This window comes from Pseudomonas sp. MF09150 (genome assembly GCF_059862355.1).
In genome coordinates, this window is sequence record NZ_JCBCUS010000008.1 from 113568 (window position 1) to 337768 (window position 224201).

Annotated in this window: 226 protein-coding genes, 3 tRNA genes and 3 pseudogenes (2 of these 232 cut by a window edge); 113 read left to right on the top strand and 119 right to left on the bottom strand. The window is 61.9% G+C overall.

Annotated elements, in window-relative coordinates:
• The 3 genes from AC19YX_RS26425 to AC19YX_RS26435 form a co-directional block, all read left to right on the top strand.
• Window positions 1–405: the 3' end of an ABC transporter ATP-binding protein gene (locus AC19YX_RS26425; protein ID WP_500607382.1), read on the top strand. Its footprint begins 438 nt before the window's first position; the window shows 405 of its 843 coding nt (coding positions 439–843); the start codon falls outside the window, past its left edge; the stop codon is at window positions 403–405.
• Window positions 406–502: 97 nt separating this feature from the next.
• Window positions 503–1231: an ABC transporter permease gene (locus tag AC19YX_RS26430; RefSeq protein ID WP_178102904.1), complete on the top strand. Its 729-nt coding sequence runs from the start codon at window positions 503–505 to the stop codon at window positions 1229–1231.
• 40 nt (window positions 1232–1271) lie between these two features.
• Window positions 1272–2690, top strand: a complete 1419-nt coding sequence (locus tag AC19YX_RS26435) for an amidohydrolase family protein (RefSeq protein WP_500607383.1) — start codon at window positions 1272–1274, stop codon at window positions 2688–2690.
• A gap of 121 nt (window positions 2691–2811) precedes the next feature.
• On the opposite strand, the gene AC19YX_RS26440 is transcribed toward AC19YX_RS26435, so the two are convergent.
• From AC19YX_RS26440 to AC19YX_RS26460, 5 genes are read right to left on the bottom strand one after another with little or no spacing between them, the layout of a single operon-like run.
• Window positions 2812–4845: an LTA synthase family protein gene (locus AC19YX_RS26440; protein ID WP_500607384.1), complete on the bottom strand. Its 2034-nt coding sequence runs from the start codon at window positions 4843–4845 to the stop codon at window positions 2812–2814.
• 16 nt (window positions 4846–4861) lie between these two features.
• Window positions 4862–5485 (bottom strand): hypothetical protein, encoded by a 624-nt coding sequence (locus AC19YX_RS26445; protein WP_078468524.1) that lies wholly within the window; start codon window positions 5483–5485, stop codon window positions 4862–4864.
• Complete coding sequence (locus tag AC19YX_RS26450) at window positions 5485–6780, bottom strand: sialidase family protein (RefSeq protein WP_500607385.1); 1296 nt, start codon at window positions 6778–6780, stop codon at window positions 5485–5487. Before AC19YX_RS26450 ends, AC19YX_RS26445 begins: the two co-directional genes overlap by 1 nt.
• A 45-nt stretch (window positions 6781–6825) precedes the next feature.
• Window positions 6826–7371, bottom strand: a complete 546-nt coding sequence (locus AC19YX_RS26455; protein ID WP_078468522.1) for a cytochrome b/b6 domain-containing protein — start codon at window positions 7369–7371, stop codon at window positions 6826–6828.
• Window positions 7371–7637 (bottom strand): PepSY domain-containing protein, encoded by a 267-nt coding sequence (locus AC19YX_RS26460; protein WP_020296694.1) that lies wholly within the window; start codon window positions 7635–7637, stop codon window positions 7371–7373. Before AC19YX_RS26460 ends, AC19YX_RS26455 begins: the two co-directional genes overlap by 1 nt.
• A gap of 171 nt (window positions 7638–7808) precedes the next feature.
• On the opposite strand from AC19YX_RS26460, the gene AC19YX_RS26465 reads away from it, so the two are divergent.
• From AC19YX_RS26465 to AC19YX_RS26480, 4 genes are all read left to right on the top strand, one after another.
• Window positions 7809–8471 (top strand): response regulator, encoded by a 663-nt coding sequence (locus tag AC19YX_RS26465; RefSeq protein WP_078469115.1) that lies wholly within the window; start codon window positions 7809–7811, stop codon window positions 8469–8471.
• Complete coding sequence (locus AC19YX_RS26470) at window positions 8468–9871, top strand: sensor histidine kinase (protein ID WP_500607386.1); 1404 nt, start codon at window positions 8468–8470, stop codon at window positions 9869–9871. The genes AC19YX_RS26465 and AC19YX_RS26470 overlap by 4 nt, the downstream gene beginning before the upstream one ends.
• Before the next feature lie 109 nt (window positions 9872–9980).
• The gene (locus tag AC19YX_RS26475) at window positions 9981–10871 is read left to right on the top strand and encodes a bestrophin family protein (RefSeq protein ID WP_201131618.1); all 891 of its coding nucleotides are present in this window, start codon (window positions 9981–9983) and stop codon (window positions 10869–10871) included.
• A 271-nt stretch (window positions 10872–11142) separates the two neighbouring features.
• Window positions 11143–11685: a hypothetical protein gene (locus tag AC19YX_RS26480; RefSeq protein ID WP_421549493.1), complete on the top strand. Its 543-nt coding sequence runs from the start codon at window positions 11143–11145 to the stop codon at window positions 11683–11685.
• A 52-nt stretch (window positions 11686–11737) separates the two neighbouring features.
• Here AC19YX_RS26480 and AC19YX_RS26485 read toward each other — a convergent pair whose 3' ends face one another.
• On the bottom strand, window positions 11738–11926 hold the full coding sequence (locus AC19YX_RS26485) for a hypothetical protein (RefSeq protein ID WP_156882678.1): 189 nt from the start codon (window positions 11924–11926) through the stop codon (window positions 11738–11740).
• 524 nt (window positions 11927–12450) lie between these two features.
• On the opposite strand from AC19YX_RS26485, the pseudogene AC19YX_RS26490 reads away from it, so the two are divergent.
• A pseudogene (locus tag AC19YX_RS26490) lies at window positions 12451–13590 on the top strand (methyl-accepting chemotaxis protein); the annotation flags it as partial.
• Between the two features lie 102 nt (window positions 13591–13692).
• On the top strand, window positions 13693–14448 hold the full coding sequence (locus tag AC19YX_RS26495; protein ID WP_500607543.1) for a methyl-accepting chemotaxis protein: 756 nt from the start codon (window positions 13693–13695) through the stop codon (window positions 14446–14448).
• Here AC19YX_RS26495 and AC19YX_RS26500 read toward each other — a convergent pair.
• From AC19YX_RS26500 to AC19YX_RS26545, 10 genes are all read right to left on the bottom strand, one after another.
• Window positions 14433–15644 (bottom strand): benzoate/H(+) symporter BenE family transporter, encoded by a 1212-nt coding sequence (locus AC19YX_RS26500; RefSeq protein ID WP_500603623.1) that lies wholly within the window; start codon window positions 15642–15644, stop codon window positions 14433–14435. The genes AC19YX_RS26495 and AC19YX_RS26500 overlap by 16 nt on opposite strands.
• 53 nt (window positions 15645–15697) lie before the next feature.
• Window positions 15698–17035, bottom strand: a complete 1338-nt coding sequence (locus AC19YX_RS26505; protein ID WP_500607387.1) for an MFS transporter — start codon at window positions 17033–17035, stop codon at window positions 15698–15700.
• A 59-nt stretch (window positions 17036–17094) separates the two neighbouring features.
• Window positions 17095–17868 carry a 1,6-dihydroxycyclohexa-2,4-diene-1-carboxylate dehydrogenase gene (locus AC19YX_RS26510; RefSeq protein ID WP_500607388.1) on the bottom strand — a complete coding sequence of 258 codons (774 nt, stop codon included), beginning with the start codon at window positions 17866–17868 and terminating at the stop codon, window positions 17095–17097.
• A 67-nt stretch (window positions 17869–17935) separates the two neighbouring features.
• Window positions 17936–18949 (bottom strand): benzoate 1,2-dioxygenase electron transfer component BenC, encoded by a 1014-nt coding sequence (gene benC / locus AC19YX_RS26515; RefSeq protein WP_500607389.1) that lies wholly within the window; start codon window positions 18947–18949, stop codon window positions 17936–17938.
• Window positions 18950–18959: 10 nt separating this feature from the next.
• Window positions 18960–19448 carry a benzoate 1,2-dioxygenase small subunit gene (benB, locus tag AC19YX_RS26520; RefSeq protein WP_078474150.1) on the bottom strand — a complete coding sequence of 163 codons (489 nt, stop codon included), beginning with the start codon at window positions 19446–19448 and terminating at the stop codon, window positions 18960–18962.
• Window positions 19445–20809 (bottom strand): benzoate 1,2-dioxygenase large subunit, encoded by a 1365-nt coding sequence (benA, locus tag AC19YX_RS26525; protein ID WP_078474149.1) that lies wholly within the window; start codon window positions 20807–20809, stop codon window positions 19445–19447. The genes benB and benA overlap by 4 nt, the downstream gene beginning before the upstream one ends.
• Window positions 20810–21119: 310 nt before the next feature.
• A complete protein-coding gene (locus AC19YX_RS26530) occupies window positions 21120–22076 on the bottom strand; it encodes an AraC family transcriptional regulator (RefSeq protein WP_020296705.1) in 957 nt (318 codons plus the stop codon).
• A gap of 141 nt (window positions 22077–22217) precedes the next feature.
• Window positions 22218–23147, bottom strand: coding sequence for a catechol 1,2-dioxygenase (gene catA / locus AC19YX_RS26535; protein WP_078474147.1), 930 nt, complete (start codon window positions 23145–23147; stop codon window positions 22218–22220).
• A 52-nt stretch (window positions 23148–23199) separates the two neighbouring features.
• Window positions 23200–23490 carry a muconolactone Delta-isomerase gene (gene catC / locus AC19YX_RS26540; RefSeq protein ID WP_078474146.1) on the bottom strand — a complete coding sequence of 97 codons (291 nt, stop codon included), beginning with the start codon at window positions 23488–23490 and terminating at the stop codon, window positions 23200–23202.
• Window positions 23491–23500: 10 nt separating this feature from the next.
• Window positions 23501–24646, bottom strand: coding sequence for a muconate cycloisomerase family protein (locus AC19YX_RS26545; protein ID WP_500607544.1), 1146 nt, complete (start codon window positions 24644–24646; stop codon window positions 23501–23503).
• Between the two features lie 124 nt (window positions 24647–24770).
• On the opposite strand from AC19YX_RS26545, the gene AC19YX_RS26550 reads away from it, so the two are divergent.
• Together AC19YX_RS26550 and AC19YX_RS26555 are read left to right on the top strand one after the other, a co-directional pair.
• Complete coding sequence (locus AC19YX_RS26550; protein ID WP_500607390.1) at window positions 24771–25658, top strand: LysR family transcriptional regulator; 888 nt, start codon at window positions 24771–24773, stop codon at window positions 25656–25658.
• 139 nt (window positions 25659–25797) lie between these two features.
• Window positions 25798–27060 (top strand): OprD family porin, encoded by a 1263-nt coding sequence (locus tag AC19YX_RS26555; RefSeq protein WP_201131628.1) that lies wholly within the window; start codon window positions 25798–25800, stop codon window positions 27058–27060.
• Window positions 27061–27126: 66 nt separating this feature from the next.
• Here the strand turns inward: AC19YX_RS26555 and AC19YX_RS26560 are convergent, their stop codons facing one another.
• The gene (locus AC19YX_RS26560; RefSeq protein WP_078473567.1) at window positions 27127–27876 is read right to left on the bottom strand and encodes an outer membrane beta-barrel protein; all 750 of its coding nucleotides are present in this window, start codon (window positions 27874–27876) and stop codon (window positions 27127–27129) included.
• Window positions 27877–28071: 195 nt separating this feature from the next.
• Here AC19YX_RS26560 and AC19YX_RS26565 point away from each other — a divergent pair, with 195 nt between their 5' ends.
• The 3 genes from AC19YX_RS26565 to AC19YX_RS26575 all read left to right on the top strand — a co-directional run bounded on the left by AC19YX_RS26565 (window position 28072) and on the right by AC19YX_RS26575 (window position 29762).
• On the top strand, window positions 28072–28572 hold the full coding sequence (locus AC19YX_RS26565) for an RDD family protein (RefSeq protein ID WP_500607391.1): 501 nt from the start codon (window positions 28072–28074) through the stop codon (window positions 28570–28572).
• Window positions 28573–28608: 36 nt separating this feature from the next.
• Window positions 28609–28944, top strand: a complete 336-nt coding sequence (locus tag AC19YX_RS26570; protein WP_078473568.1) for a DUF6388 family protein — start codon at window positions 28609–28611, stop codon at window positions 28942–28944.
• Between the two features lie 113 nt (window positions 28945–29057).
• Window positions 29058–29762 carry a YoaK family protein gene (locus AC19YX_RS26575; RefSeq protein WP_421549501.1) on the top strand — a complete coding sequence of 235 codons (705 nt, stop codon included), beginning with the start codon at window positions 29058–29060 and terminating at the stop codon, window positions 29760–29762.
• Between the two features lie 25 nt (window positions 29763–29787).
• Here AC19YX_RS26575 and AC19YX_RS26580 read toward each other — a convergent pair whose 3' ends face one another.
• Complete coding sequence (locus AC19YX_RS26580) at window positions 29788–30537, bottom strand: SDR family oxidoreductase (RefSeq protein WP_500607392.1); 750 nt, start codon at window positions 30535–30537, stop codon at window positions 29788–29790.
• Window positions 30538–30726: 189 nt separating this feature from the next.
• Here AC19YX_RS26580 and tusD point away from each other — a divergent pair, with 189 nt between their 5' ends.
• The 6 genes from tusD to AC19YX_RS26610 all read left to right on the top strand — a co-directional run bounded on the left by tusD (window position 30727) and on the right by AC19YX_RS26610 (window position 34202).
• Window positions 30727–31119, top strand: a complete 393-nt coding sequence (gene tusD / locus AC19YX_RS26585; RefSeq protein WP_500607393.1) for a sulfurtransferase complex subunit TusD — start codon at window positions 30727–30729, stop codon at window positions 31117–31119.
• 1 nt (window position 31120) lies between these two features.
• Complete coding sequence (gene tusC, locus AC19YX_RS26590; RefSeq protein ID WP_078473571.1) at window positions 31121–31483, top strand: sulfurtransferase complex subunit TusC; 363 nt, start codon at window positions 31121–31123, stop codon at window positions 31481–31483.
• Window positions 31483–31782, top strand: coding sequence for a sulfurtransferase complex subunit TusB (tusB, locus tag AC19YX_RS26595; RefSeq protein ID WP_500607394.1), 300 nt, complete (start codon window positions 31483–31485; stop codon window positions 31780–31782). Before tusC ends, tusB begins: the two co-directional genes overlap by 1 nt.
• Window positions 31779–32114, top strand: coding sequence for a TusE/DsrC/DsvC family sulfur relay protein (locus AC19YX_RS26600; protein WP_500607395.1), 336 nt, complete (start codon window positions 31779–31781; stop codon window positions 32112–32114). The genes tusB and AC19YX_RS26600 overlap by 4 nt, the downstream gene beginning before the upstream one ends.
• Window positions 32111–33112 carry a glycosyl transferase family protein gene (locus AC19YX_RS26605; RefSeq protein ID WP_500607396.1) on the top strand — a complete coding sequence of 334 codons (1002 nt, stop codon included), beginning with the start codon at window positions 32111–32113 and terminating at the stop codon, window positions 33110–33112. The genes AC19YX_RS26600 and AC19YX_RS26605 overlap by 4 nt, the downstream gene beginning before the upstream one ends.
• 88 nt (window positions 33113–33200) lie before the next feature.
• Complete coding sequence (locus tag AC19YX_RS26610) at window positions 33201–34202, top strand: glutathione S-transferase family protein (RefSeq protein WP_500607397.1); 1002 nt, start codon at window positions 33201–33203, stop codon at window positions 34200–34202.
• A gap of 65 nt (window positions 34203–34267) precedes the next feature.
• Here the strand turns inward: AC19YX_RS26610 and cysG are convergent, their stop codons facing one another.
• The 6 genes from cysG to ftsK all read right to left on the bottom strand — a co-directional run bounded on the left by cysG (window position 34268) and on the right by ftsK (window position 41791).
• A complete protein-coding gene (cysG, locus tag AC19YX_RS26615) occupies window positions 34268–35662 on the bottom strand; it encodes a siroheme synthase CysG (RefSeq protein ID WP_078473576.1) in 1395 nt (464 codons plus the stop codon).
• Complete coding sequence (gene serS, locus AC19YX_RS26620; RefSeq protein ID WP_078473577.1) at window positions 35663–36943, bottom strand: serine--tRNA ligase; 1281 nt, start codon at window positions 36941–36943, stop codon at window positions 35663–35665. It abuts the gene before it with no gap.
• A 16-nt stretch (window positions 36944–36959) separates the two neighbouring features.
• Window positions 36960–37334, bottom strand: coding sequence for a fluoride efflux transporter CrcB (gene crcB / locus AC19YX_RS26625; protein ID WP_500607398.1), 375 nt, complete (start codon window positions 37332–37334; stop codon window positions 36960–36962).
• On the bottom strand, window positions 37334–38656 hold the full coding sequence (locus AC19YX_RS26630; RefSeq protein ID WP_500607399.1) for a replication-associated recombination protein A: 1323 nt from the start codon (window positions 38654–38656) through the stop codon (window positions 37334–37336). Before AC19YX_RS26630 ends, crcB begins: the two co-directional genes overlap by 1 nt.
• A 35-nt stretch (window positions 38657–38691) precedes the next feature.
• Window positions 38692–39315 (bottom strand): outer membrane lipoprotein periplasmic chaperone LolA, encoded by a 624-nt coding sequence (gene lolA, locus AC19YX_RS26635; RefSeq protein WP_020296726.1) that lies wholly within the window; start codon window positions 39313–39315, stop codon window positions 38692–38694.
• Window positions 39316–39385: 70 nt separating this feature from the next.
• Window positions 39386–41791, bottom strand: a complete 2406-nt coding sequence (gene ftsK, locus AC19YX_RS26640; RefSeq protein WP_078473580.1) for a DNA translocase FtsK — start codon at window positions 41789–41791, stop codon at window positions 39386–39388.
• 295 nt (window positions 41792–42086) lie between these two features.
• Here ftsK and trxB point away from each other — a divergent pair, with 295 nt between their 5' ends.
• The 4 genes from trxB to infA all read left to right on the top strand — a co-directional run bounded on the left by trxB (window position 42087) and on the right by infA (window position 44873).
• Window positions 42087–43037 (top strand): thioredoxin-disulfide reductase, encoded by a 951-nt coding sequence (gene trxB / locus AC19YX_RS26645; RefSeq protein ID WP_500607400.1) that lies wholly within the window; start codon window positions 42087–42089, stop codon window positions 43035–43037.
• A 71-nt stretch (window positions 43038–43108) separates the two neighbouring features.
• Window positions 43109–43789 carry a leucyl/phenylalanyl-tRNA--protein transferase gene (aat, locus tag AC19YX_RS26650; protein WP_500607401.1) on the top strand — a complete coding sequence of 227 codons (681 nt, stop codon included), beginning with the start codon at window positions 43109–43111 and terminating at the stop codon, window positions 43787–43789.
• Between the two features lie 57 nt (window positions 43790–43846).
• Entirely contained in the window at window positions 43847–44554 is a 708-nt protein-coding gene (locus AC19YX_RS26655) for an arginyltransferase (RefSeq protein WP_078473583.1), read from the top strand.
• A 100-nt stretch (window positions 44555–44654) separates the two neighbouring features.
• A complete protein-coding gene (infA, locus tag AC19YX_RS26660) occupies window positions 44655–44873 on the top strand; it encodes a translation initiation factor IF-1 (protein WP_002553999.1) in 219 nt (72 codons plus the stop codon).
• 171 nt (window positions 44874–45044) lie between these two features.
• On the opposite strand, the gene clpA is transcribed toward infA, so the two are convergent.
• Both clpA and clpS read right to left on the bottom strand, forming a co-directional pair.
• Window positions 45045–47315, bottom strand: coding sequence for an ATP-dependent Clp protease ATP-binding subunit ClpA (gene clpA / locus AC19YX_RS26665; RefSeq protein ID WP_020296731.1), 2271 nt, complete (start codon window positions 47313–47315; stop codon window positions 45045–45047).
• 29 nt (window positions 47316–47344) lie between these two features.
• Complete coding sequence (gene clpS / locus AC19YX_RS26670) at window positions 47345–47707, bottom strand: ATP-dependent Clp protease adapter ClpS (protein ID WP_020296732.1); 363 nt, start codon at window positions 47705–47707, stop codon at window positions 47345–47347.
• A 224-nt stretch (window positions 47708–47931) separates the two neighbouring features.
• On the opposite strand from clpS, the gene cspD reads away from it, so the two are divergent.
• Window positions 47932–48186 (top strand): cold shock domain-containing protein CspD, encoded by a 255-nt coding sequence (gene cspD, locus AC19YX_RS26675; RefSeq protein ID WP_078473631.1) that lies wholly within the window; start codon window positions 47932–47934, stop codon window positions 48184–48186.
• An 80-nt stretch (window positions 48187–48266) separates the two neighbouring features.
• Here cspD and icd read toward each other — a convergent pair whose 3' ends face one another.
• Window positions 48267–49523: an NADP-dependent isocitrate dehydrogenase gene (gene icd / locus AC19YX_RS26680; protein WP_020296734.1), complete on the bottom strand. Its 1257-nt coding sequence runs from the start codon at window positions 49521–49523 to the stop codon at window positions 48267–48269.
• 490 nt (window positions 49524–50013) lie between these two features.
• Between icd and AC19YX_RS26685 the strand changes: the two genes are divergently transcribed.
• The 22 genes from AC19YX_RS26685 to nuoN all read left to right on the top strand — a co-directional run bounded on the left by AC19YX_RS26685 (window position 50014) and on the right by nuoN (window position 76039).
• Entirely contained in the window at window positions 50014–52239 is a 2226-nt protein-coding gene (locus AC19YX_RS26685; RefSeq protein ID WP_078473585.1) for an NADP-dependent isocitrate dehydrogenase, read from the top strand.
• Between the two features lie 73 nt (window positions 52240–52312).
• On the top strand, window positions 52313–52759 hold the full coding sequence (locus AC19YX_RS26690) for an NUDIX hydrolase (RefSeq protein ID WP_201131640.1): 447 nt from the start codon (window positions 52313–52315) through the stop codon (window positions 52757–52759).
• A 71-nt stretch (window positions 52760–52830) separates the two neighbouring features.
• Complete coding sequence (gene mnmA / locus AC19YX_RS26695) at window positions 52831–53955, top strand: tRNA 2-thiouridine(34) synthase MnmA (protein ID WP_020296738.1); 1125 nt, start codon at window positions 52831–52833, stop codon at window positions 53953–53955.
• Complete coding sequence (gene hflD, locus AC19YX_RS26700; protein ID WP_020296739.1) at window positions 53952–54575, top strand: high frequency lysogenization protein HflD; 624 nt, start codon at window positions 53952–53954, stop codon at window positions 54573–54575. Before mnmA ends, hflD begins: the two co-directional genes overlap by 4 nt.
• Before the next feature lie 127 nt (window positions 54576–54702).
• Window positions 54703–56073: an adenylosuccinate lyase gene (purB, locus tag AC19YX_RS26705; RefSeq protein ID WP_078473586.1), complete on the top strand. Its 1371-nt coding sequence runs from the start codon at window positions 54703–54705 to the stop codon at window positions 56071–56073.
• Window positions 56074–56159: 86 nt separating this feature from the next.
• Window positions 56160–57326 carry a ribosomal protein uL16 3-hydroxylase gene (locus AC19YX_RS26710; protein ID WP_078473587.1) on the top strand — a complete coding sequence of 389 codons (1167 nt, stop codon included), beginning with the start codon at window positions 56160–56162 and terminating at the stop codon, window positions 57324–57326.
• Entirely contained in the window at window positions 57319–57741 is a 423-nt protein-coding gene (locus AC19YX_RS26715; protein WP_078473588.1) for a GNAT family N-acetyltransferase, read from the top strand. Before AC19YX_RS26710 ends, AC19YX_RS26715 begins: the two co-directional genes overlap by 8 nt.
• 175 nt (window positions 57742–57916) lie before the next feature.
• On the top strand, window positions 57917–58672 hold the full coding sequence (locus AC19YX_RS26720) for a secretin N-terminal domain-containing protein (RefSeq protein WP_500607402.1): 756 nt from the start codon (window positions 57917–57919) through the stop codon (window positions 58670–58672).
• A 501-nt stretch (window positions 58673–59173) separates the two neighbouring features.
• Window positions 59174–60499, top strand: coding sequence for an isocitrate lyase (gene aceA, locus AC19YX_RS26725; protein ID WP_020296744.1), 1326 nt, complete (start codon window positions 59174–59176; stop codon window positions 60497–60499).
• 592 nt (window positions 60500–61091) lie between these two features.
• On the top strand, window positions 61092–61505 hold the full coding sequence (locus tag AC19YX_RS26730; protein WP_003223812.1) for an NADH-quinone oxidoreductase subunit A: 414 nt from the start codon (window positions 61092–61094) through the stop codon (window positions 61503–61505).
• Between the two features lie 10 nt (window positions 61506–61515).
• Window positions 61516–62190, top strand: a complete 675-nt coding sequence (locus AC19YX_RS26735) for a NuoB/complex I 20 kDa subunit family protein (RefSeq protein WP_020296745.1) — start codon at window positions 61516–61518, stop codon at window positions 62188–62190.
• 72 nt (window positions 62191–62262) lie between these two features.
• Window positions 62263–64044, top strand: a complete 1782-nt coding sequence (nuoC, locus tag AC19YX_RS26740; RefSeq protein WP_020296746.1) for an NADH-quinone oxidoreductase subunit C/D — start codon at window positions 62263–62265, stop codon at window positions 64042–64044.
• A 2-nt stretch (window positions 64045–64046) separates the two neighbouring features.
• Entirely contained in the window at window positions 64047–64544 is a 498-nt protein-coding gene (gene nuoE, locus AC19YX_RS26745) for an NADH-quinone oxidoreductase subunit NuoE (RefSeq protein WP_500607403.1), read from the top strand.
• On the top strand, window positions 64541–65896 hold the full coding sequence (gene nuoF, locus AC19YX_RS26750; RefSeq protein ID WP_020296747.1) for an NADH-quinone oxidoreductase subunit NuoF: 1356 nt from the start codon (window positions 64541–64543) through the stop codon (window positions 65894–65896). The genes nuoE and nuoF overlap by 4 nt, the downstream gene beginning before the upstream one ends.
• 134 nt (window positions 65897–66030) lie before the next feature.
• The gene (gene nuoG / locus AC19YX_RS26755) at window positions 66031–68745 is read left to right on the top strand and encodes an NADH-quinone oxidoreductase subunit NuoG (RefSeq protein ID WP_421549204.1); all 2715 of its coding nucleotides are present in this window, start codon (window positions 66031–66033) and stop codon (window positions 68743–68745) included.
• Entirely contained in the window at window positions 68742–69749 is a 1008-nt protein-coding gene (nuoH, locus tag AC19YX_RS26760; protein WP_500607404.1) for an NADH-quinone oxidoreductase subunit NuoH, read from the top strand. The genes nuoG and nuoH overlap by 4 nt, the downstream gene beginning before the upstream one ends.
• Window positions 69750–69760: 11 nt before the next feature.
• Window positions 69761–70309, top strand: a complete 549-nt coding sequence (gene nuoI / locus AC19YX_RS26765) for an NADH-quinone oxidoreductase subunit NuoI (RefSeq protein WP_007920177.1) — start codon at window positions 69761–69763, stop codon at window positions 70307–70309.
• 9 nt (window positions 70310–70318) lie between these two features.
• Complete coding sequence (gene nuoJ / locus AC19YX_RS26770; protein WP_020296750.1) at window positions 70319–70819, top strand: NADH-quinone oxidoreductase subunit J; 501 nt, start codon at window positions 70319–70321, stop codon at window positions 70817–70819.
• Window positions 70820–70837: 18 nt separating this feature from the next.
• Entirely contained in the window at window positions 70838–71146 is a 309-nt protein-coding gene (nuoK, locus tag AC19YX_RS26775) for an NADH-quinone oxidoreductase subunit NuoK (protein WP_020296751.1), read from the top strand.
• On the top strand, window positions 71143–72996 hold the full coding sequence (nuoL, locus tag AC19YX_RS26780; protein ID WP_078473592.1) for an NADH-quinone oxidoreductase subunit L: 1854 nt from the start codon (window positions 71143–71145) through the stop codon (window positions 72994–72996). Before nuoK ends, nuoL begins: the two co-directional genes overlap by 4 nt.
• A gap of 39 nt (window positions 72997–73035) precedes the next feature.
• The gene (gene nuoM / locus AC19YX_RS26785) at window positions 73036–74568 is read left to right on the top strand and encodes an NADH-quinone oxidoreductase subunit M (protein ID WP_500607405.1); all 1533 of its coding nucleotides are present in this window, start codon (window positions 73036–73038) and stop codon (window positions 74566–74568) included.
• A 7-nt stretch (window positions 74569–74575) separates the two neighbouring features.
• Window positions 74576–76039, top strand: coding sequence for an NADH-quinone oxidoreductase subunit NuoN (gene nuoN, locus AC19YX_RS26790; protein ID WP_201131646.1), 1464 nt, complete (start codon window positions 74576–74578; stop codon window positions 76037–76039).
• 355 nt (window positions 76040–76394) lie between these two features.
• Here the strand turns inward: nuoN and AC19YX_RS26795 are convergent, their stop codons facing one another.
• From AC19YX_RS26795 to AC19YX_RS26820, 6 genes are read right to left on the bottom strand one after another with little or no spacing between them, the layout of a single operon-like run.
• A complete protein-coding gene (locus AC19YX_RS26795) occupies window positions 76395–78137 on the bottom strand; it encodes an ABC transporter substrate-binding protein (protein WP_020296755.1) in 1743 nt (580 codons plus the stop codon).
• 49 nt (window positions 78138–78186) lie between these two features.
• Window positions 78187–78459, bottom strand: coding sequence for a DUF2160 domain-containing protein (locus AC19YX_RS26800; RefSeq protein ID WP_020296756.1), 273 nt, complete (start codon window positions 78457–78459; stop codon window positions 78187–78189).
• 10 nt (window positions 78460–78469) lie between these two features.
• On the bottom strand, window positions 78470–79264 hold the full coding sequence (locus AC19YX_RS26805; protein ID WP_020296757.1) for a carbohydrate ABC transporter permease: 795 nt from the start codon (window positions 79262–79264) through the stop codon (window positions 78470–78472).
• A gap of 14 nt (window positions 79265–79278) precedes the next feature.
• A complete protein-coding gene (locus tag AC19YX_RS26810; RefSeq protein WP_020296758.1) occupies window positions 79279–80145 on the bottom strand; it encodes a carbohydrate ABC transporter permease in 867 nt (288 codons plus the stop codon).
• Window positions 80142–81239 (bottom strand): ABC transporter ATP-binding protein, encoded by a 1098-nt coding sequence (locus AC19YX_RS26815; protein WP_421549205.1) that lies wholly within the window; start codon window positions 81237–81239, stop codon window positions 80142–80144. Before AC19YX_RS26815 ends, AC19YX_RS26810 begins: the two co-directional genes overlap by 4 nt.
• Window positions 81239–82333 (bottom strand): ABC transporter ATP-binding protein, encoded by a 1095-nt coding sequence (locus tag AC19YX_RS26820; RefSeq protein ID WP_078473597.1) that lies wholly within the window; start codon window positions 82331–82333, stop codon window positions 81239–81241. The genes AC19YX_RS26815 and AC19YX_RS26820 overlap by 1 nt, the downstream gene beginning before the upstream one ends.
• Before the next feature lie 317 nt (window positions 82334–82650).
• On the opposite strand from AC19YX_RS26820, the gene AC19YX_RS26825 reads away from it, so the two are divergent.
• Window positions 82651–84489, top strand: a complete 1839-nt coding sequence (locus AC19YX_RS26825; protein WP_500607406.1) for a sigma-54-dependent Fis family transcriptional regulator — start codon at window positions 82651–82653, stop codon at window positions 84487–84489.
• Window positions 84490–84562: 73 nt separating this feature from the next.
• On the opposite strand, the gene cysS is transcribed toward AC19YX_RS26825, so the two are convergent.
• Together cysS and AC19YX_RS26835 are read right to left on the bottom strand one after the other, a co-directional pair.
• Entirely contained in the window at window positions 84563–85945 is a 1383-nt protein-coding gene (gene cysS / locus AC19YX_RS26830; RefSeq protein WP_078473599.1) for a cysteine--tRNA ligase, read from the bottom strand.
• 18 nt (window positions 85946–85963) lie between these two features.
• On the bottom strand, window positions 85964–87664 hold the full coding sequence (locus tag AC19YX_RS26835; RefSeq protein WP_078473600.1) for a glutamine--tRNA ligase/YqeY domain fusion protein: 1701 nt from the start codon (window positions 87662–87664) through the stop codon (window positions 85964–85966).
• Between the two features lie 277 nt (window positions 87665–87941).
• On the opposite strand from AC19YX_RS26835, the gene AC19YX_RS26840 reads away from it, so the two are divergent.
• Together AC19YX_RS26840 and lpxH are read left to right on the top strand one after the other, a co-directional pair.
• Window positions 87942–88445 carry a peptidylprolyl isomerase gene (locus AC19YX_RS26840; RefSeq protein WP_020296764.1) on the top strand — a complete coding sequence of 168 codons (504 nt, stop codon included), beginning with the start codon at window positions 87942–87944 and terminating at the stop codon, window positions 88443–88445.
• Window positions 88442–89191 (top strand): UDP-2,3-diacylglucosamine diphosphatase, encoded by a 750-nt coding sequence (gene lpxH / locus AC19YX_RS26845; protein WP_500607407.1) that lies wholly within the window; start codon window positions 88442–88444, stop codon window positions 89189–89191. Before AC19YX_RS26840 ends, lpxH begins: the two co-directional genes overlap by 4 nt.
• A gap of 45 nt (window positions 89192–89236) precedes the next feature.
• Here lpxH and AC19YX_RS26850 read toward each other — a convergent pair whose 3' ends face one another.
• The 7 genes from AC19YX_RS26850 to AC19YX_RS26880 form a co-directional block, all read right to left on the bottom strand.
• Window positions 89237–90766 carry a DHA2 family efflux MFS transporter permease subunit gene (locus AC19YX_RS26850; protein ID WP_078473602.1) on the bottom strand — a complete coding sequence of 510 codons (1530 nt, stop codon included), beginning with the start codon at window positions 90764–90766 and terminating at the stop codon, window positions 89237–89239.
• A 65-nt stretch (window positions 90767–90831) separates the two neighbouring features.
• Complete coding sequence (locus AC19YX_RS26855; protein WP_078473603.1) at window positions 90832–92034, bottom strand: HlyD family secretion protein; 1203 nt, start codon at window positions 92032–92034, stop codon at window positions 90832–90834.
• A 14-nt stretch (window positions 92035–92048) separates the two neighbouring features.
• Window positions 92049–93518, bottom strand: a complete 1470-nt coding sequence (locus tag AC19YX_RS26860) for an efflux transporter outer membrane subunit (RefSeq protein ID WP_201131652.1) — start codon at window positions 93516–93518, stop codon at window positions 92049–92051.
• Window positions 93515–93988, bottom strand: coding sequence for a MarR family winged helix-turn-helix transcriptional regulator (locus AC19YX_RS26865; RefSeq protein WP_020296769.1), 474 nt, complete (start codon window positions 93986–93988; stop codon window positions 93515–93517). The genes AC19YX_RS26860 and AC19YX_RS26865 overlap by 4 nt, the downstream gene beginning before the upstream one ends.
• Window positions 93989–94346: 358 nt before the next feature.
• On the bottom strand, window positions 94347–98018 hold the full coding sequence (locus tag AC19YX_RS26870; RefSeq protein WP_500607408.1) for a translocation/assembly module TamB domain-containing protein: 3672 nt from the start codon (window positions 98016–98018) through the stop codon (window positions 94347–94349).
• Window positions 98015–99742: an autotransporter assembly complex protein TamA gene (locus AC19YX_RS26875; protein WP_500607409.1), complete on the bottom strand. Its 1728-nt coding sequence runs from the start codon at window positions 99740–99742 to the stop codon at window positions 98015–98017. Before AC19YX_RS26875 ends, AC19YX_RS26870 begins: the two co-directional genes overlap by 4 nt.
• 65 nt (window positions 99743–99807) lie before the next feature.
• The gene (locus tag AC19YX_RS26880) at window positions 99808–100458 is read right to left on the bottom strand and encodes a GNAT family N-acetyltransferase (RefSeq protein ID WP_020296772.1); all 651 of its coding nucleotides are present in this window, start codon (window positions 100456–100458) and stop codon (window positions 99808–99810) included.
• A gap of 174 nt (window positions 100459–100632) precedes the next feature.
• On the opposite strand from AC19YX_RS26880, the gene xthA reads away from it, so the two are divergent.
• Entirely contained in the window at window positions 100633–101445 is an 813-nt protein-coding gene (gene xthA, locus AC19YX_RS26885; protein ID WP_500607410.1) for an exodeoxyribonuclease III, read from the top strand.
• A 59-nt stretch (window positions 101446–101504) separates the two neighbouring features.
• On the opposite strand, the gene AC19YX_RS26890 is transcribed toward xthA, so the two are convergent.
• The gene (locus AC19YX_RS26890; protein ID WP_020296774.1) at window positions 101505–101831 is read right to left on the bottom strand and encodes a YegP family protein; all 327 of its coding nucleotides are present in this window, start codon (window positions 101829–101831) and stop codon (window positions 101505–101507) included.
• Window positions 101832–102084: 253 nt separating this feature from the next.
• Between AC19YX_RS26890 and AC19YX_RS26895 the strand changes: the two genes are divergently transcribed.
• On the top strand, window positions 102085–103467 hold the full coding sequence (locus AC19YX_RS26895) for a substrate-binding domain-containing protein (protein WP_078473607.1): 1383 nt from the start codon (window positions 102085–102087) through the stop codon (window positions 103465–103467).
• A 52-nt stretch (window positions 103468–103519) separates the two neighbouring features.
• Here AC19YX_RS26895 and AC19YX_RS26900 read toward each other — a convergent pair whose 3' ends face one another.
• Complete coding sequence (locus tag AC19YX_RS26900) at window positions 103520–104749, bottom strand: acyl-CoA dehydrogenase (RefSeq protein ID WP_421549211.1); 1230 nt, start codon at window positions 104747–104749, stop codon at window positions 103520–103522.
• Window positions 104750–104928: 179 nt separating this feature from the next.
• Between AC19YX_RS26900 and AC19YX_RS26905 the strand changes: the two genes are divergently transcribed.
• The 3 genes from AC19YX_RS26905 to AC19YX_RS26915 all read left to right on the top strand — a co-directional run bounded on the left by AC19YX_RS26905 (window position 104929) and on the right by AC19YX_RS26915 (window position 107357).
• Entirely contained in the window at window positions 104929–105864 is a 936-nt protein-coding gene (locus tag AC19YX_RS26905) for a LysR family transcriptional regulator (protein ID WP_020296777.1), read from the top strand.
• A gap of 115 nt (window positions 105865–105979) precedes the next feature.
• The gene (locus AC19YX_RS26910; RefSeq protein WP_020296778.1) at window positions 105980–106384 is read left to right on the top strand and encodes a MerR family transcriptional regulator; all 405 of its coding nucleotides are present in this window, start codon (window positions 105980–105982) and stop codon (window positions 106382–106384) included.
• A 73-nt stretch (window positions 106385–106457) separates the two neighbouring features.
• A complete protein-coding gene (locus AC19YX_RS26915; RefSeq protein WP_078473608.1) occupies window positions 106458–107357 on the top strand; it encodes a hydroxymethylglutaryl-CoA lyase in 900 nt (299 codons plus the stop codon).
• Between the two features lie 638 nt (window positions 107358–107995).
• On the opposite strand, the gene AC19YX_RS26920 is transcribed toward AC19YX_RS26915, so the two are convergent.
• Window positions 107996–109690, bottom strand: a complete 1695-nt coding sequence (locus AC19YX_RS26920) for an AMP-binding protein (protein WP_500607411.1) — start codon at window positions 109688–109690, stop codon at window positions 107996–107998.
• Between the two features lie 258 nt (window positions 109691–109948).
• On the opposite strand from AC19YX_RS26920, the gene AC19YX_RS26925 reads away from it, so the two are divergent.
• The 4 genes from AC19YX_RS26925 to AC19YX_RS26940 all read left to right on the top strand — a co-directional run bounded on the left by AC19YX_RS26925 (window position 109949) and on the right by AC19YX_RS26940 (window position 115611).
• Window positions 109949–111112 (top strand): isovaleryl-CoA dehydrogenase, encoded by a 1164-nt coding sequence (locus AC19YX_RS26925; protein WP_421549213.1) that lies wholly within the window; start codon window positions 109949–109951, stop codon window positions 111110–111112.
• A gap of 106 nt (window positions 111113–111218) precedes the next feature.
• On the top strand, window positions 111219–112823 hold the full coding sequence (locus AC19YX_RS26930) for a carboxyl transferase domain-containing protein (protein ID WP_500607412.1): 1605 nt from the start codon (window positions 111219–111221) through the stop codon (window positions 112821–112823).
• A 17-nt stretch (window positions 112824–112840) separates the two neighbouring features.
• Window positions 112841–113656, top strand: a complete 816-nt coding sequence (locus AC19YX_RS26935) for a gamma-carboxygeranoyl-CoA hydratase (protein ID WP_201131658.1) — start codon at window positions 112841–112843, stop codon at window positions 113654–113656.
• Complete coding sequence (locus AC19YX_RS26940) at window positions 113656–115611, top strand: acetyl/propionyl/methylcrotonyl-CoA carboxylase subunit alpha (protein ID WP_500607413.1); 1956 nt, start codon at window positions 113656–113658, stop codon at window positions 115609–115611. Before AC19YX_RS26935 ends, AC19YX_RS26940 begins: the two co-directional genes overlap by 1 nt.
• A gap of 51 nt (window positions 115612–115662) precedes the next feature.
• Here the strand turns inward: AC19YX_RS26940 and AC19YX_RS26945 are convergent, their stop codons facing one another.
• The gene (locus AC19YX_RS26945) at window positions 115663–116328 is read right to left on the bottom strand and encodes a LexA family protein (RefSeq protein WP_201131660.1); all 666 of its coding nucleotides are present in this window, start codon (window positions 116326–116328) and stop codon (window positions 115663–115665) included.
• A 130-nt stretch (window positions 116329–116458) separates the two neighbouring features.
• Between AC19YX_RS26945 and AC19YX_RS26950 the strand changes: the two genes are divergently transcribed.
• The gene (locus tag AC19YX_RS26950; RefSeq protein WP_078473614.1) at window positions 116459–116800 is read left to right on the top strand and encodes a DUF6124 family protein; all 342 of its coding nucleotides are present in this window, start codon (window positions 116459–116461) and stop codon (window positions 116798–116800) included.
• A gap of 490 nt (window positions 116801–117290) precedes the next feature.
• Window positions 117291–118442 carry a M14 family metallopeptidase gene (locus AC19YX_RS26955; RefSeq protein WP_078473615.1) on the top strand — a complete coding sequence of 384 codons (1152 nt, stop codon included), beginning with the start codon at window positions 117291–117293 and terminating at the stop codon, window positions 118440–118442.
• A 42-nt stretch (window positions 118443–118484) separates the two neighbouring features.
• On the opposite strand, the gene AC19YX_RS26960 is transcribed toward AC19YX_RS26955, so the two are convergent.
• Complete coding sequence (locus tag AC19YX_RS26960; RefSeq protein WP_078473616.1) at window positions 118485–118931, bottom strand: winged helix-turn-helix transcriptional regulator; 447 nt, start codon at window positions 118929–118931, stop codon at window positions 118485–118487.
• A 104-nt stretch (window positions 118932–119035) separates the two neighbouring features.
• Between AC19YX_RS26960 and AC19YX_RS26965 the strand changes: the two genes are divergently transcribed.
• Window positions 119036–120262, top strand: a complete 1227-nt coding sequence (locus AC19YX_RS26965; protein WP_500607414.1) for an MFS transporter — start codon at window positions 119036–119038, stop codon at window positions 120260–120262.
• A gap of 18 nt (window positions 120263–120280) precedes the next feature.
• Here AC19YX_RS26965 and AC19YX_RS26970 read toward each other — a convergent pair whose 3' ends face one another.
• Both AC19YX_RS26970 and AC19YX_RS26975 read right to left on the bottom strand, forming a co-directional pair.
• Entirely contained in the window at window positions 120281–120820 is a 540-nt protein-coding gene (locus AC19YX_RS26970; RefSeq protein WP_078473617.1) for a cytochrome b, read from the bottom strand.
• Window positions 120817–121905 (bottom strand): catalase family peroxidase, encoded by a 1089-nt coding sequence (locus AC19YX_RS26975; RefSeq protein WP_201131661.1) that lies wholly within the window; start codon window positions 121903–121905, stop codon window positions 120817–120819. The genes AC19YX_RS26970 and AC19YX_RS26975 overlap by 4 nt, the downstream gene beginning before the upstream one ends.
• Before the next feature lie 168 nt (window positions 121906–122073).
• Here AC19YX_RS26975 and AC19YX_RS26980 point away from each other — a divergent pair, with 168 nt between their 5' ends.
• On the top strand, window positions 122074–122580 hold the full coding sequence (locus tag AC19YX_RS26980; protein ID WP_500607415.1) for an RNA polymerase sigma factor: 507 nt from the start codon (window positions 122074–122076) through the stop codon (window positions 122578–122580).
• A complete protein-coding gene (locus AC19YX_RS26985) occupies window positions 122577–123329 on the top strand; it encodes an anti-sigma factor family protein (protein ID WP_500607416.1) in 753 nt (250 codons plus the stop codon). The genes AC19YX_RS26980 and AC19YX_RS26985 overlap by 4 nt, the downstream gene beginning before the upstream one ends.
• A 15-nt stretch (window positions 123330–123344) precedes the next feature.
• On the opposite strand, the gene AC19YX_RS26990 is transcribed toward AC19YX_RS26985, so the two are convergent.
• From AC19YX_RS26990 to AC19YX_RS27020, 7 genes are all read right to left on the bottom strand, one after another.
• Window positions 123345–124334 carry a Csu type fimbrial protein gene (locus tag AC19YX_RS26990; protein WP_201131663.1) on the bottom strand — a complete coding sequence of 330 codons (990 nt, stop codon included), beginning with the start codon at window positions 124332–124334 and terminating at the stop codon, window positions 123345–123347.
• A gap of 28 nt (window positions 124335–124362) precedes the next feature.
• Window positions 124363–126720 carry a fimbria/pilus outer membrane usher protein gene (locus AC19YX_RS26995; RefSeq protein ID WP_500607417.1) on the bottom strand — a complete coding sequence of 786 codons (2358 nt, stop codon included), beginning with the start codon at window positions 126718–126720 and terminating at the stop codon, window positions 124363–124365.
• Window positions 126721–126916: 196 nt separating this feature from the next.
• Window positions 126917–127711: a fimbrial biogenesis chaperone gene (locus AC19YX_RS27000; RefSeq protein WP_201131665.1), complete on the bottom strand. Its 795-nt coding sequence runs from the start codon at window positions 127709–127711 to the stop codon at window positions 126917–126919.
• Window positions 127712–127754: 43 nt separating this feature from the next.
• On the bottom strand, window positions 127755–128255 hold the full coding sequence (locus AC19YX_RS27005) for a Csu type fimbrial protein (RefSeq protein ID WP_078473623.1): 501 nt from the start codon (window positions 128253–128255) through the stop codon (window positions 127755–127757).
• Window positions 128256–128259: 4 nt separating this feature from the next.
• Window positions 128260–128796 carry a Csu type fimbrial protein gene (locus AC19YX_RS27010; protein ID WP_201131666.1) on the bottom strand — a complete coding sequence of 179 codons (537 nt, stop codon included), beginning with the start codon at window positions 128794–128796 and terminating at the stop codon, window positions 128260–128262.
• 20 nt (window positions 128797–128816) lie between these two features.
• Window positions 128817–129356, bottom strand: coding sequence for a spore coat protein U domain-containing protein (locus AC19YX_RS27015; protein ID WP_078473625.1), 540 nt, complete (start codon window positions 129354–129356; stop codon window positions 128817–128819).
• Window positions 129357–129456: 100 nt separating this feature from the next.
• Entirely contained in the window at window positions 129457–129957 is a 501-nt protein-coding gene (locus AC19YX_RS27020; RefSeq protein WP_421549222.1) for a Csu type fimbrial protein, read from the bottom strand.
• A 307-nt stretch (window positions 129958–130264) separates the two neighbouring features.
• Between AC19YX_RS27020 and zapE the strand changes: the two genes are divergently transcribed.
• Window positions 130265–131404: a cell division protein ZapE gene (zapE, locus tag AC19YX_RS27025; RefSeq protein ID WP_500607418.1), complete on the top strand. Its 1140-nt coding sequence runs from the start codon at window positions 130265–130267 to the stop codon at window positions 131402–131404.
• Between the two features lie 92 nt (window positions 131405–131496).
• The gene (locus AC19YX_RS27030; RefSeq protein ID WP_500607419.1) at window positions 131497–132810 is read left to right on the top strand and encodes a leucine-rich repeat-containing protein kinase family protein; all 1314 of its coding nucleotides are present in this window, start codon (window positions 131497–131499) and stop codon (window positions 132808–132810) included.
• A gap of 51 nt (window positions 132811–132861) precedes the next feature.
• On the opposite strand, the gene AC19YX_RS27035 is transcribed toward AC19YX_RS27030, so the two are convergent.
• Together AC19YX_RS27035 and AC19YX_RS27040 are read right to left on the bottom strand one after the other, a co-directional pair.
• Window positions 132862–133566 carry a YebC/PmpR family DNA-binding transcriptional regulator gene (locus AC19YX_RS27035; protein WP_020296803.1) on the bottom strand — a complete coding sequence of 235 codons (705 nt, stop codon included), beginning with the start codon at window positions 133564–133566 and terminating at the stop codon, window positions 132862–132864.
• A gap of 121 nt (window positions 133567–133687) precedes the next feature.
• Window positions 133688–134548 carry a LysR substrate-binding domain-containing protein gene (locus AC19YX_RS27040; RefSeq protein ID WP_500607420.1) on the bottom strand — a complete coding sequence of 287 codons (861 nt, stop codon included), beginning with the start codon at window positions 134546–134548 and terminating at the stop codon, window positions 133688–133690.
• A gap of 115 nt (window positions 134549–134663) precedes the next feature.
• Here AC19YX_RS27040 and AC19YX_RS27045 point away from each other — a divergent pair, with 115 nt between their 5' ends.
• From AC19YX_RS27045 to AC19YX_RS27055, 3 genes are all read left to right on the top strand, one after another.
• Window positions 134664–135773, top strand: a complete 1110-nt coding sequence (locus AC19YX_RS27045; RefSeq protein WP_500607421.1) for a 2-aminoethylphosphonate--pyruvate transaminase — start codon at window positions 134664–134666, stop codon at window positions 135771–135773.
• Between the two features lie 86 nt (window positions 135774–135859).
• On the top strand, window positions 135860–136687 hold the full coding sequence (gene phnX / locus AC19YX_RS27050; RefSeq protein ID WP_421549227.1) for a phosphonoacetaldehyde hydrolase: 828 nt from the start codon (window positions 135860–135862) through the stop codon (window positions 136685–136687).
• A 181-nt stretch (window positions 136688–136868) separates the two neighbouring features.
• The gene (locus tag AC19YX_RS27055) at window positions 136869–137417 is read left to right on the top strand and encodes a cytochrome b (protein WP_500607422.1); all 549 of its coding nucleotides are present in this window, start codon (window positions 136869–136871) and stop codon (window positions 137415–137417) included.
• Here the strand turns inward: AC19YX_RS27055 and AC19YX_RS27060 are convergent.
• A complete protein-coding gene (locus AC19YX_RS27060) occupies window positions 137414–138343 on the bottom strand; it encodes a 1-aminocyclopropane-1-carboxylate deaminase/D-cysteine desulfhydrase (RefSeq protein WP_500607423.1) in 930 nt (309 codons plus the stop codon). The two genes, AC19YX_RS27055 and AC19YX_RS27060, sit on opposite strands and share 4 nt — an antisense overlap.
• Window positions 138344–138499: 156 nt before the next feature.
• A complete protein-coding gene (locus tag AC19YX_RS27065) occupies window positions 138500–140539 on the bottom strand; it encodes an oxidoreductase (protein WP_500607424.1) in 2040 nt (679 codons plus the stop codon).
• Window positions 140540–140748: 209 nt separating this feature from the next.
• On the opposite strand from AC19YX_RS27065, the gene AC19YX_RS27070 reads away from it, so the two are divergent.
• The 3 genes from AC19YX_RS27070 to AC19YX_RS27080 all read left to right on the top strand — a co-directional run bounded on the left by AC19YX_RS27070 (window position 140749) and on the right by AC19YX_RS27080 (window position 144326).
• Entirely contained in the window at window positions 140749–141879 is a 1131-nt protein-coding gene (locus tag AC19YX_RS27070) for a carbon-nitrogen hydrolase family protein (protein ID WP_500607425.1), read from the top strand.
• A 3-nt stretch (window positions 141880–141882) separates the two neighbouring features.
• Entirely contained in the window at window positions 141883–142923 is a 1041-nt protein-coding gene (locus AC19YX_RS27075) for an AraC family transcriptional regulator (RefSeq protein WP_201131674.1), read from the top strand.
• Between the two features lie 332 nt (window positions 142924–143255).
• Entirely contained in the window at window positions 143256–144326 is a 1071-nt protein-coding gene (locus AC19YX_RS27080; RefSeq protein WP_500607426.1) for a transketolase-like TK C-terminal-containing protein, read from the top strand.
• Here AC19YX_RS27080 and AC19YX_RS27085 read toward each other — a convergent pair.
• On the bottom strand, window positions 144323–144811 hold the full coding sequence (locus AC19YX_RS27085; RefSeq protein ID WP_020296813.1) for a MarR family winged helix-turn-helix transcriptional regulator: 489 nt from the start codon (window positions 144809–144811) through the stop codon (window positions 144323–144325). The genes AC19YX_RS27080 and AC19YX_RS27085 overlap by 4 nt on opposite strands.
• Before the next feature lie 159 nt (window positions 144812–144970).
• Between AC19YX_RS27085 and aceE the strand changes: the two genes are divergently transcribed.
• Window positions 144971–147643: a pyruvate dehydrogenase (acetyl-transferring), homodimeric type gene (gene aceE, locus AC19YX_RS27090; RefSeq protein WP_500607427.1), complete on the top strand. Its 2673-nt coding sequence runs from the start codon at window positions 144971–144973 to the stop codon at window positions 147641–147643.
• Between the two features lie 7 nt (window positions 147644–147650).
• On the opposite strand, the gene AC19YX_RS27095 is transcribed toward aceE, so the two are convergent.
• Together AC19YX_RS27095 and AC19YX_RS27100 are read right to left on the bottom strand one after the other, a co-directional pair.
• Window positions 147651–148499 (bottom strand): DUF2242 domain-containing protein, encoded by an 849-nt coding sequence (locus AC19YX_RS27095; RefSeq protein ID WP_421549232.1) that lies wholly within the window; start codon window positions 148497–148499, stop codon window positions 147651–147653.
• 81 nt (window positions 148500–148580) lie between these two features.
• On the bottom strand, window positions 148581–149489 hold the full coding sequence (locus AC19YX_RS27100) for a LysR family transcriptional regulator (protein ID WP_078473264.1): 909 nt from the start codon (window positions 149487–149489) through the stop codon (window positions 148581–148583).
• A gap of 124 nt (window positions 149490–149613) precedes the next feature.
• On the opposite strand from AC19YX_RS27100, the gene AC19YX_RS27105 reads away from it, so the two are divergent.
• The gene (locus tag AC19YX_RS27105; protein WP_421549233.1) at window positions 149614–150819 is read left to right on the top strand and encodes an MFS transporter; all 1206 of its coding nucleotides are present in this window, start codon (window positions 149614–149616) and stop codon (window positions 150817–150819) included.
• Window positions 150820–150882: 63 nt separating this feature from the next.
• On the opposite strand, the gene AC19YX_RS27110 is transcribed toward AC19YX_RS27105, so the two are convergent.
• The 6 genes from AC19YX_RS27110 to tig all read right to left on the bottom strand — a co-directional run bounded on the left by AC19YX_RS27110 (window position 150883) and on the right by tig (window position 159400).
• Entirely contained in the window at window positions 150883–152754 is a 1872-nt protein-coding gene (locus AC19YX_RS27110) for a SurA N-terminal domain-containing protein (RefSeq protein ID WP_500607428.1), read from the bottom strand.
• Between the two features lie 229 nt (window positions 152755–152983).
• Window positions 152984–153313, bottom strand: coding sequence for an HU family DNA-binding protein (locus AC19YX_RS27115; protein WP_020296819.1), 330 nt, complete (start codon window positions 153311–153313; stop codon window positions 152984–152986).
• 94 nt (window positions 153314–153407) lie between these two features.
• Window positions 153408–155804, bottom strand: coding sequence for an endopeptidase La (gene lon, locus AC19YX_RS27120; RefSeq protein ID WP_020296820.1), 2397 nt, complete (start codon window positions 155802–155804; stop codon window positions 153408–153410).
• A gap of 160 nt (window positions 155805–155964) precedes the next feature.
• Entirely contained in the window at window positions 155965–157248 is a 1284-nt protein-coding gene (gene clpX / locus AC19YX_RS27125) for an ATP-dependent Clp protease ATP-binding subunit ClpX (RefSeq protein ID WP_020296821.1), read from the bottom strand.
• Between the two features lie 106 nt (window positions 157249–157354).
• Window positions 157355–157996: an ATP-dependent Clp endopeptidase proteolytic subunit ClpP gene (clpP, locus tag AC19YX_RS27130; RefSeq protein ID WP_016965272.1), complete on the bottom strand. Its 642-nt coding sequence runs from the start codon at window positions 157994–157996 to the stop codon at window positions 157355–157357.
• A gap of 93 nt (window positions 157997–158089) precedes the next feature.
• Entirely contained in the window at window positions 158090–159400 is a 1311-nt protein-coding gene (tig, locus tag AC19YX_RS27135) for a trigger factor (RefSeq protein WP_020296822.1), read from the bottom strand.
• Window positions 159401–160152: 752 nt separating this feature from the next.
• On the opposite strand from tig, the gene AC19YX_RS27140 reads away from it, so the two are divergent.
• Complete coding sequence (locus AC19YX_RS27140) at window positions 160153–160479, top strand: hypothetical protein (RefSeq protein WP_500607429.1); 327 nt, start codon at window positions 160153–160155, stop codon at window positions 160477–160479.
• A gap of 8 nt (window positions 160480–160487) precedes the next feature.
• Here the strand turns inward: AC19YX_RS27140 and AC19YX_RS27145 are convergent, their stop codons facing one another.
• From AC19YX_RS27145 to AC19YX_RS27295, 31 genes and pseudogenes are all read right to left on the bottom strand, one after another.
• Window positions 160488–161606: a hypothetical protein gene (locus tag AC19YX_RS27145; protein WP_500607430.1), complete on the bottom strand. Its 1119-nt coding sequence runs from the start codon at window positions 161604–161606 to the stop codon at window positions 160488–160490.
• A gap of 24 nt (window positions 161607–161630) precedes the next feature.
• Window positions 161631–163253: a phage terminase large subunit gene (gene terL / locus AC19YX_RS27150; RefSeq protein WP_500607431.1), complete on the bottom strand. Its 1623-nt coding sequence runs from the start codon at window positions 163251–163253 to the stop codon at window positions 161631–161633.
• The gene (locus tag AC19YX_RS27155; protein ID WP_500607432.1) at window positions 163243–163581 is read right to left on the bottom strand and encodes a hypothetical protein; all 339 of its coding nucleotides are present in this window, start codon (window positions 163579–163581) and stop codon (window positions 163243–163245) included. Before AC19YX_RS27155 ends, terL begins: the two co-directional genes overlap by 11 nt.
• A gap of 1 nt (window position 163582) precedes the next feature.
• The gene (locus AC19YX_RS27160; protein ID WP_500607433.1) at window positions 163583–166015 is read right to left on the bottom strand and encodes a hypothetical protein; all 2433 of its coding nucleotides are present in this window, start codon (window positions 166013–166015) and stop codon (window positions 163583–163585) included.
• A 60-nt stretch (window positions 166016–166075) separates the two neighbouring features.
• A complete protein-coding gene (locus tag AC19YX_RS27165; protein ID WP_500607434.1) occupies window positions 166076–166591 on the bottom strand; it encodes a KilA-N domain-containing protein in 516 nt (171 codons plus the stop codon).
• Window positions 166592–166754: 163 nt separating this feature from the next.
• Window positions 166755–167024: a hypothetical protein gene (locus AC19YX_RS27170; protein WP_500607435.1), complete on the bottom strand. Its 270-nt coding sequence runs from the start codon at window positions 167022–167024 to the stop codon at window positions 166755–166757.
• Window positions 167025–167026: 2 nt separating this feature from the next.
• Window positions 167027–168949, bottom strand: coding sequence for a hypothetical protein (locus tag AC19YX_RS27175; protein WP_500607436.1), 1923 nt, complete (start codon window positions 168947–168949; stop codon window positions 167027–167029).
• Entirely contained in the window at window positions 168946–170958 is a 2013-nt protein-coding gene (locus tag AC19YX_RS27180) for a hypothetical protein (protein ID WP_500607437.1), read from the bottom strand. Before AC19YX_RS27180 ends, AC19YX_RS27175 begins: the two co-directional genes overlap by 4 nt.
• The gene (locus AC19YX_RS27185) at window positions 170958–171485 is read right to left on the bottom strand and encodes a hypothetical protein (RefSeq protein ID WP_500607438.1); all 528 of its coding nucleotides are present in this window, start codon (window positions 171483–171485) and stop codon (window positions 170958–170960) included. The genes AC19YX_RS27180 and AC19YX_RS27185 overlap by 1 nt, the downstream gene beginning before the upstream one ends.
• 2 nt (window positions 171486–171487) lie before the next feature.
• Window positions 171488–171931 carry a GNAT family N-acetyltransferase gene (locus AC19YX_RS27190; RefSeq protein WP_500607439.1) on the bottom strand — a complete coding sequence of 148 codons (444 nt, stop codon included), beginning with the start codon at window positions 171929–171931 and terminating at the stop codon, window positions 171488–171490.
• Between the two features lie 10 nt (window positions 171932–171941).
• The gene (locus tag AC19YX_RS27195; protein WP_500607440.1) at window positions 171942–174092 is read right to left on the bottom strand and encodes a phage tail protein; all 2151 of its coding nucleotides are present in this window, start codon (window positions 174090–174092) and stop codon (window positions 171942–171944) included.
• Window positions 174092–174673: a phage connector family protein gene (locus AC19YX_RS27200; RefSeq protein WP_500607441.1), complete on the bottom strand. Its 582-nt coding sequence runs from the start codon at window positions 174671–174673 to the stop codon at window positions 174092–174094. The genes AC19YX_RS27195 and AC19YX_RS27200 overlap by 1 nt, the downstream gene beginning before the upstream one ends.
• A 72-nt stretch (window positions 174674–174745) precedes the next feature.
• The gene (locus tag AC19YX_RS27205; RefSeq protein WP_500607442.1) at window positions 174746–175207 is read right to left on the bottom strand and encodes a hypothetical protein; all 462 of its coding nucleotides are present in this window, start codon (window positions 175205–175207) and stop codon (window positions 174746–174748) included.
• A 44-nt stretch (window positions 175208–175251) separates the two neighbouring features.
• The gene (locus AC19YX_RS27210; RefSeq protein WP_500607443.1) at window positions 175252–176118 is read right to left on the bottom strand and encodes a phage capsid protein; all 867 of its coding nucleotides are present in this window, start codon (window positions 176116–176118) and stop codon (window positions 175252–175254) included.
• Between the two features lie 200 nt (window positions 176119–176318).
• On the bottom strand, window positions 176319–177173 hold the full coding sequence (locus AC19YX_RS27215; RefSeq protein WP_500607444.1) for a hypothetical protein: 855 nt from the start codon (window positions 177171–177173) through the stop codon (window positions 176319–176321).
• Between the two features lie 2 nt (window positions 177174–177175).
• Window positions 177176–177421, bottom strand: a complete 246-nt coding sequence (locus AC19YX_RS27220) for a hypothetical protein (RefSeq protein WP_500607445.1) — start codon at window positions 177419–177421, stop codon at window positions 177176–177178.
• Window positions 177418–179019 (bottom strand): portal protein, encoded by a 1602-nt coding sequence (locus tag AC19YX_RS27225; protein ID WP_500607446.1) that lies wholly within the window; start codon window positions 179017–179019, stop codon window positions 177418–177420. Before AC19YX_RS27225 ends, AC19YX_RS27220 begins: the two co-directional genes overlap by 4 nt.
• Window positions 179016–179216: a hypothetical protein gene (locus AC19YX_RS27230; protein WP_500607447.1), complete on the bottom strand. Its 201-nt coding sequence runs from the start codon at window positions 179214–179216 to the stop codon at window positions 179016–179018. The genes AC19YX_RS27225 and AC19YX_RS27230 overlap by 4 nt, the downstream gene beginning before the upstream one ends.
• Before the next feature lie 4 nt (window positions 179217–179220).
• Window positions 179221–179601, bottom strand: a complete 381-nt coding sequence (locus tag AC19YX_RS27235; RefSeq protein WP_500607448.1) for a hypothetical protein — start codon at window positions 179599–179601, stop codon at window positions 179221–179223.
• A 47-nt stretch (window positions 179602–179648) separates the two neighbouring features.
• Entirely contained in the window at window positions 179649–179876 is a 228-nt protein-coding gene (locus AC19YX_RS27240; protein WP_500607449.1) for a hypothetical protein, read from the bottom strand.
• A 76-nt stretch (window positions 179877–179952) separates the two neighbouring features.
• Window positions 179953–180393, bottom strand: coding sequence for a lysis system i-spanin subunit Rz (locus AC19YX_RS27245; protein WP_500607450.1), 441 nt, complete (start codon window positions 180391–180393; stop codon window positions 179953–179955).
• Window positions 180393–180905, bottom strand: coding sequence for a glycoside hydrolase family protein (locus AC19YX_RS27250; protein ID WP_500607451.1), 513 nt, complete (start codon window positions 180903–180905; stop codon window positions 180393–180395). The genes AC19YX_RS27245 and AC19YX_RS27250 overlap by 1 nt, the downstream gene beginning before the upstream one ends.
• Window positions 180902–181153 (bottom strand): phage holin family protein, encoded by a 252-nt coding sequence (locus tag AC19YX_RS27255; protein WP_500607452.1) that lies wholly within the window; start codon window positions 181151–181153, stop codon window positions 180902–180904. The genes AC19YX_RS27250 and AC19YX_RS27255 overlap by 4 nt, the downstream gene beginning before the upstream one ends.
• A gap of 120 nt (window positions 181154–181273) precedes the next feature.
• Complete coding sequence (locus tag AC19YX_RS27260; protein ID WP_500607453.1) at window positions 181274–181534, bottom strand: hypothetical protein; 261 nt, start codon at window positions 181532–181534, stop codon at window positions 181274–181276.
• Between the two features lie 10 nt (window positions 181535–181544).
• Complete coding sequence (locus AC19YX_RS27265) at window positions 181545–181898, bottom strand: hypothetical protein (protein ID WP_500607454.1); 354 nt, start codon at window positions 181896–181898, stop codon at window positions 181545–181547.
• Window positions 181876–182148 (bottom strand): hypothetical protein, encoded by a 273-nt coding sequence (locus AC19YX_RS27270; RefSeq protein WP_500607455.1) that lies wholly within the window; start codon window positions 182146–182148, stop codon window positions 181876–181878. Before AC19YX_RS27270 ends, AC19YX_RS27265 begins: the two co-directional genes overlap by 23 nt.
• Window positions 182145–182588: a RusA family crossover junction endodeoxyribonuclease gene (locus AC19YX_RS27275; RefSeq protein ID WP_500607456.1), complete on the bottom strand. Its 444-nt coding sequence runs from the start codon at window positions 182586–182588 to the stop codon at window positions 182145–182147. The genes AC19YX_RS27270 and AC19YX_RS27275 overlap by 4 nt, the downstream gene beginning before the upstream one ends.
• On the bottom strand, window positions 182581–183333 hold the full coding sequence (locus AC19YX_RS27280) for a hypothetical protein (RefSeq protein WP_500607457.1): 753 nt from the start codon (window positions 183331–183333) through the stop codon (window positions 182581–182583). The genes AC19YX_RS27275 and AC19YX_RS27280 overlap by 8 nt, the downstream gene beginning before the upstream one ends.
• 73 nt (window positions 183334–183406) lie before the next feature.
• Window positions 183407–183985 (bottom strand): annotated as a pseudogene (locus AC19YX_RS27285) (hypothetical protein); the annotation flags it as partial.
• A gap of 95 nt (window positions 183986–184080) precedes the next feature.
• Window positions 184081–184389, bottom strand: a complete 309-nt coding sequence (locus AC19YX_RS27290; RefSeq protein WP_500607458.1) for a CII family transcriptional regulator — start codon at window positions 184387–184389, stop codon at window positions 184081–184083.
• Between the two features lie 2 nt (window positions 184390–184391).
• A complete protein-coding gene (locus AC19YX_RS27295) occupies window positions 184392–184580 on the bottom strand; it encodes a Cro/CI family transcriptional regulator (protein WP_500607459.1) in 189 nt (62 codons plus the stop codon).
• 89 nt (window positions 184581–184669) lie between these two features.
• Here AC19YX_RS27295 and AC19YX_RS27300 point away from each other — a divergent pair, with 89 nt between their 5' ends.
• From AC19YX_RS27300 to AC19YX_RS27390, 19 genes are all read left to right on the top strand, one after another.
• Window positions 184670–185386: an XRE family transcriptional regulator gene (locus AC19YX_RS27300; RefSeq protein ID WP_500607460.1), complete on the top strand. Its 717-nt coding sequence runs from the start codon at window positions 184670–184672 to the stop codon at window positions 185384–185386.
• On the top strand, window positions 185386–186039 hold the full coding sequence (locus tag AC19YX_RS27305) for a hypothetical protein (protein WP_500607461.1): 654 nt from the start codon (window positions 185386–185388) through the stop codon (window positions 186037–186039). The genes AC19YX_RS27300 and AC19YX_RS27305 overlap by 1 nt, the downstream gene beginning before the upstream one ends.
• Before the next feature lie 373 nt (window positions 186040–186412).
• On the top strand, window positions 186413–186553 hold the full coding sequence (locus AC19YX_RS27310) for a hypothetical protein (protein ID WP_500607462.1): 141 nt from the start codon (window positions 186413–186415) through the stop codon (window positions 186551–186553).
• Window positions 186554–186576: 23 nt separating this feature from the next.
• On the top strand, window positions 186577–186864 hold the full coding sequence (locus tag AC19YX_RS27315; protein WP_500607463.1) for a hypothetical protein: 288 nt from the start codon (window positions 186577–186579) through the stop codon (window positions 186862–186864).
• The gene (locus AC19YX_RS27320) at window positions 186861–187121 is read left to right on the top strand and encodes a hypothetical protein (protein ID WP_500607464.1); all 261 of its coding nucleotides are present in this window, start codon (window positions 186861–186863) and stop codon (window positions 187119–187121) included. The genes AC19YX_RS27315 and AC19YX_RS27320 overlap by 4 nt, the downstream gene beginning before the upstream one ends.
• Window positions 187118–187252, top strand: coding sequence for a hypothetical protein (locus AC19YX_RS27325; RefSeq protein ID WP_500607465.1), 135 nt, complete (start codon window positions 187118–187120; stop codon window positions 187250–187252). The genes AC19YX_RS27320 and AC19YX_RS27325 overlap by 4 nt, the downstream gene beginning before the upstream one ends.
• Window positions 187249–187773, top strand: coding sequence for a hypothetical protein (locus AC19YX_RS27330; RefSeq protein ID WP_500607466.1), 525 nt, complete (start codon window positions 187249–187251; stop codon window positions 187771–187773). The genes AC19YX_RS27325 and AC19YX_RS27330 overlap by 4 nt, the downstream gene beginning before the upstream one ends.
• 125 nt (window positions 187774–187898) lie before the next feature.
• Window positions 187899–188117 (top strand): hypothetical protein, encoded by a 219-nt coding sequence (locus tag AC19YX_RS27335; RefSeq protein ID WP_500607467.1) that lies wholly within the window; start codon window positions 187899–187901, stop codon window positions 188115–188117.
• Entirely contained in the window at window positions 188114–188926 is an 813-nt protein-coding gene (locus AC19YX_RS27340) for a PD-(D/E)XK nuclease-like domain-containing protein (RefSeq protein ID WP_500607468.1), read from the top strand. Before AC19YX_RS27335 ends, AC19YX_RS27340 begins: the two co-directional genes overlap by 4 nt.
• Window positions 188923–189819, top strand: a complete 897-nt coding sequence (locus AC19YX_RS27345) for a recombinase RecT (protein ID WP_500607469.1) — start codon at window positions 188923–188925, stop codon at window positions 189817–189819. The genes AC19YX_RS27340 and AC19YX_RS27345 overlap by 4 nt, the downstream gene beginning before the upstream one ends.
• A gap of 5 nt (window positions 189820–189824) precedes the next feature.
• Window positions 189825–190025, top strand: coding sequence for a hypothetical protein (locus tag AC19YX_RS27350; RefSeq protein WP_500607470.1), 201 nt, complete (start codon window positions 189825–189827; stop codon window positions 190023–190025).
• Window positions 190026–190034: 9 nt separating this feature from the next.
• Window positions 190035–190862, top strand: a complete 828-nt coding sequence (locus AC19YX_RS27355; protein WP_500607471.1) for a DNA translocase FtsK — start codon at window positions 190035–190037, stop codon at window positions 190860–190862.
• Between the two features lie 64 nt (window positions 190863–190926).
• Complete coding sequence (locus tag AC19YX_RS27360) at window positions 190927–191535, top strand: 3'-5' exonuclease (RefSeq protein WP_500607472.1); 609 nt, start codon at window positions 190927–190929, stop codon at window positions 191533–191535.
• A gap of 2 nt (window positions 191536–191537) precedes the next feature.
• Window positions 191538–191939 (top strand): hypothetical protein, encoded by a 402-nt coding sequence (locus tag AC19YX_RS27365; protein ID WP_500607473.1) that lies wholly within the window; start codon window positions 191538–191540, stop codon window positions 191937–191939.
• Between the two features lie 9 nt (window positions 191940–191948).
• Complete coding sequence (locus AC19YX_RS27370; RefSeq protein ID WP_500607474.1) at window positions 191949–192254, top strand: hypothetical protein; 306 nt, start codon at window positions 191949–191951, stop codon at window positions 192252–192254.
• Window positions 192251–192724, top strand: a complete 474-nt coding sequence (locus AC19YX_RS27375; RefSeq protein WP_500607475.1) for a hypothetical protein — start codon at window positions 192251–192253, stop codon at window positions 192722–192724. The genes AC19YX_RS27370 and AC19YX_RS27375 overlap by 4 nt, the downstream gene beginning before the upstream one ends.
• Window positions 192721–192891, top strand: a complete 171-nt coding sequence (locus AC19YX_RS27380) for a hypothetical protein (protein WP_500607476.1) — start codon at window positions 192721–192723, stop codon at window positions 192889–192891. Before AC19YX_RS27375 ends, AC19YX_RS27380 begins: the two co-directional genes overlap by 4 nt.
• Entirely contained in the window at window positions 192891–193364 is a 474-nt protein-coding gene (locus AC19YX_RS27385) for a hypothetical protein (RefSeq protein WP_500607477.1), read from the top strand. Before AC19YX_RS27380 ends, AC19YX_RS27385 begins: the two co-directional genes overlap by 1 nt.
• The gene (locus tag AC19YX_RS27390; RefSeq protein ID WP_500607478.1) at window positions 193357–193818 is read left to right on the top strand and encodes a hypothetical protein; all 462 of its coding nucleotides are present in this window, start codon (window positions 193357–193359) and stop codon (window positions 193816–193818) included. Before AC19YX_RS27385 ends, AC19YX_RS27390 begins: the two co-directional genes overlap by 8 nt.
• On the opposite strand, the gene AC19YX_RS27395 is transcribed toward AC19YX_RS27390, so the two are convergent.
• The gene (locus AC19YX_RS27395) at window positions 193815–194057 is read right to left on the bottom strand and encodes a hypothetical protein (RefSeq protein WP_500607479.1); all 243 of its coding nucleotides are present in this window, start codon (window positions 194055–194057) and stop codon (window positions 193815–193817) included. The two genes, AC19YX_RS27390 and AC19YX_RS27395, sit on opposite strands and share 4 nt — an antisense overlap.
• A 223-nt stretch (window positions 194058–194280) precedes the next feature.
• Here AC19YX_RS27395 and AC19YX_RS27400 point away from each other — a divergent pair, with 223 nt between their 5' ends.
• Window positions 194281–194505 carry a helix-turn-helix transcriptional regulator gene (locus AC19YX_RS27400; RefSeq protein WP_500607480.1) on the top strand — a complete coding sequence of 75 codons (225 nt, stop codon included), beginning with the start codon at window positions 194281–194283 and terminating at the stop codon, window positions 194503–194505.
• Here the strand turns inward: AC19YX_RS27400 and AC19YX_RS27405 are convergent.
• The 4 genes from AC19YX_RS27405 to AC19YX_RS27420 form a co-directional block, all read right to left on the bottom strand.
• Complete coding sequence (locus tag AC19YX_RS27405) at window positions 194481–195704, bottom strand: tyrosine-type recombinase/integrase (protein WP_500607481.1); 1224 nt, start codon at window positions 195702–195704, stop codon at window positions 194481–194483. The genes AC19YX_RS27400 and AC19YX_RS27405 overlap by 25 nt on opposite strands.
• Window positions 195705–195867: 163 nt before the next feature.
• A tRNA-Leu gene (locus AC19YX_RS27410) sits at window positions 195868–195952 on the bottom strand.
• Window positions 195953–196010: 58 nt separating this feature from the next.
• Window positions 196011–196086 (bottom strand) — tRNA-His (locus AC19YX_RS27415).
• Window positions 196087–196126: 40 nt separating this feature from the next.
• Window positions 196127–196203: transfer RNA gene (locus AC19YX_RS27420), tRNA-Arg, on the bottom strand.
• A 280-nt stretch (window positions 196204–196483) separates the two neighbouring features.
• Between AC19YX_RS27420 and folD the strand changes: the two genes are divergently transcribed.
• The gene (gene folD / locus AC19YX_RS27425; protein WP_020296823.1) at window positions 196484–197338 is read left to right on the top strand and encodes a bifunctional methylenetetrahydrofolate dehydrogenase/methenyltetrahydrofolate cyclohydrolase FolD; all 855 of its coding nucleotides are present in this window, start codon (window positions 196484–196486) and stop codon (window positions 197336–197338) included.
• Window positions 197339–197413: 75 nt separating this feature from the next.
• Here the strand turns inward: folD and AC19YX_RS27430 are convergent, their stop codons facing one another.
• The gene (locus AC19YX_RS27430; RefSeq protein ID WP_500607482.1) at window positions 197414–197983 is read right to left on the bottom strand and encodes a hypothetical protein; all 570 of its coding nucleotides are present in this window, start codon (window positions 197981–197983) and stop codon (window positions 197414–197416) included.
• A 271-nt stretch (window positions 197984–198254) separates the two neighbouring features.
• On the opposite strand from AC19YX_RS27430, the gene pbpG reads away from it, so the two are divergent.
• Window positions 198255–199193 carry a D-alanyl-D-alanine endopeptidase gene (pbpG, locus tag AC19YX_RS27435; RefSeq protein WP_078473268.1) on the top strand — a complete coding sequence of 313 codons (939 nt, stop codon included), beginning with the start codon at window positions 198255–198257 and terminating at the stop codon, window positions 199191–199193.
• 54 nt (window positions 199194–199247) lie between these two features.
• Here pbpG and AC19YX_RS27440 read toward each other — a convergent pair whose 3' ends face one another.
• Complete coding sequence (locus AC19YX_RS27440; protein WP_201131682.1) at window positions 199248–199976, bottom strand: PA2778 family cysteine peptidase; 729 nt, start codon at window positions 199974–199976, stop codon at window positions 199248–199250.
• A 167-nt stretch (window positions 199977–200143) separates the two neighbouring features.
• Between AC19YX_RS27440 and AC19YX_RS27445 the strand changes: the two genes are divergently transcribed.
• Window positions 200144–200311, top strand: a complete 168-nt coding sequence (locus tag AC19YX_RS27445; protein ID WP_178102995.1) for a hypothetical protein — start codon at window positions 200144–200146, stop codon at window positions 200309–200311.
• A 70-nt stretch (window positions 200312–200381) separates the two neighbouring features.
• On the opposite strand, the gene AC19YX_RS27450 is transcribed toward AC19YX_RS27445, so the two are convergent.
• Together AC19YX_RS27450 and AC19YX_RS27455 are read right to left on the bottom strand one after the other, a co-directional pair.
• Window positions 200382–201128, bottom strand: a complete 747-nt coding sequence (locus AC19YX_RS27450) for a TerC family protein (protein ID WP_078473270.1) — start codon at window positions 201126–201128, stop codon at window positions 200382–200384.
• A 30-nt stretch (window positions 201129–201158) separates the two neighbouring features.
• Entirely contained in the window at window positions 201159–201410 is a 252-nt protein-coding gene (locus AC19YX_RS27455) for a hypothetical protein (protein ID WP_421549297.1), read from the bottom strand.
• A 133-nt stretch (window positions 201411–201543) separates the two neighbouring features.
• On the opposite strand from AC19YX_RS27455, the gene nhaR reads away from it, so the two are divergent.
• Window positions 201544–202449, top strand: a complete 906-nt coding sequence (nhaR, locus tag AC19YX_RS27460; protein ID WP_020296829.1) for a transcriptional activator NhaR — start codon at window positions 201544–201546, stop codon at window positions 202447–202449.
• A gap of 4 nt (window positions 202450–202453) precedes the next feature.
• Here the strand turns inward: nhaR and AC19YX_RS27465 are convergent, their stop codons facing one another.
• Window positions 202454–203608: an MFS transporter gene (locus AC19YX_RS27465; RefSeq protein ID WP_421549235.1), complete on the bottom strand. Its 1155-nt coding sequence runs from the start codon at window positions 203606–203608 to the stop codon at window positions 202454–202456.
• Between the two features lie 319 nt (window positions 203609–203927).
• On the opposite strand from AC19YX_RS27465, the gene sstT reads away from it, so the two are divergent.
• On the top strand, window positions 203928–205160 hold the full coding sequence (gene sstT, locus AC19YX_RS27470) for a serine/threonine transporter SstT (protein WP_201131686.1): 1233 nt from the start codon (window positions 203928–203930) through the stop codon (window positions 205158–205160).
• A gap of 89 nt (window positions 205161–205249) precedes the next feature.
• Here sstT and AC19YX_RS27475 read toward each other — a convergent pair whose 3' ends face one another.
• Window positions 205250–205759 carry a DUF1993 domain-containing protein gene (locus tag AC19YX_RS27475; RefSeq protein WP_078473274.1) on the bottom strand — a complete coding sequence of 170 codons (510 nt, stop codon included), beginning with the start codon at window positions 205757–205759 and terminating at the stop codon, window positions 205250–205252.
• A 129-nt stretch (window positions 205760–205888) separates the two neighbouring features.
• Here AC19YX_RS27475 and AC19YX_RS27480 point away from each other — a divergent pair, with 129 nt between their 5' ends.
• On the top strand, window positions 205889–206539 hold the full coding sequence (locus tag AC19YX_RS27480) for a YceH family protein (protein ID WP_020296833.1): 651 nt from the start codon (window positions 205889–205891) through the stop codon (window positions 206537–206539).
• A gap of 85 nt (window positions 206540–206624) precedes the next feature.
• Here AC19YX_RS27480 and AC19YX_RS27485 read toward each other — a convergent pair whose 3' ends face one another.
• A complete protein-coding gene (locus AC19YX_RS27485) occupies window positions 206625–207443 on the bottom strand; it encodes a shikimate 5-dehydrogenase (protein WP_500607483.1) in 819 nt (272 codons plus the stop codon).
• 254 nt (window positions 207444–207697) lie between these two features.
• On the opposite strand from AC19YX_RS27485, the gene AC19YX_RS27490 reads away from it, so the two are divergent.
• From AC19YX_RS27490 to AC19YX_RS27500, 3 genes are all read left to right on the top strand, one after another.
• Window positions 207698–208051 (top strand): hypothetical protein, encoded by a 354-nt coding sequence (locus tag AC19YX_RS27490; RefSeq protein ID WP_043229212.1) that lies wholly within the window; start codon window positions 207698–207700, stop codon window positions 208049–208051.
• Between the two features lie 245 nt (window positions 208052–208296).
• Window positions 208297–208491: a hypothetical protein gene (locus tag AC19YX_RS27495; RefSeq protein WP_020296836.1), complete on the top strand. Its 195-nt coding sequence runs from the start codon at window positions 208297–208299 to the stop codon at window positions 208489–208491.
• Between the two features lie 117 nt (window positions 208492–208608).
• The gene (locus AC19YX_RS27500; protein WP_020296837.1) at window positions 208609–208791 is read left to right on the top strand and encodes a hypothetical protein; all 183 of its coding nucleotides are present in this window, start codon (window positions 208609–208611) and stop codon (window positions 208789–208791) included.
• Here AC19YX_RS27500 and AC19YX_RS27505 read toward each other — a convergent pair.
• Window positions 208788–209849: an AI-2E family transporter gene (locus AC19YX_RS27505; protein ID WP_078473277.1), complete on the bottom strand. Its 1062-nt coding sequence runs from the start codon at window positions 209847–209849 to the stop codon at window positions 208788–208790. The two genes, AC19YX_RS27500 and AC19YX_RS27505, sit on opposite strands and share 4 nt — an antisense overlap.
• 164 nt (window positions 209850–210013) lie before the next feature.
• On the opposite strand from AC19YX_RS27505, the gene trhP reads away from it, so the two are divergent.
• Window positions 210014–211345, top strand: a complete 1332-nt coding sequence (trhP, locus tag AC19YX_RS27510) for a prephenate-dependent tRNA uridine(34) hydroxylase TrhP (protein WP_500607484.1) — start codon at window positions 210014–210016, stop codon at window positions 211343–211345.
• Between the two features lie 79 nt (window positions 211346–211424).
• Here trhP and ctpM read toward each other — a convergent pair whose 3' ends face one another.
• The gene (ctpM, locus tag AC19YX_RS27515; RefSeq protein WP_078473279.1) at window positions 211425–213104 is read right to left on the bottom strand and encodes a methyl-accepting chemotaxis protein CtpM; all 1680 of its coding nucleotides are present in this window, start codon (window positions 213102–213104) and stop codon (window positions 211425–211427) included.
• Between the two features lie 141 nt (window positions 213105–213245).
• Entirely contained in the window at window positions 213246–214562 is a 1317-nt protein-coding gene (locus AC19YX_RS27520) for a Na+/H+ antiporter family protein (RefSeq protein WP_161955774.1), read from the bottom strand.
• 1530 nt (window positions 214563–216092) lie between these two features.
• Here AC19YX_RS27520 and AC19YX_RS27525 point away from each other — a divergent pair.
• Window positions 216093–216239, top strand: a pseudogene (locus AC19YX_RS27525) (HAMP domain-containing protein); the annotation flags it as partial.
• Window positions 216240–216341: 102 nt separating this feature from the next.
• Window positions 216342–217097: a methyl-accepting chemotaxis protein gene (locus AC19YX_RS27530; protein WP_421549298.1), complete on the top strand. Its 756-nt coding sequence runs from the start codon at window positions 216342–216344 to the stop codon at window positions 217095–217097.
• A gap of 90 nt (window positions 217098–217187) precedes the next feature.
• Here the strand turns inward: AC19YX_RS27530 and AC19YX_RS27535 are convergent, their stop codons facing one another.
• The 4 genes from AC19YX_RS27535 to AC19YX_RS27550 are packed head-to-tail and all read right to left on the bottom strand — an operon-like array spanning window position 217188 to window position 219788.
• Complete coding sequence (locus tag AC19YX_RS27535; RefSeq protein WP_500607485.1) at window positions 217188–218501, bottom strand: sensor histidine kinase; 1314 nt, start codon at window positions 218499–218501, stop codon at window positions 217188–217190.
• Window positions 218498–219166: a response regulator transcription factor gene (locus AC19YX_RS27540; RefSeq protein WP_020296844.1), complete on the bottom strand. Its 669-nt coding sequence runs from the start codon at window positions 219164–219166 to the stop codon at window positions 218498–218500. Before AC19YX_RS27540 ends, AC19YX_RS27535 begins: the two co-directional genes overlap by 4 nt.
• Window positions 219166–219480, bottom strand: a complete 315-nt coding sequence (locus AC19YX_RS27545; RefSeq protein ID WP_020296845.1) for a PepSY domain-containing protein — start codon at window positions 219478–219480, stop codon at window positions 219166–219168. Before AC19YX_RS27545 ends, AC19YX_RS27540 begins: the two co-directional genes overlap by 1 nt.
• Window positions 219480–219788, bottom strand: a complete 309-nt coding sequence (locus AC19YX_RS27550; RefSeq protein WP_500607486.1) for a PepSY domain-containing protein — start codon at window positions 219786–219788, stop codon at window positions 219480–219482. The genes AC19YX_RS27545 and AC19YX_RS27550 overlap by 1 nt, the downstream gene beginning before the upstream one ends.
• Before the next feature lie 159 nt (window positions 219789–219947).
• On the opposite strand from AC19YX_RS27550, the gene AC19YX_RS27555 reads away from it, so the two are divergent.
• The 6 genes from AC19YX_RS27555 to AC19YX_RS27580 all read left to right on the top strand — a co-directional run.
• Window positions 219948–221027: a patatin-like phospholipase family protein gene (locus AC19YX_RS27555; RefSeq protein ID WP_500607487.1), complete on the top strand. Its 1080-nt coding sequence runs from the start codon at window positions 219948–219950 to the stop codon at window positions 221025–221027.
• Between the two features lie 97 nt (window positions 221028–221124).
• Complete coding sequence (gene queD, locus AC19YX_RS27560) at window positions 221125–221481, top strand: 6-carboxytetrahydropterin synthase QueD (RefSeq protein WP_003190259.1); 357 nt, start codon at window positions 221125–221127, stop codon at window positions 221479–221481.
• 49 nt (window positions 221482–221530) lie between these two features.
• Entirely contained in the window at window positions 221531–222046 is a 516-nt protein-coding gene (locus AC19YX_RS27565) for a nucleoside 2-deoxyribosyltransferase (protein ID WP_500607488.1), read from the top strand.
• A 29-nt stretch (window positions 222047–222075) separates the two neighbouring features.
• On the top strand, window positions 222076–222699 hold the full coding sequence (locus AC19YX_RS27570) for an NUDIX hydrolase (RefSeq protein ID WP_421549241.1): 624 nt from the start codon (window positions 222076–222078) through the stop codon (window positions 222697–222699).
• A 213-nt stretch (window positions 222700–222912) separates the two neighbouring features.
• The gene (codB, locus tag AC19YX_RS27575) at window positions 222913–224184 is read left to right on the top strand and encodes a cytosine permease (protein ID WP_421549242.1); all 1272 of its coding nucleotides are present in this window, start codon (window positions 222913–222915) and stop codon (window positions 224182–224184) included.
• On the top strand, window positions 224181–224201 hold the start of the coding sequence (locus tag AC19YX_RS27580; RefSeq protein WP_500607489.1) for a PucR family transcriptional regulator. Its footprint extends 1197 nt past the window's final position; 21 of the gene's 1218 nt are visible here — the first part of the coding sequence; its start codon is at window positions 224181–224183; its stop codon lies beyond the right edge, outside the window. The genes codB and AC19YX_RS27580 overlap by 4 nt, the downstream gene beginning before the upstream one ends.

The following is a 224201-nucleotide window of genomic DNA, read 5'->3' on the forward strand; positions in this document are numbered from 1 at the left end:
GGCCTGGGCGGCTTCAGCCAGGTGTACCCGCGGGAGTTGTCCGGGGGCATGCAGATGCGCGCCTCCATCGCCCGGGCCCTGGCCACCGAGCCCAACCTGCTGTTGATGGACGAGCCCTTCGGCGCCCTGGACGAGTTCACCCGCAACAAGCTCGACAGTGACCTGCGCCAGCTCTGGGCCAGCCGCGACCTGACCGTGGTGTTTGTCACCCACAGCATTTTCGAGGCGGTGTACCTGTCGTCGCGGGTGGTGGTGATGGGCGCACGCCCGGGGCGGGTGATCGCCGATGTAGCGATCGACGGCCCGCTGCATCGGGACGAGGCCTACCGCACCTCCCCGGCCTTTATCGAGCAGTGCGCGCACCTGTCCCGGCTGCTGGCCCAGGCCAATGGCGATCCTTGCTGAATTCCTTTCCGAGAGCCCGATCATGAGCCCATCCTTTACCCCCTGGTTGCGTCACCCCACGGTCTTGCGCATTGTCTCGCCGCTGTTGCTCGGCGCCGTGTTGCTGGGCCTGTGGCAATTGGCTTGCGTGGCCTGGCAGGTGCCGGTGTACCTGGTGCCGTCCCCGGCCGACATCGGCCGCACCCTGGTCAGCGATGGCCCGATGCTGTTTGGCGCACTGTGGATGACCCTGAAGATCACCTTCTTCTCGTTCGCCCTGGCGGTGCTGATCGGCACCCTGGCGGCCTTTGTCTTTGTGCAGAGCCGGGTGCTGGAGGCCAGCCTGTTTCCCTACGCCATTCTGTTGCAGGTCACCCCGGTGGTGGCGGTGGCGCCGCTGATCATCATCTGGTGCAGCAACACCACGGTGGCGCTGGTGATTTGCGCGACCCTGGTGGCGATCTTCCCGATCATCGCCAACACCGTGCTCGGCCTGCGCAGCGTCAACCCCGGCCTGCTCAACCTGTTCCGCCTGAACCGCGCCAGCCGCTGGCAGGTGTTGCTGCGCCTGCGCATTCCCAGTGCCCTGCCGTGTTTCTTTGCCGGGCTGCGGATTGCCAGCGGGCTGGCGCTGATCGGCGCGGTGGTGGCGGAGTTCGTCGCCGGCACCGGCGGTACCGGCGCCGGGTTGGCGTACCAGATTCTCCAGGCCGGCTTCCAACTGAATATTCCCCGGCTGTTTGCCGCCCTGGTGCTGATCGCCCTGACCGGTGTCGCGCTGTTCAGCCTGATGGCGCTGCTCGCCCGCCTGAGCCTGCGCAATTGGCACGAAAGCGAATTCGGCTAACCTTTTGAGTCCGCCGCAAGTGCGGCGCATGGAGCCTCATATGAACCTTCAACACAGCTGGCTGGTGCGCAATGCCAGCGCGATTCTCACCGGTTTGCCCGGCGCGGCCGCGCGCCATGCCGGGCCGGATATCCGCATCATCGACGGCCGCATTGCCGCCCTCGGTGCCCTGCCACCCCTGCCCGGGGAGCGTGTGCTGGACGCCCGGGATTGCGTGGTCTATCCGGCGTGGGTCAACACCCACCATCACCTGTTCCAGTCGCTGCTCAAGGGCATTCCCGCCGGCATCGACCAGAGCCTGGGGGCGTGGCTGGGGGCGGTGCCCTATCGCTACCGTGGCCTGTTCGACGAGCAGAGCTTTCGCCTGGCGGCGCGCATCGGCCTGGTGGAATTGGCGCGCTCCGGTTGCGCCACCGTCGCCGACCACCATTACCTGTACCTGCCGGGCATGCAGTTCGACAGCGCCGAGGTGCTGTTCGAGGAAGCCGAACGCCTGGGGCTGCGCTTTGTGCTGTGCCGGGGCGGGGCGACGCAGGTGCGTCAGGCGGAAGGCCGGGCGGCGGCGGGGCCGGAAACCCTCACGCAGTACCTGGACGACGTCGAGCGTCTGGTGCGGCGCTACCACGATCCCGCCGCTGATGCCTGGCGCCGGGTGGTGATGGCGCCCACCAGCCCGCCCTACTCCATGCCCCCGGAGCACCTGCGGGAAACCGCCCGGGTCGCCCGGCGCCTGGGCATTCGCTTGCACAGCCACCTCAGTGAAACCGTGGAGTATCAGAACGAGGTGCAGCAGCGCCACGGTCTGTCGCCGGTGGCGTTTTGTGCCGAGCAGGAATGGCTGGGGCCGGATGTGTGGTTCGCCCACCTGGTGAAGCTCGACGCCGAGGAGATCCAGTTGCTGGGAGCCAGCGGCACCGGCATCGCCCACTGCCCGCAAAGCAATGGCCGCCTGGGCAGCGGCATCGCCGATGTAGTGGCCATGGAAGCGGCGGGGATGCAGGTGTCGATCGGCGTCGACGGCGCGGCCTCCAACGAGGCCTGCGACATGATCAGCGAAACCCACGCCGCCTGGCTGATGCAGCGGGCCAAGGCCGGTGAACGGGCCCGCCCCCGTTATGCCGGCGGTGACGAAGAAGGCGGCGCCCACGCGGCGACAGTGGAGGACGTGGTGCGCTGGGGCACGGCGGGCGGGGCCAGGGTATTGGGCCTGGACGCGGTGGGCAGCCTGCAGGTGGGCATGGCGGCGGACCTGGCGATCTACCGCCTGGACCAGCCGCGCTACTTCGGCCTGCACGACCCGGCCATCGGCCCGGTGGTCGGCGGCGGCCGCCCGACCTTGCGCGCCTTGCTGGTGGGCGGACGGCTGACGGTGGACAACGACCAGTTGCCCGACCTCGACCTCGCCGAACTCGGCGCCCAGGCCCGCGACGCGGTACGCCGACTGCAAACCAACCTGTAGCCGCTGCCGCTAGGCTCGGGCCGCGTTCGGACGCTGGCCCTTGAGAACGCCCTCCATACACCTGACACACCACGGCGTCTGCACCGGCCAGCGCAGCCTCGTGCCTCGGCAGCGGCTACAACTAACGCACATTCCTATACAGCATCAGGCGTGCCGTTTCGTGCAGCCCCCGAGTCAGTTCCAGCAACCGCTGAAACTCTTCGGGGTGTTGCTGGGCCACGTCGTCACGTGGGGTCGGTGAGGCCAAATCATGCAGGGTCGGCTCGCTGCCGTCGTGCTGCATTTGCAACAGAAAATCCTGGGTCACACCGCCGATCACCGGGAAGGTCCCTTCCCTTAATACCAGCGGCACTACCCGCTGCCCTTCCGGCGCTGGCTGTTGAATATCCCGCCCCATGGCGCCGTTGGTGAAGGGCATGCCCGCCATGCCGGCCACGGTGGGCAGTAGATCAGCAAGGCCGACGGCTTCTTCGATCACCCGTGGCTGCAACAGCCCCGGGGCATGGATCAACAGCGGCACGTTGTTGCTCTCCAGCCCCAGCTGTTCAAAGGCCGGGGCCATGTGCGGGATCTGGCTGATGCGGGTGTTGTGGTCACCGAAGAACACAAAAATCGTGTTGTCGTAGTAGCCCCCGGCCTTGGCGATGTCCATCAGCCGGCCGATGTTGAAGTCCAGCAGGCGCACCGCGTTGTATTGCTCCAGGCTGCGGGAGCCGGCGGCTTGCACCTGCTCCAGAGTCAGCTGTTTGACCTCAAAACCGTCGTTGCTTTTGGGGATGGTGAACGGCCGGTGGTTGCCAGAGGTTTGCAGGTAGGCGAAGAACGGTTGGTCCTTGGGCACGGCGCGCAGCAGGGCATCGCTTTCCTTGAACAGGTCGAGGTCGGAGATGCCCCAGACGTCCACCAGCGGCGATTTCCAGTAGCTCTCGTCATACAGCTGCACGCCATCGATGCTCTGGCGGATCAGCGCGTTGATGTTGGCCCAGCCGGCGTTGCCGCCAATCATGTACAGGCGCTGATAGCCCTCGAACGCATTGATCAGGCTGTGCTGGCGGGTGATCAGCGGGTGGCGGGTCGCGGTCTCCTGGCGGGTGACGTCGGGCACCCCGGTGATGCTGGCCCACACGGTTTTCGCGGTGCCGGTGACCGGCACGTAGAAGTGTTTGAAGAACCAGCTCTGGCTCGCCAGCTTGTCCAGGTTGGGCGTCGGGTTCAGCGGGTTGCCGTAGGCGCCGACCGCGCTGGTGCCGAGGGATTCGAGCATGACGAAGATCACATTCGGCGGACGCTGCCCCGCTGCTCGGTAAGGCTGCACGCCCTGCTCACGACTGAAGTTCAGGCGCTGCGCATCCGGCTGCTGCACCCCCAAGTAACGGGCCACGGCCGGGTAATGCTGGCGCACCTGGGCTTCGTCGAATTGCGCCTGGCCGGCCTTGAGGGTGTCGTACAGAAACAGCACCGGGTTCAGGCCCAGGGCCGCGACCTGGCTGTTGCCGGAGAAGAACGCATCGCTCCAGCGCAGGGGTACGGGGTTTTCCAGGTTGAGCTTTTCCACCCGCCCCAGCAGCGCCAGCAACACGGCGACAACCCCCACCACGGCGGCCGAGGCCACGGCCAGGGTGCCGATGGGCCGGGCCGGGCGATCCAGGGTCAGCCGCTCCAGCTTGACCAGGGCCCATAACCACAGCCCCAGCGCGATCAGCCAAGCCAGGCTGATCCAGAGCACCGGGTAGGTTTCCCAGATCATCTGCCGCGAGATCTGCGCGTCGTCGAGGTAACGCAGCACCGTGGCGTTGATGCGCACGCCGAGGTAGGCGTAGTGGCCGAAATCGACGATGTACACCAGCCCCACCGCCCCCAGCACCAGCAGCAGATACCCCCGGGCCAGCCAACGCAGGGCCGGCACCCGCAGCAGGTTCCAGCGTGGCAGCCAGGCCAGCAGCGCCAGGGGCAGCATCAGCAGCAGGGCCAGACGCAGGTCGAAGCGCAGGCCGATGCCCAGGGTTTGCAGCAGCGGCGATTTGTCTTCGGCGGCCGCCAGGTCAATCCCGGAGAACCCCAGCACAAACACCAGCCGCAACAGCGCCAGCACCGCAAATACCAAGCCGATCGCGCCCACGCCGTAGCGCAGGCGGCGTGATTGCAACCACCCCATGTTTACCTCTGTGTTGTCAAAGCGAAGGTTTCAACTGACCTGCCCCGGCCCGCGGGCGCCGCCGCAGCCAGCGCCAGCCGGCGGCAGCCAGCAAGCCGCACCCGACCACCAGGCAGTAGCCCGCCAGCAAGGGGTCGATCAGGTAGTCCCAGTAGTTTTCCGAAGCCTTGAGCCGCAGCGCGAAAGCCAGGGTGCCCGCCCCCAGCATCCACACGCCCAGGGGGTTGCGCAGCCACAGCAGCACCAGCGCTGCCGCGCCCATGAGCACGATCATCGGTCGCGGGTTGAAGCCCCAGCGGTACGGATCGACATAGGTCAGACCGAGGGTGGCCGGGTACAGGCTCAGAGCCAGCAGCCCGAACAGCAGCACCACCTGCAGCCGCTGCCCGTACGGCAACGGCTGCACCACCCCCAGGCGCAGCAGGCTGACCCAGCCCAGCAACACCAGGGTGCTGATGGCCAGATCATCGGTAAAGCTGCGCACATAGGCGGCCAGCGACAAACCATTAATCGGTACAAAGCTCACCAGCGCCAGCACCGGCAACAGCCAGGGCCGCCAGGGCGCGGTCAGGCGCAGGCTGCCGAGCAGGACAAAACTCAGGAGGATAAAACTCAGATGGGCTTGCCACAGGGAAAACATCACAGGCGCTCCGCCAGCCAGGCCTCGTTGAAGCTGACATGTTTGATAAAAGTGTTATTCCACGAGTAGACCAGGTGGTACATGCCGTCGGCGCTGCGGCTGAAGTACGGGTATTCGTACTCGAAATCACAGCCCCGGGGCTTGCACACCCGGTAGTCGAGGTTGCTCAGGAAGCGTTGTTCCAAAGGCAGGCGCCGGGCGCCGCTGGAGGCGCGAAAGCCCTCGCCGATGATTTCCTTGTAGGCCTCGGGCGAGAACGGCTGGCCCAGGGGATCGGGAGACTGGTCCAGCTCGACCAGGCTGCGCCATTGATTGAGGTCGGCATCGGTGCCGTACAGGCTGAGCTTGAAGCGCCCATCCTGCAGGTCGTTGAGGGCCACCAGCAAGCCGTTGTCGGCGGTGCCCACGGCGGCCAGGGACGAATTGGGGTTGGACGGCTCCAGCGGATAGGGCTCGCTCCAGGTCTGCCCGGCGTCTTCGGTGCGGCTGGCCAGGACCCGATGGTGGTTGTCGCCGGCGTAACGCAGCATGGCGATGGCGCGGCGCCCGTCCTGGGGCACGATGGTCGGCTGCAGGGAATTCTTGCCCCGGCTGATGCGGAATTTGTCCACCACCTGGCCATCGCTGCTCAGGTACAGGTACTCGGCGAACTTGCCCATGAACTCGTGGTACACCGGCAGGCCGATGGAGCCGTCGGCATGGAACACCGGCGCGGCGCGGACCAGGGTGCTGATATTGAAGAACGGCGAGGTGATCAGTTGCCGTGGCGCGCTCCAGTGCTGCCCGAGGTCGTCGGAGACCATCACGTTGATCGCACTGGTGGCCCAGCCGCCCACCGACACCGAGACATAGAACATCCACAGGCGGTTATCCGGGGCCAGGGCAATCACCGGGTTGCCCAGTTTGCGAATGTAGCGCTGGGTACCGGAGCGGGTGCTTTCCCGGGTCGCCAACACCTGTTCCGCGCCCCACTCGCCGCTCTTGGCGTCAAAGCGCGCGCTGCGCACCTGGACGTCGGCGGCGCCCTCCCGGGAGCCGGCAAACCACACGGCCATCAGGTCGCCACCGGGCAAAGCGGTGACCGAGGACGAGTGCACGAAGTCATTCAGTTCCGAAGACACGAAGCGGCTGTTGTATTGCGGGCGGGCCTCGGCCGCCGTGGCGACGGTCGCGGGGCCGGCCTCGGCAAACGGCGCCAGCTCATGGGGCGGATGGCTGCGCCAGGCGGCAAGGAACCCCCCCAGCAGAAGCAGGCCACAGCCGATAGACATCAGGCGATCAGGAAGCACACGCATAAGGAGCCCGTTGCAGATGCAGGGTGGGAACAAGGGAAACAACAGTCAGGGCGCGGCGTCATCCGGCAGGCGTCGACGGCGACCGGTGAGCATCGACAACGGCAGGTTGTCGCGCACCTGGACGCTCTCGTACAGCGCGGCGCAGACATGCACGCCCACCAGGCCCAGCAGCACATTGGCCGTGGTTTCATGCACCAGCAGCGGCCAGTCGGCGCCCCACAGTGCATCCACCTCTTCCATGGCCCAGCCGCTGAGGCCGATGATCAGCAACGCCAGCAGCATCAGCAGCATCACCAGCGCGCCCAGGGGCGAGTGGCCCAGGCGGTGGGCCGCACGCCGCTCCAGCAGCGAGCGCAAGTGCGCCTTGAGCCGGCCCGGCGTCGGCCAGAAGTCGGCCCAGCGCGCACTGCGCGGGCCGATGAATCCCCACACCGTGCGCACCAGCAACCAGGCCATGGCGTAGTAGCCGAGCCAGATGTGCCAGTCGTCACCGGCTTCATTGAAGAAGTAGTTGGCAACGAAGACCCCGGCGATGGACAGGTGAAACAACCTGACCACGGGGTCCCAGAGGCGCAGGGACTCGGCTGGCATCAGCCCTTGATCTCGGTCTTGACCGCTTTGCCGGTCACCGGATCGTGGTAGATCTCGACCTTGCGCTTGTCTTTGTCAAAGCCGTAGATCTCGTAGCAGTTGCCGTCGGTGACCTTGAACTTGCTGATCTCGTAACCCTGGGCCTTGAGCTGCTCCTGGAAGGCCTTCTGGTCCTGCCATTGCGAGCGCTCGGCGGTGGTGCATTGCGGGCCGGCAACGGCCAGGGGGCTGGCGATGATCAGGGACAACAGGAGAATTTTACGCATGGGAACGCTCTCGTCTGATGAGGGAGATCGCACTGTGCAAAACCAAGCTTAGGGCAACCTTAGTTGGCAACGAGCCGTTACATCTTTCCCGACACAAGGCACTGCCGGAGCGCCACGCCTGGCGTCATCATGCCGCCGTTCCAGCGCCTGCTTCCCTACCGAGACCCCACCATGCGCCTGCTCCTTGTCGAAGATGATCGTGCCCTGGGCCAGGGTATTCGCGTGGCCTTGAGCGCCGAGGGCTACACCCTGGACTGGCTGCAGGACGGCCTCGGCGCCCTGCATGCCCTGCGCACCGAGAGCTTCGACCTGTTGCTGCTGGACCTGGGCCTGCCGCGCCTCGACGGCCTGGAGTTGTTGCAACAATTGCGCGCCGAGCAGCACGACCTGCCGGTGCTGATCCTCACGGCCCGCGACGGCACCGCCGAGCGCATCGCCGGGCTGGACGCCGGGGCTGACGATTACCTGGTCAAGCCGTTCGATGTCGAGGAATTCAAGGCCCGGGTCCGCGCCCTGCTGCGCCGTAGCCAGGGCCGGGCGCAGCCGCTGCTGGAGCACGCTGGGGTCAGCCTCGACCCGGCCACGCAGCAGGTCAGCTACCAGGGCCAGGACATCGTGGTCACGCCCATGGAGTACCAACTGCTGCATCAACTGATGGTGCGCCCGGGCAAGGTGGTGACCCGCGAGCGCCTGTCGCGGGCGCTGTACGGCTGGCAGGATCGGGTCGAGAGCAACACCCTGGAAGTGCTGATCCACAACCTGCGCAAAAAGCTTTGCGCCGAGCTGATCCGCACCGTGCGCGGCGTGGGTTACGTGCTGGAGCTCAAGCCATGAACTCGGTGCGTGCGCGGATTCTGCTGCCGGTGCTGCTCCTGGTGCTGCTGGGGGATGTGCTGATCAGCTGGCTGGTGCTGCGCGACAGCCACCATGAAATCGAAGAGGTGTACGACGCCCAACTGGCGCAGAGCGCGCGCCTGTTGCAAGGCGTATTGCGCCAGCGCGACCCCGGCGAGGCGGACTGGGACCGGCTGTACCAGGCCTTCGACCAGGCCATGAGCCGAGTCGGCGAAGACGGGGTGGCCCACCCCTACGAAACCCGCCTGACGTTCCAGGTCTGGCGCAGCGACGGCCAACTGCTGGTGCGCTCCGCCGAAGCCCCGGAGCTCAAGGCACCGCCCACCACCCTCGGCTCCCACGACATCGACGACAACGGCAACGAGTGGTGCGCCTTCCTCCTGGCCGACGACCAGCAGGGGCTGCTGATCTGGGTCGGCGAACGCGACGACATTCGCCAGGACCTGATCCAGCGCATCATGCGCCACACCCTGTGGCCGACCCTGATCGGCGTGCCGCTGCTGGCGCTGCTGATCTGGCTCAGCATCGGCTGGGGCCTGAAACCCCTGCGGGCCATGGCCCAGGCGATTCGCGGGCGCAACACCGCAACCCTGCAACCCTTGCAGCTCAAGCCCCTGCCCCGGGACCTGGAGCCGATGCACACCGCCCTCAACCAGTTGCTGGCGCAGATCGACACCCTGCTCGAACGCGAGCGACGCTTTATCGCCGATGCCGCCCACGAACTGCGCACGCCCCTGGCGATTCTGCGGATCCACGCGCAAAACGCGCAGAGCGCCGGCACCCCGCAACAGCGGCGCGAGGCCCTGGACTTTCTGGTCAGCGGGGTTGACCGCGCGACCCGCATCGGCAGCCAGTTGCTGACCATGGCGCGGATCGAGCCGCAGTTGAACAACCCCACCCGCAGCACCGTGCAGCTCACCGCCCTGGTCCGCGAGGAGCTGGCGGAGCTGACGCCCCTGGCCCTGGAAAAGGACGTCGAACTGGTGCTGGATGGCGACGAGACGTGCCAGGTCGACACCGACCCGGTGGCCCTGGCCATCGCCCTGCAGAACCTGGTGACCAACGCCCTGAACTTCTCGCCGCCGGGCAGCGAGGTCTGGGTCCGGGTGCAGCCCCAGGCGTCGGGGGCGATCCACCTCAGCGTCGAGGACTCGGGCCCCGGCATCGACGAACAGGACCGGGCGCGACTGCTGGAGCGGTTCTACAGCCAGGGCAATGCCAACGGTGCGGGCCTGGGGCTGGCGATCGTCAACATGATCGCCGGCAAGATCGGCAGTCAGCTGGAGCTGCATAACCGCGCCGAAGGTGGCCTGTGCGCGCGGCTGCTGCTGACGGCCAGCCCCCAAGCCGTGGGGCGTGCGGCGCCGCAGCCGGCCTGAAACGATTCAGGCCTCGGGATCATTGATTGCGGCGGCCGGCGAACCTTTCCCCGGCAACCGGCGTCCGAGCTAGGGCATTGATGCTTACCGCCCGTTGCGAGGTTCCCGTTTGAAAGCTGCCATCGTCAAAAAATACCGCCTGATCATCAAGACCCTGGGCTACGTGGGCTGGGCCCTGTTCTGGCTGCTGATCTGGGATGTGGCGGTCACCGTGGACTTCATGCTGTTTCTCAACAGCAAGATCAACCTGCCGCTGATGCCCCTGACCCTGCTCGGCTCGGCGCTGGTGGTGCTGATCAGCTTTCGCAACAGCAGCGCCTATAACCGCTGGTGGGAAGCGCGGACGCTGTGGGGGGCGATGGTCAACAACTCCCGCAGCTTCGCCCGGCAAGTGCTGACCCTGCTGGATGACCCGGGAAGCGAAGTGAACCCGGTGAAATCCACCCTGTTGCGCCGTCACGTGGCCTATGTGAACTGCCTGGCGGCGCACCTCAAGGGCCAGCCGTGCCCGGATGAAGTGCGGGCATTCATTCCCACCGAGGAGTTTGCCCGCAGCGGCGCCACCAACAACTTTGCCAACGACATTCTCAATGGCTCGGCGGCGCTGCTGGCCAAGGAGTACAAGGCCGGACGCCTGGACAGCATTCGCCTGGCGCGGCTAGAAACCACCCTGGTCGAGCTGTCCAACAGCCAGGGCGGCATGGAGCGGATCGCCAACACGCCGCTGCCCTACCCCTATGTGTATTTTCCACGGCTGTTTATTTCGCTGTTCTGCCTGATCGTGCCGGTGGGCCTGGTGGAGTCCCTGGGCTGGTACACCCCGCTGGCCTCGACCGTGGTCGGCTTTATGCTGCTGGCCATCGAACGCATCGGCACCGACCTGCAAAGCCCGTTTCGTGCCAGCGAACACCAGATCCAGATGGAAACCATCTGCGAAACCATCGAGCGCAACCTGCAATCGATGCAGCGCGACGCCCTGGGTGGCGATCGGATCGGCTGATGCCTGCCCCTGGCCGCAGCGCTCAGGTAGCATGGCGCCCGCTGCCGCTTGTGGTACTGCGACAAATCACCCGTGGCGAGGGAGCTTGCTCCCGCTGGGTCGGCCGGCGCTCCGGGGCGTAGCCGCCCCAATGGCCACAACCTCGTTCCTGCAGGTTAATCGCGGGTTCAAGGTTTGCGGCCGCTGCGCGGCCGAGCGGGAGCAAGCTCCCTCGCCACAGGACAGTGTTCGTACTGGCATTATTATTTATTTCGCTGCACAGGAGCCTTGCATGGCCATTCCGGATCGGCTGCAACCGTTACGCCCGAACCCGCAACAACGGGCCACCATGAACACCCTGCTCGAAGCCCTGGAACACCTTATCGATCAGAGCCGCTATGAAGACGATCCCGAAATCATCGCGCTGATCGAGCAGTGGAACAGCCTCGCCAGCCGGCCGTTCGAATTCTATGAGTTTCGTGATTTCCACAGCTACACCGATGCCGATGACTTCATCCGCTCGGCGTTTCATCAGGAAAAGTACGTTGCCGACTTGAGCTTCGACGAGGCCTGCGCCCTGGCTGATTTTGTCTGCACCAGCGGCGGCGATGATTCGGATGTGAACTACGCCCTGCAACTGCTGGAAACCAACTTTGCCAATGCCAATGCCTCGGACCTGATCTTCTGGCCGGACGACTGGTTCAAGGATCCGGAGCTGTCACAGCTCGAAATGACCTCCCAGGAGATTGTCGGGTACCTGATGGAGAAATCCGGACGGCGCCTGGCCGATGCGCCCGTGGTGGCCTTGCCCCTTGCCGTGCCCAAGGACCTTTGACCCGGGCACATGAAAATGGCGGCCTCACGGCCGCCATCCCAGGTTTCAGCACTCAGCGGCGATCACCACCACCGGGGCCGCCACGACCACCGCCGTCGTAACCCCCCGGGCCACCGCCGTGGCCGCCACCATGACCACCGCCACCCCCACCGCCACCCGGCGGGAAGAACATCCAGCAGCCGGACAAGGACGACAACAGCGCAATCAGCGCCGCCGCCTGGGTCATTCGCTTAACCATCATGTGCTCACTCTCATTATCGAAAAGAAAGAACTTTCCTGGCACTTCAGACAGCATGGTTAGCGGTTTGAGCACGGTTTATAAGTAAAGATTGGGTAAGTGTTGTATCGGAAATGATTCATTTTCTGCGAGCCGTGGTCGCCGCCGACAGGCTGCGCTGGCCGGCATGGACGCCGTGCACCTGCGCTCTGGCTCCAGCGTTTTCAAGGCAACCCAGTGCAGCGGAGGCTGTCTCAGGGCTTTCGCAAATTGCGACAGGTGGCGGTCTGAGGTTTTGCATCAATCCGGACACAGGCCTTGAAAAACCAAGGCCTTGGCCATCTGCCATCAACTGGCACAGGGCTTGCTGCGGGGCTCACCCTCTCCCCGTCTGCGAGTGCCTCTGTATGTTCCAGCGCCTGACCATCCGCCTGAAAATCGTCCTGCTGTCGGGGGTCTGCCTGTTGAGTGTGATTGCGCTGGTGGTGGGCATGAACCTCTATCAGGGCGCGGCGACCAATCAGCTGGTCAAGGATGCCAGTAGCCAGATGCTGACCCGCGGGGTGCAGAACCTGTTGCAGGCCAAGGCCGCGGAAAAGGCCCAGTTGCTGCAACGCAATTTTTCCGAGAGCCTGCGGGTGGTCAACGGCCTCAACGATCAGTTCCTGCAACTGCGGGGTCTGCTCGGCAGCCACGCCTTGAGCCCAGAGGGCCTGCGCACCGAGGTCAACCAGGGCCTGCGCACAGCCTTCGAGCACAATGAAAAGCTGCTCGGGGTGTGGCTGGTCATGGAGCCCAACGGCCTGGACGGGCGCGACGCCGAGTTTGCCGGCGACACGGCCCACGGCGCCAACGAACAGGGACGCTTCGCCAGTTACTGGAACCGCTCGGGCGGCAGCGGGCAGAACATCGTGGTCGCCGAGCAGGACATCAACAACGCCGCACCGGGCCTCAGCGGCGCGCCTTACAACGCCTTCTACAGCTGCCCGAAAAACACCGGCAAGACCTGCCTGCTGGAGCCCTACGCCGACTCGGTCAGCGGCAAGACCCTGGTCATGACCTCCATTTCCCAGCCGCTGATGGTGAACGGCCAAGTGCTCGGAGTGGTCGGCGTCGACATCGCCCTCGACACCCTGCAAGCCGCCGCCGTCGATGCGCGCCGCGAGCTGTTCGACGGCGCCGGCGAGATGCTGATCCTCTCCAGCAGTGGCGTGTTGGCCGGGGCCAGCGCTGCGCCGGACAAGCTCGGCAGCAAGGTGCAGCAAGCCCTCGGCGCCCCTGGCGAGGCCCTGCTGCAACAACTGCGCAGCAATCAGGCGCAGACCCTGGACCAGGGCCCGTCGATCCGCGCGCTGTTTCCGGTGCAGCCGATCGCCGACGCCAGCCCCTGGGCCGTGGTGATCGACCTGCCGAAACAGGTGCAACTGGCCGACGCCCTGAGCCTGCAACGGCTGCTGGAAAGCGCCCAGCGCGACAATACTCTCAAAACCCTGCTGGTCACCGTCGTGGCCGCCGCCCTCGGCCTGCTGCTGATGGCCCTGTGCGCCAGCAGCGCCACGCGGCCGATCAAGCAGGTGGCGGCCATGCTGCAAGGCATCGCCAGTGGCGACGGCGACCTGACCCAGCGCCTGAGCTACAGCCGCCAGGATGAGCTGGGGCAGCTGGTGCAAGGCTTCAACCGCTTTCTCGACACGCTGCAACCGCTGATTCGCGACATCAAGCTGAGCATCACCGAAGCCCGGGGCACCGCCGATCAGTCGTCGAACATTGCCCGCCTCACCAGCCAGGGCATGCAGACCCAGTTCCGCGAGATTGACCAGGTGGCCACCGCCTCCAATGAAATGAGCGCCACCGCCCAGGAGGTGGCACACAGCGCGGCCAGCGCCGCCCAGGCCGCCAGGGGGGCCGACCAGTCGACCCAGGATGGCTTGCAGATCATCGCCCACAGCACCCGGGCCATCGAGCATCTGGCCGCCGATGTCGGCCAGGCCATGGGCCAGGTACAGACTCTGGCCGCCAACAGCGAGCAGATTGGCCAGGTGCTGGAAGTGATCCGCAGCATTGCCGAGCAGACCAACCTGCTGGCGCTGAACGCCGCCATCGAAGCCGCCCGGGCCGGGGAAAGCGGGCGCGGCTTTGCCGTGGTGGCCGATGAGGTACGCAACCTGGCACGGCGCACCCAGGATTCCATCGAGCAGATTCGCGGGGTCATCGAACAGATCCAGGGCAGCACCCAGGTCCTGGTGGCGTCGATGCACAGCAGCCACAGCCAGGCCCAGGACAGTGCCAGCCAGGTGCAGGATGCGGTGGCGGCGTTGCAGCGCATCAGCCAGGCGGTGCTGGTGATCAGCGACATGAACCTGCAGATCGCCAGCGCCGCCGAGGAGCAGAGCGTGGTCGCCGAAGAGGTCAACCGCAATGTGGCCGCGATCCGCCAGGTCACCGAGACCCTCAGCGCCCAGGCCAACGAATCGGCCCAGGTCAGCACCCGGCTCAACGGGTTGGCGACGCAGCAGATGGGCCTGGTGAATCAGTTCCGGGTCTGAACCGGCGCCGTGCCGGGCGGGACCGCACGCGGCCGGCGTAGGGTCAGCACGGCGTGGGCAGCCAGGCCGAAGATCAGGCCCCAGAACGCCGCCGACAACCCGAACAAAGACATGCCCGACGCGGTGACCAGAAAGGTGATCAGCGCCGCCTCGCGGTCCCTGGGCACCGCCATCGCCCCGCTCAGTGCCCCACCAATCGCGGCAAACAGCGCAAGGCCGGCCAGGGCCGCGATCAGCGCCCGGGGGAAGGCGCTGAACAGCGACACCAGGGTCGCGCCGAACACCCCCAACAGCAGATAGAAGACCCCGCCCATGACCCCGGCCATATAGCGCTTGCCCGGGTCTTCATGGGATTCACGGCCGGTGCAGATGGCGGCGGTGATCGCCGCCAGGGTCAGGCCGTGGCAACCGAACGGTGCCAGCAACAGGCTGGCCAGGCCACTGCTGGCGATGATCGGGCTGGCCGGGGTGGTGTAACCGTCGTTGCGCAGCACGGCGATGCCCGGCACGAACTGCCCGGTCAGCGCCACCACCACCAGCGGCAAGGCCACGTTGAATACCGCGCTCCAGCTGAAGGCCGGGCTGATCCAATGGGGCGTGGCCAGACCAACGACCAGCGCCGACTGATTGATCTCGCCCGAGCCCAGGGAGATCACGCAGCCCACCAGCAACACCGCCAACACCGCATAACGCGGCCATACCCGCTTGAACAGCAGGTAGGTGCCAAACATCGCCCCCACCAGCAGCGGCTTGTCGGCCATCGAGCGGAATAACTGGGTGCCGAAGCTGAACAGGATCCCGGCCAGCATCGCCGCCGAAATCGCCGCCGGCAGCCGGCCGATGATCTTGTCGAAAATGCCGCACAGCCCCACCAGCAGGATCAGCGCGCTGGCCACCAGGTAGGCGCCCACCGCTTCATTCAGGCTGATGCCCGGCAACAGGCCCACCAGCAGCGCCGAGCCGGGGGCCGACCAGGCGATGATCACCGGCACCTTGAAGCGCAGGCTGAGGACAATGCCGAGCACACCGCTGCCGATGGAGATCGCCCAGATCCACGACGACAGCACCTCCTGGGGCAGCCCGGCGGCCTTGGCCGCCTGGAACACGATCACCAACGGCCCGGCATAGGAAATCAGGGTGGCGATAAACCCGGCCACCGCCGCCGACAACGAGAAATCCTTGAGCAGCTTATTCATGCAGGCTCCAACACCTGGGGAAAACAACGCGGGCGCTCCTTCGCCCGCAGGTTCTAGAGCGACGGCGCACCGGCGGCAGCCACCGGCGCGGGCCTGGCCTGGCGCGGGTAGACAAAGCACATGGCCAGGGCCGCGACCGCTCCTGGAATCGCAAAGGCCATGAAGTTGTAGTGCAGCGGCAGCTCGATGGCGACCAGGGCGCCGCCCAGGATCGGCCCGACAATCGCCCCGCTGCGCCCCACTCCCGAGGCCCAGCCCAGGCCGGTGGAGCGAATGGCCATGGGGTAGAACTGGGCGACACAGGCATAGGCCAGGATCTGGGTGCCGATAGTGGTGGCTCCGGCGATGGCGATCAAGCCGTACAGCAACCCGGTCGGGCTCTTGAAGCCCAGCAGGCTGATGGACAGCGCGGCCACCACGAAAAACGCCACCAGCACCTTTTGCAGGTTCAGCCGGTCGCCGATCCAGCCACCGCCCACTGCCCCGAAGATCGCGCCGAAGTTCAGCACCAGCAGGAACATCAGGCTCGACCCCAGGCCATAGCCGGCGCTGGCCATCAACTTGGGCAACCAGGAATTGAGCGCGTAGACCATCAGCAGGCAGCAGAAAAACGCCACCCACAGCATCAGCGTGCTCAGGGCCCGGCCATCACGAAACAGCTGCACCACCGGCGCCCCGTCGGCCTTGAGCGCCGCCTTGCTGAACACGTCGCCGGCTTGCGGCACAAAGCTTGGCTCGATGCGTTGCAGCACCTGGCGCGCTTCGTCCTCACGGCCCTGGCGCAGCATGAAACCCACCGACTCCGGCAAGAACTTGAGGATCAACGGCAGCAACAGCAACGGAATCACCGCCACGTAAAACACCGACTGCCAGCCGAAATTCGGCAACAGCACAATGCCCAGCCCAGCCGACAGCATGCCGCCCACCGAGTAGCCGCTGAACATGATCGCCACCAGGGTGCTGCGCATTTTCTTCGGCGCGTATTCACTCATCAGCGCCACCACATTGGGCATCACCCCGCCGATGCCCAGGCCGGCGATAAAGCGGCAGATGCCGAACTGGGTCGGGGTGCTGGCAAACCCATTGAGCACGGTGAAGCCGCTGAACAGGATCACGCAGATCGCAATCACCTTCTTGCGCCCGATACGGTCGGATAACGAGCCGAAAAACAGCGCGCCGAACATCATGCCGAACAACGCATAGCTGCCCAGGGCCCCAGCCTGCAAGGGGCTCAATCCCCACTCTTGCATCAGCACCGGCAGCACCACGCCGTAGATCACCAGATCGTAGCCGTCGAAGATGATGATCAGCGCGCACCAGAACAGCACGCGCCGGTGGAAGGCGTTGAAACGCGCCTCGTCGATCAATTGATTGCTGTCTATTTTTCGCATGGCATCTGACTCTTGTTGTTGTTTTTTTAGAAAGCGAAAGTCTGTGCGGCAGTCGAGGATCAGCCCTGGTCGCCACCGCCTACCGGCATGACCATGCCAGTGATGTAGGACGCCTCGTCCGAGGCCAGGAACAGGATCGCCGCCGCCTGCTCGTCGATGGTGCCGTAGCGTTTCATCAGGGTGCTGTCGACGGTCTGGTCGACGATCTGCTGGTACCAGACTTTTTCCTCGGCGCTCTGCTCGGCGCTGTTGCGCGGGATGCGCCGCGGCGGCGCTTCGGTGCCGCCCGGGGCCGTGGCATTGACCCGCACCCCGCGGCCGGCGGTTTCAAACGCCAGGCAGGCGGTGAGCGCATTTACCCCACCCTTGGCCGCGCCATAGGGCACGCGGTTGATGCTGCGGGTGGCGATGGACGAGACGTTGACGATGGCGCCTCTGCCCTGCTCCAGCATGTACGGCAGCGCGGCATGGCAGCACCACAGGGTCGGGAACAGCGAGCGCCGGACCTCGGCCTCGATCTGCGCCGGCTCGTAGTGTTCGAAGGGCTTGGCCCAAATGGTGCCGCCCACATTGTTGACCAGCACATCGAGGCGCCCGAAGCGCTCGACCGCCGAGGCCATCACCCGCTCGCACTCGCTGTACTGCTCAAGGTCGGCGGTCAGGGCCAGCACCTGATGCTCGGGCGCCAGCTCGGCCTGCAGTTCAAACACCAGCTCGGAGCGGTCCACCAGGATCAGCCGTGCGCCCTCTGCGGCCAGGCGTTCGGCCACACGGCGACCGATGCCCTGGGCGGCGCCGGTGACCAGGGCGATTTTTTCGTGAAATCGGTGCATAGCAACCTCCTGTCAATGACGGGCAGCGGCGCGGGCCAACTGCCCACGCCGGCAACGCCCGCGAAGCTCAGGCCGCGCTGGCGGCGAACTTTTCGTAGTAGAAATTCGCCGGGGCGATGCCCTGCTCGCGAATGAACTGGCTCACCGCCTCGACCATCGGCGGCGGGCCGCAGAGGTAGACGTCGACATCGCCGTTGTTCAGGTGCTGGGGCTCGATGTGCTGGGTCACGTAGCCCTTGAGCGGGTGCCGGCTCTCGGGGTTGGCCACGCAGGCGCTGAAACTGAAGTTGGGGATGCGCGCGGCCAGGGCTTGCAGGCGGTCCAGCTCCACCAGATCGAAGTCGTTGGTCACGCCGTAGATCAGGTGCAGCGGGTACTCGCTGCCCTGTTCGGCGATTTTCTCCAGCATCGCGGTAAAGGGCGCAAGGCCGGTGCCACCCGCCAGCAGCAGCAACGGCCGGCGGATGTCGCGCAGGTAGAAACTGCCCAGAGGGCCGGCCAGGCTCATGCTGTCGCCGGCCAAGGCCCGCCCGGTAAGGAAGCTGCTCATCAGCCCGCCAGGCACGTTGCGAATCAGAAAGCTGACCTCGCCATCACGCTGCAGGGAGCTGAAGGAATAGGCCCGGCTCTGCTCGCTGCCCGGCACCGCAAGGTTCACGTACTGCCCCGGGAGGAACGCCAGCTTGCTCAAGGCCTCGCCCTTGATCAACAGGGCAATGGTGCTGTCGGACAGCTGGCGCACCGCGCTGATGCTGGCGGTAAAGGTCGCCTGGGCAGCGCGACACACCTGGGACGAGGCCGGCACCCGCACCACGCAATCGCTCAAGGCGCGCATCTGGCAGGTGAGGACAAAACCCTGCTCGGCTTCGTCCGCGGTCAAGGCGTCATCGATGTAGTCCTCGCCCAGGTCGTAGCGCCCGGCCTCGGCGAAGCATTTGCAGGTGCCGCAGGCGCCGTCGCGGCAATCCAGGGGGATGTTGATGCCTTGCCGATAAGCTGCGTCGGCCACGGTTTCCCCGGCGTTGGCGGCGACGAAGCGGGTCACCCCGTCTTCGAAGTTGAGTGCGATTTGATGAGTCATGGCAGTCGCCTCAGAGGTGGTAGAAATCGACGACCTGACGAACGTAATCGTTCTTCAGGATGACCTTCTTGGCCAGGATCAGCGGGTGGTCGCCGCGCACATCCAGGGTGTAGAAACTGCTGCCGAAGTAGCTGTCTACGGTCTTGTAGCGAAAGCTCAGGGTGTGCCAGTTGAAGCGCACGCGGCACAGGCCGTCGCCCTGCTCCAGCAGCTCGATATTGCTCAGGTTGTGCGAGGTGCGGGTGTCGGGAATGCTCGCGCTGGAGCGCTCGGTCTTGATCCGGAACACGCGGTCTTCGAGGCCGCAGCGGTTGCCGTACCAGATCAGCGAGATTTCCCGCTGCGGGTCTTCGGTGAGTTGGTCGTTGTCGTCCCAGGACGGCATCCAGAAGGTGGCGTCGGCGGCATAGAGTTCCAGCCAGCTGTCCCAGTCCTTGTCGTCCAGGTAACGGGCTTCGCGGTACAGGAAGTCGCGCACGGCCTCATAGGAAATGCTCATTGCACGGCCTCCACGGCGATCTTGCGCGACTCGTCGGCCGCCAGGGCGCGGAGCATGGTTTCCTGCCAGTACTTGTGCTGCATCACGAACAGGCCTTCGTCTTCGGTGCGCACGCCGCTGAGGATGGGCTTGAGGTCGATCTCTTGCGCCGCCGCGTCCGGGCCTTCGACCCAGTGTTCGGCACCCCGGGACATGTCGTTCCAGGCCGTGGTGCTGCCCTGGTAGCCCATCTGGCAGGAGCGGAATTCTTCGAGGTCATCGGGGGTGGCCATGCCGCTGACGTTGAAGAAGTCTTCGTACTGGCGAATCCGACTGGAGCGGGCGTGGTCGCTTTCACCCTTGGGCGCGATGCAGTAGATGGTGATTTCGGTGCGGTCCACGGAGATCGGCCGGGCGATGCGGATCTGCGAGCTGAACTGGTCCATCAGGTAGACGTTGGGGTACAGGCACAGGTTGCGCGAGTTCTCGATCATCCAGTCGGCACGGGCCTGGCCGAAGTCCTGGGCCAGCTCGTCACGGCGCTCGTACAGCGGGCGATCCTCGGGGTTGGACCAGCGGGTCCAGAGCAGCATGTGGCCCTTGTCGAAGGAGTAGAAACCGCCGCCCTGCTTGGCCCAGCTGCCGGCGCTCATGGTGCGGATGTCTTCGCCGGCCTCGCGCTGCTTGCGCTGGTTCTGGGTGGCGGCGTAGTTCCAATGCACCGAGCTGACGTGGTAGCCGTCGGCGCCATTTTCAGCGGTGAGTTTCCAGTTGCCTTCATAGATGTAACTCGAGGAGCCGCGCAGCACTTCCAGGCCGTCGGCGGACTGGTCGACGATCATGTCGATGATCTTTGCCGACTCCCCCAGGTGCTCCACCAGGGGCAGCACGTCGGCCTTGAGGCTGCCGAACAGGAAGCCGCGGTAGGACTCGAAGCGTGCGACCTTGGTCAGGTCATGGGAGCCTTCGCAGTTGAAACTCGAGGGGTAGCCCGCGGCAGCCGGGTCCTTGACCTTGAGCAGCTTGCCGGAGTTGTTGAAGGTCCAGCCGTGGAACGGGCAGGTGTAGGAGGATTTGTTGCCGGTCTTGTGCCGACACAGCATGGCGCCGCGATGACTGCAGGCGTTGATAAAGGCGTTGAGCACCCCCTCCTTGTTGCGCGCGATGAAGATCGATTGGCGGCCCATGGTGGTGGTGTAGTAATCGTTGTTGTTGGGGATCTGGCTCTCGTGGGCGAGGTACAGCCAGTTGCCTTCGAAGATGTGCTGCATCTCCAGATCGAACAGACGAGGGTCGGTGAACATCTCCCGCTTGCAGCGGTAGACGCCCTGCTCTTTATCTTCTTCAAGCAGGGAGTGAAGGTATTCGGGTCGCAGGGACATGGCCGCCGCCTCCATTGTTTTTATTCAGGCAGGCTCATCCTAGGACGCGGGGGGTGGACGCAATATCCACTGACTGCAGACCACTATCCGTTTTGTGCAAATCCCTGTAGCCGCTGCCGAGGCGCAAGGCTGCGCTGGCCGGCAAGGGCGCCGCGTTATTCAGCTGGATCACCGGCGCTGTTGAGGGCCAGCGTCCGAACGCGGTCCGAGCCTGCGGCGGCTACACCAGTCTGTAGCCGCTGCCGAGGCGCGAGGCTGCGCTGGCCGGCAAGGGCGCCGCGTTATTCAGGGGAAGGCATCGCCAGGCGGATCAATGCCGGCGCTTGAGGGTATCGGAAGGCAGTTCGCCGAATTGCTTGCGGTAGTTTTCGGAGAAGCGCCCCAGGTGCAGAAAACCGAAATCCATCGCCAGTTCGGTGACGTTGCGCACGTTGCAGCTGGGGTCGCTGAGGCAGGCGTTGACCCGTTCCAGTTTCTTCTGACGGATGTAGTGTTTGGGCGTGGTGCGGGCGTTGCGTTCGAACAGGCCGTACAGCGAACGCAGGCTCATCTGCGCCTGCTGCGCCAGTTCTTCGCAGCCGATGTCTTGCTTGAGGTTGTTCTCGATGTAATCGGCAATCAGCTCAAAGGTCGCCGAAGACGAGCCCAGCCCTGCGCGCCGGACATTGGTTTTCATCAGGCTGAGCATCTTGCTCACCACGATCTGCGCATAGTGCTCCTGCACCCTGGGCATGCGCTCGGCAGCCTCGGCTTCACGGCAGACCATGCTCAACAGGTGGATGAAGCCCTCCAGCTCATGCAGCTGGTAGCGGTTTTCCAGGAAGCGCACGCCCTGCCCCGGATACAGCCAGCGCTGTTCCTGGCATACCGATTCGAGCAGGCGGGTGGGCATCTTGATAATGAATTTTTCGCAATCGTCGGAATAGGTCAGGTCCACCGGGTCATCGGGGTTGATCAGCAGCAACTCCCCAGGGGCGAAGTAATGTTCCTGGCGATGGCCACGCCACAGGCAATGGCCGCGCAGCAGCACTTGCAGGTGGTAGATGGTTTCCAGCGCCGGCGAGGTCACGCGGACGCTGCCGCCGTAGCTGATGCTGCACAGATCGAGGCTGGCGAACTGGCGGTGATTGAGGCTGGCCTGGGGGCTGCCGGACTTGGGCAGGCGGATGCAATGGTTGCCCACGTGCTGGTTCACATAGCCGGATACCGCATAGGGATCGGCGTGCACAAACACCCTACTGCGCTCACTCAACAGATGCGTTTCCATAACCCGGTCACTCTGATTGTTATTATCGGACGGTGATCGATCGCCACCGCTGGCCCATCACGCAACGCTTGCCACAATGCCAAAAACCACGGGACAGCCGCTAGGTCATCCCGTGGTTTGGAAACATCAGCACACCCTTTATCAATCCTCCAGGGCGCGTACTCGCTCCATGCGCTGCTGCTCGTCCGGCTGGGCCGAGGACTGCAGGGTGAAGTCGAACTCGATTTCGGCAAAGCGCCCGCTGACGCCCAGGGCCTTGGCCCGCGCCTGGTCTTCACTGAAGGTGATCTGGGCGATCAGCTCGTCGCGAGTGGCATAGGCGAAGTCGTCGTGCAGGTATTCATCGCCATCCAGGTTGATCTGGGTGGTCAAATGGCGATGGTCATCGGCCGAGATAAAGAAGTGAATATGCGCCGGACGCTGGCCATGGCGGCCCAGTTGGTCGAGCAACTGCTGGGTTGGACCGTCCGGCGGGCAACCGTAACCCGACGGCACGATGCTGCGGAAGCGATAGCGGCCTTCGGCGTCGGTGACGATGCGCCGGCGCAGGTTGAATTCCGACTGGCTGTCATCGAAGTAGGAATAGGTGCCGCCGGTGTTGGCATGCCAGACATCGACAATGGCGCCGGCCAGCGGTTCGCCAGCGGTGTTCTTGACCTGGCCGCGCATGAACAACACCACGCCCGGGTCGACGCCGTCGTCAAGCCGCGCCTCACCCTGGGTCAGGGGCGCGCCGGCCACATACAGCGGACCTTCGATGGTGCGCGGGGTGCCACCGCTTTTGCCGGCCTGTTCGTCGGCGGCGTCCATCAGCAGGTCCAGGTAGTGTTCCAGGCCCAGGCCTGCGGCCAGCAGCCCGGCTTCCTGGCGTGCGCCCAGAACGTTGAGGTAGTTGACGGCCTTCCAGAACTCTTCCGGGGTCACGTCCAGGTCTTCGATGATGTTCACCGAGTCGCGCAGGATCCGGTAGATCAGCGCCTTGGCCCGTGGGTTGCCGCCTTCGGTGAACTGGCCGCTGGCTTCCTCAAGAAACTTCTGGGCATCGGCAGTGTGGGAAATTCTGACGTTCATGATTGTTCCTCATCTTGTATTTATTAGAGTGGTTCTCAGACTGACCAGCGACTCAGCGATCGTCCTCACGGATGGACGAAGGATGCCTGCACATGGCGTTGACTTCGATAGCCATGTACGGATACAGCGGCAGTTGCATCAGTAGATCGTGCAGTTCCTGCACGCTGTCGACATCGAACACGCTGTAGTTGGCATACAGGCCGGCAATGCGCCACAGGTGGCGCCACTTGCCCTGATCCTGCAGGCGCTGGGCCAGGGCCTTTTCGTCGGCCTTGAGCTGCGCGGCGCGTTCGGGGTTCATGTCGAGCGGAAGGTTCACGGTCATTTTGACGTGGAATAGCATGGCGCTCTCCTCAGGCAGTATGAAGGGTGGAGGTTTTATCGCGGCGGAAGAACGCCAGGCGCTCTTCGTCCAGGCTCAGGCCCAGGCCCGGCGCGTTCGATACATGCAGCTGGAAATCGCGGTACTCCGGTGGCTCGCTGAGAATGTCTTCGGTCAGCAGCAGCGGGCCGAACAGTTCGGTGTCCCAGCTCAGCTTGCTCAGGGTCAGGAAGGCATGGGCCGAGGCCAGGGTGCCGATCCCGCCTTCAAGCATGGTGCCGCCATACAGGCCGATGCCCGCCGCCTCGGCAATGGCCGCCGTGCGCAGGACCGCGCGGGGGCCGCCGTTTTTGGCGATCTTCAGGGCAAACACCGACGCCGCGCCTTCGCGGGCCAGGTTGAAGGCGTCTTCCACGCATTCGATGGATTCATCGGCCATGATCGGTGCCGGGCTGATGGCGTTGAGGCGGACCATGCCGGAGCGGTTGTTGCGCGAGATGGGTTGTTCGATCAGGTCGATGCCGTTGTTGCCGAGGATCCGGCAGGCGCGCACTGCGACCGCTTCATCCCAGGCCTGGTTGACGTCGACCCGCACGCTGGCACGGTCGCCCAGGGCTTTCTTGATGGCGATCACGTGGGCCAGATCCCGGTCGACTTCACCGGCGCCGATCTTCAGCTTGAAGATGCGGTGGCGGCGCAGGTCGAGCATTTTTTCCGCTTCGGCGATGTCCTTGGCGGTGTCGCCGCTGGCCAGGGTCCAGGCCACCGGCAAGGCGTCGCGCACCCGGCCACCGAGCAACTCGCTGACCGGCAGCCCGAGGCGCTTGCCCTGAGCGTCGAGCAAGGCGGTTTCAATACCGGATTTGGCGAAGGTGTTGCCACGGATGCTGCGCTCCAGGCGCAGCATGGCGGCGTTGACGTTGCTGCTGTCCTGGCCGACCAGCAACGGGGTGAAGAAACGATCGATATTGGTCTTGATGCTGTCCGGGCTTTCGTTGCCGTAGGCCAGGCCGCCGATGGTGGTGGATTCGCCAATGCCTTCGATGCCGTCGGCGCAACGCAGGCGGATCAGCACCAGGGTCTGGTTCTGCATGGTGTGCATCGCCAGCTTGTGCGGACGAATAGTCGGCAGATCGACGATGATCGTCTCGATCGATTCAATGGCAGAAGAAAGCATTTCCATACCCGTCAGGTTCTTGAAGTTATGCAGCCGATTCTGGTACGGCTTTTTCTGGGGTTCCAATATAGAATTGGTCTGGTTCGATACCTTAAAGGTATTCAAGATTTTCCTCGGAGGCGGTATGGAGCTGCGTCATCTGCGTTACTTCCAGGTGCTGGGTCAGACCCTGAACTTCACCAAGGCCGCCGAGCGCCTGCACATCGCCCAGCCGCCGCTGAGCCGGCAGATCCAGCAACTGGAAGAGGAACTGGGGGTGCTGCTGCTCGAACGCGGCCGGCCGCTGCGGCTGACCGAGGCCGGACGGTTTTTCTATGAGCACTCCAGCGTGCTGCTCGAACAGCTGGGCAAGGTCTGCGACAACACGCGGCGCATCGGCCTCGGGCAAAAAACCTGGCTCGGCATCGGCTTTGCGCCTTCGACCCTGTATGGCGTCCTGCCGCAACTGATCCGTCGCCTGCGCAGCGACGAGACCCTGGAGCTGGAGCTGGGCCTGTCGGAAATGACTACCCTGCAACAGGTCGAAGCCCTCAAGGCCGGGCGCATCGATGTCGGCTTCGGCCGGATCCGCATCGACGACCCGGCCATCGTCCAACGGGTGCTGACCGAAGACCGGCTGGTGGCCGCCCTGCCCGCCGGGCACCCGTTGCTCGGCCAGCCGGTGAGCCTCAGCCAGTTGGCCGACGAGCCTTTTGTGCTGTACCCCGGCAACCCGCGCCCGAGCTACGCCGATCATGTGATTGCACTGTTCAGCTCCCACGGCCTGACGGTGCGCATTGCCCAATGGACCAACGAATTGCAGACCGCCATCGGCCTGGTCGGCGCCGGGATCGGCATCACCCTGGTGCCGGCCTCGGTCCAGGTGCTGCACCGCAACGACATCGGCTTCAGCCCGCTGCTGGAGAGCAACGCCACCTCGCCGATCATCCTCAGCCGCCGGGTCGCCGACGTCTCGCCGGGGCTTAGCCACTGCTTGCGCATGGTTGACGAACTGCGCGCCAGCAAGACCTGAAGCCATCCCCGCCCCCCGGGGCCGAACGGCCCTTGCACAAAGCGGATACAGGTCTGCAAAAAGCGGATATTGCCCACCCTCCCCGGCCCCTAGCCTGCGCCGCAGTGAACTGCTTTCAATAACAATAAGAGTAAAAGCAATGAAACCTGCGATGACCCCGACCGTGCTGGTCTCCAGCGCGCTGTGTCTTGGTGCACCCCTGTCCCTGCTGGCTGACGAAGGCGGCTTTATCAAAGACGCCAGCGCCACCCTGCAAGCCCGCAACTACTTTTTCAGCCGCGACTATTCGGACATTCGCGGCCCGGAAAAATCCATGGCCCAGGAATGGGCACAAGGCTTCATTCTCAATTTCAAATCCGGCTATACGCCGGGGCTGGTCGGCGTCGGGGTCGACGCCATCGGCACCCTCGGGCTGAAGCTAGACAGCGGCAAGGGCCGGGTCAACACCGGGTTGCTGCCGGTGCAGGAGGACGGCGAAGCGGCCGACAGTTACAGCCGCCTGGGCGCAGCGCTGAAACTGCGGCTGGCAAAAACCGAACTGCGGGTCGGCGAATTGCAACCCAACCTGCCGGTGCTGAGCTTCAGTGATATCCGCCTGCTGCCGCCGTCCTACCAGGGCGCCAGCCTGACCTCCAACGACATCGATGGCCTGACCCTGCAAGGCGGGCGCCTGCGCTCCACCAGCCTGCGCAACGAATCCGGACACAGCGACCTGCAAGCCATGCTGGGCCATGTACCGCAACGCCAGGTCAGCAGCGACGGCTTCAACTACGCCGGTGCCGACTATGCCTTCAACAGCAAACGCACCACGGTCAGTGCCTGGTACGGCCAGCTGCAAGACATTTATCAGCAGCGCTTTCTCGGCCTCAAGCACAGCCAGCCCGTGGGCTCCTGGGTCCTGGGCGCCAACCTCGGCTACTACGATTCCAGCGAAGAAGGCCGGCAACTGCTGGGCCGGATCGACAACCGCGCGTTCTTTTCCCTCCTCTCGGCCAAGCGCGGCGGGCATACCGTTTACCTGGGGTATCAGGGGATGTACGGCGACAGCTCGTTCCCCCGGGTGTTTGCCAATATCTCACCGCTGGGCAACGAGGTGCCGACCTACGAGTTCGCCTACGCCGACGAGCGCTCATGGCAAGCACGCTACGACTATGACTTCGCCGCCATGGGCTGGCCGGGCCTGACCAGCACCGTGCGCTACATTCGCGGTGACAACGTCGACACTGGCAAGGGCTACGAGGGCAAGGATTGGGAGCGGGACCTGGACATCGGCTATGTGATCCAGTCCGGCCTGCTGGGCGGGCTGGGGATCAAGCTGCGCAACGTGGCGGCACGTTCCAACTACCGAACCGATATCGATGAAAACCGCCTGCTGCTCAGTTACACCTGGAAACTGCTGTAGCCAGGCAGCCGACACTGGCGGCATTGCGCACGCCAGTGCCGGTGGCCCTGACCGGGGACGGCAGGCCTAGAAGGCGATACCGACCTTCACCCCGTACTCGTCACGCTTGAGCTTGGTGTTGTCGGCCACGTCCGAATCCTGGTCCAGCTTGTATTCGGTGCGGGTGTAATACACACCGGCCATCACCGGCAGCGAGCCTTTCTGGTTCATCAGCAGGCTGACTTCGGCGTAAGGGTTGGTGCGGTCCTTGAGGTCCACAGTGTCGCTGCCGACATCGTCGACCTTGAGCTTGACCTTGCCGTCGATGGTGCGCCGCGCACCCAGTTCGACGCGCATGGTCATGTCATCGAACTGATGGTTGTAACCGATGGCCGCCTTGGCGAACGGCGACTTGGTGGTGAGCTTGGTGTCGTAGTCGTCGATCTCTGGCTCGTAACGGGTCCAGCTGTAGCCGCCGCCCACCAGCACATCGACGAAGTTGCGCGCATCCAGCGCGGCACGCCAGCCAAGGTCGAGGTCGGCCTGGCCTTCCTTGAGTTTGTTGTCGTCCTTCTTGCCGAATTTGGCGTCGACCCCGGCCTGGTAGATAAAACCCGATTCGGCGGTCATTTTGTTGCCGAAGTTATAGAACAGGCCACCCTCCGGCAGGTGATCCTTCTGGCTGTCGCTGCCGCCTTCGAGCTTGAAATCGTTGTAGCTGCCGAGGATCCCGAACGTCGAGATCGGGCCCGTATCAGGCGCGGCGATCGCGGCGGCAGGCAGGGCCAGGAAGGCCAGGATAGAGCCCTTGAGTGCGGTTCCGAATACGTTTGACATCGCTTTTTAAATCTCCCTGTTAGAAGGCAAATGATTCAGGAAACGCTTCGAGTCCGGGGAGATGCAAAAGGTTCGCACTATTTTGAGGCACAGGTATTTTCACCGAAAGCCGTCCCCCGCCAAAACCACTGCGACACCCCGCCCTGCGGGGATTACACTGCGCCCGATGTGATGGAAAAAACTTTGGAATCGACCATGGAAGTCTCAAGAACCCAACTGATCCTGCGCCGCGCCGCCGCCTTCATGCTCGACCAAGTGCTGGCGCTGGCGGCGTATTTGCTCCTGTCGCTGAGCCTGCATGGGGTGCTGGCATTGCAGCCGGTCAGACGCTTGCTCGACCTCGAGCAACAGACGGGGCTGGAGCCCTACCTCCATTCGATGTTGTTCATGCTGGTCTGGCCCTTGTACTTCGTGGCCTGGGAGTATTTCTTCAAGGGCCGGACGCCCGGCAAAAGCGCCCTGGGCCTGATGGTGATCAACGCCGCCGGGGCGCCGCCGACGCTGATCCAGGTACTGATCAGAGGCGCCACCCGCTACCTGGAGGCCGCTTTCGCCTTTGTCCCACTGATGGCCTGCGCGGAATCAAGCCGCTGCCAGCGAATAGGCGATATGCTCGCCCGCACCTACGTGATCCCGCACAAGGATCTGCAACAGATACGCAGTGAAATGCCAGAACATCCCCTGCCCCAGGCTTGATGCCTGAAGGCTGCCCGTTCCCCTCAAGGAGCCCCGATGCCCGCCAATGCCCCGCACCACGAAATAGCCCTGGAAAGATTTCTCGCCGCGCGCCCCGAACTGCGCGAAGCACTGGACAAGCTCAATCCGCTTGAAGCCCAGGTCAAGGGCGAGACGCCCGAGCAGTACCGCGATGAACGCCTGCATGAAGCCTTTGAAGCCGAAGCCGAGCGCCTGGGTTTGTTTGCCTGGGAACTGAGTTTGCAACTGACTGCCTCCAGCGCCGAAGATTTCCAGGCCCAGCGCCTGGAAGTGCACAAGGAGGTGGCCGAGATGGCCGGCATGGACTGGGCCGAATACTGCCAGTTGCATGGCCTGGATAGCCCGAACTGACAACCTGTTGATGATCTGGCGAGCGACGCTCAGCTCTTTTTAACGCCGCATGAGCCAAGCGCAGTCGATCGTGAACCGGTTCTGACACCTTCACCGCCCATGAGAGCCTACTGATGCTGCCATCGCCGCCCACACCGCGTACTCACCCAGGCTTGCTCAATACCCGCAAATGGCGCGGGCGGATCGGCCTCGGCCTGGTGGCCAGCCTGTCGGTGCTGGCGGGCATGACCGACGCCATCGGCTTTATGGCCACCGGCGACTTCGTGTCCTTTATGAGCGGCAACACCACACGCCTGGCCGTGGCCATCAGCGATGGCGACATGGGCCTGACCCTGCGCCTGACGTTGTGCATCGCCACCTTTATTGCCGGTAACGCCCTGGGCATCGTCGTCAGTCGCCTGGGCGGACGCCGCGCCCTGCCCCTGCTGCTGTGCATCGCCACCCTGCTCTGCGCAGCCGCGGCCTGGCCGTTTGCCAATCACCTGCCGGCCTTGCTGGCCGCCATCGTGGCCATGGGCATGCTCAACGCGGCGGTGGAAGAAGTGAACGGCCTGCCCGTGGGCCTGACCTATGTCACCGGTGCCCTGTCACGCTTCGGCCGGGGCCTGGGACGCTGGATGCTCGGCGAGCGACGCAATGGCTGGCGGGTGCAACTGGTGCCCTGGACCGGGATGCTGGTTGGTGCGGTGATCGGCGCGCTGCTGGAGCACCAGCTGGGCATCAAGGCGCTGCTGGTCAGTGGCGGCTTGTCGGCGTTGCTGGGGATCGCCTCGTTGAAGATCCCTCATCGCTGGCAACTGGGCTATATGCCGCGCTGAAACACGCGGCCTATAGCCCGAGGGCTTAGCTGAACACGCCGCCGTTGTCGGTATCGATGACGATCGACGACAGGCTGATGTGCCGTGGCCGGGTCAGAGCGAAAACCACCGCCTCGACCACATCCCGATTAGTGCCCTGCTGGCCCTTGGTCCGCTCAGGCACCTGGGCCCATTGCGGGTCCAGCGGCGAAATATCCTCAAGATACGGCGGGTGCACGCACAGCGAGCGCAGTGGCGTGCCGACCAGCATCTGCCGCAGGCCATCGGCCAGCGCCAGTTGCCCGTGCTTGGCGGCATAGAACGGCAACGACACGCTGTGCAGCGGCGCGTTGGGCAGGCCGCTGATGGAGCCGATGGTGACCACATCCGGGCGGCTGGACGCCTTGAGTGCCGGCAGCAGGCCCTGGGTCAGGAGGAAGGTTCCGGTCAGGGCGGCATTGATCACCCCGCTGACTTCGGCGGCGCTGTGGGGTTGCTCGCTGGCCTCCAGCCACATGGCGCCGTTGTTGATCAGGATGTCGATCTGCGGCTGGCGCTGCTCGATGCTGGCCAGGGCCGCGCTGACGCTGGCGGTGTCGGCGAGGTCGAGCACCACTTGCTCGGTCGCCAGGCCGCCACGGGCCTCGATTATGGCCCCGACTTCAGCCAGGGCATGGCCGCTGCGTCCGCACAGCACCAGCTTGCACCCCAGGTCCGCCAGGCTGATCGCCAGGGCCGCACCCAGGCCGCGACCGGCACCGGTGACCACGACCACTGCACCTTTGAGTTCCTGCATCTCGCACTCCTTGTCATCGATTGGTTTTTTCAGCGGGCGAGTTTATCGAGCGTGGGCCAGTTTGGGCCGACCGATGCGTTACCCGGTATGTCGAGGCCTGCCCCGGCCCAGCGCCGCACGAAAAAACGGGTTTAGCCCATCCCTCGATAAAGCATTATCATTGCGCCAGATTTGCCGACCGAGTCCGTCATGAAGTTCGCCATAGCCCTGTTCTGCGCCGCCCACGAGCCCTCTTCGCGTCGCGCCCTGCTGTTCGCCCAAGCGGCGCTGGCCGGCGGGCACGAGATTGTCCGGCTGTTTTTTTATCAGGACGGCGTGTACAGCGCCTCGAACAACATCGTCACCCCCCAGGATGAGCAGGACCTGCCCCGCCAATGGCGCGAGCTGGTGACCACCCATCAGTTGGATGCCGTGGTGTGCATTGCCGCAGCCCTGCGGCGCGGGGTGCTGAACACTGAGGAAGCCCAACGTTATCAGCGCTCGGCGGTCAACCTCGAAGCGCCGTGGGAGTTGTCCGGCCTCGGCCAGTTGCACGATGCGGCGCAAGCTGCCGATCGCCTGATCTGCTTTGGAGGGCCTTGAAATGCCCAAGTCCCTGCTGATTATCAGCCGCCAGGCGCCCTGGTCCGGCCCCGGCGCCCGCGAGGCGCTGGATATCGTCCTGGCCGGCGGCGCCTTTGATCTGCCCATCGGCCTGCTGTTCCTGGATGACGGCGTATGGCAACTGGCGCCCCGGCAACACGCCGCGACCCTGCAACAGAAGGACCTGAGCGCCAACCTGCAGGCCCTGTCGCTGTTTGGCGTGGACCAAGTGTTTGCCTGTGGTTTCAGCATCGCCGAGCGCGGCCTGGATCCGCAGGACCTGGGCCTGGATGAGGTCCAGTTGCTGGAAACCGCGCAACTGAGTGCGCTTATCGATCGTTACGACCAAGTGATTACCCTCTGATGTCGACCTTGCATGTATTGTCCCACTCGCCCTTCACCGACACCCGCCTCGACAGCTGCCTGCGCCTGCTGGGTGCGCGGGACGCGCTGCTGCTGTGCGGCGACGCGGCGTACGCGCTACAACCTGGCAGCGCTCCCTTTGCCCACTTGCAGGGCCGTGCCGAGGCGTTGCAGGTGTTCGTCCTGGCTGAAGACCTGCAAGCCCGTGGCCTTGCCGCACCGGCCTGGGCCACGGCCATCGATTACCCGGCCTTTGTCGACCTGTCGATCCAGCACGCCAAGGTCAACAGCTGGCTATGAATGCGCTCACCGTAGGCACCCGCAGCATCGCCCTGGACAAGGACGGCTACCTGCTCGACCTGGCCGACTGGTCGCCGCAAGTGGCCAGCGCCCTGGCGGCGGTCGAAGGCATTGAACTGAGCCCCGAGCACTGGGAGATCCTTGAGCTGCTGCGCGATTTCCATGGCCAATACCAGCTGTCGCCGGCCACTCGCCCGCTGATCAAATACACCGCCCTGAAGCTGGGCCCGGAAAAGGGCAACAGCCTGCACCTGAACCGCCTGTTCAACGGCACTCCCGCCAAACTTGCCGCCAAGCTGGCGGGCCTGCCGAAGCCGACCAATTGCTTATGAACCAATCCCCTGCGCTGATCACCGAAACCCCGGCCGAGCATCCATTTGCCCCGTTCGTACGGATCCTGGGCAAAGGCAAGCGCGGCGCCCGCAGCCTGACCGGTGAAGAAGCCCGGGAAGCCATGGGCATGCTGCTCGACGGCAAGGTCGAAGACACCCAGCTCGGTGCTTTCCTGATGCTGCTGCGGCACAAAGAGGAAAGCCCGGAAGAACTGGCCGGCTTCACCCTGGCCCTGCGTGAGCGCCTGAATGCCCCGGCGATCCGCCTCGATCTGGATTGGCCGACCTACGCCGGTAAAAAACGCCATCTGCCCTGGTACCTGCTGGCGGCCAAATGCCTGGCGCAGAACGGCGTGCGCATCCTGTTGCATGGCGGTGGCGCGCACACCGCCGGGCGCTTGTATACCGAACAACTGCTGGAGCCCCTGGGCATTCCCCTGTGCCATGACTGGCAGGCGGTGAACCAGGCCCTGGACCAGGGCAACCTGGCCTTTATCCCGCTGGGTGCCTGGGCACCGCAGCTACAGCGGATGATCGACCTGCGCAACATCCTCGGCCTGCGCTCGCCGATCCATTCCCTGGCACGCATCCTCAACCCGCTGGGCGCACGTTGCGGCCTGCAAAGCATCTTCCACCCCGGCTACCAGGGCGTGCACCGCGATGCCAGCGGCCTGCTGGGGGATAACGTGATCGTGATCAAGGGCGATGGCGGCGAAATCGAGGTCAATCCAGACAGTCCCTGCCATCTTTACGGCACCACCGGCGGCGTCAGCTGGGATGAAGAATGGCCGGCACTCTCGGCCCAGCGCCATGTAAAGCCCGCCAGCCTCGATCCGCAGCAGTTGCTCGCGGTGTGGCGTGGCGAGGTGGTCGACAGCTACCCGCAACTGGCGCTGATCGCCACCATGGCCCTGGCCCTGCGCGGCCTGGGTACACCGCGCGAGCAAGCCTTCGAGCAGGCGCAGCGGTTCTGGGATGCGCGAAACAAATCGATTTAATCGATCATATACCCGCAAGCTTTGCGCTTTTTGTTCGAACTCATCGGAATAGACTGCACTCCAACGCAAAACAGCCGAGGAGAATTCGATGGGCCTGCTGATTGAAGGGCGCTGGCACGACCAGTGGTACGAGAGCAGCAAAGACGGCGCCTTCCAGCGCGAACAGGCGCAACGCCGCAACTGGGTCACGGCCGACGGCGCGCCTGGCCCCAGCGGTGAAGGCGGCTTTGCGGCCGAGGCCGGGCGCTATCACCTCTATGTATCCCTGGCCTGCCCCTGGGCCCACCGCACCCTGATCCTGCGCAAGCTCAAAGGCCTGGAAAGCCTGATCGACGTCTCCGTCGTCAGTTGGCTGATGCTGGAAAACGGCTGGACCTTCGACCAGAGCCACGGCTCCAGTGGCGACTCGCTGGATCACCTGACCTACATGCACCAGCGCTATACCGCTGAGGATCCCCACTACACCGGCCGGGTCACGGTGCCGGTGCTGTGGGACAAACAGCAGCAGCGCATTGTCAGCAACGAGTCGGCGGAGATCATCCGCATGTTCAACAGCGCCTTCGACGGCCTGACCGGCAACCGCCTCGACCTGTATCCAGAAACCTTGCGCGCAGACATCGAACAACTGAACGCGCGGATTTACCCGGCGGTGAACAACGGCGTGTACCGCGCCGGCTTCGCCACCTCACAACAGGCCTATGAACAGGCTTTTGATGATGTATTTGCCGAACTCGACTGGCTGGAGCAGCGCCTGGGAGAGCGGCGTTACCTCGCAGGCGAGTACCTGACCGAGGCCGATGTGCGCTTGTTCACTACGCTGATTCGCTTCGACGCGGTGTATTACAGCCACTTCAAATGCAACCTGCGGCGTATTGCCGACTACCCGAACCTGTCGAGCTGGCTCAGGGAAATGTACCAATGGCCGGGGATTGGCGAGACCGTGGACTTCACCCATATCAAGGGTCATTACTACGCCAGCCACCGCACCATCAACCCGACCGGCATCGTGCCCAAAGGGCCGGCGCAGGACTTCACCCGCAGCCATGATCGGCAGCGCCTGAGTGGGCGGGGAATCTTTCAGGGGAATTGATGCGGCAGTGCGTGCTCATCGCCCCCCCACTCCAGGTCATGCCCCGGAGTGGATGGGTGATGGGGTCAGACTTGAGACTGGGCGCCTTCGAACCAGGCCAGCTTTTCGCGAAGCTGGACCACTTCGCCGACGATGACCAGCGTCGGGGCATGCACTTCGTGCTCCGCCACTAGCCGTGGCAGGTCGGCCAGGGTGCCGGTAAACACCCGCTGGTTGGACGTGGTGCCCTGCTGGATCAAGGCCGCCGGGGTATCAGCTGAGCGACCGTGCTTGATCAACTGCTCGCAGATGATCGGCAAACCCACCAGGCCCATGTAGAACACCAGAGTCTGGGCGGGGCCAACCAGGTCGCTCCAGGGCAGGTCCGAAGAACCATCCTTGAGGTGCCCGGTGACAAACCGCACCGACTGCGCGTAATCGCGGTGGGTCAGCGGAATCCCGGCGTACGCCGCGCAACCGCTGGCCGCCGTGATCCCCGGCACCACCTGGAACGGGATGCCATGGGCCGCCAGTTCCTCGATCTCCTCACCGCCACGCCCGAAAATAAACGGGTCGCCGCCCTTGAGCCGCAACACGCGCTTGCCTTGCTTGGCCAGGGTCACCAGTTGCTGGTTGATCTGCTCCTGGGGCACCGCGTGGTCGGCGCGACGCTTGCCGACATACACCCGCTCGGCGTCACGCCGGCACAATTCGAGAATCGCCGGCGCCACCAGGCGGTCGTACAGCACCACATCGGCTTGCTGCATCAGGCGCAAGGCGCGAAAGGTCAGCAGGTCCGGATCACCCGGGCCGGCACCGACCAGATACACCTCACCCGGCGCATGGGGTGCTTCACCTTCGATCTTGGCGATCAGCAGGCGCTCCGCTTCTGCCCCCTGCCCGGCCAACTGGCGATCGGCAATCGGCCCCTGGAAAACATCTTCCCAGAACGCCCGACGCTGCTGCACATCTGGAAACAGACCTTTGACCTGGCTGCGAAAGCGCGCCGCCAAACCGGCCAGCTGGCCGTAGGTCGAAGGAATCCAGGTTTCCAGCTTGGCCCGGATCAGCCGTGCCAGCACCGGCGCATCGCCACCGCTGGACACCGCAATCACCAGGGGCGAACGGTCGACGATCGCCGGGAAGATCACGCTGCACAGGGCCGGCGCGTCCACCACATTGACCGGCACGCAGCGCTTGTGCGCGTCGGCGGACACCTGGGCGTTGAGCGGTTCATCGTCGGTGGCGGCAATGATCAGCACACAGCCGTCCAGGTCCGCCTCGATGTAACCGCGCACTACGCATTCGCCGCCGCTGGCAGTCACCAGTTCACGCAACTGCACTTCTATTTCAGGTGCAACAACCCGCAACAGCGCACCGGCATCGGCCAGCAGACGGGATTTGCGCAAGGCAATCTCCCCTCCACCGACGACCAACACACGACTGCCGCGCAGGTTATGGAACAGCGGCAGAAACTCCATTTAGCCGATGACCTCAAGGCCGCCCATGTAGGGTTTCAGCACGTCCGGCACACGGATCGAACCGTCGGCCTGCTGGTAGTTTTCCAGCACCGCCACCAGGGTCCGGCCCACTGCCAGGCCCGAGCCATTGAGGGTGTGCACCAGTTCCGGCTTGCCGGTTTCCGGGTTGCGGAAACGCGCCTGCATGCGACGCGCCTGGAAATCGCCGCAGTTGGAGCACGACGAGATTTCGCGGTACTTGTCCTGGCTGGGGATCCACACTTCCAGGTCATAGGTCTTGACCGCGCTGAAGCCCATGTCGCCGGTGCACAGGGCCAGGGTGCGGTAAGGCAGACCCAGCAATTGCAGGACTTTTTCGGCGTTCGCGGTCAGGCCTTCCAGCGCTTCCATCGAGGTCGAGGGCTCGACCACTTGCACCATCTCGACCTTGTCGAACTGGTGCTGACGGATCATGCCGCGGGTATCGCGACCCGAGGCCCCGGCTTCGCTGCGGAAGCATGGCGTGTGGGCCACAAACTTGATCGGCAGCAGCTTCGGATCGAGGATCTCGCCAGCCACGATGTTGGTCAGCGACACTTCGGCGGTCGGGATCAGGTACAGGTCGGCTTCGCCTTCGCGGCTGATCTTGAACAGGTCTTCCTCGAACTTCGGCAACTGGCCAGTGCCCTGCAGGGCCGGCGCTTGTACCAGATAAGGCGTGTAGGCCTCTTCGTAGCCGTGTTCGTTGATGTGCAGGTTGATCATGAACTGCGCCAGGGCGCGATGCAGGCGGGCGATCGGCCCACGCAGCAGGGCAAAACGCGCGCCGGACAGCTTGGCGGCGGTTTCGAAATCCAGCCAGCCGAACTTCTCGCCCAGGGCGACGTGGTCCTTGACCTCGAAATCGAAGACAGTCGGCGTGCCCCAACGGCGCACTTCAACGTTGCCCTCTTCATCGGCGCCCACCGGCACCGACTCGTGAGGCAGGTTGGGAATATTGAGCAGGATCGCGTCCAGCTCGGTCTGAATCCCGTCCAGCTCGACCTTGCCGCTGGCCAACTCGCCGGCCATGCGCTCGACGTCCGCCATCAACGGCGCGATGTCTTCACCGCGCTGCTTGGCCTGGCCGATGGATTTGGAGCGTGCATTGCGTTCAGCCTGCAATTGTTCGGTGCGGGTCTGGACGGTCTTGCGCTGTTCTTCCAGCGCTTCGATGCGCGCTACATCCAAGGTAAAGCCACGGGATGCCAGGCGGTCCGCTACGTCCTGAAGGTTGCTACGTAACAGTTTGGAATCGAGCATGTCGGTCTCTCGTTTATCAAAGTTTGGTCAAGGACAGGCCAGCCCAGGTCGCGAGCAGCCCGCCGAATACGCTGATGGCCAGATAACCGAAGGCTATCGGTGCTTGCCCGCTTTCCAGCAAGCGCAGCGTATCCAGGGAAAAGGATGAAAAGGTCGTCAGACCGCCTACAAAGCCGACGATCAGGCCGGCACGGATTTCGATCGGCACTTCCGGGCGCACCAGAAACAGCCCGTACAGCACGCCGATGATCAGGCAACCCAGCAGATTGACCGCCAAGGTGGCCGCATAAAAATGCCGGGGCCAGTTGGCGCTGACCCAGGTGCTGGCCGCGAAACGCAGTAATGTACCAGCGATACCGGCGACGGACACCGCAAGAATCATTCGAATCACTATTTTCTCCGCTGTTTCGGGCTGATGCGGTCAAGGGCTGCCAGGTGATTGAGCTTCTCGCCGATCTTCAGCTCCAGGCCACGGGGCACCGGCTGGTAGAACGGCTGCGGTTCGAGCTCGTCGGGAAAATAGTCTTCGCCGGCGGCGTAGGCATCCGGCTCATCGTGGGCGTAACGGTATTCGTCGCCGTACCCCAGTTGTTTCATCAACTTGGTCGGCGCATTGCGCAAATGCAGCGGTACTTCCAGCGAACCATGCTCGGCGGCGCTGCGCATGGCGGCCTTGAAGCCCATGTAGACCGCGTTGCTTTTCGGTGCGCAGGCCAGATAGGTAATGGCCTGGGCCACCGCCAACTCGCCTTCGGGGCTGCCCAGGCGCTCCTGCACGTCCCAGGCGGCCAGGCACAGGCTGAGGGCGCGCGGATCGGCGTTGCCGATGTCTTCGCTGGCCATGCGCACCACGCGCCGAGCCAGGTACAGCGGGTCGCAACCGCCGTCGAGCATGCGCGCGAACCAGTACAGGGCACCGTCGGGGTTGGAGCCACGCACCGACTTGTGCAGGGCGGAAATCTGGTCGTAAAACGCCTCACCGCCCTTGTCGAAACGCCGACGGGTGTCGCCCAGCAGGCTTTGCAGCAGGTCGACGCCGATCTCGCTGTTGTCTTCCGCCAGGTCCGAGGCGTTCTCCAACAGGTTGAGCAGACGCCGGCCATCGCCGTCGGCCGCCGACAGTAGCATCTGGAAACCTTCGTCGCTCAGGCTCAGCTGACGCTTGCCCAGGCCACGCTCTTCGCTCAGGGCGCGCTGCACCAGCTTCTTCAGGGCGGCCTCGTCCAGGCTTTTGAGCACATAGACCCGAGCCCGGGAAAGCAAGGCGTTGTTCAATTCAAAAGAAGGGTTTTCAGTGGTGGCACCGATGAAAATCAGCGTGCCATCTTCGACATAAGGCAGGAAGGCGTCTTGTTGCGACTTGTTGAAACGGTGCACTTCGTCAACAAAGAGGATGGTCCGGCGACCGTATTGACCAGCCTGTTGCTTGGCGATTTCCACCGCCTGGCGGATCTCCTTGACCCCGGCCAGCACTGCCGAGACCGTTTCGAAGTGCGCATCCGAGACTTCCGCCAGCAGCCGCGCCAGGGTGGTTTTACCCACCCCTGGCGGGCCCCAGAAAATCATCGAATGCAGGGCGCCCTGCTCCAGGGCTTCGCGCAGAGGCTTGCCCCGGGCCAACAGGTGTTCCTGACCGACGTACTCATCCAGGTTGGCCGCGCGCAAGCGGGCGGCCAGGGGCTGAGCGATCGGGGCACTACGAAACAGGTCCATGGCGTACCTTTGCAACCTCTTGTATGACTAGCCGCTTATTCCTGGATCACGTCGGCACCCTTGGGGATGTCGAACTTGAACTTGGAAGCCGGGATCGGCTCGTTGGCCTTGACGCCGGTGAACAGGATATTGGTGCGCTGGCCGACACTGTCGATCAGTTGCATGTCGTTGACCATGCCGTTGCGGAATGACAGGCGCAGGCTGTCGAACAGGGTGTCCTTGGTTTTCGGCTTGAGGGTGAAGTCGATCACCCCGCCGGCTTCCTTGGCGCTGATATCGAAGCTTTCGCTGATCTTCGACACATCACCGGACAGCAGCAGGGCCGGAGTCTGGGTCAGGCGCTGATCGAGCTTCTTGATGGTCACCTGCTCCAGGTCCGGGTCCCACAGCGAAACCTTCTTGCCGTCGGACACCATCAGTTGTTCCTGTGGCGCGTCGGTGTGCCAGTAAAACAGCCCCGGGCGTTGCAGCGACATTTCGCCAGCCGTTTCCTGCAACTGGGTGCCACCGCCATCCAGGGTCAGCTGGGAGAAGCGTGCAGTCAGGGTCTGGGATTTTTCCAACAGCTGGGTCAGACGTGCTACATCCTTGTCGTCAGCGTGAGCCGAGAGCGTGGTCAAAGCCAAAACCGGCAGCAACATCATGCGGATAAGACGCATGGGAGTCCTCTTAAAATTGCGTGGGATTATCGGCGGCGTGCCATCACGCCGCGTCGATTCAATTCGATGCTCAGTCGCGCATCGGGCCCGGCGCCAATACTTCGCGCGAGCCATTGGTGTTCATCGCGGTGACCACACCAGCCATTTCCATGGACTCGATCATGCGTGCGGCGCGGTTGTAGCCGATCTTGAGCTTGCGCTGCACCGCCGAGATCGAAGCCCGGCGGCTTTCCAGGACGAACTGCACCGCCTCGTCGTACAGCGCGTCGGTTTCAGCATCATCGCTGTCACCGCCACTGCCACCGTCAAAGCCGCTGCCCGCCTCTTCGACACCGTTGAGGATGTCGTCGTTGTATTCAGGCGCGCCACGCAGTTTCCAGGCTTCCACCACGCGGTGCACTTCATCATCGGAGACGAATGCGCCGTGGACCCGGATCGGCAGGCTGGTCCCCGGCGGCATGTAGAGCATGTCGCCGTGACCCAGCAGTTGTTCGGCACCGCCCTGGTCGATGATGGTCCGCGAGTCGATCTTGCTCGACACCTGGAACGCCATGCGGGTCGGAATGTTGGCCTTGATCAGACCGGTAATCACGTCCACCGAAGGCCGCTGAGTGGCGAGGATCAGGTGGATACCGGCAGCACGGGCCTTCTGTGCGATCCGCGCGATCAGCTCTTCGACCTTCTTGCCGACAATCATCATCATGTCGGCGAATTCGTCGACCACCACCACGATGGTTGGCAGCTTGACCAGCAGCGGCGCCTCGTCGTGGATGCTCTCGCGGTTGTACAGCGGGTCGGTCAGCGGTGTACCGGCATCCTGGGCTTCCTTGACCTTGGCATTGAAGCCCGACAGGTTGCGTACGCCCATCTTCGCCATCAATTTGTAGCGCCGCTCCATCTCGGCCACGCTCCAGCGCAGCGCGTTGGCGGCGTCCTTCATGTCGGTCACTACCGGGCACAGCAGGTGCGGAATGCCTTCGTAGATCGACAGCTCGAGCATTTTCGGGTCGATCATGATCAGCTTGGCGTCTTCCGGGCCGGACTTGAACAGGATCGACAGGATCATCGCGTTCACCCCCACCGACTTACCGGAACCGGTGGTACCGGCCACCAGCAGGTGAGGCATTTTCGCCAGGTCGGTGATGACCGGACGGCCGCCAATGTCATGACCCAGGGCCAATGTCACCGGGGATTTGAAGTTGTCGTATTCCGGGGTCGACAGCACTTCGGAGAAGCGCACGATCTGCCGATCCTCGTTGGGAATCTCGATGCCCACGGTGGTTTTGCCGGGGATCACTTCGACCACCCGCACACTGGTCACCGCCAGGGAACGCGCCAGGTCCTTGGCCAGGTTGGCGATGCGGCTGACCTTGACCCCGGCCGCCGGCTGGATTTCGTAACGGGTAATGACCGGGCCCGGGTGAATCGAATCCACCGACACCTCGACCCCGAACTCCTTGAGTTTGATTTCCAGCAGGTGGCCGACCGCCGCCAAGGATTCGGGGGAATAGTTGAGCTGTTTCTTTTCTGCCGGGTCGAGGATGGAAATAGGTGGCAGCGTGCCTTCAACGGCGCTGTCGACGAACAGCGGCACTTGCTTCTCTTTCTGCACGCGCTTGCTCGGTTCCGCCGCTTTCGGCGGAGCGGGGGCGATGACCGGCGGCACCTGTTTCTCGCGCTCGGACATGTGCTTGCTCAGGGCCTGCTCGCGCTCGATCAGGCGCTCCTTGACCTTGGCCTGCTCGCGCTTGTCGGTCACGGTTGGGGCCACGACTTCGTCGACCCGGGCATCCACTTCGCGCAACTGGGCCACCAGTTGCTTGCGCTCGGTACGGGCCGCCCACCAGCGATTGGCTGCGCCCTGGAACAGTTCGAACAGGTCGAGGGTGATCTTGCCCGTGACGTCCATGACCTTGAACCACGACAGATCGGTGAACACAGTGAGGCCAAACAGGAACAGCGCGATAAACATCAGGGTGCTGCCCTGGATGTTCAGTGCGTTTTTGGCCAGGTCGCCCAGGCTTTCGCCCAGCGCCCCACCCGCCCCGGCCGGCAAGCCGGTGGCAGCGTGAAAATGGATATGGGCCAAGGCGGCGCCGGACAACACCAGGAACACCAGGCCGATCAGGCGCCAGGAAAACAGCCAGCCGCTCCACTGCCAGGGTTCATGCCGTTGACGGAAGATCTGATAAGTCTTGATCGCCAATAACAGCGGGAAGATATAGGCGAAATAACCCAACACCATAAACAGGATATCAGCGCTGTATGAACCGGCAGGGCCACCGAAGTTCTGCACATCTTCGATCTTGCTGTTATGGCTCCAGCCCGGATCGTCCTTGCCATAGGTCAACAATGCCATCATCAAAAACAGGCATAAGGCACCAATGGCGATCAATGCACCTTCCTTGAGCCGGTAGTGCAATTGCTGACGCCAGAGCGGGACTACTGTTTTAGGTGTTGCGGTGGATTTCTTCAAAACGCGTCTTTTCCTGCGCCTACGGCGCGTCCAACTGATGATTGACTACAAAATACTGCTCGAACGAGCAGGTAAATAAAGTTGATTGGCCTGACTGGGGCTACTTTTAACACTCTGCCCCGGGATCCTGAAACAGGGCAATTCTGAATATCTTGATACATACCGGCATTGTACGGGTTTGCTCGCTTCATGCCACGCTGGTACATCCTCGGTTTAGCATAACCAACGGCACTTTACGCACTATTCAATTTGAGCATGCATTGCCTTTTGTGACAAAGGCTTATGAGGTGTTTTTATGAACCAAACGAAGCATTCACGCCTGATTATTCTGGGCTCCGGCCCTGCCGGTTACAGTGCTGCCGTGTATGCCGCCCGGGCCAACCTCAAGCCGACTGTCATTACCGGCCTGCAGGCCGGAGGACAATTGACCACCACCACCGAAGTCGACAACTGGCCCGGTGACGTCGAAGGCCTGACCGGCCCGGTGCTGATGGAACGCATGCAAAAACATGCCGAGCGCTTTGATACCGAGATCGTCTACGACCACATCCACACGGCCAAGTTGCAGCAGCGACCGTTTATCCTGATCGGCGACAGCGGCACCTACAGCTGCGACGCACTGATCATTGCCACCGGTGCATCGGCCCAATACCTGGGGCTGCCGTCGGAAGAAGCCTTCGCCGGCAAGGGGGTATCGGCCTGCGCCACCTGCGACGGGTTCTTCTACCGCAACCAGGTAGTCGCTGTGGTCGGGGGCGGCAATACCGCCGTGGAAGAAGCACTGTATCTGTCGAACATCGCCAAGGAAGTGCACCTGGTGCATCGGCGCGACAAGCTGCGCTCGGAGAAAATCCTGCAGGACAAATTGTTCGAGAAAGCCGCCAACGGCAATATCCGCCTGCACTGGAATCAGAACCTGGATGAAGTGCTGGGGGATGCCAGCGGCGTGACCGGTGCCCGCCTGCGGGACAGCCTGAGCGGCGCCACCCACGAGCTGGAGCTGGCCGGAGTCTTTATCGCCATTGGCCACAAGCCCAACACAGACCTCTTCCAGGGCCAACTGGAGATGCGTGACGGCTACCTGCTGGTCAGGGGCGGCAGTGAGGGCAATGCCACCGCTACCGGCATCGAGGGGGTGTTCGCGGCCGGCGACGTTGCCGACCATGTCTACCGCCAGGCCATTACCTCAGCCGGGGCCGGCTGCATGGCGGCGCTAGACGCCGAGAAATTTCTCGACGACAACTAAGCGCTCGTCCTACGCTTGGGGCGGGCCTTCGCGGCCCGCCACCGCCCTCCCCTTCCGCAAGTTTGAATACCATGCTGACCTGGCTCCAACGCAACACCCTTGATTTCCCTCCTCTGGAAAAGGCCATGCGCGACCCCAACGGCCTGCTGGCAGCTGGCGGCGACTTGTCCGCCGATCGGTTGATCCAGGCCTATCGCCATGGCTGTTTTCCTTGGTTTTCCGAAGGCCAGCCCATTCTCTGGTGGTCGCCGGACCCGCGCACCGTGCTGTTTCCGCAGGAACTGCATGTGTCCCGCAGCCTCAACAAGCTGCTGCGCCAGCAACGCTACCGCGTCACCTTCGATCAGGACTTCGCCGCGGTCATCAGCGCCTGCGCCGCGCCGCGCGACTATGCCGATGGCACCTGGATCACCGACGCCATGCAGCTGGCCTACCTGCAGTTGCATGCACGGGGCTACGCCCATTCGGTGGAAGTCTGGGACCAGGACGAACTGGTCGGCGGGTTGTACGGCTTGGCGATGGGCCAGCTTTTTTTTGGCGAGTCAATGTTCAGCCGAGCCGACAATGCATCGAAATTCGGCTTTGCCACCCTGGTCAAACACCTCCATGAATGGGGATTTGTGCTGATCGACTGCCAGATGCACACCAGCCACCTGCAAAGCCTGGGCGCCCGAGCCATCACCCGCAGTGACTTTGCCGGCTATCTGCGCCAGCACCTGGATCAGCCCAGCCGCGCCACGTGGGTTTGCTGAGCGATTTTTGCACCTGTGGCTTACACTTAATTCAAAGCTTATTCCGAGGGTTGACTCATGACCGAGTTGGCGCGTTTGAAGTTCTATGCCACTCAACCCCACTCTTGCAGCTACCTGCCCGATGAACAGGCCACCACCCTGTTTCTCGATCCTAGCCAGCCAATGGATGTGCATGTCTACGCAGACCTGTCGGAAATGGGCTTTCGCCGCAGTGGCGACCACCTGTATCGCCCGCATTGCCAGAACTGCAACGCCTGCGTTCCCGCACGCATCCCCGTCGCGCAGTTTTTGCCCAATCGCCAGCAGAAACGCATTCTCAAGCGCAACAGCGAACTGAGCGTGAAAGCGGTCAAACCTGCATTCAGCGAAGAATATTTCGAGCTGTACCGCCGCTACATCGAACAGCGCCATGCCGATGGCGATATGTTCCCGCCCAGCCGCGATCAGTTTTCCACGTTCCTGGTGCGCGACCTGCCGTTCTCCCGCTTCTACGAATTCCGCCTCGAAGGTCGCCTGCTGGCCGTGGCGGTGACCGATTTGCTGCCTAATGGCTTGTCGGCGGTCTACACCTTTTACGAACCGGACGAAGAGCGTCGCAGCCTGGGACGCTACGCGATCCTCTGGCAGATCGGCGAAGCCCTGCGCCTGGGGCTGGAGGCGGTCTACCTCGGCTACTGGATCAAAAACTGCAAAAAGATGAACTATAAGACCCAATATCGCCCTATCGAGCTGCTGATTAACCAGAGATGGGCAACCCTCAGCTAGAAGGTCTTGGCTTAAACCCCATTTTTCGGGCACAATGCACGCCGCTTTTGCCTGGCGCAGTTGCACCGGGCCATTCATTGGATACCGAGGGCTTTACTGCATGTCGAAAGAAGACAGCTTCGAAATGGAAGGCACTGTCGTCGACACCCTGCCCAACACCATGTTTCGTGTGGAGTTGGAAAATGGGCACGTCGTAACCGCGCATATCTCCGGCAAGATGCGCAAGAACTACATTCGTATTCTTACCGGTGACAAAGTGCGCGTCGAGCTGACGCCCTATGACTTGAGCAAAGGGCGCATCACTTACCGCGCTCGCTAAGCAAGTCAATACAAGACGCCCGGTTATGCCGGGCGTTTTTGTTCGCGTCGAGAAAACTTGGCAGGCGCCGGAACGACTTACCCCGCGCAGATCAATACGCCGCGCATGCACAAACCCCAGATAGCACAAAGGCACCTTGCGGTGCCTTTGGCTGTTTTACATCGATTGCGATCACGCCATTTCTGCGGTGGTCTCGAAGTCGAAGGTCAGCTCGCCGTCCTTGATGTCGATGTGAACCACACCGCCATGATCGGCCAACTCGCCAAACAGGATCTCCTCCGCCAGCGGACGCTTGATCTTGTCCTGGATCAAACGCGCCATTGGCCGCGCGCCCATGGTCACATCGTAACCACCCGCCGCCAGCCAGCTGCGAGCAGCATCGGTCACTTCCAGCTGCACGCGCTTGTCTTCCAACTGCGCCTGAAGCTCGGTAAGGAACTTGTCCACCACACTTTTGATGACCTCATGACTGAGGCGACCAAATTGGATAATGGTGTCCAGGCGGTTGCGGAACTCCGGCGTGAAGCTCTTCTTGATCACTTCCATGGCATCGGAAGAGTGATCCTGATGAGTGAAGCCGATCGAGGCCCGCGCGGCCGTTTCAGCACCGGCGTTGGTGGTCATGATCACGATCACGTTACGGAAGTCAGCCTTGCGCCCGTTGTTATCGGTCAGGGTGCCGTGGTCCATCACCTGCAACAGCAGGTTGAAGACTTCCGGATGCGCCTTCTCGATCTCATCGAGCAGCAATACGCAATGCGGCTGCTTGGTAATCGCTTCGGTCAGCAAGCCGCCCTGGTCGAAACCGACATAGCCGGGAGGTGCACCGATCAAGCGCGATACGGTGTGGCGCTCCATGTACTCGGACATGTCGAAACGAACCAGCTCGATCCCCAGCGCCTTGGCCAACTGCCGCGCCGCTTCGGTCTTGCCCACCCCGGTAGGACCGGCGAACAGGAAGGAACCGACAGGCTTGTCCGGCGACTTGAGGCCCGCACGGGACAGCTTGATGGCGGTAGACAGCGAGTCGATCGCCGCATCCTGACCGAAGACCGTCAGTTTCAGGTCGCGCTCAAGATTACGTAACAGCTCCTTGTCGGAACTGGTGACGTGCTTCGGAGGAATACGCGCAATTTTCGCGACGATATCTTCCACCTGCGGCACTTCAATACGTTTGACGCGCTTTTCGACCGGTTGCAGGCGCTGATAGGCACCCGCCTCGTCGATCACATCAATGGCTTTGTCCGGCATGTGCCGATCATTGATGTAGCGTGACGCCAACTCGGCGGCAGCTCGCAGCGCTTCATCGCTGTACTCGATGCCGTGGTGCTGCTCGAAGCGCCCTTTAAGGCCACGCAGGATACCGATGGTGTCTTCAACCGAAGGTTCGGACACATCGACTTTCTGGAAGCGCCGCGCCAAGGCACGGTCCTTCTCGAAGATCCCACGGAACTCCTGGAAGGTGGTCGAGCCAATGCAACGAATATCGCCCGAGGACAGCAGCGGTTTCAGCAGATTGGAGGCATCCATCACGCCGCCAGACGCTGCACCCGCACCAATAATGGTGTGGATTTCGTCGATAAACAGGATCGCTTGTGGGCGTTTTTTCAACTCGCCAAGCAACGCCTTGAAGCGCTTCTCGAAGTCGCCACGGTATTTGGTCCCGGCCAGCAAAGCGCCCAGGTCCAGGGAATAAACCACGCTATTGGCCAACAGATCAGGCACCTGATTGTCGACGATACGCTTGGCCAGGCCCTCGGCGATGGCAGTCTTGCCGACACCCGCCTCACCCACCAGCAACGGGTTGTTCTTGCGACGACGCGCAAGGATCTGAGCCACCCGTTCAACCTCAAGCTCACGCCCCACCAACGGATCGATTCGACCCTGGCGTGCGAGTTCATTGAGATTACTGGCATAGGCATCCAGAGGATTGCCCGAAGAAGAAGACTCACCACCCTCTTCGTCCTGCATATCTTGCTCACCTTCAGAGTGATCGCCATGCCCCGGCACCTTGGAGATGCCATGGGCGATGTAGTTGACGACGTCGATGCGGGCAACGCTCTGCTGTTTCAGCAGGAACACGGCCTGACTCTCTTGCTCACTGAAGATTGCGACCAGCACATTGGCGCCGGTCACTTCCCGCTTGCCCGAGCTCTGTACATGGAAGACAGCACGCTGCAATACCCGCTGAAAGCCCAGAGTTGGCTGGGTTTCACGATCCTCGTCATGCACGGGGATCAATGGCGTGGTGGAGTCGATGAACTCCTGCAGATCATGCTTGAGTTTGTCGAGGTTAGCTCCGCAGGCACGTAAAACAGTGGCGGCGGCCTCATTATCTAAAAGAGCCAACAAAAGGTGCTCAACCGTCATGAACTCATGACGCTTCGAGCGGGCCTCCTTGAAGGCGAGATTGAGGGTGACTTCGAGCTCGCGGTTTAACATAGCTTCACCTCATACCCAAGTGGTCGGCGTTAACCGTCCTTCTCGATTTCACAGAGTAGCGGATGCTGGCTTTCCCTGGCGTACTGGTTGACCTGCATGGCCTTGGTCTCGGCGATGTCGCGGGTAAACACTCCACATACTGCCCGTCCTTCTGTGTGAACGGCCAGCATTACCTTGGTCGCCAGCTCGCGATTCAGGTTAAAAAACACCTCGAGCACTTCGACGACGAAATCCATCGGCGTGTAGTCATCATTGAACAAAACCACCTTGTACATCGGCGGCGCCTGCAATGCAGGCTTAGCTTCCTGTACAGCCAAGCCAGCGGAATCGTCGTCGTGTAGATCCGGGCGATCCTGATTGAATGTTAGTCGAATCTGGCTGAATGCATGCATGGAAAGAAAGGTTCGTTAGTTGTGCAAATACAGTGGTGGGGGCACCTCGGGACGATTTCAACTCCGACCGCCGGGTCACCTTGACTATCGGCAAAACGGTGTTACAACCAATAGAGCCCACATTGGGTAAAAAAGGTCCGCGCAGTCAACCTTATTTATCAGGTCCCAGTGCGGATGAACGGATGATACTCCAGTGATGGAGTCTGTTGCAGAGGGATATGAGTATGGCAAGCGGCAAGGTCAAGTGGTTCAACAATGCCAAGGGCTACGGTTTTATCAACGAGGAAGGCAAGAGCGACGACCTTTTTGCCCATTACTCGGCCATCGACATGGATGGCTATAAAACCCTGAAAGCCGGGCAGCCCGTGAGCTTCGAGATCATTCAAGGCCCCAAGGGCTTGCATGCCGTGAAGATTACCGAGCTCAAGCTTCCAGGCGAAACCAGCCATGAAACACAGCAGGAAACAGCCTTGAGCTGAGACTCGCCAGCATCCGGACATAAAAAAACCGGCCGACTCAAGGGATTGAGTCGGCCGGTTTTGTTTTACCCGTCAATCACTCACATATGCGAGATCAGCGCATCACCGAACGCGGAAGACGACAGCAGCTTGGCACCGTCCATCAGACGCTCGAAGTCATAGGTCACGGTCTTGGCCGAGATGGCGCCGTTGGTGCCCTTGATGATCAGGTCGGCCGCTTCGGTCCAGCCCAGGTGGCGCAGCATCATTTCTGCGGAAAGAATCAGCGAACCCGGGTTCACCTGGTCTTTACCCGCATACTTCGGTGCAGTGCCGTGGGTAGCCTCGAACATGGCGATGGTGTCGGACAGGTTGGCGCCTGGCGCGATACCGATCCCCCCCACTTCCGCCGCCAGGGCGTCGGACAGGTAGTCACCGTTGAGGTTGAGGGTTGCGATCACATCGTATTCGGCCGGGCGCAGCAGGATCTGCTGGAGCATGGCGTCGGCGATGGCGTCCTTGACGATAACGTTCTTGCCGGTTTTAGGGTTCTTGAACTGCATCCACGGGCCGCCGTCGAGCAGGGTCGCGCCGAACTCTTCGGCCGCCACTTCGTAGGCCCATTCCTTGAAGGCACCTTCGGTGAACTTCATGATGTTGCCTTTGTGCACGATGGTCAGCGAGTCGCGGTCATTGTCGACCACGTACTGCAGCGCCTTGCGCGCCAGGCGCTTGGTGCCCTGCAGGGAAACCGGCTTGACGCCGATGCCGCAGTTTTCGTCGAAACGGATCTTGGTGACGCCCATTTCTTCTTTAAGGAACTTGATGACCTTGGTCGCTTCCGGGGAACCGGCTTTCCACTCGATGCCGGCGTAAATGTCTTCCGAGTTCTCACGGAAGATGGTCATGTCGACGTCGCCTGGTTTTTTCACCGGGCTTGGCACACCTTCGAACCAGCGCACTGGGCGCAGGCAGACATAAAGGTCGAGCTGCTGGCGCAGGGCCACGTTCAGGGAACGGATACCACCACCAACCGGCGTGGTCAGCGGGCCCTTGATGGACACCACGTAATCCTTGACTGCGTCCAGGGTTTCCTGAGGGAGCCAGGTGTCCTGGTCGTACACTTGAGTAGCCTTCTCGCCGGCATAAACCTCCATCCAGGAAATTTTGCGCTCGCCGCCGTAAGCCTTCTTAACAGCAGCATCTACAACCTTGATCATGACCGGGCTGATATCAACGCCAATACCATCACCTTCAATAAAAGGGATGATCGGGTTGTTAGGAACATTGAGAGAATGGTCTGCATTGACGGTGATTTTGTCGCCGACTGCTGGAACCTGAATCTTCTTGTATCCCATGCTGAACTCCGTTGTGTGGATTGAACATCTGGCTGCGTTCGAGCGTACCCCAGTTGAATCTGCACGGAAACCTCAGCTTCCCGTCATCTGCCGGGAAGTTGCACAGTTCGCCGCGTACAAGCCTGAAATCAAAGGGAAAAGCGCCAAACTTGAGCACATCGGTCGACTCTACGCCCCCACCGCGCCTGCGACCTTTAGACCAATGGACGAGTAGCGCCCTCTATGAACCATCGGCGTTTTGCCAGCTACCTATGTATAATGCCGCCGCTGACCACAGAGTCACGACGGCTGACCTCTCTAAGACGAGGCTTTCCGCCCGAAAAGCCGAGCTGTTACCGCAGCTCACCCGCTTGACGCTCGACTGATGCACCCAACATCACCGCGAAGAAATCTCGACATTCGGCTCATGGACGACTTTGAACGAACGCGCTTACCCGGCGCACCTCGAGTTTCTGCGCACGCTTTAGCAAAGAAGAGAGTTAATCCGAATATGCCCACCCGTTCGAAGATCATCTATACCTTCACCGACGAAGCCCCTGCACTCGCCACCTACTCACTGCTGCCTATCGTAGAAGCCTTCACCGCTTCCGCTGATATTGCCGTGGAAACCCGCGACATCTCGCTGGCTGGCCGCATCCTCGCAAGCTTCCCCGAGCAACTGGGCGCCAAAGCCGTGCCGGACCACCTCGCCGAACTGGGCGACCTGGCCGTCACGCCGGAAGCCAACATCATCAAGCTGCCGAACATCAGTGCCTCGGCGCCACAGCTGCAAGCCGCGATCAAAGAGCTGCAGGACCAGGGTTATGCCCTGCCGGACTACCCGGAGACCGTCACCAGCGACGCCGACAAAGAAACCAAGGCCCGTTACGACAAGGTCAAGGGCAGCGCGGTAAACCCGGTACTGCGTGAAGGCAACTCCGACCGTCGCGCCCCACTGTCGGTCAAGAACTACGCGCGCAAGCACCCGCACAAAATGGGCGCCTGGGCCAAAGACTCCAAGTCCCACGTGGCTCACATGAGCAATGGCGACTTCTACGGCAGCGAAAAAGCCGCCCTGATCGAAGCCGCCGACAGCGTTAAAATCGAGCTGATCGCTCAAGACGGCACCCACACCGTCCTGAAAGAAAAAACCGCCGTGCAAGCCGGCGAGATCCTCGATTGCGCCGTCATGAGCAAAAAGGCCCTGCGCGCCTTTGTCGCCGCCGAAATCGAAGACGCCAAGAAACAAGGCGTGCTGCTGTCGGTGCACCTCAAAGCCACCATGATGAAAGTCTCCGACCCGATCATGTTTGGTCAGATCGTTGCCGAGTTCTACCAGGACGCCCTGGCCAAGCACGCTGACGTACTGAAAGAAATCGGCTTCAACCTGAACAACGGTATCGGCGACCTGTACGCCCGTATCAAGGCCCTGCCAGCCGAGCAGCAGGCGCAGATCGAAGCTGACATCCAGGCCGTATACGCCGCACGCCCTTCCCTGGCGATGGTCAACTCCGACAAAGGCATCACCAACCTGCACGTGCCGAGCGACGTAATCGTTGACGCCTCGATGCCGGCCATGATCCGTGACTCCGGCAAAATGTGGGGCACCGACGGCCAACTGCACGACACCAAGGCACTGATCCCGGATCGCTGCTACGCCACCATCTACCAGGCGGTGATCGAAGACTGCAAGCAACACGGCGCCTTCGACCCAACCACCATGGGCAGCGTGCCGAACGTCGGCCTGATGGCGAAAAAAGCCGAAGAGTACGGCTCCCACGACAAGACATTCCAGATCAAGGCTGACGGCGTGGTTCGCGTCACCGACGGCAAGGGCAACCTGCTGCTGGAACAGAAAGTCGAAGCTGGCGACATCTTCCGCATGTGCCAGACCAAAGACGCGCCGATCCAGGACTGGGTCAAGCTGGCCGTCAACCGTGCTCGCGCCAGCGCCACTCCGGCCATCTTCTGGCTGGACCCAATGCGCGCCCACGACGGCGTGATGATCGAGAAAGTTCAGGCTTACCTGAAGGATCACGACACCACCGGCCTCGACATCCGCGTGATGTCGCCGGTAGAAGCCATGAGCTTCACCCTGGCCCGCACCCGCGAAGGCAAGGACACCATCTCGGTCACCGGCAACGTGCTGCGCGACTACCTGACCGACCTGTTCCCGATCATGGAACTGGGCACCAGCGCCAAGATGCTGTCGATCGTGCCACTGATGAACGGCGGCGGCCTGTTCGAAACCGGCGCCGGCGGTTCGGCTCCGAAGCACGTGCAACAGCTGCTGGAAGAAAACTTCCTGCGCTGGGACTCCCTGGGTGAATTCCTGGCCCTGGCCGCTTCCCTGGAGCATCTGGGCAACACCTACAACAACCCCAAGGCGCTGGTACTGGCCAAGACCCTGGACCAGGCCACCGGCCAGTTCCTGGACAACAACAAGTCGCCTTCGCGCAAAGTCGGCAACATCGACAACCGCGGCAGCCACTTCTACCTGGCGCTGTACTGGGCTCAAGCCCTGGCGGCCCAGACCGAAGACGCCGCACTGCAAGCGCAGTTCAGCACCCTGGCCAAGACCCTGACCGAGAACGAGGCAACCATCGTTGCCGAGCTCAATGCGGTCCAGGGCAAGCCCGTGGACATCGGCGGCTACTACAGCGCCAAGCCTGAGCTGGTGAGCAAGGCCATGCGCCCAAGCGCCACCCTCAACGCGGCCATCGCTGCGCTGGTGTAAGCAAGACCGAACCCACAAACCCCGGCCGCGCGCCGGGGTTTGTGCTTCTGGCACCTTTTCAGGAGCATCTTTCATGGAATGGCAACCCCACATCACCGTCGCCACCATTGTCGAAGACAACGGCCGCTTCCTGTTCGTCGAGGAATATCAGGATGAACAAGCCGTACTCAACCAGCCCGCCGGGCACCTGGATCCCAACGAGAGCCTGTCCCAGGCCGCCGTGCGCGAAACCCTGGAAGAAACCGGTTGGGACGTGGAGCTGATCGGCGTCGTCGGCCTCTACCTCTATACCGCCCCCAGCAACGGGGTGACCTACCAGCGTGTGTGCTTCGCCGCCAAGCCGCTCAAACATCACCCGGACTATCAGCTGGATGACGGCATAATCGGCCCGCGCTGGTTGACCCGTGACGAACTGCTCGAACAACGCGCACACTGGCGCAGCGAGCTGATCATCCGTTGTGTCGATGATTACCTGGGCGGCCAACTGCACAGCCTTGAGCTGATTCGCCCGGCGCTTTAACCGCAGTTTTAGCCTTGCAGGCCTCAGCCTGTTAGAATCGCGTCCTTTTTCAAGACACCCATTGAATTCCTATGCGTGATCCAGCCCCTTCTGACACCCAAAAGAAGCGCGTCATCGTCGGCATGTCCGGCGGCGTGGATTCTTCCGTTTCCGCCCTCCTGCTGATCGAGCAGGGCTACCAGGTGGAAGGCCTGTTCATGAAGAACTGGGAGGAAGACGACGGAACGGAATACTGCACCGCCATGGACGACCTCGCGGACGCCCAGGCCGTGTGCGACAAGATTGGCATCAAGCTGCACACCGCCAACTTCGCCGCCGAGTACTGGGACAACGTGTTCGAACACTTCCTGGCCGAATATAAAGCCGGACGCACGCCGAACCCGGACATCCTCTGCAACCGGGAAATCAAGTTCAAGGCGTTCCTCGACTACGCCATGATGCTCGGCGCCGACCTGATCGCCACCGGCCACTATGTGCGCCGTCGCGACCTCGACGGCCGTACCGAATTGCTCAAGGGCCTGGACCCGAACAAGGACCAGAGCTACTTCCTGCACGCCGTCGGCGGCGAACAGATCGCCAAGACCCTGTTCCCCGTAGGCGAGCTGGAAAAACCCGAAGTTCGCGCCATTGCCGAGAAACACGACCTGGCCACGGCCAAGAAAAAGGACTCCACCGGCATCTGCTTTATCGGCGAACGCCGTTTCAGCGACTTCCTCAAGCAGTACCTGCCCGCCCAGCCCGGTGAAATCAAAACCACCGAAGGTGAAATCATCGGCCGTCACCACGGCCTGATGTACCACACCATCGGCCAGCGCCAGGGTCTGGGCATTGGCGGTCTGAAAGACGCCAGCGACGAGCCGTGGTACGTGCTGCTCAAGGACCTGGAGCACAACGAGCTGATCGTCGGCCAGGGCAATGACCACCCATGGCTGTTCTCCCGCGCCCTGCTCGCCTCCGAGATCTACTGGGTCAACCCGGTCGACCTCAGCGAACCACGGCGCCTGACAGCCAAAGTCCGCTATCGCCAGGGCGACCAGCCCTGCACCCTGGAAAAAACCGCCAACGGCTATCGCGCAACCTTCGACGACCCGCAGCGCGCGGTGACCCCAGGCCAATCCGTGGTGTTCTATGACGGCGAAATTTGCCTGGGTGGTGGCGTGATCGAAGTAGCAGAGCCTTGGAGCAGCAAGGCATGAGCCCGACTCAGGAGCAATTGACGGCGCTGGGCGGCGTGTTTCTGGCAGCGGTCCTGGTCGACAAGATCGCCAAGACCGGCCAGGTCACCGAAGCCGGCCTGAGCTGCATGCTCGGCAGCTTGCTGATCCGCGACCCCAAGGACACCCTGGAAGTCTACGGCGGCGACGACATCAACCTGCGCGAAGGCTATCGCGCACTGATCGGCGCCCTGGAGCGCGACCCCAGCACTCTGCAGCGCGAGCCCCTGCGTTACGCGCTGTCGATGCTCGGCCTTGAGCGGCAACTGGCCAAGCGCGAAGACCTGCTGGAGACCATCGGCAAGCGCCTGCCGCAGATCCAATCCCAGGTAGAGCACTTCGGCCCAGCCCATGAAAACGTGATCGCCGCCTGCGGCGCGCTGTATCAGGACACCTTGAGCACCCTGCGCCAGCGGATCCAGGTGCACGGCGACATGCGCAACCTGCAGCAGCCGAGCAACGCCTCGAAAATCCGCGCCCTGCTGCTGGCCGGGATCCGCTCGGCACGCCTGTGGCGCCAATTAGGCGGCCATCGCTGGCAGCTGGTCATCAGCCGTCGCAAATTGCTCAAAGAGCTTTATCCGTTGATGCGCAGCAGCTGAGCTGCGCCCGCAAGTGCTGTTTGCACGTCGTTACGCGTAAGACGCTGGTCAGTTGGCAACGGACCAGCGGTTTTTTTCATGTATGATACGCGCCCCATTTCGTTGCCCGACTGTCCGAGAACACCCCATGCAGCTTTCTTCGCTCACTGCGGTTTCCCCTGTTGACGGCCGCTACGCCGGCAAAACCCAGGCCCTGCGCCCTATTTTCAGCGAGTACGGCCTGATCCGTGCCCGCGTCCTGGTTGAAGTGCGCTGGCTCCAGCGCCTGGCCGCTCACCCTGCAATTGGCGAAGTGCCGGCGTTCTCTGCCGAAGCCAACGCCGTGCTGAATGCCCTGGCCGAAAACTTCGCCCTGGAGCACGCCGAGCGCGTCAAGGAAATCGAGCGCACCACCAACCACGACGTCAAAGCCATTGAGTACCTGCTCAAGGAACAGGCTGCCAAGCTGCCTGAACTGGCCAATGTCAGCGAATTCATCCACTTTGCCTGCACCAGCGAGGACATCAACAACCTGTCCCACGCCCTGATGCTGCGCGAAGGCCGTGATGAAGTGATGCTGCCACTGATGCGCCAGACTGCCGACGCCATCCGCGAGCTGGCCATCCGCTTCGCCGATGTACCGATGCTGTCGCGCACCCACGGCCAACCGGCTTCGCCGACTACCCTGGGCAAAGAACTGGCGAACGTGGTGTACCGCCTTGAGCGCCAAATCGCCCAGGTCGCTGCCGTTCCGCTGCTGGGCAAGATCAACGGCGCCGTAGGCAACTACAACGCACACTTGTCGGCCTACCCGGAAATCGACTGGGAAGAGAACGCCCGCGCCTTTATCGAAGACGAGCTGGGCCTGGGCTTCAACCCCTACACCACCCAGATTGAGCCGCACGACTATATTGCCGAGCTGTTCGATGCCATTGCCCGCTTCAACACCATCCTGATCGACTTCGATCGCGATATCTGGGGCTACATCTCCCTGGGCTACTTCAAGCAGCGCACCATCGCTGGCGAAATCGGCTCGTCGACCATGCCGCACAAGGTCAACCCGATCGACTTCGAAAACTCCGAAGGCAACCTGGGCATCGCCAACGCGCTGTTCCAGCACCTGGCGAGCAAGCTGCCGATTTCCCGCTGGCAGCGTGACCTGACCGACTCCACCGTACTGCGCAACCTCGGCGTCGGCTTTGCCCACAGCGTGATCGCTTATGAAGCCAGCCTCAAAGGCATCAGCAAGCTGGAGCTCAACGCACAGAAAATCGCTGCCGACCTGGACGCCTGCTGGGAAGTCCTGGCCGAGCCGATCCAGACCGTGATGCGTCGCTACAACATCGAAAACCCCTACGAAAAACTGAAAGAGTTGACGCGCGGCAAGGGCATCAGCCCTGAAGCGCTGCAAACTTTCATCGATGCCCTCGACATGCCTGCTGCCGCCAAGGCCGAGCTGAAAAAGCTGACCCCGGCGAACTACATCGGTAACGCTGTAGAGCAAGCCAAGCGCATCTGATCGACCGCTATACCCGTTTGAGACGCCCGGCAGCGCCGGGCGTTTTTATTCCCGTCTGAAAAGTGCTTTTTTTCAATAGGTTACACATGAATCCTGACATTCCTCTTCAACTGCTGGGCGGCATTACCGCACGTGAATTCCTGCGCGACTACTGGCAGAAAAAACCACTGCTGATCCGTCAGGCTATTCCTGATTTCGAAAGCCCTATCGACGCCGACGAGCTGGCCGGCCTGGCCCTGGAAGAGGAAGTTGAATCGCGCCTGGTGCTCGAGCATGGCGAGCATCCCTGGGAATTGCGCCGCGGCCCGTTCGCCGAAGACGCGTTCAGCAAACTGCCGGAGCGCGACTGGACCCTGCTGGTACAGGCTGTTGACCAGTTCGTTCCGGAAGTGGCCGAGCTGCTGGAGAACTTCCGGTTTCTTCCAAGCTGGCGCATCGATGACGTGATGATGAGCTTCGCCGCACCCGGTGGCAGCGTGGGTCCGCACTTCGACAACTACGACGTGTTCCTGCTGCAAGGCCATGGCCAGCGCAACTGGAAAATCGGCCAGATGTGCGACTCCGAGAGCCCACTGCTGAAACACGCCGACCTGCGTATCCTGGCCGACTTCGAAGAGACCGCCGAATGGGTCCTGGAACCCGGCGACATGCTCTACCTGCCGCCGCGCCTGGCGCACTGGGGCGTTGCGGTGGACGACTGCCTGACCTACTCGGTAGGCTTTCGCGCGCCAAGTGCTGCCGAAGTCCTGACCCACTTCACCGACTTCCTCAGCCAGTTCCTGCCTGATGAAGAGCGCTACACCGACGCCGACGCGACCCCGGTCAGCGACCCGCACCAGATCCAGCACGATGCACTCGATCGCCTCAAAGGCTTGCTCGCCGAGCACATGAGCGACGAACGCCTGCTGCTGACCTGGTTCGGCCAGTTCATGACCGAGCCGCGCTACCCGGAATTGGTAGTGGGCCCGGAGCTCGAAGAAGAAGACCTGCTGGGCAGCCTGGAGCAAGGCGCCGTCCTGATCCGTAACCCGAGTGCGCGCCTGGCCTGGTCGGAAGTGGATGAAGACCTGCTGCTGTTCGCCAGCGGCCAAAGCCGACTGCTTCCGGGTAAACTGCGCGAGCTGCTGAAAATGGTTTGCGCCGCGGATGCGCTGCACGTCGACAACCTTGGCCCGTGGCTGGCCGATGACGATGGCCGCAACCTGCTGTGCGAACTGGTCAAGCAAGGGAGCCTGGGGTTTGCCGATGAATAAGATTCGCGTACGTGTCGCTGACTGGCAAAAGGATAACGCCGAGATCCGGCGCATTCGTGAAGCCGTGTTTATTGCTGAACAGTCCGTACCACCTGAACTGGAGTGGGACGCGGATGACGACAGCGCGGTGCATTTCCTGGCCTTTGAAGGTGACTTTCCGATCGGCACGGCGCGCCTGCTGCCGGACGGCCATATTGGCCGGGTATCAGTCCTCAAGGACTGGCGCGGCCTGAAAGTCGGCGACGCGCTGATGCAAGCGGTGATCGGCGAAGCCGAAAAACGCGGCCTCAAGCAGCAGATGCTCAGCGCCCAGGTCCAAGCCACGCGATTTTATGAGCGCCTGGGGTTCAGCATTGTCAGCGAGGAGTTCCTCGAGGCGGGCATCCCCCACGTCGATATGGTGCGCGGCGCCTGACCCAAAGGCCTCAATAGCGACAACAAGACGCCCCGGCATCCGGATATTCAGCACGCTAAGCTGGACCCAGGACGCCGGGGCGTTTTGCCATCTGCGATTCAACTTGCCCCACCCCGGGCCGACAAACTGTCAAACTCAAGGCTTTACGCACCACCCATCTGCGGAGATAACGGATATGTCCCTACGCACCCTGCTCACGACGCTGCTGCTGACCTTCAGTTTCTCGGTCATGGCTGCCACCGAGATCGTGCTCCTGAACCACCGCACCAGCGCAGATTTGCTGCCAGTGGCGCAGAACTTCCTGGGTAAGGACGGCAAGGTCAGTGCCTATGGCAACCAACTGATCGTCAATGCCGAACCCGGCAAGATCGAAGAACTTCGCGCCTTTATCGCCCAGCTCGATACCGCCGCCAAGCGCCTGCTCATCACCGTCGATACCAACGAAAACAATATTCAGGACAACCAGGGCTATTCGGTGAATGGCGCCCCGCAGGCGCGCATCATTAACCGCAGCACCGAGAGCCGCGACGGAGGCATCCAGCAGATCCAGGCCAGCGAAGGCATACCGGCATTGATCCAGGTCGGGCAAAGCGTGCCGCTGACCACCACCCAGCCCGATGCCTATGGCCGTCCGCAGAACCAGACCCAGTACCGCAACGTCACCCAGGGTTTCTACGTCACCGCCAGTGTGACCGGCGACACCGTGCACCTGAGCATCAGCACCAACCGTGACCGCATGAGCCAGGAACGTCCCGATGTAGTGAACGTGCAAAGCACCGACACAACCGTCAGCGGGCGCCTCGGCGAGTGGATCACCCTGGCCGGCGTCAATCGCCAGACACAAGCCGACAAACAGGGCCTGGGCCGCAGCTACTCGACTCAAGGTCGGGATGACATGACCTTGCGAGTCAAGGTCGACTCCTTGGACTAAAGCACCAAAAACTGACTGATTAGTCGTATTAGACCAAAGATGTAGTGCCATAAAAAAAGCACTACAAAACATTTGACGAGCCAAAAAACCGAAGGCATGATGGCCTCGCTCCCGCTAATCAGGGGCCCTGGCAAGGGCCTTCGGATCGCCGCTCTAACCTACCCACCTGAGCCGATTCGTGTCTGTACCGCCCACAAGGCGTGTTTGACGAGATTGCGACTGGAACGAAGTTGTCCCGAGGGACGGAAGCGTAATTAGGTAGAACGGCAACACACTGCTGGAACGCATAAAGGCCCACGATGCCCAGACGCGCCCGACAGCTGGCCCTCACCTGCTCACTTTCCCCTCGAGCCCATCGTTCACCCGTCGCAATCCCCGCCAAACCCGACTTGACCACCTAAGCTTCTGGTCAGCGAGCAGCCATCTACGCATCCTTCAACCCTGCGTAACTGGCGGAGCGAGAATTTTCCACCCCAGACCTATGCGACGAGGTTTATCTCCATGGCACTGACACGCGAACAGCAAATTGCAGCCCTTGAAAAAGACTGGGCTGAAAACCCGCGCTGGAAAGGCGTGACACGCGCTTACTCCGCTGCTGACGTCGTCCGTCTGCGCGGTTCGGTTCAACCTGAGCACACCCTGGCACGCATGGGCGCCGAGAAGCTCTGGAACCTGGTGACTCAAGGTGCCAAGCCGTCCTTCCGCCCTGAGAAAGATTTCGTCAACTGCATGGGCGCCCTGACCGGCGGCCAGGCTGTACAACAAGTCAAAGCCGGCATCCAGGCCATCTACCTGTCGGGCTGGCAAGTCGCTGCAGACAACAACTCTGCAGAATCGATGTACCCCGACCAGTCGCTGTACCCGGTGGATTCGGTTCCAACCGTGGTCAAGCGCATCAACAACTCGTTCCGTCGCGCCGACCAGATCCAGTGGAAAGCCGGCAAGAACCCGGGCGACGAAGGCTACATCGACTACTTCGCTCCAATCGTGGCTGACGCCGAAGCCGGTTTCGGCGGCGTACTGAACGCTTACGAACTGATGAAGAGCATGATCGAGGCAGGCGCCGCCGGCGTTCACTTCGAAGACCAGCTGGCATCGGTAAAAAAATGCGGCCACATGGGTGGCAAGGTACTGGTTCCCACCCAGGAAGCCGTGCAGAAACTGACCGCAGCTCGTCTGGCTGCTGACGTTGCCGGTACTCCGACCATCATCCTGGCACGTACCGACGCTAACGCTGCTGACCTGCTGACTTCCGACTGCGACCCGTACGACCAGCCATTCGTGACTGGCGAACGTACCCAGGAAGGCTTCTATAAAGTACGCGCCGGCCTCGACCAGGCTATCGCTCGCGGCCTGGCTTACGCTCCGTATGCCGACCTGATCTGGTGCGAAACCGCCAAGCCAGACCTGGACGAGGCCCGTCGCTTCGCCGAAGCGATCAAAAAGGAATACCCGGACCAACTGCTGTCGTACAACTGCTCGCCTTCCTTCAACTGGAAGAAAAACCTGGACGACGCGACCATCGCCAAGTTCCAGCGCGAACTGTCCGCCATGGGCTACAAGCACCAGTTCATCACCCTGGCCGGCATTCACAACATGTGGCACAGCATGTTCAACCTGGCGCACGACTACGCCCGCAACGACATGACTGCCTACGTGAAACTGCAAGAGCAGGAATTTGCCGACGCCGCCAAGGGCTACACCTTCGTGGCTCACCAGCAGGAAGTGGGCACCGGCTACTTCGACGACATGACCACCGTGATCCAGGGCGGCACCTCGTCGGTTACCGCACTGACCGGTTCGACCGAAGAAGAGCAGTTCCACTGATAGCGCTTCAAGCCTGAATCGGCCATTGCAGACCCGCTACACACCTAACTGCAATGCCGCACCTCTGACGCCCCGACTGGTTCGGGGCGTTTTTTTGCCCCGGCTTTCGCTGGCGACCAAGCCGAGACTCGCCAGCATCAGGCGCTCGCCGCCCCCCATCCACCGCACGACCAGCTCAATCCGGCAAAACATTGATCCAGAGCGGTGTCCAGGCAAGTAAAAAAAGGTAAAAGGTCGGCGTTCGCTACTTGTAGTAACGCGCATATAAAAAACAACTTTCCCGCCAGCCACCCGTACAACAGTTTAAAAACCACTCCAAACAATATTGATTATCATTTAGCCCATATAATATTCGTTACAGCTACCGCAAAACATAATTAACCAAATGCCCGCTAATGCCCGCATCGCCTGGCTTACGGGGCTTGCGAGGTGACCTATGTCCTTATTCCAATAAACAATTTCGCTATAGAGATTTTACTTGCCCGTTGTTTAGCCATAAAATCACCGCGATTGATTGCGCTGCGACATATCGTCACTGCTTTATTTCTTTATCAAGCTCAGAGACCTTTGCTCTCTGTTAAGGATTACCAGCATGCCCGAAGCGACAGGACTCATGGCCCACAACTGGGGCTTTGCCATTTTCCTTCTGGGTGTCGTCGGCCTTTGTGCCTTCATGCTCGGCGTCTCCAGCCTCCTCGGGTCAAAAGCCTGGGGCCGCAGCAAAAACGAACCGTTCGAGTCCGGCATGCTACCTACCGGTGGCGCCCGCTTGCGGCTCTCAGCCAAATTCTATCTGGTCGCGATGCTGTTCGTGATCTTCGATATCGAAGCCCTTTTTCTCTTTGCCTGGTCTGTGTCCGTCCGCGAAAGCGGCTGGACCGGATTCGTCGAAGCTCTCGTTTTCATAGCAATTCTGTTGGCAGGTCTTGTCTACCTATTTCGAGTGGGCGCCCTTGATTGGGCTCCGGAAGCTCGTCGTAAGCGGCAGGCGAAGCTAAAACAATGAGGCTTTGGCGATGCAATACAATCTCACCAGGATCGACCCCGATGCTCCTAACGAGCAGTATCCGATCGGCGAACGGGAAACCGTTTCCGATCCGTTAGAAGATCAAGTCCACAAAAACATCTACATGGGCAAGCTGGAAGACGTGCTGAACGGCGCGGTCAACTGGGGACGTAAGAACTCCCTGTGGCCGTACAACTTCGGCCTTTCCTGCTGCTATGTGGAAATGACCACCGCCTTCACGGCGCCCCACGACATCGCGCGCTTTGGCGCCGAGGTTATCCGGGCATCGCCGCGTCAGGCGGATTTCATGGTTATTGCCGGAACCTGCTTCATCAAGATGGCGCCGATCATTCAGCGTCTCTACGAGCAAATGCTCGAGCCGAAGTGGGTTATCTCCATGGGTTCGTGCGCCAACTCCGGTGGCATGTACGACATCTACTCCGTGGTTCAGGGGGTGGATAAATTCCTGCCCGTGGACGTCTACGTGCCTGGCTGCCCGCCTCGCCCCGAAGCTTTCCTGCAAGGCCTGATGCTGCTGCAGGAATCGATCGGCAAGGAGCGTCGCCCACTTTCCTGGGTCGTCGGCGATCAAGGCGTATACCGCGCCGAGATGCCTTCGCAAAAGGAACAGCGCCGCGAACAGCGTATTCAGGTCACCAACCTGCGCAGCCCAGACGAAGTCTGATCCAGCTCTGTTCTTACAAAGAAACGAGAAACTGGCTTCATTCTTTACGTTGACCCAAAGCGATAAAAAACCATGACTACAGGCAGTGCTCTGTACATCCCGCCTTATAAGGCAGACGACCAGGATGTGGTCGTCGAACTCAATAACCGTTTTGGCCCTGAGGCGTTCACCGCCCAGGCCACGCGCACCGGCATGCCGGTGCTGTGGGTTACCCGCGCCAAACTTGTCGAAGTCCTGACCTTCCTGCGCAACCTGCCCAAGCCGTACGTCATGCTCTATGACCTGCACGGCGTGGACGAGCGTCTGCGCACCAAGCGCCAGGGCTTGCCGGGCGCCGACTTCAGCGTCTTCTATCACCTGCTGTCGATCGAACGTAACAGCGACGTGATGATCAAGGTCGCCCTGTCCGAAAGCGACCTCAGCCTGCCGACCGTGACCGGTATCTGGCCCAACGCCAACTGGTACGAGCGCGAAGTCTGGGACATGTTCGGTATCGACTTCCCGGGCCACCCTCACCTGTCGCGCATCATGATGCCGCCGACCTGGGAAGGTCACCCGCTGCGCAAGGACTTCCCGGCGCGCGCCACCGAATTCGACCCGTTCAGCCTGACCCTGGCCAAGCAGCAACTGGAAGAAGAAGCCGCACGCTTCAAGCCGGAAGACTGGGGCATGAAACGCTCCGGGGCCAACGAGGACTACATGTTCCTCAACCTGGGTCCGAACCACCCTTCGGCTCACGGTGCGTTCCGCATCATCCTGCAGCTGGACGGTGAAGAGATCGTCGACTGCGTACCGGACATCGGCTACCACCACCGTGGTGCCGAGAAGATGGCCGAGCGTCAGTCCTGGCACAGCTTCATTCCCTACACCGACCGTATCGACTACCTCGGCGGGGTGATGAACAACCTGCCGTACGTGCTCTCGGTCGAGAAGCTGGCCGGCATCAAGGTGCCGGAGAAGGTCGACGTCATCCGCATCATGATGGCCGAGTTCTTCCGTATTACCAGCCACCTGCTGTTCCTGGGGACCTATATCCAGGACGTCGGCGCCATGACCCCGGTGTTCTTCACCTTCACCGACCGCCAGAAGGCGTACACGGTGATCGAAGCCATTACCGGTTTCCGCCTGCACCCGGCCTGGTACCGCATCGGTGGCGTCGCCCACGACCTGCCGCGCGGCTGGGACAAGCTGGTCAAGGACTTCGTCGAATGGCTGCCCAAGCGCCTCGACGAGTACACCAAGGCCGCCTTGCAGAACAGCATCCTCAAGGGTCGTACCATCGGCGTTGCCGCCTACAACACCAAAGAGGCCCTGGAATGGGGCGTCACCGGTGCCGGACTGCGTTCCACCGGTTGCGACTTCGACCTGCGTAAAGCGCGTCCATACTCCGGCTACGAGAACTTCGAGTTCGAAGTGCCGCTGGCCGCCAACGGCGATGCCTATGACCGCTGCATGGTCCGCGTCGAAGAAATGCGCCAGAGCATCAAGATCATCGACCAGTGCATGCGCAACATGCCGGAAGGCCCGTACAAGGCGGATCACCCGCTGACCACGCCGCCGCCCAAAGAGCGCACGCTGCAGCACATCGAGACCTTGATCACGCACTTCCTGCAAGTTTCGTGGGGCCCGGTGATGCCGGCCAACGAATCCTTCCAGATGATCGAAGCGACCAAGGGCATCAACAGTTATTACCTGACGAGCGATGGCGGCACCATGAGCTACCGCACCCGGATTCGTACCCCAAGCTTCCCGCACCTGCAGCAGATCCCTTCGGTGATCAAAGGCAGCATGGTCGCGGACTTGATCGCGTACCTGGGTAGTATCGACTTCGTTATGGCCGACGTGGACCGCTAAGCATGAACAGCACGCTTATCCAGACAGACCGTTTCGCCCTGAGCGAAACCGAGCGCTCGGCCATCGAGCACGAGCTGCATCACTACGAAGACCCGCGCGCGGCGTCTATCGAAGCCCTGAAGATCGTCCAGAAGGAACGTGGCTGGGTGCCCGATGGCGCCCTGTACGCCATCGGCGAGATCCTCGGCATCCCGGCCAGCGACGTTGAAGGCGTGGCGACGTTCTACAGCCAGATCTTCCGCCAGCCGGTCGGCCGTCACATCATCCGCATCTGCGACAGCATGGTCTGCTACATCGGCGGCCATGAGTCAGTGGTCAGTGAGATCCAGAGCAAGCTCGGTATCGGCCTCGGCCAGACCACCGCCGACGGCCGCTTCACGCTGCTGCCGGTGTGCTGCCTGGGCAACTGCGACAAGGCGCCGGCGTTGATGATCGACGACGACACTTTCGGTGACGTACAGCCTGCTGGCGTCGCCAAACTGTTGGAGGGCTACGTATGACCCTGACATCCTTCGGCCCTGCCAACCGCATCCAGCGCAGCGCAGAAACCCACCCCCTGACCTGGCGTCTGCGTGACGACGGCGAGCCGGTCTGGCTTGACGAATACCAGGCCAAGAACGGTTATGCCGCGGCGCGCAAAGCATTTGCCGACATGTCCCAGGACGATATCGTCCAGACCGTGAAAGACGCGGGCCTCAAGGGCCGCGGCGGTGCAGGCTTCCCCACGGGCGTGAAGTGGGGGCTGATGCCCAAGGACGAGTCCATCAACATCCGCTACCTGCTGTGCAACGCGGATGAAATGGAACCCAACACCTGGAAAGACCGCATGCTGATGGAGCAACAGCCCCATCTGCTGATCGAAGGCATGCTGATCAGTGCCCGCGCACTGAAAACCTACCGTGGCTACATCTTCCTGCGTGGCGAATACACCACCGCCGCCAAGCACCTCAACCGTGCCGTGGAAGAAGCCAAGGCCGCAGGCCTGCTGGGCAAGAACATCCTGGGCAGCGGCTTCGATTTCGAGCTGTTCGTCCACACCGGTGCCGGGCGTTACATCTGCGGTGAAGAAACCGCACTGATCAACTCCCTCGAAGGCCGCCGCGCCAACCCGCGCTCCAAGCCGCCCTTCCCTGCCGCCGTTGGCGTGTGGGGCAAGCCGACGTGCGTGAACAACGTCGAGACCCTGTGCAACGTGCCGGCGATCATCGGCGACGGCGTGGACTGGTACAAATCCCTGGCCCGTGAAGGCAGTGAAGACCACGGCACCAAGCTGATGGGCTTCTCCGGCAAAGTGAAGAACCCCGGCCTGTGGGAGCTGCCATTCGGCGTGACCGCGCGCGAGTTGTTCGAAGACTACGCCGGCGGCATGCGCGACGGCTTCAAGCTCAAGTGCTGGCAGCCAGGCGGCGCCGGTACCGGCTTCCTGCTGCCTGAACACCTGGACGCACAAATGTACGCCGGCGGCATCGCCAAAGTCGGCACCCGTATGGGTACCGGCCTGGCCATGGCGGTGGACGACAGCGTCAACATGGTGTCCCTGCTGCGCAACATGGAGCAGTTCTTCGCCCGCGAATCCTGCGGCTTCTGCACCCCTTGCCGCGATGGCCTGCCATGGAGCGTCAAGCTGCTGATGGCCCTCGAGAAAGGTGAAGGGCAAGCCGGCGATATCGAGACCCTGCTGGGTCTGGTCGGTTTCCTCGGCCCAGGCAAGACCTTCTGTGCTCACGCACCGGGTGCCGTGGAGCCGTTGGGCAGTGCCATCAAATACTTCCGTCCAGAGTTCGAAGCCGGCATCGCGCCTACCAGCGCCGCCGTCCCGCCTCTGGCCCGACCGATCGTAGTCGGCGCGTAACGCTTAAAAGGCGAAGGGTCCGTACTCTTCGCCTTCTCATGTGCTGACGCCTTGAAGGCTGTGTTGATGCACATGAATAACAAGATTCCATTAGCCACGCCCGCTGACAACGGGCCAACGAAGAACTTTGAACCATGGCCACTATCCACGTAGACGGCAAAGCGCTCGAAGTCGATGGGGCGGACAACCTGTTACAGGCGTGTCTGTCACTAGGCCTCGACATCCCTTATTTCTGCTGGCACCCCGCTCTTGGTAGCGTCGGTGCCTGTCGCCAGTGTGCGGTCAAGCAGTACACCGACGAGAACGACACCCGTGGTCGTATCGTCATGTCCTGCATGACGCCAGCCACCGACAACACCTGGATCTCCATCGAAGATGAAGAATCCAAGGCGTTCCGCGCCAGCGTTGTCGAATGGCTGATGACCAACCACCCGCACGACTGCCCTGTGTGCGAAGAGGGCGGTCACTGCCACCTGCAAGACATGACCGTAATGACGGGCCACAACGAACGTCGTTACCGCTTCACCAAGCGCACCCACCAGAACCAGCAACTGGGCCCGTTCATTTCCCACGAAATGAACCGCTGCATCGCCTGCTACCGCTGCGTGCGCTTCTACAAAGACTACGCCGGCGGCACCGACCTGGGCGTATTCGGCGCCCACGACAACGTGTACTTCGGTCGCGTTGAAGACGGCGTGCTGGAAAGCGAGTTCTCCGGCAACCTCACCGAGGTCTGCCCGACCGGTGTGTTCACCGACAAGACTCACTCCGAGCGCTACAACCGCAAGTGGGACATGCAGTTCTCGCCGAGCATCTGCCATGGCTGCTCCAGCGGTTGCAACATCTCCCCGGGCGAGCGTTACGGCGAACTGCGGCGCATCGAGAACCGTTTCAACGGTTCGGTGAACCAGTACTTCCTCTGCGACCGTGGCCGTTTCGGCTATGGCTACGTCAACCGCGAAGACCGCCCACGCCAGCCATTGCTGGCCGGTGGCGCCAAGCTGACCCTCGACGAAGCCCTGGATAAAGCCGCCGACCTGCTGCGCGGCCGCAACATCGTCGGTATCGGTTCGCCACGCGCCAGCCTCGAAAGCAACTACGCGCTGCGTGAACTGGTAGGCGCCGAGCACTTCTACTCCGGTATCGAAGCTTCCGAGCTGGAGCGCATCCGCCTGGTCCTGCAAGTGCTGAACGACAGCCCGCTGCCAGTGCCAAACATGCGCGACATCGAAGACCATGACGCGATCTTCGTCCTCGGCGAAGACCTGACCCAGACCGCTGCCCGCATGGCCCTGGCCCTGCGCCAGTCGGTCAAGGGCAAGGCCGAAGACATGGCCGACGCCATGCGCGTCCAGCCTTGGCTCGACGCCGCGGTGAAAAACATCGGCCAGCACGCGCTGAACCCGCTGTTTATCGCCAGCCTGGCTGAAACCAAGCTCGACGACATCGCCGAAGAGTGCGTGCACGCTGCACCGGACGACCTGGCCCGCATCGGTTTCGCCGTGGCCCACGCCCTGGACGCCAGCGCCCCTGCCGTCGACGGCCTGGACAGCGAAGCCCTGGAACTGGCCAAGCGCATTGCCGACGCCCTGCTCGCGGCCAAGCGCCCGTTGATCATCGCCGGCACCTCCCTGGGTTCCAAGGCACTGATCGAAGCCGCCGCCAACATCGCCAAGGCCCTGAAGCTGCGCGAGAAAAACGGCTCCATCAGCCTGATCGTGCCGGAAGCCAACAGCCTCGGCCTGGCCATGCTCGGCGGCGAGTCGGTGGACGCCGCCCTGCAAGCGGTGATCGACGGCAATGCCGACGCCATCGTGGTCCTGGAAAATGACCTGTACACCCGCACCGATTCGGCCAAGGTCGATGCCGCGCTGGATGCCGCGAAAGTGCTGATCGTCGCCGATCACCAGAAGACCGCCACCAGCGACCGCGCGCACCTGGTCCTGCCAGCGGCCAGCTTCGCCGAAGGCGACGGCACCCTGATCAGCCAGGAAGGCCGCGCCCAGCGTTTCTTCCAGGTGTTCGATCCGAAGTACATGGACGCCAGCATCCTGGTTCACGAAGGCTGGCGCTGGCTGCATGCCCTGCGCGCCACCCTGCTGAACCAGCCGATCGACTGGACCCAGCTCGACCACGTGACGGCTGCCGTCGCTTCCAGCGCACCGCAACTGGCCCGTATCGTCGACGCCGCGCCGTCCGCCGCGTTCCGCATCAAAGGCATGAAACTGGCCCGCGAACCGCTGCGCTACTCTGGTCGTACCGCCATGCGCGCCGATATCAGCGTGCACGAGCCACGTACTCCGCAAGACCCGGACACCGCGTTCGCCTTCTCCATGGAAGGTTACTCGGGTTCGGCTGAGCCTCGTCAGCAGGTGCCTTTCGCCTGGTCGCCAGGCTGGAACTCGCCACAGGCCTGGAACAAATTCCAGGACGAAGTCGGCGGTCACATTCGCGCGGGCGACCCGGGCACCCGCCTGATCGAAACCCAGGGCGACAAGCTGAACTGGTTCGCCAGCGCGCCACGGGCCTTCTCGCCGGCCCAGGGCACCTGGCAAGTGGTGCCGTTCTATCACCTGTTCGGCAGCGAAGAGAACTCTTCGAAAGCCGCCCCGGTGCAGGAACGCATTCCCGCTGCCTACGTGGCCCTGGCCAAGTCCGAAGCGGACCGCCTGGGTGTCAACGACGGCGCCCTGCTCAGCCTGAACGTGGCGGGTCAGACCCTGCGCCTGCCGCTGCGCATCAACGAAGAACTGGGCGCTGGCCTGGTTGCCCTGCCGGCGGGTCTGGCGGGTATTCCACCGGCGATTTTCGGCAAAACCGTTGATGGTCTGCAGGAGGCAGCGCAATGACCTGGTTCACCCCTGAAGTGATCGACACCATCATCGCGGTGGTCAAGGCCATCGTGGTGCTGTTGGCCGTGGTGGTTGCCGGCGCCCTGCTCAGCTTTGTCGAACGTCGCCTGCTGGGCTGGTGGCAGGACCGTTACGGTCCGAACCGCGTCGGCCCATTCGGCATGTTCCAGATCGCTGCCGACATGCTGAAAATGTTCTTCAAGGAAGACTGGACCCCGCCGTTTGCCGACAAGGTGATTTTCACCCTGGCACCGGTTGTGGCCATGAGTGCCTTGCTGATCGCCTTCGCGATCATCCCGATCACCCCGACCTGGGGCGTCGCGGACCTGAACATCGGCCTACTGTTCTTCTTCGCCATGGCCGGTCTTTCGGTCTACGCGGTGCTGTTCGCCGGCTGGTCGAGCAACAACAAGTTCGCCCTGCTGGGTTCCCTGCGGGCTTCGGCCCAGACCGTGTCCTATGAAGTGTTCATGGGCCTGGCGCTGATGGGCATCGTGGTCCAGGTCGGCTCGTTCAACATGCGCGACATCGTCGAGTACCAGGCGCAGAACCTGTGGTTCATCATTCCGCAGTTCTTCGGCTTCTGTACCTTCTTCATCGCTGGCGTGGCCGTGACTCACCGTCACCCCTTCGACCAGCCGGAAGCGGAGCAGGAACTGGCCGACGGTTACCACATTGAATACGCCGGCATGAAATGGGGCATGTTCTTCGTTGGCGAGTACATCGGCATCATCCTGATCTCGGCACTGCTGGTGACCCTGTTCTTCGGTGGCTGGCACGGTCCGTTCGGCATCCTGCCGCAACTGGCCTTCGTCTGGTTCGCCTTGAAGACCGCGTTCTTCATCATGCTGTTCATCCTGCTGCGCGCCTCTATCCCGCGTCCGCGTTATGACCAGGTGATGGACTTCAGCTGGAAATTCTGCCTGCCGCTGACCCTGATCAATTTGCTGGTGACCGCTGCGGTTGTGTTGTTGAACACGCCAGCGAGCGCGGTTCAGTGAGGATTTGACCCATGTTCAAATATATTGGCGACATCGTTAAGGGTACTGGTACCCAGTTGCGCAGCCTGGTGATGGTTTTCGGCCATGGCTTTCGCAAACGCGACACCCTGCAGTACCCGGAAGAAGCCGTGTACCTGCCACCGCGCTACCGCGGCCGCATCGTCCTGACCCGTGATCCCGACGGCGAAGAGCGCTGCGTAGCCTGCAACCTGTGCGCCGTGGCGTGCCCGGTGGGTTGCATCTCGCTGCAGAAAGCTGAAACCGAAGATGGTCGCTGGTACCCGGACTTCTTCCGCATCAACTTCTCGCGCTGCATTTTCTGCGGCCTCTGCGAGGAAGCCTGCCCGACCACCGCGATCCAGCTCACGCCGGATTTCGAAATGGCCGAGTTCAAACGTCAGGACCTGGTTTACGAGAAAGAAGATCTGCTGATCTCCGGCCCCGGAAAAAACCCTGATTACAACTTCTATCGTGTTGCAGGTATGGCCATTGCCGGTAAGCCAAAAGGCTCCGCGCAAAACGAAGCCGAGCCGATCAACGTGAAGAGCTTGCTGCCTTAAGGAAGAAAGATGGAATTCGCTTTCTATTTCGCGTCAGGTGTTGCCGTTGTGTCCACATTGCGTGTGATCACCAACACTAACCCTGTGCACGCCCTGCTCTACCTGATCATTTCGCTGATCGCCGTGGCCATGACGTTCTTCAGTCTCGGTGCGCCGTTTGCCGGCGTACTGGAAGTGATCGCCTATGCCGGCGCCATCATGGTGCTGTTCGTGTTCGTGGTGATGATGTTGAACCTGGGCCCGGCCTCGGTTCAGCAAGAGCGCATCTGGCTCAAGCCCGGCATCTGGATCGGACCGGTGATTCTCAGCGCCCTGCTGCTGGCTGAACTGCTGTATGTGCTGTTCAGCCATCAGAGCGGCGCCAGCATCGGTCACACCGCCGTGGACGCCAAGGCCGTAGGCATCAGCCTGTTCGGTCCTTACCTGCTGGTGGTCGAACTCGCCTCGATGCTGCTGCTTGCTGCAGCGGTCACGGCATTCCACCTGGGCCGCAACGAGGCGAAGGAGTAACTCATGCCTACTATCTCTATGGGTTCTATCCCGCTGGAACATGGCCTGGCAGTCGCCGGGATCCTGTTCTGCCTGGGCCTGGTCGGCCTGATGGTGCGCCGTAACATTCTCTTCGTGTTGATGAGCCTGGAAATCATGATGAACGCCGCTGCCCTGGCGTTCATCGTGGCCGGTGCCCGTTGGGCGCAGCCGGATGGACAGATCATGTTCATCCTGGTGATCAGCCTTGCAGCCGCCGAGGCCAGTATTGGCCTGGCAATCCTGCTGCAGCTGTACCGCCGCTTCCATACGCTCGATATCGACGCTGCCAGTGAGATGCGCGGATGAACCTTATCTTTCTGACTTTCGTATTCCCCCTGATCGGTTTCCTGCTGCTGTCGTTCTCCCGGGGACGCTTCTCGGAAAACCTCGCCGCCCTGATCGGCGTCGGCTCCATCGGCCTCTCGGCCATCGTGGCGGCCTATGTGATCTGGCAATTCAACGTCGCTCCGCCCGAGGCTGGCCACTACACCCTGGTGCTGTGGCAGTGGATGGCGGTGGAAAACTTCACCCCTAACTTCGCCCTGTACATCGACGGCCTGTCGATCACCATGCTGGGCGTCGTGGTCGGTGTCGGCTTTCTGATCCACCTGTTCGCGTCCTGGTACATGCGCGGCGAAGCCGGTTACTCGCGCTTCTTCGCCTACACCAACCTGTTTATCGCCAGCATGCTGTTCCTGGTCCTGGGCGATAACCTGTTGTTCCTGTACTTCGGCTGGGAAGGCGTGGGCCTGTGCTCCTACCTGTTGATCGGTTTCTACTACAGCAACCGCAACAACGGTAACGCGGCACTCAAGGCCTTTATCGTCACCCGTATCGGCGACGTGTTCATGGCCATCGGCCTGTTCATCCTGTTCCAACAGGTGGGCACGCTGAACATCCAGGAACTGCTGGTGCTGGCACCGCAGAAATTCCAGGCCGGCGACTTCTGGATCACCCTGGCGACCCTGATGCTGCTGGGCGGCGCTGTCGGTAAATCCGCGCAGCTGCCATTGCAGACCTGGCTGGCGGACGCGATGGCCGGCCCGACCCCGGTATCGGCACTGATCCACGCCGCGACCATGGTCACCGCAGGTGTCTACCTGATCGCCCGTACCCACGGCCTGTTCACCCTGGCGCCGGAGATCCTGCACCTGGTGGGCCTGGTCGGCGGCGTGACCCTGGTCCTGGCCGGCTTTGCCGCGCTGGTACAGACGGACATCAAGCGGATCCTCGCCTACTCGACCATGAGCCAGATCGGCTACATGTTCCTGGCCCTGGGCGTCGGCGCCTGGGACGGCGCGATCTTCCACCTGATGACCCACGCCTTCTTCAAGGCCCTGCTGTTCCTTGCTTCCGGTGCGGTGATCGTTGCCTGCCACCACGAGCAGAACATCTTCAAGATGGGCGGCCTGTGGAAGAAACTGCCGTTGGCCTACGCCAGCTTCATCGTCGGCGGCGCGGCCCTGGCGGCCCTGCCTCTGGTGACCGCGGGCTTCTACTCCAAGGACGAGATCCTCTGGGAAGCCTTCGCCAGCGGCAACCATGGCCTGCTGTACGCCGGTCTGGTCGGTGCGTTCATGACTTCGCTGTATACCTTCCGCCTGATCTTCATCGCGTTCCACGGTGAAGCGAAGACCGAAGCCCACGCCGGTCACGGCATCGCTCACTGGCTGCCACTGTCGGTGCTGATCGTATTGTCCACCGCCATTGGCGCGATGATCGTTCCGCCGCTGCACGGCGTGCTGCCACAGAGCGTTGGCCATGCCGGCGGCGAAGCCAAGCACAGCCTGGAAATCGCTTCGGGCGCCATAGCCCTGGCCGGTATCCTGCTGGCAGCCCTGTTGTTCCTTGGCAAGCGTCGCTTTGTGACCGCCATCGCCAACAGCGGCATCGGGCGTCTGCTCTCGGCCTGGTGGTTCGCCGCCTGGGGCTTCGACTGGATCTACGACAAACTGTTCGTCAAGCCGTATCTGGCCATCAGCCACGTACTGCGCAAAGACCCGCTCGACCAGACCATCGGTTTGATCCCGCGTATGGCCAAAGGCGGACACAACGCCCTGAGCCGTACCGAAACCGGTCAACTGCGTTGGTATGCCGCCTCGATGGCTGCTGGTGCCGTGCTGGTTATCGGCGCCATCGTGCTGGTAGCGGTCTGACATGAACCTTGCGAACTTGCGAAAGGAATTGAGCCCGTCATGATTCTGCCTTGGCTAATCCTGATCCCCTTCATCGGCGGCCTGCTGTGCTGGATGGGTGAGCGCTTCGGCGCCACCCTCCCCCGCTGGATTGCGCTGTTGACCATGACCCTGGAACTCGCTCTCGGCCTCTGGCTGTGGGCCCATGGTGACTATTCATTTGCACCGGCGCCGGGCGCCGATCCGACCTGGGCGCTTGAGTTCAAGCACATCTGGATCCAGCGCTTCGGCATCAGCGTGCACCTGGCGCTGGACGGCCTGTCGCTGCTGATGATCCTGCTGACCGGCCTGCTGGGTATCCTCTCGGTACTCTGCTCCTGGAAAGAGATTCAGCGTCACGTGGGTTTCTTCCACCTGAACCTGATGTGGATCCTGGGCGGCGTGGTCGGCGTGTTCCTCGCCCTCGACCTGTTCATGTTCTTCTTCTTCTGGGAAATGATGCTGGTGCCGATGTACTTCCTCATCGCGCTCTGGGGTCACAGCTCTTCGGACGGCAAAAAGACCCGTATTTATGCGGCGACCAAGTTCTTCATCTTCACCCAGGCTTCCGGCCTGATCATGTTGGTGGCGATCCTCGGTCTGGTCCTGGTCAACTTCAACAACATCGGCGTGATTACCTTCAACTACGCCGACCTGTTGAAAACCAAGATGTCGCTGACCACCGAGTACATCCTGATGCTCGGCTTCTTCATCGCTTTCGCGGTGAAGCTGCCAGTGGTGCCGTTCCACTCCTGGCTGCCTGATGCTCATGCCCAGGCGCCAACCGCCGGTTCCGTGGACCTGGCGGGCATCCTGCTGAAGACCGCTGCCTATGGTCTGCTGCGTTTTGCCCTGCCGCTGTTCCCGAACGCCTCGGCCGAGTTCGCTCCCATCGCCATGAGCCTGGGTCTGATCGGGATTTTCTACGGTGCGTTCCTGGCCTTCGCCCAGACCGACATCAAGCGTTTGATCGCCTTCTCCAGCGTTTCGCACATGGGCTTCGTGCTGATCGGGATCTACTCCGGCAGCCAGCTCGCCCTGCAAGGCGCAGTGATCCAGATGCTGGCCCACGGTGTTTCGGCAGCCGCGCTGTTTATCCTCAGCGGCCAGTTGTACGAGCGCACTCACACCCGCGACATGCGTGAAATGGGTGGCCTGTGGTCGAAGATCGCCTACCTGCCGGCCATCAGCCTGTTCTTTGCCGCCGCTTCCCTGGGCTTGCCGGGCACTGGCAACTTCGTCGGCGAGTTCCTGATCCTGATCGGCACCTTTGTCGCCGCGCCATGGATCACGGCGATTGCCACCTCGGGCCTGGTGTTCGGTTCGGTCTACTCGCTGATCATGATCCACCGCGCCTACTTCGGCCCGTCCAAGTCGGACGCGGTCCTGCATGGCATGGATGCTCGCGAACTGATCATGGTGCTCGGCCTTGCGGTGTTGCTGATCTACATCGGCGTCTACCCGCAACCGTTCCTCGATACCTCTGCCGCCACGATGCATGGCGTGCAGCAATGGCTCGGTACCGCCTTCACTCAACTCGCTTCGGCACGGTAAGAGCGCTATGGAATTCACGATTCAACACTTTATCGCGCTAGCGCCGTTGTTGATCACCAGCGCCACGATCATCGTGGTGATGCTGGCGATCGCATGGCGCCGCAACCACTCGCAGACCTTCCTGATCTCCGTGGCCGGTCTGAACCTGGCCTTGCTGTCGATCCTCCCAGCCTTGAAAGTCGCGCCACTGGCCGTGACCCCACTGCTGCAGATCGACTCGTTCGCCTGCCTGTACATGGCGTTGATCCTGGTCGCCACCCTGGCCTGTGTCACCCTCGCTCACGCCTACCTCGGCGATGGCGGTACCGGTTACCCGGGCAACCGTGAAGAGCTGTACCTGCTGATCCTGATGGCCGCCGCCGGTGGCCTGGTCCTGGTCAGCGCGCAGCACCTGGCTGGCTTGTTCATTGGCCTGGAACTGCTGTCGGTACCGGTCTACGGCCTGGTGGCCTATGCCTTCTTCAACAAGCGTTCCCTGGAAGCCGGCATCAAGTACATGGTGCTGTCGGCCGCCGGTTCCGCGTTCCTGCTGTTCGGCATGGCCATGCTCTACGCCGATGCCGGCAGCCTGAGCTTCGTCGGGATCGGCCAGGCCATCGCGGCCACCGGCCTGCCAAGTTCCCTGGCTCAGTTGGGCCTGGGCATGATGCTGATCGGCCTGGCGTTCAAACTGTCGCTGGTGCCGTTCCACCTCTGGACCCCGGACGTCTACGAAGGTGCTCCGGCACCGGTGGCGGCGTTCCTGGCCACCGCTTCCAAGGTGGCGGTGTTCGCAGTGATGGTGCGTCTGTTCCAGATCTCGCCAGCGGCCAGCAGCGGCGTGCTGAGCACCGTGCTCAGCGTGATCGCCGTGGCGTCGATCCTGTTCGGTAACCTGCTGGCACTGACCCAGAGCAACCTCAAGCGTCTGCTGGGTTACTCGTCCATCGCCCACTTCGGTTACCTGCTGATCGCCCTGGTGGCGAGCAAGGGCCTGGCCCTGGAAGCCATCGGCGTGTACCTGGTCACCTACGTCATCACCAGCCTCGGTGCATTCGGCGTGATCACCCTGATGTCCTCGCCTTACAAAGGCCGCGACGCAGACGCCCTGTACGAATACCGCGGCCTGTTCTGGCGCCGTCCGTACCTGACCGCCGTACTGACCGTGATGATGCTGTCCCTGGCCGGTATCCCGCTCACCGCAGGCTTTATCGGCAAGTTCTACATCATTGCCACCGGTGTCGAGTCGCACCAGTGGTGGCTGGTGGGTTCCCTGGTACTGGGCAGCGCCATCGGCGTCTTCTACTACCTGCGCGTGATGGTCACCCTGTACCTGATCGAGCCGAACCTGCGTCGCCACGATGCGCAATTGCACTGGGAGCAAAAGGCAGGCGGCGTGATGCTGCTGGCCATCGCCCTCCTGGCGTTCTTCCTCGGTGTCTACCCGCAACCGCTGCTGACCCTGGTCCAGCAGGCAGGCCTCGCGGGCTGATCGCTCAAGGGCGAACTGCAGTACAACAGAACGGCGCCTTCGAGCGCCGTTCTGCATTGAGGCCCTGCCCTTCTTACCCGGCATTTACAGAAAAGCCCTTCAACCTTTGCCAACCTGCCTGACAGCCCATATCAGGCCCAGGCAGTAGGTTGAGCCACAGGCTAATAAACCGAGTGGGGGTGGTTGATGAAACGGCAAAGATTCTCCGAACGGCTGGAAGGCCTCGACGCCCCGGCTGATGAACGTCTAGGCAGCAAAGGCGAGCCAGGCAGTGCCAAGCCATGGGGCACGACAGGCAAACGCCACACAGAAAAACGGCACCCGAAGGTGCCGCCCCTGTCGCAATCGGTAGCTGTTACTTGCGCGCCGCCTCCCACGACTTGATCAGCTCGTTGTAGCTCACGGTCTCGCCCTTGGGCTTTTCGTTGGCCAGTTTCGGTTTTGGCGCGCCAGGTTGATCGAACCAGTATTGCGCGTCGCGCTCAGGGTTCATTTTCGGCCCGCACACCGGCTGGACTTTCGAGCGTTCAAGCCGGGTCATGATCGCGTCCTGGTCCTTGGCCAGGCCATCGAGGGCTTGTTGCGGGGTTTTCTCGCCGCTGGCGGCTTCCGAAATATGGCTCCACCACAACTGCGCCAGGCGAGGGTAGTCCGGCACGTTGGTCCCGGTCGGGGTCCATTGCACCCGGGCCGGGCTGCGATAGAACTCCACCAGGCCACCGAGCTTCGGCGCCAGGTCGGTCATGGCTTGCGAGTTGATGTCCGATTCGCGGATCGGCGTCAGGCCGACGATGGTTTTCTTCAGCGACACGGTTTTCGAGGTCACGAACTGTGCATAGAGCCAGGCCGCGAGTTTCTGTTTCTCGGGGGTGGACTTCATGAAGGTCCAGGAGCCCACGTCCTGATAACCCAGCTTCATGCCCTCCTCCCAGTAAGGCCCGCGCGGTGAAGGTGCCATGCGCCATTTCGGCGTGCCGTCGGCGTTCATCACCGCCAGACCCGGCTTGGTCATGTCGGCGGTGAAGGCGGTGTACCAGAAGATCTGCTGGGCGATATTGCCCTGGGACGGCACCGGCCCGGATTCGGAGAACGTCATGCCGGCCGCTTCCGGTGGTGCATAGGCCTTGAGCCAGTCGACGTACTTCTGCGTGGCAAACACCGCCGCCGGGCCGTTGGTGTCGCCGCCACGGGTCACGCTGGAACCCACCGGGTGGCAGTCCTCGACGCGAATCCCCCACTCGTCCACCGGCAAGCCGTTGGGCAGGCCCTTGTCGCCGCCACCGGCCATGGAGAACCAGGCATCGGTGAAGCGCCAGCCCAGGGATGGGTCCTTCTTGCCGTAGTCCATGTGGCCGTAAACCCGCTTGCCGTCGATCTCCTTGACGTCCTCGGTGAAGAACTTGGCGATGTCTTCATAAGCCGACCAGTTGACCGGCACCCCCAGCTCGTAGCCGTATTTCTCCTTGAACTTGGCTTTCAGGTCGGCGCGCTCGAACCAGTCGGCGCGGAACCAGTAGAGGTTGGCGAACTGCTGGTCCGGCAGTTGGTAGATTTTGCCGTCTGGCGCGGTGGTAAAGGAGATGCCGATAAAATCCTTGATATCCAGGGTCGGCGAGGTGAAGTTCTTGCCTTCATTGGCCATCAGGTCGGTGATGGATTCGGTCTTGCCATAGCGAAAGTGCGTGCCGATCAGGTCCGAATCGTTAACCCAGCCATCGTAGATATTTTTGTCGGACTGCATCTGGGTCTGGAGTTTTTCCACCACATCGCCTTCTTGCAGCAAGTCGTGGGTCAACTTGATCCCGGTGATTTCGCTGAAGGCCTTGGCCAGCACCTTGGACTCGTACTCGTGGGTGGTCAGGGTTTCCGAGACCACGTTGATTTTCATGCCACGAAACGGCTCGGCGGCCTTGATGAACCACTTCAGCTCTTCCAGCTGCTGGGCTTCGCTCAAGGTGGACGGCTTGAATTCGCTGCCTATCCATTTCTTCGCCGCGTCTTCATAGGCGTCGGCCCAGGCCGTAGCGCTCAACCCGCTGAGAGCCAGCATGGCTGCCAATGAAACGCTATGTCGCAGCTTATTGTTTTTGTCGAACATAGAGACCTCCTGGTTAAATTTCGGAGCAGGGTCGCCGAACACCACACAGCTAACCCCAACGCATCACAGCCAACAGCCACACCAGGGACAGCGCGGACGCCACCCAAATGCTCCAGTCGGTCAGGCCAATCACCATCAGGTGCAGGTAGGCACTGCCGAGAAGACCGATAAACAGCCGATCGCCACGGGTGGTGGCAATCGGTAACAAGCCCCGTCGCGGGATGCTGGGCGAGCGCAACTCCCAGGTGGTCATGCCGGTCAGGATCAAGGCGATCGCGACAAAGAACGCCGCCGTGGGCGTGGTCCAGGCCATCCATTCCATCATCAGTTCCTCAGACCCGGCCCAGGGCAAAGCCCTTGGCCACGTGGTTGCGAACAAACCAGATCACCAGCATGCCCGGCAGGATGGTCAGTACCCCGGCCGCCGCCAGCACCCCCCAGTCGATGCCTGAAGCCGACACCGTGCGGGTCATGACCGCAGCGATCGGCTTGGCATTCACCGAAGTCAGGGTGCGCGCCAGCAACAGCTCGACCCAGGAAAACATAAAGCAGAAAAACGCCGTGACGCCGATCCCCGAGCCAATCAGCGGGATGAAGATCTTGATGAAAAACTTGGGAAAACCGTAGCCATCGATGTAGGCGGTTTCGTCGATTTCCTTGGGCACCCCTGACATGAATCCCTCGAGGATCCACACCGCCAACGGCACGTTGAACAGGCAGTGGGCCAGCGCCACCGCAATATGGGTGTCGAACAAGCCGATGGAGGAATAGAGCTGGAAAAACGGCAGCAGGAACACCGCCGGCGGTGCCATGCGGTTGGTCAGCAGCCAGAAGAACAGATGCTTGTCGCCAAGGAACCGATAGCGGGAAAACGCGTACGCCGCCGGCAGCGCCACGCTGAGGGAGATCACCGTATTCAGGCTCACGTAGTACAGCGAATTGAGGTAACCGCTGTACCAGCTGGGATCGGTAAAGATCACCTTGTAGTTGGCCAGGGTGAAATCCTGGGGAAACAGCGTCAGGCCGCCGAGGATTTCGCTGTTGCTCTTGAAGGACATGTTCAGCAGCCAGTAGATCGGCACCAGCAGGAACAGGATGTAGACCAGCAGAGGAATGACCTTCTTCATGGGAGTACCAGGCCTCAACGGTTGGCGTCGGAGTGGGTCATGGCGGTGTAGAACAGCCAGGACACCAACAGGATGATGAGGAAGTACACCAGCGAGAACGCCGCCGCCGGGCCAAGGTCGAATTGGCCGACGGCCATTTGGGTCAGGGTCTGACTGAGGAAGGTGGTGGCATTCCCCGGACCGCCGCCGGTAAGCACGAACGGCTCGGTGTAGATCATGAAGCTGTCCATAAAGCGCAGCATTACCGCGATCAACAGCACACTCTTGAGCTTGGGCAGCTGGATATGCCGGAATACCGCCCAGCTCGAGGCCCGATCTATCCGTGCCGCCTGGTAGTACACATCCGGGATCGCCCGTAGTCCCGAATAACACAGCAGCGCCACCAGGGAGGTCCAGTGCCAGACGTCCATCACCAGCACCGTGACCCAGGCGTCCATGGTGTTGGCCGCGTAGTTGTAGCTGATGCCCATGGCATTGAGGCTCGAACCCAGCAGGCCGATATCGGCGCGGCCAAAGATCTGCCAGATGGTGCCCACCACGTTCCACGGGATCAGCAGCGGGATCGCCAGGATAATCAGCACCAGCGACGACCAGCGGCCCTTGGTCGGCATGGTCAGGGCGATGCCGATACCGAGGGGGATTTCGATCAGCAGCACACAGGCCGAATAGATGAACTGGCGCAGCAGCGAGTCATGCAGCCGCGGGTCGAGCAGCACCTGGCGGTACCAATCGGCACCGACAAAATAACGGCTCGACTGATCGAAGATGTCCTGCACCGAATAGTTGACTACGGTCATCATCGGGATCACTGCACTGAAGGCCACCAGCAGGAACACCGGCAGCACCAGCCACCAGGCCTTGTTGTTCTGCACCTTGTTCATGGCAGCACCTCCAACAGGTAATCGTCGGCATAGACCATCAGCCACTGCGCCGGAAAACTGATGTACGCAGTGCCCTGAGGCACGGGCTTGTCTTCGGCCAGGCGCACCTTGAGCGGCTGGCCATCGAGCTTGAGGGTCATGATCTTGTAGGTGCCGAGGTCTTCGACATGTACGACAGCGGCCTGCAACGCGTCATCAAACGGCTCATCCCACACATGGACGAATTCCGGGCGGATGCCGATCTTGAGGGTGGTCCATTGCGACTCGGCGATGCGTTGCTGCTGGGCCTCGGACAGCGCCAGGTGAGTGCTGGCGAAACCGACGCCCCCAGGTTGCGGCTGGACCTGGATCAGGTTCATCCCGGGGCTGCCAATGAAGTAACCGACAAACGTATGGCTGGGCCGCTCGAACAACTCCCGGGGCGTGCCGAATTGCACGATCTGCCCGCCGTACATCACGGCGATCTTGTCGGCGAAGGTCGAGGCTTCAAGTTGGTCGTGGGTCACGTAGACCATGGTGATGTTGAATTGCTCGTGGATCTGCTTGAGCTTGCGCCGCAGTTTCCACTTCAAGTGCGGGTCGATCACCGTCAGCGGCTCATCGAACAGGATCGCCGATACGTCATCGCGCACCAGGCCACGGCCCATGGAGACCTTCTGCTTCTCGTCGGCAGTGAGGTTGCGCGCCTTTTTATCCAGCAGGGCCTGCAGATCCAGGACTTCGGCGATCTCCTGGACCTTGCTGTGGATCCTGGCCTCGGCCATGCCCTGGTTACGCAGGGGGAAGGCCAGGTTGTCGAACACCGTCATGGTGTCGTAGACCACCGGAAACTGGAAAACCTGGGCGATGTTGCGTTTTTCCGGGGTCAGCTGATTGACCACCTTGGCATCGAACAGCACCTGGCCCTCGGACGGGCTGAGCAACCCGGAAATAATATTGAGCAAGGTCGACTTGCCGCAGCCGGACGGCCCAAGCAAGGCATAGGCCCCGCCCTGCTCCCAGACATGGTTCATCTCGCGGATCGCGTAGTCTTCAGGCCCGGCCGGGGTCCGGCTGTAGCTGTGGGCGAGGTTGTGCAAGCGGATCTCGGCCATCAGGCAACCCTCGCGACACGACGACTGGGAGCCTGGACCAGACGGCCCTGGGCATCGAACACAAACAGCTTGTGGGTCGGGATGTAAATACGGATCGGCGCATCGACGTCGTACTCGTGCACCCCGGGCAAATGCAGCACCAGCAGGAAATGCTCGTTGCGCACATGGAGGAAGGTCTCGGAGCCGCTGATTTCCGCCACCTCGACGGTCACCGCCAACTCCAGGTCATCGTCATTGCTCGGCACCAGGGAGATATGGCTGGGGCGCACGCCGAAACGGAACTCGCCCTCGCCCACCGGGCGCAAATCGACGTTCAGCGGGAAATGCACAAAGTTGGCGAAACTCACTTCATTGCCGGTGATGCGCCCAGGCATCAGGTTGATCGGCGGCTCGGAGAACAGCTCGGCGGCCAGCACCGTCTGCGGCTGATGGTAAACCTCGGCGGTCTGGCCGCTCTGCACCACTCGGCCCTCGTGGAGGATGGTGGTGGTGCCGCCCAGGGCCAGCGCTTCGTTGGGCTCGGTGGTGGCGTAGATGGCAATGGTATGGCGCGCCTTGAACAACTCGCGCATTTCCTGGCGCAATTCTTCGCGCAGCTTGTAGTCGAGGTTGACCAGGGGTTCGTCGAACAGGATCAGGTCAGCATCCTTGACCAGCGCCCTGGCCATGGCCGTGCGCTGCTGCTGGCCGCCCGACAATTCCAGGGGGTAGCGCTGCAGGAACTTCTCGATGCGCAGCATCTGCGCGGTCTCCAGCACCTTGCTGCGAATCTGTTCGGCCGAGACCCCGGCCTGGCGCAGCGGCGAGGCGATGTTCTCGAACACGGTCATGGTCGGGTAGTTGATGAACTGCTGATAGACCATCGACACATTGCGCAGGCGCACCGGGCGCTGGGTCACGTCGACCCCGTTCATCAGGATGCGGCCGCTGTCAGGCTTGTCCAGGCCGGCCATCAGCCGCATCAGGCTGGTCTTGCCGGACAGCGTGCGGCCGAGCAGGACATTGAAGGATCCAGGTTGGAAGCTGAGGCTGGCGTCATCGATCCAGGTCTGGCCTTCGACGACACGGCTGACGTGCTCCAGTGTGAGTGACATGGCTCGGCCTTTTTATTATTGGAGTCAAGCGACCGGGACAGCAGAGCGAGTTTCGTGCCAATCACCTGGGGTTGCAGCAAGCCATTGATAAGGCTGGGCTTTGCGCAAATAGGGGCCCGCCGCGTTTTCACTGCTGAACAGAAATGAACAGCTCTGGCTGAACACTTGAACAGCTGCGCGGTTGACAATGAACAATTGTGAACAACACTGGATAGACGCTTTCTGCAACCCAAGGCTTGTGCTGCGGCCACCGCCTGCGGCGCCAGCAAGCCCGACACGCTGTCTTCAATAAGAAAAATAATAAGAGACCCACGGCCATGAGCGCTCCTGCCCCGCTGTTGCCCCATGACACCATCATCAAGGACTCCTGGCGGCGCTGCCGCGCGTTCGGCCTCGATCACCAAAGCCCCCCAGTGTTCGATCAACTGCCCGCCGAGCGCATCGCGCAACTGCTCGAAAGCCAGCATTCCCTGGTGCAGACCACGCACCAGGAAGTGCTGCCCTATTACGAGAATATCCTCAGCAACTCCAATTGCCTGATCATGCTCGCCGACAATCAGGGCCAGGTCCTCACCTCCTGGGGCACCCAGCGCTTTATCGAGCCGCGCCTGGCCCACGGCTTCAATACCGGCGTCAGTTGGCGGGAAGACCGCACCGGCACCAACGCCATTGGCACTGCCCTGGCCTGCGAGCAGGCGGTGCACATCGAGCACGACGAGCATTTCCTCAAGGCCAACCGCTTCATGACCGGCTCCGCCGCACCGATCTTCGACACCGAGCGCCGGGTGATCGCGGTGCTGGACGTGTCCAGTGACAGCTACCTGCCGCCCTCCCACACCCTGGGCATGGTCAAGATGATGAGCCAGACGGTGGAGAACCGGCTGATCCTCAATCTGTTCCACGGCCGGCACTTCCAGCTGACCTTCAACACCGGGCTGAACAACCTCGACAGCCAATGGGCCGGGCTGCTGATCTTCGACGACAGCGGCCAGGTACTCTCGGCCAACCGGCGCGCCGACAACCTGCTGGGGATCAGCCTGTCGCGTGTGGCCATCGACAGCCTGTTCCAGGTGTCGTTGCTGGAACTGCTCAACCAGCCCGAAGGCCAGCCCTTCGCCCTGCAAGCCGCCGGGCGCAATCGCTTCCATTGCCTGCTCAAACGGCCCCAGCACAGGCCGGTCCAGGCCCGGGTATTTGCCCAACCCAGCGCCGCCCCCACCCCTGCCCCGACGTCGGCCCTCAGCCTCAACGCCCTGCACTTCGGCGACAGCCGGGTTGAAAAAGCCGTGCGCCAGGCCGAGCGCCTGCTGGAAAAAGACATCCCGCTGCTGATCCACGGTGAAACCGGGGTCGGCAAGGAAGTGTTCGTCAAAGCCCTGCACCAGGCCAGCTCACGCAGCAAACAGGCATTGATTGCGGTGAACTGCGCGGCGATCCCCGCCGAACTGGTGGAGTCCGAACTGTTCGGCTATGAAAAAGGTGCGTTCACCGGGGCCAGCCTCAAAGGCAGCATCGGGCTGATTCGCAAGGCCGACAGAGGCACGCTGTTTCTCGATGAGATCGGCGATATGCCGCTGCCAACCCAGGCGCGCCTGCTGCGGGTGCTACAGGAGCGCTGCGTGCAGCCGGTGGGCAGCAGCGAGCTGTTCGCGGTGGATATCCGGATCATCTCCGCCACCAACCGCTCCCTGCGCGAGCAGGTACAGCTCGGCCGCTTCAGGGAAGACCTGTATTACCGCATCGGCGGCCTGACCCTGGAGCTGCCGCCCCTGCGCGAACGCAGCGACAAAGCGGCGCTGTTCCAGAAAATCTGGGAACAGCAACGCGAACCCAGCCAATGGGCCGGGCTCAGCCGCGAGGTACAAGCCCTGTTCCAACGCCACCCCTGGCCCGGCAACTTGCGCCAGGTCAGCAGCGTGATGCAGGTGGCCCTGGCCATGGCCGAGGAACAACCGGTGCGGCCGGAGCATTTGCCGGATGACTTCTTTGTCGACCTGGAGATGGAAGCGGTCGAGACGCCGACGGTGGATGGGCATGACGCCGAAGACTTAAACCAGATGCTCCAGGCCGTGGGCGGTAACATCTCCCACCTGGCCCGGCGCCTGGGGGTAAGCCGCAACACCCTCTACAAGCGGCTGCGCCAGCTACAGGGCTGAGCGCGGCGATGGCAAGACCGCAGGCAAACAAAAACCCGCACCAGGCGGGTTTTGTTTGTAGCCGTTACTGCAATCAGTCAGCCAGACGCCAGGTGGTCCCGCCCTTGCCGTCTTCCAGCACCACGCCCATGGCGGTGATCTGGTCGCGGATACGGTCGGATTCCGCCCAGTTCTTGTCGGCACGGGCCTGCAGGCGAGCCTGGATCAGCGCTTCAACCTCAGCCGCATCGACCCGACCTTCGGCACCGGCCTGCAGGAAGTCATCGGCTTCCAGTTGCAGCACACCGAGCACACTGGCCAGCTCTTGCAAACGCGCCGCCAGACCCGCCGCGGCATTGAGATCGCTCTCACGCAGACGGTTGATCTCACGCACCATCTCGAACAGCACGGCGCAGGCTTCGGGGGTACCGAAGTCGTCGTTCATCACCTGGGTGAAGCGTTCGACAAAGGCTTCGCCACCGGCCGGGGCCACTTTCGGCAGGCCTTTGAGCGCGTGGTAGAAACGCTCCAGGGCACCTTTGGCGTCCTTGAGGTTGTCTTCCGAGTAGTTGATCGCGCTGCGGTAATGGCTCGACACCAGCAGGTAACGCACGACTTCCGGGTGGTACTTGGCCAGCACGTCGCGAATGGTGAAGAAGTTGTTCAAGGATTTGGACATCTTCTCGCCATTGATGCGAATCATCCCGCAATGCATCCACGCGTTGGCGTAGGTCTTGCCGGTGGCCGCTTCGCTCTGGGCGATTTCGTTTTCATGGTGCGGGAACTCAAGATCGCTGCCGCCGCCATGAATGTCGAAGGTCTCGCCCAGGCAGCAGGTCGACATCACCGAGCATTCGATGTGCCAGCCCGGACGGCCGTCGCCCCACGGCGATGGCCAGCTTGGCTCGCCCGGCTTGGTGCCTTTCCACAACACGAAGTCCAGCGGGTCCTGTTTCGACTCGTCGACTTCGATCCGCGCGCCGATGCGCAGGTCTTCGATCTTCTTGCGCGACAGCTTGCCGTAGCCCATAAACTTGGCGACGCGGTAGTACACGTCGCCATTGCCCGGGGCGTAGGCGTAGCCCTTGTCGATCAGGGTCTGGATCATGCTCAGCATGCCCGGAATGTGATCCGTGGCACGGGGCTCCAGGTCCGGCTTGAGGATATTGAGGCGCGCCTCGTCCTCGTGCATCGCAGTGATCATGCGCTCGGTCAGCGCGTCGAACGGCTCGCCGTTCTCCCGCGCGCGATTGATGATCTTGTCTTCGATGTCGGTGATGTTGCGCACATAGGTCAGGTCATAACCGCTGAAACGCAACCAGCGGGTCACCAGGTCAAAGGCAACCATGCTGCGGCCATGGCCGATGTGGCAGTAGTCGTACACGGTCATGCCGCACACGTACATGCGCACTTTGTTGCCATCCAGCGGCTTGAAGACTTCTTTGCTCTTGGTGAGCGTGTTGTAGATCGTTAGCACTTTAATTCCTTGACTGAATCACTGGCCCCAGGAGTCGCGCAGGGTCACGGTACGGTTGAATACCGGCTGACCAGGTTTCGAGTCCTTGATATCCGCGCAGAAGTAACCTTCGCGCTCGAACTGGAAACGGTCTTCCGGCTGTGCGTTGCCCAGCGAGGGTTCGGCACGACAACCAGTGAGCACTTGCAGGGAGTCAGGGTTGATGTTGTCCAGGAAACTGGCGCTGTCCTCGGCCTTCTCCGGGTTCGGAGAACGGAACAGGCGATCGTACAGGCGCACTTCGCACTCGACGCTGGCGGCCGCCGGCACCCAGTGCACCACGCCCTTGACCTTGCGGCCTTCAGGGTTCTTGCCCAGGGTTTCAGGATCGTAGGAGCAGCGCAGTTCGACGATGTTGCCCTCGGCGTCCTTGATCGCTTCATCGGCACGGATCACGTAGCTGCCGCGCAGGCGCACTTCGCCGTTGGGCTCCAGGCGCTTGTAGCCTTTTGGCGGCTCTTCCATGAAGTCGTCACGGTCGATGTAGATCTCACGCGCAAACGGCAGCTTGCGCACGCCCAGCTCTTCTTTCTGTGGGTGACGCGGCAGTTCGAGGTCTTCGACCTGGCCTTCCGGGTAGTTGGTGATCACGACTTTCAACGGACGCAGTACGCACATGGCGCGCGGGGCGTTGGCGTCGAGGTCCTGACGGATGCTGAACTCGAGCATGCCGTAATCGACCACACCGTCGGAGCGGTTGGTGCCGACCATCTCGCAGAAATTGCGAATCGACGCCGGGGTATAACCGCGGCGACGGAAGCCCGACAGGGTCGACATGCGCGGGTCGTCCCAACCATGGACGTGCTTCTCGTCCACCAGTTGCTTGAGCTTGCGCTTGCTGGTGATGGTGTAGTTCAGGTTCAGGCGGCTGAACTCGTACTGGCGCGGGTTGGCCGGCACCGGCAGGTTCTCCAGGAACCACTCGTACAGCGGACGATGGCTTTCGAACTCCAGGGTGCAGATCGAGTGGGTGATGCCTTCGATGGCGTCCGACTGACCGTGGGTGAAGTCGTAGTTGGGGTAGATGCACCACTTGTCACCGGTCTGGTGGTGATGGGCGTGGCGGATGCGGTACATGATCGGGTCGCGCAGGTTCATGTTCGGCGAGGCCATGTCGATCTTGGCCCGCAGCACCCGTGCACCGTCCGGGAACTCGCCGGCGCGCATGCGGTTGAACCAGTCGAGGTTTTCTTCGACGCTGCGCTCGCGGAACGGGCTGTTCTTGCCCGGCTCGGTCAGGCTGCCACGGTATTCCTTGGCTTGATCCGGGCTCAGGTCGTCGACATAAGCCTTGCCGGCCTTGATCAGCTCCACCGCCCAGTCGAACAACTGGTCGAAGTACTTCGAGGCATAGCGCACTTCACCGGACCATTGGAAACCCAGCCACTTGATGTCGCTTTCAATGGCGTCGATGTATTCCTGGTCTTCCTTGGCCGGGTTGGTGTCGTCGAAGCGCAGGTGAGTCACGCCGCCGAATTCCTGGGCCAGGCCGAAGTTCACACAGATCGACTTGGCGTGACCGATGTGCAGGTAACCGTTGGGCTCAGGCGGGAAGCGGGTCACGATCTGCGTGTGCTTACCCGAGTCCAGGTCCGCCTGGATGATCGGGCGCAGGAAGTTGACCGGTACGGCCGGTCCAGTCTTGGAATTCGAGGTAGGGTCGACAGTGGGCTTGCTCATAGGATCCTTGAACGTACAAGTGCGCGGCCGGATGCGGCCTGATCAATCAAAAACGGACACTATAGCCGATGCGGCCAAGCGCCTGACAGCGCCGCTTGGAAAACTGCGGCTATTAATGCAACTCAAATGAAAAAACAGCCTCGAATTTCGTGCGCCTCACGCTAAACTGCGCACCGTGGCTGATATCAGCCCGTACGGTTCGGGGCCCGCAGGCCCTATCAGCGCCCCGAAACCCACGAATTCCTTGAACCACGCACTACTTGAAAGAGTACCGATCATGACCCAAGTCAAACTGACCACCAACCACGGCGACATCGTGCTGGAACTGAACGCCGAGAAAGCCCCGGTCACCGTGGCCAACTTCATCGAATACGTTAAGGCCGGCCACTACGAAAACACCGTGTTCCACCGTGTCATCGGCAACTTCATGATCCAGGGCGGCGGTTTCGAGCCAGGCATGAAAGAAAAGAAAGACAAGCGCGCCAGCATCCAGAACGAAGCCGACAACGGCCTTTCCAACGACAAGTACACCGTAGCCATGGCTCGCACCATGGAGCCGCATTCGGCCTCCGCACAGTTCTTCATCAACGTCGCCGACAACAGCTTCCTCAACCACAGCGGCAAGACCACCCAGGGCTGGGGCTACGCAGTCTTCGGCAAAGTGGTTGAAGGCAGCGACGTGGTCGACAAGATCAAGGGCGTCTCCACCACCATGAAAGGCGGCCACCAGGACGTACCAGCAGACGACGTGATCATCGAGAAAGCCGAGATCATTGAGTGATATTGCTGATTTCAGATTTGCATCTGGAACAGGAGCGCCCGGACATCACCCGGGCGTTTCTGGATTTACTCGGCGGACGTGCCCGCGAGGCACAGGCGCTGTACATCCTCGGTGACTTCTTCGAGGTGTGGGTCGGCGACGACGCCATGAGCCCCTACCAGCTTTCCATTTGCCAGGCGCTGCGGGAATTGAGCGACAGCGGTACGCAGATTTTCCTGATGCATGGCAATCGCGACTTCATGCTCGGCAAGGCCTTCTGCAAGGCGGCCGGCGCCACCCTGCTCAAGGACCCGAGCGTGGTCGACTTCTACGGTGAGCCGGTGCTGTTGATGCACGGTGACAGCCTCTGCACCCGCGACGAAGCCTACATGCGCATGCGCCGCTACCTGCGCAACCCGCTCACCCTGTGGATTCTGCGGCACTTGCCGTTGCGCACCCGGCACAAGCTGGCGCGCAAGCTGCGCAACGAAAGCCGCGCGCAAACCCGGATGAAAGCCAACGACATCGTCGATGTGACACCCGAAGAAGTACCGCGGGTGATGCAGGCGTTTGGCGTCCACACCCTGGTCCACGGCCATACCCACCGCCCTGCCATCCACAAGCTGCAACTGGGCGAGCAGGCGGCCAAGCGCATCGTGCTGGGGGATTGGGATCGTCAGGGTTGGGCCTTGCAGGTCGACGAGCAGGGTTTCCAACTGGCCGCGTTCGATTTCGTACCGACTCAGCTGGCCCTTCCCAGCCAGTAAGCCCCCTGTGGTGAAAGAGCGTGCTCCATCACCACAGGTTGCGCCTCAGTGGCCGCCTGAAGCCGGACCGGCCTTGGCCGCAAACGGCGGTTTGGCCAGCCAGACCAGCAGAATCAACCCCATGAACACCCAGCCCAACAGGGTGAAATAGTCGACGGTCGACAGCATGTAGGCCTGGCTGGTCAGCACCTGGTCCAATTGCGCATAGGCCTTGGTGCCGGCCCCGCCGAGGTTGTTCAGGGCCTCGCGGGTTGCAGGGTCGAAGGTGCTGATGCTCTCGCTCATATAGGCGTGGTGCTGGTCGGCCCGGCGGATCCAGATCCAGGTGGTGAGCGACGCCGCGAAGCTGCCGCCCAGGGTCCGCAGGAAGGTCGCCAACCCCGCGCCGTCGGCAATCTGGTGCGGTGGCAGGTCCGACATCAGGATGCTCAGGGTCGGCATGAAGAACAGCGCCACCCCGATCCCCATAAACAGCTGCACCAGGGCGATGTGCTGGAAGTCCACCTCACTGGTGAACCCGGCGCGCATGAAGCAGCTCAGGCCAATCGCCAGGAACGCCAGCCCGGCCAGCAGCCGCAGGTCGAACTTGTGGGCGTACTTGCCGACAAAAGGCGACATCAGCACCGGCAGGATACCGATCGGCGCCACCGCCAGCCCGGCCCAGGTGGCGGTGTAGCCCATCTGGGTCTGCAACCACTGCGGCAGGATCAAGTTGATGCCGAAGAACCCGGCATAACCGCCCACCAGCACAATGGTGCCGATGCGAAAGTTGCGATAGGCGAACAGCCGCAGGTTGACCACCGGGTGGCGGTCGGTCATTTCCCAGATCACGAACACCGCCAGGGCAATCACCGAAATCAGCGTGCCGATGATGATGAAGTTGGACTCGAACCAATCCAGGTCGTTGCCCTTGTCCAGCACCACCTGCAGCGCGCCGACGCCGACGATCAGGCTCAGCAGGCCGATGTAGTCCATCGGCTGGCGACTGGTAACCACCGGTCGCGCCTTCAGTTGCTGCTTGACCACCCAGGCGGCAAACAGGCCGATCGGCACGTTGATAAAGAAGATCCACGGCCAACTGTAACTGTCGGTGATCCAGCCGCCGAGGATCGGCCCGGCAATCGGCGCGACCACCGTGACCATCGCCAACAGTGCCAGGGCCATCCCCCTTTTGGCCGGCGGATAGACCGCGATCAACAGGGTCTGGGTCATCGGGTACAACGGCCCCGCCACCACCCCCTGCAACACGCGAAAGCCCACCAGCTCGGGCATCGAGGTGGAAATACCGCACAGAAACGAGGCCAGCACAAACAGAATGGTGGCCCAGATAAACAGCTTCACCTCGCCGAAACGCCGGCTCAACCAGCCGGTCAGCGGCAAGGCAATGGCGTTGCTCACGGCAAACGAGGTGATGACCCAGGTGCCCTGCTCGGAACTCACCCCCAGGTTGCCGGAAATGGTCGGCAAGGCCACGTTGGCGATGGTGGTGTCGAGCACCTGCATGAAAGTCGCCAGGGACAGGCCGATGGTGCTGAGCAGCAGGCTGGGCGGCGTGAAAGACGCGTTATTGCTCATCGCGAATCCTTTGGAACGAGGCTGGCGTCGCGACCCTCAAGGGCCGCGACTGGCGGATTGGCGGATCAGCGCTGCGCGGTCTTGCCGATGGCAGCGCTGTTGTCGTGGATCAGGCGCGCGATCATGGCGTCGGCTTCGCCCAACTGGCGGTCGTAGACGTTGGTGCTGAACGAGGCTTTTTGCGGGGGTTGCTGGGCCAGTACCGGGCCGCTCTGGTCATGCAGATTGACGTTGACCAGGGTCGACAGGCCGACCCGCAGTGGGTGCTGCGCCAGCTCTTCGGCATTGATGTGGATGCGCACAGGCACTCGCTGCACGATCTTGATCCAGTTACCGGTGGCGTTCTGCGCCGGGAGCAAGGCAAAGGCACTGCCGGTGCCGGCCCCCAGGCTGTCGATGGTGCCGCTGTATTTGACGTCACTGCCGTAGAGGTCGGCTTCGATATCCACCGGCTGGCCGATGCGCATGTCACGCAGCTGGGTTTCCTTGAAGTTGGCGTCGATCCACAGCTGATTCAGCGGGATGACCGCCATCAACGCGGTGCCGGGCTGGACCCGCTGTCCCAGTTGCACAGTGCGCTTGGCCACATAACCGGTGACCGGTGCAATCAGCGTGCTGCGGGCGTTGGTCAGGTAGGCCTGGCGCAACTGGGCGGCGGCGGACTGCACGTCCGGGTGCGACGAAACCACGGTGTCGTCCACCAGGGCATTGGTGGTGTTGAGTTGTTGCTGGGCGTTGGCCAGGGCGTTTTGCGCCGAGGTCAGGTCATCCCGGGCGTGGGACAGCTCTTCCTGGGAAATCGCCCCGCTGGCGGCCAGGTTTTTCCGGCGATTGAAGTTGTCCTGGGCTTTTTGCACCTCGGCTTTCTGCGCCGCCACCTGGGCTTTCATGCCGTCGACATTGCTGTACAAGCCACGCACCTGACGCACAGTGCGAGCCAGATTGGCCTGGGCGCTTTGCAGCCCGACCTGGGCATCGTTGGGGTCGAAATTGATCAGCACCTGGCCTTCATGCACCAGGTCGCCATCGTCGGCACCGATGCTGACCACGGTGCCGGTCACCAGCGGCGTGATTTCCACCACGTTGCCGTTGACGTAGGCGTCGTCGGTGCTTTCATTCCAGCGCCCGTACAGCTCGTGCCAGGCGAAAACGCCGATGCCGCCCAGGATCACAATCAGCGCCAGGATCAGCAGCATGATTTTGCGCTTGCGCGGATTGCTCGTGTCCGGGGTGTTTTCGGATGTTTGGTTAGTCTCGGCAGTGGCCATGACAAGTCCTCGAATTATTTAGTCTGCGTGGCGGGGGTCGGGGTGGCCGAAGCCAGGTTGCCGGCCTCGAAGCCGCCCCCCAACGCCTGCATCAATTGAATCGACAGGTCGATCTGCTCGGCATTCAGGGTCGCCAGCTGACGCTGGGCCTGCAGCAATTGCTGCTCGATGCTGAGCACGTCCAGGTAGTTGCCGATGCCGGAACCGAAACGCTGGACCACGGTGTTGTAGGACTCCTGGGCAATATCGGTGGCATGTTGCTGGGCGGCTATCTGCCGGCCGATATCGCGCAACTGGGAAATGCTGTCGCTGACATCCCCCAGGGCAGTCACTAGGCTTTTGTTGTACTGGGCCACCGCCAGGTCGTAGTCGGCATCCCGCGCGTCGAGGTCGGCGCGCAAGCGGCCGCCGTCGAAAATCGGCAGCGAAATCGTCGGCGCAATGTTGAAGAAACGGCTGGCGGAACCGAACATCGCATCCCCCAGCAAGGCCTGGGTACCGGCGGCGGCACTGAGGTTGAGGTTGGGGTAGAAGCGGGTCTTGCCGGCGTCGATGCTCCTGCCTGCGGCCTCTACCCGCCAGCGGGCGGCGATCAGGTCCGGGCGACGGCCCAGCAGCTCGGCGGGCAAAGTGGAGGGCAAGGCCACGGCGCTGGCCTGCAACACCTTGGGCCGGGCGATTTCATTGCCCCGGTCCGGGCCTTTGCCGAGCAGCACGGCCAGGGCGATCTTGGCGCTTTGCAGTTTTTTCTCGGCATCGATCAGGGTGGCCTGGGAGCTGGCCTCGAGGCTTTCGGTCTGCTGGTACTGATACTGGCTGTCGATGCCGGAGCTGAGGCGCTTCTGGCTCAGGTCGAGCATCTGTCGGGTGCGCTTGAGGTCGTCATTGGCCAGGTCGTGGACAATGTGCGCCTGGCCTAGGTCGCTGTAGGCCCGTGCCACGTCGGCGGCCAATGTCAGTTGCGCGGCCTGGCGATCGATTTCTGCAGCGCGGGCCTGACCCAGCGCGGCTTCCCAGGTGGCACGCTGGCCGCCCCAGAGGTCGAAGTTGTAATTGAAATTCAGCCCCAGGCTGCGCACCGTGCTGTAGGTGCCGCCCTGCCCGCTCGGGTCCTGGTCGCGGGCCAGGCGCGAACGGCTGACACTGCCGCTGGCATCCAGGGTCGGCATGCGCGAAGCATCGGCGGCATAGGCCGCGGCGCTGGCCTGATGGGCCCGGGCGCTGGCGATCTGCATATCCGGGCTGTCATGCAGGGCTTCCTGGATCAGGCCGTCGAGCTGTGGGTCGCCCAGGCTTTTCCACCAGTCATTCTTTGGCCAGGCCGCTGGCGACAGGGTCACGCCCGTGAGGGACTGCCCGGCCTTGAGGCTCTTGGCATCGAGGCTCACGCCTTCGGTATCGAGGCCGCTGTAGCTGGCACAGCCGGCCATGCTCATGGCCAGCAGCACCAGGCTGACGCGGTTACGCAAGGTTTTACTGCTCATTTATCACCTACCCGCAACACGGTGATCGGGTCACCGGCTGCCAGCAAAATTTTCTTGAGGATCTGTTCCAGGGTTTCCAGCTCTTGCGGGCTGATGGCGCCCGCCAGTTGATTCATGGCCTGCGCGCCGATGTGGGGCAAACGGTCCGCGAGTTTCTGGCCTTCTTCGGTGAGCACCAGTTGCACCTGGCGCCGATCGCCTTCGGAACGCCGACGGGCGAGGAAATCCTTCTGCTCCAGGCGGTCGAGCATGCGCGTCATCGATCCGCTGTCCAGGGACAGGTGGCGGCACAGCTCGGCCGGGGTGTCGACGCCGAACTGGGCCATGATGATCAGCACCTTGAACTGCGCCGCCGTGATGCCGTGGGGCTCCATATGGGTGTCGATGATCCGGTCCTTGAGCAACGCAGCGCGCCCGAGCAGAAGGCCCAGGTGGCAGTTTTGGAAGTTGTCCGGCGTGTAATGTTTCATCTGACCACCCATTAGCTGCCTAGGCAGGGAAAGTATGTCGAGATGTTACTGCCTAGGCAGCGAATGTCAAAGCAATAATTAGCATGCTTTGTATTTGGCTGGATAAACGGCATCGGGCGCGGCGTTGGCCGCGGCGAGGGGTCAGGTGTTCAGGAGATGTTCGTGAGGCCGGTAGCTGCTGCCGAGCCTGCGAGGCTGCGCTGGCCCGATCAGGCGCCGTGGGGGGGGCAGGTGTTCGGACGGTGTCCGTAAGGGACAGCGTCCGAACGCGGCCCGAGCCTGCGGCAGCGGCTACAAACCTTTACCGCCAGGCTGCGCTGGCCCCTCAGGCACCACGTAGGCAGCAGCTACCGCTGCCTCAAAAATCGCGCTTATAGAAAATATCCAGGGAACTGGCCACGCCACTGGCCGCTTCCAGGTACACCTTTTTGCTCAACTTGTAGCGCAAGGCGATGGTGTTGGCCGGTTCGAACACGCCGACGCCGTAGCGCAGGCTGAGTTTCTCCGAGATATTGCCGCTGGCGACCACCGCTGTGTTGGTGCCGCTGCCCTGGGTGTCGAGCTGGAAGTCCTGGATCCCGAGGTTTTTCGCCAGGCTGCCGGTGAAGTTGGAACTGCCCATCAACCCCAGTCCCAGCGCCGCCTGGGCCAGCATGTTGTTGTCCTCGCCGGTGGAACTCAGCGGACGCCCCAGCACCAGGTAGGACAGCGCCTGCTCCTGGCTCATGGCCGGTTCGGAGAAGATCTGCGTCACCGGCTGTTCGGCGCTGCCGCTCAGGCGGATCCCGGCGATCACGTCGTCGGTCTGGCGGATCGCTTCAATGTCCAGGTACGGCTGATCGATGGGCCCGGCGAACAACAGCCGCGCGCGGCGCACGGTCAGGCGCTGGCCATAGGCCCGGTAGCGCCCGTCGTTGAGCCACAGCTCACCACGGGTGTCCATGTTGTCACCGATATGCACATGCCCCTGCAGGTTGGCGGTCAGGCCGAAACCGGCAAAGCTGAGCTTGTCTTCGCCCACCACCACATCGACGTCCATCGCCATGGCCATCGGCGGTTTACCCTCGGCGGTCTGCTGCCCGATGATCACCGTGTCGTCCGAAACCTTGACCGTCGACGGCGGCAACTCGCGCACCTTGATCTCGCCCTTGGGCACATGGACCTTGCCGGCAATCGCCAGTTTGTCGCCCTGCATGGAGATTTTCAGGTCCGGCGCCACTTCCAGCACCGCGTAGGGCTCGACGGTCACCGGCAACTGCGAGCCCTTGAGATTCAGGTCCACCGCCAGCGCCTGACCCCAGGCGACTGTGCCAGTGAGGCTGCCCTGCCCGGCCTTGCCGCTTTTCCAGGCGCCATTGAGTTGCACGCTCTCACCGGCGATCTGCGCCTGCAGTTGCAAATCCTCAAGACTGATCGGCAGCTCGGAACCGGAAACCTCACCACCACTGAGCGTCAGGTTGCCATTGACCTGAGGCGCCAACAGCCCGCCCGACAGGCGTCCGCTGCCATTGAGGTTGCCCGCCAGCTTCTCGACCATCGGCACAAACGGCCGCACCACCGCCAGGTCCAGGCCGCTCAAGCGGAAGTCCCCGGACAGCGCCTTGTTTTTCGCCAGGGGATTGATCTGCGCCTGCACCAGCAACTCGCCAAGCTTGCCGCCGGCGAACTCGAGACGGGTGTCGATGCGCTTGGGGTTGAGCGTGGTGTTGAGTTTCAGGGCCTGGTACGGGAAGTCCAGCCACTGATCCTTTTCCTTGATGCGCAAGGTGCCACCGCTGGCGTCCACCAGGATCTGGCCTTTGGGCCCGCTGGCGGGCACGTCCAGTTGCAGGTCGGCATTGAGCTGGCCCTTCCACGCAAAATCCTTGGGCAGCCACTGCGCGAGGCTGTCGAGGGGGAATTGCTTGAGGTGATAGCGCAGCTTGGGCTCAGGCATCAGGCGTTGATCTTCGCCGCACAGGCTGGCCGCGCCGGAAGCCCAGCAATGGGCGCCGAAGTTGAGCTTGCCGTCGGCCAGGTACTCCAGTTTCGCCGGGGCTTGCAGCTTCCAGTCCTGGCCACCGCTCTGGATCTCGCCGCTGGCCAGGCGTCCGCGCCAGTTGCCTTGATTAAGGACGCCATCCAGACCCAGGGCCAGTTTCAGCAGCGGGCCTTGCAGGTCCAGTTGCAGCTTCTGATTCTTGATATCGCCCTGGCCGGCCAGGGTCAGGGTGCCCAGCTGGGTATCTCCGACCTGGATCCCGCTGCCCTTGAGGTCGAGGCGGGCCTTTTGCGCGCTGTCGAGCTTCGCGGCAACCACCAGGTTTTGCAGGCGGTTATCGACAAACGCCAACTGCTGGCCTTGCAGGTCGAGCTTGCCCTGGGGCGCATTCAAGGTCCCGGCCAGGTCGAGGCGACCATTGGCCTGGCCGCGCAACTGCGGCCACAGCTGGCCCAGGCGCGGCAGCTTGATATCCAATTGCCCGGCAAGTTTCTGCTGCAGGCTGCCGGAGCCATTGATGCGGTTATCCCCCAGGCGGATATCGAGGGTGCTCAGGGTCCACTGCTGCCCCTGGCCATCGGCCTTGGCCTGCAACACCGCAGGTTGGCCACGCAGCTTGCCCTTGAGGTCGAGGTCGGCATTGAGCTTGAGCTGTTCGTTCTTCAATTGCCCCTGGCTGCGCAACGGACCCGCGAGCGTGCCCGGCAGCTCCGCCAGCCAGTACGCCGGGTTGATCGCCGATAACTGCAGCGCCGTGTCCCAGGCGATGCCGTCGGCAAATTGCAGTTTCAGGTGGCCCTCGGCCTTGCCCTGCCCGGCCGCCAGCTTGAATTCAGGGAGAAAGATCTGGGTCAGGTCACCACTGAACGGGCTGCCGAGGCTGAAGGCACCGGCCGGCCCATCGAGGTCGCCCTGAAAGTTGCCCAGGTAATGGCCGTCGCGGTACGACACTTCGGCATTGAAGGTGCGCACCGCCACCGCGGGCTCGTCGATCACCGGGTACAGGCGATGCCAGGGGAAATCCAGCCAGGCGACCTTGCCCTCGGCGCTGAAGCCTTCACTCCAATCCAGTGCGCCGGTCAACTTGAGGCTTTGCTTGTCGTTGGCGGTCAGGTCCAGGGCGGCGATCTGCGCACCGTTGGCGTCAACCTTGCCGGTCAGCGCCAGGGCCACCGGGCCCTGCTCAGCCGGCAGGCTGGCGCTGCCCTGCAGTTGATAGCCGTGTTTCAGGTCGCCCTGGCCGGTCAGCAGCAACTGATTGAGCATCAGGGTATCCGGCAGCTCGGCGCTGGCCTTGAAAGCATCGGCAGTAATACGGACCTGGGCCGGCAGGTTTTCCACCAGCGGTTGCAGTTCGCCGCTGAGCTGGCCCTGCAAATAACCGCTGCTGTCGGCGTGCAAGGTCAGGGTCTTGAGCAGGTCGCCTTCGACCTTCAGCGCCAAAGCCCAGGGCTCGTCGCCCGGCGCCGGCAGGGTCAGGTTGCCGCTGGCCTGCAGGGGCCAGTTGCCGCTGGGGTGCAGCAGCCCGGCCAGGTTCAGGCTCAGGTCGTCGCGCTGCAGCTGCAGTGAGTCGATCTGCAAGCCCTGGGCGGTCCATTGCGCGGCCAGTTGCAGGCCTTTGAGTTGCTCGCTGCCGTTAAACAGCAGGTTGCCGACCCGCACCTGACCCAGCTTGATCGCCAGCGGCAATTGCAGGTCCGGCAGGCTGATGGGGCCGCTGTTATCGTCGCCGCCCGGGGGGAATTGCAGACTGACCTGCTCCACATCCAACTGCTCGATGCACAGGGTCATGCGCAGCAGGCACGATGGCGACCAGGCAAACTTCGGCGCCACCAGCTCGACCCGGCTGCTGCCTTGCTCCCACAGCAGGTGATCGGCGCTCCACTGGCCAGCCAACTGCCCGGCAAAATTTTCCACGCTCAAGCCCGGTACCTGGCCCAGGGCCCAGCGGCTGCCGGCCTGAGTGCCTACTAGCAAGGCCACACTCACTACCAGCAGCAACAGCAGAGCCACCATTGCCAGCAGCGTTATTTTCAAACCACGCTTCACAGCTCCGGCCCCATGGAAAAGTGCAATCGAATACCACCGTCATCATTCAGCGCGTGGGCCAGGTCGAGGCGAATCGGCCCCACCGGTGACACCCAGCGCACGCCAAGGCCGATCCCGGTCTTGAGGTTCGGCAGTTCGAGCTTATTGAAGGAGTTGCCCTGGTCGACGAAGGTCGCGATGCGCCACTTCTCGGCAATCGAATACTGATACTCGACACTGCCGGCCACCATGTAGCGCCCACCGATACGGTCGCCGTCGGAGTTTTCCGGGGACAGGCTCTGATAGTCATAACCGCGCACACTTTGGTCGCCACCGGCGAAGAAGCGCAGGGACGGCGGGATCGATTTATAGCCGTTGGTGGCACTGCCACCGAACTGCACCCGCCCCAGGAAGCGGTGGTTATCCCAGACCGTGGTCAGCCCCTTGAGCAGCACCGTGCCGTACAGCAGGTTGGTGTCGGAGGCCAGGCCTTCCTTGGCCAGCTTGGTGTCGAATTGCAGGCGATAGCCGTTGTGCGGATCGATGCGGTTGTCACTGCGCAGGTAGGAATACGTCAGCCCGGGCATCAGCAGGTTACTCAGGCCCGAGTCATCGCCCAGGCGATATTCTTCGCGCTGCCATTTCAACGACACCACGCGCTGCCAACCACTGGGCAGCTTGCTGTGCCATTCAGGGCCGATGGTCAGCAGTTTGCTGAGGGTGTCGGTGTTGGCGATTTCTTCATTCTGATAGCCACCGGCAAAACGCAGTTTGTCGGTGAGCGGTGGATCCAGCGGGATGTCGTACCACAGCCCGACGTTCTGCCGGGGCGCCGAAACCTCGGCCTCCCAGCCATAGCTGTGGCCCTGCGGATTGACCCAGTGCCGGGTCCAGTTGGCCTTGGCCCGAGGCCCGACGTCGGTGGAGAAACCCAGGCCCAGGCCCATGGTCCGGGGCTTGCGGGTTTCCAGCTGGACCGCCACCGGGATCACGTCGTTGGCCGCTGCCGTGGGCGCCGCGTCGACCCGCACGCCCTCGAAATAGCCACTCGATTGCAGCGCCTGGTTGAGTTCGGCAATCAGCTCGGAGTCATAGGGTGCGCCGGCCTTGAACGGCACCATGCGCTGCAGCAGCTCTTCATCGAACGGCGCATCGCCGGCGAAGCTGACCTTGCCCAACGCATAGCGCGGGCCGCTGTCGTACACCAGTTCGATATCCGCGACCCCTGCCTGGGGATCGACCGCCAGCCGCTGCCGGGTGAAACGCCCACTGAAAAAGCCATAGCGCGAGGCCTGATTCTGAATCAGGTGCTTGGCATCTTCGTAGTGACCGTGGTTGAGCACGGCCCCGGTTTTGAGCTGGTCGCTCTTGGGCACTCGGAAAGCCTTGAGGCTGGCAGCCGGGCCTTCGATACGCACGATGACGTCGCGCAGGTGCACGGGTTCGCCGGGGTCGATATTCAATACCAGACGTGGCTTTTCGCCACCTTTGACGTCGCTGCTGATCTGCGGCTGATAGTAGCCAAGGGCCTGGGCGGCCTTGCGCGCCTGCTCCTCGGCGCCGCGACTGAAGCGCAGCAAGGCTTCTTCGTCACGGTCTCCGACACCGCCAATGTAGCCCTCCACATTGGCCTTCAACTCGTCATTGGCCGGTTTGACCCTGACATCCAGTTCGCTTTGCGCCAGCGCCGCACAGCTTGTAAACAGCAGCAACAGGCTGCTGGTGATTCTTCCAGGAAACTTCATAGGCGCGGATGCTATCACGAGCTTGGGAGCGTGATAGAACCCACAGCCCCCGGAAAAGTTCTATCTCAAGCTGTTGCGCTGTGTAACACCTGGGGATTGGCGTGAAAAAAAACGTGCTCGCGAATCGGCCCCACAGCGATTTCGCCGATCTCTTCATAACCCTGGCGCTTGTAGAACTCCAGGTAGCGTGGGTTGCCGGTATCGAGCACCACGCCCTGGGAGTTTTCGTCCACCGCGCACCAGTTGTGCACGGCGGTCAGCAGTTGCTCGCCAAAGTGCTGGCCCTGGAATTGCGGGTGAATCCCCAGCAGCGGCAACACGTGCACCGCGTCGCTGGGCAAACAGGCGCTGACTGCTGCGTGGTAGTCCAGGTAACGCCGGGTGCAGCGAAAGCCGGTGCTCAGCACCATGCGCAGGCGCCAGGCCCAGCTTTCGGTGATCCCCAGCCGGCGCTGGGGCGGTGCGATCAGGGCAATGCCGATCAAGCGGTCGTTGACCAGCAGGCCGATGGCAGGCAGATCCTGCAGAAAATGCTGTTTGACCAGTTCCCGTACCGTGGCCCGCACGCGCTGCTCATACCCCGGGCGCTCGGACTCGAACAGAAAACCGAAGGTCGGTTCATGCCGGTAGGCCTGGTACAACAGCGAACGCGCCTCCCGCGAGTAGCCGCTGTCGAGCATGTGGATATCGGCGATGGCAGTGGATGTTTCAGGCATTGCGGTTGACTCCCCTGGACCCGGCTCAAATGGCCGCGCTCTTGTTGTTACGAGCCTTTTCGTCCGGTGATCGTTCCCCGGTCCAAGGACATTAGCAGCGCATCCGGGCTGCCGCCACGCTGGTGGCGCTGCGACTTGTCGGCTAGCATCGCTGTTTTGCCAGGACCGCCGACCATGAAAATCGTCTCGTTCAACATCAACGGGCTACGTGCCCGCCCTCATCAGCTGGCGGCGCTGATCGAGAAACACCAGCCGGATGTCATCGGCCTGCAGGAAACCAAAGTCTCGGACGAGCAGTTCCCCCTGGCCGATGTTCAGGCCCTGGGTTACCACGTTCATTATCACGGGCAGAAAGGCCATTACGGTGTAGCGCTGCTCTCACGCCAGGCGCCCCTGAGCCTGCACAAGGGGTTCGAAGGCGATGACGAAGAGGCCCAGCGGCGTTTTATCTGGGGCACCTTCGCCGACGCCGATGGCACCCCGGTGACCATCATGAACGGCTACTTCCCCCAGGGCGAAAGCCGCGACCATCCGACCAAATTCCCGGCCAAGCAGCGTTTCTACAACGACTTGCAACAGCTGCTGGAAAGCCGCTTCAGCAACGACCAGCCCTTGATTGTCATGGGCGATGTGAACATATCGCCGGAAGACTGCGACATCGGCATCGGCCCGGAGAACATGAAGCGCTGGTTGAAAACCGGCAAGTGCAGCTTCCTGCCGGAAGAACGCGAGTGGATGGCGCGCCTGAAGAACTGGGGCCTGGTGGACAGCTTCCGTCACCTCAACCCGGAGGTCAGCGACCGCTTCAGCTGGTTCGACTACCGCAGCCGCGGCTTTGAGGATGATCCCAAGCGCGGCCTGCGCATCGACCTGATCATGGCGTCCAGCGGACTGCTGCCACGGGTCAAGGATGCCGGGGTCGACTACGAACTGCGCGGTATGGAGAAACCCTCCGACCATGCGCCGATCTGGCTCGAACTGAGCTGATTCACCGGCTTTCGCCCAGGCACAAAAAAGCCCATCGCAAGATGGGCTTTTTCATGAGGTCAGCGCAGCTCGATATGCGGGGTGGTGCCAGCGGCCATGATGGCTTCGATGGCGATCTCGCGGGTCGGCTCCGAATCATAGAGGTGGCTGGCGATGATCACCTCCTGGCCGGCCTTGAGCTTGAAGTACGACTTGCCGCCCTGGGAAATCTTGCGCACATAGCGCTCGGCAGATGCGCAATGACGACGAAACAACGCAATGGCTGCTTCGGCAGTGTCTCGACACGGGTAGCGGTTGCTTTGCAGCAGGGTCTTGGCTTCCTTGGACTTCAACAGGAATCTGCATTCGCCACTGTCATACTGCTTCAGCTCGAACCAGGCACTCATTTCCAACTCCTTTGAACAACGAAATAGCAGCAACATGCTGCTGGGGAGCCTGTCGGGGATGCAGGCTTCGCAGCGCTTCCAATCCCCGCCAGACAAAGTTTTCGACTCTATCCATCCCCCCAAGGAAGGTCTTTAGGACATATCTGAAAGTCCGTCGGATCCTTCCCGAAACATCAGCCGACGGCTGTCACATCCGCGTCACCTCCCTGACTTAATCTCGCCGCAACTCCCCTCCATAGAAGGCCGGTAGCGCATGCCCCGCGTGTTGACAGTCAGTGAACGAGATATCTGGTGCCGGACCCTCAGCATGTTGCTGATCGGTTTTGCCTGCTACGCCCTGCCCTGGTCGGTGTTCGCCGCCCTGCCGCTGGGCAGCGACAACAGCAGCGTGCTGCGTATCCAGGGCTCCAACACCATTGGCGCCAAACTCGGCCCGGCCCTGGTCAAGGGCTTGCTGGAGGAACAAGGGCTGCACAAGGTGCGGATCGAAGCCACGGGCAAGGACAACGAGCAGCGGGTGGTGGGCCAGACCAGCCAGGGCCGGCCCGTGCGGGTTGACGTCGCCGCCCACGGTTCCAGTACCGGGTTTGCCGCCCTGAAAAATGCCAGCGCCGACCTCGCCGCCGCCTCGCGCGCCATCAAGGACAGCGAACTGGTGGAGCTGGAAACCCTGGGCGATTTGAAAAGCCCGGGCGCCGAACAGGTGATCGCCATCGACGGCCTGGCAATCATCCTCAACCCCCACAACCCGCTGACCCAATTGAACACCGAGCAACTGGCGCGTGTGTTCAGTGGCGAGGTCAAGACCTGGGAAGAATTGGGGGGCGTCGGCGGCGCCATTCATTTATATGCCCGCGATGATCAATCCGGGACCTACGACACCTTCAAGGAGCTGGTACTCAGCCGGCGCGGCAAGGCCCTGGGCAGCGCCGCCAAACGCTTCGAGTCCAGCGAGCAATTGTCCGATGCGGTCAGCCAGGATCCCCAGGGCATCGGCTTTATCGGCCTGCCCTACGTGCGCCAGGCCAAGGCCGTGGCCATCGTCGACGGCGAGTCGCAGGCCATGCAGCCGCTCAACAGCCTGATCGCCACCGAAGACTACCCACTGTCGCGGCGCCTGTATTTTTACCTGCCGCCCAATGGCCACAACCCCTGGGCCACGGCGCTGGTGGACTTCGCTCAAAGCGCCAGGGGCCAGGCCATCGTCGCCGCCAATGGTTTTGTCGCGCAGACGGTGCAAGCCATGAGCGTGACGGCCAGCCCGCAGATGCCCGAGGGCTACCAGGCCATCGCGCGCCAGGCGCAACGGCTGACGGTCAACTTTCGCTTCGAGGAAGGCAGCGCCAGCCTCGACAACAAGGCACGCCAGGACCTGAACCGGGTGCTGGACTTTCTCAAGCAGCACGCCAAGCTCGATCGGCAGGTGACACTGGTGGGGTTTGGCGATGCCAAGAGCGATACCGCCCGCGCCGCGCTGCTGTCCAAGCTGCGGGCCATGGCAGTGCGCCGGGAACTGGTGAAAAGCGGAGTGGTACTGCGCGAAATCCAGGGATATGGCGCGCAGATGCCGGTGGCCGCCAACACGGCGGACGAGGGCCGGATCAAGAATCGCCGGGTTGAAGTCTGGGTCTACTGAGGGCGGCAACCCAGCAGCGCGAGGCCAAACCAGCCCCGCGATGCCTGAGCGGTCAGTGGCTGCTGCGCAGCATCTCCTTGGGCACGTATTTGCCGATTTCGAACTTGCCGATCGCGGCGCGGTGCACTTCGTCCGGGCCGTCGGCCAGGCGCAAGGTGCGCTGCATGGCATACATATAGGCCAGCGGGAAATCATTGGAGACCCCGGCCCCGCCGTGGATCTGGATCGCCCGGTCGATCACCTTCAACGCTACGTTCGGCGCCACCACCTTGATTTGGGCGATTTCGCTTTTCGCCACCTTGTTGCCGACGGTGTCCATCATGTACGCCGCCTTGAGGGTCAGCAGGCGCGCCATGTCGATCTCCATCCGCGAATCGGCGATCTTGTCGATATTGCCCCCCAGGCGTGCCAGGGGTTTGCCGAACGCGGTGCGGCTTACCGCACGCTTGCACATCAGTTCCAGGGCGCGCTCGGCCATGCCGATCGAACGCATGCAGTGGTGGATGCGCCCCGGGCCCAGGCGACCCTGGGCGATCTCGAAGCCCCGGCCTTCACCCAGCAACACGTTCTCGTAAGGCACCCGCACATTGTCGAACAGCACTTCGGCGTGGCCGTGGGGCGCATCGTCGTAACCGAACACCGGCAGCGGCCGCACGATCTTCACCCCTGGGGCATCCACCGGCACCAGGATCATCGAGTGCTGCTGGTGACGCGGCGCGTCCGGGTTGCTCAGGCCCATGAAGATCAGGATCTTGCAGCGCGGGTCGCAGGCACCCGAGGTCCACCACTTCTTGCCGTTGATCACCCACTCGTCGCCATCGCGCTCGGCACGGGCGGCCATATTGGTGGCGTCGGACGAGGCCACATCCGGCTCGGTCATGGCAAAGGCCGAACGAATCTCGCCGCGCAGCAGTGGCTCAAGCCAGCGTTGCTTCTGTTCTTCGTTGGCGTAGCGCACCAGCACTTCCATGTTGCCGGTGTCCGGCGCCGAGCAGTTGAAGGGCTCGGGGCCCAGCAGCGAGCGGCCCATGATTTCCGCCAGGGGCGCATATTCAAGGTTGGTCAGGCCGGCGCCGAGTTCCGACTCGGGCAGAAACAGGTTCCACAAGCCCTCGGCCTTGGCCTTGCGCTTGAGCTCTTCCATGATCGCGGTCGGCTGCCAGCGGTCACCTTCGGCGACCTGGCGTTCGAACACCGCTTCAGCCGGGTAGACGTAAGCGTCCATGAACGCGGTGACGCGCTCACGCAGTTCCTGAACCTTGGGGGAGTAAGCGAAATCCATGGGCAGCTACCTTCTTGAGGGAGGTGGTTGAGGGCATGGAATCGATGCTAGAACAGCTTACGAAAATTTACCTAGCCTATTCTCGGCGTGTATTAACATTCATCACCGATATATGATCGGCTGATCGGCAAGGCCCACCGGCCCTATCAGGACGCCCCCAACAATAAGAGTGCAGCGCCATGAATCTGAGCAAGGTCGACCTCAACCTCTTTATCGTTTTCGACGCGATCTACACCGAAGCCAACCTCACCCGCGCCGGGCAAATCGTCGGCATCACCCAACCGGCGGTGTCCAACGCCCTGGCCCGCCTGCGCGAGACCTTCAACGACCCGTTGTTCGTGCGTACTGCCCAGGGCATGGTGCCGACGCCGATGGCGCAGAACATCATCGGCCCGGTGCGCAACGCCCTGTCGCTGCTGCGAGTGTCGGTCCAGGAAAGCCGCATCTTCAACCCGTTGCAGGCGGTCAAGACCTACCGCATCAGCATGACCGACCTCACCGAGGCGGTGATCCTGCCCCCGCTGTTCCAACGCCTGCGGCGCCTGGCGCCGACGGTGATCATCGAAAGCTTCCTATCCAAGCGCCGGGAAACCACCAAGGAACTGGCCGCCGGCCGCCTGGATTTCGCGGTCGACGCCCCGCTCAACACCGACCCCCAGGTGCGCCACGTCAAGCTGATGGAAGACCGCTACGTATGCGCCATGCGCAAGGGCCACCCCATGGCCGGCAAGGAAAAACTCAGCCTCGATGACTACCTGTCACTGACCCACATTCATATTTCCAGCCGTCGCAGTGGCCTGGGTCATGTCGACCTGGCCCTGGGCAAGATGGGGATCCAGCGCAAGATCGCCCTGCGCTCCCAGCACTACCTGATGGCCTCCCAGGTGCTGCAGCAGACCGACATGGTCATGACCGTGCCGGAACGCTTTGCCCGGCGCCATGAACTGCACGCCTTCAATCTGCCGGTCAATGACGTGCCACCGGTGGAAACCCACCTCTACTGGCACGAAAGCACCGACCAGGACCCGGCCAACCGCTGGATGCGCGAGCAGATGATCGAGCTGTGCCAGCAGGTCACCGCCCACGAGAAGAAGCTGGACAAGCAGGCGGTCTGAGGGACTCAGCGGCTTTTTCGGCGGCAGGCCTGGCACGCCTGCCGGCGAGAAGTCTGCTTGACGTATACGTCAACCAGGAATTAGCTTAGCGCCAAGACTTTTCTTGAGCGCCTCCATGAGCAGCCAGACCTACAGCATCTCCGACCTCGCCCGCGAGCTCGACATCACCACCCGGGCGATCCGTTTCTATGAAGAACAAGGCCTGCTGGCCCCCGAGCGTCGCGGCCAGGAACGCATCTATTCGCCCCGGGACAAAGTCAGCCTGAAGCTGATCTTGCGCGGCAAGCGCATCGGCTTTTCCCTGGCCGAATGCCGCGAGTTGATCGAACTCTACGACCCCAGCAGCGGCAATCAGAAACAACTGCACAGCATGCTGGCGAAAATCGCCGAACGCCGCGACCAGCTGGAACAGCAACTGCTGGATATCGAACAGATGAAACTGGAGCTCGATACCGCCGAGGAGCGCTGCATCCAGGCCCTGGAGCAAACCATCGAGAACCAGAAGAACGCCGTCCAGTAACAGGCCCTTCGACCCGCCCCAGCGCAACGGCCCCGCACGGCCCTACGCCATCCCTTATAAAAGGTGCACCTGAATGTCACTCCCAAGCCATGTACGCCTGATTGAAGTCGGCCCTCGCGACGGCCTGCAAAACGAAGCCCAGCCCATCAGCGTCGCGGCCAAGGTGCAGTTGGTGGACGCCCTGACCGCCGCCGGCGTCGGCTATATAGAAGTCGGCAGTTTCGTCTCGCCCAAATGGGTGCCGCAAATGGCCGGCTCGGCCGAAGTCTTTGCCCAGATCCAGCGCAAGCCGGGCGTGATCTACGGGGCCCTGGCGCCCAACCTGCGCGGATTTGAAGACGCCCTGGCGGCGGGGGTCAAAGAGGTGGCGGTGTTCGCGGCGGCCTCTGAAGCGTTTTCCCAACGCAATATCAATTGCTCCATCAGCGAGAGCCTGGAACGCTTCGTGCCCATCATGGACGCCGCCAAACAGCACGGCGTGAGCGTGCGCGGTTACGTGTCCTGCGTGCTCGGCTGCCCTTATGAAGGCGATGTGGCACCCGAGCAAGTGGCCCTGGTGGCCCGCGAGCTATACGCCATGGGCTGCTACGAAGTGTCCTTGGGGGACACCATCGGCACCGGTACCGCTGGGGCTACCCGCCGGATGTTCGACGTGGTGGGCGCCGATGTGCCGCGCGACAAGCTCGCCGGGCACTTCCACGACACCTACGGCCAGGCCATGGCCAACATCTACGCCAGCCTGCTTGAAGGCATCGCGGTGTTCGACAGCTCGATCGCCGGCCTCGGCGGCTGCCCCTACGCCAAGGGCGCCAGCGGCAACGTTGCCAGCGAAGACGTGCTGTACCTGCTCAATGGCCTGGGCATCGAGACCGGCATCGACATGGAGCGCCTGATCCTGGCGGGGGAACAGATCTGCACCGTGCTCGGTCGCGCCAGTGGCTCCCGCGTGGCCCGGGCGCGTAACGCCGGTTGAGGGGCACGGTGTTACCGGCCCCGATGGAGTGGGGCCGAAACGAGTAACACGGAAACAGTTTGTCGAATTTCCAGCGGCACAGTTCGCGCAACAAAATATCAAGCCATTGATTTTAAAGGGATTTAAAAAGTTGGCACGGCTTCTGCTATCTCTATTGCATAACAAGAATAAAAAGCAGCAAACCTAATAAAAATAAGACGTAACGACTCTGACATAACAAAAACAACACGGCAGAGACGCAGCTAACAGATTTTTTTGGAGAAGGTGTGCTTTTCAGGGTGCTCTCAGGAGTAACCCGCAACCGGGCAGAGAACAATAAAACTACCTTCAGGTAGCTCCCGAACTGGTTGGATCGCTTGGCGAGAAAGTAGATCAGCGCTCAAAAAAATACGTTTGCTCTTGACCCCGGATGGGGGTCGCCAAAAACAGCAGTACGGGTAACGGTTACCAAAAACAACAACAGACCGCCCCGCAATAATAAAAAAAGAGCACGCAACGACAAATTAAAGGGGAGCTTCGGCTCCCCTTTGTGCTTTCCGCCATTGCGCTTTTTGCACCCTTCCCCCCTGGCATACCTGACTGACCCGCGCTGCGCGCCGGCACCCGCGATAAAACCTTGCAGATGCCGGCCCCCGCTCTCATGGCCGTTCGCGCAACTCCTCGATGCTGATTTCACGCATGCGAAACTTCTGGATCTTGCCGGTCACGGTCATGGGGAACTCTTCGACGAACTTGAAGTAACGCGGCGTCTTGAAGTGCGCAATGCGCTCCTTGCACCAGGTTTGCAACTCCAGCTCATTGGCAGTATGGCCAGGGTGGAATTTGATCCAGGCCACAATCTCTTCGCCGTATCTGTCGCACGGAATGCCGATCACCTGCACATCCGCCACCGCCGGGTGGGTGAAGAAGAACTCTTCCAGCTCCCGCGGGTAAATATTCTCGCCGCCGCGAATGATCATGTCCTTGTTGCGCTCGGCAATGCACACATAACCCTGCTCGCTCATGGTCGCCAGGTCGCCGGTGTGCATCCAGCCTGCCGGGTCGATGGCTTCGGCGGTGCCCTGGGGGTTGTTCCAGTAGCCGAGCATCACGCTGTAGCCACGGGTGCACAGTTCGCCGATGGTGCCACGAGGCACGAGGTTCCCGGCCTCGTCGATGATTTTGCTTTCCAGTTGCGGCTGGGTGCGCCCGACCGTGGTCACCCGCAGTTCCAGCTCATCGGCCGGGCCGGTCTGCAACGACACCGGGCTGGTTTCGGTCATGCCATAGGCGATCTGCACCTCGCTCATGTGCATTTCACTGATCACCCGGCGCATCACTTCAATCGGACAAGTGGCCCCGGCCATGATCCCGGTACGCAGGCTCGACAGGTCGAATTCGGCGCGGCGCGGCTGGTCGAGCATGGCGATAAACATGGTCGGCACCCCATACAACCCAGTGGCGCGCTCTTCGGCCACGGTGGCCAGGGTCAGCAACGGGTCGAAGGCATCGTTGGGATAGATCATGGTGGTGCCATGGGTGATGCAACCGAGGTTGCCCATGACCATGCCGAAGCAGTGGTACAGCGGCACCGGTATGACTAGGCGATCCTCGTGGGTCAGCCCCAGGCTTTCACCGACCATGTAACCGTTATTGAGGATGTTGTAGTGGCTCAGGGTCGCCCCCTTGGGGAAACCGGTGGTGCCGGAGGTGTACTGGATGTTCACCGCCTGGTCGAAATCCAGGCTGCGTTGCCGCTCCTGCAATTGCTCGGCACTCACGCCCGCGCCCAGCGCCTCCAGTTGCGACCAGGGCAGAAAGCCCGAAGGCGGCTGCGCATCGAGGCTGATGACCCCACGCAGGTCCGGCAGCCGCTCACTCTGCAGGCGGCCGATGGACTGCTCGGCCAACTCCGGCACCAGCCCCTGAAGCATGGCGTGGTAGTCGGAGCTTTTGAACGCCCCCGCGCACACCAGCCACTGGCAGCCGGATTGCTTGAGCACGTATTCCAGTTCGGAACTGCGGTAGGCCGGGTTGATGTTGACCAGGATCGCACCGATCTTGGCGCTGGCGAATTGGCTGATGCACCACTGCGCGCAGTTGGGGGCCCAGATGCCGAGGCGGTCCCCGGTCTTCAGGCCCAGCGCCAGCAACGCCCGAGCATGCAGGTCGACGGCAGTGGCCAGTTGTTGCCAGGTGTAGCGCAGTTGCTGATGTCGCACGACCAACGCTTCTCCCTGGGGATAGCGCGCTACGGTGTTATCGAACGCCTGACCGATGGTCAGCGCCAGCAAGGCCTTGTCTTGCGATCCACGGCTGTAGCTATGGCTCGGTTGGGAACCTGGTTGATCCATGATGACCCCTATTGTCTTTATTAGTGGGTATACCGGAGCGAAACATCGGTGTGAGAACCTGCCCACGATTTGCGGGTGAACAGGTTCTCAAGGAGGCTGGCTCCAATTGAAAACGCTGCTACTCTGGCTCAAGTTGACGTTTACGTAAAGGGTGATTGACAGCCACTGATCGCAAGTTTACGTTAACGTAAAGGTGAGAGCACATCCGCCCCGCTCTCTCACGCCCATCCTCAATAAAAACAAGCTTGAAGGTGCCCCATGAGCTATCCGACCCTGAACTTTGCCCTTGGCGAAACCATCGACATGCTTCGCCATCAGGTCCAGGCCTTCGTCAAGGCCGAGCTGGCACCACGAGCGGCACAGATCGACGTCGATAACCTGTTCCCTGCCGACATGTGGCGCAAATTCGGCGACATGGGCCTGCTGGGTATCACCGTCGCCGAAGAATACGGTGGCGCCGGCCTGGGGTACCTGGCCCACGTGGTGGCCATGGAAGAAATCAGCCGGGGTTCGGCCTCCGTGGCCCTGTCCTACGGCGCCCACTCCAACCTCTGCGTGAACCAGATCAATCGCAACGGCAACCACGAACAGAAATCCAAGTACCTGCCCAAACTGATCAGCGGCGAACACGTCGGCGCCCTGGCCATGAGCGAGCCCAACGCCGGGTCCGACGTGGTCTCGATGAAGCTGCGCGCCGACAAGCGCGGCGACCGCTATGTACTCAACGGCAGCAAGACCTGGATCACCAATGGTCCCGACGCCAACACCTATGTGATCTACGCCAAGACCGACCTGGAAAAGGGCGCCCACGGCATCACCGCGTTCATTGTCGAGCGTGACTGGAAAGGCTTCAGCCGCAGCAACAAGTTCGACAAGCTCGGCATGCGCGGGTCCAACACCTGCGAACTGTTTTTCGATGATGTCGAAGTGCCGGAAGAAAACATCCTCGGCGCCCTCAACGGTGGCGTCAAAGTGCTGATGAGCGGCCTGGACTACGAGCGCGTGGTGCTCTCCGGCGGCCCGACCGGGATCATGCAAGCCTGCATGGACCTGGTGGTGCCCTACATCCACGACCGCAAGCAATTCGGCAAAAGCATCGGCGAGTTCCAGCTGATCCAGGGCAAGGTCGCCGACATGTACACCCAACTCAACGCCAGCCGTGCCTACCTGTACGCGGTTGCCCAGGCCTGCGAGCGCGGCGAAACCACGCGCAAGGATGCCGCCGGGGTGATCCTCTACAGCGCCGAGCGCGCGACCCAGATGGCCCTCGACGCGATCCAGATCCTGGGCGGCAACGGCTACATCAACGAATTCCCGGCAGGCCGTCTGCTGCGTGACGCCAAGCTCTATGAAATCGGCGCCGGCACCAGCGAAATCCGTCGCATGCTGATCGGCCGCGAGCTGTTCAACGAAACGAAGTAGGAGCAGCGGCGAGCGACACGCCTCAAGCGGCAAGCGAGAGCTGCCTTAACATCGACTTACTCATGCAGCTTGAAGCCTGTCGCTTGAAGCTGCCGTAGGCCCTCCTATGATTCTGAAGTCTCAGCTCCACCCAAAATCCCCCGAGTTCGCGCAGAACGCCGCCAGCATGCTGGCCCAGGTCGACGCGCTGCACACCCTGCTCGCCCAGGTCCAGCAAGGCGGCGGCGCCAAGGCCCAGGAACGTCACACCTCACGCGGCAAGTTGCTGCCCCGCGAGCGGATCAACCGCCTGCTCGACCCCGGCTCGCCATTTCTGGAAATCAGCCCGCTGGCGGCCTACGAGGTGTACGGCGAAGACGTGCCGGCTGCCGGAGTCATCGCCGGCATCGGGCGGGTGGAAGGTGTCGAATGCATGATCGTGGCCAACGATGCCACGGTAAAAGGCGGCTCCTATTACCCCCTGACCGTGAAAAAGCACTTGCGGGCGCAGACCATCGCCCAGCAGAACCGCCTGCCCTGCATCTACCTGGTGGACTCCGGCGGCGCCAACCTGCCACGTCAGGACGAGGTGTTTCCGGACCGCGAGCACTTCGGGCGGATCTTCTTCAACCAGGCCAACATGAGTGCCCAGGGCATCGCCCAGATCGCCGTGGTCATGGGTTCCTGCACCGCCGGTGGGGCCTATGTGCCGGCCATGGCGGACGAAGCCATCATGGTCCGCGAACAGGCGACCATCTTCCTCGCCGGCCCACCCCTGGTCAAAGCCGCCACCGGTGAAGTGGTGAGCGCCGAGGACCTGGGCGGGGCCGATGTGCACTGCAAAATCTCCGGGGTCGCCGACCATTACGCCGACAGTGATGAACACGCCCTGGCCCTGGCCCGACGCAGCGTGGCCAACCTCAACTGGCGCAAACTGGGCGAGGTGCAGCAACGTACCCCCATCGCCCCGCTGTTTGCCAGCGACGAGCTGTACGGGGTAATCCCGGCGGACGCCAAGCAACCCTTCGATGTGCGCGAAGTGATCGCGCGCCTGGTGGACGGCTCGGTGTTCGATGAGTTCAAGGCGCTGTTTGGCACCACCCTGGTCTGCGGTTTCGCGCACCTGCATGGCTACCCGATCGCGATCCTGGCCAATAACGGGATCCTGTTCGCCGAAGCCGCGCAAAAAGGCGCGCACTTTATCGAACTGGCCTGCCAGCGCGGCATTCCCCTGCTGTTTCTGCAGAACATCACCGGTTTCATGGTCGGCCAGAAGTACGAAGCCGGCGGCATTGCCAAACACGGCGCCAAGCTGGTGACCGCCGTGGCGTGCGCCAAGGTGCCGAAGTTCACGGTGATCATCGGCGGCAGTTTCGGCGCGGGTAACTACGGCATGTGCGGCCGCGCCTACGACCCGCGCTTTTTGTGGATGTGGCCCAACGCCCGCATCGGCGTGATGGGCGCCGAGCAGGCAGCCGGGGTCCTGGTGCAGGTCAAGCGCGAGCAGGCCGAACGCAGCGGCCAGGCATTCAGCGCCGCCCAGGAAACCGAGATCAAGCAACCGATCCTCGATCAGTACGAGCACCAGGGCCACCCCTACTACTCCAGCGCACGGCTGTGGGACGACGGCGTCATCGACCCGGCGCAGACCCGCGACGTGCTGGCCCTGGCGCTGTCCGCCTCCCTCAACGCCCCCATCGAACAGAGCCGCTTCGGCGTGTTCCGCATGTGACCCGGAGCGAGACCAAAATGACCGACTTCAACACCCTGGAACTGCTGACCGACCCGCGTGGCTTTGCCACCCTGTGGCTCAGCCGTGAACAGAAGAACAACGCCTTCAACGCAGAAATGATCCGCGAGTTGATCATCGCCCTCGACCAGGTGCAGAGCGATGCCAGCCTGCGCTTTCTGCTGCTGCGCGGACGGGGCAAACACTTCAGCGCCGGGGCCGACCTGGCCTGGATGCAGCAATCGGCGGAACTGGACTACCACACCAACCTCGACGACGCCCGGGAACTGGCGGAGTTGATGTACAACCTGGCCAAACTGAAGATCCCGACCCTGGCCGTGGTCCAGGGTGCGGCCTTTGGCGGAGCCCTGGGCCTGATCAGTTGCTGCGACATGGCGATCGGCGCCGACGAGGCGCAGTTCTGCCTCTCGGAAGTGCGCATCGGCCTGGCGCCGGCCGTGATCAGCCCATTTGTGGTCCAGGCCATCGGTGAGCGCGCTGCGCGCCGCTACGCCCTGACCGCCGAGCGCTTTGGCGGCCAGCGGGCCCGTGAAATAGGCCTGCTGGCGGAAAGCTACCCGGCCACCGAACTGGCGCAACAGGTCGAACTGTGGATCGACAACCTGCTGCTCAACAGCCCGGCCGCGATGCGTGCCAGCAAGGACCTGCTGCGTGAAGTGGGCAACGGTGCCCTGACCCCGGCCCTGCGTCGCTACTGTGAAAACGCCATTGCGCGGATTCGGGTCAGCGCCGAAGGCCAGGAAGGCCTGCGCGCCTTCCTGCAAAAGCGCCCGCCCAGCTGGCAGGCCGAGACGACCACCAAGGAGCCACGTTGATGAGCGCCCCTGTTCTTACCACCCTGCTGGTGGCCAACCGCGGTGAAATCGCCTGCCGCGTGATGCGGACCGCCAAAGCCCTGGGCCTCACCACCGTGGCCGTGCACAGCGCCACTGACCGCGATGCCCGGCACAGCCGCGAAGCGGATATCCGCGTCGACCTGGGCGGCAGCAAGGCCGCTGACAGTTACCTGCAAATCGACAAGCTGATCGCCGCGGCCAAGGCCAGCGGCGCCCAGGCGATCCACCCTGGCTATGGCTTTCTCTCGGAAAACGCCGGCTTTGCCCGGGCCATTGAAGCCGCCGGCCTGATCTTCCTCGGCCCGCCCGCCTCGGCCATCGACGCCATGGGCAGCAAATCGGCAGCCAAGGCCCTGATGGAAGTCGCCGGCGTGCCTCTGGTGCCCGGCTACCACGGCGAAGCCCAGGACCTGGAAACCTTCCGCAACGCCGCCGAGCGCATTGGCTACCCGGTGCTGCTCAAGGCCACGGCGGGCGGTGGCGGCAAAGGCATGAAGGTGGTGGAAGAGGTCAGCCAACTGGCCGAGGCCCTGGCGTCGGCCCAGCGTGAAGCGCAGTCGTCGTTCGGCGACTCGCGGATGCTGGTGGAAAAATACGTGCTCAAGCCGCGCCACGTGGAGATCCAGGTGTTCGCCGATCAACACGGCAATTGCCTGTACCTCAACGAACGCGACTGCTCGATCCAGCGTCGCCACCAGAAAGTCGTCGAAGAAGCCCCGGCCCCGGGCCTGAGCGCTGAGCAACGCCAGGCCATGGGTGAAGCCGCGGTCCGCGCCGCTCAAGCCATTGGCTATGTTGGCGCGGGCACGGTGGAGTTCCTGCTGGATTCGCGCGGCGAGTTTTTCTTCATGGAGATGAACACCCGCCTGCAGGTCGAGCACCCGGTGACCGAAGCCATTACCGGCCTCGACCTGGTGGCCTGGCAGATCCGTGTCGCCCAGGGCGAGCCTCTGCCCATGACCCAGGACCAGGTGCCGCTGCGGGGGCACGCGATCGAAGTGCGGCTGTACGCCGAAGACCCGGGCAACGACTTCCTGCCGGCCACCGGGCGCCTGGCCTTGTACCGTGAATCGGCGGCCGGACCGGGGCGCCGGGTCGACAGTGGGGTCGAGGAAGGCGACAGCGTGTCGCCCTTCTACGACCCGATGCTGGGCAAGCTGATTGCCTGGGGCGAGGACCGCGAACAAGCGCGCCTGCGCCTGCTGGCGATGCTCGATGAGTTCGCCATCGGCGGCCTGAAGACCAACCTCGCCTTCCTGCGGCGCATCATTGGCCACCCGGCGTTCGCCGCCGCCGAACTCGACACCGGTTTTATCCCGCGCTACCAGGAACAGCTGCTGCCGGCACCGACTGCCCTGGGTGACGAGTTCTGGCAAGCGGCGGCCCAAGCCTACATCCAGAGCCAGCCCGACCGGGTCCGTGACGATGACCGACACTCGCCATGGGCCAGTGCCAGTGGCTTCCGCACCGGCCTGCCGGCTCAAACCACGTTGTACCTGAGCTGCGATGGCCAGGACCAGGCGATCCAACTGGGCGCGCCAAGCCCGGCGCTGGAGCTCAAGGACCAGACACTCAGCGTCGAGCATCAGGGCCTGCGGCGCCAACACCGGGCGATTCGCCAGGGCGACGCGCTGTACCTGCAGTGGCAGGGGGAAATGCGCAGCATCACCTTGTACGACCCGATCGCCGCAGTGGACGCCAGCCATGGCCAACAAGGCGGCCTGACGGCTCCGATGAACGGCAGTATCGTGCGCGTGCTCGTTCAGCCCGGGCAAAGCGTCGAGGCCGGAGCGCAACTGGTGGTGCTGGAAGCCATGAAGATGGAGCACAGCATCCGCGCCCCGCACGCCGGAGTGATCAAGGCGCTGTATTGCCAGGAAGGCGAGATGGTCAGTGAAGGCAGCGCTCTGGTGGAACTGGAATCTGCCGAGTAGAAAGCCAAGAACCGTTCCCACTGCAGTGTGGGAACGGTCCTTATTTGCTGGTTAGAATTTCGCGGTAGCCTGCATCACCACACCAATGATCCGACACTCATCGCTGTAGAGCATCTTCGGATAGGTGGGGTTGAGCGGCACCAGGAACCGCTGTCCACCCTCCTCCACCAGCTTGCGGAAGATCGCTTCGTCATTGCCCGGGCATTGCACGATCACCAGCTTGCCGGGGACGGCCTCCACCGCCGTGTCCACCAGCACCAACATGTCCTGGCCGATACTGACGCCACTGGGCGCGATCATCGCGTCGCCTACCACCACTAACCAGAACGCCGCGCCCTGAGCCTGGTAGTCCGACAGCTCGTAGCGTTCGGCCGCATAGAGCGCCTGCCCGTCTTCACGAACCTCACCGACGTCGCGCCAGTCACTGACCGGGTAGCGAAAGTACGGGTTGTACTTTTCGATCAGCGACGGTTCGTCGGTCAGCGGCAGGCCTTCGTCGTCCACCAGGGGCTTCTCGCGAATCACCAGAGCGACCTCGAGAAAGCCCATGCCGATTTCATCGAGCACGCGGTTCATGTCCTCGATCTTGGGCTGGCGGCGTTTGCTCAGCCAATGGCCGATGCCGCCCTGAGACATGCCCAGGCGCTCTGCGAGTCGTTCTTGTGTGACCTTGCGGCCTTTCATGTTGGCTTTAACCAACTCGATCCATTTGTCCATGGCCGGAACAATACGTTGTGTATTTCCGCCCTCAACACACAACTTGTAGTATTTGAAATCTCGTCACAAATACAATAAGTATTAGTCTTGTCTGGACCTCTTTCCTCTTTTCAACAGGGCAGATCGATCCATGAATACAACTCGCAAGGACGTGCCGGAAACCGACTCCGAGAGCCACCTGAGCTCACTGCAAGGCAGCCACGCAGCTCGACGGGCGATGGACTATTACTTGAAACCGATTATTTCCGAATCCGTGGAGCCAGAGCGGCTGTTCGAGGTCAGGCGGTCGATCAGCAGCGAGGAAGCCATGATTCACGCTTCCGACCTGCTGCGCTGTGCTGCCGCCACCGCGTACGAGGCGGCCAACCACTTGCGCGGGACGCACCGCGACCTGACGTTTTCCGTGGTGCACATGATCGACCTGGCCAAGGCGCTGGTGGACCGGTGCGTGGAAGGCAGCAAGGAAGAATGATGGGGAACGGGACATGGGCGCCGCGCCGGTCGCGAAATGGCCGGACAGCGGGCAAAGGGGAAAATATTTTCTATCGGGAAGGGAAAAAGATTTGACTTGCAAATGATAATGATTATTATTGCATGCAGCTGGTCGCGAGATCAGTCGATAAACCAAGGGACCTTAGGTCGGACTCTTGGAATATCTCCTCATCAGGCTAATCACGGTTTTTGACCCGGCTTTTTGCCGGGTCTTTTTTTTTGCCAGTTATTCTGGCTAGGCTTCAGGCTAATGAAGTCGGGTACATCTGAATTCGATGGCGGCGATGATATCAAAAGAATATTTCATTGCAACACAACGCCCGTCGTAAAAGGCCCAACTATCGTAAAACAGCGCTTGAGAATCAATCGCATAGCCTCTAAGCTGCTTTCGCGTCAAGGACGACGCCCCCTACTTTATTCGCGCCCAGTGTGTAAAGTACGGCCATAAAAATCATATTCAGGAATCGATTATGACCGTGGCCAAAAGCTCTTTTCAGATCTCTGCCGACTTCGACAGCGGCAACATCGATGTACTCGATATCAGCAATCCCCTCCAGGCTTCCCTGGCCATCAGGCCCGATACCCGCAGCCCGCACTTCCAGTGGTTCCACTTCAAGGCCAGCGGCCTGCACATCGGCCAGGAACACTGGTTTCGCCTGACCAACGCCAGCAAATCCTCATACAGCAGGGCCTGGACCGGCTATCAAGCCGTGGCCTCCTACGACCATGTGAACTGGTTTCGCATCCCGACCATTTTCGAAGGCGACGCCCTGCGCTTCAATCTTGAAGCCACCCAGACCCACGCCTGGTTCGCCTACTTCGAACCCTACAGCCGCGGCCGTCATGACTGGCTGATCGAACAGGCGCTGGGCAAGGCCGGCACCGAACTGCTGGCCACGGGTAAAAGCGTCGAGGGCCGGGACATCCAGCTGTTGCGCAAAGGCAGTGGCGCCGAAGGCCAGCGCAAGATCTGGATCATCGCCCAGCAGCACCCCGGCGAACACATGGCCGAGTGGTTCATGGAAGGCGTGCTCGAGCGCCTGCAGCGCCATGACGATGCCGAGCTCAATACCCTGCTGGCCGGGGCCGATCTGTACCTGGTGCCGAACATGAACCCCGACGGCGCCTTCCATGGTCATCTGCGCACCAACGCCATGGGCCAGGACCTGAACCGCGCCTGGCAGAACGCCAGCCAGGAATTGAGCCCGGAAGTGTTGTTTGTCCAGCAGCAAATGCAGAAATACGGCGTCGACCTGTTCCTCGACGTGCATGGCGACGAAGAGATTCCCCATGTGTTCGCCGCCGGCTGCGAAGGCAACCCGGGCTACACCCCGCGCCTGGAACAGCTTGAAGAGCAGTTCCGCAGCCACCTCAAGCACCAGACCCGGGACTTCCAGACCACCCACGGCTACCCGCGCTCGCAGCCGGGCCACGCCAATATGACCCTGGCCTGCAACAGCGTCGGTGAGCAATACGATTGCCTGTCGCTGACCCTGGAAATGCCCTTCAAGGACCATGACGACAATCCCAACCCCTACACCGGTTGGTCCGGCAAGCGCTCGATGCAGCTGGGCAAGGACGTGCTGAGTACCTTCGCCAGCCTGGTCAACAACCTGCGTTAACCCCGCGGTGCGGCTGCATGAGGCAACTCACGCAGCCGCGCTTCACTGCGCCGGCAGGCGCAGGCAATCATCCGGCCCCAGCAGGCGTCCATCCGCCGCACGCAGCTCCAGCGCCTGCACCGGCTGCCCGTTCTCGCGGTCGACCACCCGTGAATGCGCCTCCCCCGCCTCGAAGAAAAACGCCTCCCCCCACTGGCGCAAGCCGATGATCAGGGGGAACAGGCCCTTGCCCTTTTCCGTCAGCACGTACTCCTGGTAGGCACTGCCATCGGAAGCCGGCACCACCTGGAAAATCCCGTGGTTCACCAGGGTGCGCAGGCGAGCGGCGAGGATGTTTTTGGCCATGCCCAGGTTGCGCTGGAACTCGCCAAAGCGGCGGATGCCATCAAAGGCGTCCCGGACGATCAGCAACGACCACCAATCACCGATGGCATCCAGTGAGCGGGCGACCGGGCATTCGGCGCCTTCCAGACGTGTGCGTTTGACCATGGGTGGGGTTCACTCCGGGCTTTCAGAAAAGTGGTTGCAATATAAAACCAGTCTCACTAGGGTACAAGTGGTTTCATAACGCAACCACTTACAGCGAGCCCAGCATGCCACACCCAACTTTGCCCTCATCCGAACCTCCCCTGTCCGCCCCCGGTATCCGCGCCTCGGTGGTGCTGCTGTTCGCCGTCGCCTGTGGCCTGGCAGTGGGCAATGTGTATTACGCCCAGCCGTTGCTGGACGCCATGGGCCAGGCCTTTGGCATGCCGGCGGCCAACGTCGGCGGCGTGGTCAGCCTGACTCAGGTGGGGTATGGGCTGGGCCTGTTGCTGTTGGTGCCCCTGGGAGACCTGCTCAACCGCCGGCGCCTGATCGTCGGCCAGACGTTGCTCTCGGTCGTGGCGCTGCTGGTGGTGGCACTGGCCCCGAGCAGTACCTGGCTGCTGCTGGGCATGGCCGGCTGCGGCCTGCTGGCGGTGGTGACCCAAGTGCTGGTGGCCTACGCCGCCAACCTCGCCGCGCCCCATGAGCGGGGCCGGGTGGTGGGCATGGTCACCAGCGGTATCGTGATCGGCATCCTGCTGGCCCGCACCGTGTCCGGCAGCATGGCCGACCTCGCGGGCTGGCGCTCGGTGTACCTGCTGTCGGCCGGGCTGACCCTGCTGATGGCTGTGCTGCTGTGGCGAGTGCTGCCGAAAACCGAACAAAAGCCGGCCGCCAGCCACTATGGCCAGTTGATTCGCTCGATGTTCAGCCTGTTCCGCGAAGAAAAGGTCCTGCGCGACCGGGCGCTGCTGGCGATGTTGATCTTCGCCGCCGGCACCGTGCTCTGGACCCCGCTGGTGCTGCCCCTGAGTGCCCCGCCGCTGTCGCTGTCCCACACCGAGATCGGCCTGTTCGGCCTGGCCGGCGCCGCCGGAGCCCTGGGCGCTGCCCGGGCCGGGGCCTGGGCGGATCGCGGTTGGGCGCAGTGGACCAGCGGCCTGGCCCTGGCCCTGATGCTGGCCTCCTGGCTGCCCATCGCGTTTACCCAGTCCTCGCTGTGGGCGCTGCTGGTGGGTGTGATCACCTTCGACCTGGGCTTGCAGGCGGTGCATGTCACCAGCCAGAGCCTGATCTACAGCGTGCGCCCTGAAGCCCAGAGCCGCCTGGCCGCCGGTTACATGGTGTTTTACTCGATCGGCAGTGCCGGCGGCTCGATCGCCTCGACCACCGTGTATGCCTGGGCCGGCTGGACCGGGGTCTGCCTGCTGGGCGCGGCGATCAATGGCCTGGCGCTGCTGTATTGGCTGTGGAGCCTGGCGCCGCAAAAGCAGGCACTTTGTGCTTCCTGAAACGACGCCCGCGCCCCCTCAGCCCTTGCCACGCAACATGCTTTGCAGCACCCCGTCACGCCGGACCCAGCCGTGAAACAGGGCCGCCGCCAAATGCAGCAGCACCGTCAGAAACAACAAGTAGGCGAGCAGACCATGGGCCTTGCGCAACACTGCGAAGACCTGGGCATTGGCCGGCAGGATCGCCGGCAGTTGCCACGCACTGCCGAGCATCACCGGGTCTCCCGCCGCCGAGATCATCGCCCAGCCCAGCAACGGCAGAATCAGCATCAGTGCATACAACAGCAGATGCGAGGCCTTGGCTGCCAGCACCTGCCAGCCCGGCAGGTCGGCAGGCAGCGGCGGCTGCCGGGTGGAAAAGCGTACAAACAGACGCACGATCACCAGCAGCAAAATCGCAATGCCCAGGGGCTTGTGCAGGTGGATCAGCCATTCATGGCGCTCGGACACCGAGGCCACCATGCCGGCGCCGATAAACAGCATGGCGATGACCATCAGCGCCATCAGCCAGTGCAGCAGCCGCGCCAAGGGCGCGAAGTGGTTCGGGTGGGCGCTCATGGGCGGGCCTCCTGGGACGGCAATTGGCTAACTTCACTGGTGCGGCGCAGGTAGGAACTGGCGTACGCCGCCGAACGCGCGGCCAGCAGCGGGTCGTCGGAGCCTTCAATCCCGGCGGGCAGAACCAGCGGGTCGTAGTTGATGTCGCGGCATTCGCCATTGTTTTGCGCCTGGGTGCTTTGCAGCACCAGGGTCCCGGCATTCAGCACCTTGCGGTCGGCGGGCCAGGCCTTGCTCGCATCGACCGTGGGGTCGCCGGGGTTGGCCAGGGTGATCATCAACTGCCATTTCAACGGACCGGCCGCCAGGCGCTTGACCAGGTCCTGCTGCAGAAAGTCAGCCCCCTGGGGAGCATTGACGTCGGCAGCGTCCCGGGCCTCCGGCACCACGCCCCAACGTACCGCCTGGCGCTGACCGCTGGCGTTCACCAGGTAAAACGCATTGATGCCGTTGTAGGTCTCGGTGGCGTAGCTGGCCGAGGGTTTGGCGCCCTTGACCCATTGCAGGAACGGCGCCGTCTCCGGATGGCCGGCAAAGAATGCCGGCATGCTGGCCGGGTTGGGCTTGCCAGTGGCCGGGTCGGGCGAACTGGCCTGCTGCATTTGATAGAAGGCTTCGGGCGTTCCCACCGGGAACAGCGGCATGCTGTTCATCCCCGTACGCCACTGCTGGCCGTTGGCCTGGGTGAAACGCAAGGCCAGGCTGCGGATCGGCACGCTGCTGTCGGGCGCATAGGGGTTGCCGCTGGGCAAGGCGAACCGCCCGACCACCGGGGTCCGGGCTGCGCTGAAGACCTGGGCGCTGGAATAGGCGCGGGCCTCGGGGCTGCTCTCGAAGTAGCCGATCACGCACACGCCCTTGGCATGGTTGCGACGAAATCCGGGATGCACCCCGTTGTTTTTCTCCAGCACGTCCACCAGGGCCTTGGGCGTCAGCCGCTGTGGGTCCAGGGTGCCGCGCACGTAGGCGAAGGCGCCGGCCACGGCGACCACCACCAAGGCGATCCCGGCCAGGCGCAGGACCAGGCTGCCGGTGCCCAGGGGCGGCGGAGTGGGCGGCGAAGGCGGTGTCGGGTGATCAACCATGAAAAACTCCAGGGCCGTGGGCCGCAGGTGGCAAGGATCAGACAGACGCAGGGCAACGGGCTTTATTCCATGGCGCGGTGTTTATTTTTCCGGCCGGGGAATAACCTCAGGCGTCGGGCGTCTTCCTAGGCTCAAGCGTAGTGACTGGCCAAAAACCTGCAGGAACCCATGAACGAACTCGATCAACAGTTGCGCCTGCTGATTCCCCGGCTGCGGCGCTTTGCCGTGTCGCTGACGCGCAATCCCAGCAGCGCCGACGACCTGGTGCAGGCGTGCCTGGAGCGGGCGCTGACGAGTTGGACCGACAAACGGCCCGACGGTGACTTGCGTGCCTGGCTGTTCGCGATCCTCTACCGACAGTTTCTCGATGCCCATCGCCGTTCCCGGCGTTACGCGCGAATGCTGGCGTTCTTTACCGGCCGCGACGACTGCCAACCCTCAACGGAGCGCACGGTCCTGGCCCAATCGGCCCTGGCCGCCTTCGACCGCCTGAGCACCGAGCAGCGCGCCCTGCTGCTGTGGGTTTCGGTCGAGGGGTTGAGCTACAAGGAGGTCGCCGAGATTCTCGACGTCCCCACCGGCACCGTGATGTCGCGCCTGTCCCGCGCTCGCCAGGCCCTGCGCCAGCTCACCGACGGCGAAATCCACAACCCTTCTTTGCGGATACTCAAATGATCAGCCTGCCCCCCAGCGAACACGACCTGCACGCCTACGTCGACCATCGGCTCAGTGACAGCGACCGGCGCCTGCTGGAGACCTACCTCGGCTCCCACCCGGAACTGGCCGCGCAGGTGCAGGCCTGGCAGCAGGACGCCCAGCACCTGCGCGCGGCCCTGGGCGGTGCCTTGCAGCAAGCGCCAAACCCGCAGTTGGACCCGGTGCAGATTCGCCAGCGTCTCAAGCACCAGGTGCGGCGCCAGTTGGCCAGCGCGGCGTTGCTGCTGATTGCCGTCGGCCTCGGCGGTTTCAGCGGCTGGCAGGCGCGGGAGATGACCCTGGCCAACGGCACGCCACCGATGACCGACGCCCTGCAGGCCTACCGCCTGTTCGCCCAGGAGCAGATCCTGCCGGCTGATTTCAAGGTAGATGACAGCCGCGCGATGCAAACCTGGCTCGACCGCTACTTCACCCAGGCCACTCGCCTGCCGGACCTGCAAAGCGCCGGGTTCAAGACGGTCAGCGCACGCCTGCTGAGCACCGAGCAAGGACCGGCGGCGATGGTGCTGTACCAGGACCCGGACGGGCGCAAGCTGAGTTTCTACATTCGCCCGCCGGGCCCGCAGAACAAACTGCTGCCCCGAGGCAGTCGCCACGATGGCGAGTTGCAGGCGGTGTACTGGTCCGACAGCGGCTACAACTACGCCATGGTCAGCCCGACGGATTCGCCAGCGGCGCAAATGCTGCAACAGACCCAACGCTTTTAAGCCCTGGCCGGCGCGTCAAAAGCCCACATCCAGTACCACGTTGTCGAGGTAGGTGCCAGCCGGTGGCGTGGCCTGGTCGGTGTAGATTTTGGCGTTGTAGTTGAAGATCTGGCTGCCAGTGCCCAGGCCGTTGCCGGGAAAGACCTCGGCATCGGTACTGGCGCGCCGGGCCGCGCCGACACTGCCCCAGCGGGTGCTGCCGGCGCTTTTGAAGATGTCGTAGGCCAGGTAGTTGCTACCGGAAATCATCCGCCGCCGACCGCCCGCGCTGAGCGGTTGCTGGCCATCGCTCAGGCCCACCGTGTAGGCGCTGCCCTTGGTGCACATGAGGTTGATGGTCTGCCCGGTGACGGTGGCGAAAGCGCTGATCACCGGGGCGCTGCCGAAACTGATATTGGGCGCGGTAATCACGCAATCGTTGGACACGGTCATGGTGACGGTCAGGGACTTGGTCCCGCTGCCGATGTCCCGCCCCAGGCATCCGCCCAACACGGCAATCCCGGAGCAGTAGTTCCAGTTCCAGAAGATGCTCAGGTTTTCGGTATAGACCCCCGCCGCCACGTTGCTCCCGGTGATGCTGCCCAGGTAGATCGGCACCTGCTTGGCCACGGTCGGGCTGCCCAGCAGCCCCAGCAGATCGATAATCGAATTGCGTCCGAAATCGAATGGCGTGCCCCGGGTAATCGGGTAGCTGGTGCTGTTGTTGCCATACAGGGTGTAGCCGATGACGTCGCCCGTCGGCCCCAGCAGGCCGCTCTGGGTCGAGGTGATGGTGGCGTAGAAATGGTCATTGGTGGCCAGCACGGACAACAGCGAGCCGGTGCAGCTCAAGCCGGCGTTGAGGCTGGAACTGGGCTGGCTGGTGGTGCGCACGGCAATCGAGCTGATGGTGCCGAACGCCGCCGGGCTGGTGGTGACCGTGGTGCACAAGGCCAGTGCCGGATACGGCAGCAGCAGTGCCAGGCCGCCCAGCACCCCTGTCCAGCGGTGGGTTTGCCCTTGCATGTCGAACCTCCTTTTTGCGTGTCCGGCCTCATTGGCACAGCAAGGGCCCGATGAGCGGCACCTGTTGCTGTTGCATATCCACGGGAAATTGCGCGCTGCAGGTCTGGCCGTCGGCCAGGGTCACGTGCAAGGTGTTCTGCGGCGCGAGGTTCTCCAGGTACACCAGGCCGTCCCAGCCGACCACCGCCCAGGTCCCGCTCTGCTCATGCTGGACGCTGCTGCCCAGGGGCAATTCCTGCTGCCGGGCATCCACCAGCACCACGCTGGCGGCGATGATCCGGCTCAATGGAAACTCCAGCAGGTAGCCGCTGCCGCGCCGCACGGCGATCCGTTGCTCGACATTCGGGCTCTGCACGTTGGCCGGCAGGTTCAACGGGTCGATTTCGTACTTGCCGCGGTAGTAGGCGCTGCTCCAGGGCACCAGCAGGTGGCCGTTCTTGTCGGTCTGGCCCACCAACTGGTTCTCGTAGCGCACCGGGATATCCCGGTAACCGTCGGTACTGACCACCACAAAGGCATCGTCGATGCGGTTGGCGGCGAACACCTGGCGGTCCATCCACACCAGCGAACCGCTGGCATCGGCCCAACGGCTCTGGGCTTCGCTGCTGCCATAGACCCCGGCCTGCAACTGCACCGATTGCAGGCGCCAGGTCAGGTCGGCCTGACGGTAGGCCGGGCCGTCGCCATGGGCATAACCGAGGTTGAAACCGACCCCGCCCTCGCTGGGCACCGAGCGGCTGTAGTTGACCCGCTGGCGATTCTCCCCGGCCTTGCTGCGCTCGTTGCCGATGCTCAGGCTGCCGCGTAGGTCGAAGGGGATCACCAGTTGCGCCTGCATCGCCCAGTCGCTGTCACCGATCTCGCGGTTGGCCGACAGGTAGAAACTGCTGTTGCCCCACAGTGACTTGCTCCAGGTCAGGTTGAGCAGCCGGGTGCGCGAATCATCGGCGGCGCGCACATCGAAATAGCCCGCACCGAGGCTGCCGTAACGCTCGAGGTTGAGGCTCAGAGTGACTTGCTCGCTGCGCTGGCTGAGGCTGGCATAGGGGCTATCGACCACGGTCAGGTCGGCATAGCGGTCATGGCGCTGCATGCGTTGGTACGCCAGGCTGTAGCGCTGGCTGCTGTATTGATAGCCGAAGCTGAGTTGCTGGCCGCCATCGCCGTCGAACCGGCTTTGGCTGAGGGCGGTGTTGAGCACACCGAAGTTGCCCAGGCGCAGGTTGCCCCCCACCCCACCGAGGGTCAGGGAGTCCGAGGCTTCGGCGTGGCTTTCCAGGGTCAGGCTGTCGCTCAGGCCGTAACGCAGGCTGCCCGAGGTCACGCCGGGGCCATACCCGAAATCGCGCACGGTGTAGTCTCGGCGCTGGGTCCCGGCGGCCACCGAGAAATCCGTCAGGCCTTTTTGCAACAGGGTGCTGGTGACGTAGAACGGCACCGTGGTCGACACCTGCCGCCCCAGGGCATCGGTGGTCACCACCACCGCCTCTCCCGCACCGTTGATAAACGGAATGTTGGTCAGGGTATAGGGGCCGGGTTGCAGGTCGGCGCTGCTGGACTTGTAGCCATTGATAAACAGATCGACCGAGGACGGCACTGCCGCTTCCCCGGCGAACTGCGGCAAGGGGTAGGTCACCAGGTCCGGGCGCACGCCAAAGTCCCGGGACAATTGCACCCCGCCCAGGCGCACCGAGTTGCTCCAGGGCAATGCGCCGCTGACCAGGTCCCCGGCCTCGTACGTCAGCATCCGCACATCGTCGGAGTAACGCCACGTGGTGTCATAGCGCCGGTAGCCGTTATTCAGGGTACCGTTGCCAGCGCCGGACAGCGTGCGCCGGTACTGCCCGGTATTGGACAGCGTGCCCCAGCTGTCGAACAGCCGCACTTCGTTCCAGGCCGCGAGGTAGGTGCCGGCATCATCGGTGTCATTGAGGTACAGATCGTAATTGAGCAAACCACCGAAGCTGGTGCGGGCCTCGGTCTGCGGATAGGCCTGGCGACTGCCGACCCACTGCTCGGGCAACCAGTTCGCCGGCACATTCAACAGCAGGCGCTGGCCCTGGCTGTCGTACTCGCTGTGCAGCCCGGGCAGGCTGTCCAGATCGATCTCGTCGGGCAAGGTCTCGGGCAGTTTCATGCCGCTGGCCCGCAGCACGCTGACCGGCACCAGGAAATGCCCCGCCCGCTGCTGCACCGGCACCACCTGCCCGGTGTTGAGCTGATTGACCACCAGTTCCAGATACAGCTGCGCATCGGTTACGGCCTCCAGGCTCGTGGGCGGCGGCGGCAGGTCGCCCGCCTGGCTCTCAGGCGCCAGCAGCAACCCGCACAGGCCGCTGGCCAACCAGGTTGAACGCCAGAAACAGCGAGCCGACCCCTGGCTCATGTTGAGTGTGCGTCCATCTATGGACATCTCCATCCCGAGACAAGCGGCCAGCCTTGTCCCTGTCCACTGGCGAGCACTCCGGCTCCGGCCAGCTGTGTGACTTGGTCCTTATCCGGGGCGCACGCACCCACAACCGCGCGACCACCGACAACGCGCGAGCCGGCTTCAGGACCACCTGGTGAATCAGCTCAGCGGGTTAGCGGGTCGGCGCCAGGCTCTGCACCTGTGGCGCGCCGTTGACCCGCCATTGCAGGGTCGAGTCGCCGGCCAGTGCCTCGGGGGCCGGCCAACGCATCACCGCCCCCGGCAGCACATACCCGAGCAGGCCCTCGACCAGGGGCTTGGCCTGCCCCGCCTGCTTGAACGCCACATCGGTCAGCCGCGCATGCACCGCGCCCTGGTTACGCACCTCGACATAGGAGCGCCCGTCCGCCGCCACTTTGCGCCAGCTCAGGTCCGGCACTCCGGCCCCCTTGGGGTCGCGTTTGCGGGTGGTGTCTTCCTTGCTCCAGAGCCCGGGGCCGTAGGCGAACAGCGGCACCGAATAGCGCATCTGGAAACGAATCGCGGCGGCAGTCTTGTTGTCACCAGTGGCCTCGACCGGCGCGGCCGAAGGGATCTCATCGATGATGATGCGGTAGGCCAGCTCCTGGCCCGGCGGCACTTCGCGGGTTCGGGTCAGGCGCACCAGCTGCTTTTGCCCGGGCTCGATCTTGGCCACCGGCGGGCTGCCGATGACGTCGCGCTGGTTCTGGTACTGGTCGGCGAAACCGCTCTGGTTCCAGGCAAAGACCCGGATCTGCAGGTTCGCGGTCTCGGTGCCGCGGTTTTCCAGCCACAGGGCGCTGGCTTGCTGGTCCGCTTCGAGGACCGGGTCAATCGGCCAGATCAGCACCGAACTGGCGGCCTGCACCTGGCTCGCCCCCAGCAGCACCAGCCCCAACAGCGCGCAGCGCGCGCGCCGCACCTGCGCAAGTAAAGGTGAAGACATACTGCAACTCCTTATGCCCTAAGGCCTTGATCGCTCAGCTCCATCACCACGACAGCTGCACCTGCAGCACATCGCTGTATGTCCCCCCAGGCTGATTGCCCGGCAATTGCACCTGCCCATAGATCGGCAGGCTGATGTTATTGGCATCGCTGTAGGCCACCGCCACGCTCTGGCCGATACCCAGGCTCTGGCTGTAGGCCGCATCGCGAAACAACTGATACGCCACCCGCGCACTGCCGCTATTGAGCTGCATGTGCCGCCCGCTGCTGTTGTACTGCCCGCCGTCGACGGTCATGTTCAGGGTCACCCCCGGCGTGCATTGCAGCTGTACCCCGCCGCTCAGCGCGACCCTCACGGTGCTGGTGGACAGCGCCGACAGGCTGCCGAACCCCAGGTTGCCGTAGTTCGAGACACCGCCCACCACCAGGCAGCCGGCGGTCACGGTGGCGCTGACCTGGAAGCTCTGGCTGGTCACCGCCGCCAGTGGCGGCGGGACACTGCAGGCACAGAGCACTGCCAGGGCCGCACAACGGTGGCGGGCCATGGCATCAGAACGTCAGTTCGACGGCGATGGTGTCGCTGTAGTTGCCCGCCGGCAGCCCGGCCTTGCCCACTGCCTTGCCGTACAGGTTGACGGTCTGCGCCACCCCGGTGCTGGCGGCGAGGGTGATCACTCCGTCGATGGCCAGCAATTGCGAGTGCCCGGTATCGGTGTACAGGTCGTAGGGCACAAAGTTGCCATTGCCATCGGCCAGGGCCCGCGAGCCGCCGCTGGACTGGCCGTCATGAGACCCGGCACGGACCTTGATCGCCGGGGTGGTGCCGGACGAGCAGAGAATCGACAGCGCCCCGCCGCCACCGCCGAGCACCTGGCCATCGGCCTCGGTGAACAGACTGTTGGCGGTGCCGAAGCTCAAGGTACCGAAGTTCAACGACGAACTGCCGCCGACGCCATTGACCTGGCAACTGCTGATCAAGGTCAGGGTCGAGTTGATCTGGCCAGTGACGGTGGTGGCGGCCTGGGCCGTTGAAACCATGGCCAGGCCCAGCAATGACCAGCCGATTCGAGATACAAGCGCGTGCATGATGTCCTTCCTCATTTGAGTTACCAATCCAGGGTGATCGTCAGGATGTCGGTGTAGATCCCCGCCGGAACCGCACGGGTGTTTGCGACCACCGAGCCGAACACCGGTATGGGCACCTGGGTTCCGTTGGTCACCGCAAAATTGCGTTGCTGGCCGATGCTGTAACTGTCGGTTCCGGAAGCATCGACGAACAAACGATAGGGAATGGTCTGCCGGCCGTTGCTCAAGCGCCGGGTGGTGCCGTCGCCGTTGAGGCCGCCATTGATGGTCACGGTGAAACCGGTGACCGAGGAATTGCACGCGACGTGCAACTGGTCGTCGGCGCTGTCACTGAGGCTGGCGTTGATCGGGCGAGTCCAGGTCGGGCCCTGCTGGCCGAAATCCAGCATCCCCGGATCACTGACCGGGCTCCCCGGGACATCGCCGGTGCCACTGCTGACCTGGCAACTGGCGGTGATCACCAGGCGCGCGTCGATCTGCCCGGTGATCGCCGCGTATGCGTCGTCAGCCAGCAGCAACAGCGCGCCCAGCGCCACCGTGGTCCAGGTTCTGCGTGTCATCGCTCCCATCCTAATTCCATCAGGACTCCTGCATTGCCGCTCACCGCGAGCGACTTCCCTGCCTGTCCGGATCCACCGGAACAGCGCTATCCACCTGGGGTTACCAGGTGACCGTGACCTTCACCACATCGGAATAGAGACTGGCCCGGGGGACGCCGGCCAGCGGTTCGATACGCCCATACAAAGGCAGATCCACACTCCCCGAGTCGGGCACCCGGCCACTGACCGACACATTCACCGGCAGGGCAATACGGCGGGCGGCGTCCTGATACAGGCGGTAGGGGATGGGTGGGGTCGAGGGCTCATTGCTCGCCAGGTAACGCACGTCGCCCACGCCGCCATGCAGGCCACCGTCGACACGCAGTTGATAAGGGGTGTCCGGGTTGCATTCCAGGCGTGGCAAACGGCCGTTGATCAGGGCCGCGCCCAAGGGTCCGGCGGGGTCGTCCAGGCGCGCAGCGCTGCCAAAGTCGAGGACACCGAGCTGCTCGATGCCGGCCTCGCGCGGCTGACCGATCAACTGGCAGCCGCGCTGCACATCGACCCGGACCTGCACCTGCAGGTCTGCGGCCGATGCGTTGCTGGCGAGCAGCGCGCTCATGGCTGCCAAAACCGAAAATCCATTCAAACCCCAGTCCTTTTGAGGAACCCGTTCTGGGCTGAAGGTTAGCCAGCGAACGATAAACGTCCAGTCGCCCCGGACGATTGGATCCATTGAAAATGGACTTACCTGAGGCTGAAAAGGGTTTTAGCCCAGGTTTTACGGGACATAAAACCTATACAGGCGGTAACTTTCTGTCTCATTTATTTTCGGGTTTTGCATGAGACTGGATGCACAGTTTTGTATTGGTTAAATTAGCGCGCCAGTTCCAGGGGGAGCGGCTCTGCAACACATCGGGGTGAATTCATTGGCCGCCTTACCGCCAAACCGCTCGCAACGCACATCCAAATGGCCACGCCTGCGCTCGCTGCTGGGCAAGGCGTTCGCCCGGCCGGCGGCTAACAGCGCCAGCACCCGATTGATCCACGACTACTTCCGGCACAAGGCCCAGGAGCAGGGCTATACCCTGAGCCACAGCCAGCAGCGGGTGATCGATTGCATGGCGCAACTGGCCAACGCCCTGCTCCGGGGCCATGACCAGCAGGTGCGCAGCCTGTACCTGCACGGTGCGGTGGGCCGGGGCAAGAGCTGGCTGCTGGATGGGTTCTTCCGCGCCATCCCCCTGGAGCAGAAACAGCGCCTGCACTTCCACGACTTCTTCGCCCAGCTGCATCAGGGCATGTTCCGCCATCGGCAGCAGCCAGATGCCCTGGAAACCACCCTCGACGAGTTGCTGGAGCACTGCCAGGTGCTGTGCTTCGACGAGTTCCATGTGCATGACATCGGCGATGCAATGCTCATCACCCGCCTGTTCAAGGCCCTGTTCAAGCGCGGCATCGTACTGCTGGTGACCTCCAACTACCCGCCCGAGGGGCTGCTGCCCAACCCGCTGTACCACGCACGCTTCAAGCCGGTGATCGACCTGATCAACGCGCGCATGCAGGTGATGGAAGTCGGCGGCCCCCACGACTATCGCAGCCAGGCCCGCACCCACACCCAACAAGTGTTCACCCAGGGCCACTACATCTGGCCCGGCACGGCACAACAGCGCCAGGCCTTGCAGTTGCCGGACCGCAACACCGCCGCCTTTGCCCTGACGGTGGGCGCGCGGGTGTTGCAGGCGCGGCTGTGCGACCAGCGCAGTGTCCGTTTCGAATTCAGCGACCTGTGCGACCAGCCGACCGCGGTCATGGATTACCTGGAACTGAGCCGGCGCTTTGATACCTGGATCATCGATGAGCTGCCGGACCTGGGCGAATGTTCGATTGCCGCCCAGCAGCGCTTTATCAACCTGATCGACGTGCTCTACGACCAGGACAAGCGCCTGCTGCTGATCGGCGAACTGCCCCTGCGCGAAAGCCTGGGCGGTAACGCCATTGATCTGGCGCGAACCCGCAGCCGCCTGGGGCAACTGCTGGAAATCGGCCCCGAGACCCCGCTCGGCTGAGGGAGTGATCGCCGCCCCCAGCGCCAGCCGCTATCATGGCGCCCTTTTGCGCGGCTCCAGGGTCGCCTTCCTGCCGAGTGTCGGAGCTGTTCATGAATACCCTTGCTCAACTGCAAGCCGGCCAATTGGCGGGCATCAAGCGCCTGAACCTGAGCGCCGGGCTGACCGAGTTCCCCCGGGAAATCTTCGACCTGGCAGACTCCCTGGAGATCCTCAACCTCAGTGGCAACGCCCTGAGCCGCCTGCCCGACGACCTGCACCGACTGCCGCACCTGCGGATACTGTTCTGTTCCGACAACCTGTTCAGCGAACTGCCGGCCTGCCTCGGCCAGTGCGCCCAACTGAGCATGATCGGCTTCAAGGCCAACCGTATCGAACAGGTGCCGGCCGCTGCCCTGCCACCGCAGCTGCGCTGGCTGATCCTGACCGACAACCGCATCAGCGAGCTGCCTGACGAACTGGGCCGGCGCCCGCTGCTGCAAAAGCTGATGCTGGCGGGCAACCGTCTGACCCAGCTGCCGCCGAGCCTTAGTCAGTGCCATAACCTGGAGCTGCTGCGGATCGCCGCCAACCAGTTGCGGGAATTGCCGCCGTTCCTCCTCGCCCTGCCGCGCCTGACCTGGCTCGCCTACGCCGGCAACCCGCTGGAGTCCGAGGCCGATGCCGCGGCGCTGGAGGCCACGCCGAACATTCCCTGGAGCGAACTGCAGTTGCAGCAGCGCCTGGGCGAAGGCGCCTCGGGGGTGATTTATCAAGCTCAATGGCAACCTGCCGGGCACGCTGCGCGGGCAGTGGCGGTCAAGCTGTACAAGGGCGAGATGACCAGCGACGGCTCGCCACTGCATGAAATGAATGCCTGCATCACCGCCGGCCGGCACCCGAACCTGATCCGCGTCGAAGGCCGCGTGGTCGGGCACCCCGAGGCGCAAAATGGCCTGGTGATGCAACTGATCGACCCCAGCTACCGCAACCTGGCGGGACTGCCGAGCCTGGCCTCCTGCTCGCGGGATATCTACGCCGACACCGAGCGTTTCGATGGCCCGGTAACCTTGCGTATCGCCAGCGGTATCGCTGCGGTCGGCGCCCACCTGCACGCCCAGGGCATCACCCACGGCGACCTGTACGGGCACAACACCTTGTTGAATCAGCAGGGCGATTGCCTGCTCGGGGATTTTGGCGCGGCCTCGTTCCACGTCACCCAGGACACGGCTCAAACCCGAGCCTTGCAACGGATCGAAGTGCGGGCCTTCGGCATTCTGCTGGAGGAGTTGCTGCAACGCACCGACAGCGGCCTGCGCGGCCAACAACTAGAGGCTCTGGAGCAACTGGTCAGCCGCTGTTGTCAGCCAGAGGTGCTGGCGCGGCCGGGCTTTGAAGAGGTTCTGGAGGTATTGCGCGAGGTTTGATTCGGGCGACGCTGGCGGCCGCTGAACTGAACGGCCGCCAGGGTCTGCGTCTTAGCCGGCCAGACCGACGAACATGTCTTGCACGTCGTCATGGTTGTCCAGGCCTTCGAGGAAGGCTTCGACTTCGGCCATCTGCTCGTCGGTGAGGCCGCTGACCGGGTTTTTCGGCTGGTAGCCGAGCTTGGCCGAGAGCACGGTGAACCCTTGCTCGGGCAGGGCTTTCTGCACGGCATCCAGGTCCGCAGGCTCGGTCAGGAACAGGGTCGCGCCGTCTTCACCTGGCTCGAAATCCTGGGCCCCGGCTTCGATGGCGGCCAGCTCAGGGTCGGCGTCCGGGCTGTCGGGCGATGCTTCGATCATGCCGACGTGGTTGAAGTCCCAGGCCACCGAGCCGGAAGCGCCCAGTTGGCCCTTGCGGAAGGCCACGCGGATTTCAGCGACGGTACGGTTGATGTTGTCGGTGACGCATTCAACGATCAGCGGCACCTGATGCGGGGCGAAGCCTTCGTAAGTCACGCGATGGTATTGCACGGTTTCGCCCAGTTGGCCGGAACCTTTCTTGATGGCACGCTCCAGGGTCTCACGGGGCATCGAGGCCTTTTTCGCCTGCTCGACCACCAGCCGCAGGTGCGCGTTGGTCGAGGTGTCTGCGCCGTTGCGTGCGGCGATGGTGATCTCTTTCACCAGCTTGCCGAAGATCTTGCCCTTGGCGTTGGCTGCTGCTTCTTTGTGTTTAACCTTCCACTGTGCGCCCATTACTCACTCTCTTGATCGATGGCGTCGAGTTGGATTTGGCCGACGCGATGGGCAAGTTTACCCGTCCTCAAGGCGCCAATCGACCAAAAAGTCAGATCGGCGATGGCGCCAGGGCGGGCCCTTACTCCGCTGCCAGTTCGAAGAACGCCTGGATCAGGCGCAACTCCCGGCGTCGCTCCATGCACCCCAGCCAATGCCGGTTGAGCAGGCCCTCGCCAATGATCGGCAGCGCCCGCACCCGTGGGTCGGGGCTGACCTCCACCGACGACACCACGCCCACCCCCAATTGGGCCGCGACCGCCTCGGTCACGGCCTCGCGGCTGTCCAGCTCCAGCAACACCCGAGGGTTGACCTGAGCCAGGGCGCAGGCCTGGTCAAACGTGCGGCGAGTGGTCGAGCTCGGCTCACGCAAGACCATGATCATCTGGTCCAACTGTTCCAGAAGCACCCCTTCAGGCCGGGCCAGCCATGGATGATCGGCCGGCACCAGGGCGCAGATCCGCGACTCGCCCAAGCCGTGCAAATGCAGGCCCTTGCGCGGCTCGACTTCGGTCAGTACCGCGACATCGGCATGTTCGGACAGCAGCGCCGCCAGGGTTTCCTGGGCATTGCCCAGGCGCAGGTTGACGGTGATGCCCGGATACCGCGCGCGCAGGCGGGCCAGCAGCGGCATCACCAGGTGCGGCCCGTCCGCCGCCACCTCCAGGCGTCCGCTCAGCAACTGGCGGTTGGCTTCCAGCAGCGCCTGGGCCTCTTCCGACAAACTGAACATGGCCCGGGTGATGGCCGCCAGCTTGATCCCCTCCTCCGTCAGTTCGACCCGGCGTGCGGTCCGCCGCAACAGGGTGATCTGGTAGTGCTCCTCCAGCGCCTTGATGTGCCCGGTGACCGCCGGCTGGCTGATAAACAGCCGCGCCGCGGCCCGGGTAAAGCTGCCTTCACGGGCCACGGCATCGAATGCGCGGAGTTGGAATAAATTCATATCTATCAGCCTCACTTATCGCTGGCATCACAACAAACAATTTGATTGATGACAAGCCAAACTGCAATTTAGGCCCCGTAGATTTCACCCCACAGCGCACCTGCGAGGACCCCGCATGACCACCGCCGCCCCCCTTCTGCTCACCCCCGGCCCCCTGACCACCTCGGCGCGTACCCGTCAGGCGATGTTGGTGGACTGGGGCTCATGGGACGAAGGCTTCAACCAGCTGACCGCCAGCCTCTGCGAGCAATTGCTGGCCATCGTCAATGGCACCGACAGCCACCATTGCGTGCCCCTGCAAGGCAGCGGCACCTTTGCCGTGGAAGCCGCCATCGGCACCCTGGTACCGCGCGATGGCAAGGTCCTGGTGCTGATCAACGGCGCTTATGGCAAACGCCTGGCGAAGATCTGCGAGGTGCTCGGCCGCGCTTGTGTGACCTTTGAAACCGCCGAAGACCAACCGACCACCGCCGCCGACGTCGAGCGCCTGTTGCAGGCCAACCCTGGCATCACCCATGTGGCGCTGATCCACTGTGAAACCAGCACCGGCATCCTCAACCCGCTGGCGGACATTGCCCAGGTCACGGCCCGCCATGGCAAACGCCTGATCATCGACGCCATGAGCTCGTTTGGCGCGCTGCCGATCGATGCCCGGCAGGTGCCATTCGACGCCCTGATCGCCGCCTCCGGCAAATGCCTGGAAGGCGTGCCGGGCATGGGCCTGGTCTTCGCCCGCAAGGACGCCCTGGCCCAGGCCGCCGGCAACAGCCACTCCCTGGCCATGGACCTGTTCGACCAGCACAGCTACATGGCCAAAACCGGCCAATGGCGCTTCACCCCGCCGACCCACGTGGTCGCGGCGCTGCACGAAGCGCTGTTGCAATACGCCGAAGAAGGCGGCTTGCCGGCACGCCATCAGCGTTATGCCGATAACTGCCAGGCCCTGATCGAAGCCATGGTCGCCCTGGGCTTTCGCCGCTTTCTACCGGCACAAATCCAGGCGCCGATCATCGTCACCTTCCATGCTCCCAAAGACCCGCGCTACCAGTTCAAGGCGTTCTACGAGCGGGTCAAGGCCAAGGGTTTCATCCTCTATCCCGGCAAGCTGACCGAGGTCGAGACCTTTCGCGTGGGCTGTATCGGTCACGTCAACCCGGCCCAGATGCAGGCTGCGGTGGCGGCCATCGCCCAGGCGCTTGAAGAAATGCAGGTGCTGGAAATCTGACACCCAGCCCGCAGCAAAAAACCGATTGCCCTTTAAACGCCGACCTCCGGCCCACGCGGATCACCCGCCCCCAACAGGACTTCGCCATGAGCTACAACACCCCCAGCCAACTGCAAGCCGCCATCCTCGACTGGGCCGGCACCGTGGTCGACTTCGGCTCCTTTGCGCCGACCCAGATCTTCGTCGAAGCCTTTGCCGAGTTCGATGTGCAGGTGTCCATCGAAGAAGCCCGCGGCCCGATGGGCATGGGCAAGTGGGATCACATCCGCACCCTGTGCAACCTGCCGCCGGTGGCCGAGCGCTATCGCAAAGCTTTCGGCCGTACCCCGAGCGATGACGATGTCACGGCCATCTACCAGCGCTTTATGCCGCTGCAGATCGAAAAGATCGCCGAACACTCGGCCCTGATCCCCGGCGCCCTGGACACCATCGCCCAGTTGCGCGAGCAGGGGCTGAAGATCGGTTCGTGCTCCGGTTATCCGAAGCAGGTGATGGACAAGGTGGTGCAGCTGGCGGCAAAAAATGGCTACGTCGCCGACCATGTGGTGGCCACCGATGAAGTGCCCAACGGCCGCCCCTGGCCGGCTCAGGCCCTGGCCAACGTGATTGCCCTGGGCATCGAGGATGTGGCGGCCTGCGTCAAGGTCGACGACACCGTGCCCGGTATCCTCGAAGGCCGTCGCGCCGGCATGTGGACCGTGGCCCTGACCTGTTCCGGCAACGCCCTGGGCTTGAGCTACGAAACCTATCGCGCCCTCGACAGCGAGACCCTGGCCAACGAGCGCAAACGTATACACGCCCTGTTCGCAAGCTCGCGCCCGCACTACCTGATCGACACCCTCGCCGACCTGCCCCAGGTGGTCGCCGATATCAACCAGCGCCTGGCCCGGGGCGAGACACCCCAGGGCTGCTGATCGGCACCCTACCCGCCGGAACGGCAGCCTGTTGCGGGGCTGCCACTTTTTACGGTTTTTTCGTGCGGCGCGGCCTAAACCTCGCACCAGGTCAAGGCGCACCGGCTCAAACAGGATTACAGTTAAAGCACTCCGTCGTTCAAGAACGGAGGTTTCAGCCCTGATGAGTGAGGAAAGTCGTATGCCCTGGAAGAACTCCGATGCTCGATACAGCACGGTCTCTATCACCTTGCACTGGCTGATGCTGGTGCTGCTGGCGGTGGTTTACGCCTGCATTGAGTTGCGCGGCATCTTTCCCAAAGGCAGTGGCGGGCGGACGCTGATCAAGGAAGCCCACTTCATGCTCGGCCTGACGGTGTTCCTGCTGGTCTGGCTGCGCCTGTTTGCACGCAGCCTGGGGGTAGCGCCGAGAATCGTGCCTGCACCGCCCAACTGGCAGCAGTGGCTGGCCAAGCTGATGCACTGGGCGCTGTACCTGTTCATGATTGCCATGCCGATCCTGGGTTGTCTGATCACCAGCGCCGAAGGGCATCAGGTGATGTTCTACGGCATCGACCTGCCGCTGCTGATCGCCGAGAACAAGCCGCTGGCCAAGCAGATCGAAGGCTGGCACGTACTGGGCGGCACCATCGGCTACTGGCTGATCGGCCTGCATGCGCTGGCCGGTCTGTATCACCACTACTTCATGCGCGACAACACCCTGCTGCGGATGCTGCCTAAACGCAGCTAAGCAGCGCCAGTCATGCCCCGGCGGCCCTGCAGGCCGCCGGTGTGGACAAACACCAGGCGGGTTCCCCGGGCAAAACGCCGCGCCTCGATCGCCTCCCGCAACGCCAGCAAGGCCTTGCCGGTGTACAACGGCTCCAGCGCGATACCACTCTGGCCTTCACTGGCCTCGATAAACGCCAGCAACGGCGGGTCGACCTTGGCAAAACCACCGCGACTGGCATCAAGCAACTCGTAGCCCGATGCCGTGTGCCCAGCCTCGCACAGGATCCGTTCGACGTTCTGCGCCACCCCATGATCGTCCGGCACCGCCAGCGCGCCATACACCGGGTGCGCGCCATGTTCGGCCAGCACCAGGCCGGCCAGGGTGGTGCCGGTGCCGCAGGCCAGCCACCAGCCGTGATAATCCGCCCAGCCGAGCCCACTCAACTGCTGGCGAACCTGCGCCACCAGCCCCCTGCAACCCCGCGCCCCGGGCAAGCCGCCGCCGCCCTCGGGCACCGGGTACAGCTGTGGGTACCGGGTTTGCCAGGGTGCCCAGAACCCGGGCTCGTGCCGCGCCCGATAGCCGCCATAGCCGAGCCAGTGCACGTGCATGCCCATGCGTTTGAGGTCGAGCACGGTGGGGGTGTCTTGCGGATGACCGCGCAGCAGGCCGGCGGTGGCGAAACCAAAGCGTTGCCCCGCCGCGGCGAGGGCATGCAGGTGATTGGAGTGGGCCCCGCCAAGGCTGATGATTCCACTGGCCCCGGCCTGGCGCGCCGCCGCCAGGTATTCAAGCAACTTGAACCACTTGTTGCCGCTGATCAGTGGATCGATCTGCTCCAGGCGCAGTACCGCCACCTCGACCCCGGCCTGGGCCAGCCAGTCCAGGGTCATGGGTTGCAGCGGTGCCTGGGGTAGCCAGTCGAAGGAATCGGGGAAGGACATCGGCGCGGGGTTCGGCTAACAAAGGGAGCGCAGTCTAGCAGGGGTGTGGGGCTCAGGGGCTCAGGGCCGCAGCGGCTACAAGGTACATGCCTGTAGCCGCTGCCGAGCCCGCGAGGCGGCGCTGGCCCTCATGACCAACACCCCGCCCACGCCCTCTTACAATGCCGCTGCCAACCGCGATCCCTGATTGATCGCGCGCTTGGCATCCAGCTCCGCCGCCACATCAGCACCACCGATCAGGTGCACGTTCTGCCCGGCAGCGAGCAGGCCGTCCTGCAGCTCGCGCAGCGGATCCTGGCCGGCGCAGATCACGATGTTGTCCACCGCCAGCACTTGCGGCTCGCCGCTGTCGCCGATGCGGATATGCAAGCCGGCGTCGTCGATCTTCAGGTATTCAACGCTGTTGAGCATCTGCACCTGCTTGTTTTTCAGCCCGGTGCGGTGGATCCAGCCGGTGGTCTTGCCCAGGCCGTCACCCACCTTGGACGCCTTGCGCTGCAACAAGAAGACCTGGCGCGCCGGGGCATGGGGCTGGGCCTTGATCCCGGCCACGCCGCCACGGGCCTGCAACTGGGTATCGATGCCCCACTCTTTCCAGAACGCTTCACGGTCCTGGCTGGTGGCGACGCCCTGATGCACCAGGAATTCCGACACATCGAACCCGATGCCACCGGCACCAATCACCGCCACGCTCTTGCCCACCGGCTTGCGTTCCAGCAGCACGTCCAGGTAACTCAGGACCTTGGCATGTTCAACCCCAGGAATCGCCGGCAGGCGCGGGGCGATGCCGGTGGCGAGGATGATTTCGTCATAACCGCCAGCCACCAGTTGCGCCACATCCACCCGAGTGTTCAGGCACACCTCGACATGGGTGGTCTGCAGTTTGCGCTTGAAATAGCGCAGGGTTTCGAAGAACTCTTCCTTGCCCGGCACGCGCTTGGCGACGTTGAACTGGCCGCCGATTTCACTCGCCGAATCGAACAGGGTCACCTGGTGCCCGCGCTCGGCAGCCACCGTGGCAGCGGACAACCCGGCAGGACCGGCACCGACCACGGCGATTTTCTTGATCTGCTGCACCGGCAGGTAATTGAGCTCGGTTTCATGGCAGGCCCGCGGGTTGACCAGGCAACTGGTGAGCTTGCCGCCAAAGGTATGGTCCAGGCAGGCCTGGTTACAGCCGATGCAGGTGTTGATTTCATCCGCGCGGCCTTCGGCGGCCTTGTTGACGAAGTCCGGGTCGGCCAGGAACGGCCGCGCCATGGACACCATGTCGGCATCGCCCTCGGCGAGGATCTGCTCGGCGACTTCCGGGGTGTTGATGCGGTTGGTGGTGATCAGCGGAATCGCCACCTCGCCTCGCAGCTTGGCCGTGACCTTGCTGAATGCGGCACGCGGGACCTTGGTGGCGATGGTCGGGATCCGCGCTTCGTGCCAGCCGATCCCGGTGTTGATCAGGGTGGCGCCGGCCTGCTCGATGGCCTTGGCCAGTTGCACGATTTCTTCCCAGGAGCTGCCGCCTTCCACCAGGTCGAGCATCGACAGACGGAAAATGATGATGAAGTTCGGACCTACGGCTTCGCGCACCCGACGCACGATTTCCACCGGCAGGCGCATACGGTTTTCGTAGCTGCCGCCCCAACGATCGGTGCGATGGTTGGTGTGGGCCGCCAGGAACTGGTTAATGAAGTAACCTTCCGAGCCCATGATTTCGACGCCGTCGTACTCGGCCTTCTGTGCCAGGGCCGAGCAGGTGACGAAATCGCGGATCTGCTTCTCGATGCCCTCCTCGTCCAGCTCCTTGGGCTTGAACGGGTTGATCGGCGCCTGGATCGCGCTTGGCGCCACCTGTTTTGGGCTGTAGGCGTAGCGTCCGGCGTGGAGGATCTGCATGCAGATCTTGCCACCCGCCTCATGCACCGCGCGGGTCACGATCTGGTGATTGAGCGCCTCTTCCTCGGTGGTCAGCTTGGCCGCACCGGAGTACACGCCACCTTCGTCGTTGGGGCCGATACCGCCGGTCACCATCAGGCCGACACCGCCCCGGGCGCGCTCGGCGAAGTAGGCCGCCATGCGCTCGAAGCCGCCGGGTTTTTCTTCAAGCCCGGTGTGCATCGAGCCCATCAGGGTGCGGTTGCGCAGGGTGGTAAACCCCAGGTCCAGCGGGGCCAACAGGTGCGGGTAGTGAGCGGCGGCCATCGGTAACTCCACATCGAGCGTTCACGGAAAAATGCGGAAGCTCTGCGGCTTCCATCAGTCATGCTCGACAGACTAAGAGCAGCGCACCGGCCGCTCAATGACCGTAACTGACAACTTATTGATCCAAATGCGCAGCGCCCCTTGGCAAGCGTCGGCATGGGCCCTACCCTAGTCGACGAATCCTGCACACGGCCGCTGACTGTTTTCCCATGCGCAAACTTCTCTATTTCACCGCCTCCATGGCCCTGATCGCCGCCCTCACCAGCTATGCCATCTGGACCCGCGAGCGTCCGGTCGGGCACTACCTGTCGGACCTGCGCATCAACCTCGCCGTGGACCAGGGCCAGCCCGCCGACCACGGCAACCTGCTGGGGATCCAGCCCGAGCTGTTCCCCACCGATTATCAAAGCCCCGAACGCCTGCACCGCAAGCTCGCGGCCTACCTGCAGCAGGCCCGCGACAAGGGCCTGCTGAATGAAAAAACCATCGTCGTACTGCCCGAACACGTGGGCACCTGGCTGATGGTCAGCGGCGAGAAAAACGAGCTGTACCAGGCCGCCACCCTGAAAGAAGCCATGAACTGGCTGGCGGTCAGCAACCCACTGCCCTTCCTGCGGGCACTGATCGTTGCCAAGGGTGACAGTCGCCTGCAAGACGCTCACCTGCGGATGAAAGCCAAGGCCATGGCCCGGGATTATCAACAGCTGTTTGGCGGCCTGGCCAAAGAGTTTCAGGTGACCCTGGTGGCCGGCTCCATCGTGCTGCCGGAACCAAGCGTCAACCAGGGCACCCTGCAGATCGGCAGCGGCGCGCTGTACAACAGCAGCCTGGTATTTGGCCGCGATGGCCTGCCCATAGGCCAGCCACAGCGCCAGCTGTACCCGGACTTCACCGAGCGCGGCTTTATCAGCCCCGCCAAGGACCAGGCCGTCAACGTCATCGACACCCCCGCCGGGCGCCTCGGGGTATTGATCGGCAGCGACAGCTGGTACCCGGACAACTACCGCAAGCTCGACGAACAAGGCGCGCAACTGGTAGCCGTGCCGGCGGTGGTCATCGGTCGTGGCACCTGGGACAAACCGTGGCGCGGCTACAAGAACGAAACGACCCCCAGCGAGATCAGTCTCAAACCCGGCGAACTCAGTGAAGGCGAAGCCTGGCATCGCCTGACCCTGACCGCCCGCGCCCCCAGCAGCCAAGCCACAGCCGGGGTCAGCGTGTTCCTGCGGGGGCAGTTCTGGGACCAGCGCAGCACCGGCCAGAGCTTTATCAGCAGCCCCGAACAGACCTATGCCGACGACGCAGCCCGCGGCGCCCGCCTGTTGAATATCTGGTTGTAGGTGATGAAGCCGCAACCCATGCGCCTGGGCGATCTGTCGGTGGGCTTCGTCCATAGCCTGGCCGACGCCATGGGCAGCCATGGCCTGGACCCGACTCCATTGCTGGCGCAATACGGGCTGGACGCGGCGCGATTGGGCGAAGCCGGCGCCCGACTGTCGATTCCGCGTTACATGCGCCTGGGCCATGCGGCGATTCAGCTCACCGGCGACCCGGCCCTGGGCCTGCGCATGGGCCAACTCGGCCGTCTCAGCCAGCTCGGGCTGGCCGGGGTCACTGCCGCCCAAGCGCCGACCGTGCGCGAAGCCGCGCGTTGCCTGACGCGCTTTGAAGCCTTGTACGGCTCCAACTACCGAGGCCAGTCGAGCTTTCACGAAGACGCCGACGGCGCCTGGCTGCGCTTCTATTCCATCAGCCCATACAACGCCTACAACCGTTTCGTGGTCGACTCGATCATCGCTGGCTGGCTGCAACAGCTGTCCAGCCTGAGCCCGCAGCCGATCACGGCCGAACAGATCGACATCGAATTCGCCGCCCCGGATTACCACGCCGACTACGCACGACTGGGCAACTGCCCGATCCAGTTCGGCGCCGAACACAACCAACTGCGCCTGAGCCAGGCCAGCCTCGCCCAGCGCAACCCCGAACACTGCCCCAGTACCTGGCGCCTGCTGCTGCAATTGTGTGAACGGGAGCTGGAGCAATTGACCCGCACCCGCAGCCTGCGCGAGCGCATCACTCAGTTGCTGGGGCCGTTGCTCAATGGCGGTCGCGAACCCGACCTGGAAGAAGTGGCGGCACGCCTCAAGCTGCCGACCTGGACCCTGCGGCGCAAGCTGGCCGAGGAAGGGACTCAGTTTCGCGCCATTCTCAACGACACCCGTCGTGATCTGGCCATGACTTACATTCGTGACACCGAACTGGCATTCGGTGAAATCGCCTACCTGCTGGGCTTTGCCTCAGCCGAGGCTTTTCAACGCGCATTCAAACGCTGGAGCGGCCAGACGCCCGGCGAGTTTCGCCGCAGCCACCGGCATTTCGCCTAAAAAAAAGCCACCGGCCTTACAGCTCGGTGGCGTCTTCTGTTGGGTCCAGCGGGTCCAATTCAAATGCCTGGTACTCCAGCAGTTCTTCCTGGTAATCGTCCATTGCGTCGTCCTTTGCCGTTGTATGAATAACCTGTTGCCTAATGACCTTCGCCCTCAGCATAAAGTGCCGGGATGACAGAAAAAATAATGCACGCTCCCTGCTGATAAAACGTAGCAGGCGGCAACGGATTTAGCTCGGCCAATTTAGATGCAACTGCAATCATTGCAATTGCAATGATATTGGCATTTCCGCTAGGGTAGCCGTCTGATCCCTCCAGACGGCGCGCACCATGACCTCATCCCGCTTCGGCTCCCCTTCCCCATCCCACGCCGGCCAAGCCGCCCGTGCCTGCATCGACCGCCTGACCGTGGGCAACCCGGCAACACCAGCGCGCTCGCCGCTGTTCACGGTAATGGAGATCGCCAATACCCTGGAGCTGGAGCGCAGCGTGGCCAATCAGGCCTGGGTGGTGCGCAATAACGCCCGGCAAGGCGCATCGACCCGCATCAGCGCCTGGCCGTTGCGGTTCTCCCGGGATACCCGGGAAAAACCGCTGCTCTACCTGCACAGCGCCCATTCTTCGGCGCAGCTGTGCGCGGTATCCGCCGAGTCGGCGCGGCGCGGCATTTTCTGCAACGACAATGAAACCCTGACCACCTCCTGGCCCAAAGGCGCCGATCCGTCCCTGCCACTGTGGCTGGCCAACAACCCGGATTGCCTGCCCTTCGACCCGGCCTCGGGCGACGAAACCCGGGCAATTGTCCTGGACGCGCTGCACCGCTTGTATGTCGAAGGCCAGCCCGGTTTCTACTACCTGGCCCTGCATGACCACGAACAGGGTCCGAGGCTCGGTGCCCAGGACCGGGGGGACGCCTTGCAGGGCATGTACAAAGTCGCCGAGTCCGGCCCGCTCGATGCCAGCCTGCGGGTGCGCCTGCTGGGGGCCGGCCAGGCCTTCGAAGAGGTACGCCAGGCGGCGGCGCTGCTGGAGCAGGACTGGGGGGTCGCCAGCCAGCTCTGGAGCTGCCCCAGTTATACCCGCCTGGCCCGCGAAGCGGCAGCCGCCGAGCGCTGGAACCGCCTGCATCCAGAAGCCGCCAAGCGCAGTGCCCACCTGATGCGCTGCCTGGGGCACAGCCGCGACCCGGTCCTGGCGGTGACCGGTTACGGCCAGGCGGTGACCGACCAACTGCGCGGCTTCGTGAAGGCACGCTTCGTCGCCCTGGGCGCCGGTTCGGCGACCGCCCGCAGCCCGAGCCAGCACTGGATCGCGACCCTGGCGCTCAAGGCCCTGGCCGATGAACAGCGCCTGCCGACAGTCAAGGTCGAGCAGGCTTTGCAGCGCTATGGCTTGCGCTAGGCGGGGCGTGACCGCCGGGTGCCTGGGCGCACGTCCGCGCCACTGGTGGAGGCCCGGGCCAGGGCGGCAGTGCGTTCCAGGGCATCGGCAAAGCTGTGTTTCTGCTGCTCGTCGAGCTGGGACAGAAACAGCTCGGCCACTGCGCTTTCGTAGATTTTCCACATCTTTTTGCGCAGTTTCCGCCCCTCTTCGGTGATGGTCACGAACGCGGCACGCCCATCGCCGTCGCAGCGCGAACGTTGCACCAGGCCTTCGTTTTCCAGGCGGTCGACCAATCGCGTCAGGTTGTAGCGCTCGATGGCCAGCACATCCGCCAGTTCGTGCATGCGCCGGGTGCCTTCGGGGCCGCTTTCCAGGCCCCACAAGGCGTCGTACCAGGCGTAGGCCGGCAGTCCGGCATCTGCCAGGCGGCGCTCGATTTCACGAATGACCGTGCGATGAGCCCTGACAAAACGGAACCAGACATCGGGCTCATTTGAAGACATGCAACACCATCCGCGGGACTGAAGAGGGTTGCAATAGTAGCGCATGCCGGGATAGATTCGGCCATGTAGTTGCAATTGCAATTATATTTATCGGCACGCAAGCCCTCTCGATCCCACAAGGATCCGCGCGCTGGAACCCCGCTCAACCTGGAGCCAGGCATGACCCAGAACAACATCGCAACGCTCGACCACGATCCCCAGGAAACCCGCGAATGGCTCGACTCCATCGAGTCCGTACTGAGCGCCGAAGGCCGGCCGCGGGCCCATTACCTGATTGATCAATTGCTGGATTTCGACGTTGCACGACATGGCGATTTCTACGGTCGGGTGACCACCCCCTACATCAACACCATCGCTCCCGAGCGCCAGTTGCCCTACCCCGGCAACCTCGACATCGAGCGCCGGATCAATGCCTTTATCCGCTGGAACGCCATGGCCATGGTGCTGCGCGCCGGCAAGCACTCGGGGGTCGGTGGCCATATCGCCACCTACGCCTCCGCCGCGGTGTTGTATGACGTGGGTTTCGATCACTTCTTCCGGGGCCGTACCGACAGCTTCGACGGCGACATGGTGTATATCCAGGGCCACTCCTCGCCGGGTATCTATGGCCGCGCCTACCTCGAAGGCCGCATCGACGAAGCCCAGCTCGACAACTTTCGCCGCGAATCCGCTGGCAACGGGATCTCGTCTTACCCACATCCGCGGTTGATGCCGGACTTCTGGCAATTTCCCACCGTGTCCATGGGCCTGGGCCCGATTACCGCCGCCTACCAGGCGCGCTTTATGCGCTACCTGGAGTTCCGCGGTCTCAAGCAGCACCAGGGGCGCAAGGTCTGGGCCTTCCTCGGCGATGGCGAGATGGACCAGCCAGAGTCCCTGGCGGCGATCTCCCTGGCAGGACGGGAGAAGCTCGACAACCTGATCTTCGTGGTCAACTGCAACCTGCAACGTCTCGACGGCCCGGTACGAGGCAACGCCAAGGTGATCCAGGAATTCGAAAGTCTGTATCGCGCTGCCGGCTGGAACGTGATCAAGGTGATCTGGGGCAGTGGCTGGGACGCCTTGCTGGACAAGGACCGCAGCGGCCTGCTACGCCAGCGCATGATGGAGTGCGTGGATGGTGACTATCAGAACTACAAGTCGCAGAACGGCGCCTATGTGCGCGAGCACTTCTTCGGTAAATACCCGGAATTGCTGGAGCTGGTAGCAGACCTCTCGGACGACGAGATCTGGAAGCTGTCACGCGGTGGCCATGACCCGGACAAGGTCTACAACGCCTACGCTGCCGCCATGCGTCACCCTGGCCAACCGACGGTGATCCTGGCGAAAACCGTCAAGGGCTTCGGCATGGGCGAGGCTGGCGAAGGTCAGAACATCAACCACCAGCTGAAGAAAATGGGCGCTGACGCCGTCAGGGCCTTCCGCGACCGCTTCGAACTGCCGGTCAGCGACGAACAACTGGCCGACCTGCCCTACCTCAAGCCCGCTGCCGACAGCCCGGAAGGCCGCTATTTTGCGGCACGACGCGAGAGCCTGGGCGGCCATATCCCGTCCCGCAGCAGCCAGGCGCCGGCCCTGGTCATCCCGCCACTGACGGCCTTTGCCACGCAACTTCAGGACACCGGCGAGCGCGCGATTTCCACCACCATGGCCTTTGTGCGCATTCTCGGCACACTGCTCAAGGACCCACAGATCGGCAAACTGGTGGTGCCGATCGTGCCCGACGAATCGCGAACCTTCGGCATGGAAAGCCTGTTCCGCCAGATCGGTATCCACTCGGCGGTCGGCCAGCTGTACACCCCGCAGGACGCCGGGCAACTGAGCTACTACAAGGAAAGCAAGGACGGCCAGATCATGCAGGAGGGGCTCAATGAATCAGGGGCCATCTCATCGTGGATTGCCGCCAGCACCTCCTACAGCAACCACGGCCTGATGACCCTTCCGTTCTACATCTTCTATTCGATGTTCGGCTTCCAGCGGGTCGGCGACCTGACCTGGGCTGCCGGCGATGCCCGGGCCCGTGGCTTCCTGCTGGGCGCCACCGCCGGGCGCACCACCCTGATGGGCGAAGGCCTGCAGCACGACGACGGCCACAGCCATGTGCTGGCCTCGGTGGTGCCGTGCTGCGTCGCCTATGACCCGACCTTCGCCTACGAACTGGCGGTGATCATTCAGGAAGGCATGCGCCGCATGTATGTCGAACAGGAAGACGTCTACTACTACATCACCCTGCTCAACGAAAACTATCCTCACCCGGCCATGCCCGACGGGGTTCAAGACGGGATCATCAAGGGCCTGTACCGCTTGAGTACCGGCGCCTCCAAACCCCGGCAGCCGCGCGTGCAACTGATGGGCAGCGGTTCGATCCTGCGCGAGGTGATGGCCGCCAGCGAGTTGCTGCTCAAGGATTTTGCCGTGGCCAGCGACGTCTGGAGCGCCACCAGCCTCACCGAACTGCGGCGCCAGGGTCATGAAGTGGAGCGCTGGAACCTGCTGCACCCGGAGCAGCCGCCCCGTACCAGCCATGTGCAGGACTGCCTGGCCGGCCAGGTCGGTCCGCTGGTGGTGGCCACCGACTACATGAAGATCTTTGCCGACCAGATCCGGCCCTTTGTCGAGCAGCGACGCTTCGTCGCCCTGGGCACCGACGGCTTTGGCCAGTCAGACACCCGAGAAGCCTTGCGCACGTTGTTCGAGGTGGATCGGCACTTTATCGTGTTGGCGGCGCTGAAAGCCCTGGCTGACGACGGCGAAATCCCCTACAGCCGGGTCTCGGAAGCCATCAGCCGCTATGGGATCGATATCAACAAGAGCGACCCCATGGCGGTCTGACGCGGTTCTATCGAGGCATGGCCGGAATCGGCTCGCTCGGCGGTGGCAGGTTGCTCGGTGGGGGCGGTGTCACCACTTCGGGGGCCGGCACCGGCTCGCTGGTTGCACCGGTTTCGGCCGGTGCGACGGGTGCAATGGGGGCCGCTTCCGGCGGTGGCGCCATGGGTTCGGAAACATTCGGCTCAGCGGCCGCCGGAGCTAGCGCTGCCGGCTCGGCTGCCGGGGTGGGCGCAGGCGCTGTCGGCGCGGGTTCGGCAGCAGCCGGCTTGGGCTCGGGTACGCCAAGATCGGTCTTGGGCTTCTCGACAATGTGCGCGGCTTTCTTCGCCTCAGGCGGCAGGAACAGCTCAACCAACGCAAAGTAGCGGTCGTAGAACTTGGCCGAGGACACAGTTTCGCTGGCCACCTTGACCATCGAATCATCGGTCGAGCCGATCGGCATCGACACCGACCCCAGCACCCCGACCCCGAGGCTCGCGGAGTTGTTGACCTTCTTCAGCGCATAGCGGTCCTGCAAGGCGTTGGCGAACATGGTCGAGTGATGGTCGACGCTGCCATCCTGAGCGCAGACCACGCTGAAGCTGATCTCCAGGTGGGTTTCGCCGGTCTGCTGAAAGCTCTTGTGGCCGCTGACCAGCTTCGGATCGCTGCTGGTGATGATGTAGCCCTGACTGAGCAAGGCCCGGCGCGCCGCTTCGCAGGAGGCGGTATCGCTCACCGGGTAATTGCGGGAAAAGGTGCCGGAATCGTCGAAATTCTCATGCTCGTAAATGGCGGTCTTTTGCGTCGAGCAACCCGCGATGGCCGCCAATAGCAGCACCAGTCCGGCAGCCGGCATGTGAAATGATCTGAACATCGAAAATCCTGAGGAAAACAGTCCGGCGCGTATTGTGCAACAGAACCACGCTACAGAGCGCACGGATTGATGTCTTAAAATTTATACAGAATGACTGACCGCGTATTCCGGGAAAAGTCGCACAGATAAATGATCGATCAGCGCGCGCACCTTGGCTGCCGCGTGACGACTCGACGGCCAAAGGATCCAGAACGTGCCGCTGTAGTCCAGGTGCTCATCGAGCACCTGCTGCAGTGCCCCTTGCTCCAGCGCCTCGCGCACCATGAAATCCGGCAGGCAGGCAATCCCTAGGCCACGGCGCACGGCATGGTCCACCGCCTCGATCGACGTGCTGACAAAACGGGTCGGCAAGAGCACTTCCGCGGCCCCCGGCAGGCGGCGCAGGGGCCAGGGCTCAAGCTTGCCGGTGTGATGGAAGGTGTGGCGCAAACAGGCATGGGACGCCAGGTCCGCCGGGTAGTGCGGCACTCCGTGACTCTCGAAGTAATCCGGGGTACCCACCAGCATCTGACGAAACTCGCCCAGCTTGCGCGCCATCAACCTCGAATCCCTGGGATTGCCGGTGCGCACCACCGCGTCAAAACCCTCCTCGACCACATCCACCATGCGGTCCGTCAGGTCGATATCCAACTCGATCTCCGGATACAACTGCATGAAATCAGCCAGCACCGGCATCAGCAGACCGTGCACCTGGGGCAGACTGATACGCAGCTTGCCTCGGGGCGCACTGGAGGATTTGCACAGTTCGAACTCGGCGGCTTCAACCTCCGCGGTGATCCGCCGACAACGCTGAAGAAACCCCGCGCCCTCGGCGGTCAGGGTGATGCTGCGGGTGCTGCGATGAAACAAACGGGTGGCCAGCCGCTCTTCGAGCCGGGCAATGCTTTTGCCGACGGCCGAGGAAGAGACCCCCAGCAGGCGCCCTGCTTCAGTAAAACTGCGGGTTTCCGCCACCTGCACAAACACCGAAATACTGCCGAGCCAATCCATCGCCCACTCCGCACATTAAGGACATGGATGTCCGATAAGTTCGGAACCTTAGCCTATTTTTCTAATAGGCACAGCGCCCTACTCTCAAGCCCGCACTTCTGCATACTCAACCGGGCCTGAAACCATGACCGAACCCCTTGCCACCGCCGACCTGCTGGACACCGACTCCAGACGTTGCGAACGGCTCCCCATCAGCGGCTTGCTGGCGCTGGCCACCGCCGGCTTCATCACTATCCTGACCGAGGCCCTACCGGCCGGATTACTGCCGCAGATGAGCCTGGACCTCAAGGTGTCCCAGGCGCTGGTCGGCCAGTTGGTGACCTTTTACGCCCTCGGCTCGCTGCTGGCGGCAATCCCCCTGGTGCTGCTGACCCAAGGCTGGCGTCGTCGCCCGCTGCTGCTGACGGCGATCGGCGGTTTTGCCGTGGTCAACAGCGTCACTGCCCTGTCGGATAATTACACCCTGACCCTGATCGCCCGGCTGTTTGCGGGGGTCTTCGCCGGGTTGCTCTGGGCCTTGCTGGCCGGCTACGCCAGCCGCATGGTGGCACCGCGTCTGCAAGGTCGGGCGATTGCCGTGGCCATGCTCGGCGCGCCGCTGGCGTTGTCCCTGGGTATTCCGGCAGGCACCCTGCTCGGCAATGTCCTGGGTTGGCGCTTGAGCTTTGCCGTCATGACCCTGCTGACCCTGGTGTTGATCGGCTGGGTGCGCTTTCAGGTGCCGGACTTTCCCGGGCAACGCGCAGAAAAACGCCTTTCGCTGGCCCGGGTATTTACCTTGCCCGGGGTAAGACCGGTGCTGTTCGTGACCTTTGCCTTTGTGCTCGGCCACAACATTCTCTACACCTACATCGCACCTTTTCTGGAGGCGGCCGGTATCGCCGGGCAGATCGAACGGGTGCTGCTGGTGTTTGGATTGGCAGCCGTGGCCGGCATCTGGGGCGTGGGCCTGCTGATCGACCGCTGGGCGCGGCAACTGGTGCTGATCAGTTGCAGCCTGTTTATCCTGTGCGCGCTGATCCTGGCCTTCTATAGCCAACTGCCCCTGGCTATTTACACTGCTGTCGCGATTTGGGGTGTGTCATTTGGCGGGCTGCCGACCTTGCTGCAAACAGCCCTGGCGAAAACCGCCGGGGATTCGGCAGATGCCGCCCAGTCGATGCTGGTGACCGTGTGGAACCTGGCCATCGCCGGCGGTGGACTGGCAGGCGCGGTGCTGCTCGAAGGCCCGGGGGTCGCGACGTTCTCCTGGGTGATCATCGGTCTGCTGCTGATGTCCCTATGGGTCACGGCGAACGCCAGGCGCCACGGTTTCCCTGCCCTTAGCTAAAAAAAAGACCCCGTCCTTGCGGACGGGGTCTTTTAGTGTTGCTTCAGTGCCGCAGGACAGTCATCAGTAACGCTTGATGTCTGCCTGGCTCTCCAGCTGCTTGCGGTAGGCGGCAAAGTCTTGCTGCCCCACACGCGATGCCAGGAAGCGACGGTACTGAGCCTTCTCTTCTTCAGTCGGCGCAGCCGCCTCGTTCACCCCGTTCAACTGCAGGATCACCAGGCTGCCATCAGGCAGGGTCACGCTGCTGAAGGTCGGTTTGTCCTTGGCTTCAGGCTTGCTCATGCGGAACAACGCTTGCAGCACAGTAGGTTCAACCCCTTCCTGGCCACGAGTAACCGCTTCGCTGACTTTCCAGCTCTGACCATCCACCGGCTTGTTCAACGGCGCCTTGCCGTCGCGCAGGCTGGCGATCAAGGCTTCAGCCTTGGTCTTGGCGGCAGCACTGGCGTGCTCCTTGGCTAATTGGGTACGGATGCTGCCGGCAACGCTTTCCAGCGGCAGTTGCTCAGGCTTGCGATGTTCCTTGGCGCGCAGGACCACTACGGTTTCGGGGTCGAGTTCAATGGCGGTGCTGTTGGCACCTTCATCAAGCACTTCCGGGCTGAAAGCAGCCTGGATCACGTTGCGGTTGGCCGCGATACCGTCACCGCCTTCACGGCTGAATGGCGCGGAGGTGTGCACGGTCAGCTTCAGTTCCTGAGCCGGTTGGGCCAGGTCCGAGGCTTCGAACGACGAGTCTTCCAATTGCTTGGTGGCCTCGACAAAACGCTGCTCGACCTGCTGGGTCTTCAGCTCGCGGGTCAGCTTGTCTTTCAGGCTGGCGAAGCTTGGAACTTCCGGAGCTTCAACACCCAGCAACTTGATCAAGTGGAAACCGAACGAGGTGCGCACCGGTGCCGAAACCTGATCCTTGGCCAGCGCGTACAACGCCTGCTCGAAGACCGGGTCATAGACGCCAGGGCCGGCGTAACCCAGGTCACCGCCATTGCTGGCCGAGCCCGGATCCTGGGAGAACTCTTTGGCCAGAGCCTCGAAGCTTTCACCCTTGGCCAGACGTGCCTGGATCTCTTCGATCTTGGCTTTGGCCTGGGCCTCGTTCACCTTGTCGTTGACTTCGATCAGGATGTGCGCGCCGCGACGCTGCTCAGCCAGGTTCGAGGTTTCTTTCTGATACTGCGCCTGCAGATCTTCATCCTTGACCGTGACCTGATCGAAGAAAGCGGATTTCTTCAGTTCCAGGTAATCGATCACGACTTGATCCGGAGTCATGAACTCCTTGGCGTGTTCGTCGTAGTAAGCCTTGACTTCGTCGTCAGTCACTTTGACCGCGGAAGGGTCAGCCTTAACGGTCAGGGAAGCGAAATCACGGGTCTGTTTTTCCAGACGCGCGAATGCCAGCACCTGGGCATCGGTGACAAAACCGCTGCCCGCGAGACCTGCACGGACCTGGCCGATCAGCATTTCCTGAGCCAGCATCTGACGGAATTGCAGGCGGCTGTAGCCCAACTGACGAATCACCTGGTCGAAACGCTCAGGGCTGAACTTGCCATCTACCTGGAATTCAGGTGTCTGCAGGATCACTTGATCCAGTGCGGCTTCAGAGAAAGCGAACTTGGAATTTTCGGCGCCTTGCAGCAGCAACTTGCGGTCGATCAGCCCTTTCAAGGCAGCCTCGCGCAGCATTTTTTCGTCAAGCAAGGAAGCATCGAAATCTTTGCCCAGCTGTTGCATCAGTTGGCGACGTTGCATGTCGACCGCTTGGCTCAGCTCGTTCTGAGTGATTTCCTCACCGTTGACCTTGGCCGCGTCCTGGCTGGTGGTAGTGGCTTTGAAAATGGCATCGAAACCGGTAAGGGCCATCAATGCGACGATGACCCCGATAATGGTCTTGGCAATCCAGCCTTGTGAATTGTCCCTGATATTCTGCAGCATGCGTCCCCCAGAAACGGTCGTACTTCAAATTAAGCAACCGTGGAGCGTGGGTAGAGTCCGGATAGAAGAAAGGCGCATCCGAGGATGCGCCTTCTCGTAACTGGCGGAGCGGTCGGAGGCTCGAACCTGCGACCCCCGGCGTGAGCCGATATTCTAACCGGCTGGCTAACCGCTCCGCGGCCAGATCGGGAATGACCCCGACCCGGGTGGGTAAAGGCTTGAACGAAGCTTAGTTAACGGCTTCTTTCAGAGCTTTACCGGCTTTGAAACCTGGCTTTTTAGCTGCAGCGATTTCCAGCGTCTTACCGGTCTGAGGGTTACGACCAATGCGAGCAGGACGATCGGTAACAGAGAAAGTACCGAAACCAACCAGTACCACAGAGTCGCCGGCCTTGAGAGCGCCAGTGACGGATTCGATCACAGCGTCCAGCGCACGGCCAGCAGCAGCTTTCGGGATATCAGCAGATGCAGCGATAGCATCAATCAGTTCCGACTTGTTCACTCTAAGTCCCCTTATATATCTATTTGAGTATGATTCTAAGTTTTTTGGTGAAAGCAAAAACGAGTGCTGAATGGCCTACAGACACTTAAGAGCCGCTTTATAACAAGGGCTCTAAAAAGCTGTCAAGGAAGCCCATCAGGCTAATGCGTACTTAATGCGTACTAATTCTTTCCTTAGAGTCAGAGTCGCGTTTTTCATCCTTTGCAACTATCTCGGGAGCTACATCCGGCAAGGGCTCCGGCGCGTATTGCAGCGCAATTTGCAGGACCTCGTCAATCCATTTAACCGGTTTAATCTGTAGATCCTGCTTGATATTGTCAGGAATTTCTTTCAAATCGCGAACATTCTCTTCAGGAATGATCACGGTTTTGATTCCACCACGGTGGGCCGCAAGCAATTTCTCTTTCAGGCCACCGATGGCCAATACCTGACCACGGAGGGTGATTTCACCGGTCATGGCTACATCCGCACGTACCGGAATCCCGGTCAGCGCCGAAACCAGCGCCGTGCACATGCCTACGCCTGCGCTAGGACCGTCTTTTGGCGTCGCCCCTTCAGGCATATGGATGTGGGTGTCGCGCTTCTCGTGGAAGTCCAGGGGAATCCCCAGGCTCTTGGCCCGGCTGCGCACTACCGTCAGTGCTGCAGTGATCGATTCGACCATCACATCGCCCAGGGAGCCAGTCTTGATCAACTGACCTTTGCCCGGGACCACGGCCGCTTCGATGGTGAGCAACTCACCGCCAACTTGCGTCCAGGCCAGACCTGTTACCTGACCAATCTGATCCTGCTGCTCGGCCAGGCCGTAGCGGAATTTGCGTACGCCCAAGAAGTGCTCCAGCAACTCGGAAGTAACCTTCACCGAGAAGCGTTTTTCCATGGCGTGCTCTTTCACCGCCTTGCGGCAAACCTTGGCAATCTGACGCTCAAGGCCCCGTACACCGGCTTCGCGGGTGTAGTAACGGATGATGTCGCGGATCGATTCATTGTCGAATTCCAGCTCGCCTTTTTTCAGGCCGTTGGCCTGGATCTGCTTGGGCGAGAGGTACTTGACCGCGATGTTGATCTTCTCGTCCTCGGTGTAGCCGGGCAGACGAATCACCTCCATCCGGTCCAGCAACGCTGGCGGAATATTCATCGAGTTGGAGGTGCACAGGAACATCACATCGGACAGGTCGTAATCGACTTCCAGATAATGGTCGTTGAAATTGTGGTTCTGCTCCGGATCGAGCACTTCCAGCAATGCCGATGCTGGATCGCCGCGCATATCACTGCCCATCTTGTCGATTTCATCGAGCAGGAACAGTGGGTTGCGCACCCCAACTTTTGTCATCTTTTGAATCAATCTTCCCGGCATCGAACCGATGTAAGTCCGTCGATGACCGCGAATTTCTGCCTCGTCACGCACGCCACCCAGGGCCATGCGCACAAATTTGCGGTTGGTGGCATGGGCGATCGACTCCGCCAGGGATGTTTTACCCACCCCAGGAGGACCTACCAGGCACAGTACCGGACCGCGAATCTTCTTCACGCGCTTTTGCACGGCGAGGTATTCAAGAATGCGTTCTTTGACTTCTTCAAGGCCGTAGTGATCGGCGTCAAGAATGTCTTCTGCGCGCGCCAGATCAAGGCGTACCTTGCTCTGGGCTTTCCAAGGCACCTGGACCAGCCAGTCGATGTAGGAACGCACCACAGTCGCTTCAGCCGACATGGGCGACATTTGCTTGAGCTTGTTCAGCTCCGCCTGGGCCTTGGTCAGGGCATCCTTTGGCAAGCCCGCAGCATCGATACGTTTTTTCAGCTCTTCGATTTCGTTGTGACCTTCGTCACCGTCGCCCAGCTCTTTCTGAATGGCCTTCATCTGCTCATTCAGGTAGTACTCGCGCTGGCTGCGTTCCATTTGCTTTTTGACGCGGCCACGAATGCGTTTTTCAACTTGCAGCAGGTCGATCTCGGCATCCAGCAAAGCCAGCACGTGCTCGACACGGGCCGACAAATCGATGATCTCGAGGATTTCCTGCTTCTGCTCGATCTTCAACGCCATGTGCGCAGCCATGGTGTCTACCAGGCGGCTTGGCTCATCGATGCTGTTAAGGGACGACAGCACCTCGGCAGGGACTTTCTTGCCCAGCTGCACGTACTGCTCGAACTGAGCCAGCAGGCTGCGGACAAAGACCTCCGATTCGCGCTCGGGAGCGTCGACTTCGTCGATCAGGGAAACTTCGGCACGGCAGTGGCCGTCCACTTCGCTGAAGCGCTCGACAGCGCCACGTTGCTCGCCTTCGACCAGTACTTTGACAGTGCCATCAGGCAGCTTGAGCAACTGCAGGACAGTGGCGATGGTACCTACGCGATAGAGTGCATCTTCACCGGGATCGTCATCAGCAGGGTTTTTCTGAGCTAACAGAAGAATCTGCTTGTCGCCCGTCATCGCGGCCTCGAGGGCTTCGATAGACTTCTCGCGCCCCACGAACAGCGGGATAACCATGTGCGGATAAACCACAACATCACGCAATGGCAAGAGAGGCAATTCGATGGTTGTCTTCATGATTTCGCCTCTACGGCGGCCATAAGGCCGTAAACAGATGGAAGTAAGCTTGAAACCAAGATGGGGGCTGCCTTGAAAAAAAACAAGCTCAAAGACAGCACTTTGACAGTAAAAACAAAGGGGCCCGAAGGCCCCCTCTTTTTAAGCAGCAGTGCGACGCTTACGCGTCTGGCGCCACCTTGGCTGCCGGCTCACTGTTCTCATAGATGTACAGTGGCTTGGACTTACCTTCAATAACGCTCTCGTCGATCACTACTTTACTCACCTCGGACTGCGAGGGGATTTCATACATAGTGTCGAGCAGTACACCTTCCAGAATCGAACGCAAACCACGAGCACCGGTCTTGCGCTCAAGGGCGCGCTTAGCGACCGACTTGAGTGCATCGGTACGGAACTCCAGGTCTACACCCTCCATCTCGAACAGCTTGGCGTACTGTTTGGTCAGGGCGTTTTTCGGCTCGGTGAGGATCTGAATCAAAGCAGCCTCATCCAGCTCGTCCAACGTCGCCAGAACCGGCAGACGACCGACGAACTCCGGGATCAGACCGAACTTGACCAAATCGTCAGGCTCGACTTCACGCAGGGACTCGCCCACCTTCTTGCCTTCCTCTTTGCTGCGAACTTCGGCGTTGAAGCCAATGCCGCCGCGAGTGGAACGGCTCTGAATAACCTTTTCCAGACCGGAGAACGCACCACCGCAGATAAACAGGATGTTGCGCGTATCGACCTGAAGGAACTCTTGCTGCGGATGCTTGCGGCCGCCCTGTGGCGGAACGGAAGCAACAGTACCTTCAATCAGCTTCAGCAACGCTTGCTGCACGCCTTCACCGGAAACATCCCGGGTGATCGAAGGGTTGTCAGATTTGCGCGAAATCTTGTCGATCTCATCGATGTAGACGATACCCATCTGGGCTTTCTCTACGTCGTAATCGCATTTCTGCAGCAACTTCTGAATGATGTTCTCGACATCCTCACCTACGTAACCCGCCTCGGTGAGGGTGGTCGCGTCGGCAATGGTGAAGGGTACGTTCAGCAGGCGCGCCAGGGTCTCTGCCAGCAGAGTCTTACCCGAACCTGTAGGGCCGATCAGCAAGATGTTGCTCTTGCCAAGTTCGACGTCGTCATTCTTTTTGTCACGCTGATTCAAGCGCTTGTAGTGGTTATACACCGCTACTGCGAGAACCTTTTTCGCACGCTCCTGACCGATTACATACTGATCAAGGATGCCGCTGATTTCTTTAGGCGAAGGCAATTTATGCGCGCTGCTTTCAGCCTGTGCTTCCTGCACCTCCTCACGGATGATGTCATTGCACAGGTCGACGCACTCGTCGCAGATAAAGACCGAGGGGCCGGCAATCAATTTGCGCACTTCATGCTGGCTTTTGCCACAGAAGGAGCAATAGAGCAGTTTGCCGTTGTCCTCGCCGTTGCGGGTGTCAGTCATTCGATCGATCCAAATCCGATAGGCTTGCAACACAAGATGAAGGCAATTGCGGGCTTTTTCAAGCCCGCAGGTGGCCAGTTACCCCAACCACCGACATTTGAGTTGCTTAGGCAGGCATTTGACGCTTGTTGATCACGGAGTCGATCAGGCCGTATTCCGCCGCACGCTCTGCGCTCATGAAGTTGTCGCGTTCGGTATCGCGCTCGATGGTTTCCAAGCTCTGGCCAGTGTGATGAGCCAGCAGCGAGTTCAAACGCGAACGGATGTGGAGGATTTCCTTGGCATGGATGTCGATATCCGACGCCTGACCCTGGAAACCGCCCAACGGCTGGTGAATCATCATCCGCGAGTTAGGCAGGCAATGGCGTTTGCCCGCAGCGCCGCCGGCGAGCAGGAAAGCACCCATGCTGCAGGCCTGGCCAATGCAGATGGTGGAAACGTCGGGCTTGATGAACTGCATGGTGTCGTAGATCGACATGCCTGCAGTCACCGAACCACCTGGTGAGTTGATATAAAGATGGATGTCCTTGTCCGGGTTTTCCGCTTCAAGGAAGAGCAATTGCGCCGCCACCAGGTTGGCCATGTAATCCTCTACCGGACCAATCAGGAAGATCACTCGCTCCTTGAGAAGGCGCGAATAGATGTCATAGGCGCGTTCGCCACGGGCGGACTGCTCGATAACCATCGGGACCAGGCCGCCTGCGGCCTGGATGTCAGAGCTCTGCTGATAATAAGAATTGCGGGACATGTCCTGCAGTCACTCCCAAATAGTCATGTCTTGAATACGCATAAGCCAGCGCGAAGGCTGGCTTATGGTGTGTATTTTCGAACGAGTAAAAAATCAGTCGGCTTGTGGTGCTTCTACCGGCTTGACCGCTTCTTCGTAAGAGACCGATTTGTCGGTCACGCTAGCTTTCTGCAGAACAGTATCCACAACTTGCTCTTCCAGCACAACCGAACGGACTTCGTTCAGTTGCTGGTCGTTCTTGTAGTACCAAGACACAACCTGCTCAGGCTCCTGGTAGGCCGAGGCCATTTCCTGGATCAGCTCGCGAACACGATCTTCGTCTGGCTTGAGGTCGAACTGCTTGACCACTTCAGCCACGATCAGGCCCAGCACAACGCGGCGCTTGGCTTGCTCTTCGAACAGTTCGGCCGGCAGTTGGTCAGGCTTGATGTTGCCACCGAACTGCTGAACAGCTTGTACGCGCAGGCGGTTGACTTCGTTGTCCAGCAGCGCCTTAGGCACTTCGATCGGGTTCGCTTCCAGCAGACCGTCCATGACCTGGTTCTTGATCTTGGATTTGATCGCCTGACGCAGTTCACGCTCCATGTTCTTGCGAACTTCGGCGCGGAAACCTTCCAGACCGCTTTCCTTGATACCGAACTGAGCGAAGAACTCTTCGGTCAGCTCTGGCAGCTTAGGCTCGGACACAGTGTTGACGGTAACGGTGAACTCGGCAGCTTTGCCGGCCAGGTCCAGGTTCTGGTAGTCCTCAGGGAAGGTCAGGTTCAGAACGCGCTCTTCACCGGCTTTGGCGCCAACCAGGCCGTCTTCGAAGCCAGGAATCATGCGGCCGGAGCCCAGAACCAGCTGGGTGCCCTTGGCGGAACCACCAGCGAATACTTCGCCGTCAACCTTGCCAACGAAATCGATGTTCAGTTGATCTTCGTTCTGTGCGGCACGATCGACCGACTCAAAACGAATGTTCTGCTTGCGCAGGATTTCCAGCATGTTGTCCAGATCGGCATCAGCCACGTCAGCGCTCAGGCGCTCAACGGCGATGGACTCGAAACCGGCAACAGTGAACTCAGGGAACACTTCGAACGTTGCGACGTATTCCAGATCCTTGCCCTTCTCCAGCACTTTAGGCTCGACCGAAGGTGCGCCAGCCGGGTTCAGCTTCTGCTCAACCACTGCTTCGTAGAAGGAAGCCTGGATCACATCACCCACAGCTTCTTGACGCGCATCAGCTTCATAACGCTGGCGGATAACGCTCATTGGAACTTTGCCAGGACGGAAGCCTGCAATTTTGGCCTTTTGGGCAGTCTGCTGCAGACGCTTGTTGACCTGGCTCTCAATACGCTCGGCCGGCACGGTGATGCTCATGCGGCGCTCAAGAGCAGAAGTATTTTCAACAGAAACTTGCATGGATATTCCTCGTTGCACAGACGTTAGCCGGCCGTTTCCGACCCCAGAATCAAGGGCATGCATTCTAGTGGGTCAAACTCAAGAAGTCACCCTACTGAAAACGGGTAAAAAACAGCTGGCAATTTAAAGGCGGGGACAAACGGTTGAGCCTCACCCACAGAGCAAATACAGCGAATCAAACCAGCGCCTCTAAACCGTCCCTCTATATATAGAAGAGACCAGTCGTCAGCCGCCTGGCCGCCAGACCTCGATGGCCCGGCAGATCAACCCGAACATCCAGTGACAAAAAAAGACGAACACTTCGCCAACTCATTTAGCCCACTACCGGCAGCCGCACTGAAAACCCGAACTTCTGAAACGAAAACGGCGCAGCCCTTTTCAGGTGCTGCGCCGTTATCTGCTATTAAATAGCTACTTAATTGGTGCGGACGAAGGGAACCGAATTAAACCCTGAAACCCTTGTCGCATAAGGCCTCAACGAACAAGGCGCTTTCCAATGTACTAACCCGTGTACTAATCCATCGGCACTGGGACGACATGGGGCACTCAAAAGAGGGCGCAATTCTAACCACGAATTAACGCAAGCGCCCGTTTTCTTTCACTTTTTCGGGCGTGTGCCGGGTGGGTTCAGTGACAGGCGGTCGGCCGCACCGGCACCAGATCGGCCGGCCTACAGCTCGTCGGCGTGAATCGCGCTTTGCTCATGCCTCAATTACTGTATACACATACAGCATTGGATTCGAGGTAGTACCGTGCACACAGAAGACGACACAGCCGATTGGCTGGGCATCCCCACGCCCCTGGAAACCGCAAGACAGCATGCCCTGCTGCTTGAAAATGAGGTCGACGAGCTGAACCTGCAACTGCGCGTAGCTCGGGAAAACATTTATAAGCTGGTGAACATGCAAGCGCAGACCGAGAGGGAAAGAGACGACGCCTTGTCAAGGCTGCGCGAGAAATTCGGAGAAGCTATGAAGTTGCGGCAGAAAGTCAGCGATCTGCAAACAACAGTTCTGACCAAGGACCGGGCGAATGAGGATCTGCGCCGACAGATCCCACCATCGGCCCGGCTTCGATAATTAAATAATCAAGCCCAGGCCCTGATAACAAGGCGCCAGTTCGCTGGAGTTATGAGCGATACGGACCCGGTGACTTTATGCAGAATGAAAAAGACACCCGCTTGCGATCCATAGCGGTACATGACATTCGAAGCATCAGGGACTACCGATACACCCAGGCTGTATGCATAGTCCGGGTTGCTCGAGACTCCGACAATCTCGCCAGCTGTATAACCGAGCTCTGCCGTCTTGCAGATCAGGTTGCTGATCAGAAGGCGGGGAATGGATGGCAGGCCGTGCGGAAGTACCTGCCCGCCGGCCGGGGTTATTACCTGCTCAGGACTGCTGTACTCCTTTGAAAGTGGGATGCCAACAAATCCGTTGGTCACAGTCAGCGGGCCAGCCATCGTTTGAGCGCCAGTTTTCATAACTGCACCCGCCAGCGTTGCCGCTGCGGCCTGCGCGCTCGCCAACGCCTTACGCGCCCAGTGAAACGCGGAGTAAAGCCCGGCAACTACCGGGGTGTCTTCTGGATTGGATGCCCACATCTGCGAAAGCGTGGCAGAGTCGGAAGAGTTCACAGCGCTTGCGAGCGCCGAGGCCGCGCTCATCCCAGATGCAACTGCGGAATCGGCCGAGGCCTGGGCGGCAGCGAGTGCCAAAGCTGGCTGCTGTTCAAGCTGCGCCAGAGTCAGGCTTGATGTTGTCGGATTCCCGTCCGCATCAAATGCAAGCATCCTCAAGGCGCGCGCGGCCTTTGTCGGTAAGGGCGGGATCCCTTCCGGCTCCAGCAAGCTGACAGTGAGTGCCCTGCTGCTGTCGCGATTCAGCTGTTTTACGGCCAACCATAGGCGGTCGAAGTCAGGGTTTATTGTCTCTGCGAGCAGGTCACCGTTGATCTGGTAATCAGTCAGGCGCTGGAACGGAACAACCATCTGGAACAGCAGGTCGCCCGATGGAGGCGTAGAAAACGTGCATGAACTCTGCGGGTTGCCAATGCCCGCCAGGGTGAACCCGGCTGTTACCAGCACACCGTTCAGCGTGACCTGCAGGTCGGCCGCGTTCAGCAATAAGAAGGGAATGGCGTAGACGGTGGCCACGCCGTTGGCGGCGTAGCGTTTAAACGTTGGTCCGGGTTGAACTGACATGACGAGCCCCTGAGTGTGAGCGGGCTAATACTCGACCTGAACGTCATGTGTGCCCGCGCTTGGTCGCCAATCGTCGCGCCGGACCTCTGTCGGTTTCCCGACTATCCGCCCAATACGGACAGGGGTCTGGCTGATGCCGCCGGCGCCGGAGTCGATATAGTCATCCTCCTGGTTGGTCAGCGCGGGGTTGAAGTCGCGCATCTGGTCCCAGATCGTGCGCAGCACGTCGACGTGTGCCCATAGGAAGCGGGCCGACAGCGGCGATTCGAAGGCGTCGAGGATGCGTTTCTGCTTGTTGGTGCTGGAATGCTCTTCCCCTACCCCGCAGCCGGTGCCCTTCAAGGCCTGCTTGAGAATCGACGGCGCAAAGCCGCCCGGCCCGTTGGTTTCGATAATCACCCGGGGGATTTGGTGCTTGATCACCAGTTCGCGGATCTGATGCACCTGGCCCCCAATGATCCTGTCGCGGTCGTCGAACTCCGCAATTTCACCGGTCAGGCCCACGGCCAAGTGCCAATACAACTGGCCGCGCGCGTCGGTGAGGATCAGCGAGAAGGCCGACGCGTCGGATTTAATCTTGCCCAGGGAACAATCCCAGTAGGCCACGGCGCCGACGATCTGCGTTGAGCCCAGGTACATGGCTGCCGCGTTGTTCGCGTAGCGCATGGTCGGCTGGACGTCGTAGGGAATGATGCGGGCCGGGTCCAAACGAACCTCCGTCACAGGCTTCGAATGCAGCTGGTACTGCGAATCCCATTCGTTGATGGTGCGGGTTTCACGGCGCCGGGTTTCCAGGGTGGCCATGTCGAAGCGTTCGGGCCAGGCGCTGCCCGCGTAGCAGTCCACCAGCGTTCCGGGTGGTGTAAAGAAGGCAATGCCGGTTTTCGTCTGCTGGTAATCCTTGCCCAGCACCAGCACACGGGCGTGCTTCCCGATGCCTGAAAACACCACGTCAGGCACGAACGGCACGTCGTAGGCGCAGTGTTTGGCGTCCTCTATCCGGTGTTCCTGGGCGAACATCCGGATGGTCAGGCAGTCGGCCCCCATGCTCTCAAGCTCGTCGTAGAGGCTGTCGTGGGTGTGCGGCGTGCCGATGTAGAGCTTGCTGCCACCAGGCACCAGGATGTGGGTCTGCTCGCCAAGACGGTAGCGCAGCTTCTCCCGCGCCTCTGGGGTCTGGATGTTTCGCGGCACCTCGACGTCATCGTTCTGGCATTCGTCCGCGCGGGCCGAAGTTACGTTCGACAAGATGCCCTTGGCGAACATGCTGGCATTTCGGAAGTCAGCAGCGCCCTCGACCCACCACTGCTCAACGGTGCCCTGGTTGGGTGGCAGCAGATGCCTGGTCAGCGGGTGATTGCGGATGACGTTCTGTGTATCCCGGCTGGTCTTATAGGCCGTGGGGTCCGACTCGGACTGGTGCAGGATTCGATAGGTCGGGTCCTTGTAGTAGAGCCAGGCGTTGTAAATCGCCAGCAGCGTCGATTTACCGAAGCCCCGGAAACAACGCAAAACGGCCAGAGACCCTTTAGCCTCCAGCCATATCAGCGCCTGAACGTGGATGAACGGAACATCCCACCGCATGCGCCGGGCCCACAGCATGAAGAAAACCAGCAGGCTGACTTTTTTCACGGGCTCAGTGGACATGCCCGCCCTTCTGCATCCGATCGATTATGGCCTGGGCCTCTCGCTCAGCGGCGGCCAACTCGCCATCCAGTTCGTCAACTGCATGCCCAGCATCCGGCGCCGGCTTCTGTCGGTTCATGACGCCGGCGATGTTTACCACCTTGAGCAACAGGGTCATGGTCGCGGCGGCGTTTTTCTTGCACCAGTACCTGTCGCCGCGCTCTTGCTGGGTCAGGTCGGCCGGAACCTTCTCGGCGCCCGGCCAGTTGTGCGGGTCGACCTCGCTGATGACAACCTCGCCCAGGCGTTCGCTGAGGGCTTGCAGCCGGGTAATCTGATCATCACGCATATCAGCGCTCCCCCACTGCTGCGCCCAGGTTCGGCGCGCGATCCGGCGTCGAGTCGCCCGGCTCCCACCAGAACTCTTGATCGAAGTCTTGGATGGCTCTTTTCTGCATGCGACCCAGATACCCCGGAGATAGGGATTCCTGCATGTCCTGTATCAATGCGTGCTCAATCGCCGCCTTTGTGTACCAGCTACGCAGAAAGGGAGTGTTCTGCCATCCGATGCGCAGCAGGTTGGCCCCCACATCAGTCGCATCAGTATTCTTTTTGAATATCGGAGCTCCGGCAGTCAGCATCAGGTCAGCCACAGTGCCAAATACCGGCCCGGCAAGACCTGTAATATTCGGCTGCCCCCCCTTGTTGTTGCCGCCAAGCCCGGTGTCAAACAAATCACCCAGGATTCCGACCCCGCCGCCACGAAGCATTGCCTTCCACCAGAACATAGGCTTTGCCATATCCTGTGGATCACGACCATTCATGATGTCGAGCAATTGATTGGTGACCGCTCCAGAAATTAAAAGACCGCTGAAGATGGATGCCGAGTACGCCAGCTTTCCTCCAGTCGTCTCGATCTGTGCAGCGCGGCGCCAATGGCGTTCAAACATGGCCACTCCGAAAGATTTGAAGAGCGTGAGGTCCCGCAGCAACTCCCCACCATGCGTGCCAGACTGGGTGCCCTGTCTCATTGTCGCCCGTGTCATCAGTCCAGGACTGATGGCTGTGAATTCGGACTCTTCCTGGATATACCCAAGCAATTTGCCGATGGCAGCGTTCTTTTGTTTTGCACTGAAGCCTGTCAGGCTCGCAACCGATTCAGGAGTAAGCATCTGCTGCCCCCGCCAGTCTTCTGGGCTGGCAGACTGCCATACCTCCCAGTCCTTTTCCGTGACCCCATATCGCTCAAGCCGGCCCTGAAGTTTCGCGTCTTCGCCCCACGCCTTGCGCGTGTCGCCAGCCATGCGGGACATGATTTTCACAGAGAATCCTCGCCTGAGAGCATTGGTCCATGCTTGAAGAACGGTCACCTTCATGGTTGCGTTTGCGAGCTTTCCGGTCCATCCCTGGGCAAGGTTGTCTGAGTGGAAGTTCACCATGTCATTGGTGATGCCATCCATCGCCAGGGCCATCTGAGCTGCCTCCCGGCGGTATGCAGGACTTATGCTTTTCATTGCCTCTACCAGAGTAGAGCCTGTTGGAACTCCATGGTAAGCCGTAGTTCTGGCTAGCGATATGATGTCGCCGGGTACGGATGAGATAAGCGTTGCCTGCAACTTTGCGGCAGTCATGAAGTTGCGGAGCCCTTGATGAAACTCTGCAATGCGCGCATTTGCAGGGGTACTAAGCGTGCCATTTAAGGTATTCCACACCATATCTGGAGTAGTGAAGAACTCCATCTTGGCACCATTGTCTTTCTGAGCTGCCGTGTCACTCATCAGCCGGTACGTTTGGGCAGAGTTTGGCCCCAACTCTTCAATCATTACCGTGTCTTTGGTCATGGACCTGATCGAGTTTTGCATAGCCTCGAACACAGATGTCGGCCCGAAGTTGTGCATGTACTCCAGATAGGCGTCACCGTCTTTGAAGTGGATCTGCCGATGAGCATCGTCGAACTTCCCGCCTCGACTAGATCCATGGCCAGCGCCTGGCGTCATTTTGTTTAGGCCGTTGGTGGCTAACGTTTCATGGGCAGCCGAGAGGAATTCCATAACCCCTGCGTCATCCATCTGCATGCCGTCCTCATTGAGATAGCGTCGACGATCAAGGCGCGGCAGAACAAACGATGCCCAGGCATCCTGCCCGGCCTTTACGATTTTGCGCATGTCGTGCGGCTGTGGAAGCCACCCGTAATCAAGTCGCCCAATTGCAGCACCAGCCGCATTTAGGCGCTCGCGTACAGCATCCATCTGATCGCGCCATACCTTCGCCGCCTTGGCTGCCACGCTGTTACCAGTGTCACTCCCGTAGACTTCGTTTACGAAATCTCGCTCGGCCGCCTTGTTGGTGATCAGGCCAAGAAACTTTGGTGAAGCTGCCTCGATAGTCTCCATGATCGAGCTGACCGTGCGGTTCACCTCGCCCTTGATGCGGCTGTCGACTTGGCGCAAGCGCTCGAACAGCGCGGAATGGAAAGGCTGTTTTCCGCCCAGCTTTGCAGCCCGTGAATCGAGATTCGCAAGCTCTTTGGTTTGCGCAAGGATATTCAGCCCTTTGCGCTGGGCGGCCTTGTCAGCGGATGCCATGTGGTCAGCCATTGCAGCCTGGGCGGCATGTAATTGGCGCTGAGCCTCTGTCATGGAGTTGAAAACGGTAGGGTCAGTTCGTGCGAGATCGCGAACGTGATAGCTTATTCTGTCTTCAATGGCCTTGGCTTCGCCGGCCTTGAGGGGGCGGCCAATAGCCTGCTCGACTTCGGTAATGCACTCGGGGCGCATGGGCATGGCGCTGCCTCCTATGGGGTTGGAAGGCAGCGTATGCGGGTGATGGTGTCGGATTCCCGACTATTGCGGATAGGGCTCGAGGATTAACTGCAGTTGCTGAGCAAGCCGCTCGACATCGCGCCGCTTGGCTTCCTTGCTCCAGCGCCAGCGCGCCAGGTTCTCAGCGCTACTGCTGGCCACCTTCGTTCCTTCGCTCAGGACCTCGCAGGCTTTGGAGTATTGACCGACTACATCAGGCTCTCCGCGTAGCAACGCATCAATGTGCATGTCGCACCAGACGGCGAAGTCATCATCAAGCCAGCGAGCGAAAGTTACCGCTAGTTTGGGATGGAGCCAGGTGCCTGGGGCTTTGCCGCCCCGTTCGGTAACAACGAGACCAAAGTGGGATAATCCCACTTTGCCCCCTAAATGCATTGCTTTGGCTAAAGCGGCAATGTATCGCTCGGTGGCTGGAAGGCGAAGCCATTCTACCGGCTTCTTTTCGAAGCGCTTGGCGACGTCGGTTGCATTGATCCAACCGCTGCTATTAAAGCGGACGGGCTCGCCGGCGTACTGAAAGGGAATAATCTGAGACATATCGTGCACCTGCTCCCGGGAAAGGAAGACAGGCACGAACGCTGGGAGCACGATTGACGTTCGTTTTCGGGAGCGACCCTAGCCTGTCATCGCCGCCCTTTCGAGCAGTGATGACAGAAGAATCAAGTGAACAGGGTGTCGGTTTCCCGACTATTTCATCAGTTTAATATGGCTTCGGCAAAAACCATGAGCACACGAACAAGCCAAGAACAGCCAACCCTGATATCTGCCAAAGATCGGGGATCTCAAACACCAAGCAGATAAGGAAAACCACCATTGAAAGCCCCCATGCTGCATAAAAAACGGTCATGGGCAGCCTTTTGATATTGAAACTTCCCTTCTCTCGTAGGGCGCCCCATGTAAGTCTCAAGACAAAAGCGGCAACGGCGAGAAAGATAATGCAGCTGACCGCGTACGCGATTGCTTTGTCCATGGTTATCCCCGAAGCATGCATGTTATTGCGGCCATGAATGAGCGCGACTCCTTGATCCCGGCCTGATACTCAGCCTCGACCTCGGCCAGGGCATCCGCCGCCTTCACCTTCGCAGGGTTTCCGTCGGCGTCGAAGCCGGAATTTATCACTGCATCCGGCCGGCGAGCGACTGATTCACGCAGGATCTCAAGCTCAGCAGACGATTCCGGGGAAAGTTTCGGTTCTCCGGCAGGCTGGTCAGTCGCTTTGCCTTCTGTTCGCACTGATCCGGTTTCAGCCTTCCCTGCTCCGGTTTTCTCCGGTTTTGTCGCGGCTTTCGGTTCAGGTGCTGCGGCGTTCCGAGCTGGCGTTACACTCGGCTCCGCGAAGTACGGCTCCAGGTCCTTGGCCTTCAGGCTGATACCCATGCCTTCCAGAAGGCTGTCGATATCGGCATCGATGGCTTGCTCCGGGGTTCTCGCCATTTCAGCCTGCGAGGCCAGCTTGGTACGCTCGAAACCACGCATGATCTGGTCGGCACGCTCTTCGATGCGAGGCTGCAGGCGCTCCGGGGTTTCGCCACGGTCCATGGCTGCCAGCTCGCCCCGGGATTTTTCGGCGGTTCGGTTGCCTTGAAGCGACTCTTCCAGAGCTGTCACACGATCACTCAGCTGTTCGCGGTCCTGCTCGATGGCCTTCCTGGCGGCAGTTTCTGCCTTCTTGCGGCTCAGCCCCTCGGCCTGGAACTGCTTGGCCCGGTCACGGTAGGTAGCGTCCAACCCATCCAGATTGCGCCGCAGGCCGGCAAGCTCCACGCGAACATCGGCAACGTTGGGCATCGCTTTCGCGATATCCCCTTCCAGTTCAGCCCGTACCGTCGGCTCCAGCTCTTGCCGAGCCATGGTCAAAGCTTCTACACGGGTTGGCGCAATAGGCTCTGGTACTGTCGGCCTACGCAGAAACTCCCCCTTGAACCCATCAACCACCGTGACCTGCTCGCCCCTTCCCAGCTGGCTGATAGCCTGGGCGAGCTGGGTGCGATGCATATTCGCGCTTTGCAGATCAACTGGAGCGCCTGGAGCTGCGCCGTCTTCGAAGTGAGCAACCTCTCGCTGCACCATCGCCGCATCAACCTGCTCTTGGGTTGGGCGAGGTCGGCCATTCATCGCGCCCTTAATGTCTCCAGCACGTCCAGCACCAAAGAAAAACGCCCCCATAACTGCATCCGCGACCATTGCCTTACCGTCCAGAGCTCGATACTGAGCGGCCTGAGCGTGGTAACCATTGCGATCTAACAGCTCGGCAGAAGCGGCGCGCTGAGTAACTCCTATGCCGACGTTCGCCCCCACGGCAATCGCAGCATCTCCTGCCAGCTGGTTCACGAATCGAGCACCAGGCAGACCTGCCCCTATCGTGGTTGCAACGCCTTCGATCAGGCCGTGAGCAGTCGCCGTGGCGTCATCCACACCATCAGCCTTGGCGATCTGGGTCGCGGTGTATCCTGCTGGTGCTCCAGCGGCAAGGGGGCCGGTAACAATCCCCGCTGGGCCAGTCAGTACAGTTGCAGCAACGGTTCGCGGAAGAATTTCCGCCGCGCTGTTGAGTATCTGGCCAGCCATCCCTACTGCTCGCGGATCAGGCCTGAGCATCTTGGCCGACTCGGCAGTATCCCGCCCTAGTCGATCCTGCTCCTTTTCCTGCGCCTGAATCTGCTCTTCTGCGCCATCGGGAAAGTACAGGCTACTGACAGTAAGGTCCTGTTCAAATGACGCAGAGCCGGCGGCCTGCACGAAGTTGCTGGCTGAGATGCCGCCCAGCAACAACGAGTTTCCAGAGCCTGCTCCAAACCCTTGCCATAGACCGGGTTCAGGCAACTTATCGGTACGCTGAATGCGGTTATCCAGGTTGATGGCATCAGTTTCATCAAATCCGTCGAGCCAGCTCATGGTTTCACCATCAGATCTTGTCGGGTTCGCGGATCCTGCTGAGCCTCACTGCCATTCATCAGGAAGTAGTAGCCAGAGCGTCGAGGTGCCGCCATTAGCGGCATGCTCTTGAGCAGATCGACAGGGAGCTTCGTACGCTCGGCCAAAGCGTCGATTTGGGCTCCGACAGAGGTATAGAAATCCTTGTCGGACATACCGTATGGCTTGATCACCTTGCTTCCAGCCCAAGTGGTGACGCCACCAGTTGCCGCCTGGACGGCCTTCTTCGAAATATCGGAGTCAATCGTGACCCCATTGAAACTCTTGGACTCCCGCTCGGACAACGCCGCATATGCAGCTCGGTAAGAGTTGAAGTACATCTCCCGTGCTTCAGAGCCTGCTGGCAACGCGAATCCAACTGCCTTTTCGAATGCAGGCAGTAACAGATGATCGTCCGGCATCGGTTTAGATTTGTCGGCCAGAATCTTCCGCCCCTCCATCAAGGTTTGGGCCAAGCCAGACCCGTCCGGCAGCTTGAGCCCCTGAAATGCAGCGCGTCCCGCGCTGTCGGCAAGCTTGTCATCGCCCACGAAAGGCTGGATGGCCGCCGCAAACTCTTCCTTGTCCTGCGTGGCCGCCCCGATCACCCCGAAAATCTGCAGCTTCGTGTTGTCGTCAATACCTTTGGATGCGGCCCGGATCATGTCCCTTTCAGACTCTGTCCAAGGGCTTGGCGTGACGGTGGGGCCATCTTTTCGGCGAACGGAACTAGCGAGTAGGAAGCGCTCACCAAGCTGCGCCACTAGCTGTTGCTGGCCTTCCGGGGTCGCGATTCCCGCCAGGCTGAGAGGCTCAATCTGCGCACCGCCGGTGATAGCGCTATAGCTGACCGGGTCTGAATCGCGGAGTTTCTTCCGCTCAGCCCTGACCGACTCCAGCCTATTCAGGTTTTCCACTTGGGCCGCGCTGGCACCGTTCTTCTGCATATCGGCCTTCATCTGGGTGATGTATTGCTCTTGGGCGACATCAGGCAGCTGCAACAGCCGCTGGGATTCATTCATCTGATGAATGAGGTTGCTGTACTCACCCGCAAGGGATGTCCCCTTCAAGGCCGACTGCCACCCTTGCTGATCAGCGACAGTTGGCGGAACACCAAGCGATGCTTGCTTTTCCATTTTCGCAACTACCCGCTCTGCCTTCATCTCACGCATCACGGCTTGCTGCTGTTGATGCTGTTGTACCTGAAAGATGCGGCCTGTGACGGTGTTCAGCAGCTGGTTGCGCTTGTCCGGGTCCAATTTCTTGGCGTAGAAACCATCCGCTGCCGTGAGGTCGTGCTCGAGTTTTTGCAGGCTGCCGATGCTTTCCCGCGACTCAATGACGCGCTGGGTTGCATGCGTGGTCCAGTTGCCGTCCTTGAATTCCTGCTTCTTGCTCGTCCAAGCCTCACCAAAGGCCAGGCGCCCAGCGACGTCGACGTCTTCTGCATCCATTCGGGCATTGATCTGCTCGACGTTCGCGCCGGGCATCGCCGCATCTTTGCCCAGCATATCCATGCGCGAGGCCAGGTCGCTCTGAGCTGACTGAACACGACCCTTGGCGGCTGACGCTCGGATGGTGTCCAGGCCGCCAAGCTGAATACGCTTCAGCGAATTTCCAATTTCGCCTTGTTGTGCCAGGTCCAACCCAGGGGTTTCCAATGGGTCGAGCTTCGAAACAGCAGCGTTAAAAGCTTCCTCGGACTTTTCATAGGGCAACTGCCCGGTACGCATTTTTTCGTCAAGATCCGTCGCAATGGTCTTGATCTGAGATTCGCGATCGATGAGCGCATTGCTGGCTTTCACCCGGGCCAGGGCCTGGTCCTCTTTGTTGATGTTGTTCAGGACACCAAACGCGGCATTTTGAACTGTCGACGCAACCTGTTGCGCGGCCTGGGCCTGACCACGATTATCTGCGGCGATGACGCGGTTTTGGGGGGCTTCAGGGTTGACCGCGACCCGGCCAAAGTTACCCAGTGGAATTTGTGCCATCAGTCGGTTCCCCCTACTTTGACGACGGAGCCATTCCTGCCGGCGGCGGAAGCCTTCCAATTCATTCCGGTCTGCGCGCCGGCAGAAAGAACGGTGCCTATTGATTGCGAATTGGCGGCCGACCGTGCCTGATTACCAGCAAGTCGGTAATTGCTAGAGTCAACGTAGCCACGAGCTTTTTGATTCTGTCCGTTGAAGATGGTCAGCACCGCGTCCTCTTCGGCGTTGCCGATGATTTCCTCGTTGATGTTGATGGCTGTTCCCTCGCCAACCTCAACTCCAGACGCGGCAAGCGCCGCATTCGCTTCGCTCGCCTGGTTGCGTGCAAGCCGACGAATACGGTCAGCCTGCACGTTTGCTGCACTGGCAGCTGCATCAGCATCGCTCTGCGCCTGCTCGGCCTGTGAATCGGCGTTGAGCTGGCTTTGCTTACCTGACTGCTGTGTCGAGTAAACCGAGTAAATAGTGGCCGCAGCGACAGCGGCATACGCCGCATAGCCTGCTGCTCCAACTGCTCCAACAGCCATAGTTATAACTCCATCATCAAGAGGGGGCCGATACTGCGCAGGCCCTGAGACTCATAAAGCCGGGTGGTTCCTTCAACGCTAACGCCGGTCCCAATGCCCATATAGATTTGCTTCGCTCCCTTGATCCTTGCCCACTCCTTGAAGGCTCGGATCAGCCTCACAGCGATCACGCCATTACGCTTGGAAGGCTCAACGAACATCGAATAGTCGTAGGCAATCAGGTCGTTGCTGAACCACTGATCGATAATCCCGCCGGCCATGCCGCCGACCACTTCGCCATTGACCTCAGCAACAAATACAACGCCCCGGCCGTTGATCAGCTCAGCCAGGAACGCTGCGGATTTTTCAGGCGAAAACGCCATAGATGAATAGCTGCTGATCTCATGCAGCATCGTTCCCAACTCGATCAGCCGGGGCACGTCTGAATGTTTGGCGGCGCGAATCATGGGTAGTACCTCAATCGTTGATGCTCATTTTTTTGATGACGCACAGCAGGTGGAACGGCAGCGGCTGGTTCTGCTCGATAACCACGGACGCCTGGCCACGCTCCCAGCCGAGGTTTTCTAACCGGTGGTTACCCGTGAATAGCGCCGGCGGTTGGTTGAGCACGTTGACGCCCAGGTCGCGGAACGCGATGGGTTGGCCGTTGACCTCACAGCCAATGGTTTCGAGAAAGCGCAGGGTGACCTCGGCCACCCGCATGCTGTTGCCCTGGGCGCTGCCGGTGTTGCCCTGGACCTCTGGGGTCAAGGTTTTGATCTGGGTCTTGAATGGCAGGCCGATCTGGACCGCGAACGCCTTGCGGGGAATGGTGACCTGGCCACCGGTGACGGTTTGCTGCTGCATGACCACGCCGTCGGCGACGATATCGACCACCTTCCCTTCCAGGTGGGCCAGCCCGCTCCAGGTGGAAGCCCCGGCCCCGCTGGTTGCCGAGATACCGCAATCGACACGAATGTCATGGGTGAAGCGCTCGACATAGCGCGTCTGCACTCCGTTGACGGTGCGGTTGACGATGGCCCAAACCTGCTCACCCGTGGCGATGGGGATTGCGGCCACAGATTCAAACTTGCCGTCAGTGATCTGCCTGGCCCAGCCGATCACGTCCTGGTCCCGGTCCACGGTCATGGTGGCGATAACGCCGTCATTGCGAACCATGAACAGGATTGACTCGGGTTCCTGCTGGTAAGCCATATCCACCACGCCGCTGGTAGTGGCGTGCTCCGACAGCACAGACATATCGGGCGAGCCGTAGCTATCCGAGTCGTACTTGTAGGCCATGGCCCGCAGCTTGCGGCCGGCCTTCTGCACGAAATACAGCTCGTTGCCGATACGCACCGGTCGAACGTTGTTGCAGCCGTAGGAGGATGGGTTCTTGGTCTGGATGTTGGTCGGCGTGATGGGCTTCTCGACGCCTCCTGTTACGGTGAACTCCCCGCCATAGGTCAGGGGGATCAGGGCGTTGATCTGCGCCATGTGCAGGATCGGGTTGATCTGATCGCTGGTCACGTTGTACGAAAGCGCGTCGTCGTCCTTGGTGCCAAGTTCGAAGTTCAGGTATTCGCCCGTGCGTGACTGCCAGATGGTCTGCGGATAGTTCGGCGATCCAGCTGCAGCCAGACGTTGCATGTAGAGCGTTCCGGCCCGGGGGTAACCATCGATGTCGTTCCACACCGAAGCTTCAAGCGACCATGCATTGGCTGGCGCAGCTACGGCCGAGGTATTGGCCGACCGGACAATGCCTGATACAGCGGTTACGCTTGATACAGCAGTGATTTCGATCAGGCCGCTGTTGACCTTAACGAACTTGCCGAGGTCATCGTTGCGCCATCCAGCCGCGCCCAGGGTTAGCGTGATGATGCCGCCGACGATCCCTACAGCGCTCGGGGTCAGAGTTGTTTGCGGCGACCCCTTGAGCGCCCACGTGGCCATTGGCGTCACAGGGAAAGTCGTCACAACCTGGACGGTAGCCACGGTCCCGCTGACCACGGCAGTGACCTTGGCGATACCGCCGCCGGACCATATTTCGCGGCCTACGTCAGATGCCAGGAACGCCGAAACAGAGGAAGTAAACGTACGGCCGGTGCCTACAGAAACATCGCTGATGGTCGCCGAGGTGGTGTAGCTCACGCCCTTTTCGTCGAACGGCTTGGCCACGAACGGGGCCGGGGCCAGGCTCCACTGCAAATCAGTAATCCGGCGCAGGCGGTGAATCGGCACCTGGCTATGGAACAGAAACATCGTGTCCGCGCCCTGGACATACTCCATGGCGAACAGCATCGCCTCGGTGTAGGGGCTGACCAGCTCGACGCCGCTGTACGCGCCATCTGAGAAGTAGATGCGCACGTACAGGTCGCCGAATTCGCACATGTACGCCTGGGCCTCGTTGAACACGTAGGGGATCAGGCGGCCCCGCTTGGCGGGGAATTTGGTAACGGCGCTATACAGTGTCCCATCGCGGCGCGTGCAGCCGCCGTGCACCAACGGCCAGGCGTTCTGGATGATCTCGGCGCCGTTCTGGTATCGGGCGATATCGACCCGGCCAAGCATGCGCGGGGAAACCTCGCCCGCGGTGAAGTTGGTTTGATTGATCGTCAGGCGGGCCATTATCCGTGTGCCCCGAAGCGAGAGGCGTACAGGCGTTCATCGCCCAGGGTCTGCGGTGGATCTTCCTGGCCATCGACAGCGCGGGCCACCTTCTTGGCGAACTCCAGCTCTTGCCGAAGGCTGTCGCGCACAGCTGCCGACTGGGTAATCGGATATGCCATTGCTGCGGCCATGGCCAGTGTGAGCAAGGCCACCAGGTTGGAATCCCAGGTGTTCTCAACTTCGTTCAGGAACACATAACGCAGCTCGACCGACGTGGCGTCGGCAAGGATGCTGCGCCCCTCGACCAGGTAATCAATCTGGACTCCGGCCTGCCCCACCTCCAGAACCCGCAGGAAGTCCGCAGGCAGTTCGAACTGGTTGGCATAGCCGAATGCCGGCGGCGTCGCGTCAGGGGCCAGCAGCGCTCGTTTGATCGTGCAGTTCCATGGGTGTGTGCGCAGCAGGTCGTCACGAATGGTCGGATACAGGTTCGCCGAGAGCTTTGCCCGGTCCACCGGCTCTTGGAAATCGTTGATGGTCTGGGCGCCCAGCATCAACAGGGCGTTGGAGCAGATCGAAACGCCGGTCGCCATGCTCATCTAAAACCTCCAGATAAAAAGACCGGGGCGCGCGGCCCCGGTAAATGTTTTGCCTTCCGTGGCCACCGTGAATCAGTTCTGGCCGGCGTACTGCGCCACCAGGGTGATGACCTGGCCGGCCTGCAATGCGGCACCCGCCACGGTCGACAGCAGTTCGCTCTGGTCGGTAGCCAGGCCCTGCTGAGCAACAGCTACTTCGAACAGCGCACCGTTGGCGAACTGGGCCTCAGCTACTGCGCTGCCAGCAGCAGCAACAGAGGTGGCGGCCAGATAGCGGGCTTGCGATACGGGATCGCCCAGGTTGATGGTCGAGGACGCAGCGCCAGCGCCGAAATACAGCTTGGTGCTGGGCATCAGACGGGAACCGAAAGGCAGCAGGCCCCAGGAAATTTTGTCGCCGATAGCAAGGCCACCAGCTGGAACGGTGCAGGTGCTGACCAGGATCTGAATGTCAGCGCCTTGCAGGTTGGGTTTAACCAACTGCTGCGGGAGTGCCGCGCGAGCGGCGGAGACGGAAGCGTTTACAGTTGCCATGGGTTAGGACTCCTAAACCGAGAAAGAGGGAAAGCCGAAGCCGCTTACGCGGCCTCAGTTACGGAGATTTCAACGACCTTTTCTTCCTCGACCCGCACCGCGCCGATGGATTGCTTGGCGTAGACGCGAACGTTGAAGCCCTTGCCCGGATCCTCGCCGACCTTGGTGGTGATGTCCTGACCCTTGCCCAGCGTTACGCCGGACTTTGCCCAGGCGTAAAGGCGGCGGATGGCACCGTCGTAGGGGGTGCGCTCGGACGGGATCCACGTAAAGCCCATCCAGCGACCTTCGACGTCGCCCTCTTCCAGAAACTTGCCAGCCAGGTAGTCAGCGCTGGTCAGAGTTGTGTCGGCGAGGATGTCGGCGGCGGCGGCAGCGGTGTAGGTGATGAACAGTTCCTCACCGTTGTGCTTGTCCGCTTCGTTGCGGCGGAAAAGCTTGCGGGCCTGGATGATCTTGGCCTTGGTCAAACCAGAACCACCAACAGCGATCTTCTGAGTGGTCGGCAGGATGATGTTGCCCGAGGTGGCGCGCGAGTTTCCGCCCATGGATGCGATGACCACATCATCCTTGGCTCGGTTCAGCGCTGCGACCATGGCCTTCACGTAATCCGAAGTCGGATCAACCAACATGCGGATCTTGTCCTGGTCGTCGATCATGTCGCCGTCATCCCAGTCGAACAGGTCAACATAGCGTGTGCTGTGCGGTTGATCGTTGATCGGGGTGTCGGCGTGGCGCTGGGTACGGCGCTGTGCGGTACGCTGGCCCAAGCGGTTGACGGACTTGGACATGCCCACGATGTTGGGTTCGATGGTTACGTGTGGCTCGAAACGAGACAGGGTTTGTTGGGCAACGTGACGGAAGTTATCCGCAAACTGCTGAACAAACGCTTCGGTGATTTGCTGGGACATTCGATGCACTCCAATGCAGATAAGGGGTTGCCTGCCGGGTATCCGCATCGCGGGCCGGTATTACCTGGCGTGCATCGGCTTTGCTGCGCCTCGGGGCTGTCCGGGTATCTGCGTGCCATCGCAGGCCGGCCCATTGCTGGGATGCCTGCGATGTTTGTGCATTGAGGGTGTCGGTTTCCCGACTATTTGAAGCGGGGGATTTACAGGCGGGATGCGGGTTTGCCGAACTTCTTGTTGTACATGTCATCCAGTTGAGCCTGGATGCCTGCGCGCTTAGGGTCATGCGCTGGCAGGACCTGCAACTGCTGGCGCAACTCAGCCGTCTTGACAGCAAAATCAGCCTCGCTGACCTGGGCGCCGCCGTTGATAGCGCGGTCCTCCTTGAGTTCCTTGCCGATGTTGGCTGCGAAGGCGATGAAGTCCGGATCCTTCCCGTATTTATTCATGAGAACTTCCAGGTTCCCCGGCTTGCCTGGCTCACTGGCGAAAGCCTCGACCGCCAGATAGGACGCACGAATATTGCCGGCCATAGCCTGCTCACCGCCCCATGCTTCTTTGAGGGTTGCAATGCATTCGTCGCGGTCCAAGGTTGCCGCGCCCCCGATCAGGCCTGGCGCCGCCTTGAGGTATTCGCCGATGACGTATTGCACCTGGTCATTGTTGAGGCCCTTGGCGTGTGCACCTTTCAGGAACGACTGGGTGCCCTCGTCCGCCTTGAACTCGTCCCAGTCGAAGCCCTCGACCCCTTCCAGCTTGACGGTGTACTCGTCGGCAGTCTTGGGCGGAACATCGCCAGAACCCAGGCGGGTTTCGAGGTGCTTGTACGCTTCGGCAACCTTGCGGCTCGACGCTTCCAGATCAAGGGTGCCGTCCTCTTTGTTGGTCCGGTACTTCTCGGGGATGTAGTCGGTGGTGTTGGCGCCGGCGGCCAGCACGGAGCCAGCTGGCGGTGCTGCTGGCGCTGTCACTGGTGGAACCCCAAGCGATCCCGGCTCGCCCTCGGTGGTTTCGGCCATGTAAAAGTGGCCCAGGCGGCCATGAATAAACCAGTTCATCGTTAACCCTCTTGGTCGTTGGCGTCTTCTTGGACGCCGTTGGCACGGTTGATACGGAGTACAACGTGATCCAGGACCTCGCGGGCCCCGGCTTGCTTGTAGGTGGTGAGAATCGCGTCGATGCCGCCCACGGTGCAGGCGTTCTTGGCGAAGCGCTGTAGAAGCAACTCAAAGCACATAGCGCCTTCGTGGTGATCCTCGAATACGCGCTTGAACATCGCGTCGGTCTGCTCTGGTGTCATCTTCACGCTGCGGCCCCCTGCTGTTTCATTGCTGCCTCGCTGGCCTGCTGCTGCATGACTTGCTGCTGCGCCTGCTCCTGGGCGTCCTGCTGCGCCTGGGCGCGGTCTGCGCGTAGCTTGTCCCGATCGGCCTTGCTGCGGATGACTGCGGACGGTACGCCCAGGGCCTCGCCCTTGAAGCGCTGCGCCTCGTCCATGTCGATGTTGTCCATGATTTCCGAGGTCGGATCGGCGGCCTTGATGGCCATCGCGCCGCCCACGTATGTGTCAATGGCGGTGACCTCCTCCAGCTTCTGAGACCTGGCCAGGGGCGACAGATAGCGAACGGTGAAGTTGCGACCGGCCAACGACTCGGGCGCCTGGCCCAGGATTCCGGCGCGGTAGGCGATGCCAAAGCACCGCTCAATCATCGGTTGCAGGTACTCGGTTTGCAGGCGGCCATAGACCGGGCCGAGCAACTGCCTGATCAGGTTCACCCGCACGTGCACCTCAGTGGCAGTCATCGCCGGGCCGTCCTGGGCCTGGAGCTGGTCGGCCATCAGGATCTTGCGGATAGAGCCTTGCAGGCGCTGAATCTTGGTCTCGGCGTACTGGAAGTTCGACCCACTCTGCAGCGGCTTCATGCTGTCTACAGAGTTGGCCACGATGATCTTGCGCGGCCCGACCTTGACGGTTCGGGGGTTGAGCACGCCGTCATCCTCGGCAATCCACATGCCGGCGATGGCCAGGTCACCTGCGGCCAGGTCCATACGGCACAGCTCATTCAGCGTGCGGGAATCCGGCAGCGCGTCAAACACCGGGCCCACGGCATACACGCTGTCGGGGATCATCATCCAGCGCGGAACAACCACCGGCATTTCGTGGTAGCCCGACTCGCTCACCAGCTTCTTGGCCTCAACCTCGACCTTGCAGGAAGCGATAGGCATGTTCTTGGCCAGCCGAGCGCCAACCATGTACGTGCTGCGCGGGTAGATGGCGTGAACAAACCGAACCATTTCCTGCGGCTTGGACTTGGCCAGCTTGCGAGTGGCATCGCTCAAACTCTCTTCGCCGAACTCGTTGACCGCCTGCTCTGCGGTGAGCTTGTACTCGCGGTACACGGTGTCGATCTTGCCCCCGGCCTTGGATGCCGAGCAGTACACGCTCGCGATTGGCCACAGGTCGAAGGTGAAACCGCCCTTCTCCATGTCCTGATCGATGTACAGGGCAAACCAGCCGGCGCACACAACGTCTATCAGCCCCTCAAAGGCGGCCGCGTCGAAGTTGGATGCGTGAATGTTCTGCCAGAGGATGTCGGCCGAGTCGTCCAGCCAGCGGCGTTCGTCCTCGCTCTCTTGGCCGACGTCCATGCCGAACCACAGCGAGTTGGCCGGGGTCAGCCCGGACATGATGCCGGACGACAGAATCCGTGCCGCGTCTGTGGTGGTGCCGTCGATCATCCTGGCCTTGCGCATCTGCGCCTCCATGGCCGTGATCTGTTCAGTGCAAAAGCCGCTACCCCGGATCGGGTAGCTGTGGTCGAAGCAATCGCGCCAGACCGACTCATGCGGCGAGCGGAGAGACTTCAAGGTGCTCAGCGTTTTGGCGATCTGGTCTGCGTTCATTGGCCTAGGGTGCTCTTGCCTTGTTGGAGGACGCTGCCCTGGGCGCCGGACGAAAGCAGGCTGCTCTCGGCCTTGCGCTTCTTGCGGGTTGCGGTTTCTTCGTTGGCCTTCATCGCGGCTTCATCGGCGGCCTTTTGGGCCTCGATTGCTGGATCTGGTGCCGCGACCACCTTCGGGGCTTTCGGTTTACTTCCCATGGTCTTACCCCTTGGCTGCTGGCGTTTCGGGGCACAACCAGCCTTCACTGGTCATAACGGCCTGTTTCAGGGTGGTGGCGTCGACGGCGCTGGTGCTGGGTGCGGGACTCGACGCCTGCGCGGCCGGGGCTTCTTCTGGCTTGGCATGAGGTTCGCCGCCAGCGTTCAAGCGCTCGGCTTCGGCTTCGGCCAGATCCTTGGCGCCTTCGCCGGTGACAACAAAGTCACTGAACCAGTCGTCAATGGCGGTGGAGTAGATCCGCCAGCGCCCGCCGCCGTTGTGCTTGGCGACGTACAGCGCTTGCTTGGTAGCGGCGCTGGTGCTGGGTGCGGTGGCGGCGACAGGCTCGCCTGGGGTTTGAACGATCAGGCTAGGGGCTGACATGTGTTTCTCCTGATGAGCAAAGCCCGGCACAGGGCCGGGCAATGGGGTTACTCGGCGGCAGTGCCCTTGAGCGCTTCGGGGGCGGCCGGCAGCGGGGTCTTGATCAGTTCTTTGGTGAACGCAGCCATATCCACCAGCAGGCTGTTGACGGCTGCCTGTACTTCGGCACTGTTCGAGCCTGGACTCGCAGTGATCAGGCGCGACATGGCGTCGGTGAGTTGGGTGGCCTGGCTAAGGTCGTTGGCGTCGACGCGGCGCGGGGTTGCTACTGGCATGGGTAAAGCCCTCTGGCTGATGGGGAATCAACGATTGAGGGCCAAGCATCAAGGGGGTGGGGTGTCGGTTTCCCGACTATTGCGAGGCGGTGCGCTTGCACGCACGGGTGATGAAGTCTTGCAGGCCCAGCACCTGAGCCGTCACTTTGCTGTGGGCGGCAACGAGGTCGGCATAATCCTGTCGAGCATCAGCTGCAAGTTGGGGGGTGGCTGCATCAGCGCCGCCGGCGGACTGGGGATTGGCTGGCACACAGGTGGCGCGGACGTACACGACGCGAGCGCCAGTGTTGAGGTCAGCAACAAGGTGAGGTTTCGAGTCTTCGGCATTGCGGACAGCCTCCTGGTACTGGGTGTCGATGGAGTCGCGGGCGGTGATCGCCTGTTCGTACGCTTTGGCTTGAACCTCCAGATCGCGCACACGCTGCGATGACACCTCAAGGCTACCGCTGACATGGTCAAGCCTCCAAAGCGCCAGGGTCAAAGCTACAGAAAGCCCAAAGACGATATAGCGGGTCATCACTGCACCGCCTTGCACTTGGCGTTGCGCTCAAGCTGGCGAGACCAGACGCCCGGGCACCGCTTGTTGCCTGGGGTCGAACAGTCGTAGCCGGCGGCGAACCGGTACAGCAGCAGCGCCTCGCAGGCGCCGACGTAGTTGCCGTCGATCAGGTAGCGGCGTGGGGAACCCTTGCGCCAGGTGCCCATGCCGTACTGGCCGACAAAGTCCATGTAGAGATCAAACTCTTCCTGGTAGAGCTTCACGCCTGGCAGGCTGGCGGCGAACTCCTTCTCGGCCTGGCTGTTCAGGTTGCGGGCCAGGATCTCGGCCCGGGGCCGGGTGATGGTGTCGCCCATGCGCACTGGTGCGCCGTCTTCGTAGCGCGTGGAGCCGTAGCCCAGGGTGGGCACGTCGCCTTTCGTGGGGATCACAGCGTGGTCGGTGAATCCCTCGTTGGCCTTCCAGGCGCCGAAGCCGGCCAGGCTCATGGTCAGCAGGCTCACTGCTATGCGGTTGCGTACCTGGCTCATCGCTGGCACTGATCGCGCAGGGCCTGGATGCGCGCCTGGCTCTCGGCGTTTTCCCGGCGGTCGCGGCGGATCTGGAAGTACGTGCTGATCACCAGGCCCAGCACAGCGACCACTACGCCAGTGATACCGATCCAGTTCACTTGGGACAGCCAGCCGAAAAGGCCGGTAGCACCACCGGCAATCAGCCCCTTATTGGCAACTGAAATGCCCACTGCCTCAACGATGCTTTCCGGCGCAGGGTTGGCCATGCTGTTACTCCTGACTGGGGCTTTCATGGTCGGGCCTCCAGAGTCAAAAAAAAGCCCAGCGCGTGGTGGCTGGGCTGCGATGACGGCAAGAGTCGTCGGGGTCAGGTGTCGGAATCCCGACTATTTGACTGGCACACCGCCAGCAGTCACCCATAGGTCGTGCAATTCCTGGGTCATCTTGCTGACGTAGGCACCCTCGTAACGCTCCAGGCTGTATTTGCGCGGGGTGCACCATTCCTCGAAAGACGTGCCTCCTGCTGGCCGCAACATCCTCTCTGCCTCGGCAGCAAGCAGATCAGCCAGCACATGCTGCCCGTTGTTCCCTGCTCGCCCAGCAGCATCAGCCAGGTTGATTGCGCGGATTTCGTCTTCTTGGGTCATCGGTGTTACCTCATGCTTTTGAGTGATAGGCCCACCAGTCGCCGGCGGCGACCATGGGCAGTTTGTCCCGGCTTTCGCCGGAGATCTGGCACCAGAGCAGCACCAGGCGTTCGCCTTCGCTGTAGCGCGGCTCTGCGCCCTGCTTCCAGCCAATCAGCGTCGTGCGGGCCACGTCGATTGCGTCGGCAGCGCTCTGGATCGAATGCCCGCCGCGCAATACCTCAGTGATGACCCGGAACCAGTCGATGCGCTTCGGCCCTGGGCGCGCAGGTGCAGCAGGCGTGTGCAGGACCAGCTGCGCGATGGACACCCGGGGCGGCTCCGCGAACAGCGGCATTTGCTCAAGCACTTGTGGCGGCTTCATGGGGGTCACCAAACGCGCGCGCACGCGAGGCAGGCAGGGGAAACGCACTCGCCCGGCCCATAACTTCGCTCATTTCAAAAACAGCCTTGGCGAGCGCCTGCGGGTCCTCGTCGAGCTGGAACGGGTGAAATGCTCGGCGGAAGCCGAACATGCTCTCTGGGTCGTTGGGGCCGGTCAGGTCTTGGTCGGCGGCGATCAGCAGCCAGCCGTCAACACCGACTTCGGTGCAGTGCCAGTGAACCTTGCTCATGACGATTCTCCCACCAGCGGAACAACGCGGACCAGGACGCCCGGGGTCTCGCCAAAGCGCTTGGACATGGAGACATTGACCACCTGCACGTCATCCTTGAAGACGATGCCGTTGATCCCGTCGCAGATGGCCTTGAGCACGTTGTCGGCGTCGGGTTTCTTGGTCGGCATGACGTCGCCGGCGAGCGCAGCGGCGGTTTTCTTCTTCGACCAGGACTGTGCGACGGACACGATAATTTTCATTTCCACCAGCACTGGGCCTGGGATCAGCTCGCGTCCCTGCATGGCCTGCTGGGCTGACATGGCGATCAGGGTTTCGTAGTTGGCGGTTTTCTTTGGCGTGAACATGCGGGCATGGCCGCCGACTGTGGACACCCGTGGCCTGCCCTTCCCCACGGCCTCCCCGGGAACCTTGAATTCAACTGGCTTGAGGTCAGACATGGTCGGTTCTCCGGATGCCGAGCTTGGCCAGCAGCAAGGCGCGGCAGGCGTTGGGGTCTTTTGGGATTTCGAGGACGTCGACAATGCGGTCGGCTTCCTGGCGGGAGTGTTCGAGCTGGACCTGCTCACGCGGCCGCATGCTGTCGTGGCTCAGGCCCTTGGCGATTCGCCCTTCAAGCGGTTGGCCGGTCTGGGCGCGACGCATGACGATTGCGAAGTTGCGTTCGAAGCGCTGGCGCAGGGCCTTGTCCTTGCTCGATCCGGCGTGAAGGTCAAACGTGCTGGTTGCTTCTGCGGCGATGCGCACGGCTGGGTGGCTGTACGTGCCTGAGCGGGCCTCGTCCCATGCCTGAGCTTCCGATGGCAGACCCTTCACCTGTAGGCACATGGCACGAAAGACGTTCGCCGGTGGTGGCCAGTCGAATTCGTCCGCCTTTTCCACCAGAGCATTCAGGCCATTGGCGATCTGTTGCCCGGTGATGCCCTTGAGCACAGATGCCCATGAATGGCCGGGGTCAGCTGATACGCCGAAATTCGACGTCCAGCGGTGGCCGTACATCTCGCTCATCTTGATCCATAAGTTGTCCATCAGCCGCTGCGGCAGCTTCTCGGGCTTCTCGATCGGCAATGGCGTCTCGGACCTGGTCTGGAACTGATCTTGGGCCTTTCCGAGTTGATCGTTGATTTGGTTGGGGATCACGGCCTTGATTGTTTTTGGCAGCGTTTTCAGGTCGAACGTGTCCATTGGCGGTGCTCCCGCTAGATTTGGCGCGTTGAATGAGGTTGTTCAAGTGCTGGACGAGCTGGAATTCCCATTGGGCCTGGGACTGCTCTTTCTCGGGGCGTGCCCACCAGTACGAAGTGAACGCGGCAAGGACCTCGGTCGTGAGCGCAGAGGTTGGTACCGAGTTTTTGAAAGCGATGGCCTTGAAAGTTTTTTCGTCCACGGTCCAGCCATCGAGCGGCATCGGGAAACGGCCTTCGCGGGTAATACCATCAATAGGATTAACGGATATCGGAGGTAGGTTGTTGATCAGGGGGTCTGCTGATTCTGATCCGGTTGTTGATCCTTCTGGCTCTTCGTCTATCCCCCCGAACTCATTGGGCCTTACCGTTTTTTCTGGTGGTTGCTGATCTGGTTGCTGATCTGGTTGTTCATCGGTTGCTGATGATTTGGACGCACCATCCCAGTCCGCATTTGGCAGCTGATAAACAAGGGGTCCAATTGGGGTTATTGCACCAAGGCTGATCAGGCGATCAACCAGCGATCTGACCTTTTGCCTGGTAGGGGATCCAGACTCATGACGGCCGCGCGTGGGAGCAATATACAGCTCTTCGCGGAACATTTGCTCGCTCAGTCGCCGCTTAAGTCCAGACACGCCCGTTCTGTAATCCATGAACCGGCGAATGGCGCAGTACAACTTGAAGACGTCGGCAGGCTCATCAGCCAGCGCGCCCCACTCTGCGTCATTGATCTGGAAGGAAGGCACGGTCAGTCCTCTTCCAGTTGGTCAACGTGCTGGACGTGTTCCATCCAACGCTTGGCCTGGTGGAAGATCGCTTCAATATCCCGCTGGTTGAAGCAACGCATTTCACCGGGCACGATTTTCAGATCAAGCACCGCCAGGATTTGGGCGAACTGCTCGAACTTCTCCGGCTTCATTCGGCTGATAGTCGCCTCATCGCAACCGACTGCAAGCGCGACCGGGCCATTACCGATCGATGCAAGGCGCTGCATGAGAACTGAATAGTTCTTGCGGGCCCTTACGATCTGCTCTTGGTTCAATGGGTTCGTCGACATGGTCAAGCCGCCGACTGAGGTTGGCTGTCATCGCCGGCCTTCAGTGCTCCATTGGTGATTTTTTCCAACTGGTACTGGCGTAACTCGGGGACTTCATCCCCCCATTGCCGCACAGCCTCGTAAGTAATTTTCAAGGCCTGGGCGAGCTTGGGAATGGAGCCAAAATGATCAATCGCTTTCTGGCGTTTCATGGGCACCTCCAATGCACGTACGCCAAATTCAAGCATGCTTGTATTTATTAAGCAAGCATGCTTGGCAAGCCAACTTGTAGATTGGGCAAATGAACATCACAGATCGAATGACCAAACTTGTCTTGGCACGGAAGCCTGAAACAGGCGTGCGAGGCGTAAAGAGGCTGATATCCAACACGTGTGGAGTCAGTTACGAAGCCGTGCGCCAGTGGTTTGCAGGTGACACCGGCAATATCAAGAATGACAACCTGTTGGCCCTGGCCCACGGTCTAGACACCACTGTCGACTGGCTGTTGGAAGGTGCAGGCGAACCACCGAGGCGACGTGCCATGGATAACGTTGTGATGGGCGATTTCGGCCGCCACCGAAAGGAAGATGAGATTGATATCCCCCAATATGACGTGGTGGGATCTATGGGGCCGGGGCAGGTTCTGCCAAAGGAATACATCGAGACAGTCCGCAATATCACAGTGCGAACTGAGTACCTGCGCGAACAGGGAATTACCTACACCCATCCCGATCAGTTGTCGGTTATTACAGGTTTCGGCGAAAGCATGGGGGACACCTTCTCCAGTGGAGATCCGCTGATTGTTGATCAGGGTGTCAACTCGGTGGTGGTCGATGGTGTTTACGTCTTTACACTTGATGGAATGCTGTACATCAAGCGGTTGCAGCGCCTTCCGAAGATGCTGCGCATGATCTCGGATAATGAAACCTTCCCTCCCTACGACATCAAAGGCGCCGAGCTTGAAGACATGATTATTCATGCCCGCGTGCTTCTGGCCTGGAACGCAAGGAAGCTGTAATGAAAGGGCTAAATACCCCCTTAAAAAGAGTGGGGTTTCTTGTATTTGTTGCGGGGCTATTAATGTCATTTTTCGGCATATATCAAATAGCCGATAACGCATATCGATCAAGTGACATTCTTGAAACATGGCTTGAGGCAGTGCTCTTTGAGCGCCGCAGCTTCGGAAGATATCCGTCAGCCGGCTACGGGGCATGGATTGCAATAATCGGCCTGCTTTCATCGTTCTTGTATGACAAGGTGACATACCGGCTGGTTGGGTGGATCAAGTCAGGAAGCACGGCTAAGGCTCATGAGCCTGCACCTCCCGCACAGCTTCACTTCAAGGATGGTGCGGCCGCGCTTGAGTACATCTGCAAATATATGGACACCGCCCTTGTTGAAAACGAACTGACCCCTTGCCTGGTTGTAGCAACAAGTCGATCAAAGGACTCAGGGTCATTTGCTGTGATTAACATCCCAACCGATGGGGGTCCAAAAAAATCCACAGCCGCATTCCTGAGTGAAGACGTACCGACAGAAATCGCCGGCAAGCTCTGCGCGGCGATGATAGGACCGGTGAACCCATCGACGGGCGAGCCTGTTTTTATGCTGTGCGCAGAGCTTGAGCCCACTTGGAGTGGTGGCGCCTGGAAGGTAAGACGACGCTTCTAACCCAACCCACAGAAACAGCCCGCCATGAGCGGGCTTTTTTTCGTCCCAAGGAAATAAACACAAGGTCACTTGCATATGAAGTACAAGCATGCTTTTATAAATGCAAGTTCGCTTGCATATGCGGACCCCGGCGAAAGCCACCGCTCTTTAGATGCACCCATTGCCGGATCACCACCGGCCCAGCAGCAAAGGCAAGCGATGGACCGGCCTCAACGGTCCAGAGGGATGGCAACTGTCCCAGGGTGCGCAGCGCAAAGCCCCGAATCAGTTTTCCAGCGGACAGGGTCGCGGCTGGAGAGAAGGAAACACCGGAATTTTTCACTGATGCACCTGGTTACCCGGGTGCATTGGGAAACCAACCGGAGCAACAGCCATGAACAAGCAAGCACTCGTACAGAAAGCCCGGTCCGCGAACCGGGACATCATTACCCATGTCCGCGCCCGCCGCTTCTGGGCCGCCGACCTGGCAGCCGACACCCGCGACGCCTGCATGGCTGAAGCGCGCCGCGCCTAAAACCTGCCGCCCTGGAGGCGACCATGGAACACGAAATAGTTGTTGAGGGGTTTGTTCTCCAGGTGGAGGTGACCCATTGCGAGAACACGCCGGCGAGCCCGGGCAGTTGGCAAAGCGATTGGGATTGCCTGGGCAGCCGGGAGCTGGAATTCAAAGTGCTCTCCGGAATCTGCTACGACGGCGACGGGGTGCGTATGGACGTGCCGAAGTGGCAACTGCCAGTGGTGGCCCACCAGTACGGCCTGCAGATCGAACTGGCGCTGTGGGTCGAGATTGACGCCCACACCCGCCGGCAACGGTGGGCAGCATGAGCCGGGAGTATCGGCGCTCCATCGAAATGGTGGAGCAAGAGCTGGAGCGCATCGCCAAGTCGAGCTACCCGGACACGGACCTGTGCGAAGGCATGATCCAGGCGAACCTGGCCCACGGGTTCATCAGCCAGGCCGAATCGGTCGAGCTGACACAGCGAGTTGTCGACGCGGTGTCGGCCCGGCGCCAGGTACTGCACCGGCTGAGCGCAGCCAGCCGCATGGCAGAGTTTCAGCAGCAATATGGACGGACCCCATGACGATCATCTGCCGAACCGCCAAACAACTGACCGAAGCCCTGCGCCGCCAGGGCTTTTTTTTGGTCAACGATCTACCCCGCCCGCTACGCATCGAAGTGCGGCGCGGCATGCTGATTGCGAGGTTTACATGAAACCCAACTGGAGCAAGGCGCCGGAAGGCGCAACACATCACTGCTCGGCGCGAAATGCCTGGTTTAAGCAAGATGAGAACGACATGTGGCTAATCTGGCAGGCGTACGTCCGATTTGATTCAAAGCCGCTGATTGGGTGGTGCTTTTGCCATGCGCCTGACGGCTCTGATGTAACCACCAAGGCTTGGACCGGCGAAGGCCTGCCGCCTGTTGGGATCGAGATTGAAGTCATGATGCCAGGCCTGGGCAACACCACGTATTTTTGGCAGCGCGCAAAGGTTGTTCATAGCGCTTTGCCAGATTCCCCTGGCGAAATTCTCGTTTTCAGCCTGGAGACAAGCCGGCCGGCCTGGGCGGATGAATTCAGGCCGGTGCGCACGCCCGAGCAGATCGCGTTCGAAGCACGAGACAACGCGGTGAAAGAAATGCTGTCCGTGTGGAATTCCGGATTTGAGGGCCATGTAAAAGACGGCCTGTATGCGCTGTACGACGCCAACTACCGCAAGCAGACAGCGCCATGACCACCCGCCAGCGCTCACGGCGCCGCGCCATCCGCTGGGCGTCGGCCATAACCGGCCTGGCCTTCGTCCTAATCGTTCTTCTCGGCCCCGCAATCGGCGGCCTGATTACTCAATAGGTAAACACCATGTCCAATAAAACAGATGGCGGGGCGGCCTTTCCGATTACCCGCGAAAGCAGTTTCTGCACGAATTACGAAGGCATGCGACTGCGCGACTACTTCGCGGCCAAGGCCATGCAAGGCTTTTGTGCCGACAGCCAAACCGCCGGGCGGAATGGCTTTGAGCTTGCCGAAGAGGCTTACCAAGTTGCCGACGCCATGCTGGCCGCCCGGGGTGGGTCATGAACCCCGGCTACTACCAGAGCCTGCCGAACGCCGACTACCACGGCGGCCCGGGGGTCTCAAAATCCCAGCTAGACCTGATCGACAAGTCGCCGGCGCTTTTTCAGTGGGCAAAGGCTGCACCGGAAGACGAGGAAAGCCGATCGGCCCTGGTGGTGGGCGACGCAACCCATGCTTACCTGTTGGAGCCTGAGCGCTACGCCGCCGAATTTGCGGTAGGGCCGGCCGACTCTCCACGCAACACAAAAGTCGGCAAAGACCGGTGGGCAGAGTTCGAATCAACTCTAACTGGCCAGAAGGTCCTGATGCCCGACGAGGGCAGGAAAATTGCCCTAATGCGTGAAAGCGTCATGGCTCACCCCCAAGCCAAATGGCTTCTGGAGGCCCAGGGCGATGCAGAAGCCAGCATCTACTGGAGCGACCCAGAACACGACGCGCTGTGCCGCTGCCGGCCAGACAAGGTAATCCCAGGAATGGGATGGATCTTGGACGTCAAAACCACTGCCGACATGAAGAAGTTTGAGCGCTCGTTCTACGAGTACCGCTACCACGTCCAAGACAGCTACTACAGCGACGGCTACGCGGCTCACTTCGGCGAGGAGCCTCAGGGATTCATCTTCCTGGTGGTCAGCACCAGCATCGAATGCGGCAAGTACCCCGTGCGCTTGTTCGTCCTCGACGCCGAGGGCAAGGCCGTGGGCCGCGACACTTACCAACGCAACCTATCCACCTACGCCGACTGCATGCGCACCGGTGAATGGTCCGGCATCGAAACCCTATCTCTGCCCTATTGGGCCAAGGAACGCACATGAGCAACCAACCTGCACCATTCTCCCAATCGGACCTGGGCAAGACCCAGGGCAGCGAGGGGCGCCAGCTTTCGCCGGTCGCCCAACTCGGCAACTTCATGGACAGGCTCAAAGGCCAGTTGGCCCTGGCCTTGCCGAAACACCTCACCGCCGACCGCATGTCACGCCTTGCGCTGACCGCGTTCAGCACCTCCCAACAGCTCCAGCGTTGCAGCCACCAGAGCATCGCAGCTTCGATCATGACCGCCGCCCAGCTCGGCTTGGAGCCCGGCGTTAATGGCGCGGGCTTCCTGATCCCGTACGGCACCACCTGCACCTTTGTCCCAGGCTGGAAGGGGCTTGTGGATTTGGTGGCGCGCAGCGGCCGGGGAACGGTCTACACCGGCGTGATCTTCAAGGATCAGCAGTACACGTACACCGACGGCGCGCGCCGCGACCTGGTGATTCACAACGAAACCGAGCTTGATGACGCCAGCGACATCACCCACGCCTTTGCCATCGGCTGGGTGCAAGGCGCCAACATGCCGGTCATTGAGCTGTGGACGGTGGGCAAGATCACGAAGCACCGCGACAAGTACAACAAGGTCGGGAAGAAGCACTACAGCTTCCGCGACTGGGAAATGTACTGCCGCAAGATCCCGTTATTGCAGGTGCTGAAGTACATGCCCTGCTCTGTCGAGGTCTCCAACGCGATCGCAGTCAGCCATGCCGCCGAGCAAGGTCGTGGCGCCACGATTGAAAACGGAATCGTCATCGACATGGACGATCAGCCATCGCGGTCGCCAGAACCTGAACAGAAAGATCAGGGGGCAGTCGAGCAGGTGCAGCACGTAGACCCCGAGACCGGCGAAATCATCCCCGATGATCTTCCTGGCTACGAATCGCGCCGGGAGTAACCGCCATGGCCGCCCAATCCATCCTCGACATTTACGACAGTGTCGAGGAGTTCGCCGGGATCCTGGCCTCTGCTGAGCTTCACGCCAGCGGCGGCTGGGAACTGGAATTCGTCGAGAACATCCGCGCCAGCTTCAAGCGTTACGGCGCCCACACCAACCTGAGCCCGGCTCAACAATCGAAGCTTGAGCGCATCGCCAAGCACTGAGGAATGCCCATGAAATCTGAACATAAGCTGATTATCGAGCGGGCCCAACTGCTGGACACACCACCTTCGATGCTCGCCCATGAGCTGCTGGTGCATGACCTGGTAAGCGCCGGCCTATTTGAACTGAAAAATTTGCACTCGCCATACAGCAAGCTGAACGAAGGCCAGCAGCAGGAGGTGATCGACCGACTCACCGAGGCCGCGCAAGAGGCGGTTATGACGGCCATCGCTATCATCAGCTCGCGCAACGTGACCACCATCCCGATGATGATGAAAGAGGTCAAATTCAACTCCAAGCAGTTGACGCTGACATCGATCGTTGATGCCAAGGACCCAAACCGCCACGACCTGATCGACAGCGCCGGCCACCTTTGCTTGCTGGTTATGGCGCCCGACGACTACAGCGAAGGCCTGGACTTCATCCAGCCAGACCGCGACCAGCCAGACCTGCCACTGCACGTCAGCAACCTGACCGGTAGCCTGTTCGACAAGCGTCCGGATGGACCAGACGAGCCGGACGGCCAGGAAAATCGACTGGGCACCGCCGAAGAACTGGCCGAGCGTACCGGCGTTAATAATCGTGAAACTCCAGACGCTATGGACAAAGAGTTCGGCGAGTTCACCTACGACGACGCCAAGCAACTGATCGTCCTCAAGTCCAACAGCAAGGCGTTCAAGGGCCATTGGGTCCAGAGCCGCCTGGCCATCGACAGCGACAAGACAGGCACCCTGCTGCTGCGCCTGCTCGATGACAAGGTGCTCGAGATCGAAACTGAGGGTGAATCGGCGTTTGACCACAGCTTCAAGGTCATCGCCACCCTGGACGAAGTCGTCTAGCCCATCCCCGCAACATCCCAAGGCGCCTACGGGCGCCTTTCTATCGCCCAAAGGAAAGTGCCCCATGAATCTGCTGACCCCGTACGACACCGAAACCACCGGCCTGCCGCTGTTCCGCGAACCAAGCGACGATCCGCGCCAGCCCCACCTGGTGGACATCTGCATTCTGGCCTACGACGCCAACGGCACCCTGGTCGACTCGTTCGAAGCGATGGTCCGGCCTGATGGCTGGGTGATCCCCAACGAAGTAGCGGTTATCCACGGCATCACCACGGAAATGGCCATGGACATGGGTATCCCAGAAGCCGAAGCGCTGGACGGCTTCATGGCGATTCATGACCGCGCAGGCCTACGCATTGCACACAACATCGCCTTTGACGACCGGATCATGCGCATTGCCCTGTCTCGCTACCGGGGCAAGGAAGCGGCCGACGCCTTCAAGGCCACGCCCGGGTACTGCACCTGTCAATCGAGCAAGAACCTGGTGCAGTGCCCGCCCACCGCCAAGATGATCGCCGCCGGCTTCGGCAAGCAGTTCAAGGTTCCGACCGTAGCCGAGGCCCTGCTGCACTTCACCGGCGAAGCGCTGGTCGGTGGCCACCGCGCGCGGCCCGACACCGAAGCATGCGCCCGCATCTACTTCGCCATGAACCCGCCTGCTCAGGTGGCATGACCATGGATGACGAAGCTTGGGTGAGGCAGGCAGAAGCCAATATTCAGAAAGATCCGGGCCTGTGGGCGTACTTCCTGCAAATACGTAACCCCGGGCTCCCACTGATTGACAGCCTGCCTCAACCAGGCGACGTCATTCGCGACAACGAGGGCCCGTGCGAGGTCATGGTTAAACGGGTCACCCAAAACGGTGACAGTGTGAACTTCGATTGCCGGGTAATCCACGGCGGAGAAGTTACCCACCACAAGTGCTACTACAACGGGTATCGCCTGGCGAATGGCCGCCTTCTACAGCGCCTGAAATATCAGCCAGGTTGCTCCGGCTTCAACCTCTACAGCCTTGGACAAACTGAGCTATTCATTCTGCGGCGTGCTCGCGGACAGCTCGACCTGTTCGCCTTCTGAGAAAAGATCATGAACCCAACAGCAATGCGGGCGCTTGAACGTGCCCGCGAAAAGTCGACCGCCGCCCTGCTCCCGCCGATCCTGGCCAACCCGCCGCTGCCCGCCCTGGTCATCACCGGCCCCATCAACCGCGTCATGGAACTGGAGGGCAAGCAGTTCGCCGTGGGCTTTGTCCAGGCCCTGGGTTCCTCCATTCGCCGGGAGCCCATCCGCACCAAGGCCATTGCCGACCTGACCCGGTACGCCCTGGCCCAGCCATCCAGCGTGGCCAGCGGCGTGAAGATCGTCATTGATTTGTTGAAGGGGGCGGCATGAAGAACAAGCCGTTGGGCGAGCGCGCAGTCGCCGCACTTATTCGTTACGAATCAGCCGCAGCAGAACTTACCAAGATCAAAAAGGGCATCGTGGTAGAGCTGGAGAAGTGCCCAGTCACCATTGAGGCATACCAGGGTAACGACATTCACGGCGGCTTCATCAACATTAGCGAGACGGACCATAAGCGGCTATGGGACGGATCGCGTGTTCGACACCACCTGCATGAGGTACTTCAGGTCGCGACACATGACGGTGGCGACTACGACCGCGAACGAAAGCTGCGTGACGACGAGATCCGCGCCGAGCTGGAAGGCTACGGCGACCATGTGGCGGATGCATACCAGTGCGAGCACTGCCTGGCCGCCTGGCTGCTGATCGAGCGCAGAAAGCTGGTTCGCCAAGAGTTCGGCCATGCCAAACGGTTGGTCCGGGCCCTAGGCAAGCTGGCTATCAAGGCCTCGCCAGCATGACCGCCCTTCGCCGCAAGACAAAGATCCGCGGGCGGCCCATGAAGCCGATCGATCTCAACTTCACGTGCGACCAGTGCAACAAGCAGCGGGCCCACGGCAACCACGACAAATGCAGCAGAGCGCGCCAGCTGGCCATGGCCGAGCTGAGCGCGCGGGAGAAACAGTGATGAGCAATGTAGAGCGACTGACCAAGCAGGACGTGATCGATTCGCCCAGGCTTGGTTTCTGGGTCCACGCTGGCGACTTCAACCAGAAGATCGAACAAGGCCAGAGCCGTGAAAAGGAACTGCAACAGCGCCTGACGGTAGCCGATCAGCGCGCCGATGACTTGCAGGCAGAGGTTGAACGACTGAATCACGTGAAGCTGGCGCTCAAAGAGCTGGCAGAAAGTCGTGCTGATAATTGCTCGGTTTATCGTCGACACCTCAGCGAGGCCCTGACGATGGCGGAAAAGGTCAGGGATGCAAGTCTTGGGATGCGGCGGAAATCCCTGAGCGATCTGATCGTTTACCTGTACCAGAACAGCGACGCCGCACTCAACCCAACCGCCGAGGGCTGTGTGCACGAGTTCATCCCATTTACTGAGGGCTGCTCGAAATGCGGCGAGCCCTACAGCGCCGAGGGCGCGAGCCATGAGTAACGAAATGATCAGCGTGCCCCGTGCCACATTGCAAAAGTGGCTGGACGACATCGGCCCAAGCCGGCATGTGACCCAGTACGCCAGCTTGAAGCGTGATGAGCTGCGCGCCCTTCTCGGCAAGCCAGCCGCCCAGAACCAGGGCGAGCCAGTTTGCAGGGGCTGCGGTGACTCGGGCGTAATAGACGACAAGGACAAGGACGAATTGCCCAGCGGCCACTACGTCGAGAAAGGCCTTGGGAGCTGTCCGGAGTGTGAAGAGCAACCCGCCCTTCTCGCCAAGCCGGACCCTAATACCGATGTTCGGACCATCCTGTTGGATGTTGTTCCAGGTGACGGCGACGGCCGCGAGGTCTACGCAACGTGCTGCGATGACATTGTGACGATGCTTAGCGATCAAGCCGACCGCATTGAAGAACTGGAAGCCGCCCAGCCCCAGGGCGAGCATCCCGCTTAAGTCAGTTGCCAGTCGATCCAACGTTCGGCCGCTGCCATCGCATCTGCCAGGGCGGCCTGGTAGTCCTGCCAGGGGCCGGCGATCTCCGCCGCCACATTCCCAAACCCGGGAATCTCGCTCGACTCAATCACCCGGAAAAGGACCGGTGCCACATCGTTTGGCCGCTCCCACTCGAACTTCAGAAACACCTTCTGCCCACGGTATTCATGTTCGATTGGCACATCCCGATTATGTGACACACGCCCTCCTTATTTGAACCAAGTTGAACCACTCTGAACTATATTGAGCCAAGTTGAACCAACCTGAACCAAGTTGAACCATCTTTTTACACCCAATCGGGTGGACTCTCTATCGAGGCATAAAGCCATCTCACGGCGCAACGCCGGCGGCCTTCAGCACCATCTGAAACAACCCACTCAATAATCTGAACAGCCTGCCGGCGATGGTGGGCGAGGAATCCCTATGCAGACTCAAGCGCAACACATCGAATACATCAAACTGCCCGAGGTGATTAAGCTGGTGGGCATCAAAACTACCACCATCTATAAGATGGCCAACGAGGGGAAATTCCCCAAGCAGGTCAAACTGGGCACCCGGTCCGTCGCATGGATCAAGGCCGAGGTTTTACAGTGGAACCAGCAACAGGCGGATGCAGCTCGCGGTCAGGAAACCAGCCCATCCAAGTAGTCGGCCCACTCCTGCATCATCACCCGGCGCTGCTCGACGTACTCGGCATGGTTGTATGCGCCCCGGACTTTGTTTTCGCCAACGTGCGAAAGCTGCGCCTCGATCCAGTCCTCGTTATATCCCTTCTCATTTAAGGCTGTAGATATCGTGCCGCGTATACCGTGGCCTGTCAGCCTTGCCTCGTAGCCCATCTTCCTGATGGCGTTGTTGACTGTGTTCTCACTCATCATCTTGCTGGGATCATTGCGACCCGTGAACAGCAGGCGGCAGTGGCCTGTCATCGACTTAAGCTCACGCACCAACTCTACCGCTTGCCGCGAAAGCGGCACCAGGTAGGGCGGTATCACATCCCCCTCCGTTCTAACCCTACTCCTCAACTGCTTGACGCCTTCGGGCGGAACACTCCAAAGCGCTGCGTCCAGGTCGAATTGACCTGGCGCGGCAGCCCTCAATTCGCCCGTGCGCACGCCGGTCAGCAGCAACAACCGAATGGCATGCTTCGTAAACAGCGATCCGCCGAAGGTGCTCAGCTTCAACAGGAACTCCCTCAGCTCATCGTCCCCTCGCAGAATTGGGTTGTGCTTAACGGGCGGCTGCACAGCGGCAACGATTTCCAGGTCGGTTGCTGGGTTCGACTCAAGCAGTCCCTCGGCGATGGCATAGCTGAATATCTGGCGCAACCAGGTGCGGCATTTCTCGGCGACGTGCAGGGCGCCCCGCGCTTCTACCCGGCGTACTGCCGCTAGTACATCGGAACGCCTGATCTCAGTAATCGGGATCTTGCCCAGGGACGGAATCAAGTCCTTGTCCAGGTAAAGGCGGGACTGCACCGATTCGCCCTTGACCGCCACGGTCAGGCGCGGGGCCTTGAATGCGTGCCAGCGCTCTGCCACAGCTTCGAAAGTGTTGTTCGCGCTTATCCCGGCTTCGTGCTTTTCCTGCCGGCGATCAACGCGCGGGTCAATTCCTTTGGCAACAAGGCTGCGAGCCTCGTCCCGAAGTGCACGCGCATCGCGCAGGGAAATCTCGGGGTAAGTTCCCAGCGAGATACGCGGCTGCTTTCCGTGCCAACTAAAACGGAAGTGCCACGACTTGGTCCCACCAGGTGCCACGAACAGTGACAGGCCATCGGTGTCGTTGACGCTATAGCTCTTTTCTTTGGGTTTTGATTGCCGGACGGCGGTATCTGTCAGAGGCATCAGTACATCCAGTACAGGTCGAATTCGATATGTACTAGCGAATGTACTAGATAAGTGCGGAAGGTGGCGAAAGATGGCGAAGCTTGGCGCAATAAAAAAGCCGCTCTAGGCGGCTTGTTTACTGATGTTCGCGAAAGTCAGCGGGACTTAGCGAAACCTGATTTGGTGCGGACGAAGAGACTCGAACTCTTACACCTTGCGGCGCTGGAACCTAAATCCAGTGTGTCTACCAATTCCACCACGTCCGCGTATCAAGCCTTTTAAAGCAAAGGCGCCAGACTATTAATCTGGCGCCTTTTCGAAATATGGGGTGGACGATGGGGATCGAACCCACGACAACAGGAGTCACAATCCTGTGCTCTACCAACTGAGCTACGCCCACCATATTGCGTTGTTGCGTTACTTGTGCCAAAGCTGCCTAATGGCGCACCCGGCAGGACTCGAACCTGCGACCATCCGCTTAGAAGGCGGATGCTCTATCCAGCTGAGCTACGGGCGCCTTATTAATCTGTATTCTTTAACGATTACAAACTAAGTGCTTTCAGTCGTTGTGAGTTAACCATCAACTCTGCCCGACCTTCTTAACCAGTGCTAGGCTGTGCCCGACAAGTGCGACGAATGTTATAGGTGGTCGCTAAGGTCGTCAACTCTTTTTTGAAAAAAATTCATTTAATTAAAGGGGTTAGGGGAATTTGCTGACCAAGCGCCTTTGCCCTCACGTCCCGACATGCGAGAATACGTTCTCTTTTTCTCTCCCTCTCGATGGTTAATCACGCGTCATGACTGCACAACTAATCGACGGCAAAGCGATCGCCGCTAGCCTGCGCCAGCAGATCGCCAAACGTGTCGCCGAGCGTCGCCAGCAAGGCCTGCGCACCCCCGGCCTCGCGGTGATCCTGGTCGGCAGCGACCCAGCGTCTCAGGTTTATGTCTCGCACAAGCGTAAAGACTGTGAAGAGGTCGGCTTTCTTTCCCAAGCCTATGACCTGCCCTCCGACACCACTCAAGACGATCTGGCTAGCCTGATCGATCGCCTTAATGATGACCCGAACATTGATGGTGTTCTGCTGCAATTGCCTTTGCCCGAACATCTCGATGCCTCCAAATTGCTGGAGCGCATTCGCCCGGATAAAGATGTGGATGGCTTCCATCCTTATAACGTCGGTCGTCTCGCACAACGCATTCCACTGCTGCGACCCTGCACCCCCAAAGGCATCATGACCCTGCTGGAAAGCACCGGGGTCGATCTTTACGGCCTGGATGCAGTGGTGGTCGGCGCCTCTAATATTGTCGGGCGCCCGATGGCCATGGAGCTGTTGCTCGCTGGCTGCACCGTGACCGTTACCCATCGCTTCACCAAGGACCTGGCAGGCCACGTTGGCCGCGCCGACCTGGTGGTGGTTGCCGCCGGCAAGCCGGGGCTGGTCAAAGGTGAGTGGATCAAGCCGGGCGCCATCGTTATCGACGTGGGCATCAACCGCCAGGGCGACGGCAAGCTGGTGGGCGATGTGGTCTACGAGACGGCCCTGCCCCGCGCCGGCTGGATCACCCCTGTACCGGGTGGCGTTGGGCCGATGACCCGCGCCTGCCTGCTGGAGAACACACTGTACGCGGCGGAAACCCTGCATAGCTAAACCAGGAAGTGCATCTGTTCCGCTAACAAAGAACCCCGCCATTGGCGGGGTTCTTTGTTTATGGGGTATGCCGGACTAGCTGCGCTCCGCCAGCGCCGCGCTGACCTGGGCGCGATACGCCACTTTCTGCAGGCGTTTTTCCAGATCGAGCATCACCACCCGATCACTTCGCCCGCTTTCCAGCTCATCGACCAGGGTTTGGGCGAGGAGGCGCAGGTCATGGATGATGACAATCCGCTCATCGTTAACATCGCGTTTGTGGGACTCGAACACGCGGTGCAGAAAATCCTCGATATTGCGCTGACAACGATGACGATCAGTGGCCCGAAAATGCGCCAGATTGGCTCCAATACGCCCCAACAACTCCAGCAACTCCAGCAACTCCAACGTGAAGTAGTGCAGGCGTCGGCCATACCCCACATTGCGCTCACGCAGTTGAGCGCGTTGCGCAGCAAACTCTTGCCGCCGTTGAATAGCGGGAACGGCAATGGCCACCATCAAACCCACTATCAGCCCGACTGCCTGGATCCAGCCATACCAATCAGCCGACTTGGGGAAAAACGCGAACGCCAGCAACAGCACTGCCACCATTCCCGCCCACACCACCATGGGCAGATACTCTTTGCTGATAAAGCTTTTCGGCATTGCCCGACTCCCGTTTATTCCAGGGTGATATGCAGCAAAAAAGGCGATGCTAATCCCCGCCCGGGTGGCGCACCATGTTTATTAAGTACCGACCCGGATACCAAAGCGCCATCACTCGGAAAATACCTGTTTTTTCTTAGTTCTTAGGGGGTTTCATCGACCATTGGAAGAACAATCGACAGTTCTTCAGCCATACTCATAAAATGTAACGTTTTTTCGAAAACGACCCGTTGCCAAACGGCATATCCATACTTTTTTCGAGTCCGCCCGCGTGAAAATTCGTCTTTCTATCCTGAGCCTATTTTTTGCTGTTACAGGCACCTTCATCACGCAGACCGTCGTTGCCGGCGAAACCACCGCCGCGCCCCGAGACACTTCACAGTTGCATATCGCTTCGGGCAGCGCCTTGCTGCTCGACCTGCAGACCAACAAAGTCATCTATTCCAGCAACCCGGACGTGGTGGTACCCATTGCGTCGGTGACCAAGCTGATGACCGGCCTCATCGTGCTGGAAGGCAAACAGTCGATGGATGAATACATCTCGGTGTCGATCAGCGACACCCCGGAAATGAAAGGCGTGTTCTCCCGGGTCAAGCTCAACAGTGAGCTGAGCCGCCGCGACATGCTGCTGATCGCTCTGATGTCATCGGAAAACCGCGCCGCCGCGAGCCTGGCCCATCATTATCCGGGCGGTTACGCGGCCTTTATTGCGGCGATGAACGCCAAGGCCAAAGCATTGGGCATGACCAGCACCCACTATGTGGAACCCACCGGGCTGTCGATTCACAACGTGTCCACAGCTCGCGACCTGAGCAAGCTGCTGCTGGCCGCACGCAAGTACCCGATGCTCAGCGAGTTGAGCACCACCAAGGAAAAAACCGTGGCCTTCCGCAAACCCAACTACACCCTGGGTTTTCATAACACCGACCACCTGGTGAACAGGGCCAACTGGGATATCAAGCTGACCAAGACCGGCTTTACCAATCAGGCTGGTCATTGCCTGGTGCTGGTCACCAGCATGGGCAATCGCCCGGTCGCGCTGGTAATTCTCGATGCCTTTGGCAAATACACCCACTTCGCCGATGCCAGCCGCATCCGCAACTGGGTCGAGACCGGCAAAAGCGGTTCGGTGCCGGATGCAGCCTTGCGCTACAAGGCCGACAAGAACCTCAAGGACCGCCAGAGTGGCGTCGCCCAGCGCAGCCAGTGAATCCTCTTTAAATGAAAACGGCGCCTCAGGGCGCCGTTTTCACATCTGCTCAGATCAGTTGCCAATGGCCTTGACCGCCTTGGCTGCTGCCTGTTCCTGACCGGCCTGGGCCAGTTCATCCGCTGCCCGCAACCAGCGTTGGCGATCGACCTTGGCTGGCACTTGGTTCGGCGCTTGGATCAACACCGCCCAACTCCCGGCATTCTTCCAGGCTGACTCGAATGAACTGAAGCTCATCAGCATCCGCCGATTCTGCCCTGCACGCAGCAGTACCGTCTGCTTGTCGCGGTTGTAGCCGGCCAACACCGCGTAACGCGGCTGCGACCAGAACGACGAACCTTCGGTAAAGCGCAGCATCACCGGAAAACCGGCGGCCACCTGGGTCAGCAGGGCTGGCAGGTTGTCGTCCAGGGGGTAGACCAGCATCCCGTACTCACGGGCGAGTTTCTGCATGTTCTGCTGCAACTGCGCCTCGGCGCCCGGCAGATGCAAAGGCTTGTCGAGCAGCCCGGGCGTGATCACCACACCTTGCTGGGACAGCATGCTGGCCAGGGCGCCGGGGCCACTCTGATAGATCTCGCCTCGAAAGAACGGCACGCTGCTGAGCTCGACCCGCTCGGGCAGGCGCTGGATCTCCGGCTGCACACCCGTGGCGCAACCCGCCAGGCTCAGGACACAGGCGCTGGCCAGCAACGCCGTTCGAATTCGAGGAAATACCCGCACCATCTTCGCTCTCTTGATCAGACGCCGGCCTGACAGTCTTCCGGCTGGGGGCCTGATCATAGGGCCCTCTGGCTCGGTGGTATAGCGTTAGGTCGCAGTTAATTGCCGGCGATAGAGCGAAGCAGTCGATCACTCTCGACTATTGGTCAATTGTTTGAAACACGGCAGCGACTAGACTGTCCATTGCAAAGAGTGTGTGCCCTAGACAGGGCAAAGAGGAGGCACGTATGAGCCTGACAACGACGATTTTCCTACTGATCTGTGGCTGGCTGGCCGTTGCCGGCGCCATGCTCTGGGGGGTGTTGCGGATCACCCGCCGGCATCACCACCCTCTCCCACCGCCAACCCCGGCAAAAGTCAGCAAACCGGCGCCACGTCCCGCGACCGCGCACTGAGTCATCCACCCGGCAAAAAAAAGCCGCCTGCATTCTTTCGAAGGCAGGCGGCCAAATGTCACGCAATCAATCAGGCATCGAGTTCACGCTTCTGCCGCGCCCGTCGCGCCAGCATGTTCAGGCTCTCGATCGCCGCCGAGAACGCCATCGCCGCATACACATAACCTTTTGGCACGTGGGCACCGAAGCCTTCGGCGATCAGGGTCATGCCGATCATGATCAGGAAGCCCAGGGCCAGCATCACCACGGTCGGGTTGTCGTTGATGAACTTGGCCAGCGGCTCGGCGGCCAGCAACATCACCAGGACCGAGACCACCACCGCGATGATCATGATCGGCAAATGCTCGGTCATGCCAACGGCGGTAATGATGCTGTCGATGGAAAACACCATGTCCAGCAGCAGGATCTGGCCGATCGCAGCGGCAAAGCCGATGGACACACCCGCAGTGGCCTTATCGTCGTGCTGGGCCTGCGGGTCCATGCTGTGATGGATCTCGGTCGTGGCCTTCCACAACAGGAACAAGCCACCCGCGATCAGGATCATGTCCTTCCAGGAGAACACCTGGCCAAACACGTCGATCACCGGCTCGGTCAACTGCACGATAAAGGCGATGGTGCTGAGCAACGCCAGACGCAGGATCAGGGCCATGCCGATCCCGATGCGTCGCGCCTTGGCTCGATGCTGCTCGGGCAATTTGTTGGTCAGGATCGAGATAAAGATCAGGTTATCGATACCAAGCACGATTTCCATCACCACCAGGGTGGCCAGGGCGACCCAGGCGGTGGGGCTGGCGGCGAGTTGTAAAAGGTATTCCATGGGCAATCCTGGCTCTGTGGTACGAAAGGGTTAGATTTCCTGCGACGACGGCTCTTTATTCTTGCCGTCGTCAGCGGGTTTTTCCTGTTTGCTGATCAAGCCACCGGTGGCGTCGCTGATGGCTTGCTCGGCCGCCTTGTGGGTGTCGTCAATCGCTTGCTTGGCCGATTCGGCAGCCTTGCCCATCAATTGCTGGGCGCTTTTTTCTGCTTGATCGCAGCCAGCCAGGCCCACTAATGCCAGCGCCAGCAAGGCTGCGGCGCCGATGTTTTGAATTTTCATGGTGTTTCCCTCGATAGAACAGACGGGCCCAACCGGCAGGCCGTCGATAGCGGGGGATTCTAAAGAGCTGGATACTTCAGGAAAATTCGTATTTTTTGCAGTTATAATTCGGTTTTTACGAAGTGAGATCGCCATGCTCAATTATCGTCAACTGCATTACTTCTGGGTCGTGGCCAAAACCGGCAGCATCGTGCGCGCCTGCGAGCAGCTCAACCTCACCCCGCAAACCATCAGCGGTCAGATTAGCCTGCTGGAGCAAACCTATGGCATCGAGTTGTTTCGCCGGGTCGGACGTCAGCTGGAACTCACCGAAGCCGGGCGCCAGACCCTGCCTTATGCCGAACAGATGTTTCAGTTGGGGGGCGAACTGGAAGCCATGCTCCGCGCCCAGCCCAATGAGCAGCAGATCCAGTTTCGGGTGGGGGTGGCCGATGTGGTGCCCAAATCCATCGTCTACCGGCTGATCGCGCCCACCATGGAGTTGAGTGAGCCGATCCGCATCACCTGCCGCGAAGACAAACTCGAACGGCTGCTGGCCGACCTGGCCATCCAGCGTCTGGACCTGGTGATTTCCGACAGTCCGATGCCGTCGCACCTCGACATCAAGGGCTACAGCCAGAAGCTGGGTGAATGCGGCATCAGTTTTTTCGCCACGGCCAACCTGGCCCAGGCCTACGGCCAGGATTTCCCCCACAGCCTGCACGGCGCACCCATGTTGATACCGGGGCAGGAAACCGTGGTCCGCAGCCGCTTGCTGCGCTGGTTCGCCGAACAGCAGATTCAGCCGCGGATCATTGGCGAGTTCGACGACAGCGCGCTGATGCAGGCCTTCGGTCAATCCGGCAGCGGGATTTTCATCGCCCCCAGCGTGATTGCCGATGAAGTGAAGCGCCAATACGGCGTGGAGCTGATCGGCCAGACCGATGCAGTGACCGAGTCCTTCTATGCCATTTCAGTGGAGCGCAAGGTCAAGCACCCCGGCATCGTCGCGATTACCGAGGGTGCGCGCCGCGAGCTGTTCACCGCCCTGCCCGCCTGAGGTTTCAGGCGCAGGCGCTGCGCGGCTTGGCGCCCATCAGCAGCAAGGCCAGGACAATCGACACCAGGATGAATCCGGCAGCGGCGAATCCCAGGCTGCCCAGGCCCAGGGTGTCGATCACTCGGCCACCGACCATGGCTCCCAGGCCGATCCCGAGGTTGGCCCCGGCGATGTTCAGGGACGCGGCAAAGGCCGGCGCTTCAGGTGCGGCCTTCATCAGCCGCACATGGCTGACCAGAAACAACGCCGCCTGGGTCACGCCCCAGATACCCATGGCCGCCGCCAGCCCCAATGTCGAATGGATAGCCGGCACCAGGGCCACCATGCCGCCGATCATAAAGGCGCAGAACACCATCGACGCCATCAGCGGATGCCGGTCCACTGCCCGTCCGCCCAGGGAATTGCCGATCAATCCGACCGCACCAAAGCCCATCAGGCACCAGCCCACCACGGTGCCGTTGAACCCGGCCAGGCGCTCAAGGATGTCGGCGAGGTAGGTGTAAGCGGTGAACATACCGCTGAACACCAGGATCGACAGCAGCACATGCCCCTGCATCAGCGGGCTGCGCAGGATCTTGAATTGCGAACCCAGGCTGACCTGCTGCTTATGCAGCTCGGTCTTCGGCAGGTAGATAAACAGCAGCAAGGCCTTGGCGAACGCCACCACCGCCAGGATCGCAAAGGCGCTGCGCCAGCCGAAGGCATCGGAAATCAGGGTCCCCACCGGAATCCCGAAAACCGTGGCACACACAATACCGAAGCCGATTTTAGCGATGGCGCGCCCGGCGTAGTCCGGGCCGACAATGCCGACCGCAGTTTCACTGGCCAGGGCCCAGAACACCGGCAACCCCAACGCCGGGATCAACCGGGCCACAGCCATGACCCCGATATTCGGCGCCAGCGCCGCCAGGGTATTGGCCAGGCCGAACATCACCAGTACCGTCACAAACAGGCGCTTGCGTTCGAAACGGGCGAAATAGGCGGTGAGAAACGGCCCGAATGCGGCCACGGTGAAGGCGAACAGCGTCACCAGCAGGCCGGCCTGGGGCACGCTGACCTCAAGATCCCGGGCGATCGACGGCAGCAGACCGACGATGATGAATTCCGTGGTCAGCACGGTAAAACCCGCAGCCGACAACAGCAGGATGGGCAACAGCATGAATAACTCCAGAAACGACAACGCCAGCGCCAGCCCGAGGGCCCACTGAGGGGATATGAAAAAAGGATGGCGAATGTTAACAGAATGTTTGAGCCGCCGCTGAAGCGCGGGCTGTGCGGCAGATCGTCATACACCTCCGGGGAACCACCGGCGCTGTGATAAAGTCCGCCCCCCTAAAAAACCCGGCACGGTCATCGTCTACCCTCGGTGATTCAGCGCAAAGCGTTGCTGCCGCGTACGGTGGGCAATCCTTGAGACAGTCTGCCGCGTCTATTACTGTCGCCCCATCCAATACCTCAAAAAAAACAGAGATACCGTTATGACTGCTTCGCCCCCTTCGCTTCTGCAAAAACTCAAGGGCATCAGCCTGGTCACGCAGATCATTATCGGCTTGCTCGCCGGGATCGCCCTGGCGCTGTTGCTGCCCGAAGTGGCCAAGTCCACCGCTTTTATCGGCAAGGTGTTTGTCGCTGCGCTCAAGGCCGTGGCGCCGATCCTGGTGTTCGTGCTGGTGATGGCCTCCATCGCCAACCACAAACATGGGCAGCAAACCCATATCCGGCCGATCCTGGTGCTGTACCTGCTGGGCACCTTCGCCGCGGCCGTGGTCGCGGTGATCGCCAGCAGCCTGTTCCCGTCGGCGCTGGTGCTGTCCACCCACGACGTCGCCATCAGCGCCCCCGGTGGCATCGCCGAAGTCCTGCAAAGCCTGTTGCTGAGCGTGGTCGAGAACCCGGTCAGCGCGCTGATGAATGCCAACTTCATCGGCATCCTGGCCTGGGCCATCGGCATGGGCGTCGCCATTCGCCATGCCGGTGAGACCACCCGCACTGTGCTGGGCGACCTGTCCAACGGCGTGACCCTGATCGTGCAGGTGGTGATCCGCTTCGCCCCGCTGGGGATTTTCGGCCTGGTGGCCTCGACCCTGGCCACCTCCGGCTTCGGTGCGCTGCTGGGCTATCTGCACCTGCTGGCGGTGCTGATCGGCTGCATGCTGTTTGTGGCTCTGGTCATGAACCCGGCCATTGTCTACTGGAAAATCCGCCGCAACCCCTTCCCGCTGGTGCTGATGTGCCTGCGCGAAAGCGGGATTACCGCGTTTTTCACCCGCAGTTCGGCGGCCAACATTCCGGTCAACCTGGAACTGAGCAAGCGCCTGGGCCTGCATGAAGACACCTATTCGGTATCGATCCCCCTGGGCGCCACCATCAACATGGCCGGCGCGGCGATCACCATCACCGTGCTGACCCTGGCGGCGGTGCACACCCTGGGCATCAGCGTCGACCTGCCGACTGCGGTGCTGCTCAGTGTGGTCGCGGCGATCTGTGCCTGCGGCGCCTCGGGCGTGGCCGGTGGCTCGCTGTTGCTGATTCCCCTGGCGTGCAGCCTGTTCGGCATCCCCAGCGAGATCGCGATGCAGGTGGTGGCGGTCGGCTTCATCATCGGCGTGCTTCAGGACTCGGCGGAAACCGCCCTCAACTCCTCCACCGACGTGCTGTTCACCGCAGCCGCCTGCATGGCCCAGGACGATCCGGTCCAACCGACAGCCTGAGCGACACAGCCTTCGATGCGGCCCTGAACGCCGCGCACAAAAAAGCCCGGCAAGGCTCACACCTTGCCGGGCTTTTTGCAGCGTGGGGCTTAGAAAGCGCCCATGTAATCGCGCTTGCCGACTTCAACACCGTTGTGACGCAGCAAGGCGTAGGCGGTGGTGACGTGGAAGAAGAACTGCGGCAGGCCGTAGGTCAGCAGGTAGGACTGGCCGCTGAAGCGCTTCTCTTTTGGCGTGCCTGGGCGGGTGACGATTTCGATGCCTTCCTTGCCATCGATCTGCGCGGGCTGGATCCCGTCGATAAAGGCCAGGACCTTGGCGATCAGGGCTTGCAGGTCGGCGAAGGTGACTTCGCTATCGTCGTACTTGGGCAGTTCGACCTCGGCCAGGCGGGCGCTGACGCCTTTGGCGAAGTCCACGGCGATCTGCACCTGGCGTACCAGGGGGAACATGTCCGGGTACAGGCGGGCCTGCAGGAAGGCATTGGGGTCGATGTTCTTCGCCGTGGCATGGGCTTCGGCCTTGTTCAGCACATCGCTCAGGGCAGTGAGCATTTGCTTGAAGACAGGAACGGAGGCGGCGTACAGGGAAATAGTCATGACAGTCTCGACATGGGTGGCAGAAATACAGCGTGGCGCGATTATAGACATCCTTGCGCTCGGCGGGCGGCTTGTCTTTTCTTGCGCAAGGATTAGGCTAGTCGCCTTCCATAGCATAGGGAAAGCGCGATGAGCACTGAGCAAGAGACCTCCGTTGATGAACTGCGGCTCAACAGTACGGAAATCCGTATTCTTGGCTCCTTGATCGAAAAACAGGCCACCAGCCCGGAAACCTATCCCCTGACCCTCAATGCCCTGGTGCTTGCCTGCAACCAGAAAACCAGCCGTGAACCGGTGATGAACCTGAGCCAGGGCCAGGTCGGGCAAAGCCTGCGTGCGCTTGAAGGCCGAGGTTTTACCCGACTGGTGATGGGCAGCCGCGCCGATCGCTGGGAGCATCGCGTGGACAAGGCCCTGGAGCTGGTGCCGGCCCAGGTGGTGCTGAGCGGCCTGTTGTTTCTGCGTGGCCCGCAAACCGTCAACGAGCTGCTGACCCGCAGCGGGCGCATGCATGATTTCGAAGACGCCGAGCAGGTGGTGCATCAGCTGGAACGCCTGATTGCCCGTGGCCTGGCACTGCTGATTCCGCGCCAGGCGGGACAACGCGAAGACCGCTATATGCACGCCCTGGGGGATCCGGCGGATATCGAGGCGATTCTGGCCGCACGCCAGAATCCGGTTGAGCGCAGCAGCGGCAGCGGTGTATCCGCCGAACGCATCGAAGAACTCGAAGCCCGCATCGCCGCCCTCGAAGAGCGCCTGGCAAAACTCGAAGGCTGACACCTTCTCCCCGGCCGCGGCTACACACTGTAGCCGCGGCCGAAGTCTGCGCTGGCCCTATCGGCTCTTCCCTTTACCTGACCTTCTACCCCCGCGCAAATGCCACCGCTTGCTGGAATTGCGCTTCGCTCGGGCGGACGCCGGTGTACAGCACAAATTGCTCCAGAGCCTGGATCGCAATCACTTCCAGGCCGGTGATCACTTGCTTGCCTTCGGCCCGACCGCGCAGGATCAACGGGGTTTCCGCTGGGATCGCCACCACATCGAACACTGTCTGTGCCTCGGTGATCGCTTCGGCCGGGAACGCCAGCTGGTCGGCTTCGGCACCCCCAGCCATGCCGATCGGCGTGACGTTGATCAGCATCTGCGCCCGCACATCACCCAGCTCGGCCTGCCACTGATAACCCAGGGAGTCCGCCAGCGCGCGCCCGGCGCTCTGGTTGCGCGCAACGATAATGCCGTTGCTGTAGCCACCATCGCGCAAGGCGCTGGCCACGGCCTTGGCCATGCCGCCGCTGCCACGCAGGACAAAACTCGAGGCCTGGAGCACCTGGTGCGCGGCCAGCAATTGGGCAATGGCGATGTAGTCGGTGTTGTAGGCCTTGAGGTGGCCATTGGTGTTGACGATGGTGTTGATCGAGGCGATGGCCTTAGCCGACGCGTCCAGCTCATCCACCAGCTCGATACTGGCCTCCTTGAACGGCATCGACACGCCGCAACCGCGAATTCCCAGGGCCCGGATCCCGCCAATGGCGCCGGGCAGATCCTGGCTGCTGAAGGCCTTGTAGTAAAAATTCAGGCCCAACTGTTCATACAGATGGTTATGAAAGCGCAGGCCGAAGTTCCCCGGACGCCCTGACAATGACATGCACAACTGAGTGTCTTTGTTGGGGTTCATTTGCATGTGAATCTCCTCGCAAGGCACTTTCGGATAGACGGATTAACCCGCCGCACGACTTGTGCCTGATCATATCGACGCCAAGTTTGAAGGTGGCATTACCGCCCAGGGATGACGGTAAAGAAGCCGGTACAGACCTTACACAATATTTACTCAGCGGCTGTGCAGTTTTTGCCAAAACCGCTGTCTTAGAAGTATCCCCGCGACAGTCCTTGAGTCTATTGCAGACCACAAGCCCGGGGTTGAACCGAGGAACTACCATGATTTCCAGAATCCCCAAGATAGCCTTGCTCATTGGTGCACTCGCTGTCGCTGGCCAAGCCTCCGCCCATGGCGGCAATTGGGCCGGGCCGGCCGTGTTGGGTGCTGTCGTAGGTGCTGCGGTAATGGGCTCCGTCATGTCCAACCAGGAACGTCCGGTGTACGTGCAACAGCAACCGGTGTACGTACAACCACAGCCGGTGTATGCCGCACCGCCTCCGGTCTACTACCAGCCGCAACCGGTGTATGTCGAAGCAGCGCCGGTCTACTACCGCCCGGCACCGGTGTACTACGGCCCGCCCCGTGGCTACTACGGCCCGCCTCGCCACTACTACGGCCCTGGCCGCTGGTAAGCAGCCCGCTCCACCCTGACAGGCCCCGCCCTCAAAGCGGGGCTTGTTGCATTTTGCCATCATCCAAATGTCTGAATATCCCAATCCCAGGTCGCTGACGGAACAGTAATTGCCTGTAAATCCGGCAATAGTAAGGCCGTCACCGCGCACCCATCGTGCATACGACGGTCATATATCTGTCATGCCAGGTCCGCAAGATCGGATCTGTCCATGCCAACAGGCTCATAAAAACAAGGACGAACCCTATGCCCACGCAAAACCCGCACCGCATCGCCGGCCTCTGTACCTCAAGCAAGGTCTACAGTGCGCTGACCGAACTCAAACACCTGGAGGGCCATCGCAGCGCCAAGTTTCTTTCGCTGCTGGCAGAAAACCTGGTGCGCAAAGGCCTGCTCAACGATCAGGAAGTGCTGAACATGCTCGACCAGGTGGTGGACTGAAACCACGCGCCGGACCACAACCGCCGTCGTTGCCATCAATGTCGACTATCGAGCGTGGTGATTTTTCGTAACACCCTGAGCTTTGTAAGGTAGCCCCACTGATTGATGGAGGCACTTATGCACAAGGTTCAGATCATGTCCGTTATCGGCAGCGCCGTTCCCGCACCGCTCAGAGAGCTAGGATTGCTCGCCTGTTGGTACCTGGTACGGGACGGCGAACCGATCAGCGGCCCGCTTACCTCGCTTCCCGCCGCGCAGGCACTGTCGCTGAAGTTCGAACAGCCGATGCTGGTCGCTTAAGGCAACTGCACCCGCGGCCGGGTTTCGACGAACAACGCCCAACTCGACATGAACAACGCCGCGATCAGCGGACCGATGACAAAACCGTTGAGCCCGAAGATCGCCAGGCCACCCAGGGTCGAGATCAGGATCAGGTAATCCGGCATCTTGGTGTCCTTGCCCACCAGGATCGGGCGCAGCACGTTGTCCACCAGGCCGATCACGAATACCCCGAACAACCCGAGCACCACCCCTTGCCAGATCGCCCCGCTGAGCAGGAAGTACGCGGCCACCGGGGCCCAGACGATCCCCGCGCCCACCGCCGGCAACAACGACAGAAAAGCCATCAGTACCGCCCAGAGCAAGGCGCTGGGGATGTCGAGAAACCAGAAAATCACCCCACCCAGCGCCCCCTGGGTCACCGCCACCAGCACGTTGCCTTTGACGGTGGCGCGCACCACTCGGTTGAATTTGAGTTGCAGGCGGCGCTTCTGATGTTCCGCCAGGGGCACCGCCGTGCGGATCTTGCGCACCAGTTCGGCGCCATCGCGCAGAAAGAAGAACAGCAGGTAGAGCATGATGAAGAAGCTCACCACAAACTCGAACGTGCCCTGGCCGAAGCTGAACGCCTGGCTGGCCAGGTACTGGCTGCCCTGCATCGAACTCTTGACGATTTTCTCGCGCAGGCCGTCGAGCTCGCCCATGCCGAAGCGGTCCAGCAGGTGCTGGAAATACGGCGGCAACGCGTGCTTGAACTGCGCCAGGTAGCCGGCGATGTCCAGGTGCCCGCTCTCGATGTTCTTGTAGACGTTGGTGCCTTCCTGCACCAGCAGCACGCTGGTGATGATCACCGGCAGGATCGCGATCACCAGGCAGATGCCCAGGGTGCACAGTGAAGTCAGGTTGCGTGGCCAGCCGAACTTCAATTGCAGCCGGCGTTGCAGCGGGGCGAAGACGATGCCGAGGATCACCGCCCAGAACACCGCTCCGTAGAACGGCAGGAGGATCCAGATGAAAGCGACCGTCACCAGTACCAGGAGTACCAGCAGGCTTTTGTTTTGCAGGTTGGTTTGATTCATATCCGATCCAGTTCGATAAGCCGCAGGACGCTGACGGGCGTCCAGAGGCTTAGTCAACCGCTGTGCGTCCAAGTGCCATCTTTTGTGCATTGAGCATAGATCCAGATCAATAAACCCCGGAGCGCACTGCTTTACCCTCGCGACCTTTTGCGACCGACAGCCCCATGACGCTCCTCGCCCGACCCGAACTGCTCGCCCCCGCCGGCACCCTGAAAAACATGCGCTATGCCTTTGCCTACGGCGCCGACGCGGTCTACGCCGGGCAGCCGCGCTACAGCCTGCGGGTGCGCAACAACGAATTCGACCACGCCAACCTGGCCCTCGGCATCCAGGAAGCCCAGGCCCAGGGCAAGCGTTTCTACGTGGTGGTCAACATCGCCCCGCACAACGCCAAGCTCAAGACCTTCCTCAAGGACCTGGAGCCGGTGATCGCCATGGGCCCGGATGCGCTGATCATGTCCGACCCGGGCCTGATCATGCTGGTGCAGCGGCACTTCCCGCAGATGCCGATCCACCTCTCGGTACAGGCCAACACGGTGAACTGGGCCAGCGTCGAGTTCTGGCAAGAACAGGGCCTGAGCCGAATCATCCTGTCCCGCGAGTTGTCGCTGGAAGAGATCGCCGAGATCCGCCAGCAGGTGCCGGGCATGGAGCTGGAGGTGTTTGTCCACGGCGCGCTGTGCATGGCCTATTCCGGGCGCTGCCTGCTGTCGGGCTACATGAACAAGCGCGATGCCAACCAGGGCAGTTGCACCAACGCCTGCCGCTGGAAATACAAGGCCCAGGAGGCCACCGAGAATGCCGCCGGCGATATTGTCCAGCTGTTCGAACCGAACGCCGAGCCGACCCTGGGCCTGGGGGCGCCCACCGACCAGGTGTTCCTGTTGCAGGAGGCCAACCGCCCGGACGAACTGATGCCGGCATTCGAAGACGAACACGGCACCTACATCATGAACGCCAAGGACCTGCGCGCGGTGCAGCACGTCGGGCGCCTGACCCAGATGGGCGTGCATTCGCTGAAGATCGAGGGGCGCACCAAGTCGCACTTCTATTGCGCACGCACCACCCAGGTCTATCGCCGGGCCATCGATGACGCGGCGGCCGGACGCGAGTTCGACCGCAGCCTGATGAACGACCTCGAATCCCTGGCCCAGCGCGGCTACACCGAAGGTTTCCTGCGGCGCCATGTGCACGATGAGTACCAGAACTACCAGAACGGCAGCTCAGTTTCGGAGCGCCAGCAGTTCGTCGGCGAACTGACCGGCGAACGCCGCGACCGGCTGGCCGAGGTCAAGGTGAAAAACCGCTTTGCCCTGGGCGACCACATGGAACTGATGACCCCCAAGGGCAACTTCCACTTCGACTTGCATCAACTGCAAAACGCCAAGGGCGAAGCCATCGAGGTCGCCCCGGGTGACGGCCACACCGTGTACCTGCCGATTCCCGACCAGGTCGACCTGCGCTACAGCCTGCTGATGCGCGATATCACTGTCTAAACAGAACCGTAGCCGCCAGTAGGCGCTGACGAGCCCGCGAGGCTGCGCGCAGCGGCTACAGGACAGTTGAGGGTTAGCCTCAGATTCGGAACTGCCCCACCAACTTGCCCAAACGCTGGCCCAGGTCCGCCAGGCTGCGGGAGGTCTGGGCGCCGAGTTGGGTTTCGTCGGCGACGCTGTCCACCGCCACGGCAATCTGATGCACGCTGCGGTTGATCTCTTCGGCGACCGCAGTCTGTTCTTCGGCGGCACTGGCAATCTGAGCGTTCATCGAATTGATGGTGCCGATCAACTGCGCCATGGTGTCCAGCGACGCACCCGCCTCGTTGGCCTGGGCCGAGGTGCCATCGCCGGCATCGCTGGAACGGCGCATGGCTTCCACTGCCGTCCGCGTGCCCTGCTGCAGACGGTCGATCATGCCCTGGATCTCCTGGGTGCTCTGCTGGGTACGACTGGCCAGCGCCCGCACCTCGTCCGCCACCACCGCAAAACCACGCCCGGCCTCCCCGGCACGTGCCGCTTCAATGGCCGCGTTCAACGCCAGGAGGTTGGTCTGCTCGGCAATCGAGCGGATCACGTCCAGCACGCTGACAATCGATGCCACGTCCTTCTGCAAACTGTCGAGGGAAGTACCGCTGCTACGGATATCGCTGACCAGCGCATGGATCTGGGCGATGCTGCCATCCACCACGCGCTTGGCGGCCTGGCCTTCGGCGTCGGTCTGTTGCGCGGCCACCGCCGCCCCCTGGGCACTGCGCGCCACTTCATGGGCGGCCGAGGACATCTCATTGATCGCGGTCGCCACCTGATCGGTCTCGTGGCGCTGACGCTCCATCGCCTGTTCCGAACGCTGGGCCTGATCGGAAACCTGGGTCACCAGGCCGGTCAACTGACTGGTCATCTCGGTGATCTGCCGCACCAGGCCATGGATCTTGTCGACAAAGCGGTTGAACGACCCGGCCAGATCACCCAGCTCGTCCTGGCTGGTAATCGCCAGGCGCTTGGTCAGGTCGCCATCGCCGGCGGCGATATCGTCGAGGCTGACCTTCATCAGTTGCAACGGACGCAGCATGGTGTTGGCCACCAGCAGGCCCAGCGCCGCGATCACCAGCAGCACTACCACGGCAATCCCGACAATGCTCAGGACCATGCCTTCCATGCGCTGGTTGATGCTGGCCTCGACCGCCGCCACCTGGGCATCGATACCGTCTAGGTTGACCGAGGTGCCGAGCACCATGTCCCACTTGGGCAGGTATTCGGTGTAGCCGAGCTTGGGCACCAGCACATCGCTGCCCGGCTGGGTCGAGCTGTACTGCACGTAGTGGCTGCCGTCCTTGCCGACCCGCACCAGCTCGCGGTTGACGTACACGCCATTGGGGTCGCGGTTGTCCTTGAAGCTCTTGCCGACGCCGTCCGGGCTGTTGCCCTTGAACAGGCGCACGGTCTCGGAGTCGTAGCCGAAGAAGTAGCCATCCTTGCCGTACGTGATGTTCGACAGCAGCTTGACCACCTCGGCCCGCGCCGCCTGATCGCCGTTGGCTGCAGCGTCATACAACGGCTTGACGGTGTTGAGCGCCACCTCCACGTAACTCTGCAAGGTGGCCTTGGCCTCGCCCAGCAGGCGCTGGCGGGTCTCTTCGACCTCTTTGCTGGCCTGCTGCTTGAGCATGAATACCGTGGTCAGGCTGATCACCAGCGCAAACAGCAACACCGGGAGTACCGCGAGGGACAGGACTTTGGCCTTCAAGCTTAGGCGCATAGGTATTCACTCTTGATTTTATTGGCGTGGTTAAGCCGTTAACGGCACGCCGGATCAAAAGTTGAGCCCCCGCGGGCCTGTGCGCGGGGGCAAAAGCAGGCCACGAGCAGCCCGGCAACGCCGGGCCATCGGCTCAGTGGTTCAGAGCACCATTGCCGCCACCCAACCGAACGCCAGCAACGGCAGGTTGTAGTGGAGGAAGGTCGGAACCACGGTGTCCCAGATATGGTGATGCTGGCCGTCGATATTGAGGCCGGAGGTCGGCCCCAGCGTCGAGTCCGAGGCCGGCGAACCGGCGTCGCCCAGGGCCCCGGCCGTGCCGACGATGCAGACGATGGCCAGGGGACTGAAGCCCAGTTGCACACAGAGCGGGACAAAGATCGCGGCCAGGATCGGCACCGTGGAAAACGACGAGCCGATGCCCATGGTCACCAGCAGCCCCACCAGCAGCATCAACAGCGCACCCACGCCCTTGCTGTGGCCGATCCAGCTGGCCGAGGTTTCCACCAGGGTCTTGACCTCGCCGGTGGCCTTCATCACCTCGGCAAAACCCGAGGCGGCAATCATGATGAAGCCGATCATGGCCATCATCTTCATGCCTTCGGTAAACAGGTCGTCGGTTTCGCGCCAGCGCACGATGCCCGACACCGAGAAGATCAGAAAACCGGCCAAAGCCCCGATAATCATCGAGTCCAGCAGCAACTGCACCACAAACGCCACCACGATGGCCAAGCCTGCCACCAGCAAGGTGCGCGGGTTGTATTGCACCGTCACCTGCTCGACTTTCTCGATCTTTTCCAGGTCATACACGCGCTTTTTGCGGTAGCTGACAAAGGCCATCAACAAGCCGAAAACCATGCCCAGGGCTGGGATGCCCATGGCGTGGGTGACGTTGATCTGGCTGATGTCGACCCCGCTGCGGGCGACGTTGGCCAAGAGGATTTCATTGAGGAAGATGTTGCCGAAACCCACCGGCAAAAACATATAGGGGGTGATCAGGCCGAAGGTGATGACGCAGGCGATCAGCCGGCGGTCCAGTTGCAGCTTGGTCAGCACATATAACAGTGGCGGTACCAGCAGCGGGATAAAGGCAATGTGGATCGGCAGGATGTTCTGCGAAGCGATCGCCACCACCCACAGCAGGCCGATCAGCAGCCATTTGACCTGGCCGCCGCCGTGGGCGTCCTGGCGGTCCACCAGCAGCAGGATCTTGTCTGCCAGGGCGTGGGCCAGGCCGGACTTGGCAATCGCCACCGCAAACGCGCCGAGCAAGGCATAGGACAACGCCACGGTCGCACCACCACCCAAGCCGCTGTTGAACGCCTTGAGCGTGGCCTCGATCCCAAGGCCGCCGGTGAGTCCACCCACCAACGCGCCAATGATCAGGGCGATCACCACATGCACGCGGGACAGGCTGAGCACCAGCATGACGCCGACCGCGGCAATTACTGCATTAATCATCGTTACCTCATTACTGCGCCGCTGAAAATGGCGCAAAAGCATGTGACCGACCAGAAGGCAGGGGGCTGCCGACATCGAATGGAAAGAGGGTCTTATTAGAGGGCGCGCACTGTGCAGCAGCGGGCGCGGCTTGTCAAAACCCGGGGCGGAGAAAGCGCTTCCTCGCCAGTGGTGGAGCAGCAGGTTCGGGCTGCGTTTGGATGCTGGCCCTGTTTCAACTGGAATAAGTGGGTGTCGGTACGGGCCAGAGTCCGAACGCGGCCCGAGCCTGCGGCAGTGGCTACAGGTGGAGGTGGGGGGTTATTTCGAACAAGCGTTTAAAGAATCGGTTTCGGCGGCCGTTACAGTGCAAAGTCTCAGATATTTATCGAATAAGGACGCCCCATGTCGCTTAGACAACTTTCCATCCAATGGAAAATCACCCTGCTGGCCGGACTCTGCCTGCTGGGTATCGTCACCTTGCTGGTGGGCCTCTCGCTCTATCGCATGGAGCACAACTCCGAGCTGGTGAAGGCCTCCAGCATGGACATGCTCAATGAAGCCGCCCAGGCGCGGATCGAGGCTCAGGGCGAGGTGCAGGCGCTGGGGATTCGCCAACAATTCATGGACGCCTATCAATACGGCCATGGTTTTTCACGCCAGGTGCTGTTCCTGCGGGAGCAGGCCGAGAAGCGCTTTCTCGACGCCTTCGACCTGCGTGAAGACCTGACCCGCCAGGTCAAGTCGGCACTGCAGGCCAACCCGCAGTTGCTCGGCCTGTCCCTGGTGTTCGAAGCCAACGCACTGGACGGCAAGGACTCACTCTTCACCGGCCAGGAAGAATTGGGCAGCAACGACAAGGGCCGTTTTGCCCTGTACTGGTCCCAGCCCACGCCCGGCAAGCTGACCTCGATGTCGCTGCCTGAAAGCGACATGAGCGACACCCGCAGCGGCCCCAGCGGCGAGCCGGCCAACGCCTGGTTCACCTGCCCGCGCAGCACCCTCAAGCCCTGCGTGATCGAACCCTACTTCTACGCAATCGACGGCCAGCAGGTGCTGATGACCAGCATCGTCTTCCCACTGATGGTCGAGGGCAAAGTCATCGCCTCGCTATCGGTGGACATCAACCTCAACAGCCTGCAGGCCACCAGCCAACAGGCGAGCAAGAAACTCTACGACGGCCAGACCAACGTCAGCATCATCAGCCCGGTCGGGCTGCTGGCGGCCTACAGCCCGGACGCCAGCAAGCTGAGCCAGCGCCTGGACCAGGTCGACAAGGCCAGCGGCAGTCAGTTGATCAGCCTGCTGGCGAGCGGCACCCAGACCCGCAGCCTGCACAGCGACAGCGTGCTCAAAGTGCTCGCGCCCTTCTCGCCGATTCCCGACGGCAAACCCTGGGGCGTGCTGCTGGATGTACCGGAACACGTGCTGGTGGGCCCGGCCACTGCGCTGCAAGGCGAGCTCGACGAGCGCAACAGCGCCGGCACCCTGATCGAACTCAGCCTCGGCCTGCTGGCTGCGATAATCGGGCTGTTGCTGGTGTGGCTGATGGCGCGCAGCGTGACCCGGCCGATCCTTGGCGTGGCGCACATGCTGGAAGACATCGCCAGTGGCGAAGGCGACCTGACCCGGCGCCTGGCCTACGACAAGCAGGATGAACTGGGCCAGTTGGCCGGCTGGTTCAACCGTTTCCTCGACAAGTTGCAGCCGATCATCGCCGAGGTGAAACGCTCGGTGCAGGACGCTCGCGGCACCGCCGACCAGTCTGCGGCCATCGCCACCCAGACCAGCGCCGGCATGGAGCAGCAATACCGCCAGGTCGACCAGGTGGCCACCGCCTCCCATGAAATGAGCGCCACGGCCCAGGACGTGGCCCGCAGCGCCGCCCAGGCCGCCCACGCCGCGCGCGATGCCGACCAGGCTACCCGCGAAGGCCTGACGGTGATCGACCGCACCACCACCAGCATTGGCCACCTGGCGGCCGACATGAGCATCGCCATGACCCAGGTCGAAGGCCTGGCCGCCAACAGCGAAAAAATCGGTTCGGTGCTGGAAGTGATCCGTGCCATTGCCGACCAGACCAACCTGCTGGCGCTCAACGCCGCCATTGAAGCGGCCCGTGCCGGGGAAGCCGGGCGCGGTTTTGCGGTGGTCGCCGACGAAGTGCGCAACCTCGCCCGCCGCACCCAAGAGTCGGTGGAAGAAACCCGTCTGGTGATCGAGCAACTGCAAACCGGCACCCAGGAGGTGGTGGGCTCGATGAACAACAGCCACCGCCAGGCCCAGGGCAGCGTCGAGCAGGTCGGCCAGGCCGTCACCGCCCTGCGCCAGATCGGCGACGCGGTGACCGTCATCAGCGACATGAACCTGCAAATCGCCAGCGCCGCCGAAGAACAGAGCGCGGTAGCCGAAGAGATCAACAGCAACGTGGAAACCATCCGTGACGTCACCGAATCCCTGGCCGAACAGGCCAATGAATCGGCGCGGGTCAGCCAGTCGCTGAACAGCCTGGCCAACCAGCAGCAAAGCCTGATGGACCAATTCCGCGTCTGAGCCCTGTATCCCCGTAATCCCTGTAGCCGCAGCCTTGCGGCGCTCGGCAGCAGCTACAGGCTGGCTTCGTGCAGACGGGGTGCGAGGCAACTAGCGCCCAGGCAGGTGGATTTCAACGCGCAGGCCGCCCAGGGCGCTTTCCTCCAGGCTCAGGGTGCCACCCCAGGCATCGATGATGTCGCGCACGATGCCCAGGCCCAGGCCGTGGCCATCGGTCTGTTCATCCAGGCGCGTGCCGCGGCTGAACACCTGTTCGCGCTGCGCCTCGGGGATGCCCGGGCCGTCGTCGTCCACCGCCAGGCAAAAACCCCGGGGGCTTTCCCCGACACTCAAGCGGACTTCCGCATCCGCCCATTTGCAGGCGTTGTCCAGCAGATTACCCAGCAACTCCAGCAGGTCCTCACGGTCCCAGGGCAGTTGCAGCCCCGGCGCCGCCTGGTAGCTCAGGGCCAGGTGTTCGCCGTGGATCATGTTCAAGGTCGCCAGCAACCCCGGCAGTTCGCCATCGCAATCGAACAGGGCACCGGGCAAGGCATCGCCGGCCAGGCGCGCCCGGTTGAGCTCGCGGTTCAACCGCTGCTGCACCTGCTGCAACTGTTCCTGCAACACCTTGCGCACTTCGGCGTGGGCATCCAGCTTGGGGTTCGACGCCAGACTGAGCAGCACCGCCAGCGGTGTCTTCAGCGCATGCCCCAGGTTGCCCAGGGCATTGCGCGAGCGCTTGAGGCTGTCTTCGGTGTGGGCCAACAGGTGGTTGATCTGCGCCACCAGCGGTTCCAGCTCCACGGGCACCTGGTCGTCCAGCTGCGAACGCTGGCCTAGCTGCAACTGGGCGATCTGCTCCCGGGCCTTTTCCAGGGGCCGCAGGGCGCGGCGTACGGTCAGGCGTTGCAGCGTCAGGATCAGCAGCAACCCCGCCAGCCCCAGGCCCAGGCCGATCTGGCGCATGCGTTGAAAGCTCTCGCGCACCGGGGTGTAGTCCTGGGCCACGCTGATGGAGATCGACTGCCCCAGGCGCCGATAGTCCGAACGCAGCACCAGCAGTTGCTGGCCCTCCGGCCCCAGTTGCAGGTTGCCTTGCAGGCCGGCGCTTGCCAGTTGCGGCAGGTCCTGGTCCCACAACGAACGCGAGCGCCAATGGGTGTCGGCAAAGTCGATGCGAAAGTAGTGCCCGGAAAACGGCCGCTGATACGCCGGCGACAAGCGCCGCTCATCCAGCTGCAAGCCCTGGGGCCCACGTACCAGCGCCACCAGCAGGTTTTCACTGTCGTTGCGCAGGCCGGCTTCGAGGTAGCGCTGCAAGCCCACTTCGAACAGCCAGAGACTGGTCTGGGCCAGCACCAGGCCAACGATCAGCATCACGCTGATCAAGCCCAGGCTCAGGCGTCGCTGGATCGACCTCACGAAGCCTGGGCGCCAAACAGATAGCCCTGGCCGCGCCGGGTTTCGATCACCGTGCGTCCCAGCTTGCGCCGCAGGTGATTGACGTGCACTTCCAGCACATTGGAATCGCGCTCGGTCTCGCCGTCATAGAGGTGCTCGGCGAGGTGGCTTTTGGAGAGGATCTGCTGCGGGTGCAGCATGAAATAACGCAACAGGCGAAACTCGGCGGCGGTCAGCTGGATATCCAGGCCATCGCGCACCACGCATTGGCGGCTCTCATCCAGGTGCAGGCCGGCGGCCTGGAGGGTTGGCTGATTGGCCTGGCCGTGGGAACGACGCAACAGCGCCTGGACCCGCAAGTGCAGCTCTTCGGGGTGAAACGGCTTGGTCAGGTAATCGTCGGCCCCGGCCTTGAGCCCTTCAATGCGCTCGGCCCAGGAGCCGCGGGCCGTGAGGATCAGCACCGGGGTCGAAAGCCCGCCGGCGCGCCATTGGCTGAGCACCTCCAGCCCCGGCAAGCCCGGCAGGCCGAGGTCGAGGATGATCAGGTCATAGGGTTCGCTGCTGCCCTGATACACCGCATCGCGGCCATCGGCCAGCCAATCCACGGCGTAGCCCTGGCGATTGAGGCCTTCAAGCAGTTCATCGGCCAGGGACACATGGTCTTCCACCAGAAGCAGGCGCATCAGTCATCTTCCTTGTCTTTCAACAGGCGGCCGGTGGCGGCCTCCAGGTCCAGTTCGCGGACCACGCCATCGGCGGTCAGCAACTCGACTTCATAAATGTAGACGTCATGTTTTTCTTCCAGCTCGGCCTCCAGCAGCTTGGCCCCGGGGTAACGGTCCAGGGCCTGCTGCAGCAGTTGTTCGAGCGGCAGGATCACCCCTTGCTGACGCAGGCGCAGGGCTTCGTCCTGGTCCAGGTCACGGGCCAGTGCCAGCGAGCAGAACGCTGCCAGCACCAGGGCCCATCGACTGCAGCGGCGCAGATTGCACTTCATTACGTATCCTGATGATCCTTGAGTACCTGGCCACTGACGGCGTCCAATTCCAGGTCCCACTCGAGGCCCTGGGCATCGCGCAGTTCGACCTGGTAGATGTACTTGCCGTACTCCTCTTCCAGCTCGGTTTCATGGATGGTGGAGCCCGGGTGCCTGGCCAATGCGGCGGCATTGAGTTTTTCAAAGGAGACAATGGTACCAGCGTCGCGCAACCTCAGGGCTTCGTCGGGGCCCAGGTCACGGGCGTGGGCCAGGCTGGCGGTGATGCCGATCAGGCTGGCGGTCAACAGGGCAGTCAGGGTTTTCATGGAATATCTCCGTATTCGTCAGGTGTTGCCTAAGGCGCCGAAGATACCCAACTGAACTTAATTGAAACTGAATGGCCAGTATCGCCAGGGCCCAACTTTCATTCGGCCACCGCGCCACCACTCCTTATACTCACCTGCTCGCCTGCGACTGAGACCGGTATGACTGCTATCCACATCAAGTTCCCCGCCCTGACCCTCAAGGCCGGCCCGCGAGCGTTCGCACGCATCCGCGAGAGCGGCCTGCGCGCCGCCGAAGTCGGTACCCTGCCCGGCGCGGCAGGTGGGCCCAAGGCCCTGGGGATTCAAGGCCTGGACCTGGCGCTATTCGGTGACTGGCTGCCGGCGGCGCCACGGGAGCGTTCGTTGATTGGCGCCTCGGTGGGCTCCTGGCGCTTTGCCAGTGCCTGCCTGGCGGACGCCGCCGAGGGCATCCGCCGCCTGGGGCTGCTTTACAACGCCATGAGTTTTGCCAAGGGGGTGAACATGGCGCAGATCAGCCACAGCTCCCAACGCATGCTCGACGATCTGCTGGACGGCCAGGACGCCAGCATCCTCGACAACCCGCTGTATCGGCTGAACATCATGGTGGTCAAAAGCCACGGTCTGCTCGCCGACGATCATCGCGGGCGCCTGGGGCTGGGGCTGTCGTCGGTGATCGCCGACAACCTGCGCGGCCGCTCGCGCCTGGCCCGGCATTTCGAACGGCTGGTGCTGCACGATCCGCGCCTGGCGCCGCCGCTACTGGCACTCAACGACTTCCCTTCGCGCTTCGTCGCCCTGGAGCTGGGTAACCTGCGCCAGGCGCTGCTGGCCTCGGGTTCGATCCCGATGGTGATGCAGGGGGTGCGCGACCTGCCCGGCGCCGGCGCAGGTACGTTCCGCGACGGCGGCCTGCTGGATTACCACCTCGACCTGCCCTACAGCGGCGACGATATCGTGCTCTACCCCCACTTCACCGACCGGGTGATCCCCGGCTGGTTCGACAAAACCCTACCCTGGCGCCGGGCAAGCACCGAGCGCCTGCAAGATGTGCTGCTGCTGGCGCCGTCGCGGCAGTACCTGGAGCGCCTACCCTACGGCAAACTGCCGGACCGCAGCGACTTCAAGCGCTTCATGGGCGATGACGCCGGGCGCCAGAAGTACTGGCGCAGCGCGATGGACGAAAGCCGGCGCCTGGGGGACGAGTTTCTCGACCTGGCCGCCAGCGGCCGCCTCGGGGAAAACCTGCTGACCCTTTAGTCAGGGTTTTCCCGCAGCGCCAAAGCCAAGCTGTTAAACTCGCCGCCTGCCCCAACCGCCCCCCGGCGATAGCCACCTGCCAGAGCTGACCGATACTGTGGAAATCTTCAAAGAATTTACCTTCGAATCCGCCCACCGCCTGCCCCACGTACCCGAGGGCCACAAATGCGGGCGCCTGCACGGGCACTCGTTCAAGGTGGCGATCCACCTCAGCGGCGACCTCGATCCGCACACCGGCTGGATTCGTGATTTCTCGGAAATCAAGGCCATCTTCAAGCCGCTCTACGAGCGTCTGGACCACAACTACCTGAACGACATCCCCGGTCTGGAAAACCCCACCAGCGAAGTCCTGGCCAAGTGGATCTGGAACGAACTCAAACCCCTGCTGCCGGAACTCAGTGCGATCCGCATCCACGAGACCTGCACCAGCGGCTGCATCTACCGCGGCGAGTAAGCCCGCGCAGCCGGTTCAATCGCCCTTGGCGAACAGCGGAGCAGCGCCCATGCCCCCACGCATCTACCTCGCCGGTTTCGATGTGTTTCGCCAAGACGCCATCGAACACGGCCGACACTTGAAAGACCTCTGCGCCGCCCAGGGCCTGGAGGGCCTCTACCCCTTCGACAACCAGGTGCCCGACGGCCTGACTCCCGAGGCCACGGCGCGGCTGATCTGCCAGCACAACCGGCAAATGATCCACGACTGCGACGCCGTGCTGGCCAACCTGAATGCCTTTCGCGGGCTGGAACCGGACTCCGGCACCTGCTTCGAAATCGGCATGGCCGTGGCCCTGGGCAAACCGGTGTGGGCCTATTTCGACGATGCCCCGACCTTGCGCCTGCAAGTGCCCCATGACGCCGGCGGGCATGATGCCCAGGGCTTTGTGGTGGAAGACTTCAACCTGCCGCGCAACCTGATGCTGGCCTGCACCTGGGCCGGTCACAGCCGCGATGCCGCCAGCGCCGTGATCGCCCTCGCGCACTGGTTGCGCCAGCCCGAGCACGTCCCTCTCGCGCCTTGATCGGCCGCCCCTTCAACCAGGAGATCACCATGGAAAACACCTGGCTGGCCCATGCCAAACGCCTGCAGGCCATCGCTTCCACCGGCCTGCATTTCTGCAAGGATGAATTTGATCGCGAGCGCTATCAGCAAGTCGCCGATATCGCCCACGGCATGCTCGCGCAACTGGGGGACGTGCCCCTGGAGCGCATCACCGGCCTGGTCAGCGACTTCGCCCAGCGCTACTCGACTCCCATGGTCGACGTGCGCGGTGCGCTGATCGAGAACGAGCGCATTCTGCTGGTCCGCGAGCGCAACGACGGCTGCTGGGCGCTGCCGGGCGGCTATGCCGATATCGGCCTGTCGGCGGCGGAAAACATCGCCAAGGAAATCCACGAGGAAGCCGGCCTGCACGTCTCGGTCAGCGCCCTTTACAGCCTGCGCCACAAGGCCAAGGGGCCGTTCAAGCCCGACACCCGGGACTTCTACAAGCTGTACTTCATGTGCGAGCGCGACGACCGACAAGCGCCGTTGGCCGGGGCCGAAGTCAGCGACGCGGCGTTTTTTGCCCTCGACGCCCTGCCCGAGCTGTCCCGGGGCCGCACCATAGAAAGCGACATCACGGCGGCCTTTGCCTTTCACCGTGGCGAAACCCGCGCGACCCTGTTCGATTGAACCCCGGGCCGGTGATCCACTTTGTATCACTGGCGCACTGCTTTTGTGCCTGATTGGGCAAGGCGACCAATCAATCCGGCAAAATCCGTCGATTTGGCTATAAATCCTGTGCAGGTTGCACAGTGGCACCTGTGCGTCTGTCACCGTTCGGCCGTTGGCACGCTGGCTGCAACGGGTCTGCATCCACAGACCAGACACACCAGGGGAAGGCTCATGACGCAGAACGATCCAGGCAACGACTACCCACTCAGTGAAGTGCCGATGCACGCCCGCAAAGGGCTGGCCTCCACGGCCATGGTGCTGCTGGGGTTCACCTTTTTCACCGCCACCATGTTCGCCGGGGGCAAGCTGGGGGTGGCTTTCAGCTTTGGCGAAATGCTCGGGGTGATTGTGCTGGGCAACCTGCTGCTGGGGATCTACGCCGCGGGTCTGGGTTACATCGCCTTCAAGAGCGGTCTGAATTCGGTGCTGATGGGGCGTTTCTGTTTCGGCGAAGTGGGCAGCAAACTCAGCGACCTGATCCTGGGCTTTACCCAGATCGGCTGGTACGCCTGGGGCACCGCGACCGCCGCCGTGGTGCTCGGCAAATACTTCGAGTTGAGCCAGGGCAGCGTGCTCGGCCTGATGGTGCTGTTCGGCATGGTGTTCTGCGCCACCGCCTATGTCGGCTATCGCGGGCTGGAAATCCTCTCTTACATTGCGGTGCCGGCCATGGGCCTGTTGTTGCTGCTGTCGATGTGGGTGGCCACGGTCAAGGTTGGCGGCCTGCAGGGCCTGATGGCCGTGGTGCCGAGCACCAGCCTCGACCTGTCCACCGCCATCACCCTGGTGTTCGGCACCTTTGTCAGCGGCGCGACCCAGGCCACCAACTGGACGCGCTTTTCGCGCTCGGCCAGGGTCGCGGTGCTGGCGAGCCTGATCGGCTTCTTTGTCGGCAATGGCCTGATGGTGCTGATCGGGGCCTACGGTGCCATCGTCTACCAGCAACCGGACGTGGTCGAAGTGCTTCTGCTGCAAGGCTTCGCCATGGCGGCCATGGCCATGCTGCTGTTGAATATCTGGAGCACCCAGGACAACACCATCTACAACTTCGCCGTGGCCGGCTGCAATCTGCTGCGCACCGGCCGGCGCAAGACCGTGACCCTGGTGGGCGCAGTGATCGGCACCCTGCTCGCGCTGCTGGGCATGTACGACATGCTGGTGCCGTACCTGATCCTGCTGGGCACGGTGATCCCGCCGATTGGCGGGGTGATCATGGCGGACTTCTTCTACCGCTACCGGGGCCAGTACCCGCGCCTGGCCGAGACCCGGCTACCGGCGTTCAATTGGGCCGGCCTGGGCGCCTACGCCATCGGCACGGTGACCGCGTTCAGTTCGCCCTGGGTCGCGCCCCTGGTGGGGATTGCCGCTGCCGCCCTGAGCTACATCCTGCTCAGCAGCCTGCTCGGCGCCCGCAGTAGCGCCGTGGCAGACGTCCAGGCATGAGCCTGACGGTCGACGAT

Bases quoted from the DNA above. Each gene is read 5' to 3' on its own strand.
- AC19YX_RS26435 (WP_500607383.1), top strand. From the start codon at position 1,272: ATGAACCTTCAACACAGCTGGCTGGTGCGCAATGCCAGCGCGATTCTC.
- AC19YX_RS26440 (WP_500607384.1), bottom strand. From the start codon at position 4,845: ATGGGGTGGTTGCAATCACGCCGCCTGCGCTACGGCGTGGGCGCGATC.
- AC19YX_RS26445 (WP_078468524.1), bottom strand. From the start codon at position 5,485: ATGTTTTCCCTGTGGCAAGCCCATCTGAGTTTTATCCTCCTGAGTTTT.
- AC19YX_RS26450 (WP_500607385.1), bottom strand. From the start codon at position 6,780: ATGCGTGTGCTTCCTGATCGCCTGATGTCTATCGGCTGTGGCCTGCTT.
- AC19YX_RS26455 (WP_078468522.1), bottom strand. From the start codon at position 7,371: ATGCCAGCCGAGTCCCTGCGCCTCTGGGACCCCGTGGTCAGGTTGTTT.
- AC19YX_RS26460 (WP_020296694.1), bottom strand. From the start codon at position 7,637: ATGCGTAAAATTCTCCTGTTGTCCCTGATCATCGCCAGCCCCCTGGCC.
- AC19YX_RS26465 (WP_078469115.1), top strand. From the start codon at position 7,809: ATGCGCCTGCTCCTTGTCGAAGATGATCGTGCCCTGGGCCAGGGTATT.
- AC19YX_RS26470 (WP_500607386.1), top strand. From the start codon at position 8,468: ATGAACTCGGTGCGTGCGCGGATTCTGCTGCCGGTGCTGCTCCTGGTG.
- AC19YX_RS26480 (WP_421549493.1), top strand. From the start codon at position 11,143: ATGGCCATTCCGGATCGGCTGCAACCGTTACGCCCGAACCCGCAACAA.
- AC19YX_RS26485 (WP_156882678.1), bottom strand. From the start codon at position 11,926: ATGATGGTTAAGCGAATGACCCAGGCGGCGGCGCTGATTGCGCTGTTG.
- AC19YX_RS26495 (WP_500607543.1), top strand. From the start codon at position 13,693: ATGCAGACCCAGTTCCGCGAGATTGACCAGGTGGCCACCGCCTCCAAT.
- AC19YX_RS26500 (WP_500603623.1), bottom strand. From the start codon at position 15,644: ATGAATAAGCTGCTCAAGGATTTCTCGTTGTCGGCGGCGGTGGCCGGG.
- AC19YX_RS26505 (WP_500607387.1), bottom strand. From the start codon at position 17,035: ATGCGAAAAATAGACAGCAATCAATTGATCGACGAGGCGCGTTTCAAC.
- AC19YX_RS26510 (WP_500607388.1), bottom strand. From the start codon at position 17,868: ATGCACCGATTTCACGAAAAAATCGCCCTGGTCACCGGCGCCGCCCAG.
- benC (WP_500607389.1), bottom strand. From the start codon at position 18,949: ATGACTCATCAAATCGCACTCAACTTCGAAGACGGGGTGACCCGCTTC.
- benB (WP_078474150.1), bottom strand. From the start codon at position 19,448: ATGAGCATTTCCTATGAGGCCGTGCGCGACTTCCTGTACCGCGAAGCC.
- benA (WP_078474149.1), bottom strand. From the start codon at position 20,809: ATGTCCCTGCGACCCGAATACCTTCACTCCCTGCTTGAAGAAGATAAA.
- AC19YX_RS26530 (WP_020296705.1), bottom strand. From the start codon at position 22,076: ATGGAAACGCATCTGTTGAGTGAGCGCAGTAGGGTGTTTGTGCACGCC.
- catA (WP_078474147.1), bottom strand. From the start codon at position 23,147: ATGAACGTCAGAATTTCCCACACTGCCGATGCCCAGAAGTTTCTTGAG.
- catC (WP_078474146.1), bottom strand. From the start codon at position 23,490: ATGCTATTCCACGTCAAAATGACCGTGAACCTTCCGCTCGACATGAAC.
- AC19YX_RS26545 (WP_500607544.1), bottom strand. From the start codon at position 24,646: ATGCTTTCTTCTGCCATTGAATCGATCGAGACGATCATCGTCGATCTG.
- AC19YX_RS26550 (WP_500607390.1), top strand. From the start codon at position 24,771: ATGGAGCTGCGTCATCTGCGTTACTTCCAGGTGCTGGGTCAGACCCTG.
- AC19YX_RS26555 (WP_201131628.1), top strand. From the start codon at position 25,798: ATGAAACCTGCGATGACCCCGACCGTGCTGGTCTCCAGCGCGCTGTGT.
- AC19YX_RS26560 (WP_078473567.1), bottom strand. From the start codon at position 27,876: ATGTCAAACGTATTCGGAACCGCACTCAAGGGCTCTATCCTGGCCTTC.
- AC19YX_RS26565 (WP_500607391.1), top strand. From the start codon at position 28,072: ATGGAAGTCTCAAGAACCCAACTGATCCTGCGCCGCGCCGCCGCCTTC.
- AC19YX_RS26570 (WP_078473568.1), top strand. From the start codon at position 28,609: ATGCCCGCCAATGCCCCGCACCACGAAATAGCCCTGGAAAGATTTCTC.
- AC19YX_RS26575 (WP_421549501.1), top strand. From the start codon at position 29,058: ATGCTGCCATCGCCGCCCACACCGCGTACTCACCCAGGCTTGCTCAAT.
- AC19YX_RS26580 (WP_500607392.1), bottom strand. From the start codon at position 30,537: ATGCAGGAACTCAAAGGTGCAGTGGTCGTGGTCACCGGTGCCGGTCGC.
- tusD (WP_500607393.1), top strand. From the start codon at position 30,727: ATGAAGTTCGCCATAGCCCTGTTCTGCGCCGCCCACGAGCCCTCTTCG.
- tusC (WP_078473571.1), top strand. From the start codon at position 31,121: ATGCCCAAGTCCCTGCTGATTATCAGCCGCCAGGCGCCCTGGTCCGGC.
- tusB (WP_500607394.1), top strand. From the start codon at position 31,483: ATGTCGACCTTGCATGTATTGTCCCACTCGCCCTTCACCGACACCCGC.
- AC19YX_RS26600 (WP_500607395.1), top strand. From the start codon at position 31,779: ATGAATGCGCTCACCGTAGGCACCCGCAGCATCGCCCTGGACAAGGAC.
- AC19YX_RS26605 (WP_500607396.1), top strand. From the start codon at position 32,111: ATGAACCAATCCCCTGCGCTGATCACCGAAACCCCGGCCGAGCATCCA.
- AC19YX_RS26610 (WP_500607397.1), top strand. From the start codon at position 33,201: ATGGGCCTGCTGATTGAAGGGCGCTGGCACGACCAGTGGTACGAGAGC.
- cysG (WP_078473576.1), bottom strand. From the start codon at position 35,662: ATGGAGTTTCTGCCGCTGTTCCATAACCTGCGCGGCAGTCGTGTGTTG.
- serS (WP_078473577.1), bottom strand. From the start codon at position 36,943: ATGCTCGATTCCAAACTGTTACGTAGCAACCTTCAGGACGTAGCGGAC.
- AC19YX_RS26630 (WP_500607399.1), bottom strand. From the start codon at position 38,656: ATGGACCTGTTTCGTAGTGCCCCGATCGCTCAGCCCCTGGCCGCCCGC.
- lolA (WP_020296726.1), bottom strand. From the start codon at position 39,315: ATGCGTCTTATCCGCATGATGTTGCTGCCGGTTTTGGCTTTGACCACG.
- trxB (WP_500607400.1), top strand. From the start codon at position 42,087: ATGAACCAAACGAAGCATTCACGCCTGATTATTCTGGGCTCCGGCCCT.
- aat (WP_500607401.1), top strand. From the start codon at position 43,109: ATGCTGACCTGGCTCCAACGCAACACCCTTGATTTCCCTCCTCTGGAA.
- AC19YX_RS26655 (WP_078473583.1), top strand. From the start codon at position 43,847: ATGACCGAGTTGGCGCGTTTGAAGTTCTATGCCACTCAACCCCACTCT.
- infA (WP_002553999.1), top strand. From the start codon at position 44,655: ATGTCGAAAGAAGACAGCTTCGAAATGGAAGGCACTGTCGTCGACACC.
- clpA (WP_020296731.1), bottom strand. From the start codon at position 47,315: ATGTTAAACCGCGAGCTCGAAGTCACCCTCAATCTCGCCTTCAAGGAG.
- clpS (WP_020296732.1), bottom strand. From the start codon at position 47,707: ATGCATGCATTCAGCCAGATTCGACTAACATTCAATCAGGATCGCCCG.
- cspD (WP_078473631.1), top strand. From the start codon at position 47,932: ATGGCAAGCGGCAAGGTCAAGTGGTTCAACAATGCCAAGGGCTACGGT.
- icd (WP_020296734.1), bottom strand. From the start codon at position 49,523: ATGGGATACAAGAAGATTCAGGTTCCAGCAGTCGGCGACAAAATCACC.
- AC19YX_RS26685 (WP_078473585.1), top strand. From the start codon at position 50,014: ATGCCCACCCGTTCGAAGATCATCTATACCTTCACCGACGAAGCCCCT.
- AC19YX_RS26690 (WP_201131640.1), top strand. From the start codon at position 52,313: ATGGAATGGCAACCCCACATCACCGTCGCCACCATTGTCGAAGACAAC.
- mnmA (WP_020296738.1), top strand. From the start codon at position 52,831: ATGCGTGATCCAGCCCCTTCTGACACCCAAAAGAAGCGCGTCATCGTC.
- hflD (WP_020296739.1), top strand. From the start codon at position 53,952: ATGAGCCCGACTCAGGAGCAATTGACGGCGCTGGGCGGCGTGTTTCTG.
- purB (WP_078473586.1), top strand. From the start codon at position 54,703: ATGCAGCTTTCTTCGCTCACTGCGGTTTCCCCTGTTGACGGCCGCTAC.
- AC19YX_RS26710 (WP_078473587.1), top strand. From the start codon at position 56,160: ATGAATCCTGACATTCCTCTTCAACTGCTGGGCGGCATTACCGCACGT.
- AC19YX_RS26715 (WP_078473588.1), top strand. From the start codon at position 57,319: ATGAATAAGATTCGCGTACGTGTCGCTGACTGGCAAAAGGATAACGCC.
- AC19YX_RS26720 (WP_500607402.1), top strand. From the start codon at position 57,917: ATGTCCCTACGCACCCTGCTCACGACGCTGCTGCTGACCTTCAGTTTC.
- aceA (WP_020296744.1), top strand. From the start codon at position 59,174: ATGGCACTGACACGCGAACAGCAAATTGCAGCCCTTGAAAAAGACTGG.
- AC19YX_RS26730 (WP_003223812.1), top strand. From the start codon at position 61,092: ATGCCCGAAGCGACAGGACTCATGGCCCACAACTGGGGCTTTGCCATT.
- AC19YX_RS26735 (WP_020296745.1), top strand. From the start codon at position 61,516: ATGCAATACAATCTCACCAGGATCGACCCCGATGCTCCTAACGAGCAG.
- nuoC (WP_020296746.1), top strand. From the start codon at position 62,263: ATGACTACAGGCAGTGCTCTGTACATCCCGCCTTATAAGGCAGACGAC.
- nuoE (WP_500607403.1), top strand. From the start codon at position 64,047: ATGAACAGCACGCTTATCCAGACAGACCGTTTCGCCCTGAGCGAAACC.
- nuoF (WP_020296747.1), top strand. From the start codon at position 64,541: ATGACCCTGACATCCTTCGGCCCTGCCAACCGCATCCAGCGCAGCGCA.
- nuoG (WP_421549204.1), top strand. From the start codon at position 66,031: ATGGCCACTATCCACGTAGACGGCAAAGCGCTCGAAGTCGATGGGGCG.
- nuoH (WP_500607404.1), top strand. From the start codon at position 68,742: ATGACCTGGTTCACCCCTGAAGTGATCGACACCATCATCGCGGTGGTC.
- nuoI (WP_007920177.1), top strand. From the start codon at position 69,761: ATGTTCAAATATATTGGCGACATCGTTAAGGGTACTGGTACCCAGTTG.
- nuoJ (WP_020296750.1), top strand. From the start codon at position 70,319: ATGGAATTCGCTTTCTATTTCGCGTCAGGTGTTGCCGTTGTGTCCACA.
- nuoK (WP_020296751.1), top strand. From the start codon at position 70,838: ATGGGTTCTATCCCGCTGGAACATGGCCTGGCAGTCGCCGGGATCCTG.
- nuoL (WP_078473592.1), top strand. From the start codon at position 71,143: ATGAACCTTATCTTTCTGACTTTCGTATTCCCCCTGATCGGTTTCCTG.
- nuoM (WP_500607405.1), top strand. From the start codon at position 73,036: ATGATTCTGCCTTGGCTAATCCTGATCCCCTTCATCGGCGGCCTGCTG.
- nuoN (WP_201131646.1), top strand. From the start codon at position 74,576: ATGGAATTCACGATTCAACACTTTATCGCGCTAGCGCCGTTGTTGATC.
- AC19YX_RS26795 (WP_020296755.1), bottom strand. From the start codon at position 78,137: ATGTTCGACAAAAACAATAAGCTGCGACATAGCGTTTCATTGGCAGCC.
- AC19YX_RS26800 (WP_020296756.1), bottom strand. From the start codon at position 78,459: ATGGAATGGATGGCCTGGACCACGCCCACGGCGGCGTTCTTTGTCGCG.
- AC19YX_RS26805 (WP_020296757.1), bottom strand. From the start codon at position 79,264: ATGAAGAAGGTCATTCCTCTGCTGGTCTACATCCTGTTCCTGCTGGTG.
- AC19YX_RS26810 (WP_020296758.1), bottom strand. From the start codon at position 80,145: ATGAACAAGGTGCAGAACAACAAGGCCTGGTGGCTGGTGCTGCCGGTG.
- AC19YX_RS26815 (WP_421549205.1), bottom strand. From the start codon at position 81,239: ATGGCCGAGATCCGCTTGCACAACCTCGCCCACAGCTACAGCCGGACC.
- AC19YX_RS26820 (WP_078473597.1), bottom strand. From the start codon at position 82,333: ATGTCACTCACACTGGAGCACGTCAGCCGTGTCGTCGAAGGCCAGACC.
- AC19YX_RS26825 (WP_500607406.1), top strand. From the start codon at position 82,651: ATGAGCGCTCCTGCCCCGCTGTTGCCCCATGACACCATCATCAAGGAC.
- AC19YX_RS26835 (WP_078473600.1), bottom strand. From the start codon at position 87,664: ATGAGCAAGCCCACTGTCGACCCTACCTCGAATTCCAAGACTGGACCG.
- AC19YX_RS26840 (WP_020296764.1), top strand. From the start codon at position 87,942: ATGACCCAAGTCAAACTGACCACCAACCACGGCGACATCGTGCTGGAA.
- AC19YX_RS26850 (WP_078473602.1), bottom strand. From the start codon at position 90,766: ATGAGCAATAACGCGTCTTTCACGCCGCCCAGCCTGCTGCTCAGCACC.
- AC19YX_RS26855 (WP_078473603.1), bottom strand. From the start codon at position 92,034: ATGGCCACTGCCGAGACTAACCAAACATCCGAAAACACCCCGGACACG.
- AC19YX_RS26860 (WP_201131652.1), bottom strand. From the start codon at position 93,518: ATGAGCAGTAAAACCTTGCGTAACCGCGTCAGCCTGGTGCTGCTGGCC.
- AC19YX_RS26865 (WP_020296769.1), bottom strand. From the start codon at position 93,988: ATGAAACATTACACGCCGGACAACTTCCAAAACTGCCACCTGGGCCTT.
- AC19YX_RS26875 (WP_500607409.1), bottom strand. From the start codon at position 99,742: ATGAAGTTTCCTGGAAGAATCACCAGCAGCCTGTTGCTGCTGTTTACA.
- AC19YX_RS26880 (WP_020296772.1), bottom strand. From the start codon at position 100,458: ATGCCTGAAACATCCACTGCCATCGCCGATATCCACATGCTCGACAGC.
- xthA (WP_500607410.1), top strand. From the start codon at position 100,633: ATGAAAATCGTCTCGTTCAACATCAACGGGCTACGTGCCCGCCCTCAT.
- AC19YX_RS26890 (WP_020296774.1), bottom strand. From the start codon at position 101,831: ATGAGTGCCTGGTTCGAGCTGAAGCAGTATGACAGTGGCGAATGCAGA.
- AC19YX_RS26895 (WP_078473607.1), top strand. From the start codon at position 102,085: ATGCCCCGCGTGTTGACAGTCAGTGAACGAGATATCTGGTGCCGGACC.
- AC19YX_RS26900 (WP_421549211.1), bottom strand. From the start codon at position 104,749: ATGGATTTCGCTTACTCCCCCAAGGTTCAGGAACTGCGTGAGCGCGTC.
- AC19YX_RS26905 (WP_020296777.1), top strand. From the start codon at position 104,929: ATGAATCTGAGCAAGGTCGACCTCAACCTCTTTATCGTTTTCGACGCG.
- AC19YX_RS26910 (WP_020296778.1), top strand. From the start codon at position 105,980: ATGAGCAGCCAGACCTACAGCATCTCCGACCTCGCCCGCGAGCTCGAC.
- AC19YX_RS26915 (WP_078473608.1), top strand. From the start codon at position 106,458: ATGTCACTCCCAAGCCATGTACGCCTGATTGAAGTCGGCCCTCGCGAC.
- AC19YX_RS26920 (WP_500607411.1), bottom strand. From the start codon at position 109,690: ATGGATCAACCAGGTTCCCAACCGAGCCATAGCTACAGCCGTGGATCG.
- AC19YX_RS26925 (WP_421549213.1), top strand. From the start codon at position 109,949: ATGAGCTATCCGACCCTGAACTTTGCCCTTGGCGAAACCATCGACATG.
- AC19YX_RS26930 (WP_500607412.1), top strand. From the start codon at position 111,219: ATGATTCTGAAGTCTCAGCTCCACCCAAAATCCCCCGAGTTCGCGCAG.
- AC19YX_RS26935 (WP_201131658.1), top strand. From the start codon at position 112,841: ATGACCGACTTCAACACCCTGGAACTGCTGACCGACCCGCGTGGCTTT.
- AC19YX_RS26940 (WP_500607413.1), top strand. From the start codon at position 113,656: ATGAGCGCCCCTGTTCTTACCACCCTGCTGGTGGCCAACCGCGGTGAA.
- AC19YX_RS26945 (WP_201131660.1), bottom strand. From the start codon at position 116,328: ATGGACAAATGGATCGAGTTGGTTAAAGCCAACATGAAAGGCCGCAAG.
- AC19YX_RS26950 (WP_078473614.1), top strand. From the start codon at position 116,459: ATGAATACAACTCGCAAGGACGTGCCGGAAACCGACTCCGAGAGCCAC.
- AC19YX_RS26955 (WP_078473615.1), top strand. From the start codon at position 117,291: ATGACCGTGGCCAAAAGCTCTTTTCAGATCTCTGCCGACTTCGACAGC.
- AC19YX_RS26960 (WP_078473616.1), bottom strand. From the start codon at position 118,931: ATGGTCAAACGCACACGTCTGGAAGGCGCCGAATGCCCGGTCGCCCGC.
- AC19YX_RS26965 (WP_500607414.1), top strand. From the start codon at position 119,036: ATGCCACACCCAACTTTGCCCTCATCCGAACCTCCCCTGTCCGCCCCC.
- AC19YX_RS26970 (WP_078473617.1), bottom strand. From the start codon at position 120,820: ATGAGCGCCCACCCGAACCACTTCGCGCCCTTGGCGCGGCTGCTGCAC.
- AC19YX_RS26975 (WP_201131661.1), bottom strand. From the start codon at position 121,905: ATGGTTGATCACCCGACACCGCCTTCGCCGCCCACTCCGCCGCCCCTG.
- AC19YX_RS26980 (WP_500607415.1), top strand. From the start codon at position 122,074: ATGAACGAACTCGATCAACAGTTGCGCCTGCTGATTCCCCGGCTGCGG.
- AC19YX_RS26985 (WP_500607416.1), top strand. From the start codon at position 122,577: ATGATCAGCCTGCCCCCCAGCGAACACGACCTGCACGCCTACGTCGAC.
- AC19YX_RS26990 (WP_201131663.1), bottom strand. From the start codon at position 124,334: ATGCAAGGGCAAACCCACCGCTGGACAGGGGTGCTGGGCGGCCTGGCA.
- AC19YX_RS26995 (WP_500607417.1), bottom strand. From the start codon at position 126,720: ATGAGCCAGGGGTCGGCTCGCTGTTTCTGGCGTTCAACCTGGTTGGCC.
- AC19YX_RS27000 (WP_201131665.1), bottom strand. From the start codon at position 127,711: ATGTCTTCACCTTTACTTGCGCAGGTGCGGCGCGCGCGCTGCGCGCTG.
- AC19YX_RS27005 (WP_078473623.1), bottom strand. From the start codon at position 128,255: ATGGCCCGCCACCGTTGTGCGGCCCTGGCAGTGCTCTGTGCCTGCAGT.
- AC19YX_RS27010 (WP_201131666.1), bottom strand. From the start codon at position 128,796: ATGCACGCGCTTGTATCTCGAATCGGCTGGTCATTGCTGGGCCTGGCC.
- AC19YX_RS27015 (WP_078473625.1), bottom strand. From the start codon at position 129,356: ATGACACGCAGAACCTGGACCACGGTGGCGCTGGGCGCGCTGTTGCTG.
- AC19YX_RS27020 (WP_421549222.1), bottom strand. From the start codon at position 129,957: ATGAGCGCGCTGCTCGCCAGCAACGCATCGGCCGCAGACCTGCAGGTG.
- AC19YX_RS27030 (WP_500607419.1), top strand. From the start codon at position 131,497: ATGAATACCCTTGCTCAACTGCAAGCCGGCCAATTGGCGGGCATCAAG.
- AC19YX_RS27035 (WP_020296803.1), bottom strand. From the start codon at position 133,566: ATGGGCGCACAGTGGAAGGTTAAACACAAAGAAGCAGCAGCCAACGCC.
- AC19YX_RS27040 (WP_500607420.1), bottom strand. From the start codon at position 134,548: ATGAATTTATTCCAACTCCGCGCATTCGATGCCGTGGCCCGTGAAGGC.
- AC19YX_RS27045 (WP_500607421.1), top strand. From the start codon at position 134,664: ATGACCACCGCCGCCCCCCTTCTGCTCACCCCCGGCCCCCTGACCACC.
- phnX (WP_421549227.1), top strand. From the start codon at position 135,860: ATGAGCTACAACACCCCCAGCCAACTGCAAGCCGCCATCCTCGACTGG.
- AC19YX_RS27055 (WP_500607422.1), top strand. From the start codon at position 136,869: ATGCCCTGGAAGAACTCCGATGCTCGATACAGCACGGTCTCTATCACC.
- AC19YX_RS27060 (WP_500607423.1), bottom strand. From the start codon at position 138,343: ATGTCCTTCCCCGATTCCTTCGACTGGCTACCCCAGGCACCGCTGCAA.
- AC19YX_RS27065 (WP_500607424.1), bottom strand. From the start codon at position 140,539: ATGGCCGCCGCTCACTACCCGCACCTGTTGGCCCCGCTGGACCTGGGG.
- AC19YX_RS27070 (WP_500607425.1), top strand. From the start codon at position 140,749: ATGCGCAAACTTCTCTATTTCACCGCCTCCATGGCCCTGATCGCCGCC.
- AC19YX_RS27075 (WP_201131674.1), top strand. From the start codon at position 141,883: ATGAAGCCGCAACCCATGCGCCTGGGCGATCTGTCGGTGGGCTTCGTC.
- AC19YX_RS27080 (WP_500607426.1), top strand. From the start codon at position 143,256: ATGACCTCATCCCGCTTCGGCTCCCCTTCCCCATCCCACGCCGGCCAA.
- AC19YX_RS27085 (WP_020296813.1), bottom strand. From the start codon at position 144,811: ATGTCTTCAAATGAGCCCGATGTCTGGTTCCGTTTTGTCAGGGCTCAT.
- aceE (WP_500607427.1), top strand. From the start codon at position 144,971: ATGACCCAGAACAACATCGCAACGCTCGACCACGATCCCCAGGAAACC.
- AC19YX_RS27095 (WP_421549232.1), bottom strand. From the start codon at position 148,499: ATGTTCAGATCATTTCACATGCCGGCTGCCGGACTGGTGCTGCTATTG.
- AC19YX_RS27100 (WP_078473264.1), bottom strand. From the start codon at position 149,489: ATGGATTGGCTCGGCAGTATTTCGGTGTTTGTGCAGGTGGCGGAAACC.
- AC19YX_RS27105 (WP_421549233.1), top strand. From the start codon at position 149,614: ATGACCGAACCCCTTGCCACCGCCGACCTGCTGGACACCGACTCCAGA.
- AC19YX_RS27110 (WP_500607428.1), bottom strand. From the start codon at position 152,754: ATGCTGCAGAATATCAGGGACAATTCACAAGGCTGGATTGCCAAGACC.
- lon (WP_020296820.1), bottom strand. From the start codon at position 155,804: ATGAAGACAACCATCGAATTGCCTCTCTTGCCATTGCGTGATGTTGTG.
- clpX (WP_020296821.1), bottom strand. From the start codon at position 157,248: ATGACTGACACCCGCAACGGCGAGGACAACGGCAAACTGCTCTATTGC.
- clpP (WP_016965272.1), bottom strand. From the start codon at position 157,996: ATGTCCCGCAATTCTTATTATCAGCAGAGCTCTGACATCCAGGCCGCA.
- tig (WP_020296822.1), bottom strand. From the start codon at position 159,400: ATGCAAGTTTCTGTTGAAAATACTTCTGCTCTTGAGCGCCGCATGAGC.
- AC19YX_RS27145 (WP_500607430.1), bottom strand. From the start codon at position 161,606: ATGTCAGTTCAACCCGGACCAACGTTTAAACGCTACGCCGCCAACGGC.
- terL (WP_500607431.1), bottom strand. From the start codon at position 163,253: ATGTCCACTGAGCCCGTGAAAAAAGTCAGCCTGCTGGTTTTCTTCATG.
- AC19YX_RS27155 (WP_500607432.1), bottom strand. From the start codon at position 163,581: ATGCGTGATGATCAGATTACCCGGCTGCAAGCCCTCAGCGAACGCCTG.
- AC19YX_RS27160 (WP_500607433.1), bottom strand. From the start codon at position 166,015: ATGCCCATGCGCCCCGAGTGCATTACCGAAGTCGAGCAGGCTATTGGC.
- AC19YX_RS27165 (WP_500607434.1), bottom strand. From the start codon at position 166,591: ATGTCTCAGATTATTCCCTTTCAGTACGCCGGCGAGCCCGTCCGCTTT.
- AC19YX_RS27170 (WP_500607435.1), bottom strand. From the start codon at position 167,024: ATGGACAAAGCAATCGCGTACGCGGTCAGCTGCATTATCTTTCTCGCC.
- AC19YX_RS27175 (WP_500607436.1), bottom strand. From the start codon at position 168,949: ATGAGCTGGCTCGACGGATTTGATGAAACTGATGCCATCAACCTGGAT.
- AC19YX_RS27180 (WP_500607437.1), bottom strand. From the start codon at position 170,958: ATGGCACAAATTCCACTGGGTAACTTTGGCCGGGTCGCGGTCAACCCT.
- AC19YX_RS27185 (WP_500607438.1), bottom strand. From the start codon at position 171,485: ATGGCTGTTGGAGCAGTTGGAGCAGCAGGCTATGCGGCGTATGCCGCT.
- AC19YX_RS27190 (WP_500607439.1), bottom strand. From the start codon at position 171,931: ATGATTCGCGCCGCCAAACATTCAGACGTGCCCCGGCTGATCGAGTTG.
- AC19YX_RS27195 (WP_500607440.1), bottom strand. From the start codon at position 174,092: ATGGCCCGCCTGACGATCAATCAAACCAACTTCACCGCGGGCGAGGTT.
- AC19YX_RS27200 (WP_500607441.1), bottom strand. From the start codon at position 174,673: ATGAGCATGGCGACCGGCGTTTCGATCTGCTCCAACGCCCTGTTGATG.
- AC19YX_RS27205 (WP_500607442.1), bottom strand. From the start codon at position 175,207: ATGGCAACTGTAAACGCTTCCGTCTCCGCCGCTCGCGCGGCACTCCCG.
- AC19YX_RS27210 (WP_500607443.1), bottom strand. From the start codon at position 176,118: ATGTCCCAGCAAATCACCGAAGCGTTTGTTCAGCAGTTTGCGGATAAC.
- AC19YX_RS27215 (WP_500607444.1), bottom strand. From the start codon at position 177,173: ATGAACTGGTTTATTCATGGCCGCCTGGGCCACTTTTACATGGCCGAA.
- AC19YX_RS27225 (WP_500607446.1), bottom strand. From the start codon at position 179,019: ATGAACGCAGACCAGATCGCCAAAACGCTGAGCACCTTGAAGTCTCTC.
- AC19YX_RS27230 (WP_500607447.1), bottom strand. From the start codon at position 179,216: ATGGGAAGTAAACCGAAAGCCCCGAAGGTGGTCGCGGCACCAGATCCA.
- AC19YX_RS27235 (WP_500607448.1), bottom strand. From the start codon at position 179,601: ATGTCAGCCCCTAGCCTGATCGTTCAAACCCCAGGCGAGCCTGTCGCC.
- AC19YX_RS27240 (WP_500607449.1), bottom strand. From the start codon at position 179,876: ATGCCAGTAGCAACCCCGCGCCGCGTCGACGCCAACGACCTTAGCCAG.
- AC19YX_RS27245 (WP_500607450.1), bottom strand. From the start codon at position 180,393: ATGACCCGCTATATCGTCTTTGGGCTTTCTGTAGCTTTGACCCTGGCG.
- AC19YX_RS27250 (WP_500607451.1), bottom strand. From the start codon at position 180,905: ATGAGCCAGGTACGCAACCGCATAGCAGTGAGCCTGCTGACCATGAGC.
- AC19YX_RS27255 (WP_500607452.1), bottom strand. From the start codon at position 181,153: ATGGCCAACCCTGCGCCGGAAAGCATCGTTGAGGCAGTGGGCATTTCA.
- AC19YX_RS27260 (WP_500607453.1), bottom strand. From the start codon at position 181,534: ATGACCCAAGAAGACGAAATCCGCGCAATCAACCTGGCTGATGCTGCT.
- AC19YX_RS27265 (WP_500607454.1), bottom strand. From the start codon at position 181,898: ATGAAGCCGCCACAAGTGCTTGAGCAAATGCCGCTGTTCGCGGAGCCG.
- AC19YX_RS27270 (WP_500607455.1), bottom strand. From the start codon at position 182,148: ATGAGCAAGGTTCACTGGCACTGCACCGAAGTCGGTGTTGACGGCTGG.
- AC19YX_RS27275 (WP_500607456.1), bottom strand. From the start codon at position 182,588: ATGTCTGACCTCAAGCCAGTTGAATTCAAGGTTCCCGGGGAGGCCGTG.
- AC19YX_RS27280 (WP_500607457.1), bottom strand. From the start codon at position 183,333: ATGGACACGTTCGACCTGAAAACGCTGCCAAAAACAATCAAGGCCGTG.
- AC19YX_RS27290 (WP_500607458.1), bottom strand. From the start codon at position 184,389: ATGTCGACGAACCCATTGAACCAAGAGCAGATCGTAAGGGCCCGCAAG.
- AC19YX_RS27295 (WP_500607459.1), bottom strand. From the start codon at position 184,580: ATGAAACGCCAGAAAGCGATTGATCATTTTGGCTCCATTCCCAAGCTC.
- AC19YX_RS27300 (WP_500607460.1), top strand. From the start codon at position 184,670: ATGAACATCACAGATCGAATGACCAAACTTGTCTTGGCACGGAAGCCT.
- AC19YX_RS27305 (WP_500607461.1), top strand. From the start codon at position 185,386: ATGAAAGGGCTAAATACCCCCTTAAAAAGAGTGGGGTTTCTTGTATTT.
- AC19YX_RS27310 (WP_500607462.1), top strand. From the start codon at position 186,413: ATGAACAAGCAAGCACTCGTACAGAAAGCCCGGTCCGCGAACCGGGAC.
- AC19YX_RS27315 (WP_500607463.1), top strand. From the start codon at position 186,577: ATGGAACACGAAATAGTTGTTGAGGGGTTTGTTCTCCAGGTGGAGGTG.
- AC19YX_RS27320 (WP_500607464.1), top strand. From the start codon at position 186,861: ATGAGCCGGGAGTATCGGCGCTCCATCGAAATGGTGGAGCAAGAGCTG.
- AC19YX_RS27325 (WP_500607465.1), top strand. From the start codon at position 187,118: ATGACGATCATCTGCCGAACCGCCAAACAACTGACCGAAGCCCTGCGC.
- AC19YX_RS27330 (WP_500607466.1), top strand. From the start codon at position 187,249: ATGAAACCCAACTGGAGCAAGGCGCCGGAAGGCGCAACACATCACTGC.
- AC19YX_RS27335 (WP_500607467.1), top strand. From the start codon at position 187,899: ATGTCCAATAAAACAGATGGCGGGGCGGCCTTTCCGATTACCCGCGAA.
- AC19YX_RS27340 (WP_500607468.1), top strand. From the start codon at position 188,114: ATGAACCCCGGCTACTACCAGAGCCTGCCGAACGCCGACTACCACGGC.
- AC19YX_RS27345 (WP_500607469.1), top strand. From the start codon at position 188,923: ATGAGCAACCAACCTGCACCATTCTCCCAATCGGACCTGGGCAAGACC.
- AC19YX_RS27350 (WP_500607470.1), top strand. From the start codon at position 189,825: ATGGCCGCCCAATCCATCCTCGACATTTACGACAGTGTCGAGGAGTTC.
- AC19YX_RS27355 (WP_500607471.1), top strand. From the start codon at position 190,035: ATGAAATCTGAACATAAGCTGATTATCGAGCGGGCCCAACTGCTGGAC.
- AC19YX_RS27360 (WP_500607472.1), top strand. From the start codon at position 190,927: ATGAATCTGCTGACCCCGTACGACACCGAAACCACCGGCCTGCCGCTG.
- AC19YX_RS27365 (WP_500607473.1), top strand. From the start codon at position 191,538: ATGGATGACGAAGCTTGGGTGAGGCAGGCAGAAGCCAATATTCAGAAA.
- AC19YX_RS27370 (WP_500607474.1), top strand. From the start codon at position 191,949: ATGAACCCAACAGCAATGCGGGCGCTTGAACGTGCCCGCGAAAAGTCG.
- AC19YX_RS27375 (WP_500607475.1), top strand. From the start codon at position 192,251: ATGAAGAACAAGCCGTTGGGCGAGCGCGCAGTCGCCGCACTTATTCGT.
- AC19YX_RS27380 (WP_500607476.1), top strand. From the start codon at position 192,721: ATGACCGCCCTTCGCCGCAAGACAAAGATCCGCGGGCGGCCCATGAAG.
- AC19YX_RS27385 (WP_500607477.1), top strand. From the start codon at position 192,891: ATGAGCAATGTAGAGCGACTGACCAAGCAGGACGTGATCGATTCGCCC.
- AC19YX_RS27390 (WP_500607478.1), top strand. From the start codon at position 193,357: ATGAGTAACGAAATGATCAGCGTGCCCCGTGCCACATTGCAAAAGTGG.
- AC19YX_RS27400 (WP_500607480.1), top strand. From the start codon at position 194,281: ATGCAGACTCAAGCGCAACACATCGAATACATCAAACTGCCCGAGGTG.
- AC19YX_RS27405 (WP_500607481.1), bottom strand. From the start codon at position 195,704: ATGCCTCTGACAGATACCGCCGTCCGGCAATCAAAACCCAAAGAAAAG.
- folD (WP_020296823.1), top strand. From the start codon at position 196,484: ATGACTGCACAACTAATCGACGGCAAAGCGATCGCCGCTAGCCTGCGC.
- AC19YX_RS27430 (WP_500607482.1), bottom strand. From the start codon at position 197,983: ATGCCGAAAAGCTTTATCAGCAAAGAGTATCTGCCCATGGTGGTGTGG.
- AC19YX_RS27440 (WP_201131682.1), bottom strand. From the start codon at position 199,976: ATGATCAGGCCCCCAGCCGGAAGACTGTCAGGCCGGCGTCTGATCAAG.
- AC19YX_RS27445 (WP_178102995.1), top strand. From the start codon at position 200,144: ATGAGCCTGACAACGACGATTTTCCTACTGATCTGTGGCTGGCTGGCC.
- AC19YX_RS27450 (WP_078473270.1), bottom strand. From the start codon at position 201,128: ATGGAATACCTTTTACAACTCGCCGCCAGCCCCACCGCCTGGGTCGCC.
- AC19YX_RS27455 (WP_421549297.1), bottom strand. From the start codon at position 201,410: ATGAAAATTCAAAACATCGGCGCCGCAGCCTTGCTGGCGCTGGCATTA.
- nhaR (WP_020296829.1), top strand. From the start codon at position 201,544: ATGCTCAATTATCGTCAACTGCATTACTTCTGGGTCGTGGCCAAAACC.
- AC19YX_RS27465 (WP_421549235.1), bottom strand. From the start codon at position 203,608: ATGCTGTTGCCCATCCTGCTGTTGTCGGCTGCGGGTTTTACCGTGCTG.
- sstT (WP_201131686.1), top strand. From the start codon at position 203,928: ATGACTGCTTCGCCCCCTTCGCTTCTGCAAAAACTCAAGGGCATCAGC.
- AC19YX_RS27475 (WP_078473274.1), bottom strand. From the start codon at position 205,759: ATGACTATTTCCCTGTACGCCGCCTCCGTTCCTGTCTTCAAGCAAATG.
- AC19YX_RS27480 (WP_020296833.1), top strand. From the start codon at position 205,889: ATGAGCACTGAGCAAGAGACCTCCGTTGATGAACTGCGGCTCAACAGT.
- AC19YX_RS27485 (WP_500607483.1), bottom strand. From the start codon at position 207,443: ATGCAAATGAACCCCAACAAAGACACTCAGTTGTGCATGTCATTGTCA.
- AC19YX_RS27490 (WP_043229212.1), top strand. From the start codon at position 207,698: ATGATTTCCAGAATCCCCAAGATAGCCTTGCTCATTGGTGCACTCGCT.
- AC19YX_RS27495 (WP_020296836.1), top strand. From the start codon at position 208,297: ATGCCCACGCAAAACCCGCACCGCATCGCCGGCCTCTGTACCTCAAGC.
- AC19YX_RS27500 (WP_020296837.1), top strand. From the start codon at position 208,609: ATGCACAAGGTTCAGATCATGTCCGTTATCGGCAGCGCCGTTCCCGCA.
- AC19YX_RS27505 (WP_078473277.1), bottom strand. From the start codon at position 209,849: ATGAATCAAACCAACCTGCAAAACAAAAGCCTGCTGGTACTCCTGGTA.
- trhP (WP_500607484.1), top strand. From the start codon at position 210,014: ATGACGCTCCTCGCCCGACCCGAACTGCTCGCCCCCGCCGGCACCCTG.
- ctpM (WP_078473279.1), bottom strand. From the start codon at position 213,104: ATGCGCCTAAGCTTGAAGGCCAAAGTCCTGTCCCTCGCGGTACTCCCG.
- AC19YX_RS27530 (WP_421549298.1), top strand. From the start codon at position 216,342: ATGGAGCAGCAATACCGCCAGGTCGACCAGGTGGCCACCGCCTCCCAT.
- AC19YX_RS27540 (WP_020296844.1), bottom strand. From the start codon at position 219,166: ATGCGCCTGCTTCTGGTGGAAGACCATGTGTCCCTGGCCGATGAACTG.
- AC19YX_RS27545 (WP_020296845.1), bottom strand. From the start codon at position 219,480: ATGAAGTGCAATCTGCGCCGCTGCAGTCGATGGGCCCTGGTGCTGGCA.
- AC19YX_RS27550 (WP_500607486.1), bottom strand. From the start codon at position 219,788: ATGAAAACCCTGACTGCCCTGTTGACCGCCAGCCTGATCGGCATCACC.
- AC19YX_RS27555 (WP_500607487.1), top strand. From the start codon at position 219,948: ATGACTGCTATCCACATCAAGTTCCCCGCCCTGACCCTCAAGGCCGGC.
- AC19YX_RS27565 (WP_500607488.1), top strand. From the start codon at position 221,531: ATGCCCCCACGCATCTACCTCGCCGGTTTCGATGTGTTTCGCCAAGAC.
- AC19YX_RS27570 (WP_421549241.1), top strand. From the start codon at position 222,076: ATGGAAAACACCTGGCTGGCCCATGCCAAACGCCTGCAGGCCATCGCT.
- codB (WP_421549242.1), top strand. From the start codon at position 222,913: ATGACGCAGAACGATCCAGGCAACGACTACCCACTCAGTGAAGTGCCG.